This window comes from Streptomyces sp. SLBN-31, assembly GCF_006715395.1.
GTDB lineage: Bacteria > Actinomycetota > Actinomycetes > Streptomycetales > Streptomycetaceae > Streptomyces.
Genome location: NZ_VFNC01000001.1, coordinates 169,006 through 396,688 on the forward strand (window position 1 = coordinate 169,006; position 227,683 = coordinate 396,688).

204 protein-coding genes, 2 pseudogenes and 1 riboswitch (2 of these 207 running past the window's edge) are annotated in these 227,683 nt (G+C 71.9%); of the genes and pseudogenes, 121 read left to right on the forward strand and 85 right to left on the reverse strand.

Annotation, left to right across the window (positions count from 1 at the left end; genetic code table 11):
- The 6 genes from FBY22_RS00875 to FBY22_RS00900 form a co-directional block, all read left to right on the forward strand.
- On the forward strand, nt 1-516 hold the 3' end of the coding sequence (locus tag FBY22_RS00875; RefSeq protein ID WP_260844677.1) for an FG-GAP and VCBS repeat-containing protein. 846 nt of this gene lie to the left of the window's left edge; the window shows 516 of its 1,362 coding nt (coding positions 847-1,362); the start codon falls outside the window, past its left edge; it ends in the stop codon at nt 514-516.
- 241 nt (nt 517-757) lie between these two features.
- Nucleotides 758-1,615: a hypothetical protein gene (locus tag FBY22_RS00880; RefSeq protein ID WP_142141968.1), complete on the forward strand. Its 858-nt coding sequence runs from the start codon at nt 758-760 to the stop codon at nt 1,613-1,615.
- Between the two features lie 59 nt (nt 1,616-1,674).
- Entirely contained in the window at nt 1,675-2,253 is a 579-nt protein-coding gene (locus FBY22_RS00885) for a Uma2 family endonuclease (RefSeq protein ID WP_142141969.1), read from the forward strand.
- Nucleotides 2,254-2,385: 132 nt separating this feature from the next.
- On the forward strand, nt 2,386-2,742 hold the full coding sequence (locus FBY22_RS00890) for a YciI family protein (RefSeq protein WP_142141970.1): 357 nt from the start codon (nt 2,386-2,388) through the stop codon (nt 2,740-2,742).
- 55 nt (nt 2,743-2,797) lie between these two features.
- Nucleotides 2,798-4,060, forward strand: coding sequence for an RNA polymerase sigma factor (locus tag FBY22_RS00895; protein ID WP_142141971.1), 1,263 nt, complete (start codon nt 2,798-2,800; stop codon nt 4,058-4,060).
- A 101-nt stretch (nt 4,061-4,161) separates the two neighbouring features.
- On the forward strand, nt 4,162-6,207 hold the full coding sequence (locus tag FBY22_RS00900; RefSeq protein ID WP_260844678.1) for a cell wall-binding repeat-containing protein: 2,046 nt from the start codon (nt 4,162-4,164) through the stop codon (nt 6,205-6,207).
- A gap of 5 nt (nt 6,208-6,212) precedes the next feature.
- On the opposite strand, the gene FBY22_RS00905 is transcribed toward FBY22_RS00900, so the two are convergent.
- On the reverse strand, nt 6,213-7,484 hold the full coding sequence (locus FBY22_RS00905) for a THUMP-like domain-containing protein (protein ID WP_142141973.1): 1,272 nt from the start codon (nt 7,482-7,484) through the stop codon (nt 6,213-6,215).
- On the opposite strand from FBY22_RS00905, the gene FBY22_RS00910 reads away from it, so the two are divergent.
- Together FBY22_RS00910 and FBY22_RS00915 are read left to right on the forward strand one after the other, a co-directional pair.
- Nucleotides 7,467-8,414 (forward strand): polysaccharide deacetylase family protein, encoded by a 948-nt coding sequence (locus tag FBY22_RS00910; protein WP_142141974.1) that lies wholly within the window; start codon nt 7,467-7,469, stop codon nt 8,412-8,414. The genes FBY22_RS00905 and FBY22_RS00910 overlap by 18 nt on opposite strands.
- Complete coding sequence (locus FBY22_RS00915; RefSeq protein ID WP_142141975.1) at nt 8,411-9,217, forward strand: polysaccharide deacetylase family protein; 807 nt, start codon at nt 8,411-8,413, stop codon at nt 9,215-9,217. Before FBY22_RS00910 ends, FBY22_RS00915 begins: the two co-directional genes overlap by 4 nt.
- Here the strand turns inward: FBY22_RS00915 and FBY22_RS00920 are convergent.
- A complete protein-coding gene (locus FBY22_RS00920; protein WP_142141976.1) occupies nt 9,208-9,465 on the reverse strand; it encodes a hypothetical protein in 258 nt (85 codons plus the stop codon). The two genes, FBY22_RS00915 and FBY22_RS00920, sit on opposite strands and share 10 nt — an antisense overlap.
- Nucleotides 9,466-9,727: 262 nt before the next feature.
- Here FBY22_RS00920 and groES point away from each other — a divergent pair, with 262 nt between their 5' ends.
- Both groES and groL read left to right on the forward strand, forming a co-directional pair.
- Complete coding sequence (groES, locus tag FBY22_RS00925) at nt 9,728-10,036, forward strand: co-chaperone GroES (RefSeq protein WP_055493212.1); 309 nt, start codon at nt 9,728-9,730, stop codon at nt 10,034-10,036.
- 117 nt (nt 10,037-10,153) lie between these two features.
- Nucleotides 10,154-11,779 carry a chaperonin GroEL gene (gene groL, locus FBY22_RS00930; protein WP_142141977.1) on the forward strand — a complete coding sequence of 542 codons (1,626 nt, stop codon included), beginning with the start codon at nt 10,154-10,156 and terminating at the stop codon, nt 11,777-11,779.
- A gap of 54 nt (nt 11,780-11,833) precedes the next feature.
- Here groL and FBY22_RS00940 read toward each other — a convergent pair whose 3' ends face one another.
- Nucleotides 11,834-12,541: an ester cyclase gene (locus FBY22_RS00940; RefSeq protein WP_142141978.1), complete on the reverse strand. Its 708-nt coding sequence runs from the start codon at nt 12,539-12,541 to the stop codon at nt 11,834-11,836.
- A 75-nt stretch (nt 12,542-12,616) separates the two neighbouring features.
- Nucleotides 12,617-13,390: an SDR family oxidoreductase gene (locus FBY22_RS00945; RefSeq protein WP_142141979.1), complete on the reverse strand. Its 774-nt coding sequence runs from the start codon at nt 13,388-13,390 to the stop codon at nt 12,617-12,619.
- Nucleotides 13,391-13,569: 179 nt separating this feature from the next.
- Between FBY22_RS00945 and FBY22_RS00950 the strand changes: the two genes are divergently transcribed.
- On the forward strand, nt 13,570-14,469 hold the full coding sequence (locus FBY22_RS00950) for a LysR family transcriptional regulator (protein WP_142141980.1): 900 nt from the start codon (nt 13,570-13,572) through the stop codon (nt 14,467-14,469).
- A gap of 157 nt (nt 14,470-14,626) precedes the next feature.
- On the opposite strand, the gene FBY22_RS00955 is transcribed toward FBY22_RS00950, so the two are convergent.
- Complete coding sequence (locus tag FBY22_RS00955) at nt 14,627-14,956, reverse strand: WhiB family transcriptional regulator (protein WP_142141981.1); 330 nt, start codon at nt 14,954-14,956, stop codon at nt 14,627-14,629.
- A 381-nt stretch (nt 14,957-15,337) separates the two neighbouring features.
- On the opposite strand from FBY22_RS00955, the gene FBY22_RS00960 reads away from it, so the two are divergent.
- The 4 genes from FBY22_RS00960 to FBY22_RS00975 all read left to right on the forward strand — a co-directional run bounded on the left by FBY22_RS00960 (nt 15,338) and on the right by FBY22_RS00975 (nt 19,728).
- Entirely contained in the window at nt 15,338-15,949 is a 612-nt protein-coding gene (locus tag FBY22_RS00960) for a response regulator transcription factor (protein ID WP_003948568.1), read from the forward strand.
- Nucleotides 15,950-16,251: 302 nt separating this feature from the next.
- Nucleotides 16,252-16,839, forward strand: coding sequence for a sigma-70 family RNA polymerase sigma factor (locus tag FBY22_RS00965; RefSeq protein ID WP_142141982.1), 588 nt, complete (start codon nt 16,252-16,254; stop codon nt 16,837-16,839).
- 154 nt (nt 16,840-16,993) lie between these two features.
- On the forward strand, nt 16,994-18,496 hold the full coding sequence (gene guaB, locus FBY22_RS00970) for an IMP dehydrogenase (protein ID WP_142141983.1): 1,503 nt from the start codon (nt 16,994-16,996) through the stop codon (nt 18,494-18,496).
- Nucleotides 18,497-18,603: 107 nt separating this feature from the next.
- On the forward strand, nt 18,604-19,728 hold the full coding sequence (locus FBY22_RS00975) for a GuaB3 family IMP dehydrogenase-related protein (protein ID WP_142141984.1): 1,125 nt from the start codon (nt 18,604-18,606) through the stop codon (nt 19,726-19,728).
- A 534-nt stretch (nt 19,729-20,262) separates the two neighbouring features.
- On the opposite strand, the gene FBY22_RS00980 is transcribed toward FBY22_RS00975, so the two are convergent.
- The gene (locus tag FBY22_RS00980) at nt 20,263-21,471 is read right to left on the reverse strand and encodes a nucleotide sugar dehydrogenase (protein ID WP_142141985.1); all 1,209 of its coding nucleotides are present in this window, start codon (nt 21,469-21,471) and stop codon (nt 20,263-20,265) included.
- Between the two features lie 271 nt (nt 21,472-21,742).
- On the opposite strand from FBY22_RS00980, the gene FBY22_RS00985 reads away from it, so the two are divergent.
- The 6 genes from FBY22_RS00985 to FBY22_RS01010 all read left to right on the forward strand — a co-directional run bounded on the left by FBY22_RS00985 (nt 21,743) and on the right by FBY22_RS01010 (nt 34,086).
- Complete coding sequence (locus FBY22_RS00985) at nt 21,743-23,449, forward strand: glycerol-3-phosphate dehydrogenase/oxidase (RefSeq protein WP_142141986.1); 1,707 nt, start codon at nt 21,743-21,745, stop codon at nt 23,447-23,449.
- 349 nt (nt 23,450-23,798) lie between these two features.
- Entirely contained in the window at nt 23,799-26,000 is a 2,202-nt protein-coding gene (locus FBY22_RS00990) for a serine/threonine-protein kinase (RefSeq protein WP_142141987.1), read from the forward strand.
- 163 nt (nt 26,001-26,163) lie between these two features.
- A complete protein-coding gene (locus tag FBY22_RS00995; protein WP_142141988.1) occupies nt 26,164-28,932 on the forward strand; it encodes a protein kinase in 2,769 nt (922 codons plus the stop codon).
- Between the two features lie 140 nt (nt 28,933-29,072).
- The gene (locus FBY22_RS01000; protein WP_142141989.1) at nt 29,073-30,746 is read left to right on the forward strand and encodes a serine/threonine-protein kinase; all 1,674 of its coding nucleotides are present in this window, start codon (nt 29,073-29,075) and stop codon (nt 30,744-30,746) included.
- Nucleotides 30,747-30,803: 57 nt separating this feature from the next.
- Nucleotides 30,804-32,417: a serine/threonine-protein kinase gene (locus FBY22_RS01005; RefSeq protein WP_142141990.1), complete on the forward strand. Its 1,614-nt coding sequence runs from the start codon at nt 30,804-30,806 to the stop codon at nt 32,415-32,417.
- Nucleotides 32,418-32,487: 70 nt separating this feature from the next.
- The gene (locus tag FBY22_RS01010) at nt 32,488-34,086 is read left to right on the forward strand and encodes a serine/threonine-protein kinase (RefSeq protein WP_142141991.1); all 1,599 of its coding nucleotides are present in this window, start codon (nt 32,488-32,490) and stop codon (nt 34,084-34,086) included.
- On the opposite strand, the gene FBY22_RS01015 is transcribed toward FBY22_RS01010, so the two are convergent.
- Nucleotides 34,083-34,985, reverse strand: a complete 903-nt coding sequence (locus tag FBY22_RS01015) for an AraC family transcriptional regulator (protein WP_142141992.1) — start codon at nt 34,983-34,985, stop codon at nt 34,083-34,085. The two genes, FBY22_RS01010 and FBY22_RS01015, sit on opposite strands and share 4 nt — an antisense overlap.
- Nucleotides 34,986-35,057: 72 nt before the next feature.
- Between FBY22_RS01015 and FBY22_RS01020 the strand changes: the two genes are divergently transcribed.
- The 4 genes from FBY22_RS01020 (at nt 35,058) to FBY22_RS01035 (ending at nt 41,434) form a co-directional block, all read left to right on the forward strand.
- Nucleotides 35,058-35,966 (forward strand): MBL fold metallo-hydrolase, encoded by a 909-nt coding sequence (locus FBY22_RS01020; RefSeq protein ID WP_142141993.1) that lies wholly within the window; start codon nt 35,058-35,060, stop codon nt 35,964-35,966.
- A gap of 48 nt (nt 35,967-36,014) precedes the next feature.
- The gene (locus FBY22_RS01025) at nt 36,015-37,868 is read left to right on the forward strand and encodes a serine/threonine-protein kinase (RefSeq protein WP_142141994.1); all 1,854 of its coding nucleotides are present in this window, start codon (nt 36,015-36,017) and stop codon (nt 37,866-37,868) included.
- Nucleotides 37,869-37,972: 104 nt separating this feature from the next.
- Nucleotides 37,973-39,589 carry a succinic semialdehyde dehydrogenase gene (locus FBY22_RS01030; RefSeq protein ID WP_142141995.1) on the forward strand — a complete coding sequence of 539 codons (1,617 nt, stop codon included), beginning with the start codon at nt 37,973-37,975 and terminating at the stop codon, nt 39,587-39,589.
- 63 nt (nt 39,590-39,652) lie between these two features.
- Entirely contained in the window at nt 39,653-41,434 is a 1,782-nt protein-coding gene (locus FBY22_RS01035) for a GMC family oxidoreductase N-terminal domain-containing protein (protein WP_142141996.1), read from the forward strand.
- 70 nt (nt 41,435-41,504) lie between these two features.
- Here FBY22_RS01035 and FBY22_RS01040 read toward each other — a convergent pair whose 3' ends face one another.
- The gene (locus FBY22_RS01040; protein WP_142141997.1) at nt 41,505-42,524 is read right to left on the reverse strand and encodes an LAETG motif-containing sortase-dependent surface protein; all 1,020 of its coding nucleotides are present in this window, start codon (nt 42,522-42,524) and stop codon (nt 41,505-41,507) included.
- A gap of 230 nt (nt 42,525-42,754) precedes the next feature.
- Here FBY22_RS01040 and FBY22_RS01045 point away from each other — a divergent pair, with 230 nt between their 5' ends.
- A complete protein-coding gene (locus FBY22_RS01045; protein ID WP_142141998.1) occupies nt 42,755-43,882 on the forward strand; it encodes a hypothetical protein in 1,128 nt (375 codons plus the stop codon).
- A gap of 551 nt (nt 43,883-44,433) precedes the next feature.
- Here the strand turns inward: FBY22_RS01045 and FBY22_RS01050 are convergent.
- Entirely contained in the window at nt 44,434-44,715 is a 282-nt protein-coding gene (locus FBY22_RS01050; RefSeq protein WP_142141999.1) for a chorismate mutase, read from the reverse strand.
- 332 nt (nt 44,716-45,047) lie between these two features.
- Here FBY22_RS01050 and guaA point away from each other — a divergent pair, with 332 nt between their 5' ends.
- Nucleotides 45,048-46,622, forward strand: a complete 1,575-nt coding sequence (guaA, locus tag FBY22_RS01055; RefSeq protein WP_142142000.1) for a glutamine-hydrolyzing GMP synthase — start codon at nt 45,048-45,050, stop codon at nt 46,620-46,622.
- A 15-nt stretch (nt 46,623-46,637) separates the two neighbouring features.
- Here the strand turns inward: guaA and FBY22_RS01060 are convergent, their stop codons facing one another.
- Together FBY22_RS01060 and FBY22_RS01065 are read right to left on the reverse strand one after the other, a co-directional pair.
- A complete protein-coding gene (locus FBY22_RS01060) occupies nt 46,638-47,126 on the reverse strand; it encodes a pyridoxamine 5'-phosphate oxidase family protein (RefSeq protein ID WP_142142001.1) in 489 nt (162 codons plus the stop codon).
- Between the two features lie 73 nt (nt 47,127-47,199).
- Nucleotides 47,200-47,826 (reverse strand): hypothetical protein, encoded by a 627-nt coding sequence (locus tag FBY22_RS01065; RefSeq protein ID WP_142142002.1) that lies wholly within the window; start codon nt 47,824-47,826, stop codon nt 47,200-47,202.
- Between the two features lie 168 nt (nt 47,827-47,994).
- Here FBY22_RS01065 and FBY22_RS01070 point away from each other — a divergent pair, with 168 nt between their 5' ends.
- The gene (locus FBY22_RS01070) at nt 47,995-48,804 is read left to right on the forward strand and encodes a class II aldolase/adducin family protein (protein ID WP_142142003.1); all 810 of its coding nucleotides are present in this window, start codon (nt 47,995-47,997) and stop codon (nt 48,802-48,804) included.
- Nucleotides 48,805-48,807: 3 nt separating this feature from the next.
- Here the strand turns inward: FBY22_RS01070 and FBY22_RS01075 are convergent, their stop codons facing one another.
- Nucleotides 48,808-49,698 (reverse strand): DUF4429 domain-containing protein, encoded by an 891-nt coding sequence (locus FBY22_RS01075; RefSeq protein WP_142142004.1) that lies wholly within the window; start codon nt 49,696-49,698, stop codon nt 48,808-48,810.
- 192 nt (nt 49,699-49,890) lie between these two features.
- On the opposite strand from FBY22_RS01075, the gene FBY22_RS01080 reads away from it, so the two are divergent.
- Nucleotides 49,891-51,180: a hypothetical protein gene (locus FBY22_RS01080; protein ID WP_142142005.1), complete on the forward strand. Its 1,290-nt coding sequence runs from the start codon at nt 49,891-49,893 to the stop codon at nt 51,178-51,180.
- Nucleotides 51,181-51,312: 132 nt separating this feature from the next.
- Complete coding sequence (locus FBY22_RS01085) at nt 51,313-51,840, forward strand: DoxX family protein (RefSeq protein ID WP_142142006.1); 528 nt, start codon at nt 51,313-51,315, stop codon at nt 51,838-51,840.
- 37 nt (nt 51,841-51,877) lie between these two features.
- Here the strand turns inward: FBY22_RS01085 and FBY22_RS01090 are convergent, their stop codons facing one another.
- Both FBY22_RS01090 and FBY22_RS01095 read right to left on the reverse strand, forming a co-directional pair.
- Nucleotides 51,878-52,129 (reverse strand): hypothetical protein, encoded by a 252-nt coding sequence (locus tag FBY22_RS01090; RefSeq protein WP_142142007.1) that lies wholly within the window; start codon nt 52,127-52,129, stop codon nt 51,878-51,880.
- Nucleotides 52,116-53,567 carry a PspC domain-containing protein gene (locus FBY22_RS01095; protein ID WP_142142008.1) on the reverse strand — a complete coding sequence of 484 codons (1,452 nt, stop codon included), beginning with the start codon at nt 53,565-53,567 and terminating at the stop codon, nt 52,116-52,118. Before FBY22_RS01095 ends, FBY22_RS01090 begins: the two co-directional genes overlap by 14 nt.
- 144 nt (nt 53,568-53,711) lie before the next feature.
- Here FBY22_RS01095 and FBY22_RS01100 point away from each other — a divergent pair, with 144 nt between their 5' ends.
- Nucleotides 53,712-55,040, forward strand: a complete 1,329-nt coding sequence (locus tag FBY22_RS01100) for an ATP-binding protein (RefSeq protein WP_174267061.1) — start codon at nt 53,712-53,714, stop codon at nt 55,038-55,040.
- Nucleotides 55,037-55,756 (forward strand): response regulator transcription factor, encoded by a 720-nt coding sequence (locus tag FBY22_RS01105; RefSeq protein ID WP_142142010.1) that lies wholly within the window; start codon nt 55,037-55,039, stop codon nt 55,754-55,756. Before FBY22_RS01100 ends, FBY22_RS01105 begins: the two co-directional genes overlap by 4 nt.
- Nucleotides 55,757-55,759: 3 nt before the next feature.
- Here the strand turns inward: FBY22_RS01105 and FBY22_RS01110 are convergent, their stop codons facing one another.
- Complete coding sequence (locus FBY22_RS01110; protein ID WP_142142011.1) at nt 55,760-56,833, reverse strand: C40 family peptidase; 1,074 nt, start codon at nt 56,831-56,833, stop codon at nt 55,760-55,762.
- 409 nt (nt 56,834-57,242) lie between these two features.
- Between FBY22_RS01110 and FBY22_RS01115 the strand changes: the two genes are divergently transcribed.
- On the forward strand, nt 57,243-57,596 hold the full coding sequence (locus FBY22_RS01115) for a hypothetical protein (protein WP_142142012.1): 354 nt from the start codon (nt 57,243-57,245) through the stop codon (nt 57,594-57,596).
- Nucleotides 57,597-57,654: 58 nt separating this feature from the next.
- Here FBY22_RS01115 and FBY22_RS01120 read toward each other — a convergent pair whose 3' ends face one another.
- Nucleotides 57,655-58,821 carry an NlpC/P60 family protein gene (locus FBY22_RS01120; RefSeq protein WP_142142013.1) on the reverse strand — a complete coding sequence of 389 codons (1,167 nt, stop codon included), beginning with the start codon at nt 58,819-58,821 and terminating at the stop codon, nt 57,655-57,657.
- An 8-nt stretch (nt 58,822-58,829) separates the two neighbouring features.
- Nucleotides 58,830-59,000: riboswitch (cyclic di-AMP (ydaO/yuaA leader) on the reverse strand.
- A 242-nt stretch (nt 59,001-59,242) separates the two neighbouring features.
- Between FBY22_RS01120 and pcrA the strand changes: the two genes are divergently transcribed.
- Nucleotides 59,243-61,726 (forward strand): DNA helicase PcrA, encoded by a 2,484-nt coding sequence (gene pcrA, locus FBY22_RS01125; RefSeq protein ID WP_142142014.1) that lies wholly within the window; start codon nt 59,243-59,245, stop codon nt 61,724-61,726.
- A 58-nt stretch (nt 61,727-61,784) separates the two neighbouring features.
- Here the strand turns inward: pcrA and FBY22_RS01130 are convergent, their stop codons facing one another.
- Together FBY22_RS01130 and FBY22_RS01135 are read right to left on the reverse strand one after the other, a co-directional pair.
- The gene (locus FBY22_RS01130) at nt 61,785-63,269 is read right to left on the reverse strand and encodes a M23 family metallopeptidase (protein ID WP_142142015.1); all 1,485 of its coding nucleotides are present in this window, start codon (nt 63,267-63,269) and stop codon (nt 61,785-61,787) included.
- A gap of 198 nt (nt 63,270-63,467) precedes the next feature.
- A complete protein-coding gene (locus tag FBY22_RS01135) occupies nt 63,468-64,331 on the reverse strand; it encodes an alpha/beta fold hydrolase (RefSeq protein WP_142142016.1) in 864 nt (287 codons plus the stop codon).
- A 377-nt stretch (nt 64,332-64,708) separates the two neighbouring features.
- On the opposite strand from FBY22_RS01135, the gene FBY22_RS01140 reads away from it, so the two are divergent.
- Nucleotides 64,709-65,125: a cobalamin B12-binding domain-containing protein gene (locus tag FBY22_RS01140; RefSeq protein ID WP_142142017.1), complete on the forward strand. Its 417-nt coding sequence runs from the start codon at nt 64,709-64,711 to the stop codon at nt 65,123-65,125.
- Between the two features lie 56 nt (nt 65,126-65,181).
- Here the strand turns inward: FBY22_RS01140 and FBY22_RS01145 are convergent, their stop codons facing one another.
- The gene (locus tag FBY22_RS01145) at nt 65,182-66,801 is read right to left on the reverse strand and encodes a DUF5691 domain-containing protein (protein ID WP_399210290.1); all 1,620 of its coding nucleotides are present in this window, start codon (nt 66,799-66,801) and stop codon (nt 65,182-65,184) included.
- A gap of 265 nt (nt 66,802-67,066) precedes the next feature.
- On the reverse strand, nt 67,067-68,419 hold the full coding sequence (locus tag FBY22_RS01150) for an SWIM zinc finger domain-containing protein (RefSeq protein WP_142142018.1): 1,353 nt from the start codon (nt 68,417-68,419) through the stop codon (nt 67,067-67,069).
- 133 nt (nt 68,420-68,552) lie between these two features.
- Between FBY22_RS01150 and FBY22_RS01155 the strand changes: the two genes are divergently transcribed.
- The 7 genes from FBY22_RS01155 (at nt 68,553) to sucD (ending at nt 79,609) form a co-directional block, all read left to right on the forward strand.
- The gene (locus FBY22_RS01155; protein WP_142142019.1) at nt 68,553-69,692 is read left to right on the forward strand and encodes an AAA family ATPase; all 1,140 of its coding nucleotides are present in this window, start codon (nt 68,553-68,555) and stop codon (nt 69,690-69,692) included.
- A 78-nt stretch (nt 69,693-69,770) separates the two neighbouring features.
- The gene (locus tag FBY22_RS01160; RefSeq protein WP_142142020.1) at nt 69,771-72,290 is read left to right on the forward strand and encodes a DUF5682 family protein; all 2,520 of its coding nucleotides are present in this window, start codon (nt 69,771-69,773) and stop codon (nt 72,288-72,290) included.
- Nucleotides 72,291-72,450: 160 nt separating this feature from the next.
- Entirely contained in the window at nt 72,451-73,617 is a 1,167-nt protein-coding gene (locus tag FBY22_RS01165; RefSeq protein WP_142147257.1) for a VWA domain-containing protein, read from the forward strand.
- A gap of 256 nt (nt 73,618-73,873) precedes the next feature.
- A complete protein-coding gene (locus tag FBY22_RS01170; RefSeq protein ID WP_142142021.1) occupies nt 73,874-75,100 on the forward strand; it encodes a hypothetical protein in 1,227 nt (408 codons plus the stop codon).
- A gap of 220 nt (nt 75,101-75,320) precedes the next feature.
- Nucleotides 75,321-76,880, forward strand: a complete 1,560-nt coding sequence (locus FBY22_RS01175) for a hypothetical protein (protein WP_142142022.1) — start codon at nt 75,321-75,323, stop codon at nt 76,878-76,880.
- A 647-nt stretch (nt 76,881-77,527) separates the two neighbouring features.
- A complete protein-coding gene (gene sucC / locus FBY22_RS01180) occupies nt 77,528-78,706 on the forward strand; it encodes an ADP-forming succinate--CoA ligase subunit beta (RefSeq protein ID WP_142142023.1) in 1,179 nt (392 codons plus the stop codon).
- Between the two features lie 18 nt (nt 78,707-78,724).
- Nucleotides 78,725-79,609 carry a succinate--CoA ligase subunit alpha gene (sucD, locus tag FBY22_RS01185; protein ID WP_142142024.1) on the forward strand — a complete coding sequence of 295 codons (885 nt, stop codon included), beginning with the start codon at nt 78,725-78,727 and terminating at the stop codon, nt 79,607-79,609.
- A gap of 90 nt (nt 79,610-79,699) precedes the next feature.
- On the opposite strand, the gene FBY22_RS01190 is transcribed toward sucD, so the two are convergent.
- Nucleotides 79,700-80,644 carry an RNA polymerase subunit sigma-70 gene (locus tag FBY22_RS01190; RefSeq protein WP_399211418.1) on the reverse strand — a complete coding sequence of 315 codons (945 nt, stop codon included), beginning with the start codon at nt 80,642-80,644 and terminating at the stop codon, nt 79,700-79,702.
- On the opposite strand from FBY22_RS01190, the gene FBY22_RS01195 reads away from it, so the two are divergent.
- Nucleotides 80,627-82,267, forward strand: a complete 1,641-nt coding sequence (locus tag FBY22_RS01195) for a DUF6350 family protein (protein WP_222127746.1) — start codon at nt 80,627-80,629, stop codon at nt 82,265-82,267. The two genes, FBY22_RS01190 and FBY22_RS01195, sit on opposite strands and share 18 nt — an antisense overlap.
- Nucleotides 82,268-82,278: 11 nt before the next feature.
- Here the strand turns inward: FBY22_RS01195 and FBY22_RS01200 are convergent, their stop codons facing one another.
- Nucleotides 82,279-83,064, reverse strand: a complete 786-nt coding sequence (locus tag FBY22_RS01200; protein ID WP_142142025.1) for a hypothetical protein — start codon at nt 83,062-83,064, stop codon at nt 82,279-82,281.
- Between the two features lie 326 nt (nt 83,065-83,390).
- On the opposite strand from FBY22_RS01200, the gene purN reads away from it, so the two are divergent.
- Together purN and purH are read left to right on the forward strand one after the other, a co-directional pair.
- On the forward strand, nt 83,391-84,020 hold the full coding sequence (purN, locus tag FBY22_RS01205; RefSeq protein ID WP_142142026.1) for a phosphoribosylglycinamide formyltransferase: 630 nt from the start codon (nt 83,391-83,393) through the stop codon (nt 84,018-84,020).
- Complete coding sequence (gene purH, locus FBY22_RS01210) at nt 84,017-85,588, forward strand: bifunctional phosphoribosylaminoimidazolecarboxamide formyltransferase/IMP cyclohydrolase (RefSeq protein WP_142142027.1); 1,572 nt, start codon at nt 84,017-84,019, stop codon at nt 85,586-85,588. Before purN ends, purH begins: the two co-directional genes overlap by 4 nt.
- Nucleotides 85,589-85,662: 74 nt before the next feature.
- On the opposite strand, the gene FBY22_RS01215 is transcribed toward purH, so the two are convergent.
- Nucleotides 85,663-86,391 (reverse strand): RDD family protein, encoded by a 729-nt coding sequence (locus FBY22_RS01215; RefSeq protein WP_142142028.1) that lies wholly within the window; start codon nt 86,389-86,391, stop codon nt 85,663-85,665.
- A gap of 245 nt (nt 86,392-86,636) precedes the next feature.
- Here FBY22_RS01215 and FBY22_RS01220 point away from each other — a divergent pair, with 245 nt between their 5' ends.
- The 6 genes from FBY22_RS01220 (at nt 86,637) to FBY22_RS01245 (ending at nt 92,671) form a co-directional block, all read left to right on the forward strand.
- Nucleotides 86,637-87,491 (forward strand): bifunctional methylenetetrahydrofolate dehydrogenase/methenyltetrahydrofolate cyclohydrolase, encoded by an 855-nt coding sequence (locus tag FBY22_RS01220; protein ID WP_142142029.1) that lies wholly within the window; start codon nt 86,637-86,639, stop codon nt 87,489-87,491.
- A 181-nt stretch (nt 87,492-87,672) separates the two neighbouring features.
- Nucleotides 87,673-88,098, forward strand: coding sequence for a DUF3017 domain-containing protein (locus FBY22_RS01225; RefSeq protein ID WP_313905429.1), 426 nt, complete (start codon nt 87,673-87,675; stop codon nt 88,096-88,098).
- Nucleotides 88,099-88,314: 216 nt separating this feature from the next.
- Entirely contained in the window at nt 88,315-88,776 is a 462-nt protein-coding gene (locus FBY22_RS01230) for a helix-turn-helix transcriptional regulator (RefSeq protein WP_142142030.1), read from the forward strand.
- A gap of 283 nt (nt 88,777-89,059) precedes the next feature.
- Nucleotides 89,060-90,265, forward strand: coding sequence for an XRE family transcriptional regulator (locus FBY22_RS01235; RefSeq protein WP_142142031.1), 1,206 nt, complete (start codon nt 89,060-89,062; stop codon nt 90,263-90,265).
- A 313-nt stretch (nt 90,266-90,578) separates the two neighbouring features.
- The gene (locus FBY22_RS01240; RefSeq protein WP_142142032.1) at nt 90,579-91,568 is read left to right on the forward strand and encodes a malate dehydrogenase; all 990 of its coding nucleotides are present in this window, start codon (nt 90,579-90,581) and stop codon (nt 91,566-91,568) included.
- Between the two features lie 152 nt (nt 91,569-91,720).
- Nucleotides 91,721-92,671, forward strand: a complete 951-nt coding sequence (locus FBY22_RS01245) for a hypothetical protein (RefSeq protein WP_142142033.1) — start codon at nt 91,721-91,723, stop codon at nt 92,669-92,671.
- Between the two features lies 1 nt (nt 92,672).
- Here the strand turns inward: FBY22_RS01245 and FBY22_RS01250 are convergent, their stop codons facing one another.
- Nucleotides 92,673-94,070, reverse strand: coding sequence for an MFS transporter (locus FBY22_RS01250; RefSeq protein ID WP_142142034.1), 1,398 nt, complete (start codon nt 94,068-94,070; stop codon nt 92,673-92,675).
- A gap of 95 nt (nt 94,071-94,165) precedes the next feature.
- Here FBY22_RS01250 and FBY22_RS01255 point away from each other — a divergent pair, with 95 nt between their 5' ends.
- Nucleotides 94,166-95,119: a LysR family transcriptional regulator gene (locus tag FBY22_RS01255; RefSeq protein WP_142142035.1), complete on the forward strand. Its 954-nt coding sequence runs from the start codon at nt 94,166-94,168 to the stop codon at nt 95,117-95,119.
- Here FBY22_RS01255 and FBY22_RS01260 read toward each other — a convergent pair.
- Nucleotides 95,105-96,019 (reverse strand): bifunctional helix-turn-helix transcriptional regulator/GNAT family N-acetyltransferase, encoded by a 915-nt coding sequence (locus FBY22_RS01260; RefSeq protein ID WP_142142036.1) that lies wholly within the window; start codon nt 96,017-96,019, stop codon nt 95,105-95,107. The two genes, FBY22_RS01255 and FBY22_RS01260, sit on opposite strands and share 15 nt — an antisense overlap.
- 138 nt (nt 96,020-96,157) lie before the next feature.
- On the opposite strand from FBY22_RS01260, the gene FBY22_RS01265 reads away from it, so the two are divergent.
- The 8 genes from FBY22_RS01265 (at nt 96,158) to FBY22_RS01300 (ending at nt 106,912) form a co-directional block, all read left to right on the forward strand.
- Nucleotides 96,158-97,918 carry a hypothetical protein gene (locus FBY22_RS01265; RefSeq protein ID WP_142142037.1) on the forward strand — a complete coding sequence of 587 codons (1,761 nt, stop codon included), beginning with the start codon at nt 96,158-96,160 and terminating at the stop codon, nt 97,916-97,918.
- A complete protein-coding gene (locus FBY22_RS01270; protein WP_142142038.1) occupies nt 97,908-98,279 on the forward strand; it encodes a hypothetical protein in 372 nt (123 codons plus the stop codon). Before FBY22_RS01265 ends, FBY22_RS01270 begins: the two co-directional genes overlap by 11 nt.
- 11 nt (nt 98,280-98,290) lie before the next feature.
- On the forward strand, nt 98,291-99,565 hold the full coding sequence (locus tag FBY22_RS44625; protein WP_142142039.1) for a hypothetical protein: 1,275 nt from the start codon (nt 98,291-98,293) through the stop codon (nt 99,563-99,565).
- A 246-nt stretch (nt 99,566-99,811) separates the two neighbouring features.
- On the forward strand, nt 99,812-101,341 hold the full coding sequence (locus FBY22_RS01280; protein WP_142142040.1) for an aldehyde dehydrogenase family protein: 1,530 nt from the start codon (nt 99,812-99,814) through the stop codon (nt 101,339-101,341).
- A 55-nt stretch (nt 101,342-101,396) separates the two neighbouring features.
- Entirely contained in the window at nt 101,397-102,926 is a 1,530-nt protein-coding gene (locus tag FBY22_RS01285; protein ID WP_142142041.1) for a GMC family oxidoreductase, read from the forward strand.
- A complete protein-coding gene (locus FBY22_RS01290; protein ID WP_142142042.1) occupies nt 102,926-104,011 on the forward strand; it encodes a glycine betaine/L-proline ABC transporter ATP-binding protein in 1,086 nt (361 codons plus the stop codon). Before FBY22_RS01285 ends, FBY22_RS01290 begins: the two co-directional genes overlap by 1 nt.
- A complete protein-coding gene (locus FBY22_RS01295) occupies nt 104,011-105,957 on the forward strand; it encodes a proline/glycine betaine ABC transporter permease (protein WP_142142043.1) in 1,947 nt (648 codons plus the stop codon). The genes FBY22_RS01290 and FBY22_RS01295 overlap by 1 nt, the downstream gene beginning before the upstream one ends.
- Nucleotide 105,958: 1 nt before the next feature.
- A complete protein-coding gene (locus tag FBY22_RS01300; RefSeq protein WP_174267062.1) occupies nt 105,959-106,912 on the forward strand; it encodes an ABC transporter substrate-binding protein in 954 nt (317 codons plus the stop codon).
- Nucleotides 106,913-106,936: 24 nt separating this feature from the next.
- Here FBY22_RS01300 and FBY22_RS01305 read toward each other — a convergent pair whose 3' ends face one another.
- From FBY22_RS01305 to FBY22_RS01315, 3 genes and pseudogenes are all read right to left on the reverse strand, one after another.
- Nucleotides 106,937-107,662, reverse strand: coding sequence for an isocitrate lyase/phosphoenolpyruvate mutase family protein (locus FBY22_RS01305; RefSeq protein ID WP_142142044.1), 726 nt, complete (start codon nt 107,660-107,662; stop codon nt 106,937-106,939).
- On the reverse strand, nt 107,659-108,108 hold the full coding sequence (locus FBY22_RS01310) for a carboxymuconolactone decarboxylase family protein (RefSeq protein WP_142142045.1): 450 nt from the start codon (nt 108,106-108,108) through the stop codon (nt 107,659-107,661). Before FBY22_RS01310 ends, FBY22_RS01305 begins: the two co-directional genes overlap by 4 nt.
- Nucleotides 108,105-108,603: pseudogene (locus FBY22_RS01315) on the reverse strand (carboxymuconolactone decarboxylase family protein). Before FBY22_RS01315 ends, FBY22_RS01310 begins: the two are co-directional and overlap by 4 nt.
- Before the next feature lie 47 nt (nt 108,604-108,650).
- Between FBY22_RS01315 and FBY22_RS01320 the strand changes: the two are divergent.
- Nucleotides 108,651-110,066, forward strand: a complete 1,416-nt coding sequence (locus FBY22_RS01320; RefSeq protein ID WP_142142046.1) for a PLP-dependent aminotransferase family protein — start codon at nt 108,651-108,653, stop codon at nt 110,064-110,066.
- Nucleotides 110,067-110,094: 28 nt separating this feature from the next.
- Here FBY22_RS01320 and FBY22_RS01325 read toward each other — a convergent pair whose 3' ends face one another.
- Nucleotides 110,095-110,928: a DMT family transporter gene (locus tag FBY22_RS01325; RefSeq protein ID WP_142147264.1), complete on the reverse strand. Its 834-nt coding sequence runs from the start codon at nt 110,926-110,928 to the stop codon at nt 110,095-110,097.
- Between the two features lie 129 nt (nt 110,929-111,057).
- On the opposite strand from FBY22_RS01325, the gene FBY22_RS01330 reads away from it, so the two are divergent.
- The 3 genes from FBY22_RS01330 (at nt 111,058) to FBY22_RS01340 (ending at nt 114,246) form a co-directional block, all read left to right on the forward strand.
- A complete protein-coding gene (locus tag FBY22_RS01330; RefSeq protein ID WP_142142047.1) occupies nt 111,058-111,393 on the forward strand; it encodes a hypothetical protein in 336 nt (111 codons plus the stop codon).
- A gap of 7 nt (nt 111,394-111,400) precedes the next feature.
- Nucleotides 111,401-112,582: a glutathionylspermidine synthase family protein gene (locus FBY22_RS01335; protein WP_142142048.1), complete on the forward strand. Its 1,182-nt coding sequence runs from the start codon at nt 111,401-111,403 to the stop codon at nt 112,580-112,582.
- Between the two features lie 215 nt (nt 112,583-112,797).
- A complete protein-coding gene (locus tag FBY22_RS01340) occupies nt 112,798-114,246 on the forward strand; it encodes a glycine hydroxymethyltransferase (RefSeq protein WP_142142049.1) in 1,449 nt (482 codons plus the stop codon).
- 15 nt (nt 114,247-114,261) lie between these two features.
- Here the strand turns inward: FBY22_RS01340 and FBY22_RS01345 are convergent, their stop codons facing one another.
- Nucleotides 114,262-114,999, reverse strand: coding sequence for a hypothetical protein (locus FBY22_RS01345; protein ID WP_142142050.1), 738 nt, complete (start codon nt 114,997-114,999; stop codon nt 114,262-114,264).
- A 124-nt stretch (nt 115,000-115,123) separates the two neighbouring features.
- Here FBY22_RS01345 and trpS point away from each other — a divergent pair, with 124 nt between their 5' ends.
- Nucleotides 115,124-116,137, forward strand: coding sequence for a tryptophan--tRNA ligase (gene trpS / locus FBY22_RS01350; RefSeq protein WP_142142051.1), 1,014 nt, complete (start codon nt 115,124-115,126; stop codon nt 116,135-116,137).
- 141 nt (nt 116,138-116,278) lie between these two features.
- A complete protein-coding gene (locus tag FBY22_RS01355; RefSeq protein WP_142142052.1) occupies nt 116,279-116,857 on the forward strand; it encodes a 2'-5' RNA ligase family protein in 579 nt (192 codons plus the stop codon).
- Nucleotides 116,858-116,871: 14 nt separating this feature from the next.
- Here the strand turns inward: FBY22_RS01355 and FBY22_RS01360 are convergent, their stop codons facing one another.
- Together FBY22_RS01360 and FBY22_RS01365 are read right to left on the reverse strand one after the other, a co-directional pair.
- Complete coding sequence (locus tag FBY22_RS01360) at nt 116,872-117,627, reverse strand: decaprenylphospho-beta-D-erythro-pentofuranosid-2-ulose 2-reductase (protein WP_142142053.1); 756 nt, start codon at nt 117,625-117,627, stop codon at nt 116,872-116,874.
- 11 nt (nt 117,628-117,638) lie between these two features.
- Nucleotides 117,639-119,000, reverse strand: coding sequence for an FAD-binding oxidoreductase (locus FBY22_RS01365; RefSeq protein WP_142142054.1), 1,362 nt, complete (start codon nt 118,998-119,000; stop codon nt 117,639-117,641).
- A gap of 133 nt (nt 119,001-119,133) precedes the next feature.
- Here FBY22_RS01365 and FBY22_RS01370 point away from each other — a divergent pair, with 133 nt between their 5' ends.
- From FBY22_RS01370 to FBY22_RS01380, 3 genes are all read left to right on the forward strand, one after another.
- Entirely contained in the window at nt 119,134-119,634 is a 501-nt protein-coding gene (locus tag FBY22_RS01370; protein WP_142142055.1) for a phosphatase PAP2 family protein, read from the forward strand.
- Nucleotides 119,627-120,616 carry a decaprenyl-phosphate phosphoribosyltransferase gene (locus FBY22_RS01375; protein ID WP_142142056.1) on the forward strand — a complete coding sequence of 330 codons (990 nt, stop codon included), beginning with the start codon at nt 119,627-119,629 and terminating at the stop codon, nt 120,614-120,616. The genes FBY22_RS01370 and FBY22_RS01375 overlap by 8 nt, the downstream gene beginning before the upstream one ends.
- Before the next feature lie 91 nt (nt 120,617-120,707).
- Nucleotides 120,708-121,661 carry a YihY/virulence factor BrkB family protein gene (locus FBY22_RS01380; protein ID WP_142142057.1) on the forward strand — a complete coding sequence of 318 codons (954 nt, stop codon included), beginning with the start codon at nt 120,708-120,710 and terminating at the stop codon, nt 121,659-121,661.
- Here the strand turns inward: FBY22_RS01380 and FBY22_RS01385 are convergent.
- The gene (locus FBY22_RS01385) at nt 121,609-122,886 is read right to left on the reverse strand and encodes a D-alanyl-D-alanine carboxypeptidase family protein (RefSeq protein WP_260844682.1); all 1,278 of its coding nucleotides are present in this window, start codon (nt 122,884-122,886) and stop codon (nt 121,609-121,611) included. The two genes, FBY22_RS01380 and FBY22_RS01385, sit on opposite strands and share 53 nt — an antisense overlap.
- 91 nt (nt 122,887-122,977) lie before the next feature.
- On the opposite strand from FBY22_RS01385, the gene FBY22_RS01390 reads away from it, so the two are divergent.
- Nucleotides 122,978-123,217: an SCO4848 family membrane protein gene (locus FBY22_RS01390; RefSeq protein WP_058923639.1), complete on the forward strand. Its 240-nt coding sequence runs from the start codon at nt 122,978-122,980 to the stop codon at nt 123,215-123,217.
- A gap of 61 nt (nt 123,218-123,278) precedes the next feature.
- Nucleotides 123,279-124,574 carry a metallophosphoesterase gene (locus tag FBY22_RS01395; RefSeq protein WP_142142059.1) on the forward strand — a complete coding sequence of 432 codons (1,296 nt, stop codon included), beginning with the start codon at nt 123,279-123,281 and terminating at the stop codon, nt 124,572-124,574.
- Nucleotides 124,575-124,702: 128 nt separating this feature from the next.
- Here the strand turns inward: FBY22_RS01395 and FBY22_RS01400 are convergent, their stop codons facing one another.
- Complete coding sequence (locus tag FBY22_RS01400; protein ID WP_142142060.1) at nt 124,703-126,160, reverse strand: cell wall metabolism sensor histidine kinase WalK; 1,458 nt, start codon at nt 126,158-126,160, stop codon at nt 124,703-124,705.
- Complete coding sequence (locus tag FBY22_RS01405; protein WP_142142061.1) at nt 126,157-126,846, reverse strand: response regulator transcription factor; 690 nt, start codon at nt 126,844-126,846, stop codon at nt 126,157-126,159. The genes FBY22_RS01400 and FBY22_RS01405 overlap by 4 nt, the downstream gene beginning before the upstream one ends.
- A gap of 174 nt (nt 126,847-127,020) precedes the next feature.
- Between FBY22_RS01405 and FBY22_RS01410 the strand changes: the two genes are divergently transcribed.
- A complete protein-coding gene (locus FBY22_RS01410; protein WP_142147266.1) occupies nt 127,021-129,423 on the forward strand; it encodes an MMPL family transporter in 2,403 nt (800 codons plus the stop codon).
- A 5-nt stretch (nt 129,424-129,428) separates the two neighbouring features.
- Here FBY22_RS01410 and FBY22_RS01415 read toward each other — a convergent pair whose 3' ends face one another.
- From FBY22_RS01415 to FBY22_RS01460, 10 genes are all read right to left on the reverse strand, one after another.
- Nucleotides 129,429-130,163, reverse strand: a complete 735-nt coding sequence (locus FBY22_RS01415) for a TetR family transcriptional regulator (RefSeq protein ID WP_142142062.1) — start codon at nt 130,161-130,163, stop codon at nt 129,429-129,431.
- A 10-nt stretch (nt 130,164-130,173) separates the two neighbouring features.
- Complete coding sequence (locus FBY22_RS01420) at nt 130,174-130,671, reverse strand: thiol-disulfide oxidoreductase DCC family protein (protein ID WP_142142063.1); 498 nt, start codon at nt 130,669-130,671, stop codon at nt 130,174-130,176.
- The gene (locus tag FBY22_RS01425; protein WP_142142064.1) at nt 130,668-131,075 is read right to left on the reverse strand and encodes a hypothetical protein; all 408 of its coding nucleotides are present in this window, start codon (nt 131,073-131,075) and stop codon (nt 130,668-130,670) included. The genes FBY22_RS01420 and FBY22_RS01425 overlap by 4 nt, the downstream gene beginning before the upstream one ends.
- A 97-nt stretch (nt 131,076-131,172) precedes the next feature.
- Nucleotides 131,173-131,583, reverse strand: coding sequence for a VOC family protein (locus FBY22_RS01430; protein ID WP_142142065.1), 411 nt, complete (start codon nt 131,581-131,583; stop codon nt 131,173-131,175).
- A gap of 96 nt (nt 131,584-131,679) precedes the next feature.
- On the reverse strand, nt 131,680-132,966 hold the full coding sequence (locus FBY22_RS01435; protein WP_142142066.1) for a M48 family metallopeptidase: 1,287 nt from the start codon (nt 132,964-132,966) through the stop codon (nt 131,680-131,682).
- Between the two features lie 199 nt (nt 132,967-133,165).
- On the reverse strand, nt 133,166-133,945 hold the full coding sequence (locus tag FBY22_RS01440; RefSeq protein WP_142142067.1) for a succinate dehydrogenase iron-sulfur subunit: 780 nt from the start codon (nt 133,943-133,945) through the stop codon (nt 133,166-133,168).
- The gene (gene sdhA, locus FBY22_RS01445) at nt 133,945-135,699 is read right to left on the reverse strand and encodes a succinate dehydrogenase flavoprotein subunit (RefSeq protein ID WP_142142068.1); all 1,755 of its coding nucleotides are present in this window, start codon (nt 135,697-135,699) and stop codon (nt 133,945-133,947) included. Before sdhA ends, FBY22_RS01440 begins: the two co-directional genes overlap by 1 nt.
- A 19-nt stretch (nt 135,700-135,718) precedes the next feature.
- Nucleotides 135,719-136,201: a succinate dehydrogenase hydrophobic membrane anchor subunit gene (locus tag FBY22_RS01450; protein WP_058923626.1), complete on the reverse strand. Its 483-nt coding sequence runs from the start codon at nt 136,199-136,201 to the stop codon at nt 135,719-135,721.
- A 5-nt stretch (nt 136,202-136,206) separates the two neighbouring features.
- Entirely contained in the window at nt 136,207-136,587 is a 381-nt protein-coding gene (sdhC, locus tag FBY22_RS01455) for a succinate dehydrogenase, cytochrome b556 subunit (protein WP_142142069.1), read from the reverse strand.
- A gap of 252 nt (nt 136,588-136,839) precedes the next feature.
- Nucleotides 136,840-137,352, reverse strand: a complete 513-nt coding sequence (locus FBY22_RS01460) for a 2-oxo-4-hydroxy-4-carboxy-5-ureidoimidazoline decarboxylase (RefSeq protein WP_142142070.1) — start codon at nt 137,350-137,352, stop codon at nt 136,840-136,842.
- Between the two features lie 155 nt (nt 137,353-137,507).
- On the opposite strand from FBY22_RS01460, the gene FBY22_RS01465 reads away from it, so the two are divergent.
- From FBY22_RS01465 to FBY22_RS01475, 3 genes are all read left to right on the forward strand, one after another.
- Complete coding sequence (locus tag FBY22_RS01465) at nt 137,508-139,160, forward strand: glycoside hydrolase family 20 protein (RefSeq protein ID WP_174267063.1); 1,653 nt, start codon at nt 137,508-137,510, stop codon at nt 139,158-139,160.
- Between the two features lie 92 nt (nt 139,161-139,252).
- Nucleotides 139,253-139,753 (forward strand): hypothetical protein, encoded by a 501-nt coding sequence (locus FBY22_RS01470; RefSeq protein ID WP_142142071.1) that lies wholly within the window; start codon nt 139,253-139,255, stop codon nt 139,751-139,753.
- A 106-nt stretch (nt 139,754-139,859) separates the two neighbouring features.
- Nucleotides 139,860-140,426, forward strand: coding sequence for a hypothetical protein (locus FBY22_RS01475; RefSeq protein ID WP_142142072.1), 567 nt, complete (start codon nt 139,860-139,862; stop codon nt 140,424-140,426).
- Between the two features lie 7 nt (nt 140,427-140,433).
- Here FBY22_RS01475 and FBY22_RS01480 read toward each other — a convergent pair whose 3' ends face one another.
- Complete coding sequence (locus tag FBY22_RS01480; RefSeq protein ID WP_142142073.1) at nt 140,434-140,895, reverse strand: DUF1877 family protein; 462 nt, start codon at nt 140,893-140,895, stop codon at nt 140,434-140,436.
- A gap of 167 nt (nt 140,896-141,062) precedes the next feature.
- On the opposite strand from FBY22_RS01480, the gene FBY22_RS01485 reads away from it, so the two are divergent.
- From FBY22_RS01485 to FBY22_RS01510, 7 genes are all read left to right on the forward strand, one after another.
- Nucleotides 141,063-141,458, forward strand: a complete 396-nt coding sequence (locus FBY22_RS01485; RefSeq protein ID WP_142142074.1) for a hypothetical protein — start codon at nt 141,063-141,065, stop codon at nt 141,456-141,458.
- A 293-nt stretch (nt 141,459-141,751) separates the two neighbouring features.
- Nucleotides 141,752-142,183 (forward strand): hypothetical protein, encoded by a 432-nt coding sequence (locus FBY22_RS01490; protein ID WP_142142075.1) that lies wholly within the window; start codon nt 141,752-141,754, stop codon nt 142,181-142,183.
- A 162-nt stretch (nt 142,184-142,345) separates the two neighbouring features.
- Nucleotides 142,346-142,963 (forward strand): RNA polymerase sigma factor, encoded by a 618-nt coding sequence (locus FBY22_RS01495; protein ID WP_174267064.1) that lies wholly within the window; start codon nt 142,346-142,348, stop codon nt 142,961-142,963.
- The gene (locus FBY22_RS43805; protein ID WP_160159851.1) at nt 142,960-143,121 is read left to right on the forward strand and encodes a hypothetical protein; all 162 of its coding nucleotides are present in this window, start codon (nt 142,960-142,962) and stop codon (nt 143,119-143,121) included. The genes FBY22_RS01495 and FBY22_RS43805 overlap by 4 nt, the downstream gene beginning before the upstream one ends.
- Nucleotides 143,114-143,920: a hypothetical protein gene (locus FBY22_RS01500; RefSeq protein ID WP_142142077.1), complete on the forward strand. Its 807-nt coding sequence runs from the start codon at nt 143,114-143,116 to the stop codon at nt 143,918-143,920. The genes FBY22_RS43805 and FBY22_RS01500 overlap by 8 nt, the downstream gene beginning before the upstream one ends.
- A 353-nt stretch (nt 143,921-144,273) precedes the next feature.
- Nucleotides 144,274-144,936 carry an RNA polymerase sigma factor gene (locus tag FBY22_RS01505; protein ID WP_142142078.1) on the forward strand — a complete coding sequence of 221 codons (663 nt, stop codon included), beginning with the start codon at nt 144,274-144,276 and terminating at the stop codon, nt 144,934-144,936.
- Complete coding sequence (locus FBY22_RS01510; RefSeq protein WP_142142079.1) at nt 144,936-146,045, forward strand: hypothetical protein; 1,110 nt, start codon at nt 144,936-144,938, stop codon at nt 146,043-146,045. The genes FBY22_RS01505 and FBY22_RS01510 overlap by 1 nt, the downstream gene beginning before the upstream one ends.
- 197 nt (nt 146,046-146,242) lie before the next feature.
- Here FBY22_RS01510 and FBY22_RS01515 read toward each other — a convergent pair whose 3' ends face one another.
- The gene (locus tag FBY22_RS01515) at nt 146,243-147,055 is read right to left on the reverse strand and encodes a L,D-transpeptidase family protein (RefSeq protein ID WP_142142080.1); all 813 of its coding nucleotides are present in this window, start codon (nt 147,053-147,055) and stop codon (nt 146,243-146,245) included.
- A gap of 233 nt (nt 147,056-147,288) precedes the next feature.
- Between FBY22_RS01515 and FBY22_RS01520 the strand changes: the two genes are divergently transcribed.
- Together FBY22_RS01520 and leuE are read left to right on the forward strand one after the other, a co-directional pair.
- Nucleotides 147,289-148,869 carry a methylmalonyl-CoA mutase gene (locus tag FBY22_RS01520; protein ID WP_142142081.1) on the forward strand — a complete coding sequence of 527 codons (1,581 nt, stop codon included), beginning with the start codon at nt 147,289-147,291 and terminating at the stop codon, nt 148,867-148,869.
- 30 nt (nt 148,870-148,899) lie between these two features.
- The gene (leuE, locus tag FBY22_RS01525; protein WP_142142082.1) at nt 148,900-149,547 is read left to right on the forward strand and encodes a leucine efflux protein LeuE; all 648 of its coding nucleotides are present in this window, start codon (nt 148,900-148,902) and stop codon (nt 149,545-149,547) included.
- Between the two features lie 4 nt (nt 149,548-149,551).
- On the opposite strand, the gene FBY22_RS01530 is transcribed toward leuE, so the two are convergent.
- Entirely contained in the window at nt 149,552-150,964 is a 1,413-nt protein-coding gene (locus FBY22_RS01530) for an FAD-dependent oxidoreductase (RefSeq protein ID WP_142142083.1), read from the reverse strand.
- Nucleotides 150,965-151,035: 71 nt separating this feature from the next.
- Here FBY22_RS01530 and FBY22_RS01535 point away from each other — a divergent pair, with 71 nt between their 5' ends.
- Entirely contained in the window at nt 151,036-151,692 is a 657-nt protein-coding gene (locus FBY22_RS01535) for a TetR/AcrR family transcriptional regulator (RefSeq protein ID WP_142142084.1), read from the forward strand.
- 103 nt (nt 151,693-151,795) lie between these two features.
- Here FBY22_RS01535 and FBY22_RS01540 read toward each other — a convergent pair whose 3' ends face one another.
- Entirely contained in the window at nt 151,796-153,127 is a 1,332-nt protein-coding gene (locus FBY22_RS01540; protein WP_142142085.1) for an alpha-2,8-polysialyltransferase family protein, read from the reverse strand.
- Complete coding sequence (locus FBY22_RS01545; protein WP_142142086.1) at nt 153,127-154,113, reverse strand: glycosyltransferase family 2 protein; 987 nt, start codon at nt 154,111-154,113, stop codon at nt 153,127-153,129. Before FBY22_RS01545 ends, FBY22_RS01540 begins: the two co-directional genes overlap by 1 nt.
- A gap of 198 nt (nt 154,114-154,311) precedes the next feature.
- Between FBY22_RS01545 and FBY22_RS01550 the strand changes: the two genes are divergently transcribed.
- The 4 genes from FBY22_RS01550 to FBY22_RS01565 all read left to right on the forward strand — a co-directional run bounded on the left by FBY22_RS01550 (nt 154,312) and on the right by FBY22_RS01565 (nt 159,202).
- Nucleotides 154,312-155,658 carry a DUF6716 putative glycosyltransferase gene (locus FBY22_RS01550; protein WP_142142087.1) on the forward strand — a complete coding sequence of 449 codons (1,347 nt, stop codon included), beginning with the start codon at nt 154,312-154,314 and terminating at the stop codon, nt 155,656-155,658.
- Nucleotides 155,659-155,783: 125 nt separating this feature from the next.
- A complete protein-coding gene (locus FBY22_RS01555) occupies nt 155,784-157,049 on the forward strand; it encodes an N-acylneuraminate cytidylyltransferase (RefSeq protein ID WP_142142088.1) in 1,266 nt (421 codons plus the stop codon).
- A 15-nt stretch (nt 157,050-157,064) separates the two neighbouring features.
- On the forward strand, nt 157,065-158,003 hold the full coding sequence (locus FBY22_RS01560) for an N-acetylneuraminate synthase family protein (RefSeq protein WP_142142089.1): 939 nt from the start codon (nt 157,065-157,067) through the stop codon (nt 158,001-158,003).
- A gap of 131 nt (nt 158,004-158,134) precedes the next feature.
- The gene (locus FBY22_RS01565; RefSeq protein ID WP_142142090.1) at nt 158,135-159,202 is read left to right on the forward strand and encodes a hypothetical protein; all 1,068 of its coding nucleotides are present in this window, start codon (nt 158,135-158,137) and stop codon (nt 159,200-159,202) included.
- A 419-nt stretch (nt 159,203-159,621) separates the two neighbouring features.
- Here FBY22_RS01565 and FBY22_RS01570 read toward each other — a convergent pair whose 3' ends face one another.
- Nucleotides 159,622-160,290 (reverse strand): class I SAM-dependent methyltransferase, encoded by a 669-nt coding sequence (locus FBY22_RS01570; protein WP_260844683.1) that lies wholly within the window; start codon nt 160,288-160,290, stop codon nt 159,622-159,624.
- Between the two features lie 326 nt (nt 160,291-160,616).
- On the opposite strand from FBY22_RS01570, the gene FBY22_RS01575 reads away from it, so the two are divergent.
- The 8 genes from FBY22_RS01575 to FBY22_RS01610 all read left to right on the forward strand — a co-directional run bounded on the left by FBY22_RS01575 (nt 160,617) and on the right by FBY22_RS01610 (nt 169,766).
- Complete coding sequence (locus FBY22_RS01575; RefSeq protein ID WP_142147272.1) at nt 160,617-161,834, forward strand: M20 family metallopeptidase; 1,218 nt, start codon at nt 160,617-160,619, stop codon at nt 161,832-161,834.
- A 292-nt stretch (nt 161,835-162,126) separates the two neighbouring features.
- Entirely contained in the window at nt 162,127-163,185 is a 1,059-nt protein-coding gene (locus FBY22_RS01580; protein WP_142142091.1) for a BMP family protein, read from the forward strand.
- A gap of 167 nt (nt 163,186-163,352) precedes the next feature.
- On the forward strand, nt 163,353-164,912 hold the full coding sequence (locus tag FBY22_RS01585) for an ABC transporter ATP-binding protein (RefSeq protein WP_142142092.1): 1,560 nt from the start codon (nt 163,353-163,355) through the stop codon (nt 164,910-164,912).
- Nucleotides 164,909-166,039, forward strand: coding sequence for an ABC transporter permease (locus FBY22_RS01590; protein WP_142142093.1), 1,131 nt, complete (start codon nt 164,909-164,911; stop codon nt 166,037-166,039). Before FBY22_RS01585 ends, FBY22_RS01590 begins: the two co-directional genes overlap by 4 nt.
- Nucleotides 166,036-167,322 carry an ABC transporter permease gene (locus tag FBY22_RS01595; protein WP_142142094.1) on the forward strand — a complete coding sequence of 429 codons (1,287 nt, stop codon included), beginning with the start codon at nt 166,036-166,038 and terminating at the stop codon, nt 167,320-167,322. Before FBY22_RS01590 ends, FBY22_RS01595 begins: the two co-directional genes overlap by 4 nt.
- Entirely contained in the window at nt 167,319-167,720 is a 402-nt protein-coding gene (locus FBY22_RS01600) for a cytidine deaminase (RefSeq protein WP_142142095.1), read from the forward strand. The genes FBY22_RS01595 and FBY22_RS01600 overlap by 4 nt, the downstream gene beginning before the upstream one ends.
- A gap of 79 nt (nt 167,721-167,799) precedes the next feature.
- Nucleotides 167,800-169,077: a thymidine phosphorylase gene (locus tag FBY22_RS01605; protein WP_174267179.1), complete on the forward strand. Its 1,278-nt coding sequence runs from the start codon at nt 167,800-167,802 to the stop codon at nt 169,075-169,077.
- A gap of 95 nt (nt 169,078-169,172) precedes the next feature.
- On the forward strand, nt 169,173-169,766 hold the full coding sequence (locus FBY22_RS01610) for a Uma2 family endonuclease (RefSeq protein WP_142142097.1): 594 nt from the start codon (nt 169,173-169,175) through the stop codon (nt 169,764-169,766).
- Between the two features lie 5 nt (nt 169,767-169,771).
- On the opposite strand, the gene FBY22_RS01615 is transcribed toward FBY22_RS01610, so the two are convergent.
- The gene (locus tag FBY22_RS01615) at nt 169,772-170,692 is read right to left on the reverse strand and encodes an AEC family transporter (protein WP_142142098.1); all 921 of its coding nucleotides are present in this window, start codon (nt 170,690-170,692) and stop codon (nt 169,772-169,774) included.
- Between the two features lie 155 nt (nt 170,693-170,847).
- Between FBY22_RS01615 and FBY22_RS01620 the strand changes: the two genes are divergently transcribed.
- Nucleotides 170,848-171,234: an STAS domain-containing protein gene (locus FBY22_RS01620; protein ID WP_142142099.1), complete on the forward strand. Its 387-nt coding sequence runs from the start codon at nt 170,848-170,850 to the stop codon at nt 171,232-171,234.
- On the opposite strand, the gene FBY22_RS01625 is transcribed toward FBY22_RS01620, so the two are convergent.
- Together FBY22_RS01625 and FBY22_RS01630 are read right to left on the reverse strand one after the other, a co-directional pair.
- Complete coding sequence (locus FBY22_RS01625) at nt 171,118-172,143, reverse strand: sigma-70 family RNA polymerase sigma factor (protein ID WP_142142100.1); 1,026 nt, start codon at nt 172,141-172,143, stop codon at nt 171,118-171,120. The genes FBY22_RS01620 and FBY22_RS01625 overlap by 117 nt on opposite strands.
- A gap of 155 nt (nt 172,144-172,298) precedes the next feature.
- Entirely contained in the window at nt 172,299-173,573 is a 1,275-nt protein-coding gene (locus FBY22_RS01630; protein ID WP_142142101.1) for an MFS transporter, read from the reverse strand.
- Nucleotides 173,574-173,636: 63 nt separating this feature from the next.
- Between FBY22_RS01630 and FBY22_RS01635 the strand changes: the two genes are divergently transcribed.
- The gene (locus FBY22_RS01635; protein ID WP_142142102.1) at nt 173,637-174,587 is read left to right on the forward strand and encodes a LysR family transcriptional regulator; all 951 of its coding nucleotides are present in this window, start codon (nt 173,637-173,639) and stop codon (nt 174,585-174,587) included.
- 8 nt (nt 174,588-174,595) lie between these two features.
- On the opposite strand, the gene FBY22_RS01640 is transcribed toward FBY22_RS01635, so the two are convergent.
- Nucleotides 174,596-175,357, reverse strand: a complete 762-nt coding sequence (locus FBY22_RS01640) for an alpha/beta fold hydrolase (protein ID WP_142142103.1) — start codon at nt 175,355-175,357, stop codon at nt 174,596-174,598.
- A gap of 113 nt (nt 175,358-175,470) precedes the next feature.
- Between FBY22_RS01640 and FBY22_RS01645 the strand changes: the two genes are divergently transcribed.
- Together FBY22_RS01645 and FBY22_RS01650 are read left to right on the forward strand one after the other, a co-directional pair.
- Entirely contained in the window at nt 175,471-176,628 is a 1,158-nt protein-coding gene (locus tag FBY22_RS01645) for an adenosine deaminase (protein ID WP_142142104.1), read from the forward strand.
- Between the two features lie 138 nt (nt 176,629-176,766).
- Complete coding sequence (locus tag FBY22_RS01650) at nt 176,767-177,123, forward strand: ATP-binding protein (RefSeq protein ID WP_142142105.1); 357 nt, start codon at nt 176,767-176,769, stop codon at nt 177,121-177,123.
- A 71-nt stretch (nt 177,124-177,194) separates the two neighbouring features.
- Here the strand turns inward: FBY22_RS01650 and FBY22_RS01655 are convergent, their stop codons facing one another.
- From FBY22_RS01655 to afsQ1, 5 genes are all read right to left on the reverse strand, one after another.
- Nucleotides 177,195-177,398, reverse strand: coding sequence for a PspC domain-containing protein (locus FBY22_RS01655; RefSeq protein WP_142142106.1), 204 nt, complete (start codon nt 177,396-177,398; stop codon nt 177,195-177,197).
- Between the two features lie 95 nt (nt 177,399-177,493).
- Nucleotides 177,494-178,045, reverse strand: a complete 552-nt coding sequence (locus FBY22_RS01660) for a VanZ family protein (protein ID WP_142142107.1) — start codon at nt 178,043-178,045, stop codon at nt 177,494-177,496.
- Between the two features lie 93 nt (nt 178,046-178,138).
- Nucleotides 178,139-178,801 carry a hypothetical protein gene (locus FBY22_RS01665; RefSeq protein WP_260844684.1) on the reverse strand — a complete coding sequence of 221 codons (663 nt, stop codon included), beginning with the start codon at nt 178,799-178,801 and terminating at the stop codon, nt 178,139-178,141.
- The gene (locus FBY22_RS01670) at nt 178,801-180,378 is read right to left on the reverse strand and encodes a HAMP domain-containing sensor histidine kinase (protein ID WP_142142108.1); all 1,578 of its coding nucleotides are present in this window, start codon (nt 180,376-180,378) and stop codon (nt 178,801-178,803) included. The genes FBY22_RS01665 and FBY22_RS01670 overlap by 1 nt, the downstream gene beginning before the upstream one ends.
- Nucleotides 180,375-181,052, reverse strand: coding sequence for a two-component system response regulator AfsQ1 (afsQ1, locus tag FBY22_RS01675; RefSeq protein WP_058923589.1), 678 nt, complete (start codon nt 181,050-181,052; stop codon nt 180,375-180,377). The genes FBY22_RS01670 and afsQ1 overlap by 4 nt, the downstream gene beginning before the upstream one ends.
- Nucleotides 181,053-181,283: 231 nt before the next feature.
- Here afsQ1 and FBY22_RS01680 point away from each other — a divergent pair, with 231 nt between their 5' ends.
- Nucleotides 181,284-182,027: a SigE family RNA polymerase sigma factor gene (locus tag FBY22_RS01680; protein WP_142142110.1), complete on the forward strand. Its 744-nt coding sequence runs from the start codon at nt 181,284-181,286 to the stop codon at nt 182,025-182,027.
- 192 nt (nt 182,028-182,219) lie between these two features.
- Here the strand turns inward: FBY22_RS01680 and FBY22_RS01685 are convergent, their stop codons facing one another.
- Nucleotides 182,220-182,855 carry a uridine kinase gene (locus tag FBY22_RS01685; RefSeq protein WP_260844685.1) on the reverse strand — a complete coding sequence of 212 codons (636 nt, stop codon included), beginning with the start codon at nt 182,853-182,855 and terminating at the stop codon, nt 182,220-182,222.
- Between the two features lie 128 nt (nt 182,856-182,983).
- Here FBY22_RS01685 and FBY22_RS01690 point away from each other — a divergent pair, with 128 nt between their 5' ends.
- Complete coding sequence (locus tag FBY22_RS01690; protein ID WP_142142112.1) at nt 182,984-183,391, forward strand: hypothetical protein; 408 nt, start codon at nt 182,984-182,986, stop codon at nt 183,389-183,391.
- Nucleotides 183,392-183,463: 72 nt separating this feature from the next.
- Here the strand turns inward: FBY22_RS01690 and FBY22_RS01695 are convergent, their stop codons facing one another.
- From FBY22_RS01695 to deoC, 3 genes are read right to left on the reverse strand one after another with little or no spacing between them, the layout of a single operon-like run.
- Nucleotides 183,464-184,351, reverse strand: coding sequence for an aldehyde dehydrogenase family protein (locus FBY22_RS01695; RefSeq protein WP_142142113.1), 888 nt, complete (start codon nt 184,349-184,351; stop codon nt 183,464-183,466).
- Nucleotides 184,344-185,780 (reverse strand): aldehyde dehydrogenase family protein, encoded by a 1,437-nt coding sequence (locus FBY22_RS01700; RefSeq protein ID WP_142142114.1) that lies wholly within the window; start codon nt 185,778-185,780, stop codon nt 184,344-184,346. Before FBY22_RS01700 ends, FBY22_RS01695 begins: the two co-directional genes overlap by 8 nt.
- A gap of 5 nt (nt 185,781-185,785) precedes the next feature.
- A complete protein-coding gene (deoC, locus tag FBY22_RS01705) occupies nt 185,786-186,748 on the reverse strand; it encodes a deoxyribose-phosphate aldolase (RefSeq protein ID WP_142142115.1) in 963 nt (320 codons plus the stop codon).
- A 202-nt stretch (nt 186,749-186,950) separates the two neighbouring features.
- Here deoC and FBY22_RS01710 point away from each other — a divergent pair, with 202 nt between their 5' ends.
- Nucleotides 186,951-187,637 carry a PH domain-containing protein gene (locus FBY22_RS01710; RefSeq protein ID WP_142142116.1) on the forward strand — a complete coding sequence of 229 codons (687 nt, stop codon included), beginning with the start codon at nt 186,951-186,953 and terminating at the stop codon, nt 187,635-187,637.
- A gap of 54 nt (nt 187,638-187,691) precedes the next feature.
- On the opposite strand, the gene FBY22_RS01715 is transcribed toward FBY22_RS01710, so the two are convergent.
- From FBY22_RS01715 to FBY22_RS01725, 3 genes are all read right to left on the reverse strand, one after another.
- Nucleotides 187,692-189,323 carry a phospho-sugar mutase gene (locus FBY22_RS01715; protein ID WP_142142117.1) on the reverse strand — a complete coding sequence of 544 codons (1,632 nt, stop codon included), beginning with the start codon at nt 189,321-189,323 and terminating at the stop codon, nt 187,692-187,694.
- A 220-nt stretch (nt 189,324-189,543) separates the two neighbouring features.
- A complete protein-coding gene (locus FBY22_RS01720) occupies nt 189,544-190,368 on the reverse strand; it encodes a purine-nucleoside phosphorylase (protein WP_142142118.1) in 825 nt (274 codons plus the stop codon).
- Nucleotides 190,369-190,502: 134 nt separating this feature from the next.
- Nucleotides 190,503-190,940, reverse strand: a complete 438-nt coding sequence (locus FBY22_RS01725) for a gamma-glutamylcyclotransferase (RefSeq protein ID WP_142142119.1) — start codon at nt 190,938-190,940, stop codon at nt 190,503-190,505.
- A gap of 95 nt (nt 190,941-191,035) precedes the next feature.
- Between FBY22_RS01725 and FBY22_RS01730 the strand changes: the two genes are divergently transcribed.
- Nucleotides 191,036-192,484, forward strand: a complete 1,449-nt coding sequence (locus FBY22_RS01730; RefSeq protein ID WP_142142120.1) for an NAD(P)H-quinone dehydrogenase — start codon at nt 191,036-191,038, stop codon at nt 192,482-192,484.
- Between the two features lie 166 nt (nt 192,485-192,650).
- Nucleotides 192,651-193,613 (forward strand): DeoR/GlpR family DNA-binding transcription regulator, encoded by a 963-nt coding sequence (locus FBY22_RS01735; protein ID WP_142142121.1) that lies wholly within the window; start codon nt 192,651-192,653, stop codon nt 193,611-193,613.
- A 54-nt stretch (nt 193,614-193,667) separates the two neighbouring features.
- Here the strand turns inward: FBY22_RS01735 and FBY22_RS01740 are convergent, their stop codons facing one another.
- Nucleotides 193,668-194,216, reverse strand: coding sequence for a TetR/AcrR family transcriptional regulator (locus tag FBY22_RS01740; protein ID WP_142147276.1), 549 nt, complete (start codon nt 194,214-194,216; stop codon nt 193,668-193,670).
- A gap of 195 nt (nt 194,217-194,411) precedes the next feature.
- On the opposite strand from FBY22_RS01740, the gene FBY22_RS01745 reads away from it, so the two are divergent.
- Nucleotides 194,412-195,440, forward strand: a complete 1,029-nt coding sequence (locus FBY22_RS01745; RefSeq protein WP_260844686.1) for a helix-turn-helix transcriptional regulator — start codon at nt 194,412-194,414, stop codon at nt 195,438-195,440.
- Nucleotides 195,441-195,600: 160 nt separating this feature from the next.
- Here the strand turns inward: FBY22_RS01745 and FBY22_RS01750 are convergent, their stop codons facing one another.
- Nucleotides 195,601-197,373 (reverse strand): biotin carboxylase N-terminal domain-containing protein, encoded by a 1,773-nt coding sequence (locus FBY22_RS01750; RefSeq protein WP_142142122.1) that lies wholly within the window; start codon nt 197,371-197,373, stop codon nt 195,601-195,603.
- Between the two features lie 339 nt (nt 197,374-197,712).
- Here FBY22_RS01750 and FBY22_RS01755 point away from each other — a divergent pair, with 339 nt between their 5' ends.
- Nucleotides 197,713-198,210 carry a hypothetical protein gene (locus tag FBY22_RS01755; protein ID WP_142142123.1) on the forward strand — a complete coding sequence of 166 codons (498 nt, stop codon included), beginning with the start codon at nt 197,713-197,715 and terminating at the stop codon, nt 198,208-198,210.
- Here the strand turns inward: FBY22_RS01755 and FBY22_RS01760 are convergent.
- The 4 genes from FBY22_RS01760 to FBY22_RS01770 all read right to left on the reverse strand — a co-directional run bounded on the left by FBY22_RS01760 (nt 198,179) and on the right by FBY22_RS01770 (nt 200,873).
- Nucleotides 198,179-198,799, reverse strand: coding sequence for a nucleoside triphosphate pyrophosphatase (locus tag FBY22_RS01760; protein ID WP_142142124.1), 621 nt, complete (start codon nt 198,797-198,799; stop codon nt 198,179-198,181). The genes FBY22_RS01755 and FBY22_RS01760 overlap by 32 nt on opposite strands.
- 31 nt (nt 198,800-198,830) lie before the next feature.
- Complete coding sequence (gene mmpB, locus FBY22_RS44630; RefSeq protein ID WP_260844687.1) at nt 198,831-198,959, reverse strand: morphogenic membrane protein MmpB; 129 nt, start codon at nt 198,957-198,959, stop codon at nt 198,831-198,833.
- A 110-nt stretch (nt 198,960-199,069) separates the two neighbouring features.
- The gene (locus FBY22_RS01765; protein ID WP_142142125.1) at nt 199,070-199,279 is read right to left on the reverse strand and encodes an acyl-CoA carboxylase epsilon subunit; all 210 of its coding nucleotides are present in this window, start codon (nt 199,277-199,279) and stop codon (nt 199,070-199,072) included.
- A gap of 10 nt (nt 199,280-199,289) precedes the next feature.
- Entirely contained in the window at nt 199,290-200,873 is a 1,584-nt protein-coding gene (locus FBY22_RS01770; RefSeq protein ID WP_142142126.1) for an acyl-CoA carboxylase subunit beta, read from the reverse strand.
- Between the two features lie 111 nt (nt 200,874-200,984).
- Here FBY22_RS01770 and FBY22_RS01775 point away from each other — a divergent pair, with 111 nt between their 5' ends.
- Nucleotides 200,985-201,845 (forward strand): biotin--[acetyl-CoA-carboxylase] ligase, encoded by an 861-nt coding sequence (locus tag FBY22_RS01775; protein WP_142142127.1) that lies wholly within the window; start codon nt 200,985-200,987, stop codon nt 201,843-201,845.
- A 116-nt stretch (nt 201,846-201,961) separates the two neighbouring features.
- Nucleotides 201,962-203,068, forward strand: a complete 1,107-nt coding sequence (locus FBY22_RS01780) for an adenylate/guanylate cyclase domain-containing protein (RefSeq protein WP_142142128.1) — start codon at nt 201,962-201,964, stop codon at nt 203,066-203,068.
- Between the two features lie 10 nt (nt 203,069-203,078).
- Here FBY22_RS01780 and FBY22_RS44635 read toward each other — a convergent pair whose 3' ends face one another.
- Complete coding sequence (locus tag FBY22_RS44635) at nt 203,079-204,116, reverse strand: hypothetical protein (RefSeq protein ID WP_260844688.1); 1,038 nt, start codon at nt 204,114-204,116, stop codon at nt 203,079-203,081.
- A gap of 231 nt (nt 204,117-204,347) precedes the next feature.
- Here FBY22_RS44635 and FBY22_RS01790 point away from each other — a divergent pair, with 231 nt between their 5' ends.
- The 3 genes from FBY22_RS01790 to hutH all read left to right on the forward strand — a co-directional run bounded on the left by FBY22_RS01790 (nt 204,348) and on the right by hutH (nt 208,016).
- On the forward strand, nt 204,348-205,148 hold the full coding sequence (locus FBY22_RS01790; protein WP_142142129.1) for an enoyl-CoA hydratase-related protein: 801 nt from the start codon (nt 204,348-204,350) through the stop codon (nt 205,146-205,148).
- A gap of 90 nt (nt 205,149-205,238) precedes the next feature.
- Nucleotides 205,239-206,387 (forward strand): GGDEF domain-containing protein, encoded by a 1,149-nt coding sequence (locus FBY22_RS01795; RefSeq protein ID WP_142142130.1) that lies wholly within the window; start codon nt 205,239-205,241, stop codon nt 206,385-206,387.
- A 90-nt stretch (nt 206,388-206,477) separates the two neighbouring features.
- Nucleotides 206,478-208,016: a histidine ammonia-lyase gene (hutH, locus tag FBY22_RS01800; RefSeq protein ID WP_142147279.1), complete on the forward strand. Its 1,539-nt coding sequence runs from the start codon at nt 206,478-206,480 to the stop codon at nt 208,014-208,016.
- A 36-nt stretch (nt 208,017-208,052) separates the two neighbouring features.
- On the opposite strand, the gene FBY22_RS01805 is transcribed toward hutH, so the two are convergent.
- Together FBY22_RS01805 and FBY22_RS01810 are read right to left on the reverse strand one after the other, a co-directional pair.
- Nucleotides 208,053-208,853 carry a hypothetical protein gene (locus FBY22_RS01805; protein WP_142142132.1) on the reverse strand — a complete coding sequence of 267 codons (801 nt, stop codon included), beginning with the start codon at nt 208,851-208,853 and terminating at the stop codon, nt 208,053-208,055.
- A 42-nt stretch (nt 208,854-208,895) separates the two neighbouring features.
- Nucleotides 208,896-209,210, reverse strand: coding sequence for a hypothetical protein (locus tag FBY22_RS01810; RefSeq protein ID WP_260844689.1), 315 nt, complete (start codon nt 209,208-209,210; stop codon nt 208,896-208,898).
- Nucleotides 209,211-209,319: 109 nt separating this feature from the next.
- Here FBY22_RS01810 and FBY22_RS01815 point away from each other — a divergent pair, with 109 nt between their 5' ends.
- The 6 genes from FBY22_RS01815 (at nt 209,320) to FBY22_RS01845 (ending at nt 217,857) form a co-directional block, all read left to right on the forward strand.
- Complete coding sequence (locus FBY22_RS01815; protein ID WP_142142133.1) at nt 209,320-209,664, forward strand: hypothetical protein; 345 nt, start codon at nt 209,320-209,322, stop codon at nt 209,662-209,664.
- Between the two features lie 205 nt (nt 209,665-209,869).
- Complete coding sequence (locus FBY22_RS01820) at nt 209,870-211,135, forward strand: Ig-like domain-containing protein (protein WP_142142134.1); 1,266 nt, start codon at nt 209,870-209,872, stop codon at nt 211,133-211,135.
- Between the two features lie 136 nt (nt 211,136-211,271).
- Nucleotides 211,272-212,741 carry an ABC transporter permease gene (locus FBY22_RS01825; RefSeq protein WP_142142135.1) on the forward strand — a complete coding sequence of 490 codons (1,470 nt, stop codon included), beginning with the start codon at nt 211,272-211,274 and terminating at the stop codon, nt 212,739-212,741.
- A gap of 48 nt (nt 212,742-212,789) precedes the next feature.
- Nucleotides 212,790-213,473, forward strand: coding sequence for an ABC transporter ATP-binding protein (locus tag FBY22_RS01830; RefSeq protein WP_142142136.1), 684 nt, complete (start codon nt 212,790-212,792; stop codon nt 213,471-213,473).
- Nucleotides 213,474-213,683: 210 nt separating this feature from the next.
- Nucleotides 213,684-216,980 (forward strand): S8 family peptidase, encoded by a 3,297-nt coding sequence (locus FBY22_RS01840; RefSeq protein ID WP_260844690.1) that lies wholly within the window; start codon nt 213,684-213,686, stop codon nt 216,978-216,980.
- A gap of 103 nt (nt 216,981-217,083) precedes the next feature.
- The gene (locus FBY22_RS01845) at nt 217,084-217,857 is read left to right on the forward strand and encodes a group II truncated hemoglobin (protein ID WP_142142138.1); all 774 of its coding nucleotides are present in this window, start codon (nt 217,084-217,086) and stop codon (nt 217,855-217,857) included.
- A gap of 5 nt (nt 217,858-217,862) precedes the next feature.
- On the opposite strand, the gene FBY22_RS01850 is transcribed toward FBY22_RS01845, so the two are convergent.
- Complete coding sequence (locus FBY22_RS01850; RefSeq protein WP_142142139.1) at nt 217,863-218,795, reverse strand: helix-turn-helix transcriptional regulator; 933 nt, start codon at nt 218,793-218,795, stop codon at nt 217,863-217,865.
- Between the two features lie 192 nt (nt 218,796-218,987).
- On the opposite strand from FBY22_RS01850, the gene FBY22_RS01860 reads away from it, so the two are divergent.
- Nucleotides 218,988-220,028 (forward strand): NAD(P)-dependent alcohol dehydrogenase, encoded by a 1,041-nt coding sequence (locus tag FBY22_RS01860; RefSeq protein WP_142142140.1) that lies wholly within the window; start codon nt 218,988-218,990, stop codon nt 220,026-220,028.
- A 50-nt stretch (nt 220,029-220,078) separates the two neighbouring features.
- Here the strand turns inward: FBY22_RS01860 and FBY22_RS01865 are convergent, their stop codons facing one another.
- The 4 genes from FBY22_RS01865 to FBY22_RS01880 form a co-directional block, all read right to left on the reverse strand.
- Nucleotides 220,079-221,179: a serine hydrolase gene (locus FBY22_RS01865; protein ID WP_142142141.1), complete on the reverse strand. Its 1,101-nt coding sequence runs from the start codon at nt 221,177-221,179 to the stop codon at nt 220,079-220,081.
- 125 nt (nt 221,180-221,304) lie between these two features.
- Nucleotides 221,305-221,967, reverse strand: coding sequence for a response regulator transcription factor (locus tag FBY22_RS01870; RefSeq protein WP_142142142.1), 663 nt, complete (start codon nt 221,965-221,967; stop codon nt 221,305-221,307).
- The gene (locus tag FBY22_RS01875; RefSeq protein WP_142147285.1) at nt 221,964-223,136 is read right to left on the reverse strand and encodes a sensor histidine kinase; all 1,173 of its coding nucleotides are present in this window, start codon (nt 223,134-223,136) and stop codon (nt 221,964-221,966) included. Before FBY22_RS01875 ends, FBY22_RS01870 begins: the two co-directional genes overlap by 4 nt.
- Nucleotides 223,136-223,969: a CPBP family intramembrane glutamic endopeptidase gene (locus tag FBY22_RS01880; protein WP_142142144.1), complete on the reverse strand. Its 834-nt coding sequence runs from the start codon at nt 223,967-223,969 to the stop codon at nt 223,136-223,138. Before FBY22_RS01880 ends, FBY22_RS01875 begins: the two co-directional genes overlap by 1 nt.
- A 261-nt stretch (nt 223,970-224,230) precedes the next feature.
- Here FBY22_RS01880 and FBY22_RS01885 point away from each other — a divergent pair, with 261 nt between their 5' ends.
- Complete coding sequence (locus FBY22_RS01885; protein ID WP_142142146.1) at nt 224,231-225,484, forward strand: DUF11 domain-containing protein; 1,254 nt, start codon at nt 224,231-224,233, stop codon at nt 225,482-225,484.
- Between the two features lie 88 nt (nt 225,485-225,572).
- On the opposite strand, the gene FBY22_RS01890 is transcribed toward FBY22_RS01885, so the two are convergent.
- The 4 genes and pseudogenes from FBY22_RS01890 to FBY22_RS44640 all read right to left on the reverse strand — a co-directional run.
- Entirely contained in the window at nt 225,573-226,430 is an 858-nt protein-coding gene (locus FBY22_RS01890) for an SDR family oxidoreductase (protein ID WP_313905349.1), read from the reverse strand.
- A gap of 15 nt (nt 226,431-226,445) precedes the next feature.
- On the reverse strand, nt 226,446-227,042 hold the full coding sequence (locus tag FBY22_RS01895; protein ID WP_260844691.1) for a hypothetical protein: 597 nt from the start codon (nt 227,040-227,042) through the stop codon (nt 226,446-226,448).
- A 37-nt stretch (nt 227,043-227,079) separates the two neighbouring features.
- Nucleotides 227,080-227,574 carry a DUF4291 domain-containing protein gene (locus FBY22_RS01900; RefSeq protein WP_260844692.1) on the reverse strand — a complete coding sequence of 165 codons (495 nt, stop codon included), beginning with the start codon at nt 227,572-227,574 and terminating at the stop codon, nt 227,080-227,082.
- A gap of 41 nt (nt 227,575-227,615) precedes the next feature.
- Nucleotides 227,616-227,683 (reverse strand): annotated as a pseudogene (locus tag FBY22_RS44640) (hypothetical protein) (it continues 582 nt past the right edge of the window).

Consider the following 227,683-nt stretch of genomic DNA (forward strand, 5'->3'; position numbering starts at 1 on the left):
TACGGCTCCGCCTCGGGCCTCGGGGCTCGCGACACCTGGAAGACGTTCACCGAGGACACCCCCGGCGTGCCGGGCACCGGCGACTCCGTCTTCCGCTTCGGCCAGGCCCTCTCGGCCGGTGACGTCAACGGCGACCACATCGACGACCTCGCCGTCGGCATCCCCGGCAAGGAACTCGGCTACGACGACAACGCGGGCGCCGTCGACGTCCTGTACGGCACCAGGTCCGGCCTCACCGGCAAGGGCGCCCAGTCCTTCACCCAGGACACCCCCGGCGTCCCGGGCAAGGCCGAACTCGCCGACACCTTCGGCGCGTCCGTCGCCCTCCTCGACATCAACGGCAACGGCTACGCCGACCTGGCGGCCGCGGCCGTCGGCGAGGACGGCGGCAATGGCGCGGTGTGGTCCCTGCGCGGCCGCCCGACCGGCATCGTGACGGACGCGGCCCTGGTCCTCGGCCCCAAGGCGATCGGCGCGCCGTACACGAAGGCGGCGTTCGGGGCCGAGCTCAAGTAGCCTCCGGCGACTTGAGCTCCGGGGCTCGGGATCCGAGACGCTTTTGCAAGGAATGGGCGGGTGGCTCGACCCGCCCACCTACCCGAAGTCGCCCTGCTGCCAGGCGAGATGACTTTTCGTGATCGAGTCGCGGCGTAGCGTTGCAAGCGTGTAGCGTGCGCCACGAAAGCATCGACCCCCGTGTGGTGTTAGCAGCACCGCGCGGGGGTCTGACCACAGATCGAAAAGGGTAGGTCGATCCATGGCTGTCTCCCAGCTTAGTGCTGCCCCGCGCCCGTCCGCGCACCCGAAGGCCAATCCCGGCTACGGAAAGAAGTCCGTCCCCGGCCAAGAGCCCCGCACCGGACGCGAGTTCGCTCATCTGCCCGCCCGCGAGGCATCGATCGCCGGGTACCTCGACCGGCTCGACGACGGGGCGGACATCTCCATCAAGACCCTGGCCAAGCACCTCCCGTACGGTCAGTGCGCCCTGGCCACCGCCCTCAACAAGCTGTCCGCCGCAGGGCATTTGCGCCGCGTGCGCCGACCCGTCACCGTCGACGGCAACCCGCGCTGGGTCTGGCACACCTTCTTCTCCCGCCCCGCCGGCGACGACGCCTGGTGGGACGCCTTCCTCGCCGGGGAGGCGCCGGTCACCGAGCCGTCGCCGGAAGCGGTGCGCTCGGCCGCGTACGGCGTGCTCGCCCGTCTCGGCCGCGTCGACCCCCGGCTGACGCTCTCGGCCAGTGAGTGCGGCGCACTGGAGGAGAGCGCGGCGCAATGGTTCGCGCGGGGCGCGAGCGAGGCGCAGTTCGTGCAGGCGCTGACCGCCGGACTACCCGAACGAGTGGCGCACGCCTACGGCTTCGTACGGGCCCGGCTCCTGGCGAAGCTCCCACCGGAGCCACTGCCGCAGTCGCCGCCGCCCGCTCGCTACGAGGTCGTCTGCACCGCCTGCGCCGAGCCCGCCGCCGAGGGCGCCTCATTGCGCGGCGGACTCTGCGAGGGCTGCCGGGGCGGACGGCCCGTCCTCGCCGCCGACCGGGTCCACGCCCACGCGGGACACCTGCGCGCCGCTCTGCGCGCCCGCCCCAGTACACAGAAAGGACCGGACGCATGACGACCTTGCAGCACGGGCCGCCCGCGGTCGGGGCAGGATGGAGGGGAGGAGGCGACGCCATGACCCCCAGCACTGCCGACCGGCCCCAGATGCTCGTCGAGGAGTTCGAGGAGCTCGCACGTCACGCGCCGGAATCCGCGCGCCTGGAGTTCCTGCACGGAAAGATCGGGGTCAAGCCCATGCCGGACGGCAACCACGGCGAGATCGTCGCCTGGCTTCTCAAGCGGTGCATGCAGCATCGACCTGAGCTGTTCCTCTATCCGGAACAGGGGCTGAAGGTCGAGGCATACCGAAAAGGGCGAGCGAAGCCGGACGGTGTCCTGGTGCCCGAGGGGTACTTCGTCGGCAAGGGCGAGTGGTCCGACCCCGCCGGCGTCCTCATGGTCGTCGAGGTCACCTCGCACGACTGGGACGCGGACAGGCGCGACCGAGTCGAGAAGCCGGACGGCTATGCGGCGGCCGGCATCCCCGTCTACCTCCTCGTCGACCGGGACCAGAACAGCGTGACCGTCCACGCGGATCCCGAGGGCGGCGCTTACCGATCCGTGACCACCCGGGCCTTCGGAACGGAGATCGAGTTGCCGGACCCGGTCGGGTTCACCCTGGACACGGCGATGCTCAAGGAGTTCGCCGACTGAGTCCACCTGCGGAAACGCGGCCCGGGAAAATCTCCGAAGAAAAATCCGCGAGCGTGTCGATTCCCCCGTCCCCCGATCGACGCCCTGGGTGAGAGGCCGGAAAGGAACCGGCCCCGGACCTCAGGAGTCACCATGCCCCGCTACCTCTCCCTCGTCCGCATCGACGAGTCCACCATGCCCGCCGAAGGCCCCAGCCCCGAGCTGATGCAGCGCATGGGCGAGCTGATCGAGGAGGTCACCAAGGCCGGCGTCATGCTCGACACCGCCGGTCTCACCCCGTCCGCGCAGGGCGCCCGCGTGCGCTGGGAAGGCGGGCAGATCTCCGTGACCGACGGGCCCTTCACGGAGTCCAAGGAGGTCATCGGCGGCTACGCGCTGATGCAGTGCAAGGACAGGGCCGAGGCGCTGGAGTGGGCGAAGAAGTTCCTGAAGGTGCACGAGGAGTACTGGACGGTCACCTGTGAGGTGCGGGAGATCGCCGAGGGCTGACGCCTCGCCGGTACCTGCTTGGCCCGGCGCCGCGCACGGTGTTCGATGGTGGGCTGTGACAGCGCAGCCCACCGCCGACCCCCGCCACGCCACCGAGACCGTCTTCCGTATCGAGTCCCCCCGGATCATCGCCGCCCTCACCCGTCTCGTCCGTGACGTCGGCATCGCCGAGGAACTCGCCCAGGACGCCCTGGTCGCCGCCCTGGAGCAGTGGCCCCGGGACGGGGTGCCCGACAACCCGGGCGCCTGGCTGATGGCGACCGCCCGCCACCGTGCCGTCGACCTCGTCCGCCGCCGCGAGAACTACGCCCGCAAGCTGCAGGAGATCGGCCGGAGCGTGGAGACCGCGGCACCGCCCGAGGAGCCCGCCGACCCCGACGACATCGACGACGACCTGCTCAGGCTCGTCTTCACGGCCTGCCACCCCGTGCTGTCCGCCGAGGCCCGCATCGCCCTCACCCTGCGGCTGCTGGGCGGCCTGACCACCGCCGAGATCGCCCGCGCGTTCCTGGTGCCCGAGCCGACCGTCGCCCAGCGCATCGTCCGCGCCAAACGCACCCTCGCCGCGAAGAACGTCGCCTTCGAGGTGCCGTACGGCCCCGAACGCGAGGCCCGGCTGGGGTCCGTCCTCGACGTCATCTACCTCATCTTCAACGAGGGGTACGCCGCCACCGCCGGCGACGACTGGCTGCGCCCCGCGCTGTGCGAGGACGCGCTGCGGCTGGCCCGCGTCCTCAGCTCGCTCATGCCCAAGGAACCCGAGGTGCACGCTCTGACCTCGCTGCTGGAGTTCCAGGCGTCCCGTGCCGCCGCCCGTACCGGTCCCGACGGCGAGCCGGTCCTCCTCAAGGACCAGAACCGCCGCCGCTGGAACCGCATGCTCATCGCGCGCGGCATCACTGCCCTGCACCGCGCCGAGGCCACGGCCACCGGCGCCCCGGGCCCGTACGCCCTGCAGGCGGCCATCGCCGCCTGCCACGCGCACGCGTACACCTACGATGAGACCGACTGGCGCAGCATCGCGACGCTGTACGGGCTGCTCGCCGCCCGAGCCCCGTCGCCCGTCGTCGAGCTCAACCGCGCGGTCGCCGTGTCGATGGCCGAGGGGCCGCGGCAGGGGCTCGCGATCGTCGACGCCCTCGCCGACGAGCCCGCCCTCGCCGGCTACCACCTGCTGCCCAGCGTGCGCGGCGACCTGCTCGCCCGGCTCGGGCGTACGGCGGAGGCGCGCGAGGAGTTCCTACGGGCCGCGGGGCTCGCGCGCAACGAGCGCGAGCGGGAGCTGCTGCTGGGGCGAGCGGCCACATGTGAAACGTAATCTTCTTCCCCCGAAACTCTGTTCCCATGCGTCCCCGTGGCATCTACAGTTACTCAGCCCCTGTGCGGGGCCTGTGCTGTGATCCATGGGGGGTCGACAACTTGAGACTGTTCACGCGCCGCCGTGCCGCGGCGCTCGCGACCGCGGCGGCGCTCGCCGCGATGGGCACCCTGGCGAGCGCTCCGGGCGCCGCCGCCGACGACGCCGGACCCTGGCCGGGCACCGAGGGCAAGATCCTCACCGACGGCCCGACGGTGGTCGATCCGGCCACCGGGACCGCCACCCAGGTGGGCACCCACATGGGCAGCTACGCGGCCTGGGCGCCGGACGGCAGCCGGATCGTCTCCGAATGGGGCCAGCTCGCCAGCGAACGGCCCGACGGCAGCTCGCGGTTCAGCCTGCCCTGGGCGACGGGCGTGCGCTCCAGCGCCGAGCAGAAGGACATCGCCTTCTGGTGGGGCGGCCGTTACGTCGTCTACTCCACCGGCGGCCAGATCGTCTACGGCCCCTCCGACGGCTCATGGGCCCCCGAGCCCCTGCTGTCCGCCACCCAGGAGCCGTCCACCGTCTGCGACGAGGACCCGACCGTCAGCCCGAGCGGCCTGATGGCCTTCTCCCGCCGCATCAACTACGGCTGCTACGACAACGACGGCGTCTGGGTCTACGACGGGTCCGCGAACACGGTCAAGCGCGTCATCGCCGACGCCGCGCAGCCCGCGTTCTCCCCGGACGGCACCAGGCTCGCCTTCGTCCGCAACGTGAACGGCGGCCTCAGTCAGCTGTTCACCGCCAACGCCGACGGCACCGACGTCAAGCAGATCACCACCGACGGCCGCGGCTACGCGAACCCGTCCTGGTCGCCGACCGGCACCCGGATCATCGCCGACGTCCACACCTCCGGCGACAGCTCCGACGTGCACACCACCGGGTACGTCGACGTGGCCACCGGCGCGACGACCGCGATTCCCGGCACGCCGAAGGGCAGCAATCCCAGCTGGCAGCCGCTGCGCAAGAACTCCGCCGGCCGCGTCTGGGGCTCGGACGTCTACGCCAGCAACATCGCCTCCTCGCGCTGGACCTGGAACACCTACGGCGGCACGAAGGTCCCGGGCCTGATGGACGCCAAGGCCGCCGTCCTGATCAACCGCGACGACTCGGCGTACTCGCTCACCGCGCCCGCCCTCGCAGGCAAGAAGCACGGCCCGGTCCTCGGCACCACCAGGAGCGGCCTGACGACCGCGGTGAAGAACGAGCTCAAGCGCACCCTGAAGCCGGGCTCGAACGTCTACCTCATCGGCGGCACGTCGATCCTGACCAGCACGGTCTCCTCGCAGGTCAGCTCGCTCGGCTTCACCCCGAAGCGGCTGTCCGGCACCGACCGCTACGCCACCTCGGTCGCCGTCGCCAAGTCGGTGACGAGCAGCCCGAAGTACGTCTTCCTGGCCACCGGCACCGACTACCACTCCGCGCTCGCGGCCGCCGCCGCGGCAGGCGCCGACGGCACGAGCAGCGCGGGCAGCGTCGTGCTCAACAACGGCAACTCGCTGACCTCGTCGGTGAAGTCGTACCTGAACAGCCTGAACCCGAACAACACCATGATCATCACGGTGGGTTCCTCGGCGAAGTACGCGCTGACGCACACGTACTTCTCCAACTGGCCGTCGACGTTCTCGTACTACCCGATCACGGCGTCGACGAACGAGGGCACCTCGGTCGCCATCGCCAAGTTCTGGTGGTCGGCGCCGAGCACGGCGGCGCTCGCGTACACCAACTCCTGGCGCGGCGGCGTCTCCGCGGGCGCGGCGATGAACGTCTTCGGCCCCGTCCTGTGGACCGCCAAGGACAGCCTCTCCAGCGAGGTCAAGAGCTACCTGCTGCGCGAGTCGGCGAGCACGAACTCCGTGATCGCGTTCGGCGGCACGGGTTCGGTCGCCAAGGCCGCGCTGGACACCGCGGGCGCCGCGATCAGCGCGAGCGCGAGCCAGTTCGTCTACAACCCGTACTACAACGGCGTCATCCCGACGACGTCCCTGCAGAGCACCTACGCGGCCCGTACCAACGGCGGGCAGCCGGACACCGTGGCCCGCACGGGCCCGCTCGGCTCGGACCCGCACCTGGGCTCGCTCAGGACGGTCCAGCACCAGTAGTCCGGCTAGGCGGCGGGGGCACCGATCAGCATGGTCGGCGCCCCCGCGACCCGCGTCAGGAACACCGTCGCCGAGTGCGGGCCGGACGGCTTGACCTTCCTGCGCAGTTCCTCCGGCTCCACCGCCGACCCGCGCTTCTTCACGGTCAGCGTCCCGACCCCGCGCTCGCGCAGCAGTGCCTTCAACTTCTTCACGTTGAAGGGGAGTTGGTCGGTGATCTCGTAGGCGGTGGCATACGGCGACTCGTGCCGCTCGTCCGAGGTGACATAGGCGATGGTCGGGTCGATCAGGCCGCCGCCCACCTCCTCGGCCACCTCGGCGACCAGGTGGGCGCGGATGACGGCGCCGTCGGGCTCGTACAAGTACCGCCCGACCGGCCGGACTTCGGGGTCGGGGAGGCCGCGGCCGAGCAGGGTGCGCGGCCCGGGCAGCAGGGTGGCCCGGACCGCCCCCGGCGCCGTCCCGAACCACAGCACCGCCTCCTTCACGTCCCCGCCGTCCGAGATCCACTCGGCTTCGGCGTCGGCCGGGACGGCCTCGTGCGGAATGCCGGGCGCGACCTTCAGCGCGGCGTGCGGTGCCGTGCGGGCCGCTTCGACGGCCCAGGACAGGGGCGGCGAGTAGGCCTCGGGGTCGAAGATGCGCCCCCGGCCGCCGCGCCGGGCGGGGTCGACGAACACGGCGTCCCAGCCCGTGGTGCCGACCTCCGTGACATCGGCCTCCCGCACCTCGATCAGGTCCGTCAGCCCCAGCGCCTCGGCGTTCGCCCGCGCCGCGGCCGCCGTCACCGGGTCCCGGTCCACGGCGAGGACCCTGATGCCCGCGCGGGCCAGCGCGATCGCGTCCCCGCCGATTCCGCAGCACAGGTCCGCGAGCGAGGTCACGCCCAGCGCCCGCAGCCGCCCGGCCCGGTACGCGGCGACGGCGGCCCGGGTCGACTGCTCGACGCCGTTGGGCGTGAAGAACATGCGCCCCGCGTCCTCCTGGCCGAACTTGGCCGCCGCCCGCTGCCGCAACCGGGCCTGGCCGAGCGCCGCCGACACCAGTTCGGCGGGGTGGTCGCGGCGCAGCCGGGTCGCCACGGCGAGTTCGTCGGCCGGGGCGGTGTCGCGCACCTCGTCGAGGAGGGCGCGGCCTTCGGGGGTGAGAAGGGGTGCGAGGTCGTTCACCGGCTCATTGTGGGCCAGCCGGGGGACGGTGTGCGTGCGGCCGAGGTGTCGGACGGGGTTGCGGGCCGGGGGCTGCGAAGATCCGGGCCCATGCGAGCAGTAGTACAAAATGACAAAAACAGGTCATCTTGTGGGGCGCGAGTCCGTGGCGGAATCGCTGTGCTCGCCGTCGCCGTCGCCGTCGCCGTCGCCGCCGTCGCCTCCGGCTGTGCGCAGGACGCGGGCCGGGAGGTACGCCCGGCCGCCGGCCAGCCCCGCCTGAAGTCGTCCGAGGCCCGCGCCCTGGACTCGTACGCCACGAAGCTGCGCACGGCCTACGCCGCGCGCGCCCGGGCGGCCAGGTACTGGGGGTTGAAGCAGGTGCCCCTGACGGCCCCGCCCCCGCCGCTGCACAAGCCGCACATCACCGCCCGCCGGGGCTTCGAGGTCGACGACCAGGAGGAGCTGGGCCTGCCGCCGGTGTTCACCACGGTCCCCACCCGGCAGAAGGTCGTCTTCCTCACCATCGACGACGGCGCCGAGAAGGACCGGGCGTTCCTGCGGATGATGAACCAGCTGAAGATCCCGTACTCCGCCTTCCTCAGCAACTTCCTGGTCAAGGACGACTACGCGTACTTCCGCGACATGCAGTCCAAGGGCGTCACCCTCAACAACCACACCCTCACCCACCCCTACCTGCCGGGGCTGTCGTACGCGCGGCAGAAGCGCGAGATCTGCGGCATGCAGGAAATCATGAAGAGGCAGTTCGGCAAGGCCCCGACCGTCTTCCGGCCGCCCTTCGGCAACTACAACCAGGACACCCTGCGCGCCGCGAAGTCCTGCGGCATCCGGTACGCGCCGATCTGGGACGAGGAGGTCTTCGTCGACCACTGGGAGTACCGGGAGGACGACCGGGACCTGCACCCCGGCGACATCGTGCTCACCCACTTCCGGGGCCGCGCCGAGTGGAAGGGCACCATGGTCGACGACATGCGGCGCTTCCTGAACAAGGTCACTGCCGAGGGGTACGCGGTGGCCCGCCTGGAGGACTACCTGTGAGGCGCCGGGGCCTGGTGACGGGCGTCCTGGCGCTGGTCCTGCTCACCGGCTGCGCCCCGTCCGTCGCGCCCATCGAACGGCTCGGTGAGAAGGCGGCCCAGCGGGTGCGGGCCGACGGCCCCTCGGGCGCCGCCGTACCGCCGTTCCGGCGCTGGGGCCTGCCGGAGCCGCTGGCCCGCCCCCCGAGACCGGCGCGCGCCCGGACGGCCCGCGCGGCGCGCCCCCTGCCCGTCGTCTCCCGCGTCGCCACCCGCGACAGGGTCGTCTTCCTCACCTACGACGACGGCGCCGAGCAGGACCCCCGCTTCGTCGACATGGTCCGTGAACTGCGCCTGCCGGTCAGCATGTTCCTCACCGACAGCGTCGTCGGACCGAGGTACGGCCACTTCGCCCGCCTGCGCTCGGCGGGCGCCGGCATCCAGAACCACACCCTCGACCACTCCGCCCTGCGCGGTCTGCCCTACGCGGGCCAGCGCGCCGAGATCTGCGGCCAGCAGGACAAGCTCCGCTCCCGCTTCGGCGTCCGCCCCCGCCTCTTCCGCCCGCCGTACGGCACCTACGACACCACCACCCTGCGCGCGGCGGCCGACTGCGGTGTCTCGGCGGTCGTGCTGTGGCGGGCGTCGATGGAGGCCGGGGAGCCGACGTTCGCCCGGGGCGAGCGCCGGCTGCGGGCGGGCGACATCGTCTCGGTGCCGTCGGGCGAGTCGGCCTTCCCGACCCTCGTCGAACGCACCCGAGGACTGCTGCGGGCGGCACAGGAACGCGGGCTGACGGTGGCACGGCTGGAGGACTACCTGTAGCCGAGCGCCACCGCGAGGAAGAACAGGGCCGCCAGTAACTGCCCCCCGCCGGTCACGGCGAACCCGTCCCGGAAGAAGAAGACGGCGGCCGCCAGGGCCACCACCGCCGCCCCGCCCAGCCACACCATCGCGCCCCACGCGTGCCCGTTCAGCGCCAGGGCGGCGGCGAACACCAGGCCGAAGGCGACTTCGGCCGGGAGGAGAACCACGAGCGCGCAGCCGTCGGACGACAGGGACCGGGAGGGCATGGGCCGACGGTACGCGTCCGGCACGGCGGCCGGCACCCTTCCGCGGCGCGCCGCTTCGACCGTCTCCCGGGGCCGACGCGCCGTCGGGATTAGCAGTCCGCTTGACCGAGTGCTAATCGCGGTCATAGTCTCGGCTCTGGCACTCCCCCCTGGAGAGTGCCAAACAAGCGACGGGCAGGTCCGGCACCCGCGACGACGGATCGACCTGGTCGCCACCTCAGACAGTTAACCCCGTGAGATCTCCGAAGGGGGAGGTCGGATCGTGACGACCGCCAGCTCCAAGGTTGCCATCAAGCCGCTCGAGGACCGCATTGTGGTCCAGCCGCTGGACGCCGAGCAGACCACGGCCTCTGGCCTGGTCATCCCGGACACCGCCAAGGAGAAGCCCCAGGAGGGCGTCGTCCTGGCCGTGGGCCCGGGCCGGTTCGAGAACGGCGAGCGCCTGCCGCTCGACGTCAAGACCGGCGACATCGTGCTGTACAGCAAGTACGGCGGCACCGAGGTGAAGTACAACGGCGAGGAGTACCTCGTCCTCTCGGCTCGCGACGTGCTCGCGATCATCGAGAAGTAGTACTGCCTCAGAGTTTTTCCGAACTGCGCCCCTGGCCCCCCGCGACCGATAAGAAGCCGGGCGCCCGGGGCGCAGTGTCTTTTTGAACCCACAGATTCCGAGAGGGCTCCCGCTGTCATGGCGAAGATCCTGAAGTTCGACGAGGACGCCCGTCGCGCCCTCGAGCGCGGCGTCAACAAGCTGGCCGACACGGTCAAGGTGACGATCGGTCCCAAGGGCCGCAACGTCGTCATCGACAAGAAGTTCGGCGCCCCGACCATCACCAACGACGGCGTCACCATCGCCCGCGAGGTCGAGATCGAGGACCCGTACGAGAACCTCGGCGCGCAGCTGGTGAAGGAGGTGGCGACCAAGACCAACGACATCGCTGGTGACGGCACCACCACCGCCACCGTGCTCGCCCAGGCGCTGGTACGCGAGGGCCTGAAGAACGTGGCCGCGGGTGCCTCCCCGGCGCTGCTGAAGAAGGGCATCGACGCGGCCGTCGCCGCGATCTCCGAGGAACTTCTCGCGACCGCCCGCCCGATCGACGAGAAGTCCGACATCGCCGCCGTGGCCGGCCTGTCCGCCCAGGACAGCCAGGTCGGCGAGCTCATCGCCGAGGCGATGGACAAGGTCGGCAAGGACGGTGTCATCACCGTCGAGGAGTCCAACACCTTCGGTCTGGAGCTGGACTTCACCGAGGGCATGGCCTTCGACAAGGGCTACCTGTCCCCGTACTTCGTCACCGACCAGGAGCGTATGGAGGCCGTCCTCGACGACCCGTACATCCTGATCAACCAGGGCAAGATCTCCTCGATCGCCGACCTGCTGCCGCTGCTGGAGAAGGTCATCCAGGCCGGCTCCTCCAAGCCGCTGCTGATCATCGCCGAGGACGTCGAGGGCGAGGCCCTGTCCACCCTGGTCGTCAACAAGATCCGCGGCACCTTCAACGCGGTCGCGGTCAAGGCCCCCGGCTTCGGTGACCGCCGCAAGGCGATGCTGCAGGACATGGCGGTCCTCACCGGCGCCACGGTCATCTCCGAGGAGGTCGGCCTCAAGCTCGACCAGGCCGGTCTGGACGTGCTGGGCTCCGCCCGCCGCGTGACCGTCACCAAGGACGACACGACCATCGTCGACGGCGCCGGCAACTCCGAGGACGTCGTCGGCCGCGTCAACCAGATCAAGGCCGAGATCGAGAACACCGACTCCGACTGGGACCGCGAGAAGCTCCAGGAGCGCCTCGCGAAGCTGGCCGGCGGCGTGTGCGTGATCAAGGTCGGCGCCGCCACCGAGGTGGAGCTGAAGGAGAAGAAGCACCGTCTGGAGGACGCCATCTCCGCGACCCGCGCCGCGGTCGAGGAGGGCATCGTCTCCGGTGGTGGCTCCGCTCTGGTCCACGCCGCCAAGGTGCTGGACGGCGGCCTCGGCCGCACCGGCGACGAGGCCACCGGTGTCGCCGTGGTCCGCCGCGCGGTCGTCGAGCCGCTGCGCTGGATCGCCGAGAACGCCGGCCTGGAGGGCTACGTCATCACCTCCAAGGTCGCCGACCTCGACAAGGGCCAGGGCTTCAACGCCGCCACCGGCGAGTACGGCGACCTGATCAAGGCCGGCGTCATTGACCCGGTCAAGGTCACCCGCTCCGCCCTGGAGAACGCCGCCTCCATCGCCTCCCTGCTCCTCACGACCGAGACCCTGGTCGTCGAGAAGAAGGAAGAGGAGGAGCCGGCGGCCGCGGGCCACGGCCACGGTCACTCCCACTGACCCAGGTCAGCACCGAGGCCCGGCACCCGATGGGTGCCGGGCCTTCGCGTTCCCCTACTGCTCCAGCGCGTCGAGCGCGCCCAGCTGCTCCATCAGCCCGAGCCGGTCGTACTGCCACCACCCCTCGGCGAGCTTCCCGTCCTCGTCGCAGCGGAAGACGGTCGTCCCGGTCATCACGACGCTCCGCCCGGTGGCCGGCAGCCCCATGAACTCACCGCTGTGGGTCCCGCGCCAGGTCCACCGGGTGCACACCCGGTCTCCCTGCGAGATCTGGTCCTCGATGTCGAAGGTGTAGTCGAACCCGGCGCGCCACATCCGGATGTCCCGCCGCATGGCGTCCATGCCCAGGGTGTCCTGCTCCTTGCCGGGATCGTGGTCGTGATAGTTCTCGGCGACCAGTTCGTCGAGCGCCGGCAGCTCCCCCTTCTGCGCGATCCTTTCGAAGAACCGCCGCACGTTCACCGCGTGCAACTGGTCGTCCCGCACCACGTCCAGGTCCGTGAAGGTCGGCATCTCGTCGCAGAGGGCCACCATCTCCCGGAAGATCCTGTCCGTCTCGGGCAGGCCGGAGTTGCGCATCGCCTCCTCGTACGACGGGAACTCCACGATCTCGATGAAGTGCGAGGCGTCGGAGTGGTCCTTGCCGACCACCGCGTGCGTCGCCGTGCGCTTCCCCTTGGTCTGCTCGACCCATGTGTTCATCAGCCGGTCGATGTCGTCGAAGTGGCTGGTCCTGCAGTCGATGATCTGAACGAAAGTCATGGCACCATCGCCTCCGGCCCCCCTGGATCCGGTCGTACCGGACCATTTTCCCACCGGAGCGCGCCGGTGCCTCGTTCACTGAGGCCCGTACTTGCGCCCGGTCCGTGAGGTGATCCCGCCCAGCAGCGCCCGCGGGGTGACCTTCACGAGCCCCATCAGCGCCTTGTACCGGGGGTCGGGGATCGACAACGACTTCCCCCGCGCCAGATCGCCCAGCGCCGACGCCACCAGCTTGTCCGCGTCGAGCCACATCCAGCCGGGGATGTTGTCGGTGCCCATCCCGGCCCGCTGGTGGAACTCCGTGCGCACGAAGCCCGGGCACAGCGCCATCAGCCGGACCCCGCTGCCCGCGAGGTCCTTCGCCGCCCCCTGGGTGAACTGCACGACCCACGCCTTGGACGCCCCGTACGTGCCGCGCGGCACGAAGGCGGCCACGGAGGCGACGTTGACGACCCCGCCGCGCCCCCGCTCCCGCATCGCCTCGGTCGCCGCCGACGTCAGTCGCAGGACCGCCTCGCAGTGGACCTTGAGCATCTTCAGCTCGTCGGCCATGGAGACGTCGAGGTAGCGGCCCTTGTTGCCGAAGCCGGCGTTGTTGACCAGCAGGTCGACGGGGTTATTCCTGTCGGCGAGGCGGGCGGCGACCGTTTCGATGCCGTCGTCCGTCGCGAGGTCGGCCGTGAGGACCTCGGCCTCGATGCCGTGCCGGTCGTGCAGCTCGGTCGCCTGCTCCCGCAGCCGCTTGGTGTCGCGCGCGACGAGCACCAGGTTGTGCCCGTCACCCGCCAGCCGCCGTGCGAAGGCCGCGCCGATGCCCGCGGTCGATCCCGTAATCAGAGCCGTTGTCATGGCCCAAGGGTAGTTACCCGGACCCGGCTATTCCGATCTCCGCCGGGTCTCGACGACGTCTCAGGAGCCATACGCCGCCCGGCACTTCCGCACCGACTCCTGCGGACACGGGCGGGAGACACTCAAAGCGGTGACGCATCAATCGGCACCGGGTAAAAGGATCTCTTATCCTTGACGGTGTGATCGAAGCCCGACATCTGCGCGTGCTGCGCGCCGTCGCCACCACCGGCTCCTTCTCCGCGGCTGGGCGCGAACTGGGCTGCACCCAGCCCGCTGTCAGCCAGCAGATGAAGGCCCTGGAGTCATCCGTCGGCACCCCGCTGCTCGTGCGCAGCGGGCGGGAGATGCGGCTGACCCAGGCGGGCGAGGCGCTCGTGCGGCACGCCAACGGCATCCTGGCCGGGCTCACCGCCGCCGAGGAGGAGGTGGCCGCCATCGCCGGACTGCGGGCGGGGCGCGTCCGGCTCGTGTCGTTCCCCAGCGGCAGCTCCACCCTCGTACCGGCCGCCCTCGCCGCCCTGCGCGCCGCCCATCCCGGCACCCGCGTCTTCCTGGAGGAGGCCGAACCGCCCGCGTCCGTGGAGATGCTGCGCGAGGGCGAGTGCGACGTGGCGCTCGCCTTCCGCTACGAGGGCGCGGCGGGCGCCGAGGAGTGGGACGACCTCGTCGTACGGCCGCTGCTGACCGACCGGCTCGTCGGACTGGTGCCGGAGCGGCACCGGCTCGCGGGGGCGGGTTCCGTCGGCATCGGGGAGCTGGCCGAGGAGCCCTGGATCGCCGGATGCCCGCGCTGCCGGGGGCAGTTGGTGGAGGTGTGCGAGGGGGCCGGCTTCACCCCCCGGATCGACTTCGCCACCGACGACTATCCGGCCGTCGTGGGCCTCGTCGGCGCCGGCCTGGGCGTCGCCGTCCTGCCGCAGCTCGCCCTGGAGTCCGTACGGCCGCGCCACGCGCGCGTGCTCACGCTCCGGCCGGCGGTGCGGCGCGAGATCGTGGCGCTGACCCTGCCCGACCTGGCCCAGGTGCCGGCGGTGGCGGCGACGCTGGAGCAGCTCGGGCGCGCGGCGGCCCGGCAGTAGGGAGGAGCCGCCGGGTGCCGGACGGGCGGGAGAGAGCCGGCCACGGCCGGGAAAGGGCCGGCCACGGCCGCGAAAAAGAAGGGCACGCGTACGTGCCCTTCTCGTCGGGAGCTCGGGGTCCGGGAGCTCGGTACCGCGGAATCGCAAAAACGTTCCTTCAGTTGTTCGAGACGCTGTCCCCGCTGCCGGCCATCGCCGAGACCAGCCGGTTCCGGGCCCGTCCCATCAGTTCTTCGCGCTCGTCCTCGGTCAGGCCGCCCCACACGCCGTACGGCTCCCTCACCGCCAGCGCGTGCGCCGCGCACTGCGCGCGCACCGGGCACCTCATGCAGACCTCCTTGGCCGAGTTCTCGCGAGCGCTCCGGGCCGCGCCTCGCTCGCCCTCCGGATGAAAGAAGAGCGAGCTGTCCACCCCGCGACAGGCGGCCAGGAGCTGCCAGTCCCACAGGTCCGCGTTCGGTCCGGGAAGGCGGGAGAAATCTGCCATTACGTGACCCCTTGTAGCCGTACTGAGCGGATACGGTGCCGACGACCGTGTAACTACGATCTAAGGAGATGAAAATATGACTCATTGCGAATCTAGCCTCAGACACCAGTAGATGGGAAGAAAAGGGGCCGAATGGGGCACCGGTTGTGATGAAACGTTGTGGGTCAGCCCCGCATGTCTGCACCGTGTCCGTGCCCTCACGTAGAGTGCCGAAGATGGCACACAGCCCCGTAACTCTTTCGAGTGACCGTCGTTGAGAGTGCGGTGGCGGTTGACGCAACAAGCGCTCGGGCGGGCGTCCGGGACGGTCGACCGCACAGGTGACGATTTCGTACCAGCCTGGAGGCTCAAGGTGACGTGCATCAGCTGCGGAGGGCGGCCATGACATCCGTCCTCGTCTGCGACGACTCCCCGCTTGCCCGAGAGGCGCTGCGCCGCGCGGTCGCGACCGTACCCGGCGTCGAGCGCGTGACGACCGCGGCCAACGGCGAGGAAGTCCTCCGCCGCTGGGGCGCGGACCGTTCGGACCTGATTCTGATGGACGTACGCATGCCCGGTCTGGGCGGCGTCGAGACCGTGCGCCGGCTGCTGTCGGCCGACCCCGGCGCGCGCATCATCATGCTGACCGTCGCCGAGGACCTGGACGGCGTGGCGCTCGCGGTCGCCGCCGGAGCGCGCGGCTACCTCCACAAGGACGCCTCGCGCGCGGAGTTGCGCGCGACCGTGACCCAGGCGCTCGCGGACCCGACCTGGCGGCTCGCCCCGCGGCGGCTGCGGTCCGCCGAGATGGGCGCGGCGCCGACGCTCACAGCGCGTGAGATCCAGGTGCTCGAAGGCATGAGCCACGGGCGGTCCAACGCGGAGATCGGGCGGGAGCTCTTCCTCTCCGAGGACACCGTGAAGACGCACGCGCGACGGCTGTTCAAGAAGCTGGGTGCGTCGGACCGGGCGCATGCGGTGGCGCTCGGCTTCCGGTGGGGTCTGGTTCGTTAGGCCCACCGGGGTGCCGCCTTCTGCCGCCTGGCGGCTGCGGGTTCGTTGTGGCTGGTCGCGCAGTTCCCCGCGCCCCTGAGGGGGCGCGGTTGCAGGGGTGGTCAAGCAGTCCCCTTGGTACCCGCTGCTCGTTTCGGCGCGGATGCCGCATCCTTGGAGATGTGGAGTCTCTCGGGGACGAGTCGGTCGAGCGGAAGGGGAGGGCGCAGGGGATGAGTGCCGGCGCACCTGCTCATAACGCTTCAGTGCACAACATCGGGCGTGGCGCCACGGATCCGACGGCCACAGGGCACCATGGACCGATGCGCGACGACGAGGCGGTCCAAGCCGCAGGGGCGATCGGGCCACTCGTCCATCGCGCCGTAGACGGGGACGAGCAGGCCACGCACGACCTGCTCGCCCATGTCCACCCGCTGGCGCTGCGGTACTGCCGCACCCGTCTGTCCCGCCTTCCGGGCGACGCGCGCCACTTCGTCGAGGACCTCGCACAGGAGGTCTGCGTCGCCGTCCTGCTCGCGCTCCCGCGCTACCGGGACACCGGGCGGCCCTTCGAGGCGTTCGTCTTCGCCATCGCCGCGCACAAGGTCGCCGACCTGCAGCGGGCGGCGATGCGGCATCCGGGCTCGACGGCGGTCCCGTCCGACGAGATGCCCGAGCGGCCGGACGACTCACTGGGCCCGGAAGAGCGCGCGCTGCTCAGCAGCGACGCCGAATGGGCCAAGAAACTGCTGGCCAACCTGCCGGAGAACCAGCGGGAGCTGTTGCTGCTGCGCATCGCGGTGGGCCTCACGGCCGAGGAGACCGGCCAGATGTTGGGAATGTCACCCGGAGCGGTCCGGGTGGCGCAGCACCGGGCCCTGAGCCGCCTCAGGGCACTGGCGGAACAGTAGTTTCCGGGCGGTCGACGCCTTCTTTGAACAGGCCGCTCGGGGATTCCGTACGAACATACGAAGCCCGAGGTCAGGCGGAACCGTGGAATTCGACGGCCCTGCTTCCCGTTAGCATGGACATCCGCACCGATCAAGGCCATTTGGGGAAGGTGTCATGACTGCAAACGTCGACGGAGTGCCCGGTAAATTCGCGACACTCGGGCTGACCTACGACGACGTGCTGCTGCTGCCGGGAGCGTCCGAGGTGCTCCCCAACGCGGTCGACACCTCGTCCCGCATCTCCCGCAACGTCCGGGTCAACATCCCGCTGCTGTCCGCGGCGATGGACAAGGTGACCGAGTCCCGCATGGCCATCGCGATGGCCCGGCTCGGCGGTGTCGGCGTGCTGCACCGCAACCTCTCGGTCGAGGACCAGGTCAACCAGGTCGACCTGGTCAAGCGGTCCGAGTCCGGCATGGTCACCGACCCCATCACGGTGCACCCCGAGGCCACGCTCGCCGAGGCGGACGCGCTGTGCGCCAAGTTCCGCATCAGCGGTGTCCCCGTGACCGACCCCGCCGGCAAGCTGCTCGGAATCGTCACCAACCGTGACATGGCCTTCGAGACCGACCGCGGCCGCCAGGTGCGCGAGGTCATGACGCCGATGCCGCTGGTCACCGGCAAGGTCGGCATCTCCGGTGTGGACGCCATGGAGCTGCTGCGCAAGCACAAGATCGAGAAGCTTCCGCTGGTCGACGACGCCGGGGTCCTCAAGGGGCTGATCACGGTCAAGGACTTCGTCAAGGCGGAGAAGTACCCGAACGCCGCCAAGGACGCCGAGGGCCGCCTGCTCGTCGGTGCCGCCGTCGGCGCCAGCCCCGAGGCGCTGGAGCGCGCCCAGGCGCTCGCCGAGGCCGGCGTGGACTTCCTGGTCGTCGACACCTCGCACGGCCACAACAGCAACGCGCTCAGCTGGATGTCGAAGATCAAGTCGGCCGTGGCCGTCGACGTGATCGGCGGCAACGTCGCCACCCGCGACGGCGCCCAGGCGCTGATCGACTCCGGTGTCGACGGCATCAAGGTCGGTGTCGGCCCCGGCTCCATCTGCACCACGCGCGTGGTCGCCGGCATCGGCGTCCCGCAGGTCACCGCCATCTACGAGGCCTCCCTCGCCGCCCGCCCGGCCGGTATCCCGCTGATCGGCGACGGCGGCCTGCAGTACTCCGGCGACATCGGCAAGGCCCTCGCGGCCGGTGCCGACACGGTGATGCTGGGCTCGCTGCTCGCGGGCTGCGAGGAGTCGCCCGGCGAGCTGCAGTTCATCAACGGCAAGCAGTTCAAGTCGTACCGCGGCATGGGCTCGCTCGGTGCGATGCAGTCCCGCGGCCAGGGCAGGTCGTACTCGAAGGACCGCTACTTCCAGGCCGAGGTCGCCTCCGACGACAAGCTCGTGCCCGAGGGCATCGAGGGGCAGGTGCCCTACCGCGGCCCGCTGGCCAGCGTCCTGCACCAGCTCGTCGGCGGTCTGCGCCAGACCATGGGCTATGTGGGCGCGGCGACCATCGAGGAGATGGAGTCCAAGGGCCGCTTCGTGCGGATCACCTCCGCGGGCCTGAAGGAGAGCCACCCGCACGACATCCAGATGACGGTCGAGGCGCCGAACTACAGCAGCAAGTAGGCGACAGGCGTTGTGAGGGGCGGCCCCGGGAGCATCCGGGGCCGCCCTTGCCGTACCCGTCGGCGATACTGGAAGACGCTGCAACGCATCAGGGAAAGGCCACAGACGTGACTGAGATCGAGATCGGGCGCGGCAAGCGCGGCCGCCGGGCGTACGCCTTCGACGACATCGCCGTCGTCCCCAGCCGCCGTACGCGGGACCCGAAGGAGGTCTCGATCGCCTGGCAGATCGACGCCTACCGCTTCGAGCTGCCCTTCCTGGCCGCCCCCATGGACTCGGTCGTCTCCCCGGCCACCGCGATCCGCATCGGCGAGCTCGGCGGCCTGGGCGTGCTGAACCTCGAGGGCCTGTGGACCCGTCACGAGGACCCGCAGCCGCTCCTCGACGAGATCGTCGAGCTGCCCGCCGAGGCCGCGACCCGGCGCCTGCAGGAGATCTACGCGGCCCCCATCAAGGAGGAGCTGATCGGCGCGCGCCTCAAGGAGGTGCGCGACTCCGGCGTGGTCACGGCCGCCGCGCTCTCCCCGCAGCGCACCGCGCAGTTCTCCAAGGCGGTCGTGGACGCGGGCGTGGACATCTTCGTCATCCGCGGTACGACGGTCTCCGCGGAGCACGTCTCCGGCTCGCACGAGCCGCTGAACCTGAAGCAGTTCATCTACGAGCTCGACGTCCCGGTGATCGTCGGCGGCTGCGCCACGTACACCGCGGCCCTGCACCTGATGCGTACGGGCGCGGCGGGTGTGCTGGTCGGCTTCGGCGGCGGCGCGGCGCACACGACGAGGAACGTGCTGGGCATCCAGGTGCCCATGGCGACCGCCGTCGCCGACGTGGCAGCCGCCCGCCGCGACTACATGGACGAGTCGGGCGGCCGGTACGTGCACGTCATCGCCGACGGCGGCGTCGGCTGGTCCGGCGACCTGCCGAAGGCGATCGCCTGCGGCGCGGACGCGGTGATGATGGGCTCGCCGCTCGCGCGCGCCACGGACGCGCCGGGCCGCGGCCACCACTGGGGCATGGAGGCCGTCAACGAGGAGCTGCCGCGCGGCAAGAAGGTCGACCTCGGCACGGTCGGCACGATCGAGGAGGTCCTCACCGGCCCCTCGCACACCCCCGACGGCTCCATGAACCTCTTCGGCGCCCTGCGCCGCGCGATGGCCACGACCGGCTACAGCGAGCTCAAGGAGTTCCAGCGCGTCGAGGTGACGGTGGCGGACTCCCAGCACCGACGCTGAGACCCACGACAAGGGGGCCGGCCACCCGACGGGTGACCGGCCCCCTTCGCGTGCCTGGGGCTTGCGCGGGCGCGTGAGGTGGTGCGGGGGCGTGCGGTTGCGTTCCCGCCCGATATCGGCTGGTCAGCCGGTCGGCGGGCGACAACGTCGGTTTCGGCGCACCAGGTTGCTGGAGCGCCCCCTTCCAGGGACTTGGTTCCGGACCCCGCTCCTCGGGGCCCGGCCCGATGTCCGACGTGCTGCCTACCGGGTCGATGGGCGGTGTCGTGGAAGGGGGCGCCCATGGACGTCACCGCAAGCCCACTCGCTGGGATCGGATCCGTCTGTGGATGGTGAAGTGCCGGAGGTGGATCTTGCGGATTTTCGGCTGGTGAGCGGCCGCCCCCACACAACCTAGGGGCGGACACTCCGTGAACCATCCGGGAGCCTGCCGCAGTGACCGCTGCGGTGGGCTCCACCTGTTCCCAACTTACCGGTGCCCGGGAGGCCACGCCAGCAGCGCCCGGGGCCCACCAAGCACGTGCGCGCCCCCCTTCACAACCGGTGCGCCGCCCCCGTCGGTGTGGCTCCGCGTGTGTCCAGCAGCAGCTGGGCCTTCACCGACAGGCCCTGCAGGTCGTACGTGCGGTGCTGCTGGAGCAGGATCGTGAGGTCGGCGTCGGCCGCCGCCTCGTAGAGGGAGTCGGCGCGCGGGACCGGGCGGTCCAGGACGTTCCAGGACGGGACGTGCGGGTCGTGGTAGCTCACCGAGGCGCCCAGCTCCATCAGCCGGACCGCGATCTCGCGCGCGGGCGTGCCCTGCTGGTCGGCCAGGTCCGGCTTGTACGTCACACCCAGAAGGAGTACGCGCGCGCCCCGCGCCGACTTGCCGTGCTCGTTCAGGAGGGCGGCCGCGCGCTGGACGACGTAGCGGGGCATCTGGCTGTTGACCTGCTGGGCCAGTTCGACCATGCGCAGGGTGCGGCCGGCCGGGGCGGTCAGGTCCTGGGGGACGGTGTGGCCGCCGACGCCCGGGCCGGGGCGGAAGGCCTGGAAACCGAACGGTTTGGTCTCCGCGCAGCGGATGACGTCCCAGAGGTCGACGCCGAGGTCGTGGCAGAGGACGGCCATCTCGTTGACGAGCGCGATGTTGACGTGGCGGAAATTCGTCTCCAGGAGCTGCACCGTCTCCGCCTCGCGCGGGCCACGCGCGCGTACCACCTTGTCCGTGAGGCGCGAGTAGAAGGCGGCGGCCGACTCCGTGCAGGCGGGCGTGAGGCCGCCGATCACCTTCGGGGTGTTGGCCGGGGTGAAGTCGCGGTTGCCGGGGTCGACGCGGCTGGGGGAGTAGGCGAGGTGGAAGTCGCGGCCCGCGCGCAGCCGGGAGCCCGCTTCGAGCAGGGGGCGCAGCACTTCCTCCGTGGTGCCCGGCGGGGCGGCCGATTCCAGGACGACCGTGGTGTGCGGGCGCAGCTGGGCGGCGAGGGTGCGGGCGGCCGCCTCCACCTGGGTGAGGTCGAGCGCGCCGTCGGGGCCGCGCGGGGTGGGCGCGCAGATGACGGCGGTGCGCACCCGGCCGAGCTCGGCGGGGCCGGTGGCGTGCCGGAAGCCCCCCGAGAGCATCCGGCGCAGGTCGGCCGCGCTGAGGGAGCCGGCCTCCGGGCCGGTCCGGTAGCCGACGGTCGGGATGCCGGCCGCGACGGCGGCCTGGGCCAGGGGCAGGCCGAACGGGCCGAGTCCGATGACGGCGAGATCTGCGGGCATGGCGTGGGCCGTCCTTCCCAGTAACCGAAGCGGGACAGGTGCGCAAGCCCTGTGGACAGGATGGGCGAGCGCAATGTCAGACTAGGAGTAAATATGACCGTTATGCGGGATTGGTCGGCAGTGTTTTCCGGCGGTCCCTGGAAAGTTGTCCACAGGGTGGGAGGCCGTGGTGGCTGAAGTGGGGCAAGACGGTCAGAATTTGGGCATGGGGGGTAGGACACGGGCTTCGCCCGACGGGTGCGGCCGGCGCTATCGATAGCGGGAGGCAGCAGTGAGGACAGCGACACTCGGACCGGCGCAGCGTGCCGAGTCACTGGCGGCCATGGCCGAGCGCGAACTCGACATCCTGGTGGTGGGCGGCGGGGTGGTCGGTGCGGGCACCGCCCTGGACGCCGTGACCCGCGGCCTGTCCACCGGCCTGGTCGAGGCACGTGACTGGGCCTCGGGCACGTCCAGCAGGTCCAGCAAGCTGATCCACGGCGGCCTGCGCTATCTGGAGATGCTCGACTTCGCCCTCGTGCGCGAGGCGTTGAAGGAGCGCGGCCTGCTGCTGGAACGGCTGGCGCCGCACCTGGTGAAGCCGGTGCCGTTCCTGTATCCCCTGCAGCACCAGGCCTGGGAGCGGTTCTACGCCGGCTCGGGCGTCGCGCTCTACGACGCCATGTCGATGGCCCGCGGGCACGGCCGGGGCCTGCCCGTGCACCGCCACCTGACGCGCCGTCAAGCCCTGCGGGCGGCCCCGGCCCTGAAGAAGGACGCCTTGGTCGGGGCCCTGCAGTACTACGACGCCCAGGTGGACGACGCGCGGCATACGGCCACCCTCGTGCGCACGGCCGCCGCCTACGGCGCGAAGGTCGCCAACCGCGCCCGCGTGACGGGCTTCCTGCGCGAGGGCGAGCGGGTCGTCGGCGCGCGCGTGCAGGACGTCGAGGGCGGTGGCGAGTACGAGGTCCGCGCCAAGCAGGTGGTGAACGCGACCGGTGTGTGGACCGACGACACCCAGGCGATGGTGGGGGAACGCGGCCAGTTCCACGTCCGTGCCTCCAAGGGCATCCACCTGGTCGTGCCGAAGGACCGCGTCAACTCCTCCACCGGCCTGATCCTGCGCACGGAGAAGTCGGTCCTCTTCGTCATCCCCTGGGGCCGGCACTGGATCATCGGCACGACCGACACCGACTGGGACCTCGACAAGGCGCACCCGGCGGCGTCCAGCGCGGACATCGACTACATCCTGGAGCACGTGAACTCCGTGCTCTCGGTGCCCCTCACGCGCGACGACGTGCAGGGCGTGTACGCGGGCCTGCGGCCGCTGCTGGCCGGCGAGTCGGACGCCACCAGCAAGCTCTCGCGCGAGCACACCGTGGCCCATCCGGTCCCGGGACTGGTCGTCGTGGCCGGCGGCAAGTACACGACGTACCGGGTGATGGCCAAGGACGCGGTGGACGAGGCGGTGCACGGGCTCGACCTGCGGGTCGCCGAGTGCGTCACCGAGGACGTGCCGCTGCTCGGCGCCGAGGGCTATCGCGCGCTGTGGAACGCGCGGGCCCGGATCGCGGCCCGGACGGGCCTTCACGTGGTCCGCGTCGAACATCTGCTGAATCGGTACGGCAGCATGGCGGAGGAACTCCTCGACCTCATCGCCGCCGACGCCTCACTCGGTGAGCCGCTGCAGGCCGCCGACGACTATCTGCGTGCCGAGATCGTGTACGCAGCCTCGCACGAGGGCGCTCGTCACCTGGACGACGCGCTGACCCGGCGCACCCGCATCTCCATCGAGACCTTCGACCGCGGCACCCGCAGCGCCCGGGAGGCCGCCGAACTGATGGCCCCGGTACTCGGCTGGGACAAGGACCAGATCGAGCGCGAGGTGGAGCACTACGAGAAGCGGGTGGAGGCCGAGCGGGAGTCGCAACGCCAGCCGGACGACCTGACGGCGGACGCGGCACGGCTGGGTGCCCCGGACATCGTGCCCCTGTGAGGCGGCGGGGGTGCTGAGCCGGCATCACCCGAATGAGTGTCGTAGAGCGGGATCTGCGTTCGGGGCCGGGTCGTTCTACCAGGTGTGAGGACGAGTTCGGGGTGAACTCGGCGGCGTACAGGGTCGGTTCGGGGCCCAGAACCGCTGTCGCCGCCGGGTTCACGCGTACGGCGAGGGGGCCCCGGGCGACGGGCGGTGGCTCTTGCGCACGGGGAGGAGACGAGGGTGCGGAACCGGACGTTCCGGGTGCGCGGCGGGCCGCGAGGGCCCTTGGGCACCCTGGGCGCCGGGCACTTGTCGGGTGAGGGACAATGGGGGCTCTGTCAGGGCGGGTTGTATGAGGGGATCCATGTCGGAGGCGGAGCGGGCGGGGACATCTCGTCAGGAGACTCGTCAGGACAAGACCGAGCGTCTTCTCGCCGGGCGGTACCGGCTCGGGGCGGTGCTCGGCCGGGGCGGCATGGGCACGGTGTGGCGGGCCGAGGACGAGACCCTGGGCCGGACGGTCGCCGTCAAGGAGCTGAGGTTCCCGTCGAACATCGACGAGGACGAGAAGCGCCGGCTGATCACGCGGACGCTGCGCGAGGCCAAGGCCATCGCGCGGATCCGCAACAACAGCGCGGTGACGGTCTTCGACGTGGTCGACGAGGACGACCGGCCGTGGATCGTGATGGAGCTCGTCGAGGGCAAGTCGCTCGCCGAGGTCATCCGGGAGGACGGCCTGCTCGAACCCCGGCGGGCGGCCGAGGTGGGACTCGCGATCCTCGACGTGCTGCGCTCCGCGCACCGCGAGGGCATCCTGCACCGTGACGTGAAGCCGTCCAACGTCCTGCTGGAGACCGACACCGACCGGGTCGTGCTCACCGACTTCGGTATCGCCCAGGTGGAGGGCGACCCGTCCATCACCTCCACAGGCATGCTCGTCGGCGCGCCCTCCTACATCTCCCCGGAGCGGGCCCGCGGTCACAAGCCCGGCCCCGCGGCCGACCTGTGGTCGCTCGGCGGACTGCTGTACGCGGCCGTCGAGGGCGTCCCGCCGTACGACAAGGGCTCCGCGATCGCCACGCTCACCGCGGTGATGACGGAGCCGCTGGAGGAGCCGAAGAACGCGGGGCCGCTGAAGGACGTCATCTACGGGCTGCTGAACAAGGATCCGGCGAAGCGGCTCGACGACGCGGGCGCGCGGGCGATGCTCAACGCCGTGATCCACGCGCCCGAGCCGAAGGCGGCCGAACCGGAGCCGCTGGACGCCACCAAGGTCGTGCCGATTCCGGCACAGCCCGACGGGCCCGACCGCAAGGGTGGTTCGGGGTCCGGCGGCAAGCGGGCCGAGGAAGCGGCGGAGAAGCTGCGCGGGGCGTTCCGTTCCGTGCGCAAGGCGGCGGGGGCCGCGGCCGGTTCGGCTGCCGCCTCCCGCGACAAGTCGGGCAACGGCACGGCGACTTCGCGGACCGGTGGCTCGGGGAACGGCGCGACCGACGCAGGCTCCCGCGGCGGTGCGTCCGGGACGGCGGCTCCGGCGGGCGGGGCGTCGACCCCGTCGCCCTCGGTACCGTCGCCCGCGTCGAGGCCGGTTCCCCCGCCCCCGGCGCCTCCGAAGAGTCCGTCCTCCGCGTCCGCGTTCTCGGCCTCCGCTGCGTCCGCGTCCTCCCCGGCGTCTTCGCGGGGACCGTCGCCCACCGCGGGTTCGGGGTCGTCGGCGGCGGGAGCGAACGACCGCGGCACCGGCGGGAGTTCCGGCTGGCCCAAGATGACCCCGCCCGACCTGCCCGACCTGCCGCCCCGGTCGGTCCCGCGGGCGCCCCTCACCGACGTGGTGCCCAAGCGGACCCTGGTGATCATCGCTGTGGTCGTCGCGCTCGCCGTCATCGGGACCGTGCTCGCCCTCACGCTGGGCGGCGACGGCGGCTCCGACAACGGTGCCAGGCGGAGCGGCGGCAAGACCGTCGCGAGCGCGTCCGCCAGCTCGAACACCAAGGAGGACAAGGGCGGCGGGACCGGCACGGGCAGCGGTTCCGAGAAGTCCCCGGCCGCCTCGGGCGGCGGCACGCCCAGCAACAGCCCGAGCGCGTCCGGCGGCAGCGGTGCGGAGACCGGCGACGGCTCCGGGGATGCAAGCGCGGTGGCGAAGACGTACCACGGCGGCCAGGGCTACTCGATCGGGCTGCCCAAGGGGTGGTCGTACCAGTCGACCGGAGCCGCGGGCGACCGGTTCACCGGCCCCGACGGGCAGAAGCTCCTGATCGCCTGGACGTCCACACCCAAGGGCGACCCCGTGGCCGACTGGCAGAACCAGGAGCGCTACATGACGCGCTCGCAGTACGACCGGATCCGCATAGAGAAGGTGGACTACCGCGGCTGGAACGCGGCGGACTGGGAGTTCACCTATGTGGAGAACGGGACGAAGTACCGGACGATCGACCGGGGGTTCGTCGTCAACGGCCATCTCGGGTATGCGCTGATGTACACCGCGAAAGCCGCCAACTGGGACAGTGGCCTCCGTAAGGACACCTGGAAGACGCTCGCGAAGACGTTCGAACCGAAGTCGTAAAGCGCCTGCCCGGGGTTTGGGCCGTGAGATCTGGCAACCCCTCTCTGCCAGTTGCCTCCGGCACGTATCGTGAAGGCTTGCGGACCGTACGCATCCAGGTGCGGGCACACAACGGTTCGCAAGTCGAACGGAATTGACCGACCGGGCGGCCGAGGGAGGCACAGTGGACGACTACGCGGGACGGGTACTCGCCGACCGCTACCGCCTGCCGCTGCCGCCCTCCGACGAGTACGAACTCACTGAGACCCGCGCCTTCGACACCTACAGCGGGCAGGAAGTCCTCGTCCGGCAGGTGCCGTTGCCGGAGGTCGTCGAGGCGGAGGTGCTCGACGCGGAGGGGCTGCCCGACGGGTTCCAGGTCCGCAGGCCCATGGCGCGCACGGGGGCGCGCAGGCCGGCCGACCCCGCCGTACGGCGGGCGGTCGAGGCCGCCCAGGCCGCCGCCCGAATACCCGATCATCCGCGGCTGGACCAGGTCTTCGACGTGTTCGCCGACGGCGGGTCGCTGTGGATCGTGAGCGAGTTGGTGGCCGCGCGGCCGCTCGCCGCACTGCTCGCGGAGAAGCCGCTCACGCCCTACCGCGCGGCCGAGGTCGCCTCCGACGTGCTCATGGCGCTGCGGGTGCTGCACGCGCACGGCTGGGTGCACCGCAACATCACCGCCCGCACGGTCCTCGTCTGCGACGACGGACGCGTGATGCTGACCGGCCTCGCGGTCGGGGCGGCGGAAGAGGCGCTGTGCGGGTACGACCCGGTGCCGGCACAGGAGGGCCACGCGGGGGCCCTCGCCGAGGGACGGGGGCCGGGTGGTTCGGCCGGGTCGTCCGCGCCGGGCGCGCCGGATGCCGACGGCGGCCGGGCAGGGGCGGAGGGCGGGCACCGCGGCCCGGGTGGTCACCGGCCGGCCGACGGAACAGGTGGCGGGGCGGGGGGACTCGCCGTGTCCGGAGGGCACGTCGGTTCCGGTGCTCACGGAGTCCTGGACGCACAGGGCGGCGGCCCCGGCGGTGTCGATCCCGTCGCCGCGCGCAGCGCCGCCATCAGGGCGCGTACGGCCGGCGGGCTGCCCGGCGCCGAGCCGGACACGGCGGGCGGGAGCGGCGGGACCGGTGCGCTCGCGCCCAAGGCGCTCGAGACGGGCGGGGACATCAGGGCCGCGCGGGCCGGCGCGATCGCCGCGTACCGCGCGGGCGCCCGTGCCGCGGCCCGGGTGCAGGAAGCGCAGGACGGCCGGGCGGCCCTGCCCGGCGCGGGCCCGGCACCCGAGGAGGACCCCGCCGCACGGACCAACGGGTCGGCGCAGCCGTACGCCCCCGGCGAGGGCGCGCCCGGCGGCCCCGTGCCGCCGGGTCAGATAGCCGACCCCTACGGGGTGGGCGGTTCCTGGCACGGCGCGACCCCCCGGGGCGGCGCCGACGGCACCGGCAACCACGTACTGCCTCCCGGCGGCAACGGCGGCAACGGCGGCCAGGGCGGCGCCGGTTCGCAGGCAGTCGGGCCCGGCATCCCGCCCCACCTCGGCACGGCCCCGCCGGCCGGCCTGCCGAACGCCCCGGGCTTCGGCGCCGCGCCGGCGACCGACGTCCCCGCACCGCGCGCCGCCGGACCGGCCGCCGCACAGCCCACCGCCCGCTGGGGCGACCTGGTGGCGGACACCCCCGCCCCGCCCCGTGGCCCCGCCACCGCGCTGGCCGCCGAGCGGGCGCGGCAGGCGCGGATGGCCGTCGTCGGGCCGGTGACCGAACGCTGGGCGCCCGAGCAGGCCGGGCCCGTGCACGAGAACTGGCAGCTCGCGGCGCCGATCGGGCCCGCGACCGACCTGTGGGCGCTCGGCGCGCTGCTCTTCAGGGCCGTACAGGGGCACGCGCCGTATCCCGAGGAGTCGACGGCCGAGCTGGTGCAGATGGTGTGTGCCGAGCCGCCCGCCTTCGCCGAGGAGTGCGGGCCGCTGCGGCCGGTCGTCGAGTCGCTGCTCCGTCAGGACCCCACCGAGCGGCTGGACTTCGAGGAGCTGCGCGGCTGGCTGCGCTCGCTGGTGCGGTCGGCGCCCGAGCCGGACGCCGGCACGCACGTCGTCCCCGCGCCGCCCGCCGACGCCAGCCGGCTGCCCGTCATACGGCGGCGGGGCGAGCTGGTGCGCAGGCGCCGGGCGCAGCCGCCCGCGACCACGCACGGACGGCACAAGCGCGCCAAGGAACAGGCGGGTTCGCCCCGCAGGCTGGGCCGCACCCTGCTGGTGCTGATCCTGCTCCTGCTGGCGGGCGCGGTCGCGTACGCCATGCTGTTCATGCCCAAGGCCGGCGAGGACGGAGCGGCGGGCAGTGAGCGGACCGGAGCGACTGGCAAGGCGTCCCCCGCGCCCGAGCGGTCGGACCAGGGCGGCAGCCGGACCGGCCCCGAGCGGACCTCGCCCGCCCCGAAGCCGAGCCCCTCCCGTTCGGCCGGTTCCACCGAGCCGCAGACCACCGACCCCGCCGTCGCCGACGGCTTCACCCTGCGCAAGGACCCCGAGGGCTTCCGGGTCGCGGTGGCGAAGGGCTGGTCGCGGACGGGCAGGAACGCCTGGAACCAGGTGGTCTACTCGAAGGGCGCCTTCCAGCTCATCGTCGTGTCCGGACGGGACGGCGCGGTGACGTACGGCAGCGACCCGATGGCCTACCAGCGGGACAAGGAGCACGAACTCCAGCCCTACCGCAGCTCCAGCTGGGCCACCGCGACCGGCCTGAGGACCATCACGGTGGGCACGCGGGTCATGGCCGAGGGGCAGTTCACCTGGACCGACGGCGGCGGACAGGACCTGTACGTGCGCAACCTCGCGATCCTCATCGACGGGCGCTACCACGTGGTGCAGGTGCGCGGTCCTGAGTCCCAGCGGGACCAGGTGACGAAGCTGTACGAGCAGGCGTACTCGACGTACACGTACACCGGCTGAGTCACCCTCCGTGATGGGGCGATCGGTCACCGCAGAACAACCGTCACAGTGATGTCACCTTGCCACCCCCATGGTTCCGTGCGGGCGGGCCACTCCTTAGTCTGACCCTGTCAAGACCATTGCGGGGCAACGTGAATCAGATGCAGGGCCAGCTTGTCGCGGGCCGCTACCGGCTCGCCGACTCCATCGGCAGCGGTGGCATGGGCCGGGTGTGGCGCGCGCACGACGAGGTGCTCCACCGAGCCGTCGCCATCAAGGAGTTGACCGCCGCTCTCTACGTCTCCGAGAGCGACCGGGAGCGGTTGCTCGCGCGCACGCGGGCGGAGGCCCGGGCGGCCGCCCGGATCAACCACTCCGCGGTCGTCACCGTGCACGACGTGCTCGAACACGACGGCCGGCCCTGGATCGTGATGGAGCTCGTCGAGGGCTACTCGCTCGCCGACGCCGTCAAGGAGCGGGGGCGCGTGGAGCCGGCCGAGGCCGCGCGTATCGGACTGTGGGTGCTGCGGGCGCTGCGCGCCGCGCACTCCGCCGGGGTGCTGCACCGTGACGTCAAGCCCGGCAACGTGCTCCTCGGCCACGACGGCCGTGTGCTGCTCACCGACTTCGGCATCGCCCAGATCGAGGGCGACACGACGATCACCCGCACCGGCGAGGTCGTCGGCTCGGTCGACTACCTCGCCCCCGAGCGGGTGCGCGGCCACGACCCGGGCCCGGCCTCGGACTTGTGGGCGCTCGGCGCCACGTTGTACACGGCGGTGGAGGGCCGCTCGCCGTTCCGTCGCACCTCGCCGCTGTCCACGATGCAGGCGGTCGTCGAGGAGGACGCGGCCGAGCCGAAGTTCGCCGGGCCGCTCGGGCCCGTCATGGGGGCGCTGCTGGCCAAGGACCCGGCCCAGCGGCCCGGCGCCGCCGAGGCCGAGCAGATGCTCGCCGAGGCGGCCGAGGGACGCCGGTCGGACGCGGCGCAAGCGTACGTGCCCACGCAACATCGGGGCGGCCGCTACGAGACGCGGACCGGCACGGGTACCGGGCCCTACAACACCGGTACGGGCCCGCAGACCGGGTCGGCGACCCCGTATCCGCCGCTGACCGGGCCCACCGCCATCGGGCCCACCGGTATCGGCCCCGCACCCGCCGCCCCGCCGAAGCGGCGGCGCCTGCGCACCTTCGTCCTCGCCCTCGCCCTCGCGGTGATCGTCGCCGGCGGTACGGCCGTGGCGCTGCAGAAGTGGAACCAGGGACACCAGTCGGACGCGGGCGGAACCTCCGACTCCCCGAGCCCGACGCCTTCGGCCACGCCCACCGGCGGCTCCGACGGAACCGTTCCCGCCAACTGGTGGAAGTACGAGGACCCCAACGGCTTCAGCGTCTATCTCCCGCGCGGCTGGAAGCGGACGGAGGTCACCGGCACCGGAGACGTCGACCCCGATCTCCGGCAGGTCGACTACTCGCCGGACGACGGCGAGCACTTCGTGCGCATCGCCATCGACACCAAGCCGGACTTCGCCGGCGCCACGCAGCACCAGGAGGATCTGGAGCAGCAGCTCCAGAAGCTCGTCGACTACCACCGCGTCCAGCTGCGGAAGAACCTCTACCGCGACCGGAACGGCTCGGTGTGGGAGTACACCTGGACGGCGCTGCCCAAGGACACCAGGTTCCCGGGGCCGCGGCGCGCCATCGAGGAGACGTACATCTCCCGAGACGGCGCCGAGTACGCGATCTACGTCTCCTCGCCCGCGGCCGACTGGGCGCAGGCCTCCAAGCAGTTCAAGGCGATCCTCCAGGGCTGGCAGGAGAAGACCGTCCAGTAGCGGGTTGGCCGGTCGGCGCCCCGGAGGCGGTCCGTCCGGTGCGGCATGATGGGGCGCATGGGGACCGAGGGGGCAGGCGTCCGTGTCATCGCGGGCCGGTATCGGCTGGGGACGCGGCTCGGACGCGGCGGCATGGGCGTGGTGTGGCGGGCCACCGACGAGCTGCTCGGCCGGCAGGTGGCCGTCAAGGAGATCCCCCTGGATCTGGACGACACCGCCTCCGAGGAGGAGGTCCGCCGCCAGCGCGACCGCGCCCTGCGTGAGGCGCGGGCGGTGGCCCAGCTGCGCCACCCGCACATCATCGTCGTCCACGACGTGGTCGAGGACGACGAACGCCCGTACATCGTCATGGAGTTGATCGACGGCGGCTCCCTCGCCGACCGCATCGCGGCGCGTGGCCCGATCGAGGCGCGGGAGGCCGCCCGGATCGGCATCGGCCTGCTGAGCGCGCTGCGCACCGCGCACGGGGCGGGCGTCCTGCACCGGGACATCAAGCCCGCCAACGTCCTGATGGAGGCCGGCACCGACCGGGTCGTCCTCACCGACTTCGGCATCGCCCAGGTCGCGGGCGCCACCACGCTCACCGAGACCGGCTCGTTCGTCGGCTCGCCCGAGTACACGGCGCCGGAGCGGATGTCGGGCGCCAGGACAGGCCCGGAGTCCGACCTGTGGTCGCTGGGGGCGCTGCTGTGCACCGCGCTGAGCGGCGAATCCCCCTTCCGGCGCGACTCGTTGGGCGGCATCCTGCACGCCGTCGTCTTCGACGAGATCCGGCCGCCCGCGCAGGCGGCCCCGCTGCTGCCCGTCGTACGCGGCCTGCTGGAGCGGGATCCGGACCGGCGGCTGGACGCGGAGCAGGCCGAGCGGATGCTGCGTGCCTTCCGCGACACGGGCCGCACCCCGGCCGCGCCGCCGTCCGACTACACCCCCACCCAGCGGGACGTGCCCCGCCGGCCCCCGCTTCCGTCGCCGCCCCCGGCGTCGCCCGTCCCGGCGCCGGCGGAGAACCGGCGCTCCACCCGGGGTGTGCTGGTGGCCGCGCTGCTGGTCGCCGCGATGGCCGGGGCCGGGGTGTCCGCGGCGGCGCTGCTGGTGAACCGGGGCGGCGGCGACGGTGGCGGTACGCCGTCGGGCACGGGAACCGGTACGTCGGTGAGCGCGTCGCCGACGCCGAGCACCCGGCGCCCGTCCGCCACCCCCACCGCTACCGCGAAAGCCCCCTCCGCGCCCTCCGGTTACCGGGTCGCCGACGACCCGGCCGGCTTCTCCCTCGCCGTACCGGTGTCCTTCACCCGCGAGCCGCAGGGGGAGCGGATCTTCTACCTGTCCCCGGGCGGGACCTTCCGGCTCGGCATCAAGACCTCCGACCCGCAGAAGGGCGGCCCGCTCGCGGTGATGCGGCGTTCGGCCGCCGAGGGCCCGGACACCAACCCCGGCTACCACGACGGCAAGGTCACCGCGACCACGCACGCCGGACACCCCGCCGCCCTGTGGGAGTTCACCTGGAACGGCTTCAGCACGGCGGAGGGTCCCCGGCACACCTACGACCTGTGCTGGGAGGAGGGCGGCCGGATGTACGACGTGTGGGTGTCGGCGCCGGTCGGGAAGGTGCGGGAGGCGAAGGAGTACTTCGACGTGGCCGTGGACACCTTCACGGGCGGGCGGTCCTAGGGTCACGGGTCTGTGACCGGAACCGGCCAAGGCTGGATGTGCGGGCGGGTGGCGCGATATGGATGTCCTCATGAGCGCCAACGGGGGCGTCGGCCACGAGCCCGACGACACGACGAGCTTTGTCCTGCGACCTCCCGTACCCCGGCCGTCCCCGCCCGCGCGGCCGGAACCCGTCGTGGAGCGGGTCATCGCCGGCCGGTACCGGCTGCTCGGCAGGCTCGGACACGGCGGCATGGGCACGGTGTGGCGGGCCAAGGACGAGACCGTGGACCGCGAGGTCGCCGTCAAGGAACCGCGCGTCCCGGACCACCTGCCCGAGCGGGAGCGGGACAAGGTCTTCGAGCGGATGCGCCGTGAGGCCCGTGCCGCGGCCCGCCTGGACCATCCCGCGGTGGTCAACGTCCATGACGTGGCCGTGGTCGACGGCCGGCCGTGGATCGTCATGGAGCTGGTGCACGGCCGTTCGCTCGGCGACGCCCTCCAGGAGGGCACGCTCGGGGCGCGGGAGGCGGCCCGGATCGGCCTGGAGGTGCTCGGCGCGCTGGAGGCCGCGCACGCGGCGGGCGTCCTGCACCGTGACGTCAAGCCGGACAACATCCTGCTCGGCCGGTACGGCCGCATCGTCCTCACCGACTTCGGCATCGCGCAGATCGAGGGCGAGACGAACCTGACCGACACCGGGGGCTTCGTCGGCTCGCCCGAGTACATCGCGCCGGAGCGGGTGCTGGGCCAGCGTCCCGGCCCGGCGTCCGACCTGTGGTCCCTCGGCGTCGTCCTGTACGCGGCGACGGAGGGCGTCTCACCGTTCCGCCGCAGCAACACCCCGGCCACGCTCCAGTCGGTGCTCAACGCGATGCCCGCCCCGCCCGCCTCGGCGTCGGGCCCGCTGGCGGAGGTGATCACCGGCCTGCTGCACAAGGACCCGGCGCACCGGCCGGACGCCGCCCGGGTGCGTGCCCTCCTGGAGGCGGCCGCGAACCCGCCGGCGCCGGTGCCGACGCAGCAGGTGGCGTACGTCGATCCGGGCGCCGCGGGTGCCGGGCGCGGCATCCGGCCGGGCCGTGGCGCGCTGCTGGGCGGGGGCGTGGCGGCGGTGGTCGCGGCGGCGCTGGCGTACGTGCTGATCGCGAACCCGTTCGCGGGCCCGCTGCCCGACGGCTGGACCAGGCACCACGAGAAGGACGTCACGGCGACCCTTCCGGTGCCGCAGGACTACCGCAGGTCGGGGCCGGACGGGAAGGACGACAAGACCCACTGGGTGGCGTACAGCGACGCGAGCGGGGCCATCACCGTCGGCCTGACGGTGATCCGGAAGACCGACGACAACGCGTACTCCATCAAGGGCTCCGCGGCGGCGCAGATGTACGACGACGACGGCACGTTCAAGGAGTCCGGGGACTACAGCCTCCAGATGCCGGAGAGCCCGAAGACCGAGACGCAGCCTTCCCTCTCGTACCACGGCCGCAAGGCGGCCAAGAGCAAGGTCGTCTACGACACCGACGACTCGCAGAACCCGCTGCCGCGCGAGGCGCAGATCTTCTACTACAAGTCCACGGCGGGCGACATGTACAAGCTGACGGTCGTCTACCCGAACAAGAGCGACTTCACGGACCGGGGACGCGAGGTGGCCCGGACGGTCCTGGCGAACTGGGACGTGGACAAGCTCTAGGCGGACGCGGGCCGGCTCCGGTACATGCCGGGCGTCATCCCGAACTCCCGCTTGAACGCGTGCGAGAGGGCGTACGGCGTTCCGTAGCCGGCCTCCCGGGCCACCGCCGCGAGCGGCGCATCCGTGGCGCGCAGCCGGGTCGCCGCCAGGGTCAGCCGCCACCACGTCAGGTACGCCATCGGCGGCCGGCCGACCAGTGCCGTGAACCGGCGGGCCAGCGTCGCCCGCGACACCCCGGCCTCCGCCGCCAGGCGGTCGTTGGTCCACGCGGCCGCCGGGTCGGTGTGCAGGGCGCGCAGCGCCGCCGTCGTCACGGGATCGCTCAGGACCGTCGGCCAGGCTCCGGTGCGCGCCTGGGCCATCCACGCCCGCACCATGTAGACCAGCAGCAGGTCGAGGAGGCTCGGCAGGGCCAGGCAGGACCCCGGTCGCCGTTCGTCCAGTTCGCGGGCCAACAGGTCGACAGCCAGGCGGAGTTCGGGGTGCGCGCCGACCCGGTTGGGCAGGTGGACGACTTGCGGGAGCTCCGCCAGCAGGGGGTGCACCCGGCTGCTGTCGAGGCGGTACTTGCCGCACAGCAGCTCCGCCTCGCCCCGCCCGTCCGGGTCGCGCGGCGGCCGGCGCATCTCCTCGAACGGCACCGCGGCCGTCGTGTCCCCGGGCGAGTCCGCGAGCACATGCCCCGCCCCGTGCGGCAGCAGTACGACGTCCCCGGCGCCCAGCGTCACCGGCTCACCGCCCCCGTCCGGCCGCAGCCAGCAGCCGCCCGCCAGGACAACGTGGAATCCGGCCCCGTCGTACGGGGCGAGCCGTGTGCACCACTTCCCGCCCACGCGCAGCCGGTTGGAGGAGGGCTGTCCGATGCGCACGGCGGAGATCGCGTCACTCACCACGTCCATGAGACGCAAGCGTATCGAAGTGAGCGGAAGAAGCATTGGAAAGCTCATGTCCGCGCTTCTAGCGTTGACGTCATGGCTGATGAGAACACGCAGGGTTTCATGATCGGTGACGTCGAGGTCCGCAGGGTCGTCGAATGGCAGGCGCCGTACGCCCCCGCCCGCGAACTCGTCCCGGGCGTCGAGGCGGAGGTGTGGGAGGACAACCGCCGGTTGCTGAGCCCCGACCACTGGGATCCGGAGACCGGACAGGCCATGGTCGCCCTGCAGACCTGGGTGCTGCGCAGCGCGGGACGGACCGTGCTGGTGGACACGGGGGTCGGGCACGGGCGGGAGCGGCCCGGGAACCCCTTCTTCCACCGGCAGAGCGGGGTGGGGCTGCCCGCGCGGCTCAAGTCGCTGGCCGGTGTGCGGCCCGAGGACGTCGACGTCGTGGTCAACACCCACATCCACGGCGACCACGTCGGCTGGAACACCCAGGACGTGGACGGCACCTGGACGCCGACCTTCCCCGCGGCCACCTACCTCCTCCCCGCCGCCGACGACCACCACTTCGGCCCCCGCGGCGGCTACGGCGGCGGCCTGCGCCCCGACGACCGGCTGGTCTACGAGGACAGCGTCGCTCCGGTGCACGCGTCCGGGCAGGCCCGGCTGTGGGACGGGTACCACCGGATCGACGAGAACCTCACCCTGGAAGCGGCCCCGGGGCACACCCCTGGCTCCTCGGTGCTGCGCGTGGCCTCCCGCGGCGAACATGCCGTCTTCGTCGGCGATCTGCTGCACAGCCCGGTCCAGATCCTGCGCCCCGAGTGCAGCAGCTGTTTCTGCCTGGACCCGGAGCAGGCCGTCACCAGCCGTCGGCGGGTGCTGGAACGGGCTGCCGAACAGCGGGAGTTGGTGGTTCCCGCGCACTTCGGCGGAGCGGGTGTCGCCGAAGTGCGGCGCAGGGGCGGCTCGTTCGAGGTGGTCGACCGGACGCCGTAGTACCGCGTCGCGTCGACAAGGCCGTACCCCGCACGGTAGTCATGAGACATGAGTGCAGGCGGTGAACATACGCGCGAGGGCCGGTTGCTCGGTGGACGCTACCGGCTGACCCGGCGCATCGGATCCGGCGGCATGGGCACCGTGTGGCAGGCCCACGACGAGCTCGTGGACCGGGACGTCGCCGTCAAGGAGCCCCGGCTGCCCGGCGATCCGCAGGACGAGCACCGGCAGCGGGCCGCCCACCGCCTCTACCGCGAGGCCCGCGCCGCCGCCCGCGTCGACCATCCGGCCGCCGTCTCCATCCACGACGTGGTGGTCGAGGAGGACGGACTCCCTTGGATCGTCATGGAGTTGGTCCGCGGCGAGTCCCTGCACGAGGTGCTGCGGCGCGGCCCGGTGGACGCCCGTGAGGCGGCCCGTATCGGCCTGGCCGTCCTCGGGGCCCTGGGTGCCGCGCATGCCGTCGGCATCGTCCACCGGGACGTCAAGCCCGCCAACGTCCTGCTCGGCCCGCACGGCCGCGTCGTCCTCACCGACTTCGGCATCGCGCATGTGCAGGGCGAGGAATCCCTCACGATGAGCGGGGAGTTCGTCGGCTCGCTGGAGTTCGTCGCGCCGGAGCGGATGTCGGGCCGCAGCGCCGGTCCCCCCTCCGACCTGTGGTCGCTGGGCGTCCTGCTGTACGCGGCCGTGGAAGGGGCTTCGCCGTTTCGGCGTACGACGGTGGAGTCCACCCTCGCCGCGGTCATCGCCTCCGAGCCGCCCGAACCGAAACAGGCCGGCCCCCTCGGCCCGCTGATCGCACGGCTGCTGGTGAAGGATGCCGAGCAGCGGCCCGGCGCGGAGGAGACGGAGGCCGTGCTGGAGGCGGTGGCCGAGGGGTGGCCGGTGCCGGCCCTCGCCGAGGATGAGATGACGGAGGCTCAGGACGCCTCGCGCCCGGCGGAGTCGGGCGACGACTCCGGAACGGTCCGACTCGGGGGAGGAACACCGGCCCGGGCCGCGACGGCACCGACGGCACCGACGGCACCGACGGCCGGACGGGAGCCGGAGACCGCCATGGCCGGACCGGAGTCCGAGGCCCCCGCGCCCGCACCGGCACCGGAGGTCCCCGCGGCCGCACCCTCACCCGAGGCCCCCGCGCCCGCACCGGAACCGGTGACCGTCGCGGCAGGGCAGGAGCCGGGAGCCGACACGGCGGCCACCTCCGCCGCCTCGGCCCCCCTTGTCCTCGTACGCCCCGTCCTGCGTCGTCGTGCCGTCCTTGCCGTGGCCGCCGCCGCGCTCGTCGGCGGCACCTGGTTCGCCGCGTCCCGGTTCGCCGAGCCCGGCGAGTCCGTCACCGGGCACACCGCCACCTACGAGTCGGCCCCGGCCCGCGCGACCCCCTCCGCCACCGCCTCTGCCTCCACCGGCGCCTGGGTCGCCCACCCCGAGAGCGACATGGACGCCGTCCTCTCCCTCCCCGCCGCCTACAAGGAGTCCGCCCGCGAGGGCGGTACCGGCGGCCGGCCCCGGCTCGTCGTCTACGACACCGGGCTCGTCCAGGTCCGCCTCACCGAGTGGGACCGGGCCCCCGGCAACCCGCTGGACGCCGCGAAGAAGGCCTTCGACACCTGGAACGGCGCCTATCACGACGCGAGCGGCTCGCAGTACCGCACCGCCTACCAGGACCTCGATGCGGCCGTCGCCGACACCGCCTACGGGAAGCGGGAGACCCCCGCCCGGGTCGTGCAGCTCTTCGTCGTCACCGAGGACGACCGCATGTACGAGCTGCGCGTGGACATGCCGAAGGGGACGCCCAGCGAGCGGAAGGGCATGGCGGTGTTCAAGCAGGCCCGTGACCGGCTCGTGATCGCAAAAAACCGGACCACCGCCCCCTACGCCCGCACAACGCCCTGATCAGCGCAAACCTTGCCAGTGACCACTGGCGTCGTGTGAGTACTCGGTGAAGCCGCGTTACCGACGGGTACCCAAAGGCTCCGCAGCGGCATACCCTGCGCCTCATGACGGACGCGCAGGCTGCCCCGGCCAAGACCGGCACCAATCCCCTCGCCCCCGCCCCGGAGGGCGCCCGTACCGCCGCTGACGTGGTCACCCCCGAGCTGGTCGCCCAGCTCACCAAGGGCGTGGTCGGCTCCGGCCGCACCGCCAACCACACGCCGTTCACCGGCGAGAAGCTGGCCGACCTGCCCGAGTCCACGCCCGCGGACGTGGAGAAGGCCTTCCAAGCGGCCCGCCGGGCCCAGGCGGTGTGGGAGCAGACGCCGGTACGGCAGCGCGCCGCCGTCCTGCTCCGCTTCCACGACCTGGTCCTGGAGCGTCAGGCGGAGGTCCTCGACCTCATCCAGCTGGAGACCGGCAAGGCCCGGCTGCACGCCCACGAGGAGGTGCAGGCCGTCGCCGTCGCGGCCCGCCACTACGGCCGCAAGGCCCCCTCCTACCTGAAGCCCAAGCACCACGCGGGCGCCATGCCCACCCTGACGAGGGTCACCGAGCTGCGCCACCCGCGCGGAGTCGTGGGCCAGATCGCCCCCTGGAACTACCCGCTGGAGCTGTCGGTCGGCGACGCGCTGCCCGCCTTCGCCGCCGGCAACGCGGTCGTCATGAAGCCGGACACCGAGACCTGCCTGACCGCCCTGTGGGCCCGCGACCTGCTCATCGAGGCGGGACTGCCCGCCGACGTCTTCCAGGTCGTCATCGGCGACGGTCCGGTCGTCGGCCCCGAGATCGTCAAGTACGCCGACTACGTCTCCTTCACCGGCTCCACCCGCACCGGCCGCGAGGTCGCCCGGGGCGCCGCCGCCCGCCTGGTCGGCGTCTCCCTCGAACTCGGCGGCAAGAACGCCATGCTGGTCCTTCAGGACGCCGACATAGAGAAGGCGGCCGCCGGCGCCGTCCGGGCCTGCTTCTCCTCCGCGGGCCAGCTGTGCATCTCCATCGAGCGGCTGTACGTCCACGAGTCCGTCGCCGACGCCTTCCTGGAGCGCTTCGCCGCCCGCACCAGGGCCATGCGGCTCGGCAGGTCGCTCGCCTACGGCGCCGACATGGGCTCGCTGGTGGGGGAGCGGCAGCTGGAGACCGTCACCCGGCACGTCGACGAGGCCGTCGCCAAGGGCGCCAGGCTCGTCGCCGGCGGGGTCGCCCGCCCGGACATCGGCCCCTACTTCTTCGAGCCGACGATCCTCGACGGCGTCACCGAGCCGATGGCGGTGTGCACCGAGGAGACCTTCGGCCCGGTCGTCTCCGTCTACCGCTTCAGCACCGAGGACGAGGCGATCGAGCAGGCCAACTCCACCGCCTACGGCCTGAATTCGTCGGTCTGGACGAAGAACGGCTCCCGTGGCCGCGCGGTCGCCGCCCGCCTGCGCACCGGCACCGTCAACGTCAACGAGGGCTACGCGCCCGCCTACGGCAGCGTCCAGTCCCCGATGGGCGGCATGAAGGACTCCGGCCTCGGCCGCCGCCACGGCTCCGAGGGCATCCTCAAGTACACCGAGGCCCAGACGGTGGCCCAGCAGCGGCTGCTCCCGATGGCCCCGTCGCTGGGGATGGACGACGAGAAGTACGCGGCGTTCATGAGCCGCAGCCTGAGGCTGATGAAGGCACTGCGCTTCAAGTAGGCACATCAGGCTTCAAGTAGGCCCATCCCGTTCCCGACCACCCGTTCTCGACGAGGAGAGCACGTGCCACAGGACACCTACGACTACGACGTCATCGTCGTCGGTTCCGGCTTCGGCGGTTCCGTCACCGCCCTTCGCCTCACCGAAAAGGGCTACCGCGTGGGTGTCCTGGAAGCCGGCCGCCGCTTCACCCGCGAGAGCCTGCCGAAGAACTCCTGGGACCTGAAGAACTACCTGTGGGCCCCCAAGCTCGGCATGTACGGCATCCAGCGCATCCACCTGCTGGGCAACGTCATGGTCCTCGCCGGCGCGGGCGTCGGCGGCGGCTCGCTCAACTACGCCAACACCCTCTACGTCCCGCCGAAGCCGTTCTTCGACGACCCGCAGTGGCGTGACATCACCGACTGGCAGGAGGAGCTGAAGCCGTACTACGACCAGGCCCGGCGCATGCTCGGCGTGCGGCTCAACCCGACGATGACCCCCTCCGACGTCCACCTGAAGGCGGCGGCGGAGCGGATGGGCGTCGGCGACACCTTCCACATGGCGCCCGTCGGCGTGTTCTTCGGCGACGGCGAGGACGCCGACGGCACGGCGAAGGCCAGGCCCGGCGAGCAGGTCGAGGACCCCTACTTCGGCGGTGCGGGACCCTCCCGCAAGGCCTGCACGGAGTGCGGCGAGTGCATGACCGGCTGCCGCCACGGCGCGAAGAACACCCTCAACGAGAACTACCTCCACCTCGCCGAGAAGGCGGGCGCGGTCGTGCACCCCATGACCACGGTGGTCTCGATCACGGACGACTCCCAGGGCGGCTACGCCGTCGCCACCCTGCCGACCGACGACCGCCGCAAGTCCTCCAGGGGCCGCGTCTTCAAGGCCCGCCGGGTCGTCATCGCGGCCGGTACCTACGGCACCCAGACCCTGCTGCACCGCATGAAGGCGAACGGCCAGCTCCCGCACCTCTCCGACCGGCTGGGCGAGCTCACCCGCACCAACTCCGAGGCCCTGGTCGGTGCCCAGACCGACAGCCGCCGCTACCGCAAGGCCACCGGCGAGCCGAAGGTCGACTTCACCCGCGGAGTCGCCATCACGTCCTCGATCCACCCGGACGAGAACACCCACATCGAGCCGGTCCGCTACGGCAAGGGATCCAACTCCATGGGCGGCCTCTCCATCCTCCAAGTGCCTTACGCCGAGGGCTCGTCGAGGGCGCTGGCCTGGCTGCGCAACGCCGCCCGCCACCCCCTGCTCGTCCTGCGCTCCCTGTCCAATCGCCGCTGGTCGGAGCGGACCATCATCGGCCTGGTGATGCAGTCGCTGGACAACTCCCTGACGACGTACCTGAAACCGGACGGCGTGGGCAAGGGACTGCTCACCGCCCGGCAGGGCCACGGCGCCCCCAACCCCAAGCAGATCAAGGCCGCCTCCCAGGCCGCGTCCGTGATTGCCGCCGACATCAACGGCTTCGCCGGGTCCAACGTCGGCGAGCTGATGGGCACCCCACTCACCGCCCACTTCCTCGGCGGCTGCCCCATCGGTTCCTCCCGCGAGACCGGCGTCATCGACCCCTACCACCGCCTCTACGGCCACCCCGGCATCTCGGTCGTCGACGGTGCCGCGGTCTCCGCCAACCTGGGGGTGAACCCGTCCCTCACCATCACCGCGCAGGCCGAGCGCGCGATGTCGTACTGGCCCAACAAGGGCGAGGAGGACCCGCGTCCGGCGCAGGGGGAGGCGTACGTGCGTCTCGCCCCGGTCGAGCCGAAGAGCCCGGCGGTGCCGGCGGAGGCGTTCGGCGCGCTGCGGCTGCCCTTCCTCGGGATGCCGGCGGTGCCGCCCAAGAAGTGACTGAGAACGGAAGAAGGACCCGCGCTCCCCTCCGAGCGCGGGTCCTTCTTCCGTCCTGGGACGAGCGTGCTTACGCGCCCGCGCCGGCCTTGCGGCGGCGCACCGCGAACACCGCACCGGCACCGGCGACGACGGCGACCCCGCCGACCAGACCGATCACGGGCAGCGCGGAGCTGGAGCCGGTCTCGGCGAGGTTGCCGGTCGGCAGGTCGGAGATCTCACCCTGGGGCTTCTTCACCGAACCGCCCTTGCTGCCGTTGTCGCTCGGGGTTGCGGTGCCCGGGTCGGGGTTGGCCGACCCGGCCTTCAGCACCTCGAAGTCGTACTGTGCCCAGCCCTCGGCGATGCAGTCCTGGCCCTCGATGTTGTCCAGGTAGGCGCCGGAGCCGAAGGAGTAGGCGTCGCCGGCCGGGGCCTTGGCGTCGATGCTGACGCGCAGGTCGACGGACTGGCTCTGGCCGGCCTTCAGCTTGTCGACGTAGAAGAAGTAGTCACCGGCCCACTCGTCGGAGCCGATCCGGTCCCAGGAACCCGTCTCGGGGTTCTTGAACTCCAGGTCGACGTAGGGGCTGAGGAACTTCGACTCGTCGAGCTCGTAGTTCTCCACCTCGGCGTAGAAGGCGACGCCCTCGACGGTGGTCTTCGCGTCGTTGGTGACGGTCAGCTTGAAGGAGTGGAACCCGTCGCCCGCGACGATCTTGCCCGGCAGGCCCTTGATGTCAGCGGACACCTTGGCGCCTTCGTAGTTCTTGTCGACGTCCTCGCAGAAGGGCACGTCGGGGTCGGTCGGCTCCTCGCTCGGGTCGGCCGAGACGGAGGGCTCGGCAGAGGCCGACGCGCTCTCGGTGGAGCTCGGGGACGTCGAGACGGTGGGCGAGGCGGAGTCCGACGGCAGGCCGGTGTCGGAGGGAGTCGACGACGCCGTGTCGGTCGGGGTCGCGGAGGTCGTGTCGGACGCGGTGTCGGTGGGCGTCGCGGATGTCGTGGTGGTGTCGCCGTCCTCGGCGAACGCGACGGGCGCGGACAGCAGGGCGAGAGGAGCGAGGACCGCGGTCGCGGCCGCGACACCCATGGCACGGCGAAGCTTCATCGAAAACCTCAAGGAGTCCAGTGTGGAGGGCTCCGCGTGTGGGGCGCGGGTGTGGCCCTTGTTCGAGGAGTTGGATCAGTGAGGCCTGTGAAAGGTTGCGCGATCCTTCACAGATTTTTTATGTGCCCTGGATCACGTACGCTCTGCTGCTCGACAGGCGACCCACAGTTCGAACAACGTCAGTTCGAACGAATTCGACGACGTCGAGTGACGCAGAAAGGGCCGGCGCCGTGGCCGACAAACCGTCCGACGAGCCGAGATCCGGTTCCGGCGAGGAACCGTCCGTACCCGACGAGGTCTGGGAGAAGTTCCTCCAGGACCACGGCTCCGCTCCGAAGGAGCCGTCCGCGCGTGCCCGCATGGTCACCGAGCGGCTTCGGCAGCAGGAGGCGCGGGGCGAGTCGCCGGGCGGCTGGCGCACCGGGCCGGCGGCGGCAGGCCGCAACGGCCGTCCCCGCAAGGGGTGGGCGGCGCTGGGCATTCTGCTGGCCGGCGCCGTGGCCGTCGTGGCGATGAAGCCGTCGCTGCTGCCGGGCGACCTCTTCGGCGCGGGAGATCCGGATCCGGCAGCCGCCTCTCCGCTCCCCGCCGAGACCGCCGCCCCGACCGCCGCGCCCTCCTCGGCGGACCCCGAAACCCCCACCCTCGCCCGCCCGTTCGCCGGCTCCCCGGCGGAGCGCTGGGCCGACGGGGAGGCCGGGATCGTGCTGCCGAAGGCCACCGCCCTCGGCTCGGTCTCCAAGGACCGGGTGGAACTGGCCCTGCGCCGGACGAAGAAGCTGCTCGTCGACGCCAACCTCAATCCGAAGGTGCTGTCCGGCGCCCGTCCCGCGGCCGCGCTCTCGGTGCTCGACCCGAAGCAGCCGGGCGTGCTCGACGATCTCACCACTGCTCTGCACGCGCCCAGCGAGAAGAACGATCCGCTGTCCCTCTTCAGCCGCTTCGACCCCAAGGAGGTGAAGCCGGTGGGGAAGGTGGTCAAGGTCCGTGGCCGGATCACCTTCGGCCAGGGCGACTTCGCGGGCGTGGCGGTGCACGCCGACTTCACCTTCGTCTACCCGGTCGTCCGCGCCGACGGTTCCACGGAGGTGACCCGCACCATCGTGCGCCGCGTCATCGACGCCGAGCTCCCGGACCCCACCCGCTACCGGACCACTCCGGGGCGCCTGAACCTCGTGCGCTACGACGAGGACGCCGGCAACTCGTCCTGCGACGTCCACGACGGCTATCTGCACCCCCGGTTCCCCTCCCAGGCCCCGACCGACGGCACCACCTCGACCGGCCCGTCGGTCGACCCGTACGACCGCAGCCGCGTCATCGGCCAGGACGACGCCTGCGGCACGGTGAGCCGCACCTGATCCCGCGCATGCGAAGGGCCCCGCGGACGCGGCCGCGGGGCCCTTCTTTCGTCAGCACCGACGTCAGGGCAGCGTCGGTGCCTGGGAGCGGCGCCGGGGGGTTGCGCCGCTTGTCTCGTGTGCCCTCTGTGCGCCCTGGGTCGCCTCCCCGGCGCACCCGGGGCGCACGGAAGGTCTGGACCTCTGGCAGTGCTGAGGGACATGCAATGCGGTTGACTGCGAGGGGACTTGGGCTTTCTACGCATCGTGCTGGATGGGCGCGGCCTCCGCAACCGTTTGACCCAGGGTTGTGCATTTTTGCATTTTCCGCCGGTCGGCCCCGGGCGTCCCCGGAGCCGACCGTCTACTTGGGTGACCGGGCTGCTGTCCCCTGCCGTCCGGTCACAACCCTGGAGCGAGGTCCCACGACGCACGGCACGACCCGTACGTCTCATCGCTCCAGCAAGCCACGCGTGGTTCTTTCGGGCCCGCCCCTGGCTGGCACGGACACCCCACCAACGAAGCGGCCCGCGGGGCGGTCACGCGCCGTACGGGTGAGAAGGCATGCGAACTCAGATGCGACCGCGGCACAGTTCGAGCAGGGTCATCGCGAGGGCGGTGCCGGGCTTGCCGAGCGCCTCGCTGTAGTGGTTCAGGACGTCCATCTCGCGCGAGAGGTTCACGCGCCGGCCGCCGGACGTGATCCGTGCCTCCTGGATCACGGCCGAGACGGCCATCCGTTCCTGGATCAGGCCGATGATCCGGTCGTCTAGCGCGTCGATGCGCTCACGGGCGCCGGTGATCACGTCCGCGGCCTCGGGGGTACGGGCGCCGGTCACGTCGATGGCGGTCATGCGGGGCTCCTCGAAGGGTCGAAGCAGGTGCCCCGGATCGGCAGGGTCCGCGAACGACAGGCGCCCCGGACCTTGTCGGCCCGGGGCGCCTGGGGAAGTCGCTCGTCAGTTGCTCAAGCGGCACGACCATGGCAGCCGGTGGGCCGGTCGCCATAGGTAAACAGGAAGGTCGTGTGCTGAGGCATGCCGTCAGTATGCCCCGCCGCGCGGGGGTGTCCAAGACGGTTCGCATCCTGAGACGGTGCCTGCGGGGGCTTGCCCAGGAGAGGGCCCCGCCGGGCCCGGTAGACTCGGCCGCACACACACCCTCGCTCACCGCCGGAAGGCAACCCGTGTCATCAGCGACCCCAGCCGCCACCGACACCGTCCTGGTCGTCGACTTCGGCGCGCAGTACGCCCAGCTCATCGCCCGTCGCGTCCGCGAGGCCCGGGTCTACAGCGAGATCGTGCCGAGCACCATGCCGGTCGCGGAGATGCTCGCCAAGAACCCGGCGGCGATCATCCTCTCCGGCGGCCCCTCGTCCGTGTACGAGGAGGGCGCCCCCCGCCTCGACCGCGAGCTCTTCGAGGCCGGCGTCCCCGTCTTCGGCATGTGCTACGGCTTCCAGCTGATGGCGCAGGTCCTGGGCGGCACCGTCGACAACAGCGGCGCCCGCGAGTACGGCCGTACCGACCTGCACGTGTCGAAGGCGTCCTCCACCCTCTTCGAGGGCACCCCGGCCGAGCAGCACGTGTGGATGTCGCACGGCGACGCCTGCTCCGCCGCACCCGAGGGCTTCTCCGTCACGGCCTCCACGGACGTCGTCCCGGTCGCCGCCTTCGAGAACGACGACAAGAAGCTCTACGGCGTTCAGTACCACCCCGAGGTCATGCACTCCACGCACGGCCAGCAGGTCCTGGAGCACTTCCTGTACCGCGGCGCGGGTCTGACCCCCTCGTGGACCACCGGCAACGTGATCGAGGAGCAGGTCACCGCGATCCGCGAGCAGGTCGGCGACCGGCGCGCCATCTGCGGACTGTCCGGCGGCGTCGACTCGGCGGTGGCGGCAGCCCTGGTGCAGAAGGCCATCGGCTCCCAGCTGACCTGCGTGTACGTCGACCACGGCCTGATGCGCAAGGGTGAGACCGAGCAGGTCGAGAAGGACTTCGTGGCGGCGACCGGCGTGCAGCTGAAGGTCGTGGACGCGGAGGAGCGGTTCCTGACCGCCCTGAAGGGCGTCTCGGACCCGGAGGAGAAGCGGAAGATCATCGGCCGCGAGTTCATCCGGGTCTTCGAGCAGGCCCAGGCGGAGATCATCGCGGACGAGGGCCCGGCGGTGGAGTTCCTGGTCCAGGGCACGCTCTACCCGGACGTCGTCGAGTCCGGCGGCGGCACCGGCACGGCCAACATCAAGTCGCACCACAACGTCGGCGGCCTGCCCGAGGACCTCGAGTTCCAGCTCATCGAGCCGCTGCGCAAGCTGTTCAAGGACGAGGTCCGGATGGTCGGCCAGGAGCTCGGCCTGCCGGACGAGATCGTCCAGCGCCAGCCGTTCCCCGGCCCGGGCCTGGGTATCCGCATCGTCGGCGAGGTCACCAAGGAGCGGCTGGACCTGCTCCGCGAGGCCGACGCCATCGCCCGCGAGGAGCTGACCGCGGCCGGCCTCGACCGCGACATCTGGCAGTGCCCGGTGGTCCTGCTCGCGGACGTCCGCTCGGTCGGCGTCCAGGGTGACGGCCGCACCTACGGCCACCCGATCGTGCTGCGCCCGGTCTCCTCCGAGGACGCCATGACCGCCGACTGGTCGCGTCTGCCGTACGACGTCCTCGCGAAGATCTCCACCCGCATCACCAACGAGGTCAAGGACGTCAACCGTGTCGTCCTCGACGTCACCTCGAAGCCGCCGGGCACCATCGAGTGGGAGTGAGCCCGCTGCCGGGGCTCAGGTGCGCTTGATCGTGCGCACCGGCTCGCCGGGCTTCCAGACCTGGACGACGAGGTACTTGTCGTCCTCGACGCAGGTCCGCACGACCTCCGTCAGCTCGGCGCGGAAGAGGTGGAACGGCTCCGGCGGTTCCACCTCTTCGCCGTACGCGGCCTTGGTCGCGGCATCCTCGACCTCGACCGCCCGGCCGGCGATCCGGACGTCGCCGCCTCCCATGGACTGGCCTTCCCCCGGGTTCGCCTGAAGCGCGAACCGCGGGTCGCGGCGCAGGTCCAGGGCCTTGAGCGAGTCGGGCATCATCCCCAGCCACAGCTCCCCGTTCAGGAAGCGGACCTCCAGCCCCGTGGTGCGCGGGGAGCCGTCCTTGCGCAGGGTGGCCAGGACATGGTGCGTGAAGGCCCCGAAGCGCGCCTCGACGGTCCTCGCGAGATCGGGCTCGGCGGCCGCGAAGTCCGCCCAGCCCGCTGTCGTACGACTCGTTGTCATACGACGAGTGTGGCGCCGATACCCGACACCTTCTGTCGGGTATCCGAGGCAACGCCGGACCGGGGAGCGGAGGTCACGCCGGATAGGGGACCGGACGGACGAAGCGCTCGCGCCCCGCCTCGTCCCGCACCGGCGTGCAGCCCGCCGCCGTCAGTTGCGCGGCCAGTTTCGCCCGGCGGGCCGTGTTCACGCGCAGGGAGCCGAACATGAACGCAGGCGTCAGGACCGCGAGCGGCAGCAGCACGGAGTACACCCCGGTCACCACCGCCAGCAGCAGGAACAGCACCCCGGCGGCCACCCCGACGGTGCGCAGCTGCACGGGGTTGCCGGCCTCGGTCATGGCGTCGTACCGGATGACCTTCGTGAGCAGGTCCACCTCCGGCTGCGCCTCGGGCACCGGCGTGAGCGAGTTCAGGTGCATGCCGGGCACCGCGCCACCCTCGCCGACCTGCGGGAACGCGGCCGCGTTGGCCGCCGCGCGCTGCTGCGCCCAGGCGTCGCCGGAGCGGACCAGGTGCACGTGCAGCACCTTGTGGCGGCCGACGAGGCGGACGCCGGCGTAACGGAAGCCGAAGCACTCGGCGACATGGACGAGCGCGGCGAAGCTCTTCAGGTCGGAGAAGGGGTGGACCAGCTCGACGTGATCCCGGTTCGCCAGCTGTCGCATGAGGCTGGTGAGGTGACGTTCGGCTTGGCTCATGAGGGGCTCCGGTGACTGAAAAGCAACGCTGAATCTGTGGTTCCGCATCCCAGACCCACGAGCACCCGAAACGGTTGCGCGCGTCATCTTTACAGAACAGATCTGTTCTCCTGAGCTGACCGACGGTAACTTCCGCCCCGTAAAGCAACCCAGTGCTGGAGGAAGAACATGCACGGGACCCCCGGGGCCGGACCCACCCCGCCCCCGCCGCTCCCGACCGACCGGCTGCGGTTCGCGATGCCGCCCATGCACGACTCGGTCGACGACGAACGCCGGCACCGCAAGGAACGCCTCGCCGGCGCGCTGCGGATCTTCGGACGGCTCGGCTTCGAGGACGGGGTCTCCGGGCACATAACCGCCCGCGACCCCGAGTTCTCAGACTGCTTCTGGGTCAACCCCTTCGGCATGCCCTTCAAGCACGTCACCGTGAGCGACCTGGTGCTCGCCAACTCCGACGGCCAGGTCGTCGAGGGCCGCTACCACGTCAACCAGGCGGCCTTCACCGTGCACGCCCAGGTCCACGCCGCCCGCCCGGACGTCGTCGCCGTCGCCCACTGCCACTCGGTGAACGGCCGCGCCCTGTCCGCGCTCGGCGACCTCCTGGACCCCATCACCCAGGAGAGCTGCGCGTTCTACGAGGACCACGCCCTCTACGACGCCTACACCGGCGTCGCCGTCGACGCCGAGGAGGGCCGCCGCATCGCCGCCGCACTCGGCTCCCGCAAGGCGCTCGTCCTGCGCAACCACGGGCTGCTGACGGTCGGCGACTCCGTGGACGCGGCCGCCTGGTGGTTCGTGTCCATGGAACGCTCCGCCCAGGTCCAGCTCACCGCCAAGGCGGCCGGCCGGCCCCTGCTCATCGACCACAAGCTGGCGGCGGCCACCCGCGAACAGCTCGGCGGCGACCTGGTCGCGTGGATCAACTACCAGCCGATGTGGCAGGACATCAGCCGCAGCGAACCCGACCTGCTGAGCTGACCACTACGCCTGGAACCCCCGCAGTACGGCCGCCTTCGTCATCGCGAACTCCTCGTCCGTGAGTACCCCCTCCCGGTGGAGTTCGCCCAACTCCCGCAGCCTGCGCAGGAGTACGTCGTGGTGGTCGGCGGACGGCGGCACGGCACCGGTGAGCCGCGGCCGGTCGGCCCGGTCGGCGACGCCCCGGGTGGAGGGGTGCGGCAGACGCGCGGTGACCGCGGTGGCGACGAGCGCGGTCAGCAGATCCCGGCGCGAGCTGCCCCACAGGTCCAGGGCGTACGGGTCCTTCTCCGGCGGCAGCTTGGAGAACACCGTCTCCCGCGTCACGAACCGCAGGAAACCGTCCTCGTAACCGGAGTTGGGCAGCCACTCGACCTGCACCAGATCACCGAGGGCGATGATCCGCGGCCCCGTCGCCCGCTTGACCCGGTCCGAGGTGTCCGCCCAGTCGATGCGCACCTGGGTGCCGTCGAAGGAGACCGTCCCGTCGGAGGAGCGGACCGAGACCGGAACCGGGGGCCCCGGCAGCAGGTACGCCTTGGTCGGCTCCTTGGGGATCTGGTCCAGCAGCAGCGCCCGGCGGATCTCCTCGGCGACGTACTCCGCGACCCCGGCCCGGTCGACGTCCACCACCAGGCGGTAGGGGTCGGCCGGGTCCGGCAGCCGTCCCCCCGTCGCCTGCAGCAGCGGATCGGCCCCCTCGCGCAGCCGTATCCGCAGCCGCCCCCGCTTGCGTTCCGGCTCCAAGACCACGCCCGCGATCGCCTCCAGGGGCACGGAGACCTCGCCGTACGTCTGCCGGAACAGTGGCACGGAGCGGTGCAGGCCCGGCGTGATCCTGACCGTGGTGCCGTCGAAGGCCCAGGTCCCGTCCCGCTGGATGATCTCGGCCATGGGGAAATTCTCGCAGCCGGGTCAACACGGCGGCCCCCGCTTCACCCGCGCTGACCAGACCTGGCGGACGCGGGCCCGGTGCGGTAGGGCACAATTCGCTGTCATCACAGGGGAGTTGCAAGGCGGCGGACGACTGCTCGGCAGGGACGCCGGTCGACAGGCGATGGGTCGTGCGGAAGGCGGGCGGCGGGCGTGGCGGTGCAGGAGGCGAGAGGGGGCGCGGAGACGCGCGCGCACGGAGGGGCGCACGCGGGCGGCTGCGCCTGCGGGGACTGCCCGCACGGGGCGCGCGAGGGGCACCGGCGGGCGGTCGCCGAGTTCCTGCTCCTGCGCGACGGGTTCGCCGCCGGACAGGGCGTGCCCGCCGCCGTGGCCCACTCGGCCCAGGCGTCCCGCCAGTGGGTCTCGGAGGAGCTCACCCAGTCCGCGGAACTCGTCGCCGAACGGGGCCGTGCCGAGGGCGAGGCCTGGCTGGCCCGCCTGTGGCGGTACACCGCCGTCGCCGTATGGGCGCTGGTACTGGTGTTGCTCCTGGTGCAGTCCCTGACCGCGATCGGCGCGGGCTGGACCTCCGCGCGCACGGCCGGACTCCTGGCGGCCCTGCTCGTCGCCGCCGCGCTCACGGCCGCGTCGTGGTTCCACCGCGCCCGCGGCGGCTCCATGGCCCCGGTGATCGGCGAGGACCACCGCCTGTCCACCTCGCGCACCGTGGCGGCGGCCTGGGTGCTCTTCGTCGCCTACGCCGTGCTCGTGCTGGCGGGCCGCCTCGCCGTCGCCTCCGACCACGCCGAACGCGACGCCCTCGTCTCCGGCCTCGAACTCGCCCGCGGCGCCGGCGTGGTGACCGTCCTCGCCGTGGTGTGCGGCATCGCGGTCCTGGTGCGGCGGGTCGTCGGCCTGCGGGTCCTCGGCCAGCGGCTGCAGAAGGTACGGGCGGACCGGCCCCGCGCCGCCGACCTGCTGACCGACGACGCCGGGCGCGGCTCCTTCGCCGACATCCAGTACGTCGTGATCAGCGCCGTCGCCCTGCTGTTCTCGGCGGTACGGCTGGCCCGCCGCCCCGACCAACTGCCCGACCTGCCCTGGGGCCTCGCCGTCGTGGTGCTGGTGTCGGCCGCGACCTACCTGGCCGGCAAGTACGCGGAGGGCGGCCGCCCGGTGATCCTCTCCGTGGTGCGCGCCCGGGAGGCCGGTGACCTCGACGGCCCGATCCGCACCGGCGACGACATCGAGATCCGCGGCGCGGGCTTCGTCCCGCCCGGCGCGCAGGGCGCCGACCGGCTGTCCCGGATGGTCGTGCGCATCGGCGCGGTGAACGTGCACGTCCCGCTCGTCCCGGTCACCGGCGGATTCAGCAACCCGACCGACGCGGTGCTCACGGTGCCGGTGCCGGCCGATGTGGAGCCCGGCCGGGTCGAGGTGCAGGTGGTGACGGCGGCCGGGGTGGAGACGAACCGGTATGCGATCGATGTGACCGACTGACATCAATGTGACCGCTTCTGCCGACTCGTCGGGACCTGGACGGAAAACTCCTCGAACAGTTTGAGCACCTCCGCCCTTGCGTACGTATCGTCTGGCAAGGGGTCCCGGCCCGACGGGCGAGAGGCGACAGCGATGACTCACGGCATGCGCACGGACACGTACACCCCCCATCTCGACCAAGAACGTGGCTGGCGGGACAACCTCGCCCGCTACGCCCTCCTCCCTCTGCGCGTCTTCCTCGGCGTCACCTTCATCTACGCCGGGCTGGACAAGCTCACCGACAGCGCCTTCATGAAGTCCTCCGGCGCGGGCTCGATCGGCGAGACGATGCGCTCCGTCCGCGACTCCTCCGCCATCCCGGCCCTGGTCGACATGGCCCTGAAGAACCCCGTGGGCTTCGGCTACGCCATCGCCCTCGGCGAACTGGCCGTCGGCATCGGCACCCTGATAGGCCTGCTGGCCCGCCTCGCGGCGCTCGGCGGCGCGCTGATCTCCTTCAGCCTGTGGATGACCGTCAGCTGGGCCAACGACCCGTACTACTACGGCAATGACCTCGCCTACCTGATGGCCTGGCTGCCCCTGGTCCTCGCGGGCGCCCCCATGCTCTCCCTGGACGCCGTCCTCCGCACCCGGCGACGCAGGCGGGCGGAAGGGTACTGACCCTCGTTCTGCGCCGGTGGGCCGAGCGGGCGGAACGCTACTCGGGCGCTTTCGCCCCCGGGCCCACCGACGCCGTCTCCCCGCCGGCCGGCACCGCCCGCCGCCGGCGTACGCCCCGGCCGATCAGTCCCACCACGCCGGCGAGGCACAGCCCGCCCACCACGAGCGGTATCAGCGCGAACCACGGCGTCTCCCACGCCCCGCCCGCGTCCCCGGCGTAGACGACGCCCGCCAGCGCGAGGAAGCAGCCGGCGACCAGCCTCCCGGGCTGGAACTCATGACGCAGCACGGCTCACCTCCGCCTGGCCGAGACCGACCTGGAGATCGAGGTCGAGGGTGCCGGCGTTCCCGCCGCCCTTGACCGGTTTCAGGGTCACGTCCTTGTGCTTGCCCGGCTGCACGTCCACGTCCTGCCTTCGGTCCCCCGGCAACTGGATGTCGCCCACGCCCACGTCGATCGTCAGCCGCACGGTCACGTCCTTGGGCACGATCACCCACAGCCGGCCCGCCCCGACCTCGGCGCCCGTGCTCACCGTCTGTCCCTTCGTCAGCCGCAGCCGGCTCAGGTCCAGGGTGCCGACACCGCTGCCCAGGTGGTACTTCCCCTGCACCTCCGCCACGGCGGCCGGCTGCCAGGTCGTGCGCGTCCAGTGCGTGCCGATGTCCTTGGGCAGGGCGGCCGACGAGGCGAGCAGCGCCGCCGTGACGACGGCCAGGAAGACCGACCCCGCTCCCGTGCGCCCCAGGAAGGCGCTGACCGCTATACCGAGGCCGAAGACGACGAGCGCCCAGGCGAGTCCGGTCTGCAGGCTGGTGCCGAGCGCGTGGTCCTGCCACGTGGCGGCGGTGCCGAGGCCGCCCGCGAGGAGCGCGAACAGGAAGATCCAGCCCCCGATCCAGCGGGGGCCGCGCGGCTTCGGCGCCGGGACGCGCGGGGTGCGTGTGTCCGTGCGGTTGATCCAGGAGTTGCCGAGGCTGATGTTGACGGCCGCGGCGATGTCCCGGTCGTGGGATTCCCGGGGACCCCACAGGTAGCCGGTGCCGCCGACGTGCGTGCCGTCCTTGACGATGGGCTCGCGCCACCAGGAGGGGTAGAAGGCGGGGACGGGCGGCGCCTGGGCCTCCGGCGGGGCGTCGGCGGCGGCCTGGGCGGCCAGCGGGTCCGGGTCGGGTGCCCCTCGCTGGCGCGACCAGTAGCCGGCGCCGGCCAGCAGCAGCGAGAGCACGACGGCGAAGGCCAGCACACTGCCGTTCCTGAGCATGGTCAGGAAGACTCCGCAGCCGACCAGCGCGAACAGCACCGCGGTCAGCGCCTGCCCGTCGACGCGGCCGGTGAGCAGCTTGCGGACCTCGTTCTCCTCGTCGTCCTCGAACGGGACGAGGAGCCACACGAACCCGTAGAAGATCAGGCCGATGCCGCCGGTCGCGGAGAGCACGACGAGGGTGATCCGGAAGATCACCGGGTCCATGTCGCACTGCCGCCCGAGCCCGGAACACACTCCGGCGAGCATCTTGTACCGCCGGTCGCGGCGGAACCTCTCGGGGGCTCCGAAGTCCGCCGTACCGGGGTCCGTGCCGGGGTCCGCAGTGCCGTCCGCGCCGGCTTCCGGTCCGGTGGCAGTCGGGGCGTGCGCGGCGGGCGCGGCATCCTGCGGCCCGGCGCCCGGTGAGGGGCGAGGGCCGGGGCCGGGTCCCGGACCCGGCGCGGCGCGCTCGTGATCTGTCATGGCTCCATGGTGACGGGCGGGCCGCCCCGGCGGGAGTCGGGACGACCCTGGACCGACCCTGATATCGCCCCCGAGCCGGCGCCCAGGGAAGCCTTCGACGGGCCACGCCGCCGAAGATCAGGGGAGTCTCGGGGGCCGACCCTGATGTCCTCGTCCGCCGGCCGTGTGAGGATCGGTGGCATGCCGGAAGCCGCCGCAGCGCCCCTCGTCGAACCGCGGCCGCCGCGCAAGCTCTACCGCAGCAGCGACGGACGCTGGCTGGGTGGCGTGGCGCGGGGGCTCGCCGGGCATCTCGGACTGCCCGTCATCTGGGTCCGGCTGGTCTTCGTCGGCCTGTTCATGGCGGACGGCCTCGGCGCGCTGCTGTACGCCGCGTTCTGGTTCTTCGTACCGCTGGGCGTCGGCGGCGTCGGCGGGCAGAAGCCCCCGGCGTTCGTCAGCACCGAGACCTCGCCCGACGGCCGCCGACGCCTGGTGGCCCGCAAGCCGGACCGGGGCCAGATCGTCGCGCTGCTCCTCATGGTCGTGGTGGCCCTGGTCTTCGTGGGCAACGTCAACCTGAGCGGGGGCGTCAAGGCCTACCTGTGGCCCGCCGTCCTCGTCGGCGCGGGCGTCGCACTGGTCTGGCGCCAGGCGGACAACGCCCGCCGGGCCCGCTGGGTCGAGGTCGGCAGCCGCCGCCGCACGCTGACCCTGCTGCGCGCCGCGGGCGGCGTCCTGCTCGTCACCGCCGGCGTCTCCGGCATCTTCGTCCTCCAGGGCTCCGCCGCCCACCTCGGCTCCGTCCTGCAGGCGGCCCTCGCCGTCCTCGTCGGGACAACGCTCCTCGCCGGGCCCTACCTCGTCCGCATGACCCAGGACCTGTCCGAGGAACGCCTGATGCGCATCCGCGCCCAGGAGCGCGCCGAGGTCGCCGCCCATGTCCACGACTCCGTGCTGCACACCCTGACCCTGATCCAGCGCAACGCGGAGAACGCCGGCGAGGTGCGCCGCCTGGCCCGCGCCCAGGAACGCGACCTGCGGACCTGGCTGTACAAGCCGGAGGGCACCGGCAAGGACGAGGCCGACGAACCCGCCGGCCTCGCCGACGCCGTCCGGCGCAACGCCGCCGAGGTCGAGGACAAGCACGGCGTCCCCATCGAGGTCGTCGTCGTCGGCGACTGCCCGCTCGACGAGAGGATCGCCGCGCAGATGCAGGCCGCGCGCGAGGCGATGGTCAACGCCGCCAAGTACGGTGGCGAGGGAGGCGCGGTGCAGGTCTACGCCGAAGTGGAGGGGAAGACGGTCTTCGTGTCCGTGCGGGACCGCGGCCCCGGCTTCGACCTCGACTCGATACCCGCCGACCGCATGGGCGTCAGAGAATCGATCATCGGCCGCATGGAGCGCAACGGGGGCACGGCGCGCCTGCGCGCGGTGCCCGACGGCGGCACGGAGGTCGAGCTGGAGATGGAGAGGGCGGAGAAGACGTCATGAGCGATCCGACCGAGGCGAACGAGTCAGTGGAGCCGACCGGCGGGAGTGCCGGGGAGCGGCACGTGCGCGTGGTCCTCGTCGACGACCACCGCATGTTCCGTACAGGCGTACAGGCCGAGATCGGCCGTACCGACGAGACCGGCGTCGAGGTCGTCGGCGAGGCCGCGGACGTCGACCAGGCGGTCACGGTCATCACCGCGACCCGCCCCGAGGTCGTCCTCCTCGACGTCCACCTCCCGGGCGGCGGAGGGGTCGAAGTGCTGCGCCGCTGCGCTCCGTTGATGGCCGACGCCGAGCAGCCCGTGCGCTTCCTCGCGCTGTCCGTGTCGGACGCGGCGGAGGACGTGATCGGTGTGATCCGCGGCGGCGCCCGCGGCTACGTCACCAAGACGATCACCGGCACCGACCTCGTCAACTCCGTCTTCCGGGTCCAGGAGGGGGACGCCGTGTTCTCCCCGCGGCTGGCCGGCTTCGTCCTGGACGCGTTCGCCTCCACCGACGCCCCGCCGGTCGACGAGGACTTGGACCGGCTCACCCAGCGCGAGCGCGAGGTGCTGCGCCTGATCGCCCGCGGGTACGCGTACAAGGAGATCGCCAAGCAGCTGTTCATCTCGGTGAAGACGGTCGAGTCCCATGTCTCGGCGGTCCTGCGGAAGCTGCAGCTGTCGAACCGGCACGAGCTGACGCGGTGGGCGACGGCCCGGCGCCTGGTCTGACGCTCACACCACCCGCGTCGCCCCCGCGAAGGGCATCTCGTCGATCGGCGCGATCCGCACCGGAGCCGAGGGGTTCGGGGCATGGATCATCTGCCCGTTGCCGATGTAGATGCCGACGTGGCTGATGCCCGAGTAGAAGAACACCAGGTCGCCCGGGAGCAGTTCGGACCGCGAGACCCGGCGGCCGGCGTCGATCTGGGCGTATGTCGTGCGGGGCAGGGAGACGCCCGCGGAGCGGTACGCGGACAGGACGAGGCCCGAGCAGTCGAAGGCGTCCGGGCCGGTGGCGCCCCACACGTAGGGGCTGCCGAGCTTGGAGTAGGCGTACTGGACGGCGGCCGCGGCACGGGAGTCGGGTGCCTGGGCCGTGGCCGGGGCGGGAACCTGGAGCCCGACGCGTCCGTCCGTGCCCGACCGGGACGCGCGGCCCGTACCGCCGCCGTCCAGCCCGAGCCGTGCGCGCTCCTCGGGCGACAGGCCGGACAGCAGCCGTCGTGCCGCGTCCAGCTTGCCGGTGATCGTCTTCTTCTGTCGCGCCAGTTCGGCCTGCCGTGCCTTCAGTGAGGTCAGCTCGGTGCGTGCGGTCCCGCGCAACTGCTGGATCTCCCGCAGCTGTTCGCGTACGCCCGCGACGGCCGCCGCCTGCCGGGTGCCGACCCGGTCGACGAACTCGGCGCCGTCCAGGTACCGGTCGGGATCGCTGGAGAGGACGAGCTGCACCGCGGGGTCCAGCCCGCCGCCCCGGTACTGCGCCGCCGCCACCGAACCCAGCGCTTCCCGCGCCGAGTTGAGCCTTTCCGTCTTGCGTGCCGCCTCGTCCCGCAGGGTCGACAGGCGGTCCTCGGCGGTCTGCGCCTTCTCCTTCGCGCCGTCGTACTTCTGGGTGGCGGTCTCGGCCTCCTGGTAGAGCCGGTCCACCTTCGCCTTGACCTGTGCCGGAGTCAGCCGCGGCTCGGCGTGCCCGGTCCCGTCGAAGGCCGTCGCGGTCGCGGCGCCCGCCAGGGCGATCGTGAAGGCCGTACGGGCGGTGCTGCCGCCCAGTGATGATCGCCGACCGGGCTTGCGATGCGCTGCCACCTGGGCTGCACGTCCTCTCGTACGACGACCCCGTCCGGGGCGGCTTACGCGTCCGGCGGCGGCCCGCACAGGGGGAGCGGGCCGCCGCCGGACCTTCTCGGCGGTGGTGGCCGACTGCCGCCCCTGGCCCGGGCGGCGGTGGGGAGCCGGTCACCTGGGGAAGGACGCTAAACCTGGCGGTGTCGGTCCGGTAACGCATTGTGCGGAAGTGCCTTGAGTGGGGCGGCCGGTGACCGTGTACGACCGTGATCCAGGCCATGCCTCGTCGGGTTCACGCGGTGCGCTGACCGAAGTGACGGTTTTCGGGTGTCCCCGGGTGGCGGGGTGCTATGGCGCATATATGCGGCCGGCGAAGTGGGGGAGGGCCGGTGTCGGGTGCCCCGGGCGCCCCTGTCTAAGCTCCGGCCTCATGGACGTACTCATCCATCTCTTCGTCGGCCTGCACATCGTCGGCATCGCCGCGCTGCTCGGCGGCTTCCTCACCCAAATGAAGGCGATGGGGCAGGGCACGGCCCGCTTCGTCCCCGGCATGCTGCACGGGGCGCTGACCATGCTGCTCACCGGCGCGATCCTGGTCGGCCTCAACCAGGCCGACGACCACCACGTCAACAACGTCAAGATCGGCCTGAAGCTGGCCCTGCTGATCGTGATCCTCGGCCTGGTCTACGTGAAGCGGGACGAGGAGAAGGTGGACAAGAGCATGTTCGCCCTGGTGGGCGCGCTCACCACGGCGAACATCTTCATCGCGGTGCTGTGGACCTGACGTAGGCGCGTGGGGGTGCGGGGGGCGCACGGCGAAGGCCGCGCGCCCCATTGGTGCGTCAGGCCGGTCGGACCACGCTGTGGATGATGGACTCGCCGCCGTAGTAGATCGACTCCTCGCGGACGTACGCGCCCGGCTTCGGGGCGTGGATCATCATGCCGTTGCCGATGTAGATGCCGACGTGGCTGATGTCGTCGTAGAAGAAGATCAGGTCGCCGGGCTGGGCGTCGGTGAGGGAGACGGTGGTGCCGGCGTTCACCTGGTCGTAGGTGGTGCGGGGAAGCGTGACGCCGGCGGCCTTCCAGGCGGCCTGGGTGAGGCCGGAGCAGTCGTAGGAGTCGGGTCCTGTGGCGCCCCAGACGTACGGCTTGCCGATCTGCGCGCGGGCGAACGCGATCGCCTTCGCGGCCTTGGTGGCGTACGAGGTGTCAGAGGTGCCGGTGCCGGTTCCAGTACTGGTGCCGGTGCTGGAACCGGACGTGGAGCCGCTGTCCTGGGCCGCGGCCTCGGCCTGCGCGGCCGCCTGCTGCTTGGCCAGCTCCGCGGCCTTGCGGGCGGCCTCCTCCTGCTTCTGCTTCTCGATCTCCGCGAGCCGCGCCTTCTCCTCGGCCGTCAGCTTCGACAGCAGTTCGCGCGCGGAGCTGAGCTTGCGCTGCACCGTGGACTTGGCGGTCTGCAGGTCGCTCTGCGTCCGGGTGAGCGTCTCCAGGCTCCGGGAGGCCTCCTCGCGCTTCTTCATCGTCGCCGACTGCTCGGCGAAGTAGTCGTCGACCGCGGTCTTCTGACGTGAGGTCAGCCGGCCCATCAGCTGGGTCTGGTCGAAGTAGTCCTGCGGGGAGTCGGCGAGCAGGAAGGTCGCGGTGTCGGGTGCGGCGGCCCCGGTGCGGTACTGGGCGGCCGCGAACGAACCGAGCTCCTCGCGCTCCTGGTTGAGCTTCTGGGCGCGCTGGGCGACGTCGTCGAGGAGGGTGTCCACCTGCTTGCGCTGCTTGGTGGTCTTCTCCTTGGCCGCGTTGTACTTCTCGGTGGCCGACTCGGCCTGGCGGTAGAGGTCGTCGACCTTCTTCTCGACCTCCTCGATGCTGGGCCGGCCGTCGGTGGAGGGTGCTGCGTTGGCCGTCTGGGACAGCAGTGCCACGGAGGTGAGGGTGGCCGTGGCGAGAGCGGGGGTGCGTATGCCTGCTACGCGCGTTCCCGCGGGGCGCGACTTGCGGTGCGACGCCAAGGGAGGCGACTCCTTCCATGTTCCGCCTACCGAGTTAGCTGTCGGGTTCGGGCGGGTGGTTCGGAAGGGTTGCCCTACGGTCCGCTCCCCGTGAGGGGTCGGGCCGATTCACCCCGAGGTCGGTTGGGTCCCCGGCTCCGGACGGCGCGGCGGCGCCCCGGACTCGGCGGAGGCCACGCGGCCCGGCGACGTTCGCCGGTGGGGGTCGTATGGCCTTGCGGAACGGTAGCCAACTCGTGTGGCCCATGTGAAGGACGATGTTCGATATGCCCGATACATTTTCGTGACCTTTGGTCAACCTTCCGCCGCTGGTCACAGATCGTGACGGAAGGGTGTGGCAGCGTGCGCGGCGGTATCGGATCCGGCGATGTTCTCAGGGCGGCGGCGGGCTGTCAGTGGGGCCCCCTAGACTCGGAGAGCGATGAGCAGCCTCTTTGACGACAGCTTCCTGGCGGACCTCCAGGCCCCCCGCGGCCACGAGGAGCCCCCGCCGCCGCCCGAGGACGATCACGTACCGGAGCCGGTTCCGGACGATCTGTTCGGCGGGAAGTTCGACGTGCCGCCGGACCGGGACCCCTACTACCGCGACGGCGCCCCGCGCCCGGCGATCGACCCGGCCGCGCTCCTCGACGGGCTGAACGAGAACCAGCGCGCGGCCGTCGTGCACGCCGGCACCCCCCTGCTCATCGTCGCCGGCGCCGGCTCCGGCAAGACCCGTGTGCTCACCCACCGCATCGCCCACCTCCTGGGCTCGCGGAGCGTGCACCCCGGCCAGATCCTCGCGATCACCTTCACCAACAAGGCCGCCGGTGAGATGAAGGAGCGTGTCGAGCAGCTCGTCGGCCCGCGCGCGAACGCGATGTGGGTGATGACCTTCCACAGCGCGTGCGTGCGCATCCTGCGCCGCGAGAGCAAGAAGCTCGGCTTCACCTCCTCGTTCTCGATCTACGACGCCGCCGACTCCAAGCGCCTGATGGCCCTGGTCTGCCGGGACCTGGAGCTCGACCCCAAGCGCTATCCCCCGAAGTCCTTCAGCGCCAAGATCAGCAACCTGAAGAACGAGCTGATCGACGAGGAGGACTTCGCCGCCCAGGCCACCGACGGCTTCGAGAAGACCCTCGCCCAGGCCTACGCCATGTACCAGTCGCGGCTGCGCGAGGCGAACGCCCTCGACTTCGACGACCTGATCATGACGACGGTCAACCTGCTGCGTGCCTTCCCGGACGTCGCCGAGCACTACCGCCGCCGCTTCCGGCACGTCCTGGTCGACGAGTACCAGGACACCAACCACGCGCAGTACGCGCTGGTGCGCGAGCTCGTGGGCACCGGCGCCCACGACGAGGACGTCCCGCCGAGCGAGCACGACGTCCCGCCCGCCGAACTGTGCGTCGTCGGTGACGCCGATCAGTCGATCTACGCCTTCCGCGGCGCGACGATCCGCAACATCCTCCAGTTCGAGGAGGACTACCCGGACGCGACCACGATCCTGCTGGAGCAGAACTACCGCTCCACCCAGACGATCCTCTCCGCGGCCAACGCCGTCATCGAGCGCAACGAATCCCGCCGCCCGAAGAACCTGTGGACCAACGCCGGCGCGGGCGCCCGCATCACCGGCTACGTCGCCGACACCGAGCACGACGAGGCGCAGTTCGTCGCCGACGAGATAGACCGTCTCACCGACGCGGGCGACGCGAAGGCCGGCGACGTCGCCGTCTTCTACCGCACCAACGCCCAGTCCCGTGTCTTCGAAGAGGTCTTCATCCGCGTCGGCCTGCCCTACAAGGTCGTCGGCGGCGTCCGCTTCTACGAGCGCAAGGAGGTCCGGGACGTCCTGGCCTACCTGCGCGTCCTCGCCAACCCCGAGGACTCGGTGCCGCTGCGCCGCATCCTCAACGTCCCCAAGCGCGGCATCGGTGAGCGCGCCGAGGCGATGATCGACGCTCTCTCCCAGCGCGAGAAGATCAGCTTCCCGCAGGCGCTGCGCCGCGTCGACGAGGCGTACGGCATGGCCGCACGGTCCACCAACGCGGTCAAGAAGTTCAACACGCTGATGGAGGACCTCCGTACGATCGTCGACTCCGGCGCGGGCCCCGCGACCGTCCTGGAGGCGGTGCTCGAACGGACCGGCTATCTCGCCGAGTTGCAGGCCTCGACCGATCCGCAGGACGAGACCCGGATCGAGAACCTCCAGGAACTCGCCGCCGTCGCCCTGGAGTTCGAGCAGGAGACCGCGGAGGGCGAGGCCTCCGGCGGACTCGCCGACTTCCTGGAGCGGGTGGCCCTGGTCGCCGACTCGGACCAGATCCCGGACGAGGACGAGGACGGCTCCGGAGTCATCACGCTGATGACCCTGCACACAGCCAAGGGCCTGGAGTTCCCGGTGGTCTTCCTCACCGGCATGGAGGACGGCGTCTTCCCGCACATGCGCGCCCTCGGCCAGGCCAAGGAGCTGGAGGAGGAGCGGCGGCTGGCGTACGTCGGCATCACGCGCGCGCGTGAGCGGCTGTACCTGACCCGCTCGTCCCTGCGCAGCGCCTGGGGCCAGCCGTCGTACAACCCGCCCTCCCGCTTCCTGGAGGAGATCCCGGCCCACCACGTCGACTGGAAGCGCACCGGCGCCACGGCCCCGGTGTCCTCCGGCCCCGCGTCCGGAGTGGCCGCCTCCCTGTCGTCCTCCCGCTCGCGCTCCTCGGCGTCGGGCGCGTCGGGCTTCGCCACGCGCCGCACGTCCGAGAAGCCGGTGGTCTCCCTGGCCGTCGGCGACCGGGTCACCCACGACCAGTTCGGGCTCGGCACGGTCGTCGCGGTCAAGGGCACCGGCGGGAACGCGGAGGCGACGATCGACTTCGGCGACGCCAAGCCCAAGCGGCTGCTGCTGCGGTACGCGCCGGTCGAGAAGCTCTGACGCGAAACGGCCCCCGCTGCTTCTCAGGAGCGGGGGCTCGTACGGCGGTCGGGTACGCCTACGTCGGGTTGAGACCGTGGCTGCGCAGCCACGGCAGCGGGTCTATGGCCGAACCGCCCGCCGGGTGCACCTCGAAGTGCAGGTGCGGGCCGGTCGAGTTGCCCGAGTTGCCGGAGTACGCGATCGGCTGGCCGGCCTTGACCGTCGTACCGGAGGCGACGCGGTAGGTGGAGAGGTGGCAGTACCACGTCTCCGTGCCGTCCTTCGCGGTCACGATCATCATGTTGCCGTAGGCGCTGTTCCACTGCGTGCGGACGGTGCCGTCGGTCGCGGCCATCACCGTCGTGCCGTAGGAGACGGGGAAGTCGATGCCGGTGTGCACGGACATCCAGTTGATGCCCGCCTGGCCGAAGTAGGCGCTCAGCCCCCGCTGGGCGACCGGGAGGGCGTACTTGGGGCGCAGCCGCTCCTTGCGGGCCGCCTCCGCGGCCGCCTTCTTCTTCTCGGCCTCCTGCTGCGCCTTGAGGTCGATGCGTTCCTGGGTCCGGCTCGCCCGGTCGGCGAAGTCGTCGGCGCCCGCGGACAGGCTCTCGAGCTGGGAGTCCAGCTTGTTGTTGGCGGCGGCCGGTTTCACCGGCTGCGCGGCCGAGGCGGTCGCCGAGCCGTCGTCGGAGGAGAAGGTGCCGACGGAGGCCGCCGCGATGCCCGCGACCCCCATCACACAGGCCGAGGGGACGGCGATGGTCAGCAGCGCCGAGCGCTTGGGGGGTGTACGGCGGCGGGAGCGGGAGGCGTTCCGCGAGGCCGCGCGCGACGCCGGAGCGGGCGTCGTCTCCTCCTGGTCGTCCAGCAGTGGCGTTACGGCGGGCAGCTCACCCGTGGCGGTCGACTCGCCGTCTTCGTGCGGCTGTTCCTCGTAGCCGTCCTGGGGGTGTTCCTCGTACCCGCCGTGCTCGACCTGCTCGAAGACCGCGGTGGCCTGCTGCCCGGAGGGTTCGCCTGCCGCGGGTGTCTCTCCGTCGGAGTTCCACTGCGTGGCGTCGTACGCCCCGGTGTCGAAGGCCTGAGTGCCCCACTCCCAGTGCTGGGTCTGGTCGTTGGAGGCGGCAGCCTGGTCGGGCTGCAGCCAGGCGCTCGCGTCCCAGTGGCCGGAGGTGTCGTTCCCGGTGGCCTGCGGCGGGATGGCGGAGAGCTGCTGGTACTCGCCGGTCCAGGCGGTCGTCTCGTAGACGCCGGTGTCGTAGGCGGCGTGGTGCTGGGCCGCGTACGCGTCGTAGTGCGGGGTCCGGTGATCGCCGGTGGACCAGTGGGCCGTGTCGTACGAGCCGGTGGCGTCGCCGGGGAGGTTGCCGAAGAGGGGGTCCGCGGCGAAGGTCGTCGTCGCGTGCGCGCCGGTCTGGAAACCGGTCGCCTCGTAACCGCCGTACGTGGTGAAGTCGCCGTACTGGCCTTCCTGGTTGCCGTACGACGCGTAGTGCGCCGGGGCGGCGTCGGAAGCCGGAGTCGGGGTGGTCATGGTCCCCGACGGGTGACGGTCGTTCACCAACTTCTCTTTCGCCTCGACAACAGGGGCTGCCAGAGCAGTGCGGCGACTGTACCCGGCGGTACGCGGGCGCGACAATCTTCAACTGGTTTCGGGCGCGCAGGAAACGGGCATTCGGCCGTGTTTCGGGGGAGTGCGGGCGCGGCTTTGGCCTTGTGTTCGAAGTGTGTTCGATCTCGGTCGGCTGTCAGAGGGCTCTCAGGCCACGGTCAGACCGCCGGAGCGGGTGGCGGCCTCGTCTCCCGGCAGGTCGGCGTCGAGGGCCTGGCGTATTCCGGTGGCGACGGCGGGGTGCACCGGCAGGGCGAGATGTCCTACCCCGCTGACCTGCACGTTCTGCGCCATCAGATCGGGGTGGTCGATGCAGGCCGTCTCCAGCGGGTCCATCAGATGGTCCAGATCGCTCCAGAAACTGATGAATTGCGTACGGCAGCCCGGCGCAGGCCGCTTCAGCTCCTCGATCAGCTCCGAGCCCGGGCGCATCTGCCGCACGATCGGGTGCGCGTTGGCCAGCGGCACCACACGGGTGCCGGAGTGCGGGGTGCCCAGGGTCACCAGCGTGCGGACCCGGGCGTCACCGCCGAGCCGCTGCACGTAGTACCGGGCTATCAGCCCGCCGAGGCTGTGCCCGACCACATCGACCCGGCGGCTGCCGGTGCGCTCGCAGATCTCCTCTATGTGCCGGCCGAGCAGCTCGGCCGCGCTACGGATGTCGCAGGTCAGCGGCGAGTAGTTGAGCGATTCGACCTGCTGCCTGCCGTGCTGGGCGAGGCTGCGGCGCAGCAGCACGAACACCGAGCGGTTGTCGATGAAGCCGTGCAGGAGCACGACCGGCGGCCTGTTCCCGGTGGGCAGCTGCGCGGCGCCGTCGGGCGAGGGGAGCGATGCCGGTGCGCGGCGTTCCTGGGTGATGCCGGAGGGATAGAGGAAGAGGTGACCCGCGAGGATCGCGATCTCCAGGGCGGTCGCCTTGAGCAGGGCCACGGAGAGTCCCGCCAGTCTGATGGGGAGCAGCCGCTGGCAGAGCGGGAAAAAGGGCTGCACTGCCCTGGTGACCTTCATGGCCGACCTCCTGTCGACACGCAGGAGGACGGCTCCGACCCCCGTGTGCCCTCGTGGGAAGTCGCGGCGAAGGCGTCGGTGATGCCTTCCGGGCAACACCGACGCACCGCACCGCCACAGCGCGCGGCCTGCGGCGCGGTGGTGCGGCGACCTCGTTGCGGCTCCCGTTGCGCCTGCTCCCGCTGCGGCCCTTGTGCCGCAAAGACTCGGAACGGTGCGCTGCGAACGTGTCCCACCGTGTGATTTCCCCCTCGGTCCGCACCGTGAAACGGCCGGTTGCGGGATGCTGGCGATAACGTTCGTTCACTTCCCCGGCCGATGTGGGTACGGCAGTACTTGTCGGTAGGGATGGATGCAGTCGTTTCATGGAGGCAGTGATGGGTGTGGCAGCCGGTCCGATCCGCGTGGTGGTGGCCAAGCCGGGGCTCGACGGCCACGATCGCGGGGCCAAGGTGATCGCGCGGGCGCTGCGCGACGCCGGTATGGAGGTCATCTACACCGGCCTCCACCAGACGCCCGAGCAGATCGTCGACACCGCGATCCAGGAGGACGCCGACGCGATCGGGCTGTCCATCCTCTCGGGCGCCCACAACACGCTCTTCGCCGCGGTGATCGAGCTGCTCAAGGAGCGGGACGCGGAGGACATCCTCGTCTTCGGCGGCGGGATCATCCCCGAGGCGGACATTGCCCCGCTGAAGGAGAAGGGCGTCGCGGAGATCTTCACGCCCGGCGCGACGACGCAGTCGATCGTGGACTGGGTGCGCGCCAACGTGAGGCAGCCGGCGGAGGCGTAGACCGCCGTCGCGAGCCGCGGGTGGCTGGGGGTGGCCGGCCCCGAAGACCTGCCGCCCTACGCCCCCAGCTCCCGCGCCATCGCCGCGCGCAGGCGCAGCGTCGTACCCAGGCGCTGGAACGCCTCCGCCCAGTAGCCGCCCGCTCCCGGCGACGAGTCCTCCGTCTCGGCGGGGACCGCCAGCAGGCCGTCGAGACGGCCGGCCTCGGAGGGGTCGAGGCAGCGCTCGGCCAGGCCCATCACTCCGCTGAAGCTCCATGGGTAACTCCCCGCGTCACGCGCGATGTTGAGTGCGTCCACCACGGCCCGCCCGAGTGGTGCGGACCAGGGCACCGCGCACACTCCGAGCAGCTGGAAGGCCTCGGACAGCCCGTGGGCCGCGATGAAACCGGCCACCCAGTCGGCCCGTTCGCCGGCGGTCAGTGTGCCGAGCAGCTTGGCGCGCTCGGCCAGGGACACCGCCCCCGGCCCGCCCGCCTCCGGGGCCGAGGGAGCGCCGAGCAGTGCCCGCGCCCACTCGGGGTCCCGCTGCCGTACGGCGGCCCGGCACCACGCCGCGTGCAGTTCGCCCTGCCAGTCGTCCGCCACCGGCAGGGCCACGATCTGCGCGGGTGTCCGCCCGCCGAGCCGGCCGGACCAGGTCGCGAGCGGTGCCGCCTCGACCAACTGGCCGAACCACCAGGACCGTTCGCCCCGCCCCGCCGGAGCCTTCGCCACGACGCCGTCCCGCTCCATGCCCGCGTCGCACTCGTGCGGCGCCTCGACGGCGATCGTCGGGGTGTCTCCGGTGTGGTCGACGGCCACGCAGGCCCCGGCCCGGACCGCCATCCGGGCGGCGAGGGCCGATCCCGGCAGCGCCGAGAGCAACTCGGCGGCCGTCGCCCTGACGTTGCGGCTGCGGTCGGCCAACGCCTGTTCCAGGAACGGCTCGTCCAGCGGACCGAGGCCCGTCCGCAGCGAGTCGAGGAACATCAGACGATCCTCGGCCCGCTCCGCCGGCCAGGTCGTCGCCAGCAGCTCACGCGCGGCGGCGGGCTCCCGGGCCCGCAGCGCGGACAGCAGGGCGACGCGCTCGGCGAACAGACCCTCCTCCCACAGCCGCCGGGTCCGCTCCTCGTCCTCGAGCCGCGGCAGCGCCGCGCCCCCGCCGGGAGCTGCGCGCAGCGCGAACCGCCAGTCCGGGTTGAGCCGGGCGAGCCACATCGCGCGCGGTCCGGCGAACGCCAGCGCCGCCGGCCGCAGGTCCGTACGCCCCCTGGCCGCGTCCAGCAACGCGGGCAGCATCTGAGGGGGTGCGGCGAAGCCGCGGGCGTTCGCCGTCGCCAGCCACTGGGGCAGCAGCTCCATCAGGTCCGGAGCGGTGCCTCTGCGGCCGCCGCCCGTGCCGGGGCGGTCCGCGAGCAGCAGCGCCAGCCTGCGGGCCGCCGCCGCGGGCAGTGAGGGGCGGGGGTCCTCGGCGGCCGGCTCCGGCCGCGCGGCGGCGCGGGCCGGCAGCAGCCCGGCCCGCCGCCGCAGGGTCTGCACGGCCGCCGCGTCCAGCAGCGCCACCGGCGCTTCCCGTCCCGACGTGCCGCCCGGCGGCGTACGCCGCTCGGTGCCGAGCAGTGCCACCGTCACGAGCTCCTCCCAGGCGCCCGGCGCGGGAGTATCCACAGCTGTGGATGACCTGGTCATCATGCGCTTCCTCTCCGTGCGGCGCCCGGGAGTCGTTGAAGACTCACGGGAACCGAGTGTCCCGTCAGGCCGGACAAATGCGTAAAGTCGGTAAGAAAGGGGCTCGTGATTACTGTGCGTGCCGAGTGCCTGGATGGTCTCCTGGGGTCTGTGATGGCCGTGATGGCTGTGGGCCTGTGGCGGGGCGGCCGTGGGGGACGGTGGTGCCGGGTGAGATGCGTGCCGTATCGCTCCGATGCCGTACGGCGCTGTCGTGCGGTCGGGTGGTTCAGCACAGGGGCACCGCCTCGCCGGCCGCTTCGGGCCAGGCCGTCAGTGGGGTGAAGCCGCGGTGGCCGCACTCGCCGAAGACGGTCACGGGGGCGCCGCCCGAGAGGGCGACCAGGCGCCACAGGCCCGGGCGGGACCTGGCGGCGGGCGTGAGCGGCAGGGCCGTGTCCTCGTCGGCGTCCGCGAGCTGCCACGAGTCGCCGTCCGGCGTCGGTACCACCCGGTCCAGTGTCACCGGTACGGACTCCAGCCAGGGGTCGTCCCGCAGTGCCGTGCCGTAACGGGCGGCGGCCTGCGACGTCGACACCCCCCGCGGGCGTATCGCCGCCGGCGCCGGGGCCGCGAACTGCTCACCGAGCGCCGCCCGCGGCTGTCCGGTGCCCGGATAGGCCGACACCTCCGCGTCCAGGACCAGTCCCACCGGCAGCGCGAGCTCCGGGGCGCGGCCCGCGGCACCGTAGGAGAGCAGCAGCACCGTGCCCTCCGAGTCGGCGCCGTGGAGCCAGATCCGGCGGGTCGTCAGTCGGGAGTCCGCCGTGTCGTACTGCGCGAGGACCAGCCAGCGGTCGCGCAGCGGCGGACCGTCCGCGGAGCCCGGAAGGCCGACGCGGGACCGGACCGTCGCCGCCAGCCCCTCCGGCAGCCGCTCGCGCCTCAGCCACCCCTGGTCCAGCAGGTGCAGCAGCGCGCACTCCTCCAGCAGACGCACCGGCCAGCCCGGCCCGGACGACGGGATCACCCCCAACTCCCGCACACGCGCCGCGAGTCCGGGCGCCTGCGCGTCCACCATGCGGGCCGCCGTCTCCTCCCACAGCCCGTACCCCGCCTGCTCCGCGCTCGCCAGGCCGCCGCGCAACAGGTCCGCCAGGCGCTGTTCCAGCTCGGTCGCCCCCGCGGTGACCCGCTCGGCCCGGCGGTCCGCCCGGCGCCGCGCCGCCTCCGGATCAGCGCCCCCCGGCGACGAACCGGCGGCCCCCGCCTCCCGCTTCTGCTCGGCGCGCTGCCTTCTCCCCTCTATCCACTGCACCGCCCAGTCCGGCGCCTGCCCGGCCGGCACCGCCCCGTTCTCCGCCCACAGCAGCAACAGCCCGAGCGCGTGCTTGCACGGGAACTTGCGGCTCGGACAACTGCACTTGTACGCCGGGCCCGCCGCGTCCGCGAGGTCGACGACCGTCTGATACGGCTTGCTGCCGCTGCCCTTGCACAGCCCCCACACCGTCCCCTCGTCACAGCTGCCCGTCTCGGACCACGGCCCCGCCGCCCCGAGTTTGCTCCCCGCTTTGCGTGACGCGGCGTCAGGCGCCAGCGCCAGCACCTGGTCCGCGCTCCAGCGCACCCCCTGCTGAGTCATGTCCTCGAAGGTAGATCCCACCACTGACAATCGGCCGGGCGAGCGCCTTTTCGCAGGTCAGAACGGATTGTCAGTGGCGTGGTGCACGGTTGGTGGCAGATCCGAACCGGCCGAGCTGGAGGGGGCCTCAGCCATGTCTGTGTCCGTGGAACCGACGACCGTCGAAGCAGCCGAAGCACGTGCGAAGGAGCCGGCCGAGGCGTTGCGGCCGCACGCCGAGGACGCCTTCGCCGGTGAACTCGCCGCGCTGGCCGCGCAGGACGACCGCCCGCGCCCGGCCCGCTGGAAGCTGTCGCCGTGGGCGGTGGCGACGTATCTGCTCGGCGGCACCCTGCCGGACGGAACGGTGATCACACCGAAGTACGTCGGCCCGCGCCGCATCGTCGAGGTGGCCGTCACCACGCTCGCCACCGACCGCGCCCTGCTCCTGCTGGGCGTGCCCGGCACGGCCAAGACCTGGGTGTCGGAACACCTGGCGGCGGCGGTCAGCGGCGACTCGACGCTGCTCGTGCAGGGCACGGCGGGCACGCCGGAGGAGGCGATCCGCTACGGCTGGAACTATGCGCAGCTCCTGGCGCACGGCCCGAGCCGCGATGCCCTGGTGCCCAGCCCCGTCATGCGGGCCATGGCGGAGGGGATGACGGCGCGGGTGGAGGAGCTGACCCGCATTCCGGCCGACGTGCAGGACACCCTCATCACCATCCTGTCCGAGAAGACGTTGCCGATACCGGAGCTGGGGCAGGAGGTGCAGGCGGTCCGCGGCTTCAACCTGATCGCCACGGCCAACGACCGCGACCGTGGGGTCAACGACCTCTCCAGCGCCCTGCGCCGCCGCTTCAACACGGTGGTGCTGCCGCTGCCGGAGAGCGTCGAGGCCGAGGTCGACATCGTCTCGCGGCGCGTCGACCAGATCGGGCGCTCCCTCGACCTGCCGTCTGTGCCCGACGGCGTCGACGAGATCCGCCGCGTCGTGACGGTCTTCCGTGAACTGCGCGACGGCGTCACCTCCGACGGCCGGACCAAGGTCAAGTCTCCCAGCGGCACGCTGTCGACGGCCGAGGCGATCTCCGTCGTCACCAGCGGCCTCGCGCTGGCGGCCCACTTCGGCGACGGCGTCCTGCGGGCCGGTGACGTCGCCGCGGGCATCCTCGGCGCCGTCGTCCGCGACCCCGCGGCCGACCGTGTCGTCTGGCGCGAGTACCTGGAGGCGGTCGTCCGCGAGCGCGACGGCTGGACGGACTTCTACCGGGCCTGCCGAGAGGTGAGCGCGTGACGCACCGGGGGAGCGGGGGCGCCGTGAGGGAGGTGCCCTGCGCGCGCAGGCAGTGGAGGCGAGGGCGAGGGGGACGGTGTGACGGGGCTTGAGAGGGACGGGGGCCGGACGGCCGGGGGCGGGCCGCTGCTGCTCGGCGTGCGGCATCACGGGCCCGGTTCGGCACGCGCCGTGCGGGCGGCGCTGGACGCGGCCCGGCCCCGGACCGTGCTGATCGAGGGGCCGCCCGAGGCCGACGCGTTGATCGCGCTGGCCGGCGAGGAGGACATGCGGCCGCCGGTCGCGCTGCTCGCCCACGTGGTGGACGAGCCCGGCCGCTCGGCCTTCTGGCCGCTCGCCGCGTTCTCCCCGGAGTGGGTCGCGATCCGCTGGGCGCTGGAGAACGAGGTGCCGGCCCGTTTCATCGACCTCCCGGCGACGCACACGCTGGCGTGGGGGCGGGACGAGACCGACCGAACCGTGGGGGAGGAGGACGACGGCTCCGCGGGCACGGGCACCGACGGCAGCGGGGGCGGGGAGGCCGGTGGTTCCACAGGCGGCGCCGGCCCGTCGGACGCCGACGTCCGTGTCGACCCCCTCGCGGTGCTCGCCGAAGCCGCCGGTTACGACGATCCCGAGCGGTGGTGGGAGGACGTCGTGGAGCACCGGGGAAGCGGCGACGGAGACCCTTTCGCGCCGTTCAGGGTGCTCGAAGAGGCGATGGGGGCGCTGCGGGAGACGTACGGCGCCGGAGGGCACGACCGGGACCTCGTGCGCGAGGCGTACATGCGGCTCCAGGTGCGGTCGGCGCAACGGGAGTTCGGGGACGGGGTGGCCGTCGTGTGCGGTGCCTGGCACGTGCCCGCGCTGCGACGGAGGACCGCCGTCACGGTCGACCGGGCGCTGTTGAAGGGTCTGCCCAGGGTGAAGGCGGACATGACCTGGGTGCCGTGGACGCACCGGCGCCTGTCCCGGGCCAGCGGCTACGGCGCGGGAATCGACTCCCCGGGCTGGTACGGGCATCTGTTCGGCGCACCGGACCGGCCGGTCGAGCGGTGGCTGACCAAGGTCGCCGGACTGCTGCGCGAGGAGGACCGGATCGTCTCCTCCGCGCACGTCATCGAGGCGGTGCGGCTGGCCGAGACGCTCGCCGCGATGCGCGGCCGTCCGCTGCCGGGGCTCGGCGAGACGACCGACGCCGTGCGCGCGGTGATGTGCGAGGGCTCGGACGTGCCGCTGGCCCTGGTGCACGACCGGCTGGTCGTCGGAGACGTGCTGGGGGAGGTGCCGCGGTCGGCGCCGGCGGTGCCGTTGCAGCGGGACCTGGACCGGATCCAGCGGCGGTTGCGGCTCAAACCGGAGGCGCTGGAGCGGGAGTTGGAGCTGGACCTGCGCAAGGAGACCGACGCCGGGCGCAGCAGGCTGCTGCACCGGCTGCGGTTGCTGGGCGTCGCCTGGGGCGAGCCGATGGCATCGCGGGGGAGCACGGGGACGTTCCGGGAGACCTGGCGGTTGCGCTGGGAGCCGGAGCTGGCGGTGCGGGTGGCGGAAGCGGGGGTGTGGGGCACGACCGTGCTCGCCGCCGCGACGGCCAGGGCGGAGGCGGACGCGGTCGCCGCCCAGGGGCTCGCCGAGGTCACCGCGCTCGCCGAGCGCTGCCTGCTGGCCGAACTGCCCGAAGCACTGCCGGTGGTCATGCAGGTACTCGCCGACCGGGCCGCGCTCGACGCGGACGTCGGCCATCTCGCCCAGGCGCTGCCGGCCCTGGTCCGCTCCCTGCGCTACGGCGACGTACGCGGCACGGACACCGGGGCGCTGGCCGAGGTCGCGGCGGGTCTCGCCGAGCGGATCTTCGTCGGCCTCCCCCCGGCCTGCGCGGCCCTGGACGCGGACGCGGCCGAGGAGATGCGGCGCCATGTGGACGCGGTGCAGGGGGCGGTGGCCCTCCTCGCCGACGCGCCGGAGTCCGCGGCCGACGGTCCCGGCACGCACCGTGACCTGCGCGCCCGTTGGCAGACGGTCCTGCACGTGCTGTCCGTGCGGGACACCGTGCCCGGTGTGATCCGCGGCCGGGCCGTACGACTGCTTCTGGACGACGGTGAGTTGGCCCAGGACGAGGCGGCCAGGCTCATGGGACTCGTGCTCTCGCCCGGAACGCCCCCGGGCGATGCCGCGGCCTGGATCGAGGGCTTCGTCGGCGGCGGCTCGGGCGGTGGGATGCTCCTCCTGCACGACGAGCGGCTGCTCGGGCTGGTCGACGCCTGGCTGACCGGGGTTCCGGCGGAGGCGTTCACCGACGTACTGCCGCTGCTGCGGCGGACGTTCTCGGCGTACGAGCCCGGGGTGCGGCGCACGCTCGGCGAACTCGTGCGGCGGGGGCCGGGACAGCGGGCGAGCGCCGTGACGGCCGGTTCCGGCCTGCACGGCTTCGCGGCCGAGCTCGAGAGCGAACGCGCCGACGCCGTAATGCCGGTGGTGCGGCTTCTGTTGGGTCTCGGCGGGGCGGACGGTTCGGAACAGGCGGAAGAGGACGTCGAACCGGAACAGGCGGAAGAGAAAGCCGAACCGGAACAGGTGGAAGAGGACGTCAAGAACGATCTTGCGGGGGTGACGGGATGACGAACGACCGACCGAGGAAGACCCGAGAGGGCGCCGGAAGGACGGCCGTCGGAGGGATGGCCGTCGGAGTGAACGGCGAAGGCGGCGGCACGCAGGACCGACCCACGCGCGCCATCACTGTCGTTCCGCTGTGGGACAGGAACCGTACGGGGGTGCGGCGGTGACGGCCGAGGCGACGGAGCCGGCGCAGGAGCGGCTGCGGCGCTGGCGGCTGGTCCTCGGGGGCGACGCGGCCGACGGCACCGGATGCGCGCTCCCCGGCCGGGACGCCGCGATGGACGGGGCGTTGACCGCGCTGTACGGGAAGGCGGACCGGCAGGGACAGCGGGGACGGGACCGTTCCGCGGGGCTCGGCGCGTCGGCGCCGTCCGTCGCGCGGTGGCTCGGGGACATCCGGACCTACTTCCCCTCCACCGTCGTCCAGGTCATGCAGCGCGACGCCATCGACCGGCTCGGACTGTCCACGCTGCTGCTGGAGCCGGAGATGCTGGAGGCGGTGGAGGCCGACGTGCACCTCGTCGGCACGCTGCTCTCGCTCAACAAGGCGATGCCGGAGACGACGAAGGAGACGGCGCGGGCAGTTGTGCGCAAGGTCGTCGAGGACCTGGAGAAGCGGCTCGCCACCCGCACCCGGGCCACGCTCACCGGCGCCCTGGACCGCAGCGCCCGGATCAGCCGGCCGCGCCACCACGACATCGACTGGAACCGCACCATCGCGGCCAACCTCAAGCACTACCTGCCCGAGTACCGCACCGTAGTGCCCGAGCGGCTCATCGGATACGGGCGGGCGTCCCAGTCCACGAAGAAGGAGGTCGTGCTCTGTATCGATCAATCGGGATCCATGGCGGCGTCGGTGGTGTACGCCTCGGTGTTCGGGGCGGTGCTCGCCTCGATGCGGACGATCTCCACGCGACTCGTCGTCTTCGACACGGCGGTCGTCGACCTCACCGACCAGCTCGACGACCCGGTCGACGTCCTCTTCGGCACCCAGCTGGGCGGCGGTACGGACATCAACCGGGCGCTCGCCTACTGCCAGTCGCAGATCACCCGGCCCGCCGAGACGGTCGTCGTACTGATCAGTGACCTCTACGAGGGCGGCATCCGCGACGAGATGCTCAAGCGGGTCGCCGCGATGAAGGCGTCCGGCGTGCAGTTCGTCGCGCTGCTCGCGCTCTCCGACGAAGGGGCCCCGGCGTACGACAGGGAGCACGCGGCCGCGCTCGCCGCGCTGGGGGCGCCGGCGTTCGCCTGCACGCCCGACCTCTTCCCGGAGGTGATGGCGGCGGCGATCGAGAAGCGGCCGCTGCCGATACCGGACACCGCCTGAAGGCCCGTCAGCCGAGGCGGTTCGATGACGATTTGTCGACCAGTCGTCGTCCGACTTGGCCCAGCAAAACGGACATGACTACCCATCGGTAACAGGGGGCTTGCGCTACCTCGGGAGGGCCGTGCAAGTATCGACGCCTTATCAGCGGGGTGATGCGCTCCGCCCGTCCGCCCGGCGTCGTGCCGCCTCCTGGCTCACCACGGCCCCACCACGCGGAGTCGCCCGCACCGTTCCGCCGCACGAGAGGACTCCCCTCTTGACCTGGCCGGCAGCCTTGCCCGCCGCCGCTCTGCGCGTGATGCGCACCGCGGCCGGTCGGCGTGCGCTGCGGGTGGTGGTGCTGGTCGGCGGGCTGTTCGCGCTCGGGTTCCTCTGCGGGGAGCAGGCGCACGCGGCGGACGAGGCGCCGGGGACGTCGTCTTCGGCGCCGGGGCGGATGGCGCCGGTCGCTCCGATGGTCTCGGCGGCTTCCACGGACGGTGTGGAGGCGTCGCTGCAGAACGCGGTCGGGCGGCTCATGTCCGCTCCGGCCACGCTGGTCGACGCCCTCACGGCCTCCCCGGGACGACTCGAACCCGAGGCCCCGGGCAAGCCCCGGCCGCACGCGCCCGCCGGTCACGGGCGGCCGGGGGACTCCGCGCGGCCGAAGCCGCCCGTCCCCGCTCAGCCGAACCCGAACCCGAGCCCGAACCCGAACCCGAATTCGAAGCCGAAGCCGACGTCGCCCGCACAGACGCCTCCCGCCGAAGCGGACCCCGCCGGTTCCGGCACCGCTGCCGGTTCCGGCACTCCCGCCGGTTCCGGCACCCCAGCAGGCTCCGGGTCCACCCCTACCGACAGCACCACCCCCGCCCACAGCACCGCCCCGGTCGTTCCGGTGCTCGGTTCCGTGGTCGACGGTGTCGTGCGGACCGTCGACGAAGCGGTTCTGCGGCCGGTCGGCGACCTGGTCGTGACGGTGACGGGCGGACTGGTCGAGGCGACCGCGCCGATACCGGGGCTGCCGTCGTTGCCGAACCTGCCGTCGGTGCCGGAGCTGCCGGGCACGCCGTCCCTGCCCGGTCTGCCGGGCCTGCCCTCCGTGCCGGGACAGACCCTGCCTGCGCCGGTGACCCAGCCGGACGGGCCGGGACACTCGGCGGCCACGGGTGAAGGCTCCACCGGGAAGCGGGCGCGGGCGGCGACGTACGGGCCGCGTCTCGACGAGGTCGGCGGCACCGCTCAACCCCCCGCGCGGGGCGAGGGACGGCGAGCCGCCGCCGGTGCCGGCTACGCCCCCGTCCCGCAGGCTCCCGGCGGCGATCCGACCGGCGTACTGAGCAACCGGTCCGCCGTCGACAGCGGCACACCGAGGCACGGTGACGCGCACGCCGTCGCCCTGAACCAGCGGGCGCCCCAGCGTCTGCCGTCCGGCGCCGCCGCCCGTGCGAACGGCGACGCGACCCGGGCCAGGCACCGGGACATACCGGTTTCCCCCGCCTAGGGCGGCTGCTCACCCCCTGCCCGCGGTTCCGCGGCGCGGGGCGGAACAGGTCTGCCAGGCCGTCCGGCCAGCCTTCCGAGACCCGGACGCACCGGAAACATCCCCAAGCCTTCCGAAGAAGACCGAGCTTCCCCGAGCTCCGCGGCCCGCCTCCACGGCAGGGCCCGGGCCTCCGCGAACGCCTCGGCGCTTCCATGGATCCGAAGGATCTGACGCACGCATGAACAAGAACATCCGTCGCTCGATCGTCATAGCCGCCGGTGTGACCGGCGCGTGGGCGCTCGGTTCCGCCGTCGCCAGCGCGGACGAGCTGCCGTCCTCGTCCCTGTCCACGTCGGACACGACCACCGACACCACCACCGACGCCCAGAACACCCTCGGCACGTTGACCGGCACCGTCACCGACACGGTCACCGGCACCGTCGACGGCGTCGTCACCGGCGTGCAGGACACCGTCTCGGGCGTGACCGGGACCGCCGCGGCGGCCACCTCCACCACCCCGGCCACGACCGGCACCACCGACCAGACCAGCAAGGGCGCCGACACCGCGGCCACCGCGTCGAAGGCACCGGCTGCCGTGACCTCCAGGGCCGCGAGCATCAGGGGCGCCGCGGCCATCCAAGGAGCCAAGGCCGCCCGCGCCGTCCAGGCGAAGACACGGGCCACCGCCGACAAGGCCACCACCGCCGCCGGCACCACCGTGTCCGACCCGGTCCACGCCCCCCAGGACGGCGTCGACTACCTCTTCGGACCGCTCTCCGTCTTCGCGCCGGAGGTCGAGGAGGCGCTCGCGGCGGCGCAGACGAAGCTGCGGGGCACGCAGGCGACGGCCCGTTCCCGGGCGGACGGCGTCGTACGGACGAAGGCGCAGCACACCGTCGCGGGCGCGGGTCGTGCCACGAGCACCGTCACCTCCGCGGCCCAGGCCTCCGTCTCGTCCGTCCCGGACCACGTCACGGGCACGGTCGGCGCAGTCGAGCAGCAGATTCTCGGCACGGTCGGAAGCGTGCCCGGCACACTCGTGCCGGTCGCCGACGAGACGGCCGCGTCCGTCGTCCCGCCGCTCGCCGATCACGCGGTGACGGGAGCCGCACCGGTCGCCGCACAGGCCGTCGGCGGGCTGGCGCCCGTGGTGGGTGGTGTCGTCGCGGACGTGTCGCCCTATGCCGGAGGGCTCGTCGCGGACGTGCCGCCCTACGCCGCCGGGCTCGTCGAAGACGCCGCTCACGATGTCACCGGCTCCGTGCTGCCGCCCGTGGCGGGCACCGCGGTGCGCGGGGTGCTGCCCGTCGCCGGGCAGGCCGTCGGGGACGCCGGGGGCCTGGCGTACGGCGTGACCGGGGACGTCCGCGGCTTCGCCGGCGGTGTCGTCGCGGACGTGCCGCCGCTCGCGCAGGGGGTCGCCGACGGGACGAGCGGTCTGGCGTACGGCGTCGGCGGCCAGGTCGATCCGTTCGCGCAGGACGTCACCCGGGCGGCCCAGCCCGTCGTCGGCGTCGTCCGGCCCGTCACAGGCAGTGTGACCGGGCTGGCGTTCGGCGTCGCGGGTGACGTCACGCCCTTCGCGGGCGGTGTCGCCGGCGAGGCCGGTTCCTTCGCCGACGGTGTCACGGGCCGGGCCGCGCCGTTCGCCCAGGACCTCACCGGCACGGTCGAGGCCACCGGCGGCCCGCTCGCCGGGCACGCGGTGACCGGCGTCCGGGGCGTCGCCGAGTCGGTCGCTCCGGGCCACCTCCAGGACGCGGCGGACGTTCACCGCGGCGCCCCGTACAGCATCTGACCCCTTCGCGGGCGGCGTCGTAGGACGACTGCCCGAGCGCCGCGATCACGCGGCGAGCGACCTGTTCCGTGAGGACGAGGGACCCGGACGGCCGAAATCCGTCGGCCGGTCCGCCCGACGCCGCGCGGAACGGGCCGGGCGGTCCCCATTGGGGTGGGGACCGCCCGGCCGGGCCCCGTGACACGGCGCTTTCGAGCGACCTCGGGGCCGTACCAGGGGCCTCACCGGGCCAACCCCAGCCCGGTGGGGCCCCGCCTCGTCCTCGGCCCCCACTTTGGCCGATTTCCGGCTGCTCACAGCCCTTTCCCCGATCTCTCCCCGGTTGCTCCCCGGCTCCTCCCCGGCCTCTCCCCGCCCGCCTGCCGCCCCTCACATCCGGCACGTCGCCCCCGCACCCGGAACACGCCGCCGCCTCACACGCGGCACGCCGTGCCAGTGAGCGCGGCATCATGTGACAGGTATCACCGCTCAGGTGTGACCCTCGATTTAGGGGCCTCCTGCAAGCAGCGATAACCTGCGAGACGGACATGCCGCGCGCTCGGACACCGTGTGCGCTTCCCCTGTGACCCAAGCGGACGTCACGTTGCCCTTCGCGGCACGCCCACGCATCCAACGAACCGCGAGATCACTGATAGGGACGGAAGCGCGTGGACCTGTTCGAGTACCAGGCGAGGGACCTCTTCGCCAAGCACGATGTACCGGTGCTGGCCGGTGAAGTCATCGACACGCCTGAGGCGGCGCGCGAGATCACCGAGCGTCTGGGCGGCAAGTCCGTCGTCAAGGCGCAGGTGAAGGTCGGTGGTCGCGGCAAGGCCGGTGGCGTCAAGCTGGCCGCCACTCCGGACGAGGCCGTCGCCCGTGCGACGGACATCCTCGGCATGGACATCAAGGGCCACACGGTCCACAAGGTGATGATCGCCGAGACCGCTCCGGAGATCGTCGAGGAGTACTACGTCTCCTTCCTCCTCGACCGTGCCAACCGCACGTTCCTCTCGATCGCCTCCGTCGAGGGCGGCATGGAGATCGAGGAGGTGGCCGCCACCCGTCCGGAGGCCGTCGCCAAGACCCCGATCGACGCCAACGAGGGTGTGACCGAGGAGAAGGCCCGCGAGATCGTCGCGGCCGCCAAGTTCCCGGCCGAGGTGGCCGACAAGGTCGTCAACGTCCTCGTCAAGCTGTGGGACACCTTCATCAAGGAGGACGCCCTCCTGGTCGAGGTCAACCCGCTCGCGAAGGTCGCCTCCGGCGAGGTCATCGCCCTCGACGGCAAGGTGTCGCTGGACGACAACGCGGAGTTCCGTCACCCGGACTTCGAGGAGTTCCACGACAAGGCCGCGGCCAACCCGCTGGAGGCCGCCGCCAAGGAGAAGAACCTCAACTACGTCAAGCTCGACGGTGAGGTCGGCATCATCGGCAACGGCGCGGGTCTCGTCATGAGCACCCTGGACGTCGTCGCGTACGCCGGTGAGGCGCACGGTGGCGTCAAGCCCGCCAACTTCCTTGACATCGGCGGCGGCGCCTCCGCGCAGGTCATGGCCAACGGCCTCGAGATCATCCTCGGTGACCCGGACGTCAAGTCCGTCTTCGTCAACGTCTTCGGCGGCATCACCGCCTGTGACGAGGTCGCCAACGGCATCGTGCAGGCCCTGAAGCTTCTGGAGGACCGCGGCGAGGACGTCACCAAGCCGCTCGTCGTCCGTCTCGACGGCAACAACGCCGAGCTGGGTCGCAGGATCCTCACCGACGCCAACCACCCCCTGGTGCAGCGCGTCGACACCATGGACGGCGCGGCCGACAAGGCCGCCGAGCTCGCGGCTGCGAAGTAAGGACGAGGGAACACAGCCATGGCTATCTTCCTCAACAAGGACTCCAAGGTCATCGTCCAGGGCATGACCGGTGCCACGGGCATGAAGCACACCAAGCTCATGCTGGCCGACGGCACGAACATCGTCGGTGGCGTGAACCCGCGCAAGGCCGGCACGTCCGTCGACTTCGACGGCACCGAGATCCCGGTCTTCGGCACGGTCGCCGAGGCGATGGAGAAGACGGGCGCGAACGTGTCCGTCCTCTTCGTGCCGCCGGCCTTCGCCAAGGCCGCCGTCGTCGAGGCGATCGACGCCGAGATCCCGCTCGCGGTCGTCATCACCGAGGGCATCGCCGTGCACGACTCGGCCGCGTTCTACGCGTACGCCGGGTCCAAGGGCAACAAGACCCGGATCATCGGCCCCAACTGCCCGGGTCTGATCACCCCCGGTCAGTCGAACGCCGGCATCATCCCGGGCGACATCACCAAGCCGGGCCGCATCGGCCTGGTCTCGAAGTCCGGCACGCTGACGTACCAGATGATGTACGAGCTGCGTGACATCGGCTTCTCCTCCGCCGTCGGCATCGGTGGCGACCCGGTCATCGGCACCACGCACATCGACGCGCTCGCCGCGTTCGAGGCCGACCCCGACACCGACCTGATCGTGATGATCGGTGAGATCGGCGGCGACGCCGAGGAGCGGGCCGCGGCCTTCATCAAGGAGAACGTGACCAAGCCGGTCGTCGGCTACGTCGCGGGCTTCACCGCGCCCGAGGGCAAGACCATGGGCCACGCGGGCGCCATCGTCTCCGGCTCCTCCGGCACGGCCGCCGCGAAGAAGGAGGCCCTCGAGGCCGCCGGTGTCAAGGTCGGCAAGACCCCGACCGAGACCGCCAAGCTGGCGCGCGAGATCCTCGCCGGCTGAGGCACCCGACCGCACGCCCGTGGGCCCGCTCCCCTGGTCGGGGGGGCGGGCCCACGGGCGTGTACGGGGGTCATGGGGGCGCGGGCGGGGTCAGCGTCCGAGCGGCACCAGCCTCTCCGGGCCGTGTGCCGTCCGACTGCGCAGCCAGGCCCGGAGTTCCGCCTCCTTGTGGGACAGCGCGCCCTGCGACACCCGCGGCGGCAGCCCCTCGATCGCCCGCCCCACGGCCACCGGCGGCTCGTAGTGCGTGGGAGCCGTGCTCAGCACGAACGAGGTCGTCCCGATCAGGGTGACGGTGCAGGCGATGGCGGCATGCGTCCAGAACCGGGTCCGCCGTTCGCTGCCCGTCCGCACCTGCGGCGGCTTCGCCGCGCGCAGCCGCTCCGTGGCGGCCAGCGCGGCGAGGCGGCGCCGCAGCTCCGGCGGGTCGGCCAGGTCCGGAAGGCGCGCGGCGACGACCTCGCGGGCGTGCAGCAGGCGGCCCGCCGCGGCCGGGGTGCTGGCCTCCGTCTCCGCCGCCGTCTCCGGCAGGTCCAGGCCCACACCGTCGTACAGCAGGAGCGTGCGGCGGTAGGGCGGCGGGAGTTCGAGGAGCGCGGCGAGCAGGGTGCGGTCGGACGGGTCGGCCGGTGGCGCCTCCGGGTGGCGGTAGCGGGGGTGGAAACGGTGCCAGGGGGAGAGGGCGCAGTCGTACGCAGCCGCTCGCACCCACCCGCCCGGATCCCGGTCCCGGGCCACCTCGGGCCAGCGCTGCCAGGCGAGTTGGAAGGCCCGCTCGACCGACTCGCGGGCGAGCTCGCGGCGGCCGGTGAGCAGATAGGTCTGCCGTACGAGGGCGGGGGCGCAGAACGCGTACAGCGCGTCGAAGGCCTGAGCGGGCGTCAGCGGCGCGGACGGTTCCGGTTCCTGAGGCGGCGTCACGGAGGGCCCTTTCGCACGGAAAAGTACATAAACATATATTGAGCGACACTTCGGTGGTTCGCCTGTTACAACGGGAAAGTGCGTGTCATTGGGAGCATGACGGTCGTGATCCAGATGACCGCTCGCCGACCGTCCCTGTCGTCCCTTCTCGTCCGTCTGCGCGACCGCTCGCCCGGACTGGCCGCCGGCCTGCTGGGTGGCGCCGTGGCCGCCGGGCTGGGGCTCGGATCGCTCGCCATGCTCGTGACCCTGCTGTGGATCAGCTCGCCCTATCCCGACAGCGGACCGGGTGGCGCGCTGCATGTCGCGTCGGCGCTGTGGCTGCTGGCGCACGGCGCCGAGCTGGTGCGCGCCGACACGCTCTCCGGGGCCCCCGCGCCCGTGGGCGTGACGCCGCTGCTACTGCTCGTCGTGCCCGTGTGGCTGGTGCACCGGGCGGCGCGGGACGCGGTGGAGGGCGGTGAGGAGGAGGTGCCGGAGGTGTCGGGCGGGACGGCGTGGGCGGGCGTCGTACTCGGCTATCTCGGCGTCGGCGCGGCCGTCGCGTTGTACGCGTCCGGGGGCGAGCTCCGGCCCGACTGGGTGTGGACGGCGGTGTGTCCGCCGCTGCTCGTCATGGGGGCGGCGGGACTGGGGGTGTGGACGGCGTACGGGCGTCCGCGCGAGGCCCTGGACGGGGCGCTGGTGCTGCTGCCCGCGGGGCCGCGGCGACTGCTCCTGGGGGGCGGGGGACGTGCCCGGCTGGTCGTCGCCGCGCGGGCCGCGGGGGCCGGGGCGACGGTGCTGGCCGGCGGCGGTGCGCTACTGGTGGGGGTGTCGCTGGTGTGGCACGGCGGAGCGATGCGGGCGTCGTTGCTGCACCTCACGGAGGGGTGGTCGGGGCGGTTCGCGGTGCTGCTGCTGTGCGCGACGCTGGTACCGAACGCGGCGGTGTGGGGGGCGTCGTACGCGCTGGGCCCCGGATTCGCGCTCGGCGCCGGTCACATGGTGAACCCCGTGTCCTCGGCACCGGCGTCGATCCTGCCGCCGTTCCCGCTCCTGGCGGCCGTGCCGGAGGCGGGCGCCGGGGGATGGGCGAACTGGGCCGCTGGGGCGGTGCCGGTGGCGGCCGGGGTGACGGTCGGGTGGCTGGTGGGACGGGCGGAGCCGGCGGGGACGCAAGGGTGGTCGCGGGGCAGGACCGCCGGTGTCGCCGGGCTGGCGTCCGTGTTCTGCGCGGCCGGGGTCGCCGTGCTCAGCGCCCTCGCCGGAGGCCGGCTCGGGGTCGCGACGCTCGCCCGGTTCGGCCCGGTGTGGTGGCAGGTGGCCGGTGCGGCGCTGCTGTGGATCGCGGGGCTGTCGGTGCCGACGGCGCTGGTACTGCGGGCCTGGGGGCGCCGGGAGAGGAGAGCGCGGAGCGAGCGGGCCGTGGAACCGGCGACGCGGGCGGCGGAAGGCGGGCGCCGGTTCTCCAGTCCCTGGTGCGCCGTGGGGGCGTGGCTCGGTTTCCAGAAGGTGGGCGAAGCCGGGGGAGGCGGGACCGGGACGGCCACCGGCACCCCGCTCATGCCGTACGGCGGGGCCTACGACCAGGACGACGACGTCTACCGCCCGCTGCTCGCGCAGCGCGACACGCCCTTCGAGCCGTACGACCCGCTGCCCGCCGAACCGCCACGACCGCAGCAGCCGCCGTCGCGGCCGCCGCACTCACCGTGGTGGCCCGACGACGCCGACGGGGAGGATCCCCCGGGGCCCTGAACCCGGCCGGTTCAGCCGTTCGTCCCCAGCAGCCCCCGCAGCTCCGTCGGCAGAAGGTGGCTGCAGGACTGCTTGGCCTCGTTGGTGAGGGCGTCGTTCGTGCAGGTGTAATAGTCGCGGTAGACCAGCTGGGCCGTGAACGTCGCGGCCACCAGGGCGAGCGCCAGCGAGGCCGTGACCAGGCCGCTCACCGCCGCCGTCGTCTGCGGACGGTAGCCGGCGTCGGCGGTCGGGGCGTTGTTGTTGTCGCCGGGACGGGTCTTGGCGCGCAGGGCGCTGCCACCCCAGTACAGGGCGAGCGCGCCGAGCAGCAGGGACACGTACGGCCAGCTGAAGAGGGCGAAGAAGAAGGCCCACATGCCGCACAGGAGGGAGTAGCGGGCACGGCGCTGCACCGGGTCGGTCGGGTCCCAGCGCATGCCCGCGCCGCCGGGCGCGGGACCTCCACCGGGACCCTCGGGGCCGGAGGCCGGGCCGCCGGGGCGCTCGCCGAAACCGCCGGAGGAGCGGCCCGGCTGGCGGTCGCTCCACTGGCTGCCCCAGGAGGAGTGGTCCCCGGAGCCCTCGCCGTCCTCGCCGCCCGCCGGGCGGCGCGGCTGCCACGGCCGGTCGGGCGTGCCCTCCGGCGGAGGGGCGAAGGGGTTGTCGTCCTGGGTGCCGCCCGACTCGTCGTCCTTGCGGTCCGAGGCCGCGTCGGGCGGTGAGGCCGGGCGCTCACGCAGCAACGCGGCGCCGCGCTCCCCTCCCTGGGCCGGGAGCGGGGGGAGCGTGAGGAGTCGCAGACTGCGGTCCGACATCAAGAGAGCGTCTTCCCCTTGGTGAACGTGTTCGTGAACCTGGCGAACTTGCTGGGTACGGCTGGTCCTGCGGGAGCCTTCACACGGTCAACGCACCGCACGACAGGCGCGTTCCCGAACCGGCTCCTCCCAGACGCTACCTTCCGGCCACGCCCCCGTCCCGTGGGGGCCGCCCCGTGTGCCGGTATCGTTGCTGACGGTCGGCCGCTTCGTAGACTTCCCCGTATCCCGGGGCGCGAAGCATTCGTACGAATGTACAAAGCGCCATGTCACCGCGTACGGCGGTCCGGCCACCGAAGAACGCTCCCCCGAGAAAGGGCCCCACCGTGGCCGCCAAGCCCGTGGTCAAGCGCCTCGTCGTGCTGGTCTCCGGATCCGGCACCAACCTGCAGGCACTCCTCGACGAGATCGCGGCCACCGGCACCGAGGCCTACGGGGCGGCGGTCGTGGCCGTCGGCGCGGACCGCGACGGCATCGAGGGGCTCGCCCGCGCCGAGCGGGCCGGGCTGCCCACCTTCGTGTGCAGGGTCAAGGACTACGAGACGCGGGACGAGTGGGACGCCGCCCTCGCCGAGGCCGTGTCCGCGCACGAGCCGGACCTCGTCGTCTCCGCCGGGTTCATGAAGATCGTGGGCAAGGAGTTCCTGGCCCGTTTCGGCGGCCGGTTCGTGAACACGCACCCCGCCCTGCTGCCCAGTTTTCCCGGAGCCCACGGTGTGCGGGACGCGCTCGCGTACGGCGCCAAGGTCACCGGCTGCACCGTCCACTTCGTCGACGACGGCGTCGACACCGGACCGATCATCGCCCAGGGCGTGGTGGAGGTCCGGGACGAGGACGACGAGAGCGCTCTGCACGAGCGCATCAAGGAAGTCGAGCGAAGGCTGCTCGTCGAGGTCGTGGGGCGGCTCGCCCGCAACGGCCACCGCATTGAGGGACGAAAGGTAGTTATCCAGTGACCGCCACCGCCGGGACCAGTAAGCGGCCGATCCGCCGGGCGCTCGTCAGCGTCTACGACAAGACGGGCCTCGAAGACCTCGCGCGCGGCCTGCACGAGGCGGGCGTCGAACTCGTCTCCACCGGGTCCACGGCCGGCCGTATCGCCGCCGCCGGTGTCCCCGTCACCAAGGTCGAGGAGCTGACCGGCTTCCCCGAGTGCCTGGACGGCCGGGTCAAGACGCTGCACCCCAGGGTGCACGCCGGCATCCTCGCTGACCTGCGCCTGGAGAGCCACCGCGAGCAGCTCGCCGAGCTGGGCGTGGAGCCGTTCGACCTGGTCGTCGTCAACCTCTACCCCTTCCGTGAGACCGTCGCCTCCGGCGCCACCCCGGACGAGTGCGTCGAGCAGATCGACATCGGCGGCCCCTCGATGGTCCGCGCCGCCGCCAAGAACCACCCGTCCGTCGCGGTCGTCACCAGCCCCGACCGGTACGCCGACGTCCTGGGGGCCGTCGCCGACGGCGGCTTCGACCTCGCGACCCGCAAGCGCCTGGCGGCGGAGGCCTTCCGGCACACGGCCGAGTACGACATCGCCGTCTCCTCCTGGTTCGCGTCCGCCTACGCGCCCGCCGAGGACGGCTCGCAGTTCCCCGAGTTCATCGCCAGCAGCCTTGAGCGTGCCCACACCCTGCGCTACGGCGAGAACCCGCACCAGCCGGCGGCGCTCTACACCTCCGGCACCGGCGGTCTGGCCGAGGCCGAGCAGCTGCACGGCAAGGAGATGTCGTACAACAACTACACGGACACGGACGCCGCCCGCCGTGCCGCGTACGACCACGACGAGCCGTGCGTCGCGATCATCAAGCACGCCAACCCCTGTGGCATCGCGATCGGTTCGGACGTCGCCGAGGCGCACCGCAAGGCGCACGCCTGCGACCCGCTGTCCGCGTTCGGCGGCGTGATCGCCGTCAACCGGCCGGTGAGCCGGGAGATGGCCGAGCAGGTCGCCGAGATCTTCACCGAGGTCATCGTCGCGCCCGACTACGAGGACGGCGCGCTGGAGGCCCTCGCCAAGAAGAAGAACATCCGCGTCCTGAAGGCCCCGGGCCGTCCCGAGTACCCCGTCGAGGTCAAGCCGATCGACGGCGGCGCCCTCCTGCAGGTCACCGACCGCCTCCAGGCCGACGGCGACGACCCGGCCAACTGGACGCTGGCGACGGGCGAGGCGCTGTCCGCGGACGAGCTCTCCGAGCTCGCCTTCGCCTGGAAGGCCTGCCGCGCCGTCAAGTCCAACGCGATCCTGCTCGCCAAGGACGGCGCCTCGGTCGGCGTCGGCATGGGCCAGGTCAACCGCGTCGACTCCGCGAAGCTGGCCGTCGAGCGGGCCGGCGAGGAGCGCGCCCGCGGCTCCTACGCCGCCTCGGACGCGTTCTTCCCCTTCCCCGACGGCCTGGAGATCCTCACCGCCGCCGGCGTCAAGGCCGTCGTCCAGCCGGGCGGTTCGGTCCGCGACGAACTGGTCGTGGAGGCCGCGAAGAAGGCGGGCGTGACGATGTACTTCACCGGGACGCGGCACTTCTTCCACTGACCCGGAAACGCGAACGCGGCCTCCGGCCCTCCCCGAGGAGGCCGGAGGCCGCGTCCGTTTCGCGGGCGGTCGTCTCAGTTCTGGATGACCATCGTGCTCGCGGCCTTGTCGTGCCAGCCCTGCTGGCGGCCCGACTTGTCCCAGAACGGGGACAGGTAGACCAGCAACTGGCCGATACCGCACAGGAAACCGCCGACGAGCGGGATGATCCAGCGGATGAACGCCGAGCCCAGGCCGGGCTTCTGGCCGGTGTCGGCCTTCACCACGCGGATGCCGACGGCCATCTTGCCCAGGGTCGCGCCGACCAGGCCGGTCATCAGCCACTCGTAGAGCAGGCCGAAGAGGGCGAGGATGCCGATGACGGCGAAGACCTTGGCGCCCATCGACGAGCCGGCGTCGTTGATGCAGGTGTCGTAGTCGGTGGAGTTCGGGTCGCAGTTCTGGGCGGAGCTGATGGAGCCCGCGACACCGGCGAACAGCAGGACGACGTAGACGACCGTGTAGATGATGCCGTCGATCAGGCGGGCGCCGAAGCGGCGGCCCATCGAGGCGAGGTTCGGCACGGGGCCGCCGGGGTAACCGGGCTGCTGCGGGTAGCCGTAGCCCTGCTGGGGGTAGCCCGGCTGCTGCGGGTAGCCGTACCCCTGCTGTGGCGGCACGCCCGGCGGGGGCTGCTGCGGGTAGCCGTATCCGGGCTGTCCCGGCTGACCGGCCGGGGGCTGCTGCGGGTAGCCGTAACCCTGCTGCGGGTTCTGCGGGTTCTGCGGCTGACCGTAGGGATTGTTGGGCGAGCCGAAACTCATGGCCGGTTTTCCTCCGTTGCACAAGCGGGGACGATGCGGATTGCGCGGAGGAATAACACGATGTGAGCGGTTTGCCCCCCGAACACGAACCGCGATACTGCGCCGTTCATCGTTCTTCACCCCCGACTGGCTTGTCCAGTGGCATTTCGCATGTGTTGTGCAAGTGCAATGTGGCTGATCATGGCCGTTCGCCGAGACGGCACCCGGATTGGAACCGGGGGGCGGTCATCCGCGAGGATGGGACCATGACCGCCCAGATTCTCGATGGCAAGGCCACCGCAGCCGCGATCAAGTCCGACCTGACCGCCCGCGTGGCGGCGCTGAGGGAGAGGGGCGTCACGCCCGGCCTCGGCACGATCCTGGTCGGGGACGACCCCGGCTCCCAGAAGTACGTCGCGGGCAAGCACCGCGACTGCGCCGAGGTGGGCATCGCCTCCATCCAGCGCGAACTGCCCGCCACGGCCACGCAGGAGGAGATCGAGGCGGTCGTCCGGGAGCTCAACGAGGACCCGGCGTGCACCGGTTACATCGTCCAGCTGCCGCTGCCCAAGGGCATCGACGAGAACCGCATCCTGGAACTGATGGACCCGGACAAGGACGCCGACGGCCTGCACCCGATGAACCTCGGCCGGCTGGTGCTCAACGAGCCTGCGCCGCTGCCCTGCACCCCCAACGGTGTCCTGACCCTCCTCCGTCGGTACGGCGTGGAGATCAAGGGCGCCGAGGTCGTGGTCGTCGGCCGCGGTGTCACCATCGGCCGCCCGATGCCGCTGCTGCTGACCCGGCGCAGCGAGAACGCGACCGTGACCCAGTGCCACACCGGCACCCGCGACCTCTCGGCGCACCTGAAGAACGCCGACATCATCATCGCCGCCGCCGGTTCCGCCCACCTGATCCGGCCCGAGGACGTCAAGCCGGGCGCGGCCGTCCTCGACGTCGGCGTCTCGCGCAGCGCCGAGGGCAAGATCGTCGGCGATGTCCACCCCGGGGTCGCCGAGGTGGCCGGCTGGATCTCGCCGAACCCCGGCGGCGTCGGCCCGATGACCCGCGCCCAGCTGCTCGTCAACGTGGTCGAGGCGGCGGAGCGCAGTGTCGGCTGAGGCGAAGCGCCCCGAGGGCGACACGGGTACCGGGGCGGGCGACACCGGTACCGGCGTGGCGGGCGCCGAGCGCCCGGCGGTGGACCTGCGCCGCCCGGCACCTCGGGGCCGTGCGACGACGGGCCCGGAGCACGAGGTCAAGCACCCCGAGGAGCAGGCCGAGGAGACCGTCCGGGACGCGATCAGCGCGCCCGACGCGCAGGGCGTGCCGCGCCGGGTGACGCGCCGCTTCCCGCTGTTCACGCGGGACACCGCGCGCCCCGAGGGCGGCGGCCGGGCCGCTCCCGGCGACGCCCCGGCGCCCGCCCGGCAGTGGCCGATCCTCGCCGTCCTCGGCCTGGTCGCCGTCGGCCTGCTGCTGACCGCGCTGGACGTCTTCCGGGTCGGCACCCTGCTGATCGGGGTCGCCCTGGTGGCCGGCGCCCTGCTGCGCTGGATCCTGCCCGACGTCGGCATGCTCGCCGTGCGCTCCCGCTTCACCGACATCGTCACCTACGGCGTGCTCGGTCTCGCGATCGTCCTGCTGGCGATGATGGTGCAGCCCCACCCCTGGCTGCAGATCCCGTTCCTGAAGGACACGCTGCACCTCACGGTGAGCAGCGGCTAGCCGCGGCCGAACGCGGCGCGACGACGGCCCGTCCCCTCCCCCGGGAAAAGGACGGGCCGCCGCCGGGACCACCCTGCTGCACGCCGAAGCCGCTGTTCAACGGCTGTCCGCGCGCTGTGGCACGGAGGTGACCGTTCCGCAACGCGGGAACCATCGGCGGGCCCGGCTTCGTCACCTGCTCAGACGAGCAGGACGAGGACGCCGTGGAGGTGGGCGATGGGCGGCTGGCAGCCGCTGCCGGACGATCTGCCGCCGGAGGTGCGGCACTTCGTGGAGCAGTTGCGGCTCCTGAAGGACGCGACGGGGCTCAGCCTCGTCGCGCTCGGCGCCCGCACCGCGTACAGCAAGTCCTCCTGGCACCGCTACCTCAACGCCACCCAGCCGCCGCCCCGGCAGGCCGTCACGGCCCTGTGCCGGATCGCCGGCCTCGACGGCACGGAGGCCGAGCGGTTCGGGGTGCGCTGGGAACTCGCCGTCCAGGCCTGGCCCCGGCCGGCGAAGCCCGCCGGGAGCGAGGAGACCGACGGCTACCAGGACGACCCGACGCTGCCCTGGTGGGACACACCGGAGGAGGGGAAGCGGGGGCGCGGACCGGGCGGGCGGCTGCTGCTGTACGCCGTCGTGCTGCTGCTCCTGACGCTGCTGACGGCGGTCGTCGGCGCCGTGGCGCTCGGGTGAGCCACCCATGGGACGTGGTGGATACGTCCGTGACGGGTGGGGTTGTCCGTGTGTGGCTGCGGTGTCGATGTATCGACGAGTTCGCGGATTTGACACAGAGTTGTTCGACGGGGGAGCTAGCGTGACGAGTCCCACCGGGGGCGCACCCGTGCGCCCCCGCCCTGGGAACTGAGACCCTGATGGGGCGCACTCCGGTGGGTAGCCAGGGACGGGGACCCGGCCCGCGCCGGGCACGCGCGAGCCAGGGAAGAAAAGCACCAAGCGGGGGAAGAGGGGGGAAGCAATGCCTCGTTGGAGGGCCTTGCCGGACGAACTCGATCCGCAGGTCAGGGAGTTCGCGAGCCAGCTGCGGCGGCTCGTGGACCGCAGTGGCCTGAGCATCGCGTCGGTGGCCGACCGTACGGGCTACAGCAAGACGTCCTGGGAGCGGTACCTGAACGGCCGGCTGCTCGCGCCCAAGGGCGCGATCGTGGCGCTGGCGGAGGTCACGGGCACCAACCCGGTCCATCTGACGACCATGTGGGAGCTCGCCGAACGCGCCTGGAGCAAGTCGGAGATGCGCCACGACATGACCATGGAGGCCATTCGCATATCCCAGGCGCGTGCCGCGCTCAGTGAGTTCGGGGCGCCCCCGGCGAACGTCAAGGGCGGCAGGACGGCCCGCAGGTCCGGCAGCGCGACGGCGACGCCGGGGATCGCGGGACCGGCGGGCGTGGCGCCGACGGTGCCGCCGCAGCCGACGACGTCGCCGGACACCCGGGAGCCGGAAGGCGCCCCGGGCGGATCGTCCGGCGCCAACTCCTGGAAGCTGGCCGGATACCAGGGGCCGTCGCCGGCGGGCGGACGCCCGCAGCAGGCGGCCTCGCCCGCACCGGCCACCGCGCCCGACGCGGCCGCGCCCGGCACCTCCGCCGCCACGCCGCAGCCGCCGGGTGTCTTCGGCGACGCCCCGCAGGGTCCGCCGCCGGGGGGCCCGGACACCTCCTCCGGGGGTGCCGCCAGGCGGCGGCTGACGATGTTCCTCGCGGGCGTCGTGGGCGTCCTGGTCGTGATGGCGGCCGTGTTCTACCTGACCGACGGCGGCGGCAAGAAGAACGAGGGCGGGCACGCCTCGCCGTCGCCCTCGGCCAGCTCCGTCGACCTCCCGGCCGGCGTGAAGTGCGCCGGCGCCTCCTGCACCGGCAAGGACGCGGAGGCCATGGGCTGCACCAAGGACGCCGCCGCGGTGACCACCGCCAAGACCGTCACGGTCGGCACGACCACCGTCGAGGTGCGCTACAGCAAGACCTGCGCCGCCGCGTGGGGCCGTGTCACCGCCGCCGCGCCGGGGGACGCCGTCCAGGTGACCGCGGGCAAGGCCAAGGAGAGCGACACCATCACACAGGCGGGGGACACCATCGCGTACACGCCGATGGTCGCCGTGAAGGACGCGGGTGAGGCGAAGGCCTGCGCGACGCTGGCGTCCGGCCTCAAGGGGTGCACGCCCTAGGGGCGCCGACGCACAAAGGGGGCGGCCGCCCGTCCGGGAGAGGTGAGACGAAGGCGGCCGCCGTTGGGGGGTACCGACAGTGCCGGACTCCCGTGGGGGTACGGTTCGCGTGCCCGAGATGGGGACGGCTATGCATGCCGTCCCGCATTTCTTTCCCCCGGTTCACTCTGTGGGCTGGGCCACACGGACCCGGCCGTCCGGGATCCCGGATGCGCGATAGCCTGACCGGTGGATCTCTCTTGATACCAAGAGATCGATCATCTGTACGTCCCACCCGGACGACACCACCGCCAGCTGTCCTACGGAGAACGCCATGACCCGCACTCCCGTGAACGTCACCGTCACCGGCGCGGCCGGCCAGATCGGTTACGCCCTCCTCTTCCGCATCGCCTCCGGCCAGCTGCTCGGCGCGGACGTGCCGGTCAAGCTCCGCCTCCTCGAGATCACGCCCGCGCTGAAGGCCGCCGAGGGCACGGCCATGGAGCTGGACGACTGCGCCTTCCCGCTGCTCCAGGGCATCGAGATCACCGACGACCCGAACGTCGCCTTCGACGGCACCAACGTCGCCCTCCTCGTCGGCGCCCGCCCGCGCACCAAGGGCATGGAGCGCGGCGACCTGCTGGAGGCCAACGGCGGCATCTTCAAGCCGCAGGGCAAGGCCATCAACGACCACGCCGCGGACGACATCAAGGTCCTCGTCGTCGGCAACCCGGCCAACACCAACGCGCTCATCGCGCAGGCCGCCGCGCCGGACGTACCGGCCGAGCGTTTCACCGCGATGACCCGCCTGGACCACAACCGCGCGCTGACCCAGCTCGCGAAGAAGACGGGCTCCACGGTCGCGGACATCAAGCGCCTGACGATCTGGGGCAACCACTCCGCCACCCAGTACCCGGACATCTTCCACGCCACGGTCGCCGGCAAGAACGCCGCCGAGACCGTGAACGACGAGAAGTGGCTGGCCGAGGAGTTCATCCCGACCGTCGCCAAGCGCGGCGCCGCGATCATCGAGGCCCGTGGCGCCTCCTCCGCCGCGTCCGCCGCCAACGCCGCCATCGACCACGTGTACACGTGGGTCAACGGCACCGCCGAGGGTGACTGGGCCTCCATGGGCATCCCCTCGGACGGCTCCTACGGCGTCCCGGAGGGCCTGATCTCCTCCTTCCCGGTCACCACCAAGGACGGCAAGTACGAGATCGTCCAGGGCCTGGACATCAACGAGTTCTCCCGCGCCCGCATCGACGCCTCCGTCAAGGAGCTCGAGGAGGAGCGCGAGGCGGTCCGCGGCCTCGGCCTCATCTGAGACCGCCGAGGACGCCGGGCCCGCCCGGCTTCACGGTTTCGTCACGACCCTGCGCGGGCCCCGTTCCGGTTCCTTCCGGAACGGGGCCCGTGGCCGTTTTCGCCGCTACCGTCTAAAGCGTTGCTCAATGGGGTGATTCGGGGGGCGTCGGCATGAACGGATGGGACGGACACAGCTCCGGTTCCGGGGCGGAGCACGAGCCGAGCGAGGAGAGAGGCCGGGCGGCCTGGTCCGACGGCGGGACGGGACAGGCGCCCCCGTGGGCCTCGGCCCAGACCCAGACGGGCGGGACGCTCCCGCCGCCCTGGGCGCCGCCTCCGCCGGACCCGGTGTACCCCGCGCCCCCCGCACCGCCGTACGGCGGTCACCCCACTCCGCCGTACACGCTGCCCCCCGCCCCGCCCCCGGCCCCCCGGTACCGGGTCGGCCGGATCGTCGGGGTCATCGCCCTGATCGTCGCGGTCGGCGCGGGGACCGGTGCCGGGACCTGGTACCTCGTGCGCGAGCACCGCACGGACACCGGAGCGCGCCCCGCGAGCGTCGGCTCCGCCGCCGCCACCTCCTCCGCCCCGACGCCTTCCGGCTCGCCCCCGCCGAGCACCCCGCCGCAGACACCGGCCGCGTCGGCCTCGCCGCTGGACTCGCCCTCCGCCGGCTACCGCCGCGCCGAGGACCCGGTCGGCTACTCGATCGACGTCCCCCAGGGCTGGGCCCGCCGCGAGAAGCAGGGCAAGCTCTCGCCGATCGTCTACTACGACGCCCCCGGCGATGGCCGCCAGCTGCAGATCTTCGAGGTCACCGAGTCCACGCCGTACGAGTCCCTCACCCTCGCCGAGTCCGACCCCGGCTACGGCTTCGCCGCGCAGCCCGGCTACCGGGTCGTCGAGCGCGACCACGGCGACACCTGGGCCGAGCTGTCGTACCGCTACACCGACGCGGACAAGGGCGCCCGCCAGGTCATCGACCACCGCTTCGAGGCCCACGACGGCACCCTGTACGCGATCCGCGCCAGCGGCCCCGCAAGCCTGGACCCCGAGCGGGTGCGGGAACCCCTGAGGATGGCGGTGCGCTACTTCTGCCCGACGGGCACCGAGTGCACCTAGGTCAGCCCACGCGCTCCTTGGTGGGTGCCGGGGAGGCGGCCGTGCGGGCCGGGCCCTTGTCCTTGCGGTAGCCGGCGAGGACCGCCGCCGTCGCCGCGAGGACCAGGAGGGCGACCGTGCGCAGCGCCGGGCCCATGCCCTCGGCGAAGCCGGGGTGGGAGGCCAGGACGGTGCCGGTGACGGCGACCCCCAGGGCCGCGCCGACCTCGCGGGCCGAGGTGCCGAGGCCCGAGCCGAGGCCCGCCCGGTCCGCGGGCAGCGCGGTGACGACGCCGAGGGTGAGCGCAGGCATGGACAGGCCGGTGCCCGCCGAGATGACCAGCAGCCAGCAGGCGTACAGCGGGTAGGGCGTGCCCGCGTCGACGGTGGACGCGCCGAGCAGGCCGAGGCCGATCAGGGCGAGACCGGCGCCGACGACCGGGCGTGGGCGCGAGGCCCAGCGGGCCGCCAGCTTCGGGACGAGCGCCATGCCGACGATCAGCGGCAGGATCGCCACGCCGGTACGGGCGGGGCCGTAACCCTTCACGCCTTGCAGGTACTGGGAGTTGACGAAGAAGAGGGCGAACAGGCCGAAGAAACCGGTCGCCATGCCCAGGGTCGTCGCGCGCAGTCGGGCGGAGGCGAAGACGCGCGGGTCGAACAGGGGCGTGCGGGAGCGCAGGGCGTGGCGGGCGAAGGCGGCCACGAGCAGGGCGCCCGCGGCGAAGACGCCGAGGATGCGCGCCGACGTCCAGCCGTAGGCCGGCCCCTCGATGATCCCGAACAGCACGGCGACCAGGGCCGCGGTGAGCAGGATGGTGCCGACCGGGTCCGGGTGGTTGTCCGGGGCGCGGTCGGTGCGCGGCGTGGTGAGCGCGACGGCGAGGGCGAGCAGCGCGGCCAGCGGCACCATCGCCCCGAACAGGGCCCGCCAGGTCAGGAACTGCCCGACCAGGCCGCCGCCGAGGTTGCCGAGCATGCCGCCCAGGCCGAGCGCGAGCGTCCAGGACGCCATGGCCTGCGCCTGGCGCTCGGGGCCGGCGAGGCGCATCAGGATCGACATCGTGGCCGGGGTGATCAGGGCGGCGCCCGCGCCGGAGACGCCCCGGCCGGTGACGAGCACGGCCGGGGACGCGGCGAGCGCGCTGGTGGCGGCGCCCGCGGCGAACAGGGCGAGGCCGGTCAGGAGCGCGCCCTTGCGGCCCCAGCGGTCACCGAGGGCGCCGGCCGGGACCAGGAGCGAGGCGAAGACGATCACATAGGCGTCGACCGTCCACAGGATCTCGGTGTGCGAGGGGTGCAGCGATGACGAACTCAGCTGCGGGATCAGTAGGTTGATGGCGGCGACCATGCTCTGGGCGACCAGGACGCAGGCGCACAGGGCGAGCAGGGTGGACCGTTTCAGGGCGTGCGGAGGCATGGCTCCTCCCCGGGAGCTCGGTGGTGGTGTGGGATGCCCTGTCACCGTAGGCTCGGACCCGTCCTGCACTCCAGTGCAAGCTTTGCAAGGGATCGATGCGTGTGACGCAATCAAGTGGTCTGGATCTGAATCTGCTGGTCGCCCTGGAGGTTCTGCTGGAGGAGCAGAGCGTCGGCGGTGCCGCCCGGCGGCTGCATCTCTCGGAACCGGCGATGAGCCGCACCCTGGGCCGGATCCGCAAGGCGCTCGGCGATCCCGTGCTGGTGCGGGCCGGGCGCCAGATGGTGCCGACGCCGCGCGCGCTGGCCGTAAGGGCCGAGGTGAGCGCGGTGGTGGAGCGGGCGAGGGCGCTGTTCGCCCCGGACCGGGACGCGGACCTGCGGACCGTGCGCCGGACCCTGACGATCATCGGCCACGACTTCATCGCCGCGGCCTGCGGTCCGGCCCTCTTCGAACGCGCCGCGAGGGAAGCGCCCGGAGTCCGCGTCCGCTTCCTGGCCGAGAGCCATGTGGACATGCCGTTCCTGCGTGAGGGCACGGCCGACCTGGAGGTCGGGGTGCTGGACACGACCGCGCCCGAGGTGCACGTGGAGATGCTCCACGAGGACCGGATGGCGGGCGTCGTGCGGGCCGGACACCCGCTGCTGGAAGGGGAGTTGACGGCCGAGCGGTTCGCGACCGAGGCTGATCACCTCATCGTCTCGCGGCGCGGCAGGCTGCACGGGCCCGTCGACACCGCGCTCGCCGAACTCGGCCTGCGACGGCGGGTGGTGGGCGCCGTGGGGACGTTTCCCGCCTCGCTCTTCGTGCTGCGCGACACCGATCTGGTCGGGCTGATCAGCGGGTGGGGGTTCCCGCTTGCGGCGGCGCTCGATCTGGTGACCTTCGAGGTGCCGCTCCCGCTGCCGCCGCTGCCCCTGGGCATGGCCTGGCATCCGCGGCACGACGCCGACCCCGCGCACGCGTGGCTGCGGCGGACACTGCGGGAGGTGCTGGTCGGGTGGTCGTCCGATGGGGCGGCGGGGCAGGGCCCGTCAGACGGGCCGTAGCCGCTTCTCGAACCAGTGGCTGGCGTAGACGTGGTCGAGGTACGCCGGGATCTCGCGGTAGCCCGCAGCCCGGTACATCGCCTGCGCCTCGGTGAGGCTCGCGTGCGTGTCGAGGCGTACGACGGTGTGGCCGCGGGCCGCCGCCTCGCCCTCCAGCGCCTCCAGGATCCGGCCGGCGAGGCCGAGGCGCCGGGCATCGGGGTGCACCCACACGTGCTTGATCTCGCCCACGCCCGACTCCAGGGTGCGCAGCGCCCCGCAGCCCACCGCCCGCCCCTCCTCGTATGCCACGAAGAACGCGCCGGCTGCCCCGGACACCTGCTCCGGCCGCACCAGGTCGGACTTGTCGAAGCCCTCCGGGAAGCGCGCGTCGATGTCGGCCGCGTAGGCGTCGAGGCAGGCGCGGGCGTCCGGGGAGGCGCCGTCGACGAGTTCGACGGTGATCGCGGCCAGCCGCAGCAGGCGCTGCGCGGTGGTCATGGCGTCGACCAGCCGGTCGCGCTGGGCGGGGGTGAGACGGTCCAGCAGGCCGGCCGCGAGGGCGTTGGCCCGGCGGTTCTGCTCCTTGACCTCCAGCCGCCCCGCGTCCGTCGGCTCGATCGTGCGCAGCCGGTTGTCCCGCGGGTCCACGCTGATCCGGACCATGCCCTCGGCCTGGAGCGCCTTGGTCATCCGGCTCAGGTACCCCGCGTCCAGACCGAGCCGGCTCCTGAGCTCGCGCAGGGACACTCCGCCCGGTGTCCCGGCGATCTCGAACAGCAGCCGGGCCTCGCCGAGCGGGCGGTCCTGGCCGAGGTAGTGGTCGTCCAGCGCGCCGATCCGGCGGGTGAAGTACCGGTTGAACCGGCGCAGAGCGGCGACCTGCTCCGACGGCACCGGCTCCGTACGTCCTGGCTCCATAACCTTTGACCTTAGTCAAAGAACTCCGGCGCGTCCATCCCTCGGCATTCCGGTTTCGTCGCCCCAACGGCCCCTCTATGCTGATGGTTTGTCAACTGAACGTCTGACAACGGTCACTCCACGCATCGGGGGAGCAGCGTGAGCACCGCGTACGTGCCGCAGCAACCACAGCCGACGACGCCCACGGCGGTCCCGCCGGCACCACCCACTCCACCGCACGCCAGCGAGGCCACCCGGCTGCTGTGCGCGGGCACCTACCTCGATTCCGGTTACCGCGACCGCGTCATCGAGGAACTGCACCTCAACGAGCAGCGGATCGCGGCGCCCTCACTGGGCTTCGACGCCGCCCGCGTCCTCGCCCACGCGCTGCGCGCCCGGCGCCACGAACTGCTGTGGGCCGGGGCGATCGCCGGTCTGTGGCTGATCGGCACGGCCGTCGGCGGCATGCTGCTGTTCTTCTTCTGGCCGAGCGTCCTGCTCGCCCTCGCGCCGTGGATCAGGGGGCGCAGCGAACGCCCGTCGCGCTACCGCCGCGTCGCCGCCTTCCTGCTGCGCTGGTGGGGCCGGCTCTTCCTCACGGGCCTGCTGGCCCTCACGGTCGTCGCCGCGTTCGGCGGCGGCTCCGACGACCGCCCCTCCTACGGCTCGTACGGCTCCGACTACGGCTACGGCTCCTCGGACTCGCCGAGCCTCACCGACGCCTTCTCGCCGAGCGACATCGCCGACGCGGTCGAGCCCTGGCAGGCCTGGCTCACGCTCGCCTTCCTCGCGCTCATCGGCTGGTGCGTGTACGCCCAGCGCAACCAGTTCAGCCGCGCGCTGGCCGCCGAGCTGTCCCCGCAACGCTTCCCGGACGCCGCCGGCGATCCCGCCGAGCAGGCCGACAACCCGCGCTTCCAGCGGCTGAAGCAGCGCATCCGGCTGGAGCAGCACGCGCCGCTGGTCATGTACCACGAGGCGCGCCCGTTCTGCGGTGCGGGAGCGGCGTACGACACCTGGGTGCTGGCCGTGGAACTGCGGGCGGACGAGGAGCGCGAGGAGCAGCTGCCGCTGAGCAACCGCACGATCCTGGAGCGCATCCGCCCCCTGCTCGAACAGCTGCGGGTCCCGTCCGAGTACGCGGGCCCCGGCGTCCGCGACCGGCTGCGCTGGCTGGAGATCGACGAGTGCGTGTTCCTGCCCGTCGAGGGACTGCTCACCCGGGACCAGGCGCCGTACACCCCGCAGGCCTTCGAGGAGCACCGGGCCCGGGCCGTGGAGGAGGGCGCCGAGAAGCGGCGGCACTTCCTGCGCATCCGGGTCGGCGGCTGGGAGGAGGAGCTGGTCGTCACGGTGTTCGTGCGCATCCACACGCAGGGCCGGATGCTCATGCTGGAGATCGCGCCGCACGTGCTGACGCCGGTGCGCGCCGACTTCAAGGACGCCGACCGTACGGCGCACCGGTTCCGGAACAACAGCGCGCTGGGCAAGGCGGCCGGGGCGCTCGTGCTGGTGCCGGGGTCGGCGGGCCGCTCGCTGGGCCAGCTCGGCCGGGGCGCGGTCTACCTCTGGCGGCTGCTGACCGGCGGATACGCGGGCGCGCTGCCGGACGGACCTGCGGTGTCGGTGCGCGAGCTGGGCTCGACGCCGGCCGGATCGCTCTTCCAGGAGATGGACGTGGCCCGCTACCTGAGGAGCGTGCAGGACCGGGTGGCGAACGGGGTACGGGCCGCGCTCGCCGAATCCGGCTACGAGACCGGCGAGTTCGTCCAGAAGATCGTCAACATCAGCAACGGCGACGTGAACATCGGCCGCGTCGAGGGTTCCACCTTCGCGGTCGGCAGTCACGCGTCCGCCTCCTCCACCGTCACGGGCGGCGCGGCGCCGCAGCAGAAGGGAGCCGACAGCAATGGCCGGTAACGAGCCGAGCGTCAACTTCGGCAACATCTCGGGCAACAACACCTTCGCCGTCGGCAGCCACGCGCACGCCGAGAGCCACCATCACCACGGTGCCGACGCGGCTCCGCAGCTCGACAAGTCGACGCGACAACTCCTCGCGGCCGTACGGGAGTTGCGGGCCGACCTCGCCGAACGGGTGCGCGGCACCGACCAGACGGCCACCCTCGACGAGGCCCTCGCCGAGACGGAGTCGGAGATCACCAGCACCGGCCAGGCGGGCCGGACCCGCCGCGAACGCCTGCGCGAGCTGCTGTCCGACTCGCAGGCTCTGGTCACGTTCCTCGCCTCGGCCGGCGCCCTGGCCGGGCTGCTGGGGATGTGAGGAGTAAAGCCATGAGCGGGGGACCGAGGTACTGGAACGAGGACACCCAGCGCTGGGAGGACGGCGGCCAGGAGAGCCCCTCGACGACCCGGTCGACTTCGCCGCCACCGGCGCGGCCACCGATCGCGCCGACGGCGCCCGGCACGGAGACGGCCGCGGAGGCGACGCCACCGGCACCCGCGTCCGGGGCGGACGAGGCCGGTGTGACCGGAGAGGCGGCCGCCGCCGAGTCCTCCGCCGGTGGCCGTGACGACGGAACCGAACCGGCGCCGCCCGTCGCGGGGCCGGGTGGCTGGCCCGTCGCCGGCGGAGAGAGCGTCTGGCACGGTCCGGCGGGCGCCGGCCACACCGTCGTGGACGGCGGGGGAGCCTCCCCTCCCGCGCAGTCCCGGCCGGCCGTTCCGGAGGGTGCGGCCTGGCCCCCGGTCCGGTCGACCGGCGCCGCCGGGTGGCCGCCCGCCGGCGACGACCTCTCCGCGCCGCCCGGCGCCCCCACCCCCTGGCCCGCGCCCGAGTGGTCCAGCGGCGCCTCCTGGCCTCCCGTCGAGCCGGTGACCGCTCCCGCCCCCTCCGGTGGGCTCAACCGGCGGCTCGTCTGGTCCGTCGTCGTGGGGGCCGCCGTCGTCGGTGTGGCCGTGAGTCTCGTGCTGACGCTGGTCGTCGGCAAGGGTGGCGACGACGGGAAGCAACCGGTCGCGGCCGGGTCGTCGTCGGCGCCGGTCTCCTCGCCGGAGCAGTCCCCGTCGCCGTACGCCGAAAGCAGCGCCTCGCCCTCGCCCTCCGTCTCCACGCCGCCCGACGGCTACGAACTCCGCGACGACACCGAGGGCTTCCGGATCGCCGTGCCCAAGGGGTGGACGCGCAGCACCGTCCCCTCGCAGTACGGCATAGCCGTCGTCAACTACCGCAGCGCCGACAAGGAACACCGCCTGCAGGTCTACCAGGTCCAGGAGGAGTCCCCGGACGCCTCCTTCAAGCTGTACCTGTCCGCTCAGACCCGTAAGCCGGCCGGCTTCGAGAAGCTCGACCTGCAGCGCCTCGACGACGGCGAGTTCACCGGCTCCCGCCTGGAGTACCTGGCGGGTTCGATCTCCGGCGAGCCCGACGTCGGCACCTGGCACGTCTACGACGAGCGCTTCGTCGCCGCCGACGGCAACATCTACGCCATCGCCTCCTACGGCCCCGACTCCGACGGCCACGACGACGAACTCGGCTACCTCGCCACGGCGTTGGACTGGTTCTGTCCGCCGTACACCACCTGCGACGCCGACCCCGGCATCGACTAGCCCGGGGCATCGACTAGCCCGGCCCTCCCCCGACCCGGGAGGGCCGGTGACACCGGTCGGCTCCGTGGTTCAGATCACCTTCCGGTGGGCGTTTCGTCCCATTCGCCCGCATCTTCAGTGACACAGCGCACTTTCGGCCATGGATTGCGCATGCAACGACGGCCGATGGGCATGTGCTCACGGTCCCGAGGGGTGACATCCGTGTGACTCACGGGATCTGAACAGCAACGGAAGGCAATACCGATCATGTCGGACCGAGCAGAAGCCCTGGAGCTCGACGCGCAGGCGACCATCCACGTGGCAGGGGAGTGGCGGGAAGCCGTCTCCGGCGCCACGCGCGAGATCCTCGACCCCGCCGACGGCCAGGCCTTCGCTCTGGTCGCGGAGGGCGACGAGAAGGACACGGACCTGGCGGTCGCGGCCGCCCGCCGGGCCTTCGACGAAGGAGACTGGCCGCGCACCCCCGCCGCCGACCGCGCCGCTGTGCTGCGTCGCGTCGCGGACCTGCTGATACGCGACCGCGAACGTCTCGGCCGGCTGGAGAGCCGTGACGCCGGCAAGACCGTGGAGGAGGGTCGCATCGACATCGACTGTGTCGCCGACGCCTTCCGCTACTTCGCCGACCTGGTCGCGGCCGAGGCACCCGGACGCGTCGTCGACGCGGGCTCGGCCGACGTCCACAGCGTCGTCGTCCACGAGCCCGTGGGGGTCTGTGCGCTGATCACCCCCTGGAACTACCCGCTCCTTCAGGCGAGTTGGAAGATCGCCCCGGCGCTCGCGGCCGGCAACACCTTCGTCGTGAAGCCGAGCGAGATCACCCCCCTCACCACGATCGCCCTCATCGACCTGCTCGCCGAGGCCGGGCTGCCCGCCGGTGTCGCCGGCATCGTCACCGGTCCCGGCCACTCGGTCGGCGCCCGGCTCGCCGAGCACCCCGACGTCGACCTGGTGTCCTTCACCGGCGGACTGGTCAGCGGCACCAAGGTCGCCCAGGCCGCCGCGCCCACCGTCAAGAAGGTCGCCCTCGAACTCGGCGGCAAGAACCCCAACGTCGTCTTCGCCGACGCCTGCGCGAGCGAGGAGGGTTTCGACACCGCCGTCGACCAGGCCCTCAACGCGGCGTTCATCCACAGCGGCCAGGTCTGCTCGGCGGGCGGCCGGCTGATCGTCGAGGAGTCCCTGCGCGAGCGCTTCGTCGCCGAACTCGCCCGCCGCGCCGCGAAGATCCGCCTCGGCCGCGGCACCGAGGACGGCGTCGAGTGCGGACCGCTCGTCTCCGAGCAGCAGCGCGCCAAGGTCGAGGACTACGTCGCCTCCGCGCTCGCGGAGGGCGCCGTGCTGCGGACCGGCGGCAAGCGCCCCGAGCCGACCCCGGCCCGCCCCGCCGGCGGCTACTTCTACGAGCCGACCGTCCTCGACCAGTGCCACCGCGAGATGCGGGTCGTACGCGAGGAGGTCTTCGGGCCGGTGCTGACGGTGGAGACCTTCCGCACCGAGGACGAGGCCGTCGCCCTCGCCAACGACACCGAGTACGGACTCGCCGGCGCCGTCTGGACCGCCGACGCAGGACGCGCCCGCCGCGTCGCCGGCCGGCTGCGCCACGGCACCGTCTGGATCAACGACTTCCACCCCTACCTCCCCCAGGCGGAGTGGGGCGGCTTCGGCAAGAGCGGAGTGGGCCGCGAACTCGGCCCCGCCGGCCTTGCCGAGTACCGCGAGACCAAGCACGTCTACCAGAACCTGGCGCCGAAGCCGGTGCGCTGGTTCGCGGGCTGACACCGGCCCGCGATCCCGCCCCCGACCGACCACTGGCCCCCCTGGAGCAACCCCCATGCCCGAGAACCACCACACCTACGACTACGTCGTCATCGGCGGCGGTACGGCGGGCTCCGTCATCGCCTCCCGCCTCACCGAGAACCCCGACATCACCGTCGCCGTCATCGAGGGCGGCCCCAACGACGTCGGCCGCGAGGACGTGCTGACGCTGCGCCGCTGGATGGGCCTGCTCGGCGGCGAACTCGACTACGACTACCCGACCACCGAGCAGCCCCGCGGCAACTCGCACATCCGGCACAGCCGCGCCCGCGTCCTGGGCGGCTGCTCGTCCCACAACACGCTCATCGCCTTCAAGCCGCTGCCCTCCGACTGGGAGGAGTGGGAGCAGGCGGGCGCCAAGGGCTGGGGCCCGGTGCAGATGGAGGCGTACTACGCGCGGCTGAAGAACAACATCGTCCCGGTCGACGAGAAGGACCGCAACGCCATCGCCCGCGACTTCGTCGACGCGGCGCAGAAGGCGCTCGGCGTCCCCCGCGTCGAGGGCTTCAACACCAAGCCCTTCGACGACGGCGCCGGCTTCTTCGACCTCGCCTACCACCCCGAGAACAACAAGCGGTCGTCCGCGTCGGTGGCGTATCTGCACCCGGTGATGGACGAGCGCCCCAACCTGACGCTTTTGCTGGAGACCTGGGCCCACCGGCTGAAGCTGGACGGCACCCGCGCCGAGGGCGTGCACGTGCGCACCAAGGACGGCGAGGACCTGCTCATACGTGCCCGCCGCGAGGTCGTCCTGTGCGCCGGCGCCGTGGACTCCCCGCGGCTGCTGCTGCACTCCGGCATCGGCCCCCGCGCCGACCTGGAGGCGCTCGGCATCCCCGTCGCGCACGACCTGCCGGGCGTCGGCGAGAACCTGCTCGACCACCCGGAGTCGGTGATCGTCTGGGAGACCGACGGCCCGATCCCGGAGAACTCCGCGATGGACAGCGACGCCGGACTGTTCGTGCGCCGCGACCCCGACCACGCGGGCCCGGACCTGATGTTCCACTTCTACCAGGTCCCCTTCACCGACAACCCGGAGCGACTGGGCTACGAGAAGCCTGACTTCGGCGTCTCGATGACCCCGAACATCCCCAAGCCCAAGAGCCGCGGCCGGCTGTACCTGACCAGCGCGGACCCGTCGGTCAAGCCGGCCCTGGACTTCCGCTACTTCACGGACGAGGACGACTACGACGCCCGGACGCTGGTCGACGGCATCCGCATCGCCCGTGAGATCGCGCGCACCGAGCCGCTGGCCGGCTGGCTCAGGCGCGAGGTCTGCCCGGGCCCGGAGGTGACCGGCGACGAGGAGCTCAGCGAGTACGCCCGCAAGGTCGCGCACACCGTGTACCACCCCGCGGGCACCTGCAAGATGGGCGCGGCCGACGACGAAATGACCGTTGTAGACCCGGAGTTGAGGATTCGAGGCCTGGACGGCATCCGTATCGCGGACGCCTCGGTCTTCCCGACGATGACCGCGGTGAACCCGATGATCGGGGTCCTCATGGTCGGGGAGAGGGCCGTCGATTTGATCGGAGGCGGTGCGTGATGAGTACGACCCTGGACACGACGAGCACGGACGAAACGGCCGTGGGCGAACCGGTCTTCTCCGTCGACGGCCTGTGGAAGGTCTTCGGCCCCAAAGCCGACCGGATTCCGGACGACCCCGAACTGACCGCCCTCGACCCCGCCGAGCTGCGCGCCCGAACCGGCTGCACGGCCGCCGTCCGCGACGTCTCCTTCGACGTGCGCAAGGGCGAGGTCTTCGTGGTCATGGGCCTGTCCGGCTCCGGCAAGTCCACGCTGGTGCGCTGCCTAACCCGGCTCATCGAGCCGACGGCCGGCACGATCGCCATCGACGGCGAGGACGTCCGCGCCATGGACCGGTCCCGGCTGCGCGAACTGCGCCGCCATCGGGCCGCGATGGTCTTCCAGCACTTCGGCCTGCTGCCGCACCGCACGGTCATCGACAACGTGGCGTACGGCCTGGAGATCCAGGGCGTGGCCAAGGCCGAGCGCCGCGAGCGCGCCGCCGAGGTCGTCGCCAAGGTCGGCCTGGAGGGCATGGAGCAGCGCCGCCCCGGCCAGCTCTCCGGCGGTCAGCGCCAACGCGTCGGCCTGGCACGCGCGTTGGCGGTGGACCCGGAGGTCCTGCTGTTCGACGAGCCGTTCAGCGCCCTCGACCCGCTGATCCGGCGCGACATGCAGGAGGAGGTGATCCGACTGCACCGCGAGGAGGGCCGCACGATGGTCTTCATCACGCACGACCTGAGCGAGGCCCTCAAGCTCGGCGACCGCATCGCCCTGATGCGCGACGGCCGCGTGGTGCAGCTGGGCACCCCGGAACAGATCGTGGGCAGCCCGGCCGACGACTACGTCCGCGAGTTCGTCCGGGACGTCTCCCGCGACCAGGTCATGACCGTGCGCACCGCCATGCGCCCCGGTGACTGCGGCGGCCGCGAGCACCCCGGGGCCCTGGCGCCCGGCGAGCTCGTCGCCGACGCGATCAAGGTCGTCGCCCGCAGCGGCAAGCCGGCCTGCGTCGTGGACGACGGACGCTGCGTCGGTGTCGTCGACCACGAAAGGCTCCTCGGTGTCGTCGCCGGAACGGAGCCGCGGAAGGAGGCGGCGTGATGGCGACCCTCACCACGTCCGCCCCCCGGGTTGCCGTGCCCGCCGTCCTGAAACACCGGGCCGTGCACAAACTCCTGCTCCTCGCGCTGGCCGCGGCGGTCCTCGTGCCGCTCGCCGACGCCCGCTGGGCCAGCGGCAGTTGGCCCGCCGCCCTCACCGTCGACCTCTCCACGCCGCTGACCCACGTCAGCGACTGGATCATCGACAACCGCGACAGCCACCCGCTGTTCCTGTACGGCTTCGGCTACGTCAGCAACGCGGTCGTCATCTGCGTACGCGCCGTCTACCTGGTCCTGCTGGCCGCGGGCTGGGCCGGCGTCACCGCGGTCGGCGCCCTCGTGGCCTGGCGGGTCGCCGGCGTGAAACTGGCCCTCGGCACCGCGGCGGCGTTCCTCGCCTGCGGCCTGCTCGGCATGTGGATCCCGACGATGCAGACGCTCGCCCTGATGGTCGTGGCCGTCCTGGCGTCGGTGCTGGTCGGCGTGCTGCTGGGCCTGGGCGCCGGCCTCTCCGACCGCCTCGAACGCGCCCTGCGCCCGGTCCTGGACACCATGCAGGTCCTGCCCGCCTTCGCCTACCTGCTGCCCGTCGTGCTGGTCTTCGGCATCGGCGTGCCCGCGGCCGTCCTCGCCACCGTCGTCTACGCCGCCCCGCCGATGGCCCGCCTCACCTCGCTCGGTCTGCGCGGCGCCGACAAGGAGGTCCTCGAAGCCGTCGACTCGCTCGGCGCCACCGCCCGCCAGCGCCTGCTGACCGCCCGTCTGCCGCTGGCCCGCAAGGAACTCCTCCTCGGCCTCAACCAGACGATCATGATGGCCCTGTCCATGGCGGTCATCGCGTCCGTCATCGGCGCCGCCGGCCTCGGTGACCGCGTCTACCAGGCGCTGGCCTCGGTCGACGTCGGCGCGGCCCTCGCCGCCGGCATCCCGATCGTGCTGCTGGCCGTCGTCCTGGACCGCGTTACCTGCGCGGCCGGCGAACACGCCGGCGAGGAGCGCGAGAACACCCGGCGCGGCTGGCTCTACGCGGCCGTCGCCGCCGTCGCCGTGGCGCTCGCCGGACGTCTGGCGGGCCGTCTCGACTGGCCCGGCTCCTGGACGCTGAACATCGCCGACCCGGTGAACCGGGCCGTCGACTGGATGACCGCGCACCTCTATTCGGGCGTGCCCGTCGTGGGCGGCACCGCCGACTGGGCCGGCCACTTCACCACCTGGGTCCTCGACCCGGTCCGCGGCGGCCTGCAGTGGCTGCCCTGGTGGTCGGTGCTGCTCGTGGTCGCCGCCCTGGCCTGGCTGATCGGCACCTGGCGCACCGCCCTGACCGCCGTCCTCGCCATGGCCGCCATCGGTGTCCTGGGCGTGTGGAAGCCGTCCCTCGACACCCTCTCCCAGGTGCTGGCGGCCGTCGCCGTCACCCTCGTGCTCGGCTTCGCCACCGGTATCGCGGCGGCCCGCAGCGACCGCTTCGAGCGGCTGCTCAGGCCGGTCCTGGACGTCTTCCAGACGATGCCGCAGTTCGTGTACCTCATCCCGGTCGTGGCCCTGTTCGGCGTGGGCCGCGCGCCCGCCGTGGCGGCGGCCGTCGTCTACGCGCTGCCGGCCGTCGTCCGCATCACCACGCAGGGGCTGCGGCAGGTCGACCCGGCCGCCCTGGAGTCGGCCCGCTCACTCGGCGCGACCCCCGCCCAGCAACTGCGCCAGGTCCAGCTCCCGCTCGCCCGGCCCGCGTTGCTGCTCGCCGTCAACCAGGGCGTGGTCCTCGTCCTCGCCGTCGTCATCATCGGCGGCCTGGTCGGCGGAGGCGCGCTCGGCTACGACGTCGTGTTCGGCCTCGCGCAGGGCGACCTGGCGACCGGACTGGTGGCGGGAGCGGCGATCGTCTGCCTGGGGCTGATGCTCGACCGGGTGACCCAGCCGACCGAACGCCGCGCGACGAAGGGAGCGTGACATGCGACTGCGCATCACCACGACCGCCGCGGTCGCCTCGCTGGCGCTGCTCACCGGCTGCGGCGCCGCCGACATGACCAAGCAGGCGTCCCCCTTCGCCAACGCCGGGGGCACCAAGAGCGTGACCCTGTCCGTGCAGTCCTGGGTCGGCGCGCAGGCCAACGTCGCCGTCGCCCAGTACCTGCTGGAGCACAAGCTGGGCTACCGCGTCGACACCGTCCAGGTCGACGAGGTCCCCGCCTGGGACGCGCTCAGCCAGGGCCGGGTCGACGCGATCCTGGAGGACTGGGGCCACCCCGACCAGGAGAAGCGGTACGTCACCGACAAGAAGACCATCGCCCGCGCCGGCGGCCTCGGCGTGACCGGCCACATCGGCTGGTACGTGCCGACCTACCTGGTCAAGCAGCACCCCGACATCACGAACTGGAAGAACCTCAACAAGTACGCCTCGCTCTTCCGCACCGCGGAGAGCGGCGGCAAGGGCCAGCTGATGGACGGCTCCCCGTCCTACGTCACCAACGACAAGGCGCTGGTGAAGAACCTGAAGCTGAACTACCAGGTGGTGTTCGCCGGGTCCGAGGCGGCGCAGATCACGCAGATGAAGCAGTTCGCCAAGGAGAAGAAGCCCTTCCTGTCGTACTGGTACGCACCCCAGTGGCTGTTCGAGAAGGTCCCCATGACCGAGGTGAAGCTGCCGCCGTACAAGGAGGGCTGCGACGCGGACCCGGCGAAGGTCGCCTGCGCCTACCCGCACACCCCGCTGCAGAAGTACCTCAACGCCGGCTTCGCGGAGAACGGCGGGAGGGCGGCGGCCTTCCTGAAGAAGTTCAAGTGGACGACCGAGGACCAGAACGAGGTCTCCCTGATGATCGCCGACCAGAAGCTGTCGCCGGAGCAGGCCGCGAAGAAGTGGGTGGACGGCCACGCCTCCACCTGGAAGGCATGGTTGTCCTGATCCGGGAAGCACGGCTGTCCCCGATCACATCCGCTTCTTCAGCTCGCCGGCCATCCCCTGCAGCGCCAGCGCCGTCCAGCGCTGCAGCGCCGGCCCGAACGTGACGCGGGTGGCCCCGAGTTCACCGAGCTCGGTGGGCGTGGGGCCGCCCTCCGGCTTGCCGTACACGTTGATCGGCCCCTGGATGCCGGACCGCAGCAGGGGCAGTACGTCCGTCGGGGCGCCGATCGGATAGACGCAGTCGGCGCCCGCGGCGACGTACAACGCGGCCCGCTCGATGGCCCGTTCGGGATCGCCGTCGCCGTGGACGAAGATGTCCACCCGGGCGTTGACGAACAACCGGTCACCGGCCGCGTACCGCACCTCGGCCAGCCGCTCGGCGTGCGCGTGCGGGTTCTTGAGGGCGCCCCCGGCGGAGTCCTCCAGATTGCAGCCCACGGCACCGGCCTCCAGCAGCCGCTCCACCAGCTCCTTCGGCGCCAGCCCGTACCCGTCCTCGACGTCGGCCGACACGGGCACGTCCACGGCCCGGCAGACGCGCGCCACCGCGGCGAACATCTCGTCGGCCGGCGTGGCCCCGTCCGCGTACCCGAGGGACGCGGCGATCCCCGCGCTGGGCGTGGCGAGCGCCGGGAACCCGGCCTCCACGAAGGCCCGCGCGCTGACCGCGTCCCAGGGCCCGGGCAGGACCAGCGGGTCACCCGGCAGACGGCCCCTGTGCAGGGCTCGGAACGCTTCCACTTTGCTCACGGCGTGTATCCCCCCGGCAGGATCCGGCGCGCGACCATCACCCGGTTCCAGTTGTTGATGGCGACGACCAGGGCGACGAGATGCGCGAGCCCGGCCTCGTCGAAGTGCCGGGCCGCCCTCTCGTACACCGCGTCCGGCACGAAGCCCTCCGTCAGGACGGTCACCGCCTCCGTCAGGGCGAGCGCGGCTCGCTCCCGCTCGTCGAAGACATCGTCCCCGGCCTCCTCCCAGGCGGCCAGCAGGTCCAGCTGCTTCTCCGCCACGCCGTGCCTGCGGGCGAGGGCGAGGTGCATGTCCAGGCAGAAGGCGCAGTGGTTGAGCTGCGAGGCCCGGATGACGACCAGTTCGGCCAGGGCGGGGTCGCCGAGGCCCTTCTTCGCGGCGGCACTCAGCGCCGACATGGCCTTGCCCACCGCCGGGTCCAACAGCTGTGTCCGGGCGGTCACTTGTACTGCCCCGGCTGGTAGTGGCCGACCTCGCCCCGGCAGGCGACGCCGAACCGGTTCCAGGCGTTGATCACCGCGATCGCGGCGATCAGCCGGGCCAGTTCCGCCTCCTCGAAGTGCTTGGCCGCCCTCTCGTACACCGCGTCGGGCACGAAGCCGTCCGTGAGGACGGTCACCGCCTCGGTCAGCTCCAGGGCCGCGAGCTCCCTCTCGGTGTAGAAGTGGGCGGACTCCTCCCACGCGCTGAGCTGGATGATCCGCTCGACGCTCCCCGGCGGCCAGCGCGTCCTTGGTGTGCATGTCGAGGCAGCGGGCGCAGTGGTTGATCTGTGAGGCGCGGATCTTCACCAGCTCCAGCAGCCGCGTGTCGAGACCCTCCCGGGCCGCCGCGTCCAGCCGGAGCATGGCCTTGAAGACGTCCGGGGCGAGTGCGGTCCAGTTCAGACGCGGGGTGTGCTCGGGCGCGTAGGTCGCGGTGTCCTCGTGTGTGGTCATGCCATCGACCCTAGGAGCGAGGCAGCCCAGGAGTATGGTCCATTTCCATGCCGAAACCTTGGGCCACTCTGGGCGTGGACCTCCACCTGGAACCGGCCGGACCGGGGCTGCGCCGGGGCCTGACCGACGCCCTGCGCGAGGCCGTACGCACCGGCCGGCTGGCCCCCGGCACCCGGCTGCCCTCCTCCCGCGCCCTCGCCGCCGACCTGGGCATCGCCCGCAACACGGTCGCCGAGGCCTACACCGACCTGGTCGCGGAGGGCTGGCTGACCGCACGGCAGGGCTCGGGCACCCGCGTCGCCGAGCGAACCGTCGTACCCCCCACCGATGCCACGCCCCGGCACCGCCCGCGCTCCGGCCCCGCCCACAGCCTCGTCCCCGGCACCCCCGACCTCGGCTCCTTCCCCCGCGCCCAGTGGCTCAGGGCGGCCCGCCGGGCCCTGGCCACGGCACCGAACAAGGCACTCGACTACGGCGACCCCCGCGGCCGCGTCGAACTGCGCACCGCCCTCGCCGGCTACCTGGCCCGCGCCCGCGGCGTACGCGCCGACCCCGAACGCATCCTGGTCTGCGCCGGCATCTCGCACGGCCTGCGCGTCCTGGCCGCGGTGCTGCGGGCGCGCAGCGGCGCGGGCACGATCGCCGTGGAGTCGTACGGCCTCTTCGCGTACTGGGACCTGCTCGCGGACGCCGGACTGCGGACCGTGCCCCTGCCGTTCGACGAACGCGGCACCGATCCGCGGGAGTTGACCGACGAGTCCGCCGTGCTGCTCACCCCCGCCCACCAGTTCCCGATGGGCGGCACCCTGCACCGCGACCGGCGGGCGGCCGTCGTCGACTGGGCGCGCCGCACCGGCGGCGTGGTCGTCGAGGACGACTACGACGGCGAGTTCCGCTACGACCGCCAGCCCGTCGGCGCCCTGCAGGGCCTCGACCCCGACCACGTCGTCTACGCGGGCACCGCCAGCAAGTCCCTCGCCCCCGGCCTGCGACTGGCCTGGCTGGTGCTGCCACCGGGCCTCGCCCGGGAGGCGGCGCGGGCGAAGGGACACATCGACACCTGCGGGGCCCTGGACCAGCTCACCCTCGCCGAGTTCATCGACTCCGGCGCCTACGACCGTCACGTACGCGCCGCCCGGCAGCGCTACCGGCGCCGCCGTGACGCCCTCGTGGCGGAAGTCGCGCGCCGCGCCCCGCACGTCCACGCCACCGGCATCGCGGCCGGCCTGCACGTGGTGCTCCGCCTCCCGCACGGCACCGAGGGGGCGACGCTGCGCGCGGCGGACTGGCGGGGCCTCGCCCTGCACGGGCTGCGGCGCTACCGGCACCCGGCGGCGACCGACGCACAGCCCGACGCCCTCGTCGTGGGCTACGGAACCCCGCCCGACCACGCCTGGTCGGGAGCCCTGGACGCCCTGTGCTCCGCACTTCCGGACCACCCGGCCGATGAATGCCCGAGGTAACGGGGGCGCGGCCGCGTTCTCCGTTTCCTCACGCCGTCTCCGTCTCCGTCTCCGCCGGCGCCTCGCCGAACCGGGCGAGCGCCAGTGCCGCCGCCACCGCCACGGTGAACCCGAGGACCGCCAGCCAGGTCAGCCCCTCCCGGGTGCGGTCGCCGAGCCACACCACGCCCACCGTCGCCGGCCAGAGGGTCTCGCCGATGACCATGCCGGCGGTGGTCGTGGTCACCGAGCCGCGCTGCAACGCGGAGGTGAGCAGCAGGAAGGCGGCGCCCCCACCGATCAGCAGGGCGTACGTCGCCGGATTGGCGAGGAGGTCCAGCGGCGCGAGCGAGTCGATCAGCCGCACCGACACCTCGACCACCCCGAACCCGAACCCGGCTCCCAGTCCCAGCACCAGATCCCGCCCGCGCCCCGACCACCGTCCGCCGACCAGCCCGAGGGCCAGCACCGCCACCGCGATCACGAGCATCGCCCACTTCAGGGCCATGGAGCCCTGGCGGTCGCCCTCCGTGCCCGACGCCAGGCCCAGCATCGCCAGCCCGGCGCACACCGTGCCGACCGCACCCCACTCCAGCCTGCTCAGCCGCACGTGCAGCAGCCTGGCGGCGACCACACCCGTCACCGCCAGGCTCGACGCGAGGGCCGCCGCCACCGCGTAGATGGGGATCGACCGCAGGGCCGCGATCTGCAGCACGAAGCCCAGCCCGTCCAGCGCCAGCCCGGCCAGATACCGCCACTGCCGCAACGCCCGCAGCAGCAGCGCCGCCTCCCCGCCGCCGCCCCCGGTCGCCTCCCGCGCGGCGACCGCCTGCAATACCGTGGCCGTACCGAAGCAGACCGCCGCCCCCAGGGCGCACACCATCCCAAAGATCACAAAGTGACTGTAGGGGAGGGCCACCACAGTGGGGAGGGCTCGTCGACCGCTCTTACCTGTCTCTAGGCTGTCCGCCGAACCGACATCGCACGGCCACATCGACGGGGAGAGACGAACATGGCGGACGCACGCCGGACACTGCGCTCGGGCACGGTCGTACTCGGCGGCATGGGCCTGCTCGCCGCCGCGCTCACCGCGTGTTCCTCCGATCCGGACAAGCGCTGCGTCGACCGCGACAGCTACAACCTGGCCAAGGGCTACAAAGTCGTCGCCGACAAGAACTGCACCTCCGGCAAGTCCTCCGTCAACGGCGCCTGGTACTACGAGGGCAGCAAGAAGGGCGGCTGGGTCGACGGCGGTTCCTTCACCAAACCCCGCACGTCCTCCGGCGGTTCGGGCCACGGCGTCTCCCGCGGCGGCTTCGGCGGCGGCAAGGGAAGCTCCGGCGGCTGAGACCCCCATGCGCCGACACACCATCACCCCCCGCCCGGACTGGCAACTAACCGTCGAGGAACAGGGTCTGATCTACCCCCTCACCCGCCACCCCGACGGCTCCCTGCGCCCGTACTGGGACGAGAGCGCCTACTACTCCTTCACCCTCGACGAGGTCGAGGCCCTGGAGGAGGTCGTCGAGGAACTCCACCGGATGTGCCTCGCCGCGGCGGACCACATCGTCGCCGAGGGGCGCCTGCCGGACCTCGGCATCAACGACCCAAGCGTCGCCGAGGCGGTCACCGAGGCCTGGCGGCGCCGCGCCGAACTCCCTTCCGTCTACGGCCGTTTCGACCTCCGCTACGACGGCACGGGCCCGGCGAAGCTCCTGGAGTACAACGCCGACACCCCCACCTCCCTGGTGGAGGCCGCCTCCCCCCAGTGGTTCTGGATGAAGGAGCGCTTCCCGGGCGCCGACCAGTGGAACTCCCTCCACGAACGCCTCGTCGCCGCCTGGAAGAGGCAGGCCGCGCTCCTGCCGCCCGGCAGCCCCCTGCACTTCGCGCACTCCTCGGACGACGAGCTCGGCGAGGACCTGATGACGGTCGCCTACCTCAAGGAGACCGCCGAGCAGGCGGGCCTGGACACCGACTGGATCTCGATGGAGGAGATCGGCTGGGACCCCCTCTCCGGCCGCTTCGTCGACAACCGGCTCCGCTTCATCCGCAGCTGCTTCAAGCTGTACCCGTGGGAGTGGCTGACCACCGACGCCTTCGCCGGCCACGTCCTCGACACCCTCGACAACGGCGGCGGCACGGGCTCGACGATGTGGATCGAGCCCGCCTGGAAGATGCTGCTGAGCAACAAGGCGCTGCTGGCGGTCCTCTGGGAGCTGTACCCGGATCACCCCACCCTCCTCGCCGCCCACCTGGACGGCCCGCGCGGGCTGACGACGACCGGCTGGGTCGCCAAGCCGCTGCTGGGCCGCGAGGGCGCCGGCATCACGATCCACGAACCCGGCAGCGAGCCCGTGCCCCGCGAGGAACCCTGCTGCTACCAGGAGCTGGCCCCGCTGCCCGCCTTCGACGGCCACCACGTCGTCCTCGGCGCCTGGGTCGTCGGGGACGAGTCGGCGGGCCTCGGCCTCCGCGAGTCCTCCGGCCTGGTCACCGACGAGTACGCCCGCTTCCTGCCGCACGTGATCCTGTGACGCCGCCGCTCGCATGATGGACGGCACCCCTGCGCCGTACGGCATCCCCGGTAGGGTGATCGGTGGGCCGTGACTGGCGCGCTGGTCCCTGGCGACGGGAATGTGACGCCAGGGACCGAGGATGGGACCGACCATCGGGGAGCGGCCCGAGTCAGTGAGTGCCGTGCGCCTGGGCCGTACCGTGAACGCTGAAAGCCGACGTCCGGAGGTCCCTCATGTCAGCCGACTCCCTCTCCACCGAGTCCACCGCCTTCCGCGCCGCCCTCGACGTGATCCGAGCCGTCGAGCCGCGCGTGGCCGACGCCATCGGCCAGGAGGTCCACGACCAGCGCGAGATGCTCAAGCTGATCGCCTCCGAGAACTACGCCTCCCCGGCCACCCTGCTGGCGATGGGCAACTGGTTCAGCGACAAGTACGCCGAGGGCACCGTCGGCCGCCGCTTCTACGCCGGCTGCCGCAACGTCGACACCGTCGAGTCGCTGGCCGCCGAGCACGCCCGCGAGCTGTTCGGCGCCCGCCACGCCTACGTACAGCCGCACTCCGGCATCGACGCCAACCTCGTCGCCTTCTGGGCCGTCCTCGCCGACCGCGTCGAGGCGCCCTTCCTGGAGAAGACCGGCGTCCGCCAGGTCAACGACCTCTCCGAGGCCGACTGGGCCGAGCTGCGCCGGGCCTTCGGCAACCAGCGCATGCTCGGCATGTCCCTGGACGCCGGCGGCCACCTCACCCACGGCTTCCGCCCGAACATCTCCGGCAAGATGTTCGACCAGCGCTCCTACGGCACCGACCCGGCCACCGGCCTGATCGACTACGAGGCGCTGCGCACGTCCGCCCGCGAGTTCAAGCCGCTGATCATCGTCGCGGGCTACTCGGCCTACCCCCGGCTGGTGAACTTCCGGATCATGCGGGAGATCGCCGACGAGGTCGGCGCGACGCTCATGGTCGACATGGCGCACTTCGCGGGCCTCGTCGCCGGCAAGGTCCTCACCGGCGACTTCGACCCGGTCCCGCACGCCCAGATCGTCACCACGACCACCCACAAGTCGCTGCGCGGCCCGCGCGGCGGCATGGTCCTGTGCGACGACTCCCTCAAGGACCAGGTCGACCGCGGCTGCCCGATGGTCCTCGGCGGCCCGCTCCCGCACGTCATGGCCGCCAAGGCCGTCGCCCTCGCCGAGGCCCGGCAGCCCGCCTTCCAGGACTACGCCCAGCGCATCGTCGACAACTCCCGCGCCCTGGCCGAGGGTCTGATGCGCCGGGGCGCGACCCTGGTGACCGGCGGCACCGACAACCACCTCAACCTGATCGACGTTGCCACCTCCTACGGCCTCACCGGCCGCCAGGCCGAGGCCGCGCTCCTCGACTCCGGCATCGTCACCAACCGCAACGCCATCCCGGCCGACCCGAACGGCGCCTGGTACACCTCCGGCATCCGCGTCGGCACCCCCGCCCTGACCACCCGCGGTCTGGGCACGGCCGAGATGGACGAGGTCGCCGGCCTGATCGACCGTGTCCTGACCACCGCCGAGCCGGGCACCACCAAGTCGGGCGCCCCCTCCAAGGCGTCCCACGTCCTCGACGAGAAGGTGTCCGAGGAGATCGCCCAGCGCGCCACGGACCTGGTGGCCGGCTTCCCGCTGTACCCGGAGATCGACCTCGGCTGACGCCCCCGGCGGCCGTCAGAGGTCGATCAGCTCCTGTCGTGGCTCCTCCCGCGGCGGTCCGGCACCGTGCCGGGCCGCCGCGCGGCGTATCAGCAGCATGCCGCCGACGCCGGCCACGAGCCCTGCGCCCAGCCCGGAGAGCGCCCAGCGGACCGGGCTCCGGTCCGCGGCGGGCCCCTCCCCGGTGCCGCTCCCGACGGTGCTCCCGACGCCCGTGCTCCCCCCGGTGCCGCTTCCCCCGTCCTCCAGCCCGCTCAGCACCTTCTCCCGCTCCAGTTCCACGAACACCGAACGCGGCGCCCGATGCCAGCGGATGTCGTCGTCGCGGACCTCGGGCGCGGGATCGCTGCGAACCCAGGGCGTGCCGTCGGCCGCCACGAACAGCTGGTCCTGCCGCTCCACGGCCACGTCACCGCCCGGCGCCCGGTCGGTCTGCGGCCAGCCCCCGACGCCGCTCAGCCCCCAGACCACGGTGAAGTGCACCGGCGGATAGCGCCCCTCGGTCCAGCCTTCCGGCACCCGCTCCGTGCCCGTGTAGGCCGGCGCCAGCAGCCGCCGCAGACACGCGAAGGCGGCCTCGCCGGACCGCAGCACGGTCGTCCGCCCCGTACCGCCCGCGACGACCATCGCCACGTCGGAGACGTCCCGCTCCCCGCCCGCGTGGGCCGCCGGAGCGCCGCACACCGCCAACACCGCCACCGTCGACACGAGGGCCCCGCACCCGGCCCCCGCTCGTCCTCCCAGCCGTCGCATCGGCCGCCCCCTCGCTGCTCCGCCCGCCCGTCCCCCACCTTGTTACACCGCCGGGCACGGATCGGTTCCCACCAGTTTCCGGCCGGTTCCGGATCGGGTCCACGAACCTGAGAGAATGGTGAACATGGCCTCTGATCGACCCCGCGTGCTCTCCGGCATCCAGCCCACCGCCGGCTCGTTCCACCTCGGCAACTACCTCGGCGCCGTCCGCCAGTGGGTGGCCCTGCAGGAGAGCCACGACGCGTTCTACATGGTCGTCGACCTGCACGCGATCACGATCCCGCAGGACCCGGCGGAGCTGCGGGCCAACACCCGGCTCGCCGCCGCCCAGCTCCTCGCGGCCGGCCTCGACCCGGACCGCTGCACCCTGTTCGTGCAGAGCCACGTCCCCGAGCACGCCCAGCTCGCCTGGGTCATGAACTGCCTCACCGGCTTCGGCGAGGCCTCCCGCATGACCCAGTTCAAGGACAAGTCCGCAAAGCAGGGCGCCGACCGGGCGAGCGTCGGGCTGTTCACGTACCCGATCCTCCAGGTCGCCGACATCCTGCTCTACCAGGCGCACGAGGTCCCGGTCGGCGAGGACCAGCGCCAGCACGTCGAGCTGACCCGCGACCTCGCCACGCGGTTCAACGGCCGCTTCGGCGAGACCTTCACGATCCCGAAGCCGTACATCCTCAAGGAGACGGCGAAGATCTACGACCTTCAGGACCCGTCGATCAAGATGAGCAAGTCGGCGTCCACGCCGAGGGGGCTCATCAACCTCCTCGACGACCCCAAGGCCACCGCCAAGAAGGTCAAGAGCGCCGTCACCGACACCGACACCGTCATCCGCTACGACGCGGAGAACAAGCCGGGCGTCAGCAACCTGCTCACCATCTACTCCACCCTCACCGGCAAGGCGATCGCCGAGCTGGAGGCGGAGTACGAGGGCAAGATGTACGGCGCGCTCAAGACGGACCTCGCCGAGGTCATGGTCGAGTTCGTGACGCCGTTCCGGGAGCGCACCCAGCAGTACCTGGACGACTCGGAGACGCTGGACTCGATCCTCGCCAAGGGCGCGGAGAAGGCGCGCGCCGTCGCCGCCGAGACGCTCGCCCAGGCGTACGACAGGGTGGGCTTCCTGCCCGCCAAGCACTGACGTACACCGGCGAACATCACGTACCACCGGGCAGAGCGCTGTACATCACTACGGTTGCGCCTGCCCGCGGCACAGCCGTGGCCGTACAGTCGATAGCCGACGGCCGACAGACCGACCCGTCACACGACGACAGGAGACGACGTGGGGACCGTAACGATCGGAGTGTCGATCGCGGTCCCGGAGCCACACGGCAGCAAGCTCCAGCAGCTGCGCGCGGGCTTCGGCGACGCCGCTGCTCACGGCATCCCCACGCATGTCACCCTGCTGCCGCCGACGGAGGTCGACGGCGGTGACCTGGCGGCCGTGGAGGCGCATCTGGGCGAGGTCGCCGCGAGCGGCCGCCCGTTCCCGATGCGCCTGTGCGGCACCGGCACTTTCCGGCCCCTGTCCCCGGTCGTCTACGTCCGGGTCGTCGAGGGCGCCGAGGCGTGCACCTGGCTGCAGAAGCAGGTCCGGGACGCCTCCGGCCCCGTACCGCGCGAACTGCAGTTCCCGTACCACCCGCATGTCACGGTCGCCCACGGCATCGACGACGAGGCGATGGACCGCGCCTTCGAGGAACTCGCCGACTACGAGGCCGACTGGTCGTGCACCGGGTTCGCCCTGTACGAGCAGGGCGCGGACGGCGTGTGGCGCAAGCTGCGGGAGTTCGCCTTCGGCGGCACGGTCGTACCGCCGCAGGCCGGCCACGTCGAACGCGGCACCATCGGCAGCCGTTAGCGGCCGGCCGCCGGTCAGAGCGTCAGCCGTCGGAACAGCCCGCGCGGGACGTGCCGGAGGGCCGCCATCACCACGCGCAGCATGCCGGGTACCCACACCGTCTCCGAGCGCCGCCGCAGGCCGAGTTCGACGGCCGTCGCCACGTTCTCCGGCGTCGTCGCGAGCGGCGTCTCGGGCAGTCCCGCGGTCATCTTCGAACGCACGAACCCGGGGCGTACGACCATGACGTGCACGCCGGTGCCGTGCAGCGCGTCGCCCAGGCCCTGCGCGAAGGCGTCCAGACCGGCCTTGCTGGAGCCGTAGATGAAGTTGCTGCGGCGGGCCCGCTCGCCGGCCACGGAGGACAGCACCACCAGGGAGCCGTGCCCCTGGGCCTGCAGCGCGCGGGCGCTCACCAGTCCCGCCGAGACCGCGCCCGTGTAGTTGGTCTGCGCGACCCGCACCGCCGCGGCCGGTTCGCGCTCGTCGTTGGCCTGGTCGCCGAGGACGCCGAAGGCGAGCAGCACCATGTCGACGTCGCCTTCCGCGAAGACCTTGCCGAGCACCGTCTCGTGCGAGCCGGGATCGAGGGCGTCGAAGGCGAGGGTGTGCACCTCGGGCCCCAGCGCGCGCAGTTCGGCGGCGGCCGCGTCCAGGGCGGGGGAGGGGCGTGCGGCGAGCCACACCACGCGCGTGCGGCGCGCGATCAGCCGGCGCGCCGTGGCGAGCGCGATCTCGGACGTACCGCCGAGCACGAGCAGGGACTGGGGCAGACCGAAGGCGTCCTTCACGACAGCAGCTCCTAGAGGGCGAGACGGCGGGACAGGTCCGACACGAACACTCCGCGCGGGTCGAGCTGAGCGCGCAGGGCCCGGAAGTCGTCGAGGCGCGGGTACATCGCGGCGAGGAGTTCGGGGCGCAGACGGGAGTCCTTGGCGAGGTAGACGCGTCCGCCGGCCGCGGCGACCTCCTCGTCGAGCCCGTCCAGGAAGGGGCCGAGACCTGGCAGGGCGGCCGGGATGTCGAGGGCCAGGGTCCAGCCGGGCAGCGGGAAGGACAGCCAGCCCGGGTCGGCCGGGCCGAACCGCTTGAGGACGGCCAGGAAGGACGGGCAGCGCCGTTCGGCGATCCGGCGCACGATCCGGCGCAGGGTGTCCTCCTGGCCGTGTCCGACGACGAACTGGTACTGCACGAAGCCGCCGCGGCCGTAGACGCGGTTCCAGTGGGGGACGCCGTCCAGGGGGTGGAAGAACGTGGAGATCCGCTGCAGCTCGCCGGTACGCGCCCGGGGCGCCTTCCGGTACCAGAGCTCGTTGAACAGGCCCACGGTGGTGCGGCTGAGCAGCCCCTCGGGGAGGAAGGCCGGCGCGGACGGGAACCGCGGGGTGCGGAACTGAAGTGCCCTCGCACGCGCGCGTGCCGGCAGTGCGTCGAACGGGGCGTGGTCGCCGCGGGTCAGGACCGCGCGGCCCGTCGCGGCGCCGCGGGCCAGCAGGTCGATCCAGGCGACCGAGTAGCGGTAGTGGTGGTCGGTGTCCGTCAGACGTGCCATCAGGTCGTCCAGGTCGCCGGCCCGCTCGGTGTCGACCGACATCAGGGAGGTCTCGACGGGCAGCAGACCGAGGGTGGCGGTCAGGATCACGCCGGTCAGTCCCATGCCGCCCGCGGTCGCGTCGAACAGCGGGGTGCCGCGGCCCACCGTGCGGATCTCGCCGTCGGCGGTGAGGAGTTCGAACGACAGGACGTGCCGGGAGAAGCTGCCGGACACGTGGTGGTTCTTGCCGTGGATGTCCGCCCCGATCGCGCCGCCGACCGTCACCTGCCGGGTGCCGGGCGTCACCGGGACGAACCAGCCCAGCGGCAGCAGCACTTCCATCAGGCGGTGCAGGGACACGCCCGCGCCGCACAGCACGGTGCCGTCGTCGGCGTCGATCGCGTGGATCCGGTCCAGGCCCGTCATGTCGAACACCGCCCCGCCGGCGTTCTGCGCCGCGTCGCCGTACGCGCGTCCCAGGCCCCGGGGGATGCCCCCGCGGACCCCGCACTCCCGGACGGCGGCCGCGGCCTCCTCGTAGGTCCGTGGACGGATCAGACGGGCCGCGGTGGGAGCGGTCCGCCCCCATCCGGTGACGGTGGTGGTGACCGGTGCGGTGCTGGCAGACATGTCGGTGACCGTATCGCCCTGATATGCGGCGTCTGTTACGTAACATCAACCGCCTCCCCGAAATGGGTGATTAATGGGATTTCATCCAATATTTCCGTAGTTCCGGAGGTGTTGGCGTGAACAGTGAGTCCACATGGACCTCCTGGACCACCGAATCCTCTCCGCCTGCCGCGCGTACGGCGCCGACCCGCGCGTCGCCGGTGTCGCGCGCGCCCTTTCCCGGGCCGGCGAGCACGGTGCGCTGTGGCTCGTGACGGGCCTCGTCGGGGCCGCCGTGGACGGCGCGCGGCGCGGCGCCTGGTTGCGCGGTGCGGCGCTCACCGGGGGAGCGCACCTCGTCAGCATGGGTGTGAAGAGGGTGGTGCGGCGCCCGCGCCCGGCACACGTCGAACACCTCGCGCCCACGTTCGGCCCGCACTCCTTCCCCAGCTCGCACGCGACCTCCGCCGCGGCCGCCGCCCTCGTCTACGGGGCCCTCGGCGCGTACGCCGTTCCGCCACTCGCCGCCGCGATGTGCCTGTCCCGGCTGGTCGTCGGCGTCCACCACCCCTCGGACGTGGTGGCGGGCGCGGCCCTCGGGGCGCTCACGGCCCGCCTGGGCTCGCGCTGGGTGGGAGGGGGCGCGCATGACTGAGGCAGCGCCCCTCACGGACGGCGCACGCTCCCGAGAGGCGGCGCTTGTGGAACAGCGCACGCCCGAACGCACCCCCGCGCCACCCCCGAAGCGCACCCCCGCCACGCTCCTCACGGGTCTGCTGAGAACCGCACGCCCCAAGCAGTGGGTCAAGAACCTCCTGGTCGTCGCCGCCCCCGCGGCCGCCGGCGAGCTCTTCACCCGCTCCGCGATCCCCCGCCTCACCGCGGTCTTCGTCCTGTTCACGGCCTGCGCCGCCGCCGTCTACCTCGTCAACGACGCCCGGGACGCCGACGCCGACCGCGCCCACCCCGCCAAGCGCCACCGCCCGGTCGCGGCCGGCCAGGTCCCCGTACCGCTCGCCTACGCCGTCGCGGGCGTCCTCGGCGTGCTCGCGCCGGCCGCCGCGGCCTGGCTGGTCTCACCGGCCGTCGCGGCACTGCTCACGGCCTACCTCGGCATGCAACTGGCGTACTGCGTCAGCCTCAAGCGCGTCCTGGTCGTGGACCTCGTGGTCGTCACGACCGGCTTCCTGATGCGGGCCGTGTCCGGCGGGCTCGCGCTGGGCATCCCGCTGTCCCGCTGGTTCCTGATCACGACCGGCTTCGGCGCCCTGTTCATGGTGTCGGCCAAGCGCTACTCCGAAGCCGTCCAGATGGCCGGAAAGGCGGGCGCCACGCGCGCGCTGCTCACCGAGTACACCACCGGATACCTGCGCTTCGTCTGGCAGCTGGCCGCGGGCGTCGCCGTCCTCGGCTACTGCATGTGGGCCCTGGAGGAGGGCGGACTCCCGCACACCGGCGTGCTGCCCTGGCGCCAGCTCTCCATGGTCGCCTTCGTCCTCGCGGTCCTGCGGTACGCCGTCTTCGCCGACCGGGGCACCGCCGGCGAACCGGAGGACGTCGTCCTGCGCGACCGTGCCCTCGCCGTCATCGGGCTGGTCTGGCTGGCGATGTACGGGCTGGCGGTGGCGAACTGGTAGACGCCCGCCGCGAGGTCACCGGCACCGTCGCGCCGGGGCTTTTCGGGGGTACTCGCACATTGGTCTCCCGAACGGAGGGCAGAGTCGGACCATGGACTGGCTGAAGAAGCTCCCCGTCGTCGGGCCGCTGGTGGCGAGCCTGATGGCCACGCACGCGTGGCGGTCGTTCGAGCGTCTGGACCGGGTGAAGTGGACCCGTCTGGCCGCCGCGATGACGTTCACGAGTTTCGTCGCGCTGTTCCCGCTGCTCACCGTGGCCGCCACGGTCGCCGCGGCCACGCTCAGCGAGAAGCAGCAGACGGATCTGCAGAACAAGATCGCCGAGCAGGTGCCCGGCATCTCCGACCAGCTCGACATCAACGGCCTCGTCCAGAACGCCGGCACCATCGGACTCATCGCCGGCGCCGCCCTGCTGTTCACCGGCATCGGCTGGGCCGGCTCGACGCGCGAGTGCCTGCGCGCGGTGTGGGAGATGCCCGACCAGGAGGAGAACTACCTCCTGCGCAAAGCCAAGGACCTCGGCATCCTCGTGGGCCTCGGCGGCGCCGTCCTGGTCACCCTCGCCGCCTCCACCGTCGCCTCGGCGATGGTCGGCTGGATCACCCGGCAGACAGGGCTGGAGAAGGGCGGCTGGGGCGGGATCCTGCTGTACGTCGCCGCGTTCGCGGTCGCCGTGTTCGCCGACTTCCTGCTGCTCCTGTACGTCCTGACGATGCTGCCCGGCGTCGAACCGCCGCGCCGCCGCCTGACCGTCGCGGCACTGACCGGCGCGATCGGCTTCGAGCTGCTGAAGGCGCTGCTGAGCGGCTACATGCAGGGTGTGGCCGCGAAGAGCATGTACGGCGCCTTCGGGGTCCCCGTAGCCCTCCTGCTGTGGATCAACTTCACCTCGAAGCTGGTCCTGTTCTGCGCCGCGTGGACGGCGACGCAGAGCGAGGAGCAGGAGGTGCGCGAGGAGGAACGGGAGGAGCGGGCGGAGACCGTGCGCAAGGTCAGGGACGAGACCGGCGACGTACCAGATCGGGCAGCGGCCAGCGGCGGTTGACCAGGAACGCGGCCCCCGCGAGCAGCGCCAGCGCCCCTGCGGAGATCGCGAACGCGGTCCCCATGCCGCCGCCGGTGTGCCCGGCGGCCTTCGCCGCCGGGGCGGCCGACGCGTTGCTCCCGGCGCCGCCCGCCTGCCCGTCCGAGGCGTTGGCGCCCGGCTGGGCGCTCGCCCGGACGGTGCTCCTCGGCGGCACCAGCTCACCCACCGCGCGGGCCTTCCCGGCCGCCGCGAAACCCCAGTCGAAGAGCTTGGCGGTCTCCTTGTAGACCTCGTTGTGCTCTTCCTTCTCGGGGTGCATGACCGTCACCAGCAGCACCCTGCCGTCGCGCTCGGCGACCCCTGTGAAGGTCGCGCCCGCGTTGGTGGTGTTGCCGTTCTTGACGCCCGCGATGCCCTGGTAGACGGAGATGTCGGTGTCGCCGGCCAGCAGCCGGTTGGTGTTCTGGATCTCGAAGGGCTCCCGGACCGTCTTGCCCTTCTTGTTCTTCTTCGTCTCGCCCGGGAACTCCGCCCGCACGGTCGAGCAGTACTCGCGGAAGTCCTTCTTCTGCAAGCCGGAGCGGGCGAACAGCGTCAGGTCGTACGCGGAGGAGACCTGCCTGGGGGCGTCGTAGCCGTCGGGTGTGACCACGTTCGTGTCGAGGGCCTGGAGCTCCTGGGCGTGCGCGTTCATCTCCTTGACGGTGTTGCCGACACCGTCGTTCATCGCCGACAGCACGTGCACGGCGTCGTTGCCGGAGCGCAGGAAGACGCCGAGCCACAGGTCGTGGACCGTGTAGGTCTCGCCCTCCTTTATCCCGACCAGGCTGGAGCCGGCGCCCATGCCCGCCAGGTCCGCGGGCACCACCTTGTGCTTCTCGCCGCGCGGGAACTTCGGCAGCAGCGTGTCCGCGAACAGCATCTTCATCGTGGACGCCGGAGGCAGCCGCCAGTGCGCGTTGTGCGCGGCGAGGACCTCGCCTGACTCGGCGTCCGCGACGATCCACGAGCGCGCGGTGACGTCCTTGGGCAGTACCGGAGCGCCGCTGCCCAGATCGACCTGTGTGCCGGGCCGGCCGAGCCGGGCGCCGCCCACGGACGACATGCCCGCCGGCGGAGTGGCCGAGGGGCTCGTGGAGGGGCTGGGGGCCGCGAGGGCGACGGGCGCGGTCAACGCGAGCGACGACAGGGCGGCGGAGGTGATCAGAAGGGATCGCCTGACGGTCTTCTTGGGTGCGGGCACGGACGGAAACGTACAGGGCACCGGTCGTGAAGTCCCGCCGCCCTCCCCACCCCGGGCGCGGGGCACAAGTGGCGGCGGCGATACTGAACGCATGAAGCTCAGCCGCCCTGTCTCCTGGTTCCTGCTCGCCTTCGGGGTGTGGAGCTGGGTCATCTGGGTCACTTTCGTGAAAAATCTCATCAAGGACGGCAGCGGGCTCGCGTTCGACGACGGCCACCCGACGGCGTACTTCTGGGTCCATCTGACGCTGGCGGTCGTCTCCTTCGTATTGGGGACGGTCATCGGCGGCATCGGGTTGCGTGGGCTGCGCGCATTGCGCCGCACTTCATAACCGGACGGACGCCGAAGAACCGGCAGGAACCGACACAACAGACTGCGGGGTACACGGCACAGTGGTCATCGTCTTCGCTCTGCTCGCGCTCGGCGTCCTGGTGGGGGCCAACTGGTACCTGTGGCGCCGCCTGTTCCGCGACACGACGCGGGGCGCGGGCTTCGCACGCCGGGCGGGCGCGGCGCTGATCGCGGGCGGCTGGGCGCTGGCGGTCGGCGCGATCGTGGCCGAGCGGGCCGGGGCGCCCTTCTGGCTCCAGCAGGTGCTGGCCTGGCCGGGCTTCCTGTGGCTGGCGCTCTCCGTCTACCTGCTGCTCGCGGTCGTCGCGGGCGAGGTCGTACGGCCGCTGCTGCGGCGGCTCCTGGAGTGGCGGGCGCACGCGTCGGCCGCCGCGCCCGCGGACGCCGAGCCGGTGCCGGCGGGCGCCGTCGTGTCACGGGCGCCGGCGGCCGAAGGGGCGCGCGCATCGGATCCCGCGCCGGAGCGCGAGCCCGCACAGCCCGGGGCGGAACCCGGGAGCGCTCTTGCGGTTGCCGACCCCTCCCGCCGCCTGTTCGTCTCCCGTGTCGTGGCCGGTGCCGCCGCCGCGGCGGCCGTGGGGACCGTCGGCTACGGCACCTACGGTGTGCTGCGCGGGCCGCGCGTCAAGCGGGTCACGGTGCCGCTGGCCAAGCTGCCGCGCGCGGCGCACGGATACCGCATCGCGGTGGTCAGCGACATCCACCTGGGGCCGATCCTGGGCCGGGGCTTCGCGCAGCAGGTCGTCGACACGATCAACTCCACGCAGCCCGACATCGTCGCGGTCGTCGGCGACCTGGTCGACGGCAGCGTCAAGAACCTGGGACCGGCGGCCGCCCCGTTGCGGCAGCTGCGCGCGCCCTCCTACTTCGTCACCGGCAACCACGAGTACTACTCCGGCGCCGAGCAGTGGGTCGAGGAGGTGCGCCGGCTCGGACTGCGCCCGCTGGAGAACGCCCGCACCGAACTGCCGTACTTCGACCTGGCCGGCGTCAACGACATCGCGGGCGAGAGCGAGGGACAGGGCCCCGACTTCGGCAGGGCGCTCGGCGACCGGGACACGGCACGCGCGTGCGTGCTCCTCGCCCACCAGCCCGTCCAGATCCACGAGGCCGTCAGGCACCACGTCGACCTCCAGCTCTCCGGCCACACCCACGGCGGCCAGCTCTGGCCCGGCAACTTCCTGGCGGCGGCCGCGAACCCCACCGTCGCGGGCCTGGAGCGCTACGGCGACACCCAGCTCTACGTCAGCCGGGGCGCCGGTGCCTGGGGCCCGCCCACGCGCGTGGGCGCCCCGTCGGACATCACCGTGATCGAGCTGGCCTCCACGCGCGCGTGAGGGGGCGGCCCGCCGCGAAGAACCCGCTCTCACGCCGTACGCCGACGTCGGCGGCAGCCAGTACCTGGACGACGGCACGGGCGTCTACCGGCTGTGGAGCCTGAACTGGATCTGACGCCGTACGGGGACTACGGCGTCGCGGAGGCCGTCCGCGTCGGCAGCGTGACCGTGACCGCGAGACCCTCCCCGGGCGCCGTGCGCACCGCCACCTCACCGCCGTGGGCGTGCACGACCCCCTGCACGATGGCCAGTCCGAGACCGCTGCCCGCGCCTCCACCGGCCCGGAAGAACCGGTCGAAGACCCGCGCCGCGTCGTCCTCGCACAGCCCCGGACCGTCGTCCGCGACACTCAGCCGCACCACGCCGTCCTCCCGCCGCACGCCCAACCGCACCGGCACCTCGGCCGGTGTGTGCGTGCGGACGTTGCCCACGAGATTGCCGAGCACCTGCCTGAGCCCCGACTCGTCCGCACGCACCAGCACGGAGCCGTCGGCGGCGACCTCGACGGGCCGGTCCGGCTGCTGCGCCCGCAGGTCCTGGGCGGCGTCCCGCACCAGACGGCTGATGTCGACGTTGCGAAAGCGCAGTTCGGGCTGCTGGTCCAGACGGGCCAGCGTCAACAGCTCGTCCACCAGCCGCCCCATGCGGTCGGTCTCGGCGAGCACCCGCTCCCAGGCCCGCTTCCGCTCGTCCGGATCGCTGAGCATCCCCTTGTCGTACAGCTGCAGATAGCCGCGTATCGCCGACAGCGGGGTGCGCAGCTCGTGCGAGGCGTCGGCGACGAAACGGCGCAGCTGGGCCGCGCTGTCCTCACGGGTCCGGTACGCCGACTCCACCTGGTGCAGCATGGAGTTGAGGGCCAGGCGCAGCTGCTCGACCTCCTGAGTGGGGTGGTGGCTGGAGGGCACCCGCCGGGTCAGGTCGCCCTCGGCTATGGCCGACGACGTCTCCACCATGTCCTCCAGCGGCCGCATCCGCCGCCGCACACTGAACAGCGTCAGACAGGCCAGCAGGGCGAGCAGCAGGGTGCCGATGGTCAGGTCGAGTTTGAGGGCCTTCAGCATGCCCCGGTGCAGGGCGTCGGTGGAGCTGGCCAGCAGGATGTAGGTGCCGTCGGACAGTTGTGTCGCCGTGACCCGGTACGGCGCGCCGTGCACGCTGACGTCCTGCGGCCGGGTGTGCCCCATCAGGGTGTGCGGGTCGCCGACCGCCCGGCTCAGACTGCGCTGCGCCTCGGTGGGCTTGAAGCCGAGAATGCTGGCTACGTGGCCGTCGGCGCCGACGGCGGCGTAGATCGTGTCCGGGGCCGCGCGCTCGTCGGTCTGCTGGGGGGCGAGCCGGTCGTGGACGAAGCCCAGCACGCTGAGCGAGTCGATCTGCCGCAGCGTCAGCTGCGAACCGCCCAGCGACTCCCGGGTCTTGGTCAGCTCGGTGTCGACCTGGTCGAGCAGGTAGTACCGCATGCCCATCAGGCTGACGGCGGTCGCCGCGACGATGCCGAGCGCGAGCAGCGCGACATTGGTCAGCGTGAGCTTGGCGCGCAGCGAGTGGATGCCCCGTTCGCAGTTCAGCCAGCGGGCCTTCATGCCAGCCCGTATCCCACACCACGCCGCGTGGTGATCACCGGTGGCCCCAGGGCGTCCAGTTTGCGGCGCAGATAGCTGATGTAGGTCTCCACCACGGTCGACTCGGGCGGGGTGTGCTCGTACTGCCAGACGTGCCGCAGCAGTTGCTCCTTGGGCACGATCCGGCCGCCGTTGCGCACCAGGAACCGCAGCAGCGCGTACTCGGTGGGGGTGAGTTCGACGCTGCGGCCCGCGCGGTGGACGCTATACGTCGTCTCGTCCAGCTCCAGGTCGCCGTAGCGCAGCGGCGGCCGCTGCGGCAGGACGTCGGCCGGCCGGGTGCGCCGCAGCACCGCCGTGATCCGGGCGACGACCTCGTCGATGTTGAACGGCTTGGTGATGTAGTCGTCGCCGAAGCCGAGGGCGCCGACGACCTCGGCGGGCGAGTCCCGCGCGGTGAGGAAGACCAGGGCCAGGTCCGGCCTGCGGTCGCGCAGTTCGCGGCCCAGCGCGCGCCCGTCCCCGTCCGGGAGCATGACGTCGAGCAGCGCCGCGTCCGGCCGGGTGCGCTCGGCGAGCGCGAGGGCCTCGCGGACGGTGCCCGCGACCATCACCTCGAAGCGGTGGTAGCGAAGGGCGATGGCGAGAACGTCCGCGATGCTCGGTTCGTCCTCCACCACCAGCACGGTGCCTGGAGCCGTCGTCATGCCCCCAGTATCGGGCGGGCCACTGACAGTCGGGGCCCGAACCGTCTTTGGAATTCCTTGAGAGTCATGGCCGAATCCCTCCACGCGCGCGTGGAGGTCCCGATGCTGTTGCGCAGGACCTGGGGGACCGACCGACGACCGGATGACGACGAAGGAGCTTTGATCGTGGCGGCATTGGCACGGTGGTGCTACCGGCACCGGCTGGTGGTCCTGTTGCTGTGGGTGGGGGCGCTGTTCGGCCTGGGATTCTCGGCCTCGACGGCGGGAACGAACTACGCGAACGTCTTCTCCCTCCCCGACACGGACTCCAAGAGCGCGTACGACCTGATGCAGAAGGCCTTCCCGAACACCTCGGGCGACACCGACACCGTGGTGTGGAAGGTCGACAAGGGGTCCGTGAGGGACAAGGCGGTCCAGGACCGCATCCGGCCGGCCCTCGACAAGGTCGCGGGGATGACCGGCGTCGGCGCGGTCACCAGCCCCTACGCCGGCCCCCGGGGCGCGGCACAGATCAGCCGCGACGGCACCATCGCCTACGCCCAGCTGACCTTCGCCAAGCGCGCCAACGAGGTGCCCAAGGACCTCGTCCAGAACGTCCTCGACACCGCGCAGGCGGCGCGGACGAGCGGTCTGCACGTGGAGCTGGGCGGCCAGGCCATCCAGCGTGTCCAGGAGCCGCCCCAGGGCCTGTCGGAGATGGTCGGCATCGTCGCGGCGGCGGTCGTGCTGTTCCTGGCCTTCGGCTCGCTGTTCGCGATGCTGCTGCCGATCGCCATCGCCGTCTTCGGCGTCGGCATGGGCCTGTTCTCCACCCAACTGCTCAGCCACAGCACGGACATCCCCGACATCGCCCCGCTGCTCGCCTCCCTGATCGGCCTCGGCGTCGGCATCGACTACGCGCTCTTCATCGTCACCCGGCACCGGCGCGGCATCCTGCGCGGCATGGACCCCGAGGAGTCGGCCGTCACCGCCCTCAACACCTCCGGCCGCGCGGTGCTGTTCGCGGGCGGCACGGTCTGCATCGCGCTCGCCGGCATGCTCGTCACCCGGCTGCGCTTCCTCGACGGCGTGGTCATCGGCACCTCGCTGACGGTCGTACTGAGCGTGCTGGCCGCCACGACCCTGCTGCCGGCCCTGCTCGGCTTCCTGGGCCCGCGTGTCCTCAGCCGCCGCCAGCGCCGCCGCCTCGCCGCCGACGGCCCCGAGAAGGAGCACGCGAGCGGGCTCTCCGCCCGCTGGTCGGCGAATGTCCAAAAGCGGCCCCGCAGGATCGCCGCGCTCGCCCTGATCGTCATGGCCGTCCTCGCCGTTCCCGTCCTCTCGCTCCGCCTGGGCGCCACCGACCAGGGCAACGACCAGGCGTCGACGACCACCAGGAAGGCGTACGACCTGCTGGCCGAGGGCTTCGGGCCCGGCTTCAACGGGCCGCTTCAGGTGGTCACCGTGGGCGGCGACGCGACCGCGCTGGTCAAGGACATCCGGGCGACCCCCGGCGTGGCGCAGGCGGCCGCGCTGCCGCCCGCGAAGGGCGTGACCGTGATCCAGGTCGTGCCGACGACGTCCCCGCAGTCCAAGCAGACCGACGACCTCATCGACACCCTGCGCGACCGGGTGATCCCGCGGGCCGGGGCCCAGGCGCACGTGGGCGGTGTGACGGCCGTGTCGAAGGACTTCGCGTCCGTGACGGGCGACCGACTGCCGCTGTTCATCGCGACCATCATCGGCCTGGGCTTCCTGCTCCTGCTGGTCGCCTTCCGCTCCCTGGTCGTGCCGCTGACGGCGGCCCTGATGAACCTCATCGCGGCGGCGGCCTCCTTCGGCGTCCTGGTCGCGATCTTCCAGTGGGGCTGGGGCCTGGACCTGCTGAACCTCGGCAAGGAGGGCCCGATCAACGCGTTCCTGCCGGTGATCATGCTGTCCCTGCTCTTCGGCCTCTCCATGGACTACCAGGTGTTCCTGGTGAGCCGCATGCACGAGGAGTGGGTGCACACGAGGGACAACGCGCGCGCGGTGCGCGTGGGCCTCGCGGAGACCAGCCGCGTCATCAACTCCGCCGCCCTGATCATGGTCTGCGTGTTCCTCGCCTTCGTCCTGAGCGGTGACTCGGGCGCGGCGATGGCGGGCGTGGGCCTCGCGGCGGCGGTCGCCCTCGACGCCTTCGTCCTGCGTACGGCGCTGGTGCCGGCCGCGATGCATCTGCTGGGCGACTCCAACTGGTGGCTGCCGGCGTGGCTGGACAAGCGGCTGCCGCACCTGGCGGTGGAGCCGAAGGACGAGTCGGAAACGATGGCCGGGGACGGGCCGGCGTCGGCGGTCCACGGCTTTGTCCGCGGCGCCGACGGCGAGCCGGTGGACGGCGCCTCGGTGACGCTGCTGTCGAAGGGCGGACGTCAGCTGGACCGCGTGCGGTCACTGGCGGACGGCTCCTACATCCTGTCCGTACCGGGGTCGGGCACCTACCTGCTGACGGTCACGGCACCGTCGTACGGGACGCGGGCGCAGCAGGTCGTGGTCGGGGCCGGGCCCCTGGTGTACGACGTCGAGCTCGCCGAGGGCGAGGTGGACGCGGTCAACTGACCGCGTTAGGACTTGCCGGGAGTGGGCAGCACCCTGGTCATCCCCGGCAGGAAGTCCGTGAACAGCTCGTGCACCTCCCGCACCAGCGGGCGCAGCACCCGGAAGCGGGCCAGCGACACGCCCCGGGCGGTCAGCCGCGCCCCCCGTTCGGCCAGCCGGTAGCTGCGCTGCCGGCCGTCCGTCCGGTCGAAGATCCAGTACAGCACGAGGCCCATCTGGGAGAGCCACATCAACTCGGGCAGCACGTCCCGCAGTTCCTCCGGGACCTTCGTCTTCGTCGCCCCCGCGAGCACCTCCCGGTGGACGGAGATCGCCTCCTCGCGCGCGTGCTCCGACTCCGGGGAGAAGGGGCTGAGCGGGCTGTCCGGGTCGGCGGCGTTCTTGAAGAACTGGACGGCGAACTCGTGGTACGGCGTCGCGATGTCCAGCCACAGCTTCAGCACGCCCGCCAGCCGCGCCTCCAGTTCCGTCTCCCGGTCCAGGACCTCCCGGATCGCCGTCCGGTGCTCGGCGGCGAGACGGTCGTAGAAGCCCTGGATCAGGTGTTCCTTGCCGGCGAAGTAGTAGTACGCGTTGCCCACGGAGACGCCGGCCTCCTGGGCGATCGCCCGCATCGTCGTCTTGTCGTAGCCGCGCTCCTGGAAGAGCCGCATGGCGGTTTCCAGGATCAGGGCGCGGGTCTGCTCGGACTTGGTGGTCGGCGCGGTGCCCTCGTAGGGGCTGTCGTTCTTCGCAGGCACGGACGAGAGCCTACGGGGTGGGGCAGGTGCCGTCGCCGCAGCCCGGGGCGGCGTGGGTCCAGCCGTGCGCCGGGTCGTAGGACCAGCCGTCCGTCCGCCCGTACACCTGACCGCCCCACTGCTTGCGGCCCTGCCCCCACTGCGAGCCCCGCCACTTCGCCGCGGCCAGCGCCGCCCCCTTGGCGAACGGCGCGCCTGCCGGGGTGCTGAGCCGGTGCGCGAGCGGCCGGTGCTCGCGCAGGGCCCACAGGGTGACGATCCAGGCGGCGGCGCCCCGGTAGACCTGACCCGCGTCGCCCACGACGGTGATGTCGTCGAGGGTGGCCCGGTGGTCGAGGTCCGGATAGCGCCGCCGGGCCCTTTCCGAGTTCGCGGGCACGAGCTCCAGCGGCACCAGTTGCGGCTGCCGGCTCAGCCAGTCCCGAAGGTACGCGCACAGCGAGCAGTCGGAGTCGTACAGGACGGTCAGCCGGCGGACCGGGACTCGGCCCGCCGAGGTGCCGCTCATGCCCCGGCCTGAGGGGCGACCCAGTCCTGCGGGCGGACCGGCGGAACCTGCTCGCGCTCCAGCACCCCGCGCCGCCGGATCTTGTTGAGGACGTACACGTTGCCCAGGTGCATCACGCCGAGCACCAGCAGCACCACGCCCAGCTTGGTCGACAGGGCCTCGAAGATCCCCCGGGTGTCCTCGATGGTCTGGTCGCCGCTCAGGTAGAGGGCGACGAAGCCGAGGTTGACGAGGTAGAAGCCGACCACCAGGAGGTGGTTCACGGCGTCGGCGAGCTGTTCGTTGCCGTGCAGCACGTCGGCGAGGAAGATCCGCCCGTTGCGGCTGAGCGTGCGGGCCACCCAGATGGTGAGCGCGACGCTGACCAGCAGGTAGATGACGTAGGCGATGACCGTACGGTCCATGCTCCACCCCTTCTTGAACGCGTTCAAAACGCTGACAAGGGTGAACTGTAGACCTCTTTTTGAACGTGTTCAACAGGGGTGGGAGGTGAAGTGCGGATCACGGCCTGCGGCCCAGCTCCGGCCGCTTGGTGTAATCCGTGAAACCGATGACGTTCCCCCACGGATCGGCGATCTCCACGGTCCAGCCGGTGACCGCGGAGAACGGCTCGTCCAGCGGTGCGATGCCGGCCCCGGCGAGGGCGCGCGCCGCCGCCCGCGCGTCCGGCACCTCCACCCACAGCCGCGGGGACGGCCACGGCGGCGGTCGGTGCCCGAGCCCCTCCTCCTGGCGCAGCAGGATCCCGGGCGTCTCGCCCCCGACCTTCAGCAGCGCGATCCCGGCCTCGTCGAACCGGAACCCCAGCGCGAACCCGGCACGTTCGTAGAAGTCGACCGCCCCGCCGAGGTCGCCGACGGGCAGCAGGACGTTGTCGAACCCGAGCAGTTCGTACGACTCGTCATCTGACATAACGTCACGATAGGTGCCGATCCGCCCGGAACCCGTGATTGTCAGTGGCGGCCCGTACCGGATCCGAGGATCCTGAGCCCGTTGTGGCCGTCCCGACTACGCGTCCTTGACGATCTTCAGTGCCAGGGCCGACCGCGCCTCGGCCAGTTCGGCGGTGATGCGTTCGGAACGGGCGGCGTCGGTCGTCACCACAGGGGGCACGGGCGTGACCCGGAGCAGGAGGCCGCGGCGCAGGTGGGTCGGTGGGTGCTCCGCGTCGACGCTGTGGCCGTGCCGCTCGCCGACCCGGCGGATGCGCTCGTACTCGGACTCCGGGATCGAATCCATGTGGTCGGTCAGTGCCTCCCACAGCCCCTGGGCGTCCTCCGCGGTGATCCGCCCCGGCCTGCGCATCCGACGGCCGTTGACCTCGCGGGACAGGGTGGTGCCGATCGAGTCGGTGACGAGGAGGCGGTCCATCAGTCCCACCGCGGCCTCGGTGGACGCCGCACGGGCGGCCGCCGCGTCGGCGAGGTACTCGCTGCGCTGGGAGTCGCGCGCGGTCAGCAGTTCCAGCAGCGCCAGCAGGCCCATGACCAACCGGCGGGGCACCAGGTACACGAGGTTGACGAGCGCCTCGGTGAAGGTCGGCCGCGGGGTCGGGGCGAGGTAGTAGTGCCATGTCCCCAGGGACCTGTAGGCGGTCCCCACGACCGTGCCGTGACGGGTGTCCCCGTTGGTGAAGTGGCCGAGTTCATGCCCCAGGAGGGCGATCCGCTGCTGCCACGTCAGGACCTCCCACAGCGGCAGGCCCAGCGTCAGCAGCCGGCGGCGCAGGCCGAGCTGGGTCACGCTCGCGTTGGCCTGCGTGTCGACGACCACCGTGTCCACGCCCCGGGTGCCCACGGCGGCGGCGACCTCGTCGATCAGGGCGTACAGCTCGGGCGCGTCCCTCCGTGACAGGACCCGCGCGTCGGAGTGCAGCCGGTTCAGCCTCGGCCGGAGCGGCCACGCCAGCGCCAGCAGGAACAGGCCGCCCACGACACCCAGGCCGCCCCAGCCCGCGACCAGCAGCCAGAGCCCGCCCACGACCAGGGTGGCGGTCACCGCGTGCACCACGAGGGCGATCGCGTAGGCGACGACGCCCGCCTTCGTACGACGTCCCGGGCGCTGCTGTGCCTCGGCGGCGCCGAGGTCGGCGAAGAGCTGCTCCCCGTACTGCTGAGCCAGCCGCCTGCGCAGCCGCCGCAGCCGGCCCTTGTCCTCGGACGCGCCGTCCGGCCGCCCGCCCGGCTCCAGGTTCCAGTCACAGGCCGTGCACCACACGGTGAACCTGCGATCCGCCCGGATCTCCGTCCCGCACTGCGGGCATGGCCGCACCGTCAGTTCCTCGGCAGCACGCATCGACGCGCTCTCCCCCTCCCGGCAGCCGCTCCCCAGAGGCTGCTGTGTACATGTCCGGAGAAGCTGATCACGTCGGCGAGCAGCAGTAAAGCGCTGCGCGGAGGCTGCTTCAGGGCCGTACGAGACCGCGCATACGACGAAGGCCCCGTCCCGGCGCGAAGCCGGGAACGGGGCCCACGTCACCGCGGGAGTGCGGAGGTCAGAAGCGGCGCGTGATCAGCGCTCGCTTCACCTCCTGGATCGCCTTGGTGACCTCGATACCGCGCGGGCAGGCGTCCGTGCAGTTGAAGGTCGTGCGGCAGCGCCAGACGCCGTCGCGGTCATTGAGGATCTCCAGGCGCTGCTCGCCCGCCTCGTCACGCGAGTCGAAGATGAAGCGGTGCGCGTTGACGATGGCGGCCGGGCCGAAGTACTGGCCGTCGTTCCAGAAGACCGGGCAGGACGACGTGCACGCGGCGCACAGGATGCACTTCGTGGTGTCGTCGAAGCGCTCGCGGTCCTCGGCCGTCTGCAGCCGCTCCCGCGTGGGCTCGTTCGTGTCCTTCGTGATGAGGAAGGGCATGACGTCCCGGTACGCCTGGAAGAACGGCTCCATGTCGACCACGAGGTCCTTCAGGACCGTGAGGCCCTTGATGGGCTCGACCGTGATCGGCTTCTCGGGGTTGATGTCCTTGATGAGGGTCTTGCAGGCAAGACGGTTCTTGCCGTTGATCCTCATCGCGTCCGAGCCGCAGATGCCGTGGGCGCAGGAGCGGCGGAAGGTCAGCGTGCCGTCCAGGTCCCACTTGATCTTGTGGAGGCCGTCGAGGACGCGCTCCTTGGGGTCGATCTCCAGCTGGAAGTCTTCCCAGACCGCTTCCGCCGAGACCTCGGAGTTGAAGCGGCGGATGCGGAAGGTGACCGTGATGTACGGAGAGTCGGCGAAACCGGGCTCGGGCCGGCCGGCCGCGTCCGCCTTCTCCAGGGTCGGGGTTGCCATCAGTACTTACGCTCCATCGGCTGGTAGCGGGTCTGGACGACCGGCTTGTAGTCGAGACGGATGGACTCGGTGCCGTCGTCGCCCACCTCGCGGTACGCCATGGTGTGGCGCATGAAGTTGACGTCGTCGCGGTTGGGGTAGTCCTCGCGGTAGTGACCGCCGCGGGACTCCTTGCGGGCCAGCGCGGAGACGGCCATGACCTCGGCCAGGTCGAGCAGGTTGCCCAGCTCGATGGCCTCCAGCAGGTCGGTGTTGAACCGCTTGCCCTTGTCCTGGATCGAGACGTTCTTGTAGCGCTCGCGCAGCTCGGCGATCTTCTCGACGGCCGTCTTGATCGTCTGCTCGGTGCGGAACACCATGACGTTGGCGTCCATGGTCTCCTGCAGCTCCCTGCGGAGCACGGACACCCGCTCGGTGCCGGTGGACGAGCGCAGCGCCTCGACCTGCCCGATCACCAGCTCCGCCGGGTTCTCCGGCAGCTCCACGTAGTCGGCCTTCTGGCTGTACTCCGCCGCGGCGATGCCGGCCCGGCGGCCGAAGACGTTGATGTCCAGCAGCGAGTTCGTGCCCAGACGGTTGGCGCCGTGCACGGACACGCAGGCGACCTCACCGGCGGCGTACAGACCGGGGACGACGGTGGTGTTGTCGGCCAGGACCTCACCCTCGACGTTCGTCGGGATGCCGCCCATGGCGTAGTGCGCGGTGGGCTGGATCGGGATCGGGTCCGTGTACGGCTCGATGCCCAGGTACGTCCGTGCGAACTCCGTGATGTCGGGCAGCTTGGCGTCCAGCTGCTCCGGCGGGAGGTGCGTGAGGTCGAGGTAGACGTGGTCGCCCTCGGGACCGCAGCCGCGGCCCTCACGGATCTCCGTGTAGATGGAGCGCGAGACGACGTCACGGGACGCGAGGTCCTTCATGACCGGCGCGTACTTCTCCATGAAGCGCTCGCCGTCCTTGTTGCGCAGGATGCCGCCCTCACCGCGGGCGCCCTCCGTCAGCAGGATGCCCATGCGCCAGATGCCGGTCGGGTGGAACTGGAAGAACTCCATGTCCTCCAGCGGGATGCCCCGCCGGTAGACGGCCGCCTGGCCGTCACCCGTCAGCGTGTGCGCGTTCGACGTCACCTTGAAGAACTTGCCGCAGCCGCCGGACGCGTAGATCACGGCCTTCGCCTGGAAGACGTGGATCTCGCCGGTCGCCAGCTCGTACGCCACGACACCGGCCGAACGCTTGACGCCGTCGACCTCGGTGATCAACTGGTCCAGGACGTAGAACTCGTTGAAGAACTCCACGCCCTCCTTGACGCAGTTCTGGTACAGCGTCTGGAGGATCATGTGGCCGGTGCGGTCGGCCGCGTAGCAGGAGCGGCGGACGGGCGCCTCACCGTGGTTGCGGGAGTGACCACCGAAGCGCCGCTGGTCGATCGTGCCGTTCGGGGTGCGGTTGAACGGCAGGCCCATCTTCTCCAGGTCGAGGACGGAGTCGATGGCCTCCTTCGCCAGGATCTCGGCGGCGTCCTGGTCGACCAGGTAGTCACCGCCCTTGACCGTGTCGAAGGTGTGCCACTCCCAGTTGTCCTCCTCCACGTTCGCCAGCGCGGCGGCCATGCCGCCCTGCGCGGCTCCCGTGTGGGAGCGGGTGGGGTAGAGCTTGGTCAGCACGGCGGTGCGGCTGCGCTTCGTCGACTCGATGGCGGCGCGCATACCGGCGCCACCGGCGCCGACGATGACGGTGTCGTACTTGTGGATCTTCATGATTCTCGCAGCCCCGTGCCTAGCGGATGTTCGGGTCGAAGGTGAAGATCACCAGCGTGCCCAGCAGGATGGTGAACACCGTGGCGGTGTAGAGCAGGCCCTTGAGCCACAGCCGGGTGTTCGCGCGCTCCGCGTAGTCGTTGATGACCGTACGCAGGCCGTTGGCGCCGTGCAGCATCGCGAGCCAGAGCATCAGCAGGTCCCAGACCTGCCAGAACGGCGAGGCCCAGCGGCCGGCCACGAAGGCGAAGCCGATCTTCGACACGCCGCCGTCCAGGACGAGCTGGATCAGCAGGTGGCCCAGGACCAAAACGACCAGCACGATGCCGGACAGCCGCATGAACAGCCAGCCGTACATCTCGAAGTTGCCCCGGGTGGACTTCGGGGACTTCTTGGTGCGCTTGCGCGGGGCCTCGATGAGGGGTGCCGGGTTGTCGACGTTGTAGAGGGACTCGCCCTCGACCGGGCCGACGCCGGAAGCGGTGGATTCGGTGGTGGCCATGGGTGTCAGCTCCCGAAGAGTTCACGAGCGGCGTGGCCGAGGACGGGGTAGATCGCCCCGACCATCAGCACGACCCAGACGCCCACGACGGACCAGAGCATCTGCTTCTGGTAGCGCGGCCCCTTCGACCAGAAGTCGACGGCGATGACGCGCAGGCCGTTGAGCGCGTGGAAGAGGATGGCGGCGACGAGGCCGTACTCCAGCACAGCCACGATCGGGGTCTTGTACGTGGCCACGACCTTGTCGTAGGCCTCGGGAGACACACGGACGAGAGCGGTGTCCAGCACGTGAACGAACAGGAAGAAGAAGATGAGGACGCCGGTGACTCGGTGAGCCACCCAGGACCACATTCCTTCCCGGCCGCGGTACAGCGTTCCAGCCGGCACGGAAGTCCCTCCGGGAGCGGGGATTGGGGCCGCGCCGGCTTTGCCTGTCGGTCGGGCCCGGCCGGGTACGGTCCACCGGCCCCCAGCATCCTAACGACGGTTGTCTGCGGCGCTTACGCCGGGCCTACCGGTGTGATCAATGTGGCACGCGGATGGGGTAGCGCCGCGGCTTGTGGGGTGGGGTGTCCCGTTATCGGCCGGGTGCGGGTGCGTGGTGGCCGGTCGCGCCCGCGAGGCGGTAGCCGCACATGGTCACAGCCCCGCGCCCCTGAGCAGGGCGCCGAGTCGTTCCCTTGCGAGGCGGCGGAGTTCTTCTGCCGCGACGACCCGTTCGTCCTCCGGATCGTTCGTCAAACGTGACCGGATTCCTTCCAGGACGTGGTCCAGGGCCTCGGTCGGGGGGATGCCGTCCAGGCAGATCACGAACGCGTGTCCGAATTTCGACTCGTACGCGGCGTGGGCGGCGCTCATCGCCATGTGGGCGGCCGAATACGCGCCGTCGGGCAGCGTCGGCAGCGCCTCGGCCGCCAGCGCCTCCGTCAGATCGCCCGGGGACAGGTCGTACGCGGCCTCGTCCGACGCGGCCAGCAGGGATGCGACGTCGGGGTAGGGGCGATGGGCCGAGACACGGTCCGCCCAGCGGTGGCTGCGCATGCAGTCCAGGAGGAGTTTGTGGACCTCGTCGACGGGGGCCGAGTTGAAGGCGTCGAGGACAGCGGGCAGTGTCGGTATGGCCGGTCGGCCTGGAAGGTGTGTGGGCGTCACGTGTGTTTCGACAGAGGAAGCTGTGAGGGATGTTGCGTCACGGTATCGAGGACGCTCCTGATGTGTCCGACGGATGCGCGAATTTCACCCGCAGGGGAGAGGTTCGGAACGCACGGTGGACGCATGCGTCCGTCCGAGGGACTTAGGTTGGCGCTGTGAGTCAGCACAGGCGCCGGCGTCCGGCGAGGAATGTGAAGACGGGGATCGTGGTCGGTGCGGCCGTGGCCGTGACGGTCGGCGCCGGTGTGAGCCTGGGGCTGTGGGCCTCCGGGGACGACGGCGGGTCGGCGCAGGAGCGGGCGAGTTCCTCCAGCGGGACGTCGGAGGGCACGGCGAGCGCCGGGCGGGGGGCCGGCCCGACGCCGAGTCCGACCCGGTCGTATCCCCTCTCGCAGGCGCCGCGCACCATTCCCGCCGTCCGCTCCCACACGGCCGCCCACGGGCCGGGCTGGCGGCCGGCGCGTGGTGAGCGGGTGGTGGTCGCCGACGCCAGGCTCGCCGACGAGGGCCGGCTGATCGCCTCGGAGCTGGGGCTGACGTACGCCGGTGAGCGCAAGGACGTGCGGGCCGGGGACCTGCGGCTGGCGGTGAACGGTGGCGCGGGCGCGAACCCGGAGTCGTACACCATGACCGTGCGCGGCGGAACGGTGAGCATCAGCGGGCCCACGGACGCCGGGGTCTTCTACGGCACCCGGACGCTGAAGCAGGAGGTGCACGGCGGGGGGACGGCGCCCGAGGGGGTCGTGAAGGACCAGCCGGCCAAGGCCGTGCGCGGGTTCATGCTCGACATCGCGCGCAAGAACTTCACCGCCAAGTGGATCGAGGACCGGGTCCGCGAGCTGGGGGATCTGAAGTTCAACGAGCTCGGGCTGCACTTCTCCGACGACCAGGGCTTCCGCATCGAGTCCGACACCCACCCCGAGATCGTCTCGCAGCAGCACCTGACCAAGGCCGAGGTGAAGCGGATCGTCGCGCTCGCTCAGGCCCGGCACATCACCGTCGTCCCCGAGATCGACTCGCCCGGGCATCTGGGTGCCGTCATCGCCGCCCACCCCGATCTGCAGCTGCGCAACACGAGTGGGGTGGCGGCGCGCGGTGCCGTCGACATCTCGAAGCCGGCCGCGGCCAAGATCGTCGACGACCTGCTGAACGAGTACGCCGGTCTCTTCCCGGGCGGGCAGTGGAACCTGGGCGGCGACGAGTACCAGGCGCTGATGGTGTCGAACCCGCAGGCCTCCTATCCGCAGCTGGCCGCGGCGGCGCGGCGGAAGTACGGCTCCGGCGGGACGGTCTCCGACCTGACCACCGGGTGGCTCAATGACCGCGCCGCCACCGTGCGGGCCCACGGCAGGACCATGCGGGCCTGGAACGACGGGTTCCTCGCCGCGAGCTCGGTGCAGCCCGCCAAGGACCTGCGGGTCGGGTACTGGACCGGCAAGGAGTACGGGGCCCGGCAGCCGGTGGCCTATCTGGCCGCGGGGCGCAAGCTCGTCAACTACAACGACGAGTTCCTCTACTACGTCCTCGGGCAGCCGAACAACTTCGTCTACCCGACCGGGCAGCGGATCTACGAGCAGTGGACTCCGCGGGTCGTCCGGGGCACGGTCTCTGTGCCGGCCCGCTACGACGGGCAGATCCTCGGCGGCACCTTCGCCGTGTGGTGCGATCTTTCGGGCTCGCAGACGCAGGCCCAGGTCGCGGCCGGGATCCGGATGCCGCTGCGGGCCACCGTCCAGAAACTGTGGGACCCGGGGCGGCCCGCGCTGTCCTGGGCCCAGTTCAAGGCGCTCGCCGGCCGACTGGGCTGATCGGCGGCCTTTTGTCCCATACGGCTGCGAACGGCCGTACGACTGTGGTGTATTCGGCGCGAGCCGAAGCCGAGATGTCGTGGGGACGGGACATGGGCTACTGGGGGTACTTCGTCGTGGGATGCGGCGAGCGGCCGCTCGCCGAGTTCGACGCGCTGGCCGGTGTCGAGGAGGGCATGGAGCTGCGGGCCGAGGCGCCCGGCGGCTGGCAGGTCTGGGAGTTCCCGAGCGGGGACGGCGAGGTGGGGAGCATGAACGTCCTCGCCGCACAGACCGGCGCCCCCGCCCTGTTCGGATACGTGATGAACAGCGACTGCGTGGTCGTCGAGGCGGCGGCGCCGGAGAGCGGGGCGTGGACCACGTGTCTGGCCCGGTCCGCGATGGCCGGACACCTCGGCGGGGAGGGGCTGACGTTGGAGGACTACTTCCTGGACCCCCGCGACGCCGCCGAGCGGGCCGTCGCCTGGGCCGCGGAGGCGGGCCGCGAGGCCGACGCCGAAGCACTGGCCGAGGTGCTGAGCGCCGATCCCGACCCGTTGGCCGAAAACCTCTTCTTCCGGTTGCTCGACCGCCTCGGCGTGGTGCCGCTGTGACACTCCCGAGCCGTCGCACGCAGTAAGGGGAAGTGTGGGCTCCGTTAAGGATGGTGCCCGGTGAAGCCGTGCGAGACCTGCACGGGGCCCGCAGAGGGAGGCGTGGATGAGCCTGGTGGAGTTGATCGCTCAGGCCGACGAGCGCGGACTGGCCGCCAGTGGGCTGGCTTGTTTGGACCGGTGCGTGCCGCTCCTGGGCGGCGACGACGAGGTGCTGCGCCCCCTGTGGGCGAGCCTCTCCGACGCCGGTGACGCCGCCGACTGGGGTGAACTGCTGGAACAGGTGCGCGGCAAGCTCGGCGGGGCCGAGGAGTACGCCGGGTCCACGGAGGACGAGGCGGCGCTGCTGGCCCGCCGGATGCTGGCGGCCGCGCCGGTCGACCCGTCGGCGGCCGAGGTGCGGGTATGGGCCGACGCGTGTTCCGTCGCCGCGCTGCAGATACACCGGCTGCTCGATCCCCTGGAGGACGAGCAGGCTTCCGTCGACGCCCGTCGGGAAGGGCGTACCGAGGGCATGTCACCGCTGGTCGCCGCCGAGCTGCGGCGGCAGGTGACCGTGCTCGAGGTGCTCGCGGGGCACGGCGCGGCGGGGCTGCGGCGGGCGCTGGAGGTGTCCGTCGAGGGGCGGCGGGTGCTGCGTGCGGTCGTGTCGCGCAGGGCGCGCCAGAGGTAGTGCCGGGTCAGCGCAGCAGGCACTTCACCACCGCATCGCCGTACTGGGCGGTCCGGCTGTAGAACGCCGTCAGGTCGCGGTGCGTCGCCGCGAAGACGGTGTGGAGTTCTTCCTCCAGGTCGCCGTCGACGTGGTCCGGCAGGAGTTCTTCGCGGGCCGGCCGCCACAGCTCCTCGAAGTCCGCCGACGTCAGGAACGTGGCCACCCGGCCGACCTGGGCCGCCGTCAGCATCAGGAACGGGGGGTTGTCGGGGACGGGATGGTTCACCGGTCTGCCTCCCAGGACCACCGGAGCGCCGGCGTAGAGGAGGTCGTGGTCCAGGTAGCCGTTGTCCAGCACCTCCTCGCGGTGCCGGCCGATGCGTTCGCGTACGGCGTTCCAGTCGTCCTCGAACAGCCGTCGCATCCAGTTCGCGCTGTTGCGCAGTGCCGGGGGCGGCACCGCGCGCAGATGGAAGTACATGCTCATCAGTCAGTTGAGCGCATACGGGTGCCCGGACGTCACTCCGGGGCAAACCTCCCAGGTGAGGGAGGTCTGTGACCGTCGTGCGGCGGAGCTGGGGCGGTCCTGCGCCGGTCTCGCGGGATCCCCCGATCCGGCGTGACACAGCACACGCTGCACCCGCTCATGTCTGTGTGACTACCTTCCAGGAGACCAGGCCGAACGCGGCGACGAAGCCCGTCCGGTGGGCGGCGGACACGGTGGCGGCGATGCGCGAGGGGGCGCGGCTGCGCCTCGACTACTCGGCGCAGAGCCTGTGGCGCGTCGACCGGATGATCGAGGACATACGCCGGGAGGACGCGCCGTACGAGGCCGTGGACAAGACGCTGCGCGGCTTCGGCGCCTACGCCGGTGAGGTCGTCGTCCGGGAGACCGGCGCCGAGTGGTGGGCGAGCGGGGGCGAGCACTGGATCAGGACCCCGGACGGCCGGCTGTGGGATCCCATCGACGAGGCACGGCGCTGCTTCCACGGCGACGGGTCGCTGCGTCTGCTGTGCCGGGAGGCGACGGCGGCGAGAACCCCGCAGTAGGAGACGCGACCGTTTCCACGTGGGCGGGAACGCGGACCGGGCGCCCACTCAGCAGGTGCGCGGGAGCGGACGCCCGAACCGGTGGACACGGCTCCTTGAGGCAGACCAGGCCGTCCGTCGTGACCGCCGGGCGGCCGCTGGTGCCGGGCTCCGGCCGAACATCACCGGCCGAAAAGGTTGTACGCGCCCGCGATTTTCTTTTGTGGCGATCGACACCCCCGAACCCCGTGATGTTCCGGGGGCGCCGGCCGCTGGGTCAGCCGGGAGCGTCGATCTGGAGGGGGAACCGGCTCATGGCAGAGGACCACGCGCGCGAACCGCGCGCCGAGGAGATGCGGGCCCGTGCGGCCGCCTTCGTCGCCCACGTGACCGCGCGCAACCGGCTGCCGCTGGACTATTCCGAGCGCAGCCTGCGGGTCGTCGACTTCATGGTCGACGGCCTGCGCAAGGGCGGCGCCGATCCCGACCGGGCCCGGGGCACACTGACCGCCCTCGGCGCCTACGCAGGCGAGGTGCTCGTCCGGCGCGCCGGCGCGGTCTGGGTGGACTGCGACGCGTCCCAGCGGGCGTGCTTCGGCCAGCCGGTGGCCGTCCGCATGCCGGACGGACGGGTCTGGAACCCCCTCGGCAAGGTCCGCAACCGCTTCGAGACGGGCGCCCCCGAGGAATCGCTCCAGCTCTTCTACCTCAGACTGCACGGGAGGGCGCGCCGGGTCGCCGCCTGAGCGCACGACCTCAGCCGGGCCCGACACGCCCGGGAACCGATGTGCTGTGACACTTCTGTGACGCGTGGCGCTGTTGACCGTGAAGGCGTGCGCACGGACGGAGGTGGCGCACGGCCGGGCCCGGCAGGGCCCGCTTCGCACTCGTACGAACGAGGACAGTTGTTGGGCCAGGGACGGGAACCCCGCCGCGTACAGGCGTACGACGCGGAGCTGGGCGCGGCCGTCGCGCGGGCCCAGGAAGGCGACGAGGCCGCGTTCGCGGTCGCGTACCGGATCGTGCAGCCCGGACTGCTCGGCTACCTCCGCGGGATCGTCGGCGACGACGCCGAGGACGTGGCCTCCGACGCCTGGCTGGAGATCGCCCGGGACCTCGGCAGGTTCCAGGGCGACGGCCAGGGCTTCCGCGGCTGGACGGCGACCATCGCCCGGCACCGCGCACTGGACCACCTGCGACGGCAGAAGGTACGGCCCCGGTCCTCGGCGCTGGAACAGGACGTACTGGAGCTGCCCGGCCGGCACACCACCCATGAGCAGGCCCTGGAGGCGCTCTCCACCGCGCGCGCCCTGGACCTCGTCCGCAGCCTGCCCCGGGACCAGGCGGAGGCCGTGCTGTTGCGGGTCGTCGTCGGCCTCGACGGGCCCGCCGCGGCCCGCGTCCTCGGCAAGCGCCCCGGGGCCGTGCGCACCGCCGCGCACCGGGGCCTGAAGCGCCTGGCCGCCCGGCTGGGCGACACGGGTGTGACGAATGACGACCCCCGGACGCTGGGTGAGTCGAAATGAACGGCAGCCGAGGCGGACACGTCAACAACGGCGTGGGAGCCGGCGCGGGCCGGGACACGGAGGGCGGCAGAGCCGCCGAGGGCAGCGGGACGGACGACGACCGCCGGCTGCCGGACAGCAGTGGGTCGTCGGACACGGATGGATACGGACATGGGTGAACGGCAGGGCGACGGCAGTGGGCACGGCCGTCGGCACGTGCACCCGGGCGACGCGGTGCCGGGCTCCGAGGAGTGGGCCGGCGGCCCGCGGCTGGAGTCGCTGCTCGTCGCCGCCATGCGCTCCGGCGCCCTCGACGCCGAGGCCGAGCAGCGTGCCGTGGCCGCGTTCCGGGAGGCCCGTGACGCGGGCGCGCACCAGGCGCGGACCCGGCGCCGGGACGACTGGCGGCCCAGCGGGCAGCGGCGCACACGCCGTTCCCTGAAGGCCACCCTCGCCCTGTTCCTGGGCGGCCTCACCCTCAGCGGCGCCGCCTACGCGGCGATCGGCACCGCCGGTTCCTCCCACGCCGACCACGACGACCGGCGGCAGGGCCTGCCCTCCGCCGCCTCGGACGCGCCCGCGGCCACCCCCTCCGACGGCTCCGCCACGCCCGGCGCGGCCGGCGGCTCGCACCACCCGGAGACGGCGAAGGACCTCGACGCCCACTGCCGGGCCTACGAGAACGTGGGCGGCAACGGCAAGGCGCTCGCCTCCACGGCCTGGCAGCGGCTGGTCGCCGACGCGGGCGGCGAGCGGAACGTCGCCGCGTACTGCGCCAAGCGGCTGGGACGGGACACGGCCACGGGCAGGCCCGACCGGACGGCGACACCGAAGACCCCGAAGAAGACCGCCACGACCGACCCCCAGAACACCGGCGACTCCGCCAACTCCGGGGGTTCCGGCAACTCCGGCGGTTCGGGCAACTCCGGGAGCACCGGGAACACGGCGGCCGACGGCAACGCCGTCAAGAACCCCTGACCTCACCGGCCCGCGACACCGGGCCCGCTCCACCCGTCGGCACCGGCCTCGACTCGGCTTGCGGCACCGAAGCAACGGCCGGGGCCGCCACCCCCCACAGGAGAGGCCCCGGCCGTCGCGCGGTCGGGCCGCGCGGCCCGTACTCCCTACAGCGCCGTGAGTGCGGTTTCTGTCACACCCCGCATGTGTTCCGCCGCATCACAAGGTGGTTGCACCTTGTGCGGACATGGACGAGCAACGGTTTCAGGTCGTAACGTGCCTTTCGCGCCGGACTCGGATGTCGGATGACCGCCCATCGACGGCGGCCTCGACGCCGTGACCAACGGCCGGCCCTTCGACTGAGGAACAAACGGGTGCTGGGGGACGACGCGGAGCTGACCGCCGCGGTGCTTGCGGCACAGGACGGGAACGAGACCGCGTTCCGGACTGTGTACCGAACCGTGCACCCACGCCTGCTCGGCTACGTCCGCACCCTCGTCGGGGACCCGGACGCCGAGGACGTCGCCTCCGAGGCCTGGCTGCAGATCGCCCGTGACCTGGACCGGTTCACCGGTGACGCGGACCGCTTCCGCGGCTGGGCGGCCCGGATCGCCCGCAACCGCGCCCTGGACCACATACGGATGCGCGGCCGCCGTCCCGCCATCGGCGGCGACGAGACGGAGCTGACCGGCAAGCCCGCCGAGTCCGACACCGCGGGCGAGGCCATGGAGGCCCTGGCCACCGACCACACCCTCTCCCTGATCGCCCGGCTGCCGCAGGACCAGGCCGAGGCCGTCGTGCTGCGCGTGGTCGTCGGCCTCGACGCCAAGACCGCGGCCGAGACGCTCGGCAAGCGCCCGGGCGCCGTGCGCACGGCGGCGCACCGCGGCCTGAAACGGCTCGCCGAGCTCCTCGGCCAGGATCCGGAATCGGCCGGCGGCCTCGACGGAATGCCGCCCCAGCGAGAACCGCGCGGCCGCGCGGTGACGTCCGCGAGTGTGACGCATATGCGCGCGCGGACGCAGAAGGACTTGTGATGGCCGACGAGCAGTACACGTGGCTGGACCGTGCGACAGCGGAGGCCCTGCTGCGCGGAGAGTCACTGGAAGCTGTCGACGCCGCCGCCCGTGACCAGGCCGAACGGCTCGCGAAGACCCTTGAGGCGCTCACTGCCGAACCCCCGCCGACCAGCGCGGAACTCCCCGGCGAGGCCGCCGCGCTGGCCGCTTTCCGCGCGGCCCGCCAAGCGGCGCCCGCCGAGCGGTCGGCCGCCGGCCACCGCGCCGGTGCCCACGCCTCCGACGCCGGGCTCGTCCGCATCGGCGGACCCGTCCCGGACGGCCGGCGCGCCCGCCGGGGCCGGTCCGCGCGCTTCGCCCTGACGGCCGTACTGGCGACCGGCATGGTCGGCGGAGTCGCCTACGCGGTGACAAGCGGAGTCCTGCCGACGCCGTTCGGCGGCGAGCCCCGCCCCGCCACCTCGGTCACGGCCCCCGCCTCCCCCAGCCCCCTGGTCTCGTCGTCACCGCACGGTCCGGCCGGCAAGCCCTCGCCGGACGGCTCCACCGGCGGCGCCGACCCGGCCACCCCGGGGAACACGCCCGGCGACCGGCCGTCGGCCACGCCCGGGGCCGAGGACGGCGGCTGGTGGCGACGGCAGGCCCCGTCGGCCTGCCGCGACGCGCTGCGCGGCAAGGAACTGACGGGCGACCGCAGGCAGGCACTGGAGAACGCGGCCGGCGGCTACTCGCCCGACCGCGTGCTGAAGTACTGCAGGAACGTCCTCGCCACCCCCGGCGCGGCCGGCGACGGCAAGGGCCACGGCGGCGGCAAGGACGACGGTGGCGACGGCGGCAAGAGCAACGGCAACGGCAACGGCAAGGGCAAGGGCAACGGCAACGGCAAGAGCGGCTCGGGCAAGGGCAAGGGCAACGGGCAGGGCGGCCAGGGCAACCAGAACGGCGGTGGCCAGGGCGGTGACGACGACGGCCACATAGCCCCCGGCGGCAACGGCCACGGCGGCGGCCGGAAGGGCGACGACACCTCCGCCGGCCCGGCGCTGCCCGGACATCTGCTCACGACGCGGGCCCCGACACCGTCACCGGAGCCCACGTACACCGCCCTGACCCCGTCGGACCAGCTCTGAGCTGCGGTTTCGCACGCGGAAGATTTTTCTTCGGCGGCCCAGTAACGTTTTCGGCCCCCTCGTCGCAGTACTGAGTGAGCCGACTGGTCATCGGCCGTCGCACAGAGCCGGGGTTCCCCCCGTACCCACGGCTCGTGCACCTCGGCGCGGGCGGGACACGTTCCCCCGGTCCCGCCCGCGCCCCACACATCTCCCGCTCACCGGTACACGACGACCTTGTCGCCGTTGCGCACCTGCGCGTACAGGCTCGCGATCGCCGCCTCGTCCCGGACGTTGACACAGCCGTGCGAGCCGCCGGCGTAGCCGCGGGCCGCGAAGTCGTACGAGAAGTGCACCGCCTGGCCCCCGCTGAAGAACATCGCGTAGGGCATCGGGGAGTCGTACAGCGTCGAGAAGTGGTCGCGCGACTTCCAGTACACGTGGAAGACGCCCTCGCGGGTGGGTGTGCCGACGGCGCCGAAGCGGACCGACATCTCCGACACCGTGCGCCCGTCGATCATCCAGCGCAGGGTGCGGGTCGTCTTGTCGATGCACAGCACCCGCCCGGTCAGGCACCGCGGGTCCGGCGGGCCGGCGGGCTGGCCGCCCATCAGATACAGCTCCCACTTGCCCGGCTCGTGCGTCATCCTCTTCAGCCGCTGCCAGGTGACGGTGTCCGTCTGGCCGGTCCTCGGCAGCCCGCGCTTGCCCTGGAAGCCCCTGACCGCGTCCTCGGTGAGGTCGTCGTACTGCCCGGTCGGCCCGTCGAAGAGCCAGTCGACCTGGCGCAGCCGGGCCTGCAATTCGCGGACGTCGTCCCCCGAGTCGCCGCGGGACCACAGGACACCGGCCCCGGCCCGGGACGGAGCCGCCGTGCTCGGCTTGTCATCGGCCTTCGTCGAGGGGGCGGTACTGCCGGGCAGCTCGATGTGCACCGGTGAGTGCACCTTGCCGTCCGTGCCCTGCACGGTGCAGCCGCAGACCGCCGCCAGGGCCGCGAGCGCCGCCGTGGCGGCCGTCGATCTCCCCATGCCCCAAGTACGCAACACGACCCCCGCCCGTCTCACCGTCGAGCACGTATGTCACCTCAGATGCTGCCCGCGGGTGACGGGTCGCGAACGGCGCGGCATTGTTGTGACCGGGACCGCACGATGGCTGTGAGTAAGGTCCCAGGAAACCCCCCTCCACCGGCCGCACGCGCACCGCTACAGTCCGCAGGAGGGTCGGTCCGGTACTGGCGAGTAACAACGGGAGGCATCACACCATGGCGCGCGAGTCGGAGTCCGGACTGCCCATCGAGCCGGTCTACGGGCCTCAGAGCCTTCAGGGCTGGGACCCGGCCGAGAAGCTGGGGGAGCCGGGCGGATACCCGTTCACGCGTGGTGTGTACCCGTCGATGTACACCGGCCGTCCCTGGACGATGCGCCAGTACGCGGGCTTCGGTACGGCGACGGAGTCCAACGCCCGCTACAAGCAGCTGATCGCGAACGGCACGATGGGCCTGTCGGTCGCCTTCGACCTGCCGACCCAGATGGGCCACGACTCCGACGCGCCGATCGCGCACGGCGAGGTCGGCAAGGTCGGCGTGGCGATCGACTCGGTCGACGACATGCGGGTGCTGTTCGGCGGGATCCCGCTGGACAAGGTCTCGACGTCGATGACGATCAACGCGCCCGCGTCGCTGCTGCTGCTCCTGTACCAACTGGTCGCGGAGGAGCAGGGCGTGTCGGCCGACAAGCTGACCGGCACGATCCAGAACGACGTGCTGAAGGAGTACATCGCGCGCGGGACGTACATCTTCCCGCCCAAGCCCTCGCTGCGGCTGATCGCCGACATCTTCAAGTACTGCAAGGCCGAGATCCCGAAGTGGAACACGATCTCGATCTCCGGCTACCACATGGCGGAGGCCGGCGCGTCCCCCGCGCAGGAGATCGCCTTCACGCTCGCGGACGGCATCGAGTACGTCCGTACGGCGGTCGCCGCCGGCATGGACGTCGACGACTTCGCCCCGCGTCTGTCCTTCTTCTTCGTCGCGCGTACGACGATCCTCGAAGAGGTCGCCAAGTTCCGTGCGGCGAGGCGCATCTGGGCGCGGGTCATGCGGGACGAGTTCGGCGCGAAGAACCCCAAGTCGCTGATGCTGCGCTTCCACACGCAGACGGCCGGGGTGCAGCTGACGGCCCAGCAGCCGGAGGTCAACCTGGTCCGCGTCGCGGTGCAGGGCCTGGCCGCCGTGCTCGGCGGCACGCAGTCCCTGCACACCAACTCCTTCGACGAGGCGATCGCGCTGCCGACGGACAAGTCCGCGCGCCTGGCACTGCGCACCCAGCAGGTGCTGGCCTACGAGACGGACGTGACCGCGACGGTCGACCCCTTCGCCGGGTCCTACGTCATCGAGAAGATGACCGACGACGTCGAGGCCGCGGCCGTCGAGCTGATGCAGAAGGTCGAGGACCTCGGCGGCGCGGTGTCCGCCATCGAGCACGGCTTCCAGAAGTCCGAGATCGAGCGCAGCGCCTACCGCATCGCCCAGGAGACCGACTCCGGCGAGCGGGTGGTCGTCGGCGTCAACCGCTTCCAGCTCGACGAGGAGGAGCCGTACGAGCCCCTCCGCGTCGACCCGGCCATCGAGGCCCAGCAGGCCGAACGCCTGGCGAAGCTGCGTGCCGAGCGCGACCAGCAGGCGGTGGACACCGCCCTCGCGGCCCTGAAGAAGGCCGCCGAGGGCGAGGACAACGTCCTGTACCCGATGAAGGACGCTCTCAGGGCCCGCGCCACCGTCGGCGAGGTCTGCAACGCCCTGCGCGAGGTGTGGGGTACGTACGTGCCCAGCGACGCGTTCTGAGTGTCGGACCCGCGTGCGACACTCCTTCTCATGTTCGGTGTCATCGATCTCCCCACCTATCTGGCCGGTCTCGTCCTGATCGTCCTGCTGCCCGGTCCCAACTCGCTGTACGTGCTGTCCGTCGCCGCCCGGCGCGGGGTGCGGGCCGGGTACACCGCCGCGGCCGGCGTGTGGTGCGGCGACACCGTGCTGATGACCCTGTCCGCGGCCGGGGTCGCCTCGCTGCTGCAGGCCAACGCGCTGCTGTTCGGCATCGTGAAGTACGCCGGTGCCGGCTATCTGACGTGGCTCGCGGTCGGGATGATGCGGGCCGCATGGGGGATGTGGCGCACGCGCAGGTCGCCCGTGCCGCGGGAGGACGGCCCGGCCGTCGCCGACGAGCGGCCCTTCCGCCGCGCGCTCGTCGTCAGCCTCTTCAACCCCAAGGCGATCCTTTTCTTCGTCGCCTTCTTCGTGCAGTTCGTCGACCCGGGCTACGCCTATCCGGCGCTGTCCTTCGTCGTCCTCGGCGCCTTCGCGCAGCTCGCCAGCTTCCTGTACCTCACCGCACTGATATTCGGCGGCACGAAGCTCGCCGCCGCCTTCCGCCGGCGCAAGCGGCTCTCGGCGACGGCCACCTCGGCGGCGGGGATGCTGTTCCTCGGGTTCGCGGTGAAGCTGTCGCTGGCCAGTACGTGAGGCCTCACAGGCCGACGCGCGCGAGGTAGCCGTCCAGCCCGGCCCCGGTGTCGCCCGCCCAGCCGACGTAGCCGTCCGGCCGTACCAGGAACAGGCCCTTCCCGTACGACGGCTGCTCCTGGCCCACGGCCACCCGTACGGCGTCCGGAACCTGCGGTGCCGCCGTCCCCACCGCGACCAGCGTCCAGTGCGGTCCGCGGAAGGCGTCGAAGACTCGTACGCCGGCGAGCGTCCCGTCCGGCGCGCGGTCGCCTGCCCGGAGCGCGGCCCGTACCGCACGCGTGTCCTGCGACAGGCTCGACTCCCGGTAGCCCAGGCCCAGTTGCACGGTCGCCGCTCCGCGCCGCACCTCGCCCCGGTGGACGCCGGCCGTGAGCCCCAGCATGTCCGCCGCGATCGGGCGCCGTTCCTCCTCGTAGGTGTCGAGCAGGGCGGCCGGGGCGTTCCCGGTGAGTACCGCGCCCAGCTTCCAGCCGAGGTTGTAGGCGTCCTGGACGCTGGTGTTCAGGCCCTGGCCGCCGGCGGGTGAGTGGATGTGGGCCGCGTCCCCGGCGAGGAAGACCCGGCCTTGCCGGAAGCGGTCCGCGAGGGCCATCCGGGGGTGGAAGTCCGAGGCCCAGCGCACCTCGGTGATGTCCTCGGGCGCGAGGTGCGAGCGGGCGGCGGCGACCTTGCGGACGCCTTCCACGGAGACGTCGACCGCCGTCCCTTCCGGGAACCGGGCGACGAGCTGGAACTCCTCGGTGCCCGCGAGCGGGCAGATCGCCAGGAAGCCGTCGGCGCCGTCCCCGGCCGGCGGGAACATGTGCCAGTGGTCGCGGTCCAGGCCGCTGATGGCGACGTCCGCGACGAGGGCTCGGTTCGGGTCGACCGTCTCACCGGTCATCTCGACGCCGAGGGCCCGCCGGACCGCCGAGCGGCCGCCGTCGGCGGCCACCGCGTACCGGGCGCGCACATCGGGGCCGGTGGCGAAGCGCACGGTCACGCCGTCCTCGTCCTGGTCGAGGCCGACTGCTTCCCGGCCGAAGTCCACCCGGCCGCCCAGCTCCTCCAGCCGCGCGAACAGGATCTGCTGCGTCCGCCACTGCGGCACCATCCACGGCACGGTGAACGCCGAGTTCGCGGTGGCCTCCTTCACCTCCTCCGGGTCGAACATCCGGTGCTCGCCGACCCGTTCGCCGTCGCGCCAGATCATGCCGACCGGGTAGGGGCCGCCGGCCGCGAGGATCGCGTCCAGCACCCCGATGTCCTCCAGGACCTCCATCGTGCGCGGCTGGATGCCCTTGCCGCGCGAACCCGGGAAGAGTCCGTCCGCCTTCTCCACGACCACCGCGTCCACGCCCCGGCGCGCGAGGTCGACGCCGAGGGCGAGCCCGGTCGGGCCCGCGCCCACGATCACCACGTCCGTCGTCCGCATGAGCCATCTCCTTAACGTTGTTAAGTGCTGTCGGGCACGAGCGTGCCCTTAACGCTGTTAAGCTGTCAAGCGTGAGTACGGAGAAACGCGCGCCCCTCGACCGTGAGCGGGTCGCCGACACCGCCTTGCGGCTGCTGAACGAGGTCGGCCTGGAAGGCCTGTCCCTGCGTGTGATCGCCAGGGAGCTCGACGTCAAGGCGCCCGCCCTGTACTGGCATTTCAAGGACAAGCAGGCGCTGCTGGACGAGATGGCGACGCTGATGTACCGCCGGATGGTCGCCGGCGCCGCCCTCGACCCGGACGACACCTGGCAGGACCGGATGCTCAAGGCCAACCGCGGACTGCGCGCCGCGCTGCTCCGCTACCGGGACGGGGCCAAGGTGTACAGCGGTTCACGCTTCACCGGTACGGATCACGCGCGCGAGATGGAGGACAACCTGCGCCTCTTCACCGCTGCGGGGTTCGGCCTTGCCGAGGCCGTGCGCGCCAACACGACCGCGTACGCGTACACGATCGGCTTCGTCACCGAGGAACAGGGCGTGCGGCCGCGCCCCGGCGAGCGCCGCGAGGGCTACGACGTGACCGAGCGGGCCCGGCTGCTGGCCGACTTCCCCCTGTCGGCCGCGGCGGGCGCGGAGATCTTCGAGGACTACGACCGCCACTTCGAGGAGGGCCTGGCCCTGATCGTCGCCGGAGTGGAGGCCCGCCACACCCCGCACTCCGACTGACGGCACCCTTAACGCCCCCGAAGGGGCGCGGGGAACTGCGCGACCGGCCACGACGGCGCCGCACCCGAGCAACGACCCCGCATGGCGGCCCCAAGCGGAGCGCTCAGCGCCCAACGGCCTTCTTCAAGGCCCGTGCCCGCCGCACCACCCGCCGCGCCGTGGAGTTGCGGGGGATGAAGGCGAGGCGTTCCGGAATCCCGCCCGGAAGACCGAGCGAGGTGAGCCGCCTGCGCCGGAAGTACCGCTTGGTGCGCGGGGTGAGCTGCTGGGAGAGGTACCGTTCCGCCTGCGGGCGCAGGCTCGGGTGGATCTGGGACTGCATGGTGTAGCTGAGCGCGTCGAGCAGACCGTCCAGCGTGTCGGCGGCGACCGGCGCCTCGCTCTTGCCGCCCTCCAGGTCCGCGATCAGCGCGTCGGACAGCACGACCGGGACCCGGTTGCTGTTCTGGAACGGCGTGAGGCGGTCCAGGAGCATCTCGGTGCCGACGCGGGCGACGGTGAGGCCGTAGAACGCGGACGCGGTGAACAGCGCCGTGGAGAAGCAGCCGACGACCAGGGCGGGCGGGGACTTCTCGAACAGCACCTCGGCGAGGACGGGCACCTCCAGGACGGTGAGGTCGACGCCCAGCTTCCCGGCCTCGGCCTCCAGGGCGCGGCTGTAACGGGCCGGCGCGGTGGGGTGCGGCTTGAAGACGATCGCCCGGTGGCCGCGCTCGACCGCCCCGCGCATCATCCGCACGTGCAGGTCCTCCTCCTCTTCGGGGGAGAGGATGCCCAGCGCGGACAGGTACTGGCCCAGCAGCAGCGCCGAGTCGTCCGGCAGCGCCGGCAGGTCCGTGACGGACGCGGTGAGTTCGCCCAGCACCTTCAGGAAGGCCTCGGTCGGCACGACCTCGGCGGGCACGTCGAACTCGGTCAGCAGCCGCGGGGTGAGACCCGGCACCAGGTCCAGGTGGAGCAGCCGGCGCACCCGGGTGCCGACCAGCGGGTCGATCTTGTTGCGGGTGGGGCCGTAGCTCATCAGGCCGTCGGCGTACACATGCACCGGGGCGTCGATGAACAGCTGGGCCACCGTCAGCGCCGGGGCGACCTGGATGGACTCCACCACCAGCTCCACCCGGTCCTCGCCCAGGCCCCACAGCAGGCGCAGATAGCGCTCGAAGAGCGGCACGTCGTCCGCGCGGGGGACCCACGCGCCGGGGTGGAAGGGGCTGATGGCCTCGTTCCAGGACAGCACCTCGTCGAAGTGGGCGCGCAGCGGCTCGAAGCCCGGCATCTCGTCGAGGGACACAGTCGTCTCCGGGGTCGCCGAGTTGTTGAAGACCAGCAGCAGGCTGCGGTCCTCGTCCTCGAAGCAGTCGGAGTCGATCGCGGCGGCCAGGGTGGCGGCGCCGTAGAGCGTCGAGACGCAGTAGATACGAGTGGTACGGGGCATCAGGCAGCCGCCTTCGCTGTCGTGATCCTGCGCCGCAGCCGCCGCAGCTTGGAGGAGCGGTGCATGTCCATCGTTTCGAGTACGTCGCCGAGCATGTCCTGCGGCAGGCGCTGGATGGCGGCCGCACTCCTCGCCCGCAGCTGCCGGTACACCGACGGCTCCCACTTCTCCTCGTCCGAGACGTGGTGGGCGATGATCGCGCAGTAGGTGCGCACGGCCTTCGGCAGCAGCCGGTCGGCGTCCGGGTCCCGCCGGGTCTCCTCGATGACCTGGTCGAACGCGCGGATGAAGTCCAGTTGGCGGACGTCACCGATCTGGGTCAGCGAGGAGGCGACCCCGCGCCGGTAGAACACGCCGAGCAGGCTCACCACGGCGAACGACTCGGCCTCACGGTGCAGCTTCCAGATCCAGGGCCGGTCCTCGGCGGTGCGCAGCCCGTCAGTGAAGTGCAGCAGCCCCTTGTCGAGCAGCCGGCGGTGGTAGGCGCCCGCCCAGGCGAAGGCGTAGTCCACCGATGTGGAGCGGTCGGCCGGCAGGATCGCCTCGCGCGGGTCGAACACCTCCCAGCGGCGTCCGATCGGGACCCGGCTGATCGACCGCGCGCGGGCGGTCGCCTGCACATGGTCGGTGCGCACGAAGTCGCAGCCCAACCCCTCCATCGCGGCCACGAGTCGGCTGTAGTAGCCGGGCGCCAGCCAGTCGTCGCCGTCCAGGAAGGTGAGGAACTCGCCCTGTGCGGCGTCCAGTCCGGTGTTGCGGGCGGTGGCGAGACCACCGTTCTTCTCATGGCGGATATAACGCACCTGCGCGACCTCGGAAAGCTCCTCGGCCGCCCGCTCGAGAATGGCCGGAGTTTCGTCCTTCGAATGGTCGTCGACCAGTACGAACTCGAAATCCGGCCGTGCGTTCAAACGCAGGCTGCGCAGGGTGTCGGGGGCGTATTGCTGCACGTTGTAGAACGGCACGATCACGGAAAGCTTGGGCACGCACGGAAGCCTAGGAGTCGGCCCGACAGGTCAACTTTCCGGTGTCTTTACACTGGGTGAACTCAATGTGTCGGATCGGTGCACCGCCTGTACTTCCGGCGAATCCGCGGGCCAGTTCGGCTCTCGGCGGGGTGTTGTTAACTTTTTGGCCAGGTGCGGTTGGCGCGTACCTAGGAATTGCTTCCTAGCGTCTTCGACGTGCCATCAAGTACCTCGAAGCCCACGCGAATCGCCGTGCTCGCGGACTCCGACACCCGCTGGAAATGGGGTGCGTTGACCGCGGCCCGTATCGCTCCGGGCCCGTCCATGGAAGCCGCCGAGCGCGAGGACGCGCAACTCGGCTTCGAGCTGAGCGGCTTCCTGCTGCGCGGGCGGGCCACCCCGACCGCGCGCCAGCTGGCGGAGGTCGGCGTCACGGCCGACTCCCTCCGGGAGGTCACGTCCGTCGAGTTCCTGCGCGCCATGGCGGAGGAGGAGTACGACGTCCTCGTCCTCGCCCTCGTGGGCGGCGGCGTGCAGGCGATGCTGCACGGTCTCAAGCACGCCTGGCGGGACCGCACTTCGCGTCCCGTGGTCGTCACCGGCTACGTGGGCGTCGTCTACGAGAAGCTCGCCGACGGCCTGCTGCTGCGGCACGGCGCGGACCTCGTCCTCGCCAACTCCCGCCAGGACGCGGAGCGTTTCCGATCCGTCTACGAGGGGGTGGGCGCCGACGCCGCGTCGGTGACCGAGGTGGCGCTGCCGTTCCTGGGCGGCGAGACGTACGCGGGTGAACACGAGCCCTGCACGGTGGTGTTCGCGGTCCAGCCGTCCGTCCCCGACAACCGCAGGGACCGCGTCTACCTGCTCGACCGGCTGATCCGGCACGCCCGGCTGCACCCCGAGCGCGAGGTGCTGCTCAAGCTGCGCTCCCGGCCGGGCGAACACACCACGCACATCGAGGAGCTGCCGTACCAGAAGCTGGTGCAGCGGCTCGACCCGCCGGACAACTTCCGTCTGGTGTACGGCAACATGGGCGAGGTCCTGGACCGCACCGACCTGCTGGTCACCATCAGCTCGACGGCCGCCCTGGAGTCCCTGCACCGGCGCATCCCGACGGCCGTCCTGACCGACCTCGGCATCCGCGAGGTCCTCGGCAACCACCACTTCGTCGGCTCCGGCTGCCTCGCCTCCTGGGACCAGCTCGACGCCGGGCACCGGCCGGTGCCGGACGAGGAGTGGGTGGCCCGCCAGGGCGTCGCCGTGGACGGCACGTACGCCACCGCCTTCGACGCGGCGCGCCAACGCATCGCCGAACTCCTCGCGCAACCGGGTGGGTTGGCGCCGCTCGCCCCGTACTACACACCGGCGACCGCGCCCGGCTATCTGCCCGGCATCCTCGCCCGCCACCACCTCGGGCCCGACGGCAGTCCGTTGCCCGGGGCTCCCGCCCACGACAAGGAACCCGGTCCGGTCCGGCAGATCGTGCGCCGCGCGGCGCGGGGGGCCTACCGGCACGGGGTGCAGCGGGTGGCGCCCGTCATCCGGCGGATGGGGGAGCTGTGAGCGTCGACTCCGGCCGTCTCGCGGGTGCGGCGCCGTCGGGGCCGGTCGCGCAGTTCCCCGCGCCCCCACAGGGCGGCTCCGCCGCCCTCCAGACCTCAGCGAACCCCGTGCAAGGAGTTCAGCCCATGTCCAATCCGCAAGCGGGCCAAGGCGCTTCGGTGCGCCGCGTCCTCGCCGTCATCCCCGCGCGCGGCGGCTCCAAGGGTGTGCCCGCGAAGAACCTCGCCCCCGTCGGCGGTGTGCCGCTGGTGTCGCGGGCCGTGCGCGAGTGCCGGGCGACCCGTCTGGTGACCGACGTCGTGGTCTCCACCGACGACCACGCCATCGCCGCCGCGGCCCGCGAGGCCGGCGCCGAGGTCGTGCTGCGCCCCGCCGCCATCGCCGGGGACACCGCCACCTCCGAGGCCGCCGTCCTGCACGCCATGGACGCCCACGAGGCCCTGCACGGAGCGGCCGTCGACGTGGTGCTGCTCGTGCAGTGCACCAGCCCGTTCATCGTCCGCGAGGACATCGACGGGGTGGCCGGCGCGGTCGCGGAGAACGGCGCCGACACCGCCGTCACCGTCGCCCCCTTCCACGGGTTCATCTGGCGCGACGCCCAGGACGAGATCGCCCCCGGCACCGTCACGGAGGCCGACGCGGCCACCGGCGGCGGCTTCGGCGTCAACCACGACAAGTCCTACCGCCCGCGCCGCCAGGACCGCCCCCAGGACCTGCTGGAGACCGGCGCCGCCTACGCCATGGCCGCGCCGGGCTTCCGCAAGCACCAGCACCGCTTCTTCGGCCGTACCGAACTGGTGCGCACCGACCCCGCCCGCGTGCTGGAGATCGACGACCCGCACGACCTGGCCCGCGCCCGCGCGCTGGCCCCCCTCTTCGACGCGGACCGCCCCGGTTCGCTGCCGACCGCCGACGACATCGACGCGGTCGTACTGGACTTCGACGGCACCCAGACCGACGACCGGGTGCTGATCGACGCCGATGGAAGGGAGTTCGTCTCCGTGCACCGCGGGGACGGACTCGGCATCGCCGCCCTGCGCAAGAGCGGCCTGAACATGCTGATCCTCTCCACGGAGCAGAACCCGGTCGTCCCCGCCCGGGCCCGGAAGCTCAAGATCCCGGTCCTGCACGGCATCGACCGGAAGGACCTCGCACTCAAGCAGTGGTGCGAGGAGCAGGGCATCGCGCCCGAGCGCGTGCTCTACGTCGGCAACGACGTCAACGACCTCCCGTGCTTCGCCCTCGTGGGCTGGCCCGTGGCGGTCGCGAGCGCCCACGACGTGGTACGCGGCGCCGCCCGTGCGGTCACCACCGTCCCCGGTGGCGACGGCGCGATCCGAGAGATCGCCAGCTGGATCCTCGGCCCCTCTCTCGACTCCCTCGACAAGTAAGGAACGTTCACTGCCATGAGCACCTACTCCCGCCTGCGCCAGTTCGGTTCCCGCGAGGTCGGCCCCGGCCACCCGGTCTACATCTGCGGCGAGATCGGCATCAACCACAACGGCGAGCTGGAGAACGCCTTCAAGCTGATCGACGTCGCCGCCGCGGCCGGCTGCGACGCCGTGAAGTTCCAGAAGCGCACCCCCGAGATCTGCACCCCGCGCGACCAGTGGGACATCGAGCGCGACACCCCCTGGGGCCGGATGACCTACATCGACTACCGCCACCGCGTGGAGTTCGGCGAGGACGAGTACCGCCGGATCGACGAGTACTGCAAGGAGAAGGGGATCGACTGGTTCGCCTCCCCGTGGGACACCGAGGCCGTCGCCTTCCTGGAGAAGTTCGACCTCCCCGCCCACAAGGTGGCCTCCGCCTCCCTGACCGACGACGAGCTGCTGCGCGCCCTGCGCTCCACCGGCCGCTCCGTCATCCTCTCCACCGGCATGTCGACGCCGAAGCAGATCCGCCACGCGGTCGAGGTCCTCGGCAGCGACAACATCCTGATGTGCCACGCCACCTCGACCTACCCGGCGAAGGCCGAGGAGCTCAACCTCCGCGTCATCAACACGCTGGAGAAGGAGTTCCCGAACGTCCCGATCGGCTACTCCGGCCACGAGACCGGCCTGCAGACCACGCTGGCCGCCGTCGCCCTCGGCGCCGTCTTCGTCGAGCGCCACATCACCCTCGACCGCGCGATGTGGGGCTCCGACCAGGCCGCCTCCGTCGAGCCGCAGGGCCTGGAGCGCCTGGTCCGCGACATCCGCGTCATCGAGGCCTCCCTCGGCGACGGCGTCAAGAAGGTCTACGACTCCGAGCTCGGCCCGATGAAGAAGCTGCGTCGCGTCGCCGGCGCGGTCGCCGAGGCGGAGATCGCCGCGGCGGCGGGCGAGCCGGTCGCCGTCTGAGTTCCGAGCACACCGAGTCCGGGCGCCCCGAACGGGAGCGCCCGGACTCGCAGCTTCCGCGCGCGCCCCTCGCCCGCGCCCCTGGATTTCCAGCGCCTCATCAGCGCCCTACGACGGGACGGTCGTCGTCGATGAGCCCCCGTGCCGGGAAGACCGGCCCCCACACCCTCGCGTTCGTCGAGAGTCCGGTACAGCTCCTGAACGTGCTGGAGTGGGCGCACGCCCACGCGTCCGGCGCGGTGCTCACCCTCGTCGTACTGGCCCCGACCGATCCCATGACCCGCGGCCAGCTGCGCCGCATGGCCGAACTCGCCCGCGAGGAGGGCCACACCGTCCGCTGGGAGGAGGCCCGGGGCGGACCGGCGGCCCCCTTCCAGACCGTCGGCGGCCTGACCGGCCTGTTGCGCCGCGCCGGGCGGGTCGTCCTGGGTGACCCGTTCTCCCGTTACGTACAGCTCCTGCTGACCATCACCCGGGCCCGCCATCTGGTCGTCGTCGACGACGGCACGGCGACCATGGAGTTCGTCGCCCAGCTGGCCCGCGGCGAGCGGCTCGTGCGCTGGCACCGCAAGGGCGGCCGCCCCGGCGCCCGGGACCTGGTCTTCGCGCCGGTCTCCGCCCGGGCCCGCCGCCGCCTCACCCCGGGCACCGGGCGCCAGGTGGAGATCTTCTCCTCGATGCCGATGGAGGAGACCCCGGCCGGCGTCACCGTCCACGCCAACGACTTCGCCTGGACCCGCTTCCGCTTCGGCCCGCCCCGCATCACCAAGGGCGCCGACATGGTGGGCACCTCGCTGGTGGAGACCGGCGTCGTCGACGGCGAGCGCTACCTGGACGCCGTCCGCACCCTGGCCAAGGCGCACGGCGCCACCCGCTACTTCGCGCACCGCCGCGAGAGCACCGACAAGCTGCACCGGCTCGCGGTCGAGACGGGCCTGGAGATAGTCCGGCCCGACCTCCCGCTGGAGCTGATCGCCCGGCGTGGCCCGGTCGGCCGTACGATCCTCAGTTTTCCCTCCACCGTCGTCCACACCCTGCCGCTGGCCCTGGCCGGCACCGAGGTCCGCGTCGCCGTCTGCGACATCGACCCCGCCTGGCTGACCGCGCACGCCTCACCGCGCGCCCAGGGCTTCCTGTCGGGCGTGACCGGCACCGCCCGGGACGTCACCCGGCTGCAGGCCGTGACCGCGCTCGGCTGACTTTCCGGGCCGGCAGGCCGGGGGGACCGCGGTCGGCTGACTTTCGGGGCCGGCGGGCCGTGAGCCTGCGGTCGGCTGATTTTCCGGGCCGGCGGGCCCTGACCGCGTTCGGTGACCTCTCCGGTCGGCGGGCCGTCAGCCCGCGCTCGGCTGACTTTCGGGGCCGGCAGGCCGGGGGACCGCGGTCGGCTGATTTTCCGGGTCGGCAGGCCGTGAGCGTGCGGTCGGCTGATTTTCCGGGCCGGCGGGCCGTGAGCCTGCGGTCGGCTGACTTTCCGGGCCGGCGGGCCGTGAGCCTGCGGTCGGCTGATTTTCCGGGCCGGCGGGCCGTGAGCCCGCGGTCGGCTGACTTTCCGGGCCGGCAGGCCGTGAGCCTGCGGTCGGCTGACTTTCCGGGCCGGCAGGCCGTGAGCCCGCGCTCAGCTGACCTTCCGCGCCAGCAGGTACGCCCGCGGCCGCTTCTCCTCGTCCAGCGGCTCGCGCAGCACGCGCGCCTCCATCCGCAGCCCGGCCTCGACCAGCAGCTCCGCCACGCCGTCCGGCGCCCGGAAGTGGTAGTCGAGCGAGATCTCCTGCCCGAACCGCTCCGCCAGGTGCATCCGGTCGTCCTCCTCGCCGCTCTGGAAGCCGAGCAGGACGTGCCCGCCGGGCACCAGGACGCGGTGGAACTCGGCGAAGGCCGTCGGCAGGTGCTCGTCGGGCACGTGGATGATCGAGTAGAGGGCGAGCACCCCGCCCAGGGTCGCGTCCGGCAGGTCGAGCGACGTCATCGACCCGACGTGGAACCGCAGCCCGGGATGCGCCTCGCGGGCCAGCGCCACCATCCGGGGCGACAGGTCCACCCCGAACACCGGGAGGCCGAGCGCGTGCAGCCGTGCAGTGACATGCCCCGGGCCGCTGCCGACGTCGGCGACGGGCTCCGCGCCGTTGGCTCTCACGAGCTCCGCGAAGGAGGCCACCAGCGCCCGGTCCAGCGGCATGTCGCCCAGCCAGTCGGCGAACTGCTCGGTGTACGGGCGGGCGATCGCGTCGTACGACGTCTGCGTGGCGTGCAGGAAATCCGGGGTACCCGGTATCTCGGAAGTCACGGGGCGGACCCTACTCGGGCTCGTGGGACCGCCGGGTGAAACCCCCGGAAGGCTCCCGCGACATCCCCCGGAACTCCATCGCCCCACCAGCGGCCCCGGGCAGGCTGCCGGTGGGGCGGCGGCCGTGTCGCACGGTCCGACAGATGAAACAGATCCACCGGCGCGGGGCGGGGCGTGGTATCCGTAGAGAAAAGACAGGTTTACCCATCTCAACTCCCACCCATGCGTCGAGCGGCCGATTTTTCTTCCCCTGACGGGCTGAAGTTTTGTTGATCGAGGGCGGTCGGCCCCTTCGGCGTCCTACCCTGCAGAGGGTGAAGCAACTGATGTCACCGGAGTCCGAAAACGATCTGCCCGGCGAAGCCCTGCCCGGCACGCTCCCCGAGGCGCTGCGTGCCGAACTCGTCGCCTTCCGCCGCGACCTGCACATGCACCCGGAGCTCGGCAACCAGGAGTTCCGTACCACCGCGGCGATCAAGGAGCGGCTGGAGCGGGCGGGCCTGAAGCCGCGGGTGCTCGCCGGGGGGACCGGGCTCGTCTGTGACATCGGGGAGTGGGACGGCGGCCGGCCCATGCTCGCCCTGCGCGCCGACATCGACGCGCTGCCCATCCCGGACACCAAGAGCGAGTGCGACTACCGCTCCACCGTGCCCGACCGGGCGCACGCCTGCGGACACGACGTGCACACCACCGTGGTGCTGGGTGCCGGCCTCGTCATGGCGGACCTGCACCGGCAGGGCAGGCTGCCGCGGCCGGTGCGGCTGCTGTTCCAGCCGGCCGAGGAGGTGCTGCCCGGCGGCGCCGCCGACGCCATCGAGTGCGGCGTCCTCGACGGAGTGGGCCGCATCCTCGCCGTGCACTGCGACCCCCGCGTCGACGCCGGGCGGATCGGCCTGCGGGAGGGCGCCATCACCTCCGCCTGCGACCGGCTCGAGGTCGCGCTCGACGGCCCCGGCGGCCACACCGCCCGCCCGCACCTGACCACCGACCTGGTCACCGCCGCCGCCCGCGTCGCCACCGACGTGCCCGCGCTGGTCGGCCGGCGCGTGGACAGCCGCAGCGGCCTGGCCGTGACCTGGGGCCGTATCGAGTCCGGGCACGCCCCGAACGTCATCCCGCAGCACGCCGAGCTCTCCGGCACCGTGCGCTGCCTCGACCTGGACACCTGGCGGCAGGCCCCGGACCTGGTCGTCGCCGCCATCGACGAGGTCGCCAACCTGCACGGCGCCAAGTCGGAGATCAACTACGTCCGCGGCGTCCCGCCGGTCGTCAACGACCCGGACGTCACCGAGCTGCTGCGCGACGCCCAGACCGCCCGCCGCGGCGCCCTGTCCGTCGAGGGCACCGAGCAGAGCCTCGGCGGCGAGGACTTCTCCTGGTACCTGGAGCGCGTTCCCGGCGCCATGGCCCGCCTCGGCGTCCGCCCGCCCGGCGAGCGCACGGTGCGTGACCTGCACCAGGGCGACTTCGACGTCGACGAGTCGGCGATCACCGTGGGCGTGGAGCTGTTCACCGCGGCGGCCCTGCTGGACGCGGCGCAGTAGCCGGACCTTCCCCGAACGGCCCCCCTCGGGGGGCCGTTCGGCCTTCCGGCGCAACACGGTTGTAAGCCAATCGTGCGCACATCGAAACCGGGGTGTGTGAAGCCTCCAGACCCCGAGTTCAGACGCTGTTTGCCTCGAATCGATAACGGCTTCGGAAGGGGTGTTTTTCTGACATCTACGCGCGTTACGATGCCGCGAAGCCGACGCCGCAGGGGCGTCCGGGCCCGAGCACTGGCATGGTGCTCACATGAAGCGCCGACGAGGCGCTCAGGTCAGGTGAAGGAGCCTTCCCGTGCGCCGGGTAGCAAAGCTTTCCGCTGCGTGTATCGCCACCGCAGCTCTCGCACTGACTGCCACCGCCTGTGGCAGCACGTCCTCCGACAACAGCAGCTCGTCCTCGTCCTCGGGCGGCGGCGGCAAGGGCATCAAGATCGGTCTCGCGTACGACGTCGGCGGCCGTGGTGACCGCTCCTTCAACGACTCCGCCGCGCGCGGCGCCGACAAGGCCGAGAAGGAGTTCGGCGGTTCCATCAAGGAGCTGACCGCGAAGAACTCCGACACCGAGGCCGACCGTGAGCAGCGGCTGACCGACCTGGCGGACGCGGGCTACAACCCGATCGTCGCCGTCGGCTTCTCCTACGCCACCTCGGTGGACAAGGTCGCCGCGAAGTACCCGAAGGTCAGCTTCGGCCTGATCGACTCGGTCGCGACCGCCAAGAACGTCGACAGCATCACCTTCACCGAGGAGCAGGGTTCCTACCTCGCCGGTGTCGCCGCGGCGCTGAAGACCAAGAAGAACCACGTCGGCTTCATCGGTGGCGTGGACACCCCGCTGATCAAGAAGTTCGCCGCGGGCTACGTCCAGGGCGTCAAGGACACCAACGCCAAGGCGAAGGTCGACGTCCAGTACCTGACCCACGGCTCGGACCTGTCCGGCTTCTCCAGCCCCGACAAGGGCAAGGAGGCCGCGTCCGGCATGCTCGACAACGGCGCCGACGTGATCTACACCGCGGCCGGCTCCTCCGGCAACGGCGCGATCGAGGCCGTCCACGGCGTCAAGGGCGCCTGGGCCATCGGCGTGGACTCGGACCAGTACAACATCCCGGGTCTGGCCGCGTACAAGACCTCGATCCTGACCTCCATGGTCAAGAACGTCGACGTCGGCGTGTACGACTTCATCAAGTCCGTGCACGACGGCAAGCCGCTGACGGGCAACCAGATCTACTCGCTCGCCAAGGGCGGTGTCGGCCTGGCCACCAGCGGTGGCTACATCGACGACATCAAGTCCCAGCTGGACGCTGCCAAGAAGAAGATCGTCGACGGCACCGTCAAGGTCAAGACCACTCCGTGACCTGACGGTTCCCGCCTGACCCCCGGCTCGGCGAAGGGGCCCTTGTCAACCCCCTCGCCGAGCCATAACAATGTGTCAACTCTACGCGTGTAGCGTGGAGTTGCCGCGCTAGCGTCGCCGACGCCTGCCCCCTCCTACGCAGCCCCTTTCCCCGAGGAGAGTGCGCCATCAACGCGTCCAGCCCTCCCGCTGCCGTCGAACTGCGCGGCATCACCAAGCGATTCCCCGGCGTCGTCGCCAACAAGGACATCGACATCACCGTCCGCACCGGAACCGTGCACGCGCTGTGCGGTGAGAACGGCGCCGGCAAGTCCACCCTGATGAAGATCCTCTACGGTATGCAGCAGGCCGACGAGGGCACCATCGTCGTGAACGGCGAGACGGTCGTCTTCCACAACCCCGCCGACGCCATCGCCCGTGGCATCGGCATGGTGCACCAGCACTTCATGCTCGCCGACAACCTCACCGTCCTGGAGAACGTGGTCCTCGGCGCGGAGAAGCTGTACGGCATCGGCGCCAAGGCCCGCGCGAAGATCAAGGAACTCTCCGACGCGTACGGACTGAACGTCCGCCCGGACGTCCTGCTGGAGGAACTCGGCGTCGCCGACCGCCAGCGCGTGGAGATCCTCAAGGTCCTCTACCGCGGCGCAAAGACCCTCATCCTCGACGAGCCCACCGCCGTCCTCGTCCCTCAGGAGGTCGAAGCCCTCTTCGACAACCTGCGCGAGCTCAAGGCCGAGGGCCTCACCGTCATCTTCATCTCGCACAAGCTGGGTGAAGTCCTGTCCGTGGCCGACGAGATCACCGTCATCCGCCGCGGCACCACCGTCGGCACGGTCAAGCCCGCCGGCACCACCACCAAGAAGCTCGCCGAGCTGATGGTCGGCAGCGAACTGCCCACGCCGGAGACCGAGGAGTCCACGGTCACCGACCTCGCGCTGCTCAAGGTCGACGGCCTGCGCCTGGCCCAGACCGACCTCGACGGCGTCGAGCGCATCATCCTCGACGACATCTCCTTCACCATCCACAAGGGCGAGGTCCTCGGCATCGCCGGCGTGGAGGGCAACGGCCAGTCCGAGCTGGTCGAGGCCATCATGGGCATCCGTGCCCTGAACGCGGGCACGATCGCCCTCGACGGCACCGACATCTCCCACGCCCCCACCCGCGAGCGCCGTGAGTCCGGCGTCGGCTACATCCCCGAGGACCGCCACCGCCACGGCCTGCTCCTCGAGGCCCCGCTGTGGGAGAACCGCATCCTCGGCCACGTCACCGAGCGGCCCAACTCCCGCGGCCAGCTCCTCGACATCAAGGCCGCCCGCACCGACACCGCGCGCATCATCGAGGCGTACGACGTCCGCACCCCCGGCATCGACGTCACCGCCGCCTCCCTCTCCGGCGGCAACCAGCAGAAGCTGATCGTCGGCCGCGAGATGAGCCACGCGCCCAAGCTGCTGATCGCCGCCCACCCCACCCGGGGCGTGGACGTCGGCGCCCAGGCCGCGATCTGGGACCACATCCGCGAGGCCCGCCGCGAGGGCCTGGCCGTGCTGCTGATCTCCGCCGACCTGGACGAGCTCATCGGCCTGTCCGACACCCTGCGGGTGATGTACCGCGGCCGGCTGGTCGCCGACGCCGACCCCGCCACCATCACCCCCGAGGAGCTGGGCTCCGCCATGACGGGTGCGGCCACCGGCCACCTGGAGCACACAGAGGACGACGCCCGATGAACAAGCTGACCCAACGCATCGACAAGGAGCGGCTGCTCCTCGCCATCGCGGCCCCGCTGCTGGCGATCGTCGCCGCGATCGTCGTCACCACCCTGGTGATCCTCGCCACCGGCAAGAACCCGGGCGCCGCCTTCAGCGACATGCTGACCTACGGCACCGCCAGCGACAGCCAGGTCTACATCCTCAACAAGGCGACGACGTACTACCTGGCGGGCGTCGCGGTGGCCGTCGGCTTCCGGATGAACCTGTTCAACATCGGTGTCGACGGCCAGTACCGGATCGCCGCGTTCTTCGCCGCCGTCCTCGGCGGCGCGCTGAGCACGCCCGGCTGGATCTCCATCCCGCTGATCATCCTGTGCGCGATGGCGACGGGCGCGGTCTGGGCGGGCATCGCCGGTGTGCTGAAGGTGACCCGCGGCGTCAGCGAGGTCATCTCGACGATCATGCTCAACGCGATCGCCACCGCGATCATCGCCTACCTGCTGCAGCCCGGGAAGCTCGCCGAACTGCAGAGCGGCGGCACGGTCGTCTCCACCAAGCCGCTGGCGAAGGACGAGTACTTCTTCCAGATCAACACCGGCGCGGCCGGCGAGCTGTGGGGCTTCATCTTCATCGCCGTGGCCGTCGGCGTCGCGTACTGGTTCGTGCTCGGCCGCACCCGGTTCGGTTTCGACCTGCGCACCGTCGGCCAGTCCGAGAGCGCGGCCGCCGCGAGCGGTGTGTCCGTGAAGAAGATGGTCGCCACCAGCATGCTCATCTCCGGCGCGATCGCCGGCCTGATCGGCATGCCGACCCTGCTCAACGACAGCCACCAGTTCAGCAACGACTTCCCGACGGGCATCGGCTTCACCGGTATCGCCATCGCCCTGCTCGGCCGCAACAACCCGGTCGGCATCGCGCTCGGTGCCCTGCTGTGGGGCTTCCTGGAGCGCACCACCAACCACCTGGAGTTCCAGGGGTACGACAAGGAAATCCTCGGCGTCATCCAGGGCGTCATCGTCCTGTGCGTCGTCATCGCCTACGAGGTCGTACGGCGCTACGGCCTCCGGCGCCAGCAGCAGCGGGTCGGCGCCGAGCTCGCCGCCCAGGCCGCCGCCCCGACCCAGAAGCAGGAGGTGGCGCGATGACTGCCACGATGACCGACACGCCGCCGCCCGCGGCACCCAAGGCGGACACCGCGAGCACCCGGTCGGGCCGCCCGCTCGGCCAGATCCTCATGATCGTCGCGGGCGCGCTGCTCCTCGTGGCCGCGGTCCGCGCCATCACCGGCGCCAACCAGCTCACCTCCGACGGCCAGGTCAGCGCCGCGCTGAGCCTCGCCGTGCCGATCGGTCTCGCCGGTCTCGCCGGCCTGTGGTCCGAGCGCTCCGGCGTGGTCAACATCGGCCTCGAGGGCATGATGATCCTCGGCACCTTCGGCGCCGGCTGGATCGGCTGGCAGTCCAACCCCTGGCTCGGGCTGCTGTGCGGCGTCGGCTTCGGCGTCCTGGGCGGTCTCGTCCACGCGGTCGCGACCGTCACCTTCGGCGTCGACCACATCGTCTCCGGTGTCGCCGTCAACCTCCTGGCGCTCGGCACCACCCAGTACCTCGCCAAGCTGTTCTTCTCCGACGGCAAGGCGGCCGACGCGGGCGGCAACCCCAAGCAGTCCCCGCCGGTGGACTCGCTGCCCAACTTCGACATCCCGGGCGTCTCCGACGCCCTGCACTCCCTCGAGAACCACCACTGGTTCCTGATCTCCGACCTCGCGGGCATCCTCGGCGGCCTGGTCACCAACCTGTCGGTGATCACGATCCTGGCCTTCGTGCTGTTCGTCGCCAGCTGGTGGCTGCTGTGGCGCACCCCGTTCGGTCTTCGGCTGCGCTCCTGCGGCGAGAACCCGATCGCGGCGGAGTCCCTCGGCGTCAACGTCTACAAGTACAAGTACGTGGCCGTCGCCGTCTCCGGCGGTCTGGCCGGCCTCGGCGGCGCCTTCCTCGCCCTGGTCACCTCGCACATCTACCTGGAGGGCCAGACCGGCGGACGCGGTTACATCGGTCTCGCCGCCATGATCTTCGGCAACTGGCGGCCCGGCGGCCTCGCCATGGGCGCCGGCCTGTTCGGCTACTCCGACGCGCTCCAGCTGCGCAACGGGGGCCAGACCGTGCACGCGCTGCTGCTCCTGCTGGTCGTGCTCCTCGTGGCGATGGCCGGCTGGAAGATGTACAAGAAGGCCCACTGGCAGGGCGGCATCAGCCTCTTCGTGGGCGCGCTCGTGCTGCTGTGGTACCTGGTCACCGACGAGGTCCCGAGCGACTTCGTGGGCGCCACCCCGTACGTCGTCACCCTCCTCGTCCTGTCGCTGTCCGCGCAGCGCCTGAGGATGCCCAAGGCCGACGGCATGCGCTACCGCAAGGGCCAGGGCAAGTGACCCGGCCGGCCGACGTCGACTGGGAGGCGTTGCGCGAGCTGGCCCGCGAGGCCATGACCCACGCGTACGCCCCCTACTCGGGCTACCCGGTCGGCGTCGCCGCCCTGGTCGACGACGGCCGCACGGTCTCCGGCTGCAACGTCGAGAACGCCAGCTACGGCCTGGGACTGTGCGCCGAGTGCGGGCTGGTCTCGCAGCTGCAGCGCACCGGCGGCGGCCGGCTGACGCACTTCACGTGCGTGGACGGCCGGGGCGAGATCCTGGTCCCGTGCGGCCGCTGCCGCCAGCTGCTGTACGAGTTCGGCGGCCCCGACCTGCTGCTGGAGACCCCAGCGGGCATCCTCCCGCTGTCGCAGATGCTGCCCCAGGCCTTCGGCCCGGACCATCTCAACAAGTAACTCCCGTACGGCCCCTTCGATTCGACTCTCGAAGGGGCCGCACACTTCCTGAACCACGGAAGGACCGCACGCCATGGCCATGGACGCCATCTCCGTCATCCGCACCAAGCGGGACCGCGGCGAACTCAGCGACGAGCAGATCGACTGGGTCATCGACGCGTACACCCGCGGGGAGGTCGCCGACGAGCAGATGTCCGCGCTCGCCATGGCCATCCTCCTCAACGGCATGAACCGCCGCGAGATCGCCCGCTGGACCGCCGCGATGATCGCCTCCGGGGAGCGCATGGACTTCTCGTCCCTGTCCCGCCCCACGGCCGACAAGCACTCCACGGGCGGCGTCGGCGACAAGATCACGCTGCCGCTGGCCCCCCTCGTCGCCGCCTGCGGCGCCGCCGTGCCGCAGCTGTCGGGCCGGGGCCTCGGCCACACCGGCGGCACCTTGGACAAGCTGGAGTCGATCCCGGGCTGGCGCGCGCTGCTGTCCAACGAGGAGATGCTGCACGTCCTCGACACCACCGGCGCGGTCATCTGCGCGGCGGGCGACGGCCTGGCCCCCGCGGACAAGAAGCTCTACGCCCTGCGTGACGTGACCGGCACGGTCGAGGCGATCCCGCTGATCGCCTCCTCGATCATGTCGAAGAAGATCGCGGAGGGTACCGGTTCCCTGGTCCTGGACGTGAAGGTCGGCACCGGCGCGTTCATGAAGACCATCGAAAACGCGCGGGAGCTGGCGTCCACCATGGTGGGCCTCGGCACCGACCACGGCGTCAGGACGGTCGCCCTCCTCACCGACATGTCCACCCCGCTCGGCCTGACCGCGGGCAACGCGCTGGAGGTCCGCGAGTCGGTCGAGGTCCTGGCGGGCGGTGGCCCGGCGGACGTCGTGGAACTGACGATCGCCCTGGCCCGCGAGATGCTGGACGCGGCCGGCGTCCGCGACGCCGACCCGGCGAAGGCCCTGGCCGACGGCTCCGCGATGGACGTCTGGCGCCGGATGATCGCGGCCCAGGGCGGCGACCCGGACGCGGCGCTGCCCACGTCGAAGGAGCAGCACGTGATCAAGGCCCCGTCGACCGGCGTCCTCACCCGCCTCGACGCCTACGACATCGGCGTCGCCGCCTGGCGCCTGGGCGCGGGCCGCGCCCGCAAGGAGGACCCGGTGCAGGCGGGCGCGGGCATCGAGATGCACGCCAAGCCGGGCGACACGGTGAGCGAGGGCCAGCCCCTCCTGACCCTCCACACGGACACCCCCGAACGCTTCGAGTACGCCCTCCAGGCGGTGGAGGGTTCGTACGACATCCAGGCGACCGGTACGGAGTTCACGGCGTCGCCGGTGGTGTTGGAACGTATCGCCTGACCAGGGGATTTTCCCTTTCGGGTGAACGGGATCGGTGGACCGCCACCGGTCCCGTTCGGCATGCTGGGGTCGGTGACGACCGATTGGAGACCGCCATGAGCGCACTCGCCGCCGAGCCCGGCTCCCCTGGGAACACGGACTGGGACGAGCTCGTCCGTGTCTGGGAGGAGACGGACGCTCCCGAGGGCAGCAAGGTGGAGATCATTGAAGGGATCGTCACCGTGTCGCCTCCGCCTTCCGAAGAGCACAACGACACCGCTGAGCTGCTTCACGAGCTCCTGTACGGCGCACGGCCTCCCGGCAGCGACTGGGGGATCTATCAGACACTCGGCCTCGCATGCCCCGAGACGGGCGGCCTGTTCATGCCGGACCTGTGCGTGGTGCCGAGGGCCGCTCTGCGCCGCGGCAAGCGCGTGCACGCGGGGGAAGCGGAACTCCTCGTGGAGGTAACGTCCAAGAGCAACGCGAACCACGACCGCATCAAGAAGGCGCACGGCTACGCCGTCGCGGGCGTACCTCTCTACCTCCTCCTGGACGCCTGGCAGTCGGGGCGTCCCACAGCGACGCTCTACGGAGAACCGCAGAGCGGCACCTACCGAGTCCTCTCTTCGGTGGAATACGGCGAGGAGTTGCCGCTGCCCGCACCCTTCAAGCTGGTCCTGGACACCGGCATCTTCCCGCTGAAGTGAGAGCGTCAGCCCAGCAGCGCCGCCACGACCACCAGCACCGGCACCGACAGCACCGTCGACAGCAGGATCGAGTCCCGCGCCAACCCCTCCGCCACCCGGTAACGGCTCGCGTACGTGTACAGGTTCTGCGCGGCCGGAAGTGCCGACGTCACCACCACGTCCAGGAGTTGATGGCCCCGGAGCCCGAAGACACCGGTCGCCAGCGCCCAGGCCACCGCCGGCTGGCCCACCGACTTGAGCGCCACGGACAGGCACACCGCCCCCCGGTCGGCGCCCCGCCCCGGCATGGTGCTGCCGCACAGGGAGATCCCGAAGGCCAGCAGGACCGCGGGGACCGACATGTTGCCGATCAGGGTGAGGGGGTCCATGACGGGCGCCGGGACCCGCACCCCGAGCGCCGACACCGCCACCCCGGCCAGTGAGCCCACGGCGATCGGATTGCGCAGGGGCGTCAGCAGCCGTAGCCACAGCGGACCCTTCTCGCCCTTGCCGGACAGGTCGAGGATCGTCAGGGCGACCGGGGTGACCCCGATGAGCTGGAACAGCAGGACGGGCGCGACCAGTGAGGCGTCGCCCAGGACGTACACCGCGATCGGGATGCCGAGGTTGCCGGAGTTGACGTAACTGGAGCACAGGGCGCCGATCGTCGTGCGGCCCACGCCCCAGTCCCGCGCGGCGCCCACCGCGACGAACACCCCCGCGGCCGCTGCCGTGCTCATGGCCGTCACCAGCAGCCGGCTGGAGAAGATCACCGACAGGTCGGCGTGGGCGAGGGTGGTGAACAGCAGCGCCGGTGACGCCACGTGGAAGGCCAGCTTGGTCAGGACCTCGCGGCCGTGCTCGCCGAGGTGACCGCCGCGTCCGATGACGTACCCGACGCCGATGACGACCGCGATGACCGCGAAGCCCGTCAACACGCCCTGCACAGCGGCTCCTTCGCGAGGTCCTCGGCCGGAGGCGGGCCGTCGGGTGTTCGGGGCGATGCTGATCGGTGGGGCATGCAACCAACCCTCCGGGGCGGCAGGGCGGCAGGTCAATGTGATCCCGCTCGGCGGACACGCCTCGTAGGCGGCCCGCCGCGATGAGTTCCGCCCGCTCGCGCGGTCTACCGCTCGTGGACGCCATGAAGCCTGCTCTGCTGGTGCTGCCCGGCCCCGTCACCCGCGACGAGGCGGCGGGGCTGTGCGACGACGTGCAGGCGCTGCTTCAGTCCACGGGGGCCGGTGTCGTCGTGATCGACGTCGCCGGGATCGGGCCCCCGGGTCTCGGCGCCGTCGACCTGCTGGCGCGGCTCCAGCTCGCCGCCCGGCGGGCCGGGGGACGCATCCGGCTGCGGGACCCCGCGCCCTCCCTACACGCCCTGCTCGGTCTGGTCGGGCTCCGCTTCGAGGTGGAGGGGCAGGTCGAAGAGCGGGAACCACCGCTTGGTGTCGAGGAAGAAGTGGAACCCGGTGAGCCGGCCCTCTGAGATCTCCAGCACCTGCACCGCCCAGGGCGCATAGCCGCCCGCCTCCGGGTCGGGCTTGTACTGGGCGAACCCCGGCAGGCCGTTGACCTGCACCGGCAGCAGCCGGGAACCCTCGCAGGCGGAGCCCAGGGTCGTCATGAAGCCGGTGATGTCGTCGTGGCCCGTCAGCCACAGGTCGAACGGCGGCATCGTCATGACGGCGTCCTCGTGCAGCAGGGCCGTCAGCGCGGTCATGTCGTACCCCTCGAAGGCGGCGACATAGCGCTCCAGCAGCTTCTGCTGCTCCTCGTCCAGCGGGTCGGACACCGTCGCCCCGGCCGCCTTGTCGGCCTTCTCGCGCTCGGCCAGCGTGGCCCGCGCCCGCTGCAGCGCGCTGTTGACCGACGCCACCGAGGTGTCCAGCAGCTCGGCGACCTCGCTCGCCCTCCAGGCCAGCACCTCGCGCAGGATGAGCACCGCGCGCTGCTTGGCCGGCAGCTGCTGCAGGGCGGCCATGAAGGCGAGCCGCACCGACTCCTTGGCGACGGCCGCCTCCGCCGGGTCGTCCGTCGTGGGCAGCACGCGGTTGTCGGGCATCGGCTCGAGCCAGGTGTTGTCGGGGCGGGGGGAGAGGGCGGCCTGGGCGAGCGGGGTGGACTCGCTGAGGTCCATCGGGCGGGCGCGCTTGTTGCCGGCGGTCAGCATGTCCAGGCAGACGTTCGTCGCGATGCGGTACAGCCACGAGCGCAGGCTGGAGCGGCCCTCGAACTTGTCGTAGCTGCGCCAGGCGCGGACCATCGTGTCCTGCACCGCGTCCTCGGCCTCGAAGGAGGAGCCGAGCATGCGGTAGCAGTACCCGGTCAGTTCGACGCGGTGTTTCTCCAGCCTGACGTCGAGATCCGCGGTCGTGGTCGCCGTACCGTCGCTCATGTCCACCCACCCCTGTGGCATTCCTGTCGCGCGCCTTTGCGCCCAGCACGTCCGAAGCTAGCGCAGGGCACTGACAATGGCCCCCGGAGCGGACGAAGGCGCAGGTCGGCGCAGTGCGGCTCGCGGCCGGAGCCTGACAGGCGGGGCGGGTGGGCTCAGTGCGCGGCGACCGGCCGCCGCGTGGCGACCCGCGCCGCGCGCGAGCCGAGCACCGTGATCGTCACGACGCCCAGCACCGCCAGCAGGCCGACGGCCACCGTCCCGGCCCAGCCGCCGGCGTGGAAGGCCGTCGCACCGACCGTGCTGCCCGCGCTGGAGCCGATGTAGTACGCCGACTGGTACAGGGCCGAGGCCTGCGCGCGGCCGGTCGTGGCCGTCTTGCCGACCGCCGATGAGGCGACCGCGTGGCCGGCGAAGAACCCGGCCGTGATGAGTACCAGACCCAGCAGGACCGGCACCAGGGAACCGGCCAGCGTCAGCAGCAGGCCGCCCGCCGTCGTACCGCCCGCGAGGTACAGCGCTCCGCGGCGGCCCAGGCGGCCCACGAGCCGGCCGGCCGTGGACGCGGACACCGTGCCCACCAGGTAGACGAGGAAGATCGAGCCGACGATGCCCTGGGGGAGGGAGAAGGGCGCCTCGGTCAGGCGGTAGCCGATCACCGTGTACACGCCGCCGAACACCGTCATGAACAGCGCGCCGATCGCGTACAACCGGCGCAACAGCGGGTCGGCCAGGTGGTTGCGGACCGTACCGGCCAGGACCCGCGGTCGCAGCGAACCGGGGGCGAAGTGCCGCGGTGCGGGCAGCAGCAGCCGGAACGCCACCGCGCAGACCACCGCGATCACCCCGATGACGCCGACGGCCACCCGCCAGCCCCACACCTGCGCGACCCACCCGGTGATGACCCGGCCGCTCATCCCGCCGACACTGTTGCCCGCCACGAACAGCCCGATGGCCGTGACCAGCGCCTTGGGCCTGACCTCCTCGGCGAGATATGCCGTGGCCGACGCCGGCAGACCGGCCAGCGCGGCGCCCTGCAGGGCCCGCAGCACCACCAGCACGCCCAGCGAGGGCGCGAACGGCACCAGGAGCCCCACCGACACCGCGACCGCCAGCGAGGCGGTCATCACCGTCCGGCGGCCGAACCGCTCCGACAGCGCGCTCATCGGCAGGACGAACAGCGCCAGCCCGCCCGTCGCCGCCGCGACGGTCCAGCTCGCCTCGCTCGCCGCCACCCCGAACTCGCCCGAGATCAGCGGCAGCAGGGCCTGCGTGGAGTACAGCAGCGCGAAGGTCGCGACGCCGGCGAGGAAGAGCGCGAAGGACATGCGGCGGTATGCCGGCCCGCCCGGGGCCATACGGGAGTCGGGAGCGGAAGCGGTCGTGACGGCGCCCATGACGCTGGACGCCCCGGTACTGGCGGGAGACATGCCTCGAAGCTACGTACGCCCCCGCTCATCCGTCCAATGCATGGAATCGTCATAATCGTTCCCATGGAGCATGACCCGAGCTCACAGCCCCGCCTGTCACCGACCAGTGACACAGAAGACATGACGATGTTGCTGGCCCCGCGCCTCGCCCACTTCGCCGGCGTGGCCCGCACCGAGCACGTCACCCGCGCCGCGCAGGAACTCCAGGTGCCGCAGTCCACCCTCTCCCGCGCCATGGCGCGCCTGGAGCAGGACCTGGGTGTCGACCTGTTCGCCCGCCACGGCCGCACGGTCTCCCTCACCCCGGCCGGCCGTACCTTCCTCACCCACGTCGAACGCGCCCTCACCGAGATCGAGCGCGCCGCCGACGAGGTCCGCGCCGACGCCGACCCCACCTCAGGCAAGGTCGCCTTCGGCTTCCTGCACACCATGGGCGCGGAGACCGTCCCCGCCCTCATCCAGGCCTTCCGCCTCGACCACCCACGGGTCCGCTTCAGTCTGGTCCAGACCTACGGCGAGGCCATGCTGGAGAAACTGCGCGCGGGGGAGCTGGACCTCTGCCTCACCTCCCCGGTCCCCGACGCCCCCGACCTCGTCGCCCGTCGCCTGGACGAGCAGAAACTCCGCCTGGTCGTCCCCGTCGACCACCGCCTCGCCACCCGTCGGCGCATCCGCCTCGCGGAAGCCGCCGAGGAGGCCTTCGTCACCCTGGAACCCGGCTACGGCCTGCGCCGCATCACCGACGACCTGTGCAAGGAGGCGGGCTTCAAACCCCGCGTCGCCTTCGAGGGCGAGGAGGCGGAGACGCTACGGGGCCTGGTGGCCGCGGGCCTGGGTGTGGCCCTCCTCCCTCCGCCGGCCTTCCCGCGTCCGGGAGTCGTCGAGCTGACGGTCACTGCCCCGCGGGCGGCCAGGGAGATCGGCGTGGCCTGGCTGGACGGCCGTCCGGACACGCCCCCGGTCGCCGCCTTCAAGAGGTTCCTGCTGTCGAGAAGGGGAAGTCTGCTGCCCTGAGGGCCCGGTCACCGGCGCAGCGACTTGCCGAACCCGGCCGCCAGCGGCATCCGCAGGCCCAGGGGAGGCGGAGCCGCCAGCGCGTCCTCGACCGGCCGCGACAGCCCTCTGCCGAACAGCGCCCCCATCACGAAGTCCTCGGTCAGGGCGTGCACTTCACGCCGGTACTGGTGCAAACCGTGGCCGTCGGCGTGCACTTCGAACCGGCACACCTCCCGGTTCGCCTTCTTCGCCCGGGCCGCCAGCCGGAACGACAGCTCCGGATCGGTCCGTTCGTCGTTCGTGCCGTGCACCATCAGCACCCGCCGGCCCACCAGCTGCTTCACCGGTTCAGGGGACGCCGCCACGTCCTCCTCCGGCAGCCAGGGCGCGATCGCCACCACGGAGTTGACGGCCTCGTGCCCGCCGGCGCGCAGCGCGGCCCGGCCGCCCATGTCGAAGCCGACGAGACACACGGGAACGTCCCCGTACCGCCGTACGACCTCGTCCACGCCCCAGGACGCGTCCCGGGCCAGGTGGGCCTCGGTGCCGTTCCAGCCCCGGTAGCGGTAGTGGACGACATGCGTGGCCAGCCCGTCCTCCCGGCCGGCCCGGGCCAGCCTGCGGCCCAACGCCCGCACGGAGGCGGTCGCCAGCATGGGAGACGGTCTGCGGTCGGACTCCTCGTCGCCGCCGGGGAGCAGCAGCACCGCCGCGCTCACCGCCGTCGGCTCCGGACCGATCGCCCTCCCCAGCCGGGCCTGTCGTACCGGCGTCGCTTGGTGTGCCATGACAGAACAGTGTCAGAAGCGAGGGTGTACATGACCCGTCGGTGCGGTCACCGTTACGTATCGACGCAGATGTACACCGCGCCGTCTACGCGCGTAGGAGGTAGAGTGCGGAAATGACGAGCCAGACCATGTCGAACACCCCGACGCCGGACCAGATCCGCCGGGCGCCGAAGGTTCTGCTGCACGACCACCTCGACGGCGGCCTCCGCCCGGGGACGATCGTCGAACTCGCCCACAGCACGGGCTACACACGCCTCCCCGAGACCGACCCCGGCAAGCTCGGCCTCTGGTTCCGCGAGGCGGCCGACTCCGGTTCGCTGGAGCGGTATCTGGAGACCTTCTCCCACACCGTCGGCGTCATGCAGACCCGCGACGCCCTCGTCCGGGTCGCGCGCGAGTGCGCCGAGGACCTCGCCGAGGACGGCGTCGTCTACGCGGAGGTGCGCTACGCGCCCGAACAGCACCTCGAGGGCGGGCTGAGCCTCGAAGAGGTCGTCGGGGCCGTCAACGAGGGCTTCCGGGAGGGCGAGCGGATCGCCCGTCTGAACGGCCACCGCATCCGCGTCGGCGCCCTGCTCACCGCCATGCGGCACGCCGCCCGCGCGCTGGAGATCGCCGAACTCGCCAACCGCTACCGCGACCTGGGCGTCGTCGGCTTCGACATCGCGGGCGCCGAGGCCGGCTACCCGCCCACCCGGCACCTCGACGCCTTCGAGTACCTCAAGCGGGAGAACAACCACTTCACCATCCACGCCGGCGAGGCCTTCGGGCTGCCCTCCATCTGGCAGGCCCTGCAGTGGTGCGGCGCCGACCGGCTCGGGCACGGGGTGCGCATCATCGACGACATCCAGGTGCAGGCCGACGGCTCGGTCAAGCTCGGGCGGCTCGCCTCCTACGTCCGGGACAAGCGCATCCCGCTGGAGCTGTGCCCCAGCTCCAACCTGCAGACCGGCGCCGCCTCCTCGTACGCAGAGCACCCGATCGGACTGCTGCGCCGGCTGCACTTCCGCGCCACGGTGAACACCGACAACCGGCTGATGTCCGGCACCAGCATGAGCCGGGAATTCGAGCACCTTGTCGGCGCATTCGGTTACACGCTCGACGACATGCAGTGGTTCTCCGTCAATGCGATGAAATCAGCGTTCATTCCTTTCGATGAACGACTGGCCATGATCAATGACGTCGTCAAGCCGGGGTATGCGGAGCTGAAGTCCGAATGGCTGTTCCAGCAGACCGCCTCCACCAGCGCTCCTGCTGAGCCGGAGAGCTGAACCGGCGATATCGGGGGCGCGGAATGCGGACGGGTATTCACAATCCGTCCGCATTTCGATGTTTGCGGCGGCAGCGTCCGCGTGTTTACGTTCGGGGACCGCTCACATCCCCGTAACCCCATTTCGAGGACGCATTCAATGAAGCAGTCTGCTGTCAGGACCCTCGGTGTCGCCGTCCTGGGCGCCGCTTTCGCCGCCGCGGGCTCGGGTGCCGCGACCGCGGCCCCGGGGCTCCCGAACGCCACCGGGGCGCTGGACAACGTCACCAAGACGCTCCCGGCGGAGAACCTCTCCCACGCGGTGCCGGGTGCCGGTGACACGGCGGCCCACAGCAAGGACGCGGTCGGCGCCGGGCTGGCCGCCGTGCAGCCGGGCGCGGCGCGGATCCTCGGCCACGGCCCGACCAAGCCCGTCGCCGGTCTGCTCGGCGGCCTCCCGGTGGCCCAGGGCCTGCCCACGCACGGTCTGCCGGTGAACGGCCTCCCGCTGGGCTGACCCCTCGACGCGCCGATGGGGCGCGCCCCCTGGACACGGGGTGCGCCCCATCGGCGTACGCGCCGAAGGTGTCACCAGGCGGTGCGGGCCGCCTTGTCCTCCGAGGGCAACAGGATCCACAGGGCTATGTAGAGCAGGAACTGAGGGCCCGGCAACAGGCACGACACCAGGAAGATCACCCGCATCGTGGTCGCGGAGGTGCCGAAGCGCCGAGCCAGACCGGCGCACACTCCGCCGATCATGCGGCCGTTGGTGGGGCGGACGAGGGCGGACATCTGCGGCTCCTTCGTGAGCGTCGAGTGGAGGAGGCCCTTGGCGGCTTCCTCATCTGCCTTCCACGCTACGGGGACGAAGGGGGTGAAGCATCGCTCTACGGTGCGATCCCGACCCTGGGAAACGTCGGGGTCCGACCCTGAGCCGCCTCCTCCTGGTGGACGGCCGCGTGGCCGTCCCGCTCCGACCTGCGGCGCAGCCGGCCGCGTGCGGCCGGGACGACCGCGAGGTGGGCCAGGGCCACCCCGACCGTGTTGAGGAGCAGGGAGTCCACGTCCGGGACGCGGCCCGCGACGCCCGTCTGGAGCAGCAGTATGGCGAGCGAGACCAGGGCGCCGGCCGCGGTCGTGCGGACCAGGGAGCCGAGCGGCGAGGAGTGCAGCCTGCCGTGGGCCGCCGGAAGCAGCACACCCAGCGGGGCGAGCAGGACGAGACCCTCGGCGATCCGACGGGCCGCCACCTGCCAGCCCAGCAGCAGATCGGCCCGGATGCCGGCGAGCGGACGCACGTTCGGCGGCGTCACCCAGGGCACGTCCAGCGGGCGCAGCGTGAGCCAGGCGACGAGCGCGAGGTGTGCGACGAGGAGGACACCCCCTGTCACACGGATGCGGATCGCGGCGCTGCCGCCGATGGAGCCTTGACGCTGCACGCTGCCCAAGACGCGCCCTCCGGCGGGATCGGTTCCGTGTTGCCCCGACGTACCGCTGTGAGGCCTGTGCCACACCTGGGGTTCAGGGGCGGTTCAGCCGCCCGTGACCCGGCTCGACGGCGGCTGCTCGCTGCCCGGGCGGGAGCGCACCTCGTCCGTGCACTCATAGCGGCGCAGCGGCCCGCGCCCGGGCCCGCCGAGGATCACCGAGCCGTCGCCCTCGGCCGCCGCCGAGTCCGAGAACGTGCACACGACCTGGGCGAGCGCGTAGGAGGTCAGGTCACCCGGGGCGGTGCTCAGCCGCAGCGCGTCGTCGGGGTCGCCGGCCCGCGGGCCGCCGACCGTCATGCCACCGCGCACGCCCGTGGTGTAACCGGCCTCCTTCTCGACGGCCGACGGCGTCGCCGCCAGCTGGTCGAGCAGCCCCTGCGCCACCAGGACGCGCCGCTGCGAGTCCGCCGTACCGTCCGGCACGCGCACCGCCCGGTCGACGGCCACCAGCGACGAGCCGCACAGCAGGAACACCTGCACGGGCAGGCCGCGCGAGGCCTGCGCCGAGACGTCCGGCTGGGCCAGGGAACAGGTGACCTGCGAGGGCGCCGCGCCGAAGTCCGTCGGGACCTGGGTGGAGCGGATGCCGCAGCCGGCGAGCAGCCCGGCGAGGACGGGCAGCGCCGGCAGGAGCCACGCCTTCGACCGGCGATCCCGAACGGCAGGCGGAAGCCAGGGCCACGACCGGCGTCCCCGTACGTCCATCACGCGTCCCTCTTCTCGGCCTCGCCGTCGGCGTCCTCCGTGAGTGCCGACCCGTCCCGCGGCAGGCGCAGCGTGAACACCGCTCCGCCCTCGGGCGAGTTGGCGGCGGTGATCCCGCCGCCGTGGATGTGGGCGTTCTCCATGGCGATGGAGAGGCCGAGTCCGCTGCCGTCGGAGCGCGGGCGGGAGGCGCTCGCCTTGTAGAAACGGTCGAAGACGTGCGGGAGGACGTCCTCCGGGATGCCGGGCCCGTGGTCGCGCACGGCGATCACGACCTCCGCGCCCTTCCCGCCCTGCCCGTCCGAGGCCCGCACCGAGACCCGTACCGGCGAGCCGCCGTGCTTGAGCGCGTTGCCGACCAGGTTGGCGAGGATGACGTCCAGGCGGCGCGGGTCCAGGCGGGCGTGGATGCCACGTTCGGCGTCCAGCTCGACGGCGTCCAGCCAGGCGCGAGCGTCGATGCAGGCGGTGATCTGGTCGGCGACGTCGACGTCGTCCAGGACCAGCTTCGCCGTGCCCGCGTCGAAACGCGTGACCTCCATCAGGTTCTCGACGAGGTCGTTGAGCCGTCGGGTCTCGCTGACGACGAGCCGTACGGCGGGCTCGATCATCGGATCGATCGACCCCGACTCCGCCTCCAGCTCCTCCTCCAGGATCTCCGTCACGGCGGTGATCGCGGTGAGCGGGGTACGGAGTTCATGGCTCATGTCGGCGACGAACCGCCGGGACGCCTCGTCCCGCGTGGCCATGTCGTCGACCCGTTTCTCCAGCGCCTCGGCCGCGTCGTTGAACGTCCGCGAAAGATCGGCCAGTTCATCGGTTCCCGAGACCCGCAGCCGGGTGTCCAGCCTGCCCTCGCCGAGCCGGCGCGCGGCGACCCCCAGCCGCTGCACGGGCTTGAGCACGGTCGACGCGGCGGCCTGCGCGAGCAGCGCCGAGCCGACCAGCGCCAGGCCGGTGGCGATGCCCAGCGACCAGGCCAGCGAGTTGAGGTCCTTGGCCTCCGGCTCCAGCGACTTCAGCATGTACCCGGTCACCCCGCCGTCGATCACCTTCGTGCCGGCCACCAGATACGGCGTGCCGTGGTCGGTGATGCGCTGCCAGTACAGGTGATACGCGTACTTGTTGCCGGAGTCGACCTCCTGCCGCTTGTTCACGGCCGCCCGCAGGGACGCGGGCACGTCCCGCAGCGAGAAGCCGTCCAGGGCTCCCGAACTGCCGTACACCGTCTTGCCGTCGGCGTCCCGGGCGACGAGCAGCACGCTGAAGCGCTGGCTGCTGTTGGCCATCTGGCCCGCCGTGCGCTGCAGTTCGTCCTGCGTGGTGTGCGGGGGCAGGGTGCCCGCCCGGTTCTGCATCGCCTGCTTGAAGTCGCCGAGCACGGCGTCCTGGGTACGGGTGAGCACGGCCTCGCGGTTGAGCCAGTACGCGATGCCCGAAGCGGAGACGGCCGCGGTCAGCGCGACCAGCCCGAACACGACGACCAGACGCAGCCGCAGACTGGTGAACCGCAGCCGCGACAGATGACCCTTGCGAGTCGCGGCCCAGCCGCGAACCCCCCCTTGCGCTTCGGTCACTGAGGCGAGTCCAGCCGGTAGCCCACGCCGCGCACGGTACGGATCAGCGTCGGGGACGAGGGCACGTCCTCGACCTTGGCGCGCAGCCGCTGGACACAGGCGTCCACCAGCCGCGAGTCACCGAGGTAGTCGTGCTCCCAGACCAGGCGCAGCAACTGCTGCCGGGACAGCGCCTGTCCCGGCCGCCGGCTCAGCTCCAGCAGGAGCCTGAGCTCGGTCGGGGTCAGCTGCAGGTCCTCGCCGTTCTTCGTGACCGTCATCGCGGCACGGTCGATCACGAGGCTGCCGAACGTCGCCGAGTCGCTCGCCTCCCGCTCGCCGCGCCGCAGCACGGCCCGGATCCGGGCGTCCAGCACCCGGCCCTGGACGGGTTTGACGACATAGTCGTCGGCGCCGGACTCCAGGCCCACCACCACATCGATGTCATCGCTGCGCGCGGTCAGCAGAATGATCGGCAGCTGGTCGGTGCGCCGGATGCGCCGGCACACCTCGAAACCGTCGATGCCGGGCAGCATGACGTCCAGCACGATCAGGTCCGGCCGCTGCTCGCGCAGCAGCTTCAGGCCGTCCTCGCCGGTGGCAGCGGTGGCCACGCGGTGTCCCTGGCGCGTCAGTGAGAGCTCCAGGGCCGTTCGGATGGCGTCGTCGTCCTCGATCAGCAACAGGGAAGGCACGGGGCTCATTCTGGCCCATGGAGGGGGTCCGGTACGACACCTGGACCAATGCATGCGCCTACCGCTTCTCTCTGTGACCTTGCCGTGTCTTCCCTGCGACCGACCCCTGTGACAGGTCTGTGACAGTCGGCGGACACGGCCATGAAGGTGCGGGGGCAAGCTTTTCGGCACAGGCAAGGAAGCACCGCCTGAGCAAGCAGAACACCGGAAGTCCACGACGGGGGGCGCGAGATGAACACGCTGCACGGCATGAGCACCAGCGCAGTGGTCACGCGCCTGCACGACGTGAACGGGGGCCGGGGTTCGGAGAAGTCCGGCGCCGTGAGCGGGCGGGGGTGCGCTCGCGGCGCCGGGCGTCAGCACACCGCCTTCATGACGGTGGTTGACGGTTTCACGGGGGAAACGCACGGGGGAAGCGCGTACGGGGAGGGCTCGGGGGAGCGTCGTTCGCTGTCGGAGGCGGAGTTCACCGCCTACGTCCAGGAGCGCCGCGCCTCCCTGTACGCCACCGCCTACCACCTGACCGGTGACCGCTTCGAGGCCGAGGACCTGCTGCAGAGCGCGCTGTTCTCGACGTACAAGGCCTGGGACCGGATCAGCGACAAGGCCGCGGTCGGGGGCTACCTGCGCCGCACCATGACGAACCTGCACATCAGCGCGTGGCGCCGCCGCAAGCTGAACGAGTACCCGACCGAGGAGCTGCCGGAGACGCCCGGCGACACGGACGCGATGCGCGGCACCGAACTGCGCGCCGTCCTGTGGCAGGCACTCGCCCGGCTGCCCGAACTCCAGCGCACGATGCTGGTCCTGCGCTACTACGAGGGCCGCACCGACCCGGAGATCGCGGAGATCCTCGACATCAGTGTCGGCACGGTGAAGTCGAGCATCTGGCGGTCGCTGCGCCGGCTGCGCGAGGACGAGGTCCTCAGCTTCGGCCGTGACGAGGAGGACGCCTTCGGGGAGCTGGTCGCCTGAGGGCCGGGGGGAGCAGGTGACGGGGGAGCGGTAACACCGGGGGTCATGGGGGACCGACGGGGGACACGGGGGAAGTCCCACCGGGGGGAGACACGGGGGAACGGGGGGAGCGGGACTGGAGGGCCGGGGGGTCCGTCCAGTCCCGCTTTCGCGTGTGCCCGCTCGCGCCGGTGTCCGGCGGGCCGCGCGGGGTCAGGCCGTCGGCGTCGAGGACGGGTGGCGGGTCACCGCCGCGGTGGCCAGCCGGGTCAGGGCCTCGTCGCGGTCGCAGGGGTGGGCGCCCAGGGTGGTCTGACGGGAGACGATCGTGCGCTCCTGGCGCATCAGGCGCCAGCCCCGGCGCAGCAGGAACGGCACCGACTTGCGGCCCTCCTTCAGGTCCCGCACGAAACGGCGGCGGAAGGTGCGCACCGGGCCCCGGCTCAGGCACAGCGCGTCCGCGAGCAGCCCCTCCTGCCGGCACCGGTCGATGATCTCGGCGGCGAAGACGCCCTCCGCCACGAACAGCGGGGTGCGCCCGATGTCCACGGCGTCCTCGCCGGTGCGCGCGGAGAGGGAGAGGTCGTACACGGGGATCTTCGTACGGCCCGTGCGGCACAGGTCGGCTATCGCCGCCACCGCCGCCCGGCTGTCCCAGGAGTCCGGGTGGTCCCAGTCGATGTCGGAACTCCCCGCCACCAGCGGCAGCGTCGGGTCGTCGCCCTCCTTGTAGAAGTCGTCCAGGCGCAGCACGGGCAGGCCCGAGCGGGCGGCGACGAGGGACTTGCCCGAGCCCGAGGGGCCGCAGAGCAGCACGACACGGGCGGAGGTGGGGAGATGGATGCTCACGGGACACCAGTTTGACGCATTCCGTACGCCCTGCCGACCCCGCGGGTCGGCATTGGATCGCGCGTCACACCTCAACTACCCTTCGTGTCGACCCGATTACCCCGCGCATCAGAAGGTGGCACCAGCACATGTCACGACACAAGTCGTCCCCTTCCCCGACCGTCCAACGCGCCCTGGTCGCCCTCGCGACGGCGGGCGTGGCGCTCGGCGCGGGTGCCGCGACGGCCTCCGCCGCCGACACCGAGCCCCTCGTGGACGTGTTGCACACCCGTCCCACCAGCCTCGGCAAGATCGACCCGCAGTCCGGGGTCCAGGTCCTCACCGGCTCCGTCGGCTACGTCACCGGTCCGGTCGCCGGCCTCAAGCCCAACCCGCTCGCCGGTACCGGCGCCGACCCCCTCGACAACGGCGTGGGCACCCAGCTTGCCGACTTCAAGCCCCTGGACAGCCGGACGCTGACCGGGCCCGTCGCGCAGGCCCCGTCGATCGGCAGCATCCCGCTGCTCGGCCAGGCCGCCGGCCTGACGAGCCACTGAGGCCCGGTGCGACGGAGAGCCGCGTCTCCCCTGGACGGAGGGGAGACGCGGCTCTCGGCTTGTGGGGGGCGGTCAGTACGACGAACCCGACGCGCCCAGTGAACCCGTCGGGTGCCACACCGTCTTCGTCTCCAGGAACGCCGTCATACGGTCGATGCCCGGGGTGTCCGACCAGTTGTCCACAGGCTGTGGACGCAGCACGCGCTTGAGGTTGTCCGCCGCCGCGATCTCCAGCTCCTTCGCCAGCACGTCGTCCGCGCCCGCGAGGTCGATCGCGTTGACGTCCTGGTGCGACGCCAGAGGGGTGGCGATCTCCGCCGTACGGCCCGACAGGACGTTGACCACGCCGCCGGGGACGTCCGAGGTGGCCAGGACCTCGGCGAGCGACAGGGCGGGCAGCGGGGACTTCTCGGACGCCACCACGACCGCCGTGTTGCCGGTCGCGATCACCGGGGCGAGCACCGAGACCAGGCCGAGGAACGACGACTCCTGCGGGGCCAGGACGGCCACCACACCCGTCGGCTCGGGCGAGGACAGGTTGAAGAACGGGCCCGCGACCGGGTTCCCGCCCCCGACCACCTGAGCGATCTTGTCCGTCCAGCCCGCGTACCAGACCCAGCGGTCGACGGTCGCGTCCACCTGTTCGGCGGCCTTGGACTTCGACAGGCCCTCCGCGTCGGCGACCTCGTGCACGAACTGCGTCCGGCGGCCCTCCAGCATCTCGGCGACACGGTAGAGGACCTGGCCGCGGTTGTAGGCGGTGGCGCCGGACCAGCCGCCGAAGGCCTTGCGGGCCGCGACCACCGCGTCACGGGCGTCCTTGCGGGAGGAAAGGGGCGCGTTCGCCAGCCACTTGCCCTTGGAGTCCGTCACCTCGTACACCCGGCCGCTCTCGGAACGCGGGAACTTCCCGCCGACGTACAGCTTGTAGGTCTTGAGGACACTCAAACGGTCAGACATCGAGGTACGCCTCCAGGCCGTGGCGGCCGCCCTCGCGGCCGAAGCCCGACTCCTTGTAACCGCCGAACGGCGAGGTCGGGTCGAACTTGTTGAACGTGTTGGACCAGACGACGCCCGCGCGCAGTTTGTTCGCCACGGCGAGGATCCGGGAGCCCTTCTCGGTCCAGATGCCCGCCGACAGGCCGTACGGCGTGTTGTTCGCCTTGGCGACCGCCTCGTCCGGCGTGCGGAAGGTGAGGACCGACAGGACCGGGCCGAAGATCTCGTCGCGGGCCACGGTGTGCGCCTGGGTGACGTTCGTGAAGAGCGTCGGGGCGAACCAGTAGCCGGCGGACGGGATCTCGCAGGCCGGCGACCAGCGCTCGGCGCCCTCCGCCTCGCCCTGCTCGACGAGCCGGGTGATACGGGCCAGCTGCTCCTCGGAGTTGATCGCGCCGATGTCGGTGTTCTTGTCCAGCGGGTCGCCGAGGCGGAGCGTGGACAGACGGCGCTTGAGGGAGTCGAGGAGCTCGTCCTGGATCGACTCCTGGACGAGGAGACGGGATCCGGCGCAGCAGACCTGGCCCTGGTTGAAGAAGATGCCGTTGACGATGCCCTCGACGGCCTGGTCGATCGGGGCGTCGTCGAAGACGATGTTGGCGCCCTTGCCTCCCAGTTCGAGGGTGAGCTTCTTGCGGCTGCCCGCGACCGTCCGCGCGATCTCCTTGCCGACGGCCGTGGAGCCGGTGAAGGCGACCTTGTTCACGTCCGGGTGCGCGACGAGCGCGGCGCCCGTGTCGCCGTACCCCGGAAGGATGTTGACGACGCCCTTGGGCAGGCCCGCCTGGCGGCACACGTCCGCGAAGAAGAGCGCGGTCAGGGGGGTCGTCTCGGCGGGCTTCAGCACGACCGTGTTGCCGGTCGCCAGCGCCGGGGCGATCTTCCACGCCAGCATCAGGAGGGGGAAGTTCCAGGGGATGACCTGGCCCGCCACGCCCAGCGGGCGCGGGTTCGCGCCGAAGCCGGCGTGCTCCAGCTTGTCGGCCCAGCCCGCGTAGTAGAAGAAGTGCGCGGCGACCAGGGGGAGGTCGGCGTCGCGGGTCTCCTTGATCGGCTTGCCGTTGTCCAGCGTCTCCAGCACCGCGAGCTCGCGCGAGCGCTCCTGGATGATCCGCGCGATGCGGAACAGGTACTTGGCGCGCTCGGAGCCCGGCAGCGCCGACCACTTCTCGAAGGCCTTGCGGGCGGCCGCGACGGCACGGTCGACGTCCGCCTCGCCCGCCTGGGCGACCTCGGAGAGGACCTCCTCGGTGGCGGGGCTGACCGTCTTGAAGACCTTGCCGTCCGCCGCCTCGGTGAACTCGCCGTCGATGAACAGGCCGTAGGAGGGCGCGATGTCGACGATCGAGCGGGACTCGGGTGCGGGTGCGTATTCGAATGCCGATGCCATGGTGATCAGTCCACCGTCACGTAGTCGGGGCCGGAGTAGCGGCCGGTGGCCAGCTTCTGACGCTGCATCAGCAGATCGTTCAGGAGCGAGGAGGCGCCGAAGCGGAACCAGTGGTTGTCCAGCCAGTCCTCGCCGACGGTCTCGTTGACCAGGACGAGGAACTTGATGGCGTCCTTGGAGGTGCGGATGCCGCCGGCCGGCTTCACGCCGACCTGGATGCCGGTCTGCGCGCGGAAGTCGCGCACGGCCTCCAGCATCAGCAGGGTGTTGGCGGGGGTGGCGTTGACGGCGACCTTGCCGGTGGAGGTCTTGATGAAGTCGGCGCCGGCCAGCATGCCGAGCCAGCTGGCACGGCGGATGTTGTCGTACGTCGACAGCTCGCCCGTCTCGAAGATGACCTTGAGCCGCGCCTCCGTCCCGCAGGCCTCCCGTACGGCGACGATCTCGTCGTACACCTTCATGAAGTGCCCGGCGAGGAACGCCCCGCGGTCGATGACCATGTCGATCTCGTCGGCACCCGCGGCGACCGCCTCGCGCACGTCCGCCAGCTTCACCGTGAGCGGCACGCGGCCCGCCGGGAACGCGGTGGCCACCGAGGCGACCTTCACGGAGGAGCCGGCGACGGCCGCCTTCGCGGTGGCCACCATGTCGGGATAGACACAGACGGCCGCGGTCGACGGGGTCGTCCGGTCGGTCGGGTCCGGGTGGACCGCCTTGGCGCCGAGCGCCCGGACCTTGCCCGGGGTGTCCGCGCCTTCCAGCGTCGTCAGGTCGACCATCGAGATGGCGAGGTCGATGGCGTACGCCTTCGCGGTCGTCTTGATGGAACGGGTGCCGAGGGAGGCGGCGCGCGCCTCCAGACCGACCGCGTCGACGCCGGGCAGCCCGTGGAGGAAGCGGCGCAGCGTGCCGTCGGACGCGGTGACGTCGGCGAGTGCGTGAGCTGCGTTGGGTGCAGTGGTGGGCATGGTCACCAGACGAGCATATCTACGCGCGTAGCGGCTGTACACCCCGAGAGGTTGCTCTGTGGAGCGGGGGTGCGGGGTGCGGGTGGGGTTTGCTTCGTCTTTTCGCCGGTGCGTCGTACGGGGTCGCTTTGTCGGGGCGGGGGTGCGGGCCGGGGGAAGGGGCTAGCTGGGCTTCGTCGGTTCGTGAGGCACAATCGGCCTCATGACGACCCCCGAGCCCTCGACGCCGGCCGCGGCCACGGACCGCGTCCATCGCTCCTCCGCAGGCATCGCCGGAGGCGTCCTCCTGCTCGCCATCACCATCTGGCTCGGCATCGACGCGATCGTCGCCGGTCACGGACGCACGCCCTGGCTGGCGCTGGCCGCGATGATCCTCGTCGTCCCGCTGATCGTCGCCTTCACCATCCGCCCCGCCGTCCAGGTCAACGACGAACGGCTGCGCATCCGCAACCCGTTCCGGCTGATCGTGCTGCCGTGGGGCGAGGTCGCCGCCCTCAGGTCCGGGTACTCCAACGAGGTCGTCGACAAGCGCGGCACCAAGTACCAGCTGTGGGCCGTCCCCGTCTCGCTGCGCGCCCGCAAGAGGGCGGCCCGGCAAGAGGCCCGGAACGCGGCCGACCGGGCCGGGGCGAGCGGAGGCGGTCGCCGCGGCGGGCTCGGTGGGTTCGGTGGCGGGGCCTTCGGTGGCGGGGGCTTCGGCGGTGCCGTTCCGGACGGGGCCACCCGCGCCCAGGCCGACCGGATCATGGACGACCTGCGCGAGATGCTCGGTGAACGCGGCGAGAAGGACTCCGCGCAGGGTGAGGTCACCGTGCGCTGGGCTTACGAGGTCGCCGGGCCGGCGCTGGCCGGGGCGATCCTGCTGGCCGTCCTGGTGGCTACCGGCTGAGCCGGGCGGGTTGCGTGGGTGAGAAGGCGGGCGCCCTGTGGGGCGCCCGTCCTTTCAGATGCCCGCCGCCGTCGACAGGTCTCGCTTGAGGGCCGCCAGGACGTCGGTCGCCTTGGCGTGCGCCGCGGGGAGGTCCCTGTGGGTCTCCACGGGGACGACCACCTCCAGGTAGCACTTGAGCTTCGGCTCCGTGCCGCTCGGGCGGACGATGACGCGGGCGCCGTCCAGCGTGTATCGCAGGCCGTCGGTGGGGGGCAGCTTGTCGGTGCCCTGCGTGAGGTCCTCCGCCCCGGTCACCGGCAGGCCCGCCAGGCTCATGGGCGGGTTCTCGCGGAGCCGCTCCATCGCGCGGGCGATGACCGAGAGATCCTGGACGCGGACCGACAACTGGTCGGTGGCGTGCAGGCCGTGCTCCACCGCCAGGTCGTCGAGCAGGTCGAGGAGGGTGCGGTTCTCCTCCTTGAGCGTCGAGGCGAGCTCGGTGATCAGCAGGGCCGCCGTGATGCCGTCCTTGTCGCGGACGCCCTCGGGGTCCACGCAGTAGCCGAGGGCCTCCTCGTAGCCGTAGCGCAGGCCGTCGACGCGGGCGATCCACTTGAATCCGGTGAGGGTCTCCTCGTAGGGCAGGTTCGCCTTCTCGGCGATGCGGCCGAGGAGGGACGACGAGACGATCGACTCCGCGAACGTGCCCTGCGCTCCGCGGGCCACCAGGTGGGCGGCCAGCAGGGCGCCGACCTCGTCGCCCCGGAGCATGCGCCAGTCGGCGCCCTGCTTCACGGCGACCGCGCAGCGGTCCGCGTCGGGGTCGTTGGCGATGATCAGATCGGGGGCGGTCTCGCGGGCCTTGGCGAAGGCCAGGTCCATCGCGCCGGGCTCTTCCGGGTTGGGGAAGGCGACCGTGGGGAAGTCCGGGTCGGGGTCGGCCTGCTCGGCGACCAGGGCCGGCTCCGGGAAGCCCGCCCGGGCGAAGGCCGCCAGGAGGGTCTCCCGGCCCACGCCGTGCATGGCCGTGTAGACCGTGCGAGCCGTGCGGGGGGAGGAGGGGGCCAGGACCTCGTCCGTGCGGGCGAGGTAGGCCTCCAGGACCGCGTCGTCCAGGGTCTGCCAGCCGGTCTCGGGGCGGGGGACGTCGTGGAGGGACGTGATCGCCTGGATCTGCGCCGCGATCTCCGCGTCCGCCGGGGGCACGATCTGGGAGCCGTCGCCGAGGTAGACCTTGTAGCCGTTGTCGCGGGGCGGGTTGTGGCTGGCCGTGACCTCCACGCCGGCCACCGCGCCGAGATGCCGTATGGCGAACGCGAGGACGGGAGTGGGGAGGGGGCGGGGCAGGACGGCCGCCCTGAGGCCCGCGCCGGTCATGACGGCCGCGGTGTCCCGGGCGAAGTCGGCCGACTTGTGCCGGGCGTCGTAGCCGATGACCACCAGGCCGTCGGTGTGGCCGGCCGCGTTGAGGTAGGCGGCCAGGCCCGCGGCGGCGCGGATGACGACCGAACGGTTCATGCGGTTGGGGCCGGCGCCGAGCTCACCGCGGAGGCCGGCCGTACCGAACTGGAGGGTGCCGCTGAAGCGGTCGGCGAGTTCTGTCAGGTCGCCGGCCTCGATGAGCTTGTCGAGCTCGGCGCGGGTGTCCGGGTCCGGGTCCTCGGCGAGCCAGGTCTGAGCCCGGGCGATGAGGTCGTCGTGCACGGTCGGTCAGCCTCTCGTTGTGGTCGGGTGCCTGCGGCGCAGGTGCGGGTGGTGGGGGTGCCTGGCGCGCCTGCGGTTCGGTTGTGGGTCGGGGCCGGGACGGGGGGTGTCCGTCCTCGGACGGGCGGTGCCGGGGTTTTCGCTGTGCTGTTCCCTGACGCCCGTCGCTGCGGGCGGACACCCCCCGTCCCGGCCCCTTCCCGCCGTTCGCGGGTGTCTCCTAGAGGCGTCCCAGGACCTGGGCGAGCAGGGAGCCCATGCGCGTGGCGCTGTCCCGGCCGGCCTGGAGGACCTCCTCGTGGTTGAGGGGCTCGCCCGTCATGCCGGCGGCGAGGTTGGTCACCAGGGAGATGCCCAGGACCTCGGCGCCCGCCTCGCGTGCCGCGATCGCCTCCAGGACCGTCGACATGCCCACCAGGTCGGCGCCGATGACGCGGGCCATGCGGATCTCGGCCGGCGTCTCGTAGTGCGGGCCGGGGAACTGTGCGTAGACGCCCTCTTCGAGAGTGGCGTCGATGTCCTTGCACAGGGCGCGCAGGCGGGGGGAGTAGAGGTCGGTGAGGTCGACGAAGTTGGCGCCGACGATGGGGGAGGTGGCGGTGAGGTTGATGTGGTCGCTGATCAGGACCGGCTGGCCGGGACGCATGCCCTCGCGCAGGCCGCCGCAGCCGTTGGTGAGGATCACCGTCTTGCTGCCGGCCGCCACCGCGGTGCGGACGCCGTGAGCTACGGCCGCCACGCCGCGGCCCTCGTAGTAGTGCGTGCGGCCCAGGAAGACCAGGGCCCGCTTGTCGCCCATCCTGTACGAGCGGATCTTGCCGCCATGGCCCTCGACCGCCGGGGGCGGGAAGCCGGGCAGCTCGGTGACCTGGAACTCGGCGTCGGGGGTGCCGAGGGCGTCGACCGCCGGTGCCCAGCCGGAGCCCATCACGAGGGCCACGTCGTGGGTCTCGGCGCCGGTCAGTTCGCGCAGGCGCGTGGCGGCGGCGTCGGCGGCGGCGTGGGGGTCGCCCTGGACGTCGTCCGGAAGAAGAGATGCGTTCACGCGGTCGAGGGTAGCCGGTTCGGGCCTACGCGCGTAGATGACAGAGCTGACGGGTTGGCGATCGTTGTCTTGTCGTTTCCAACGAGGAGTGGGGTGGGGGGTGGGTGGTGGGGGGTGTCTTTGGGGGTGTTGTTTCAGCAGGGGCGTTTGCGTAGTTCCATCACGTAGTCGTGGGGGGCGCCTGCGGATTCGGCCGCGTCCGCGATCTCGCCCAGGTAGCGGGCCGACGGCAGGCCGCCCTCGTAGCCGTTGAGGACGTAGAGCCAGGCCTGCTCCTCGCCCTCCAGGGTGTGGACCCGGACCCGGGCGCGGCGGTAGATGCCCAGGCCCACTCCCTCCCAGCGGTCCATCGACTCCTCGTCCGGTGGCGCGATGTCGTAGAGGGCGACGAACACCTGGGAGATGGGGTCCTCCGCGAGGGTCACCAGTGCTCCCTCCCAGCCCATGTGCTCACCCCCGAAGGTCAGCCGCCAGCCGTTCAGCCAGCCCGTGGCGCGCATCGGCGAGTGCGGGGCGCGGCGGGTCATCAGCCGCGCGTCGAGGTTGCCGGCGTACGCGGCGTAGAGCGACATGGGGAGAGGGTACGGCAGGGCGAACACTGGGCTCACAGGTATCAGGTGCCCCGTGCCTCGGCCCCGGGCAGTGGCACCCCGGGGAGTGCGGGACAATGGGGTACGTGACTCGGATCGTGATCATCGGTGGCGGACCCGGCGGATACGAAGCGGCCCTGGTGGCCGCTCAGCTCGGCGCGGAGGTGACCGTCGTCGACTGCGACGGTCTGGGCGGGGCGTCGGTGCTGACCGACTGCGTGCCGTCGAAGACCCTCATCGCCACGGCCGAGGTGATGACCACCTTTGATTCTTCGTATGAAGAGCTGGGGATCATCGTCGCCGACGACACTCCGCCGCTGGAGCAGGCCGCCCGGGTGGTGGGTGTCGATCTGGGCAAGGTCAACCGTCGTGTGAAGCGGCTCGCGCTGGCGCAGTCGCACGACATCACCGCTTCCGTGACGCGCGCGGGGGCGCGCGTCATGCGCGGGCGGGGTCGGCTGGAGGGCATGCAGGCCCTCGACGGATCCCGGAAGGTCGTCGTCTCGACCGCCGACGGCAGCGAGGAGACCCTCACCGCGGACGCGGTGCTGATCGCCACCGGCGGTCACCCTCGTGAGGTGCCCGACGCGCAGCCCGACGGTGAGCGCATCCTGAACTGGACCCAGGTCTACGACCTCACCGAGCTGCCCGAGGAGCTCATCGTGGTCGGGTCGGGTGTGACGGGTGCCGAGTTCGCCGGTGCCTACCAGGCACTGGGGTCGAGGGTCACGCTCGTTTCGTCGCGCGATCGGGTGCTGCCGGGTGAGGACCCGGATGCGGCCGCCGTCCTGGAGGACGTCTTCCGGCGCCGCGGCATGAACGTCATGGCGCGCTCGCGGGCCGCCGCCGCCAAGCGGGTCGGCGACCGGGTGGAGGTCACGCTGGCCGACGGGCGGGTCATCACCGGGTCGCACTGTCTGATGGCCGTCGGTGCCATCCCCAACAGCGCCGGACTGGGGCTGGAGGAGGCCGGGGTCCGGGTGCGGGAGTCCGGGCACATCTGGACCGACAAGGTGTCCAGGACGACCGCTCCCGGTGTGTACGCCGCCGGTGACGTGACCGGTGTGTTCGCTCTCGCCTCGGTGGCGGCCATGCAGGGACGTATCGCCATGTACCACTTCCTGGGTGACGCGGTCGCTCCGCTGAACCTGAAGACCGTCTCGTCCAACGTGTTCACCGATCCCGAGATCGCCACCGTGGGGTACACCCAGGCGGACGTGGACGCCGGGAAGATCGACGCCCGGGTGGTGAAGCTGCCGCTGCTGCGCAATCCGCGCGCCAAGATGCAGGGCATCCGGGACGGCTTCGTGAAGCTTTTCTGTCGGCCCGGCACGGGCATCGTGGTGGGCGGTGTCGTGGTCGCCCCGCGCGCCTCGGAACTGATCCATCCGATCTCGATCGCCGTCGACAACAATCTGACGGTCGAACAGATCGCGAACGCGTTCACCGTTTATCCGAGTCTTTCGGGGTCGATCGCGGAGGTCGCGCGGCAGCTGCACACCCGTAAGACCGGCGGCGACGTCTGACGGCCTGAAGCGACTCCCCGCTGGTCACGGGGAGTTGTCGCTCATGCGTGCGGCATAGGCGGGGCGGATAGGTCCTATACCACTTTCGGTCCTGGCGTGCGAACAACTTCTGCTATTCGGCGCAAACAGCTGAAACCAGACGGTCGTTGGCATTACTGTCAGTTTCGTGTTCGCTGCAGAACGTCGCCAATTGATCCTCGAAATGGTGCGAGCCAATGGGGCCGTGTCGCTCCGTGAGCTCGCCCGCGTCGTCCAGACCTCCGAAGTGACCGTACGGCGGGACGTGCGCGCACTGGAGGCAGAAGGACTCCTCGACCGCCGGCACGGCGGTGCGGTACTGCCGGGCGGATTCACGCGGGAGTCCGGCTTTCCGCAGAAATCACATCTCGCGACCGCCGAGAAAACGGCCATCGCCGACCTCGCCGCGGGCTTCGTCGAAGAGGGCGAGGCCATCGTGGTGGGGGCGGGGACCACGACCCAGGAGCTGGCCCGCCGGCTCGCGCGGGTGCCCGGGCTGACCGTCGTCACCAACTCCCTTTTGGTGGCACAGGCGTTGGCCCATGCCAACCGGGTGGAAGTCGTGATGACCGGCGGTACCTTGCGTGGCTCCAACTACGCGCTGGTGGGCAGTGGTGCCGAGCAGTCCCTGCAGGGGCTGCGAGTCTCGCGGGCGTTCCTGTCCGGCAGCGGTCTGACGGCCGAGCGGGGGCTGTCCACCTCCAACATGCTGTCGGCCTCCGTGGACCGGGCGCTCGTCCAGGCCGCCGCCGAGGTCGTCGTGCTCGCCGACCACACCAAGCTCGGTACGGACACCATGTTCCAGACCGTGCCCACGGACGTGATCACGCGCCTGGTGACCGACGAGCCGCCGGCGCACGACGACCGCGCGGCCACGGAGTTGCAGGCGCTGGCCGACCAGGGTGTGCAGATCGCCGTCGCGGGGGCGTCCGGGAACTCCGTGGGCGGTGATTCCGTCCCCCCGCGCCAGGCCCGCCGGGACGTCGCCCTTCCGGGGCCCCGGCGCGGGGCGGTTCCCGGAGCGGGAGCGGGGCTGCGCAGCGCCGCCGTCCTCGGTGAGCCGACGCCGGGTACCGAGCGGGCGCGGGTCGCCGACATGCGGCGGCGGTAGCGACGCGCCCGCCGCGCGGGGGCTTGTGCCGGTGAGTGCGAACGGTTCGCGCGGTCAGTCCGGCTTGAGGCCCCTCAGCGTCAACTGGAGCAGGCGGTCTGCCAGTTCCGGGTCGCCCTGCGCCTCCTCCGCCGCCAGCGCGATCGCGTTCGTCAGCTGCAGCAGGTCGTTGACGTCCACGTCCTCGCGGACCCCGCCCGCCTGCCGGGCCCGGGCCAGCAGCGCGGCGCCCGCCTGTCTGATCGGGTCGCTGCAACGGGCCAGCGCCGAGGTGCGGTCGGACGTCACCGACATCAGGGCGCGGGCCAGCCCTCGGTACTCGCCGGCATGGGCGATGATCTCGCGCAGCCAGGTCACCAGGGCCGCGCAGGGCTCGGGGGCGCCCAGCAGTTCGCGGGAGCGGGACAGCAGGTCGCCCACCGCGTCCTCGAAGACCGCGCTCAACAGGGCGTGCCGGTTGGGGAAGTGACGGTAGAGGGTGCCGATGCCGACACCCGCGCGCTTGGCCACGTCCTCCAGGGACGCGTCCGTGCCGTGGGCGGCGAAGACCGAGCGCGCCTCGGCCAGCAGCCGTTCGCGGTTGCGGCGGGCGTCGGCGCGCATGGTGCGTCCCGGTGCCGTCGTCACCGTGGCCTCCCGGTGACTTCGGCCGAGGTCACGTGCGCCATCACTCCCACCTGCTCCCTCTTGCGCCCCCCCTTTGCCTCCAGCATGCCATCGAGGACGTGCGAGCGGCCTTGCCCGACCGGAGGCAGGCCGTACCTTCGTCTCAGGCGAGAGCAGCGCCGGGAGAGTGCGATGGACATCAGCGGTGCGGACGCGCGTCGTGTACTGACGCTCGTACGGGAAATCGAAGGCATCGGTTCCTTACCGGAGTTGCAGGAGCAGGCACTGCGGGGGCTGATGCGGCTCGTGCCGGCCGACGGCGGTCAGGCCTACCGGCTGTCCGTGGACGGCACGGGGGAACTCGCCGCCCTCTCCCTGCCCCGGGAGTCCTTCCACGAGGATCCGATGGTCATCTACGACCACCCCCTCGACCATCCGCTCACCGACGTGATGCTTCGGACACCCACCGCCGAGGCCTGGCGGGTCAGCGATGTCGCCGCGGACCGGCAGTGGCGGCGCACCTACTGCTACAACCTGGACTTCCGTCCCTTCGGCATGATGCGCCATCTCGTCGCCTCCGGCGGCTCGGACATGTCCGTCGTCGAGGGATACGCGCTCGCCCGCTCCGGCACGGACTTCAGCGAGCGCGAACGCGATCTGTTCGGCTTCGCGCAGCAGCAACTAGGCGCCGCCGAACGGGCTTTGCGGGAACGCGAGCAGCTGCGGGCACTGGCGTCCCTCGCCCTGGACCTGGCCGGCGGCAAGGAGCGCGGGGTCGCCGCCCTGGACGTCAGCGGACGGCCGTACGCCCTCAACGCGGTCGCCGCCGGCCTGCTGGCCGTCGTGGGAGACGATCCGCGGCTGGGCGACGCCGGGTGCTTCACGGTGCGGGACGTGGAGGTGCGTCGCGTCCCGCCGAGCGCGCCCGGTGGACCCCCTCTCCTGCTGCTGCGTGATCTCGCCCGGCCGCGCACGCTGGCCCGGCGGTACGGGGTGACCGAGCAGGAGCACCGCACCCTGTGCCATCTGCACGCCGGGTGTACGGCGACCGAGGCCGCCCGGCGGATGGGGCTGTCACCGGTGACCGTGCGGGGCTACATCGCCTCCCCTGCACCGCAAGCTGGAGGCCGGGCACACGGCCGCGCTGCTGCGGCGCGGCCGGGACCTGGGCCTGCTCGTGGACTGAGGCCCAGGCGATATGTCGCGACCCGTCAGAATTGACGGATGGCCCGCGGGTGGCCGCGCTCGGTTCACTGGCTCTGGGCGCCGTGCGGGGACGGCCTCCACGAGAGGCCACCGTCACGGGGGACGGGGAAAGGCGAGGCGCCCGGCGGACCGACTGCTCCGGTCCGCCGGGCGCCTCGCCCGGGTGTGTCGCGGGTCAGTCCTTGATCTCGCAGATCGCGGAGCCGGAGCTGATGGAGGCGCCGACCTCCAGGCTCAGGCCCTTGATGGTGCCGGACTTGTGCGCGTTGAGAGGCTGTTCCATCTTCATCGCCTCGAGCACGACGACCAGGTCGCCCTCCTTGACCTCCTGGCCCTCCTCCACGGCGACCTTGACGATGGTGCCCTGCATGGGGGAGGCGAGGGTGTCGCCGGAGGCGACGGGGCCGGACTTCTTGGCGGCGCGGCGCTTGGGCTTGGCGCCCGCGGCCAGGCCGGTGCGGGCCAGGGTCATGCCCAGCGAGGCCGGCAGGGAGACCTCCAGGCGCTTGCCGCCGACCTCGACGACGACCGTCTCGCGGCCCGTGTCCTCCTCCGCCTCGGCGCTGGCGGGGGCGGCGAAGGGCTTGATCTCGTTGACGAACTCGGTCTCGATCCAGCGGGTGTGGACCGTGAACGGCTCGTCGGAGCCGGTCAGCTCGGGCGCGAAGGCCGGGTCGGTGACGACCGCGCGGTGGAAGGGAATGGCCGTGGCCATGCCCTCGACCTGGAACTCCTCCAGGGCGCGGGAGGCCCGCTGCAGGGCCTCCTTGCGGGTGCGGCCGGTGACGATCAGCTTGGCCAGCAGGGAGTCCCAGGCCGGGCCGATGACCGAGCCCGACTCCACGCCCGCGTCCAGGCGGACGCCCGGGCCGGTGGGGGCGGCGAAGGTGGTGACGGTGCCGGGGGCGGGCAGGAAGTTGCGGCCCGGGTCCTCGCCGTTGATGCGGAACTCGAAGGAGTGGCCGCGCAGCTCCGGGTCGCCGTAGCCGAGTTCCTCGCCGTCGGCGATGCGGAACATCTCGCGGACCAGGTCGATGCCGGCGACCTCCTCGGTGACCGGGTGCTCGACCTGGAGGCGGGTGTTGACCTCCAGGAAGGAGATCGTGCCGTCCTGGCCGACGAGGAACTCGCAGGTGCCGGCGCCCTCGTAGTGGGCCTCCTTCAGGATCGCCTTGGAGGCGCGGTACAGCTCGGCGACCTGCTCCTCGGACAGGAACGGCGCCGGGGCCTCCTCGACCAGCTTCTGGTGGCGGCGCTGCAGGGAGCAGTCACGGGTGGAGACGACGACCACGTTGCCGTGCTTGTCGGCCAGGCACTGGGTCTCCACGTGCCGGGGGCGGTCGAGGTAGCGCTCGACGAAGCACTCGCCGCGGCCGAACGCGGCCACCGCCTCACGGACCGCGGAGTCGTACAGCTCCGGGACCTCTTCGAGGGTGCGGGCGACCTTCAGGCCGCGGCCGCCGCCGCCGAAGGCGGCCTTGATCGCGATGGGCAGGCCGTGCTGCTCGGCGAAGGCGACGACCTCGTCGGCGCCGGAGACCGGGTCGGGGGTGCCCGCCACCAGGGGGGCGCCGGCACGCTGCGCGATGTGCCGGGCGGCGACCTTGTCGCCGAGGTCGCGGATGGCCTGCGGGGGCGGGCCGATCCAGATCAGCCCGGCGTCCAGCACCGCCTGGGCGAAGTCGGCGTTCTCCGAGAGGAAGCCGTAGCCCGGGTGGATGGCGTCGGCGCCCGACTCGCGCGCCGCGTTCAGAATCTTGTCGATCACCAGGTAGCTGGTGGCCGGGGTGTCACCGCCCAGGGCGAACGCCTCATCCGCGGCGCGGACATGCAGAGCGTCCCGGTCGGGGTCGGCGTAGACGGCCACGCTCGCGATGCCGGCGTCCCGACAGGCCCGGGCAACGCGGACAGCGATTTCGCCACGGTTGGCGATGAGCACCTTGCGCACGATTGAGGCTCCCTCCTTGAAACAAGCCGAGTTTAGGGACAGCCGACGAGGCACTTCGACCCATCCCCAATGGTGAGCTTGCCCACACGGAGCGTGATTCGAGGCTTCCTCGACCCGCGAAATCCCTTGTCGCACCCTGGTGTGCAGGACTCCTCCGGGCAACCCTAGCCCTCTCATGTGGTCAAGGTCTCTGTGAGAGCGTGCTGCGGGCCACTCAGTTTCTTTGTGGAGTCCCTACGAATGGCCCAACGATTCTTTGCCGCTCGCCGAACCCTTGTCCCGCGGTTTACCCGTTAGTAGCGTTCGCGATGTATCGAACGGACGTGGAGGGGTGGCCCGGTGGTGCGCAGACCGGTGGCGTGGGTCGTGGCGGTCGTGCTCTTCGTCGAGGCGCTCGGCGTCGCGGCGCTCAACTGGTTCCTGGGGATCGTCGTCGACCGGCAGGACATGTCGCTCGCCGGCCTCGACCCGGACACGATGTCCCTGTCCTCGAAGATCGGCGGCGTCCTCTTCGGCCTCTACTTCGCCCTGTGCGGCCTGGTGGCGCTCCTGGTGGCCGTACGCAACCGTCCCCCCGCCGGCTTCGGCCGCGTCCTCCTGGTCAGCGCGGCCGTCGTGCACGGCCTGCTGGGCGCGTTCGCGTGGGGGCTGGTGGGCTGGCCGGCGTTCACGTTCATGGTGGTCGTACTGGCGCTGATCGTGCTGCTGCTGATGTCCTACGACCGTCCGGCCGAACCCGCCGACGCGGCTCCGCCCGCGCAGGCGCCGGGCCCCGGGAGCGGCGACGGCGACGCGGGCGCGCCCGTCACCCCTCCGCCGGCGCCCACAACTCCGTGATGCCCACGCCCAGTTGGGCCAGCAGCCTGCGCACGAGCGGCAGGCTGATGCCGATCACGTTGCCGTGGTCGCCGTCGATGCCGTCGATGAACGGCGCGCTGCGGCCGTCCAGCGTGAACGCTCCGGCGACGTAGAGGGGCTCTCCGGAGGCGACGTACGCGGCGATCTCCTCGTCGCTGGGGTCGCCGAAGCGGACCACCGTGGAGGCCGTGCCGGAGGCGTAGCGGCCGCTGGCGGTGTCGTAGACGCAGTGCCCGGTCTGGAGCGTGCCGGCCCGGCCGCGCATCGCCTTCCAGCGCGCCGTGGCCTCCTCCGCGTCCGCCGGCTTGCCCAGCGCCTCGCCGTCCAGGTCCAGGACCGAGTCGCAGCCGATCACGACGGCGCCGTGGGCGTCCGGGCGGGCGGCGACGACGGAGGCCTTGGCCTCGGCCAGGGCGAGGGCCAGTTCGGCGGGGGTGGGCGCGCTGACGGCGTCCTCGTCCACGCCGCTCACGATGACCTCGGGGTCCATGCCGGCCTGGCGCAGGAGGCCCAGCCGGGCGGGGGACTGGGAGGCGAGGATGAGGCGGCGGCGGGGCTGATCGGTCATGGGGTCAGGGTATCGACGCCGGTGCCGGGGTTCACCTCAGGCCGATCACGATCATCGCCAGGACCATTGCGAGGGCCATGAGAACCCCGAGTCTGCGCAACATGTCCTGCATGTCGCGCAGTTCCTCGGGGGGTTCGTTCTCGGGGTCCGACCACAGCATGCCACCAGCGTGGGGCTTGGGCCGGGTGGGCGCCTGAGTACGGGTACTCAAGTTGGCGCCCTGGGTTGTCCCCTGCCGTGCGCGGTTCCCCGCGCCCCTGGGGGCTGCGGTCAGCCCGGCCAGTAGGTGCGGGACCAGGCTGTCGGGCTCGGCTGGGGCAGGCGGTGGGTTGCTATGCGGGACGGGTCGGACCAGGAGTCGCGGGGCTGCGCGGCATCCGGGGTCACGGCGGACGCCGCTGCCGCGCGGGCCCTGACCACCGCCAGGGCGGCGGCCAGCTCCTCCGGGGTCGGGTTGCCCCGTACGACCTTGATGTTCACAGCGACTCCTTTACAGGGGGATGTTGCCGTGCTTCTTCGGCGGCAGCGACTCGCGCTTGGTACGCAGCTGGCGCAGGCCGCGGACGACGTGGTGGCGGGTGTCGGACGGCATGATCACGGCGTCGACGTAGCCGCGCTCGGCCGCGACGTACGGGTTGAGGAGGGCGTCCTCGTACTCCCGGATCAGCTGGGCTCGCGTGGCCTCGACGTCGTCCGCCTCGGCGATGGTGCGCCGGTGCAGGATGTTGACCGCGCCCTGGGCGCCCATGACCGCGATCTGGGCGGTGGGCCAGGCCAGGTTGAGGTCGGCGCCCAGGTGCTTGGAGCCCATGACGTCGTAGGCGCCGCCGAAGGCCTTGCGGGTGATGACCGTGATCAGCGGGACCGTGGCCTCCGCGTAGGCGTAGATCAGCTTGGCGCCGCGGCGGATGATGCCGTCGTGCTCCTGGTCGACGCCGGGCAGGAAGCCGGGGACGTCGACGAAGGTCAGCACCGGGATGTTGAAGGCGTCGCAGGTGCGCACGAAGCGGGCGGCCTTCTCGGACGCCTTGATGTCCAGGCAGCCGGCGAACTGCATCGGCTGGTTGGCGACGATCCCGACCGGGTGGCCCTCCACGCGCCCGTAGCCGGTGACGATGTTCGGCGCGAACAGCGGCTGCGTCTCGAAGAACTCGGCGTCGTCCAGGACGTGTTCGATCACCGTCTTGATGTCGTACGGCTGGTTGGCGCTGTCCGGGACGAGGGTGTCGAGCTCGCGGTCCTCGTCGGTGACCGTGAGGTCGGCCTCCTCCGGGTAGACCGGGGCCTCGGAGAGGTTGTTGGACGGCAGGTACGACAGCAGCTGCTTGATGTACTCGATGGCGTCCTTCTCGTCCCCGGCCATGTGGTGGGCCACGCCGGAGGTCGAGTTGTGGGTGCGGGCGCCGCCGAGCTCCTCGAAGCCGACGTCCTCACCGGTGACCGTCTTGATGACGTCCGGGCCGGTGATGAACATGTGCGAGGTCTGGTCGACCATCACCGTGAAGTCGGTGATCGCGGGGGAGTAGACGGCTCCGCCCGCGCAGGGGCCGACGACCAGGCTGATCTGCGGGATCACGCCGGAGGCGTGGGTGTTGCGGCGGAAGATCTCGCCGTAGGCGCCGAGCGAGGCCACACCCTCCTGGATGCGGGCGCCGCCGGAGTCGTTGATGCCGATGACCGGGCAGCCGGTCTTCAGCGCGAAGTCCATGACCTTGACGATCTTCTGGCCGTAGACCTCGCCCAGCGCACCGCCGAAGACGGTGAAGTCCTGCGAGAACACGGCTACGGGGCGGCCGTCGACCGTGCCGTAGCCGGTGACGACGCCGTCGCCGTAGGGACGGTTCTTGTCGAGGCCGAAGTTGGTGGAGCGGTGCCGGGCGAACTCGTCGAGCTCGACGAAGGAACCCTCGTCGAGCAGCAGCTCGATGCGCTCACGGGCCGTCAACTTGCCCTTGGCGTGCTGCTTTTCGACGGCGCGCTCGGAGCCGGCGTGCGTCGCTTCCTCGATGCGGCGCTGAAGATCCGCGAGCTTGCCCGCGGTGGTGTGGATGTCGATCTCTTCCGGCTCGGACATCGGGATCGCGGCTCCCTGCCTGCTCAAAAGGGGGGACGGTTACTCATCCGTAGAGTAGTGGTGCCCCTACGAATCAGCAGTGCGGCGTTTCACACACCTAGGGTGGCTTGCATGACGCCACAAGATGCATCAGACGACAGCCGTTGGTCCGATCTGGACCGGCCGCCCCTCAACGCCGTCGCGCTGCGGCGCGGCCTGGTGCGGGAGGGCGGGCTGTGGCGCGAGGTGGAGGTGGTGCGGCGCACCGGCTCCACCAACTCCGACCTGGTCGCCCTGGCCGAGGCCGGCAAGGCGGGCGAGGGTTATGTCCTGGTGGCCGAGGAGCAGACCGCCGGGCGGGGCCGTCTCGACCGGCAGTGGACGGCGCCGGCCCGCTCCGGGCTCTTCTTCTCCGTGCTGCTCACCCCGAGCGAGGTGCCGGTGGCCCGCTGGGGATGGCTGCCGCTGCTCACCGGGGTCGCGGTGGCGACGGGGCTGGCGCGCGCGGCCGGCGTGGACACGGCACTCAAGTGGCCGAACGACCTGCTGGTCTCCATCGGCGGCGAGGAACGCAAGGCCGGGGGCATCCTGGCCGAGCGGGCCGGGGACCACGGGGTGGTCGTCGGGGTCGGCATCAACGTCACCCTGCGCGAGAACGAACTCCCGGTCCCCACGGCCGGCTCCGTGGCCCTCGCCGGAGCGGTGAGCACGGACCGCGATCCCCTGCTGCGGGCGGCGCTGCGGTCGCTGGAGGAGTGGTACCGGCGGTGGCGGGACGCCGGCGGCGATCCCGCGGAGAGCGGTCTGCAGGAGACGTACGCGGCGGGCTGCGCGACGCTGGGGCGGACGGTCCGCGCGGAGCTGCCGGGCGATCGGTCGATCGTGGGGGAGGCGGTGGCGGTGGACGGCGACGGAAGGCTGGTGATCGCCACGGAGGAGGGCGTACAGGAGCCGGTGGGCGCGGGGGACATCGTGCACCTGCGACCGGCGTGAGCGTATTTCCCCACGGGCCGTGCGTTCTCGGCGCCCACGGAGTGAGCTAGCGCACACCTGCCGTACAGTTGAGGCCGGTCGATACGTGACCGCGGCAGATCGGAAGGGCAGCAGGCGTGACCGTCGACGACACCGGCTCTGGCGAGGGCGCGGACGCCGCCGACCCCGGCGAGGACCCGCTCGCCCTGCGTCTGGAACACCTGATCCTCGGCGCCGAGCGGCGCTACACCCCCTTCCAGGCGGCTCGTAGCGCGGGCGTGTCGGTGGAGCTGGCGACCCGCTTCTGGCGGGCCATGGGGTTCGCGGACATCGGGCAGGCCAAGGCGCTGACCGAGGCCGACGTCCTCGCGCTGCGCCGGCTGTCCGGCCTGGTCGAGGCGGGGCTGCTGAGCGAGGCGATGGCCGTGCAGGTGGCCCGTTCCACCGGGCAGACCACGGCCCGCCTCGCCGAGTGGCAGATCGACTCCTTCCTGGAGGGCCTGACCGAGCCCCCGGAGCCGGGCATGACCCGCACCGAGGTGACGTACCCGATCGTCGAGCTGCTGCTGCCCGAGCTGGAGGAGTTCCTCGTCTACGTCTGGCGCCGCCAGCTCGCCGCCTCGGCCGGCCGGGTCGTGCAGGCGGCCGACGACGAGGAGATGGTCGACCGGCGGCTGGCCGTCGGCTTCGCCGACCTGGTCGGCTTCACCCGGCTCACCCGCCGGATGGAGGAGGAGGAGCTCGGCGAGCTCGTCGAGGCCTTCGAGACGACGGCCGCCGACCTGGTCGCCGCGCACGGCGGACGGCTGGTCAAGACGCTCGGCGACGAGGTGCTGTACTCGGCGGACGACGCCGGGGTGGCCGCGGAGATCGCGCTGCGGCTCATCGAGACGATGGCGAACGACGAGACGATGCCGGAGCTGCGGGTGGGCATCGCCTTCGGCACCGTCACCACCCGTATGGGTGATGTCTTCGGTACGACGGTGAACCTGGCCTCCCGGTTGACCTCGATAGCTCCCCGGGACGCCGTGCTGGTCGACAGCGCCTTCGCCGAGGAGCTGATCCGCACCGGGGAGGCGCCGGCCTCCGAGGCGGAGGCGGCCGAGGCCGCGGCCGCGGCGGAGAAGGAGGGCGAGGAGCCGCCGGTCTTCCGCTTCGGACTCCAGCCGATGTGGCAGCGCCCGGTGCGTGGGCTCGGCGTGGTCGAGCCGTGGCTGCTCACCCGGCGGGCCCAGGAGACGTAGAGCGCCGCCGTCAGTGCCCGAGCGGGCCGACGCACAGGCCGACGACCGGCACGCACAGACCGGGCTCGCCCGGCTGCGGAGCGGGGGACGACGGTGACGTGCCGTGGCCCGGGTGCGGGGCGGCCGGCGTGGTCGCGGGCGGGCGGGGCGCCGCCGTCGAGGGTGCGGGCGTGTTGGGTGCCTCGGGGATGGTGGTCATGTCCGGCGTTGCCGGGGTGCCGGGGGGCGTGGAGGCCCCGGGCGCCGGTGCCGCCGCGCTCGTGACCGGCCCGGAGGCGGGGCTCGGGCCCGACGTCGGGGTCGCGCTCGCACCGCCCATGACCGAGGTCGCCGACGGGCTGACGCCGAGGGCGGCGGGGAGGGTGGCCGCCGCGTTCGTCGCCCCGCCGCTGACCCCGCCGCCGACATCCTCCCGGGGCTCCGCCTCCGTGGTCCCGGGCACACCGCTGCCGGGCCCGGGGACCATGCGGACCAGGCTGAGCGCTCCGGCGGCCAGAGCCAGCCCGCCGACGGCGAACAGCACCTTGCGGGGCCGGGGCCGGCGGTGCCGCCCCCGCACACAGGCACCGAAGAGGCGGGGGCCGGGGAGCACAGGCGGTACGTCCTGGACGCAGACACCCCCGGGCGCCGCGCCCCGAACCCGGGCCGACACGGCCGCACCCTCGGCGCGCGCGGGTGTCGCGTTGTCGGCCTGTGCGGGGTGGCCGGCGTTGTCGGGTGGTGCGGGTCGGTTTCGGGTGGGGGCCGGTGGTAGGGGCGTGCGCCGGGTGCCCGTGGGTCTCGTGTTCTCGGCCTGTGCGGGGTGGCCGGGGTCGGCGGGTGGTGCGGGTCGGTTTCGGGTGGGGGGCGGCGGTAAGGGCGTGCGTTCGGCGGCTGCTGGTGCCGTGCGCCTGGGCTGTACGGGGTGGGGGGCGTCGACGACCGGCGCGGCGGGGCGGTCGGCGGTGAGGGCTTCCGGAGGGCGGCGGTCGGGAGGGTGCGACGCGGCCTCGCGCTCCGCCGCGCGTGCCCCCTCCGGCCTGGTCGGCGTCTGCGTCGTCTTCGTCATCCCGGTCCCTCCCCGCTCGCGCGTGCCCCCTGTGCGCCGTGGCGGACGCACGTTATGCGCTCTCGTGGGCGGTGGGAGGGGAGTTGGGCGGGATGTCACTCGAACGGGGTCTCGGAGCGAGGTCGGGGGAACGGGCGCCCCCGGCCGGCGCCGTCCGCTCTTTCGCCCGGCGCGGACGTCCTGCGATGATCGGGCCGAGCAATTGTTAACCCGCGTTAACCGGAGGGTGTCATGAGCGAGGAGCGGTTCGGGGAGTTCGTGGTCGTACGGCGGCACGGGGACGGGCATGTCGCGGAGCTCGCCCTCGACCGGCCGAAGGCCATGAACGCCGTGTCGACCGAGATGGCCCGGTCCGTCGCGGCGGCGTGCGCCGCGCTGGGGGCCGACCGGGACGTGCGGGTCGTCGTGGTGACCTCCACGCACGAGCGCGCCTTCTGCGTCGGCGCCGACCTGAAGGAGCGCAACTCCTTCACCGACGCCGACCTGGTGCGCCAACGGCCCGTCGCGCGCGCCGCCTACACCGGCGTACTGGAGCTGCCTGTGCCGACGATCGCCGCCGTGCACGGCTTCGCCCTCGGCGGCGGGTTCGAGCTCGCCCTGTCGTGCGACCTGATCGTGGCCGACCGTACGGCGGTGGTGGGGCTGCCGGAGGTCTCGGTGGGGGTCATCCCGGGCGGCGGCGGGACCCAGCTGCTGCCGCGCCGGGTCGGTGCCGCGCGGGCCGCCGAGCTCATCTTCACCGCACGGCGCCTGGAGGCGGCGGAGGCGGCGGAGCTGGGGCTCCTGGACCGGCTGGTGGAGGAGGGGCGGGACACCGAGGAGGCGCTCGCCCTTGCCTCCCGCATCGCCGCGAACTCGCCGGTCGGCCTGCGTGCCGCCAAGCGCGCCCTGCGCCTCGGCCACGGCCTGGATCTGCGGGCCGGCCTGGAGGTCGAGGACGCCGCGTGGCGCTCGGTGGCCTTCTCCGGAGACCGGGCGGAGGGTGTGGCGGCGTTCAACGAGAAGCGGAAGCCACAGTGGCCGGGGGAGTGAGCACGGGCCGGGGGCGGACACACGGGGGGTCGGTCACCCTCACGCCGCGCCAACGGAACGAAACCCTCCAAACCTCCCTAACCTGGATTAATGGGTGAGGACAAGCGGCTCGCAGCCGTCGTCGCGTTGGCTCAGGGCATGGCTGCGGCCCACGGTGCCCGCGGTGCGTGGCGTGCGGCGGCCACCGGTGCCTGCCGGGCGCTGGGCGGCAGCTTCGCCGCGCTGTCGGTGTGGGAGCGGGAACTGGGGCGGCTGAAGGTCCTCGTCAATGTGGGGGAGCGGGCCGCGGGGGAGGACGAGTTCCCGGAGGACGAGTCGTATCCGGTGCACCAGTTCCCCGAGATCACCGAGTTCCTGCACGAGCGGTGGGCCGGGGGCGGTGAGCCCAACGCGTGGGTGGAGACGGCGGAGGGGCCCGCGGCCGGACGCCGGCCGGGGTACGTCCACCAGCGGGTCGCCGCGCTGCGCCGCAGGGGGCGGGGCTGCTGCGTCGTCGCGCCGATCGTGCTGAACGGTCGGGCCTGGGGCGAGCTGTATGTCGCCCGGCGCTCCGGGGTGCCGGTCTTCGAGCGGGCCGACGCGGACTTCGCCACCGTGCTGGCCGCGGTCGTCGCCGCCGGGATCGCCCAGGCGGAGCGGCTGGAGGAGGTACGGCGGCTCGCCTACACCGATGCCCTGACCGGCCTCGCCAACCGCCGTGCCGTCGACGCGCGACTGGACGAGGCCGTCGAGCGGCACCGCGCGGACGGGACCGTGGTCAGCCTCGTGGTCTGCGATCTGAACGGGCTCAAGCGGGTCAACGACACCCGGGGGCACGCCGTCGGCGACCGCCTCCTCGAACGCTTCGGCTCCGTGCTCTCCCTGTGCGGCGCCATGCTGCCGGGCGCGCTCGCCGCGAGGCTCGGCGGTGACGAGTTCTGTCTGCTGGCCGTCGGGCCGTCCGCCGACGAGGTGGTCAAGGCGGCCGACGAGCTGTGCCGTCGCGCCGCCGAGCTGGAGCTGGGGGAGGGGGTGGCGTGCGGGGTCGCCTCGACGCAGGACCCGATCGGTCCGGTCCGTTCTGCCCGCCGCCTGTTCCGCCTCGCGGACGCCGCGCAGTACCGCGCGAAGGCGCTCCGCGCGGGGCAGCCGGTGGTGGCCGGCCGGGATGGCCCCGACGACCCCGTCGTACGGCTCGCGGACGAGCCCTCACCGGCCCTTCCCGCCGAACGGCGCCGGTTCCGGGGGCGCCAGGTCTGAAGTCCCGGGGGCCGGACTTCCTGTAAGGGTCGTACCCGTCACCCAGTAGTGACATCCTCGTCTTCACTGCGTACGCTCCTGAATATGGATATGCACACTGTGGTGGTGGGGACGTCCGGGGTGACCGCGTCCGACGTTCTCGCCGTGGCGCGTGGCGGTGCCCGGGTCGAGCTGTCGGCGGAGGCGGTGGCGGCCCTCGCCGCCGCCCGAGAGATCGTGGACGCCCTGGCGGCCAAGCCCGAGCCCGTCTACGGCGTCAGCACCGGCTTCGGTGCCCTGGCGACCCGGCACATCAGCCAGGAGCTGCGCGCCCAGCTGCAGCGCAACATCGTCCGCTCGCACGCCGCCGGCCTGGGGCCGAAGGTCGAGCGCGAGGTCGTACGGGCGCTGATGTTCCTGCGGCTGAAGACCGTCTGCTCGGGGCACACCGGAGTGCGGCCGGAGGTCGCGCAGACCATGGCCGACGTGCTCAACGCCGGGATCACGCCCGTCGTCCACGAGTACGGTTCGCTCGGCTGCTCCGGCGACCTGGCCCCGCTGTCCCACTGCGCCCTCACGCTGATGGGCGAGGGGGAGGCCGAGGGCCCCGACGGCGTCGTCCGGCCCGCCGGCGAGCTCCTCGCCGAGCACGGCATCACGCCCGTCGAGCTGCGCGAGAAGGAGGGCCTCGCCCTCCTCAACGGCACCGACGGCATGCTCGGCATGCTGGTCATGGCCCTCGCCGACCTCGACATGCTCTACAAGTCGGCCGACATCACCGCCGCCCTCTCGCTGGAGGCGCTCCTCGGCACCGACAAGGTCCTCGCCCCCGAACTGCACGCCATCCGCCCGCACCCGGGGCAGGGCGCCAGCGCCGCGAACATGCTCGCCGTGCTGAAGGGTTCGGGCCTGACCGGTCACCACCAGGACGACGCCCCGCGCGTCCAGGACGCCTACTCGGTGCGCTGCGCCCCCCAGGTCGCCGGCGCCGGACGGGACACCATGGCGCACGCCCGGCTCGTCGCCGAGCGGGAGCTGGCCTCCGCCGTCGACAACCCCGTCGTCCTGCCCGACGGCCGGGTCGAGTCCAACGGCAACTTCCACGGCGCACCGGTGGCCTACGTCCTGGACTTCCTCGCCATCGCCGCCGCGGACCTGGCCTCCATCGCCGAGCGCCGCACCGACCGGCTGCTGGACAAGAACCGCAGCCACGGCCTGCCGCCGTTCCTGGCCGACGACCCCGGCGTCGACTCCGGGCTCATGATCGCCCAGTACACGCAGGCCGCCCTGGTGAGCGAGATGAAGCGGCTCGCCGTGCCGGCCTCCGCCGACTCCATCCCGTCCTCCGCGATGCAGGAGGACCACGTCTCCATGGGCTGGTCGGCCGCGCGCAAGCTGCGCACCGCCGTCGGCAACCTCGCGCGCGTCGTCGCGATCGAGCTGTACGCCGCCTCCCGTGCCATCGAGCTGAGGGACGGGCTGACCCCGGCACCCGCCTCGCGGGCTGCCATCGACGCCGCGCGGGCCGCGGGGGTCGGCGGTCCCGGGCCGGACCGGTTCCTGGCGCCCGACCTGGCCGCGGCGGACGCCTTCGTGCGGGACGGGAAGCTGCTTGCCGCGGTGGAGAAGGTCACCGGGCCGCTGCAGTGAGCGGTCGGGGCCCCGCAGCGGCGGGGCCCCGGTCCGTCACTTGAGCTTGGCCGCCTGGGCCTTGATCACCTCGGCGGGGATCGAGTACTCGCTCTTCTCGCCGGCCAGCGCGGCCAGGCTGATCGAGTAGTACGTGGCGATCGTGGAGCCGTGCCGCACGACCTCGCCGTGCACGGTCTGCGTGTCGCCCTCGACCTTGCCGCTCACCTCGAACGCCACCGACTTCTCGCCGGTGCCCGAGGACTTCTCCGCGACGACCTTCGTGAACTTCTGCGTGTCCTGGCCCTGCGCCGCGATCGTGAACCCGCCCGCGCAACCGGCGACCGCGTCCGAGACGGACTTCATCGTCTTCTCGGCACCCGCGCCGTCGTACGAGGACAGGGAGACGATCGTCATCGTCGAGCCCATGATGTCCTGCAGGCTCTTCTCCAGGTCCTCGAGGCTCTCGTCGGAGGTGCTCGTGGAGGAGGGCTTCTCGCTCTTCTGCGTCACCATGCGGTTGACGTAGGCGTTCTCGTCGTCGCCCGGTGCGAAGCCGGTGAGGACGTAGGCGAGGGGCGCGCATTCGGCGTCGGTGACCGTGACCTGGTCCTTGGAGGCGGCGAACTTCCCGCCCGTGTCGGCGGACTTGACGTCGTATCCGTCGAGGTCCTGCGCGGTGACGATGAGCTTCTTCAGCTCGGTCGCGGTGTACGCCTTCGCGGCGGCGGTGGACGGGGAACCCTCGGCGTCCGAGGAACCGGAACCGGAATCCCCGCCGCAACCCGTGACAAGGGCGAGCGACAGCGCGCTCACGGTGACCGTGGCGGCCATGCGCACGCCCGATGATCTCTTCATGATCCGGACTATGAAGCCCACACCAAGGAAGAGTCAAGCGAGTTAAAAGCCGAGGCGTTCCCGGCGGACCGAGTAGACGACGAAACCGGCACCCAGCGTGAGGAAGAACGTTCCGCCCACGACGTACGGAGTGGTGTCGATGCTGCCGGTGTCGGCGAGCTGGGTGTCGTCCGCGGACGTGGCGGTCTCGCTCTCGCCGAGTTGTGACGTGGCCCTGGCCTGCGTCGTCGTCACCGTCGAGGGCTGGGTTCTCTCCGGTCCGGCCTGGGAGGCGTTGGCGGACGGGACGAACCACAGGGCCGCCAGCAGGGTGCCTGCGGCGGTGGCTGTCAGCAACGGACGGCGAGCGGATGACACGGAATATCGATCCCCTTGTGGCGCTGGCGAATTGGCCGTGTGGAGCGATGTTAGTGAAAGGCGCGGGTCACGGGAAAGTCACGGGAGGTTTGAGTCGTACGCTCGCGCCATGAGCACTGAAGAGACATCACGTTTTGTCCGCCTTCGGGTGGAACTCGTCCTTGAGATCGGCGACGCCGAGAGCGTCACCAAGGCCGCGTTGCAGCGGATCGCCGGCGAGAACGAGATGCCCGACGACGAACGCGCGCACGCCGAGGGCGCTGTGACGGAAGACACCGCGGAGGCGCTCGCCTATCTCGTCGATCCGTTCGACCTGGTCAACGCCGTGCCCGGGGTGGAACTCGCGCAGGCCTCCTGGTCCAGCGAGGCCATCGACTACGACCCCGATTCGCCGGACTGGGACCTCGACGAGGATGATGTGGACGAGGATGACGAGGAGGACGGCGTCGGCTGAACCGCCTGGGCGAACGGGACCCCGGTCGGCGAGCGCCGTCCGGGGTTTCGTCTTCCCGCCCCGCTGGACGTGGCGTGCCCCACACATCCCAGGCATGTGGAACGGGAGCGACCGGTCGTAGCGTTGATGTTCGTTGACGGCTGAAGTTCTGGGTTGAGGGGCCCGTCAACGGGGACTCTCGGGGTTCTGGGGAAAATCGGCGACGATGGAGAAGCGTGTGATGACGAACAGTAAGCGGCGCAGGGGCCTGACGGTCGCGTCCGCACTGCTCGGCGGGGTTCTGGTGCTCTCGGCCTGTTCCGGCGGCGATGACAGCGCCTCCGGCGGCAAGAGCAAGGACACCTCGCAGGCCAAGGCCGACGAGGCGGCCGCCAAGAAGACCTCCGAGGCCGACATCAAGATCACGCCCAAGGACGGCTCGGACAACGCCTCCATCAACAACTCCGCCGCCGTCACGGTCAGCAAGGGCACGCTCACGAACGTGACCATGACGACCGCGAACGGCACCGCGGTCCCCGGCACCCTGTCCGCCGACAAGACCAGCTGGAAGCCCAACGGCCAGTTGGAGCGCTCGACCACCTACAAGCTGGCGGCCACCGCGAAGGACTCCAAGGGCCTGGAGGCCCACGAGAACGCCTCCTTCACCACGGTCTCCCCGTCCAACAGCTTCATAGGCAACTTCACGCCGGAGAACGGTTCGACCGTCGGCGTGGGCATGCCGGTGTCGATCAACTTCGACAAGGCCATCACCAACAAGGCCGCCGTCCAGAAGGGCATCACGGTCAGCTCCAGCAGCGGCCAGGAGGTCGTCGGGCACTGGTTCGGGGCCAACCGCCTCGACTTCCGCCCCGAGACCTACTGGAAGGAGAACTCCACCGTCACGCTGAAGCTCGCCCTCGACGGCGTCGAGGGCGCCCAGGGCGTCTACGGCGTGCAGCAGAAGACGGTCACCTTCCACATCGGCCGCAACCAGGTCTCCTACGTCGACGCCAAGACCAAGCAGATGAAGGTCACCGAGGACGGAAAGGTCGTCAAGACCATCCCGATCTCGGCCGGTTCGCCGGAGAACAAGACCTACAACGGCATCATGGTGATGTCCGAGAAGTTCAAGGAGACGCGCATGAACGGCGCGACCGTGGGCTTCACCGACGACGACGGCAAGGGCGAGTACGACATCAAGGACGTGCCGCACGCCATCCGGCTCACCAACTCCGGCACCTTCCTGCACGGCAACTACTGGGGCGCGAAGTCCATCTTCGGCTCGGTGAACACCAGCCACGGCTGCGTCGGCCTGTCCGACACCAAGGGCGCCAACGACACCGGCACCGCGGCCTACTGGATGTACACGCACTCCATCGTCGGTGACGTCGTGGTCATCTCCAACACCGGCGACAAGACGGTGCAGCCGGACAACGGCCTCAACGGCTGGAACCTGAGCTGGGCGGACTGGAAGGCCGGTTCGGCCGTCTGACCCACCAGCACCGCACAGCTTTCCGATGCCGCCCTCAGGGGCGGCATCGGTGTTTCCGGGCCCGGTCACAGCCTTCTCATGCAGCTCTTATGTCTGCCTTATCCAGTCATCACGCGCCGTCCCTACCTTGCGGCGCATGTTCTTCACCTACCTGAGGCGCGAACTGCGCCGCCGCAGAAGGGCGGCCCTCGTCGTCGCCTCCGGTCTCGCGCTCGGTATCGCGCTGGTCATCGTGGTCAACTCCGTGTCCAACGGCATGGGGAAGGCACAGGACAAGGTCCTCCAGTCGCTCTACGGCCTGGGTACGGACATGACGGTCACCAAGGCGGCGACGCCGGCCGCGAGCAGCTCCCAGCAGCCGCGGTTCCAGTTCGACGCGCGGGGCGACGACGACTCCACCCAGAGCAGCGACCGGGTCCGGGTGCAGGGCTTCACCACCCTGGCCTCCTCGACGGTCGGCAAGGTCGCGGGGCAGAAGGGCGTCTCGTCCGCGGTGGGCGGCCTCAGCCTCAACGTGGTCAAGGTCAGCGGCCAGTTCACCCGCGGCCAGTTCCAGCAGAACCAGAACTCCGGCGGCAACCAGGGCCTCCCGGGCGGCAACGGCGGCGGCAGCGGTCGGCCGCAGGGCGAAGTGCGCGGCGGCGGCGCCGACTTCAGCCTCAACCAGTACACGGTCTACGGCACCGACGTCACCCGCACCGGCCTCGGCCCGCTGACCTCGTCGAAGATCACCAGCGGGCGCACCTTCAAGGCGACGGAGACCGACGCCAAGGTCGCGGTCGTCGACTCGGCGTACGCCAAGGAGAAGAAGTACAAGGTCGGTTCGACCGTCACCATCAAGAGCGTCAAGTACAAGGTGATCGGCATCGCGACCGCGGACAGCGGTGACTCGGCGGCCAACCTGTACATCCCGCTGAAGCAGGCGCAGACGCTGGCCGGCGAGAAGAACAAGGTCACCACGATCTACGTCAAGGCGACCGACTCCCAGCAGATCGACTCCGTGAAGTCGACCATCCAGAAGAACGTCTCCGGTACGACCGTCACGACGTCGACGGACCTCGCGAAGACCGTCTCCGGCTCCCTGTCCACGGCGTCCTCCCTCGCCACGAACGTCGGCAAGTGGCTGTCCATCGCCGTGCTGGTGGCCGCCTTCCTGGTCGCCGGCCTGCTGACGTCCTCGGCCGTCTCGCGCCGGGTGCGGGAGTTCGGCACGCTGAAGGCGCTGGGGTGGAAGTCGGGCCGGGTCACCCGGCAGGTGGTCGGCGAGGCCATGGTCAACGGGCTGCTGGGCGGCGCGCTGGGCATCGCGCTCGGGCTGGCCGGCGCGTACGTCGTGACGTCCGTGAGCCCCACCCTGCAGGCGCAGTTGGGCGGGGGCGGCACCACCACCGGTGGCCCCGGGGGCGGTGGTCCCGGCGGGGGCTTCGGCGGCCCGGGACGGCAGGCAGCGAAGACCCTGGAGGTCGTCCTCACCGCGCCGGTGAGCGTGACGACCATCGTGCTGGCGGTGGCCCTCGCGGTGGCCGGCGGCCTGATCGCGGGCGCCTTCGGCGGCTGGCGCGCGTCACGACTGCGCCCGGCGGACGCACTGCGCCGCGTCGAGTAGCGCACCACCACGCGCCCCACCCCGACCCTCTCCCTCTCAGGAGCCCCCATGTACGAACTCAGAAACGTCACCAAGCGCTACACCCGGGGCAAGGACACCGTCGACGCCCTCGACGGCGTCGACCTCTCCATCGCCGACGGGGACCGGCTGGTCATCCAGGGCCCCACCGGCGGCGGCAAGTCCACGCTGCTGCAGATGCTCGGCGGCCTGGACCGGCCGACGTCCGGTGAGGTCAGCCTCGACGGCACCGACCTGGCCAAGCTGTCCGAGGCCCGGCTGACCAAGGTCCGCAGCGAGACCATCGGCTTCGTCTTCCAGAGCTTCAACCTGATCCCGACCCTGACCGCCCAGGAGAACGTGGAGACCGCCCTCGTACCGCTCGGGGTGAAGGTGGGGGACCGGCGCGAGCGGGCCGCCGAGGCGCTGCGGTCCGTCGGGCTCGGGGAGCGGCTCGGGCACCTCCCCTCCGAGATGTCCGGAGGCCAGCAGCAGCGCGTCGCCATCGCCCGTGCCCTCGTCAAGCAGCCGAAGGTGCTCCTCGCCGACGAACCCACCGGCAACCTCGACGAGTCGATGCGCGACGAGATCATGGACGTACTGGAGCGCATGTGGAAGGAGTTGGGGCTGACCTTCATCATGGTCACCCACGACTCCGCGATCGCGCGCAAGGCCCCGCGGGTGGCGACGATCCGCAGGGGAAAGCTCACTGTCAAGGAGAACGCGGGAGCGTAACTCGACGACTTTGTAACGGAGTTGGGCCCGGTGCGTAACAGTGCCGGCGGCCGTCTCTCACCTTCCTCTCACCTATTGAGGTGTCAGATCACCCCCCGGCATACTCCGTATTCCGGGGGGTGTACGCGCTTGCGTACGAGACCACCCCCGCCCGGGTGAACGGGGAATTCGCCCGGAACCACATCTCCAGGGGGAGACTTGCGCAGACAAGTGAAAAGAGCATGCGCGGCCACCGTCGCCACGGCGGCCGCGGTGGCACTGGCGGCGGGAATGACCAGCCCGGCGTCGGCGAAGGCGGAGCGGTCCTCGACCGCCCCGCAGACTCAGCTCACGTCCAAGCACCGCATCACCCTGATCACCGGCGACCGCGTCCTGGTCGACTCCAAGGGCCGCGTCGTCGGCCTGGAGCGGGCGAAGGGGCGCGAGCACATACCCGTCCAGATACGCAGGGAAGTCGGACACACGCTCGTCGTCCCGGCGGACGCGGTCCGGCTGGTCGCGGCCGGCAAGGTCGACCAGCGGCTGTTCGACATCACAGAACTCAACAAGTCCGCGACCCGCAAGTCACAGGCCAAGGGCCTGAAGGTCATCGTCGGCTACAGCGGCGCGGCCACGGCCGCCAAGGCCGACGTACGGGACGCGGGCACCCTGCGGCGCAGCCTCAGGTCCCTCAACGCGGACGCCGTGCAGACCCCGCAGAAGGAGACGCCAGAGCTGTGGGACGCCGTCACCACCGGCGGCAGGACGGCCTCGGGTATCGCGCACGTCTGGCTCGACGGCACCCGCAGGGCCAGCCTCGACAAGTCCGTGCCGCAGATCGGCGCCCCCAAGGCCTGGGCGAAGGGGTACACCGGAAAGGGCGTCAAGATCGCCGTCCTGGACACCGGTGTCGACGCCACCCACCCGGACCTGAAGACCCAGGTCATCGAGTCCAAGAACTTCTCCGCCGCGGCCGACGCCACCGACCACTTCGGGCACGGCACGCACGTCGCCTCGATCGCGGCCGGCACCGGCGCCAAGTCCAACGGCAAGTACAAGGGCGTCGCACCCGACGCCAAGATCCTCAACGGCAAGGTCCTCGACGACGAGGGCGGCGGTGACGACTCCGGCATCCTCGCCGGCATGGAGTGGGCGGCCGAGCAGGGCGCCGACGTCGTCAACCTCAGCCTCGGCGGTCAGGACACGCCCGGGATCGACCCCCTCGAGGCCGAGGTCAACAAGCTGTCCGAGGAGAAGGGCATCCTGTTCGCGATCGCCGCGGGCAACTCCGGCCCGGAGTCGGTCGGTTCGCCCGGCAGCGCCGAGGACGCCCTCACCGTCGGCGCGGTCGACGACAAGGACAAGCTGGCCGACTTCTCCTCCACCGGCCCGACCGTCGACGGCGGCCTCAAGCCCGACGTCACCGCCCCCGGCGTGGACATCACGGCCGCCGCGGCCAAGGGCAGCGTCATCGACCAGGAGGTCGGCGAGAACCCGCCCGGCTACCTGACCATCTCCGGTACGTCGATGGCGACCCCGCACGTCGCGGGCGCGGCGGCGATCCTCAAGCAGGAGCACCCGGACTGGAGGTTCAGCGAGCTCAAGGGCGCGCTGACCGGCTCCGCCAAGGGCGGCAAGTACACGCCGTTCCAGCAGGGCTCGGGCCGTATCGCGGTCGACAAGGCCATCACCCAGTCCGTGATCGCCGACCCGGTCTCGGTCAGCTTCGGTGTGCAGCAGTGGCCGCACACCGACGACAAGCCCGTCACCAAGCAGCTCACCTACCGCAACCTCGGCACCAAGGACGTCACGCTGAGCCTCGCGGTCACCGCGACGAACCCCAAGGGCCAGGCGGCCCCCGCGGGCTTCTTCAAGCTCGGCGCGACCAAGGTCACCGTGCCGGCGGGCGGCAAGGCGGCGGTCGACGTCATCGTCAACACCAAGCTGGGCGGTACCCTCGACGGCGCGTACTCGGCGTACGTGACGGCGACCGGCGGCGGCCAGAGCGTCCGTACGGCCGCGGCCGTGCAGCGCGAGGTCGAGTCGTACAACGTCAAGATCAAGCACATCGGGCGGGACGGAAAGCCGACCGGCGACTACAACACCATCATGTTCGGCTACTCGGGGCTGGCCGAGGGCCGCGGCTACCAGGTGAGCGTCGACGCCTCCGGCACCACGACGATGCGCGTGCCCAGGGGCAAGTACCTGCTGGACGCCTGGATCGCGAAGGACTTCGTGAACTTCGAGGGCGGCATCGACTGGCTGGTCCAGCCGAGCCTGAACGTCACCAAGGACACCTCGGTGACGATCGACGCCCGTAAGACCGAGGCGGCCGACATCACTGTGCCGGACGCCCAGGCCAAGCAGCAGCTCGGCACGATCGACTACTTCTACGACGCCGCGGGCATCGGCTTCGGCCTCGGTCTGCAGTCCTTCGCCGACGTGCGCATGGCTGCGCTCGGCGGCGAGGTCTCGGGCCTGCAGCAGACCTGGAGCGGCCAGTGGAGCAAGGGGGCGGGCGCCGAGTACGACGCGGCTACCACCGCCAAGGTCAAGAAGATCACCGGCGACAAGGTCCGGCACTTCAAGGCCTCCGAGTTCGCCACGGTGAAGAACAACCTCGGCTCGGGCGCCTCCGGCAAGTCCGGCGGGCTCATGCCGCTCGGTGAGCTCCCCGAGGACGTCGTCCTCGCCAACGCGATCGAGCAGAAGCTGCCGGGCACCCGCACGGTCCACCTCTCGACCGTCGACAAGATCAAGTGGTCGTTCGACTTCCAGCAGTACAAGGGCCACGACGCGGACGGGCTGCCGATCCCGGAGGCGTACTACACGCTCGGCCCCTCGCAGCTGTTCAAGGCGGGCCAGAAGTACACGAAGACCTTCAACACCGCGGTCTTCGGCCCGCACCTGAGCGCCGACTTCGGGATCTACCGCGACGGCAACAGCATCTACGGCTTCGTGCCGCTGTTCACCGACGGGGCGGGCCACGCCGGTTCCTCCGACTTCACCTCGGTGAAGACGACCCTGTACCGCAACGGCACCCGGATCGGCTCGAACGACGACCCGCTCTTCGGCAACAAGGAGTTCACGGTCCCGGCCGGCCAGGCCGACTACAAGCTGACCACCTCGGTCAGGCGCGGCGCCGACATCGCGGGCGCCTCCACCCGCATCGACGCGAGCTTCACCTTCGGCTCCAAGAAGCCGGCCGCCGGTGACGTGGCCACGCTGCCCGCCTCCACCGTCCGCTTCAAGGCGGCCACCGGCCTGGACAACAAGGTCGAGGCCGGCAAGACGGTCAGCATCCCGGTGGCGGTCGAGGGCGCGGCCAAGGGCCGCAACCTCAGGTCGCTGACGGTGTACGTCTCCTACGACTCCGGCAAGACCTGGAAGAAGGTCTCCGTGACCGGCGGGAAGATCAAGGTGAAGAACCCCGCCAAGGGCACGTCCATCTCCTTCCGGGCGAACATCACCGACAAGAAGAACAACAAGTCGTCCGTGACGATCTACGACGCCTACTACGGCAAGTGAGCCGATGCTTCGGCGAGTGAGCCGATGCCTGGGCAAGTGAGCCGATAGCGAACCGCCCGCCGGAGGTACCGCCTCCGGCGGGCGTTCGTGTTTCGGTTGGAGCATGACCACACAGACCGTCGAGTACATCCGCTACCGCATTCCGGAAGACCGCTCGGCGGAGTTCCTCGCCGCCTACACCCGGGCCGCGGCCGAACTGGCGGCGGCCCCGCAGTGCGTCGACTACGAACTCGCCCGCTGCGAGGACGACTTCGAGCACTACGTCCTGCGCATCGTGTGGACCTCGACGCAGGACCACATGGAGGGTTTCCGCGACTCGGAGCTGTTCCCCGCCTTCTTCGCCGAGATCCGCCCGTACGTGGAGAACATCGAGGAGATGCGCCACTACAAGCCGACGGCCGTACGGGGCACGGGCTCGTCCCTGCCGACGCCGTACGAGTGGGCGGGCGGCGCCGCCGCCTTCTCCCGCCTGACCTCGGTCTTCTACGACAAGGTGCTCAAGGACGACCTCCTCGCCCCGCTCTTCGCCGACCTGCCTCCCGACCACGCCGAACACGTCGCCCTCTGGCTCGGCGAGGTCTTCGGCGGCCCGCCCGCCTACTCCCTCAACCTGGGCGGTCACGGCCACATGGTCGCCAAGCACGTCGGCAAGCACATCACCGAGCCGCAGCGGCGGCGCTGGGTCGACCTGATCCAGGACGCGGCGGACGACGCGGGCCTGCCCACGGACGCAGAGTTCCGCTCGGCGTTCCTGGCCTACATCGAGTGGGGCACCCGCCTCGCCGTGCACTTCTCCGCCCCGGACACGAAGCCGCCGGCACCGCAGCCGGTGCCGAAGTGGGGGTGGGGGATGATGCCGCCGTACCGGGGCGAATGACCCTGTCAGGGCTTGGGGGCCGCCGACCCCTTGCCCGCCCGGGTCGCGTCCGTGCCCCAGCTCGCGAGGAGGCGCAGCGCCTCCGCCGAGGGAGACCCCGGTTCGGCGTGGTACGTCGTCAGTGCCTGGCCGTCGTCGTCGGCCGGGCGGAACGACTCGAAGTTGAGGATCAGGTCGCCGACCAGCGGATGGTGCAGGTGCTTGACGCCGTGCCCCTTCTCCTTCACGTCGTGCGTCGCCCACAGCCGCCTGAACTCCTCGCTCTTCACGGAGAGTTCGCCGACCAGCGCGGACAGCCGCGGATCGTCCGGGAAGCAGCCCGCCTCCATGCGCAGGAAGCTGACGATGTCGGACGCCTTCTGCTCCCACTCCACGAACAGCTCCCGGTAGGCCGGGTTGAGGAACACCAGCCGCGCCCAGTTGCGCTCCTGCGCCGGCAGCTCCCCCCAGTCGCCGAACAGGGCCGCGGCCATCCGGTTCCAGGCGAGGATGTCCGAGTACCGTCCCGAGACGTACGCGGGCACCCCGTCCAGGGTGTCCAGCAACTGCCGCAGCGACCCGCGGACCGCCTGCGTCCGCGCGGCCGGCTTCTTCTTGTGCTGCTTCGGCTTCGCCAGGTGGACGAGGTGGGAGTGCTCGGCACCGGACAGCCGGAGCGCCCGCGCGATGGCGTCGAGGACCTCCGCCGACACGTTCCGCCCGTTGCCCTGTTCCAGCCGGGTGTAGTACGCCACCGAGACGCCCGCCAGCTGTGCCAGCTCCTCGCGCCTGAGCCCCGGCACCCGCCGGTGCCGTCCGAACTCCGGCAGCCCCACGTCCTCCGGCTTCAGCCGGGCCCGCCGGGTCCGCAGGAACTCGCTGAGCTCGGCGCGCCGGTCGAGGGCGGCCCCGCCGGTCACGCCCGCGGGCTCCTGTACGGCATCGGGGTAGTCGTCCATACGTCAAGGATGCACGGTCGTACGTCCACGAGCCTGACCCCGCCAGTGGTAGGCACGGCGGACGTACGCAGAGGCGTGGGCTGGGTAGTGCCCGATCTTCGGGGCACGCTGGACTGCGTGCCCGGACGGACCGACAGCCGGACCGTCGGACAGAAGGCAGCCGGGCACGGACCCCCCGAGGAGATTTCCGGCATGACCACCGTTGCCGCATACGCCGCACCCGCCGCCAAGGCTCCCCTGGAGCGCACCACCATCGAGCGCCGCGAGGTCCGCGAGTTCGACGTCCTGATCGACATCAAGTTCGCCGGTATCTGTCACTCCGACATCCACCAGGCCCGCGAGGGCTGGGGCGAGGCGATCTTCCCGATGGTCCCCGGCCACGAGATCGCCGGCATCGTCTCCGAGGTCGGCCCCGGCGTGACCAAGTTCGCCGTCGGCGACCGCGTGGGCGTCGGCTGCCTGGTCGACTCCTGCCGTGAGTGCGACAACTGCAAGGCGGGCCTCGAGCAGTACTGCACCGGCGGCGGCGTCGGCACGTACAACGCCGTCGGCAAGGACGGCGAGCCCACCTACGGCGGCTACTCCGAGAAGATCGTCGTCGACGAGAACTACGTCGTCCGCATCCCCGACGCCCTGTCCCTCGACGTGGCGGCCCCGCTGCTGTGCGCCGGCATCACCACGTACTCCCCGCTGCGCCACTGGAACGCCGGCCCCGGCAAGAAGGTCGCGATCCTCGGCATGGGAGGCCTGGGCCACATGGGCGTCAAGATCGCGCACGCGCTGGGCGCCGAGGTCACGGTGCTCTCGCAGTCCCTGCGCAAGAAGGAGGACGGCCTGAAGCTGGGTGCCGACCACTACTACGCGACCAGCGACGAGAACACCTTCAAGGAGCTCAAGGGCACCTTCGACCTGATCCTCTCCACGGTCTCGGCCCCCCTGGACCTGGACGCGTACCTGTCGCTGCTCCGCACGGACGGCGCCTTCGTGAACGTCGGCGCCCCCGAAGAGCCCGTCAAGCTCAACCTGTTCTCGGTGATCGGCGGCCGCAAGACCCTCGCCGGCTCCGGCATCGGCGGCATCCGCGAGACCCAGGAGATGCTGGACTTCTGCGCCGAGCACGGCTTCGGTGCCGAGATCGAGCTGATCGGCGCCGACCAGATCAACGAGGCGTACGAGCGGGTGCTCTCCAGCGACGTCCGCTACCGCTTCGTGATCGACACGTCGACGATCTGACCGCGGTGCCCGTTGCCGTCCGCACCGCGGTGCGGACGGCAACGGGGTCCCTAACCCCGCAGACCCGTGAGTCCGTCGTAGGCGGACATGACGATCTCCAGCCCCCGGTTGTCACCGGCCGGTTCGCGCATCTGGTTGGTCACGTACGCGACCACCATCCGCGCCTCGGGCTCGATCATGACGAGCGAGCCGCCCCAGCCGCCCCACCCGAACGTGCTGCCGAACAACCCGTAGCCCAGCCCCCAGCGCACGGGCATTCCCAGCCTGAGGTCGTCCCCGCTGTACTGCTCCTCCCACGCACGCGTGCAGCCGGCCGGCGAGAGCAGCCGTACCCCGCCCACCGTGCCTCCGCAGGCCAGCACCGACTGCACGAGGGCGACCGAACGGGCGTTGCCGAAGCCGCCGGCCGCCGGGATCAGCGCGCGCCGCCAGGCGACGCTGTTGCCGTCGCGGACCCTGAGGGCGGTCCCGGGAGCGGCCTCGTTGCCCGGCGCGCTCGCCGTGTAGTCCTCGTCCCGCCCCGGCGGCGGGACGGTGAGCGCCAGCCGCCGGTCGTGCTCGGCGCCCAGGCCCAGGTGGAAGTCGGCCCCCAGCGGCCCGGCCACCTCCTCGGCGAAGAACTCACCCACACTGCGCCCGCTGACCCGCCACACCACCTCGCCGACGAGGAACCCCTGGGTGAGCGAGTGGTACCCGGCCGCGGTGCCCGGCTCCCACTGCGGAGCCGACGCGACGAGCCGTGCGGTGGCGGACGCCCAGTCGTACAGCTCCTCCACCGGGCCGTCCCAGTCGGGCAGCCCCGCGGTGTGCGACAGCAGATGCCGCACCAGCACCTTCTCCTTGCCCAGCGCGGCGAACTCCGGCCAGTAGTGGGCCACCGGCGCGTCCAGGTCGAGCTCGCCCCGGTCGGCCAGGATCAGCGCGCACAGCGCGGTCATCGTCTTGGTGACCGAATAGACGCCGACGACCGTGTCACGCTGCCAGGGCACGGTACGGCCGGCGTCGGCGAACCCGCCCCACACGTCCACGACGGGCTCCCCGTCCACGAACACCGCCACCGAGCCCCCGACGTCCCCGCCGTCCAGCAACTCGCCCAGCGCCCGAGGCACAGCGATGAACAGATCGTCGTACGAGCCCTCGATGTCAGCCATGGGTGGCATTACCCCGCATCGCCCCTCGCCGGGCAACCGAATTAGACACCCCACCCACCTCCGCCCCACCGCTGTCGTCCCTGTCGGCGGGCCCCTGCGCCGTGGCCCAAGGGGATCGGTGCGGGTCAGGTGATCAGGCCGTGGCGGTAGGCGTAGACGACTGCCTGGACGCGGTCGCGGAGGCGGAGTTTGCTGAGGATGCGGGAGACGAACGTCTTGACGGTCTCCTGGCTGATCACGAGGGCCGCGGCGATCTCGCTGTTGGACAGGCCGTCCGCGATCAGGCGCAGGACCTCCAGCTCGCGCGGGGTCAGCGGGATGTCCTCCGGCGCACCGCCCGCGGCCGGCCGGATCCGGGCGGCGTACCTGCCCACGAGCTGGCGCGTCACCTCGGGATCCAGCAGTGCCGCGCCCGTGGCGACGGTCCGGATCCCGTGCAGAAGCCGGTCCGGCGGCGCGTCCTTCAGCAGGAACCCGCTCGCCCCGGCGCGCAGCGCCTCGTAGACGTACTCGTCCAGGTTGAACGTGGTCACCACGAGCACCTTCACGGGATGCGGCACCCCGGCCCCGGCCAGCAGACGGGTGGCCTCCAGGCCGTCGAGCACCGGCATGCGGATGTCCATCACGACGACGTCCGGGCGCAGCCGGCCGGCGAGTTCGACCGCGGCCCGCCCGTCCCCGCACTCGCCCGCGACCTCCAGGTCGGGCTGGGCGTCGATGATCGTCACCAGCCCGGTGCGGATCAGCATCTGGTCGTCGCAGACCAGCACCCGGATCGGTACGGTCACGGCGTGCTCCTCGCCGGTATCCGCGCCCGTACGACGAAGCCGCCGCCCGAACTCCGGTCCGCACTGAAGTCGCCGCCCAGGATGCCGACCCGTTCGCGCAGGCCGGCCAGGCCCCGCCCGCTGCCGCCGGGGGAGGCGGCCCCCGAACCGGAGCCGTCCGTGCTGACCTCCACGGTGATCTCCCGTTCCCCGTGGCACACCTGGACCGAGGTCCGGCTGCCGTGGGCGTACTTGAGGGCGTTCGTCAGGGACTCCTGCACCACCCGGTAGGCCACCAGGTCGGCGCTGCCGGTCGACTCGGCCGGCGTGCCCTCCTCGGTGAACTCCACCGGCTGCCCGGCCCGGCGCGTCTGCTCCACGAGGGTGAGCAGACGGCCGACCGGCGGCGTCCTGGGCTCGGCCGCGTCCGCCACCGCCCCGGTGCCGTGGTCGGGGTTGAGGAGATCGAGCAGGTGCCGCAGATCGGTGATGGCCCGCCGCCCGGTGTCCGTGACCGCGGTCAGCGCCCGGTCGAGCCGGTCGGGCGCGGCGGTCAGATAGCGTGCCGCCTCGGCCTGCACCACCATCGCCGTCACATGATGGGTCACGACGTCGTGCAACTCGCGGGCGATGCGCGTGCGTTCTGCGGTACGGGTGTCCTCGGCGACCCGGTGCCGGCGTTCCGCCTCGGCCGCCCGGGTGGAGCGCAGCCACGCCCCGGCGCCCCACGCGAGGACCAGCGCCAGGTAGAACGTCACGAACTCCTCCGGCGACTCGCCCGTGCCGAGCCGGGAGAGCGCCACCGCCAACGGCACGTACGCCACCGAAAGGACGAGCACACAGGTCCGGCGGTGCCGTTCCAGATGGGACCCGGCGCTCAGCAGCGCGATGGGCAGCGCGGTCGCCGCGAACGTGTGGTAGCCGCGCAGCTGGTCGACGGCGAAACCGCACGTCACCAGGGCGAGGGCGACGACCGGCAGGCGTCGGCGCACGACCAGCGGGAGGCATTCCAGGACGATCGTCACGACGGCCAGTGCGTCGGTGGAGCGGGCCGGCACGCCGCCGAGCACCGTCCCGTTGCTGTGGAGCGCCGGCAGGAACGAGCCGATGAGGAACAGCAGCCCGAGCGGGAGGTCCCGTACCGTGACGTCCAGCCGGCGCCACACCCGGCCGGCCTGCTGAGGGGTCATCACCGGCCGAGTGTAGCCAGGGCCTCGACGCGCTCGGCACGCCGCCGGGGCACCAGGTGGCCGCGCCGGCGGGCCAGCCGCAGGAAGGCGATCGTCACCAGCGCGCCGAACAGCATCGAGTACAGACTGGCCTCCGGGCCGAACTCGCCCCCCGTGATCAGGATCGAGCCCGACGTCGAGGCGTCCAGCAGCCCGTGCGTGGCGCCGTTGCCGGAGACCTCGGTGCCGAAGATGCCGGACTCCGCGAAGTTCCAGCCGAAGTGCAGGCCGATCGGCAGCCACAGACTTCGGGTGGCGGCGTACGCGGCGCCCAGCATGCCGCCGGCCTCGATCGCGATGGCGACGGCACCCAGCAGGGTGGCGTGCTCGTTGAACAGATGGGCCGCGCCGAACAGCACACTGGACAGCGTCAACGCCGCGTACGTGCCCAGACGCCGCTCCACCAGCCGGAACAGCAGGCCGCGGAACATCAGCTCCTCCGTCACCGCGGCGCCGGCCATGAAGCCGACCAGCCCGATCGGGCCCGTCAGCGAACCGAAGCCGTGGACGTCGTAGTCCCCGAGGAAGGCGATGTTCGCGATGACGCACCCGAACATCACGACACCGATGACCGTCCCCCGGTACAGCGACCCCCGCGCTCCCTCCCGGTCGAGCTCCGTGACCGGACGCCCTTCGGTGCGTCCCACGACCCACCGGTAGACGAGGACCGACAGCACGGCCGTCAGACCGCCCAGGAGGAGCGACAGCCACGGGTTGTCCTGCACCGCCGTGACGAGCTGACCGCCGACCGCGCCGACCGCCACCACGGCCAGTATCTGCCACACCAGTTTCATGACGACTCCTCCTCCGGACCCGCGACCGAAGCGCCGCGGCTGCTCCAGACGCTATGGATCCGCGCCCCGGGAATCGTCACCTCACGGTGGACACCTGCACGTAGCTCCCACGGGGGACAACCCTCCTGCCGTACGAGGGCTTTCACGTCTCGACGGCGGACGTGCAACTGTTCAGGGCCGCCGGGAGTCTATTGAGCGCAGCGATGTCCCCAGCAGGACACCGTTCGTTCGCCCGCACTCCCACAGAGGTTCCCCATGCCGATGCCCAGACCCGACCGCCGCGCATCCCGCGCCTCACGCGCTTCCCGTGCGGCTGTCGCCGCACTCGGTGCCGCCGGACTGATCGCGCTGGCCGCGGCCCCCGCCGCGTTCGCCGACGACGCCGAGCCCGATCTGGTCGTCGGAGGCGTCAAGCCGGTCAGCGGGCTGAAGCCGGGGAGCACCTTCGACGTGCCGGTCACCGTGGCGAACAAGGGCACCGCCACCGCCGGGAAGGCGTGGGTCACCTACGCCGTCACCCGGGGCCTCGACTTCGCGGAGGTCCCCTCCAACTGCTGGACCCAGCACGTCAGGTCGTACGACGAGATGCCCGAGCGGTGGACCGCGGTCTGCGAGTACGACCGGTCGGTGCAGCCGGGAGCCCTCTACACCCCCGAGACTCCCATCCGCGTCAAGGCCCTGGACCGCGCGCTCGACGACGAGCTGCGCGTGGAGGTCGACTGGAACGCCCCATGGCCGGACGAGAACGGCGAGGACCCGGTCGCGGGAACCGCACCGGCGGTGAACCTGGTCGAGACACAGACCGGGGCCACGGGGACCAAGCGCCTCGTCGACGTGCCGGTCACCTCCGTCAACACGGCCGACTTCCGGGTCACGGGCGCCGCGCTCAAGGGAAGCGTCGGCGAAACGGTGCCGATGAAGCTGCAGTTCACCAACGCCGGGCCCGCCTGGGTCAGGAACACGACCGTGAAGGTCGTGGTCAAGCCGCCCGCCGGGACGTCGGTCGTCAAGGTCGCCGCGTTCTGCAGGGCCGATGGGCACGTCTACTACTGCGGCATGCGTCAGCCGGCCTACAACGAGGGCGGCCAGGAGAACTACACCTTCCAGCTGAGGATCGACAAGCGGGTGCCGCACGCCAAGGGCTCGGTGGCCCTGAGCACCGAGCCGCGGCCGTTCGACCCCGACAAGACCAACGACAAGGCCGACATCACGCTGGACGTCACGGGCGCAGACCCGACCGGCACACCGGGCGGCACGGGCGGTACGGGCGCTCCGACGAGCAGCCCGACGAGCAGTCCGACCGGCGGCTCGACGAGTGGCTCGGGAGGATCGGCCGGCGGGGCGGCCGGTGGGTCGTCGGCGCCCGTCGACGACGGTACGACGCCACCTGACGGCGACCTGGCGGCGACCGGTTCCCCGGCGCTGCCGATCGCGGGCGCGGCGGCCGCGGCGATGGTCGCGGGCGCGGGCACGCTCGTCCTCGTGCGCCGCCGCCGCAACCAGAACCCGAGCTGACGTCCGCCCGGCGCGGTTCTCGGAGCAGCCTGTCATCGCGACGGATTCGGCGGGTGGTACCGGTCGATCGACGACTGGTACCACTCGCTCAGCCTGACCATGTCCTCCGACCGACCGGGAGGTTCCCCGTCCCCGTCCCCTTCTCGCTCCCGCGTTTGCCGCGTTTGCCGCGCTTGCCACCCTTGCCGCTGAACGCCTCGTTGCGGAGGAGGTCCAGGAAGCTCGGGGTGTCCTGTGTGGTGCGTACGTCGACGAAGGCGCGCACGTGCCCGTCGTCCACGGCCTGCCGCAGCAGCTCGTGCGCCAGATCGGCCCGCGCGGTGTACCGGCCGGGAAGGCGCTCCGTGCCGACCCGGTAGTCGCTGACCCCGTCCCTGTCGAACAGACCGCCGGGGCGGACGACCGTCCAGTCCAGGTCGCTCTCGCGAACGACCTCCTCCATGCGCCGCATGTCGTCGTACACGGTGCGCCCCATGAAACGTACGACGGACGGCTCCAGCACCCTGCGGAACAGAAAGGTCTCGCCGGGCGCCGCCGTCCCGAAGAGCACGGTCGAGGTCACGCCGACGATGCGCCGGACGCCGTGCTTGGTCATGGCCTGTGTGATGTGGCTGACGCCGGCGGAGTACACGCTGACCGGGCTACGGCCGTACGGGACTCCGAGAGCCGAGATCACGGCGTCCTGCCCGGCCACCCCGCGGTCGACCGCGGCGGGATCCAGCACGTCGGCCTCAACCACCCGCACTCGCGGACCAATGACGGGAAATTCCTTGGGACGGCGCGTGACCGCGGTGACCGTATGCCCTTCGGCACTCGCCTGTTCGGCAGCCAGACGCCCGGTCGGCCCGTTCGCCCCGAAGATGACGATGTTCACTGGATCTCCCTCTCCACGTCGCTTCTGCCGACAAGAGGGCCGGGACGGCACGAAGTGTGACGTCACCCTCACATCAGGTCCCTGTTCTCACAGGCCGGCCGGGTTGCGGGGCAGCCACTCGCGGTGGCGGTCGCGCAGACGGTCGCGTTCCTCGGGGCCGGCCGCGATGACGTCGGCGCCGCCGTCGTAGGGAAGGTGCAGGCGGCTGAGACCGCTGTCGGTGATGATCACTCCGCTGAGCACGTCGTCCGCGACCTCGCGGAGAATGGTGTCGACCGTGCCGGGTCGCCAGGGCCGGAGGTCGGCGTAGAGATGCGTGTAGCTGTGGAGTTCGGGGTCGGGGTCGTCCTCGTACACCAGCGTCGTCCAACGGCTGCCCTCGGGGTGCACCTCGGCCCGCCGCGGCGGGAGTTCGGTTCCGTCCGGGTCCCAGGACCATGCCACGGTGATGACGTAGACGTCCGTGCCCTCGAAGAGTTCGTCCAGGAGGGTGTTGTACCGGTGCAGGACGATGGCGTACTCGTCCTCGGTCTCCGGGTAGCGCTTCGAGCCCGGGAGACTGTGGAAGCGGACCCAACGGTCGCTGTGGCCGGCGCGGAGTTCGTGCGCGACGGGAGGCCCCTTCGGGAACCGGCGCCGCCACAGCGCGGACAGACGTTCTCCGCCGAAGTCGCCGCTGCTCATCTCTCGCCCGACGCCACGCCGCCCGGACACCGCCAGGTCACCGGTTCAGGTGGGTCAGTAGTTCGCCCTGAGCGGGGTAGGGCGTCTCCTCGGGCAACAGTCCGCGCGCCGTGTCCAGGTCGCCACTGGAGACGAGTGCGTGTATCTCGCGGGCGAGCGGAGTCACATCCCTGATGGAGACCAGCCATTCGTCCGCGTAACGCCGTACGGCCTCGCCGGAGAGCCCGAGTTGCAGTGAGCGGTAGGGCAGGGGCTGCGAACGCAGATCGCGCTCGGGGTCCCACTGGACGCGCGTCGGCGAACGCTTGAGCTCGCGCTGCCAGGTGCTGAGGTCGGGGTGCAGCCCACGTACGTAACTCGACAGGCACGCGTTGCGCAGCGCCCACTCGAAGCCGTCGCGAGTGATCTCGACGGCAAGCACGGTCTCCTGACCCGGCTTCGCGGCCCAGCCGCAGCGATACATCATCCACAGAAACGACGGCTTGACCCACGTCAAGCCGTGCTCACAACCATTTATGGAGCGGGGAGACACCCCGCGGCCGACGACCTCGACTCCCAGGTCCCAGCTGATCGTCAGTCGCCACTACTACGGTTGTGGTCGACGCGAGTCCAGAGGGACAAATCGCTGCTCGTCGCTACGG

Bases quoted from the DNA above. Each gene is read 5' to 3' on its own strand.
- FBY22_RS00880 (WP_142141968.1), top strand. From the start codon at position 758: ATGGCTGTCTCCCAGCTTAGTGCTGCCCCGCGCCCGTCCGCGCACCCG.
- FBY22_RS00885 (WP_142141969.1), top strand. From the start codon at position 1,675: ATGACCCCCAGCACTGCCGACCGGCCCCAGATGCTCGTCGAGGAGTTC.
- FBY22_RS00890 (WP_142141970.1), top strand. From the start codon at position 2,386: ATGCCCCGCTACCTCTCCCTCGTCCGCATCGACGAGTCCACCATGCCC.
- FBY22_RS00910 (WP_142141974.1), top strand. From the start codon at position 7,467: ATGCGAGCAGTAGTACAAAATGACAAAAACAGGTCATCTTGTGGGGCG.
- FBY22_RS00920 (WP_142141976.1), bottom strand. From the start codon at position 9,465: ATGCCCTCCCGGTCCCTGTCGTCCGACGGCTGCGCGCTCGTGGTTCTC.
- groL (WP_142141977.1), top strand. From the start codon at position 10,154: ATGGCGAAGATCCTGAAGTTCGACGAGGACGCCCGTCGCGCCCTCGAG.
- FBY22_RS00940 (WP_142141978.1), bottom strand. From the start codon at position 12,541: ATGACTTTCGTTCAGATCATCGACTGCAGGACCAGCCACTTCGACGAC.
- FBY22_RS00945 (WP_142141979.1), bottom strand. From the start codon at position 13,390: ATGACAACGGCTCTGATTACGGGATCGACCGCGGGCATCGGCGCGGCC.
- FBY22_RS00955 (WP_142141981.1), bottom strand. From the start codon at position 14,956: ATGGCAGATTTCTCCCGCCTTCCCGGACCGAACGCGGACCTGTGGGAC.
- FBY22_RS00960 (WP_003948568.1), top strand. From the start codon at position 15,338: ATGACATCCGTCCTCGTCTGCGACGACTCCCCGCTTGCCCGAGAGGCG.
- FBY22_RS00965 (WP_142141982.1), top strand. From the start codon at position 16,252: ATGCGCGACGACGAGGCGGTCCAAGCCGCAGGGGCGATCGGGCCACTC.
- guaB (WP_142141983.1), top strand. From the start codon at position 16,994: ATGACTGCAAACGTCGACGGAGTGCCCGGTAAATTCGCGACACTCGGG.
- FBY22_RS00980 (WP_142141985.1), bottom strand. From the start codon at position 21,471: ATGCCCGCAGATCTCGCCGTCATCGGACTCGGCCCGTTCGGCCTGCCC.
- FBY22_RS00990 (WP_142141987.1), top strand. From the start codon at position 23,799: ATGTCGGAGGCGGAGCGGGCGGGGACATCTCGTCAGGAGACTCGTCAG.
- FBY22_RS01000 (WP_142141989.1), top strand. From the start codon at position 29,073: ATGCAGGGCCAGCTTGTCGCGGGCCGCTACCGGCTCGCCGACTCCATC.
- FBY22_RS01005 (WP_142141990.1), top strand. From the start codon at position 30,804: ATGGGGACCGAGGGGGCAGGCGTCCGTGTCATCGCGGGCCGGTATCGG.
- FBY22_RS01010 (WP_142141991.1), top strand. From the start codon at position 32,488: ATGAGCGCCAACGGGGGCGTCGGCCACGAGCCCGACGACACGACGAGC.
- FBY22_RS01015 (WP_142141992.1), bottom strand. From the start codon at position 34,985: ATGGACGTGGTGAGTGACGCGATCTCCGCCGTGCGCATCGGACAGCCC.
- FBY22_RS01020 (WP_142141993.1), top strand. From the start codon at position 35,058: ATGGCTGATGAGAACACGCAGGGTTTCATGATCGGTGACGTCGAGGTC.
- FBY22_RS01025 (WP_142141994.1), top strand. From the start codon at position 36,015: ATGAGTGCAGGCGGTGAACATACGCGCGAGGGCCGGTTGCTCGGTGGA.
- FBY22_RS01030 (WP_142141995.1), top strand. From the start codon at position 37,973: ATGACGGACGCGCAGGCTGCCCCGGCCAAGACCGGCACCAATCCCCTC.
- FBY22_RS01040 (WP_142141997.1), bottom strand. From the start codon at position 42,524: ATGAAGCTTCGCCGTGCCATGGGTGTCGCGGCCGCGACCGCGGTCCTC.
- FBY22_RS01050 (WP_142141999.1), bottom strand. From the start codon at position 44,715: ATGACCGCCATCGACGTGACCGGCGCCCGTACCCCCGAGGCCGCGGAC.
- FBY22_RS01060 (WP_142142001.1), bottom strand. From the start codon at position 47,126: ATGACAACGAGTCGTACGACAGCGGGCTGGGCGGACTTCGCGGCCGCC.
- FBY22_RS01065 (WP_142142002.1), bottom strand. From the start codon at position 47,826: ATGAGCCAAGCCGAACGTCACCTCACCAGCCTCATGCGACAGCTGGCG.
- FBY22_RS01070 (WP_142142003.1), top strand. From the start codon at position 47,995: ATGCACGGGACCCCCGGGGCCGGACCCACCCCGCCCCCGCCGCTCCCG.
- FBY22_RS01075 (WP_142142004.1), bottom strand. From the start codon at position 49,698: ATGGCCGAGATCATCCAGCGGGACGGGACCTGGGCCTTCGACGGCACC.
- FBY22_RS01085 (WP_142142006.1), top strand. From the start codon at position 51,313: ATGACTCACGGCATGCGCACGGACACGTACACCCCCCATCTCGACCAA.
- FBY22_RS01095 (WP_142142008.1), bottom strand. From the start codon at position 53,567: ATGACAGATCACGAGCGCGCCGCGCCGGGTCCGGGACCCGGCCCCGGC.
- FBY22_RS01100 (WP_174267061.1), top strand. From the start codon at position 53,712: ATGTCCTCGTCCGCCGGCCGTGTGAGGATCGGTGGCATGCCGGAAGCC.
- FBY22_RS01105 (WP_142142010.1), top strand. From the start codon at position 55,037: ATGAGCGATCCGACCGAGGCGAACGAGTCAGTGGAGCCGACCGGCGGG.
- FBY22_RS01115 (WP_142142012.1), top strand. From the start codon at position 57,243: ATGGACGTACTCATCCATCTCTTCGTCGGCCTGCACATCGTCGGCATC.
- pcrA (WP_142142014.1), top strand. From the start codon at position 59,243: ATGAGCAGCCTCTTTGACGACAGCTTCCTGGCGGACCTCCAGGCCCCC.
- FBY22_RS01135 (WP_142142016.1), bottom strand. From the start codon at position 64,331: ATGAAGGTCACCAGGGCAGTGCAGCCCTTTTTCCCGCTCTGCCAGCGG.
- FBY22_RS01140 (WP_142142017.1), top strand. From the start codon at position 64,709: ATGGGTGTGGCAGCCGGTCCGATCCGCGTGGTGGTGGCCAAGCCGGGG.
- FBY22_RS01145 (WP_399210290.1), bottom strand. From the start codon at position 66,801: ATGATGACCAGGTCATCCACAGCTGTGGATACTCCCGCGCCGGGCGCC.
- FBY22_RS01150 (WP_142142018.1), bottom strand. From the start codon at position 68,419: ATGACTCAGCAGGGGGTGCGCTGGAGCGCGGACCAGGTGCTGGCGCTG.
- FBY22_RS01155 (WP_142142019.1), top strand. From the start codon at position 68,553: ATGTCTGTGTCCGTGGAACCGACGACCGTCGAAGCAGCCGAAGCACGT.
- FBY22_RS01175 (WP_142142022.1), top strand. From the start codon at position 75,321: ATGAACAAGAACATCCGTCGCTCGATCGTCATAGCCGCCGGTGTGACC.
- sucD (WP_142142024.1), top strand. From the start codon at position 78,725: ATGGCTATCTTCCTCAACAAGGACTCCAAGGTCATCGTCCAGGGCATG.
- FBY22_RS01195 (WP_222127746.1), top strand. From the start codon at position 80,627: ATGACGGTCGTGATCCAGATGACCGCTCGCCGACCGTCCCTGTCGTCC.
- FBY22_RS01200 (WP_142142025.1), bottom strand. From the start codon at position 83,064: ATGTCGGACCGCAGTCTGCGACTCCTCACGCTCCCCCCGCTCCCGGCC.
- FBY22_RS01215 (WP_142142028.1), bottom strand. From the start codon at position 86,391: ATGAGTTTCGGCTCGCCCAACAATCCCTACGGTCAGCCGCAGAACCCG.
- FBY22_RS01220 (WP_142142029.1), top strand. From the start codon at position 86,637: ATGACCGCCCAGATTCTCGATGGCAAGGCCACCGCAGCCGCGATCAAG.
- FBY22_RS01230 (WP_142142030.1), top strand. From the start codon at position 88,315: ATGGGCGGCTGGCAGCCGCTGCCGGACGATCTGCCGCCGGAGGTGCGG.
- FBY22_RS01235 (WP_142142031.1), top strand. From the start codon at position 89,060: ATGCCTCGTTGGAGGGCCTTGCCGGACGAACTCGATCCGCAGGTCAGG.
- FBY22_RS01240 (WP_142142032.1), top strand. From the start codon at position 90,579: ATGACCCGCACTCCCGTGAACGTCACCGTCACCGGCGCGGCCGGCCAG.
- FBY22_RS01245 (WP_142142033.1), top strand. From the start codon at position 91,721: ATGAACGGATGGGACGGACACAGCTCCGGTTCCGGGGCGGAGCACGAG.
- FBY22_RS01250 (WP_142142034.1), bottom strand. From the start codon at position 94,070: ATGCCTCCGCACGCCCTGAAACGGTCCACCCTGCTCGCCCTGTGCGCC.
- FBY22_RS01255 (WP_142142035.1), top strand. From the start codon at position 94,166: ATGCGTGTGACGCAATCAAGTGGTCTGGATCTGAATCTGCTGGTCGCC.
- FBY22_RS01260 (WP_142142036.1), bottom strand. From the start codon at position 96,019: ATGGAGCCAGGACGTACGGAGCCGGTGCCGTCGGAGCAGGTCGCCGCT.
- FBY22_RS01270 (WP_142142038.1), top strand. From the start codon at position 97,908: ATGGCCGGTAACGAGCCGAGCGTCAACTTCGGCAACATCTCGGGCAAC.
- FBY22_RS44625 (WP_142142039.1), top strand. From the start codon at position 98,291: ATGAGCGGGGGACCGAGGTACTGGAACGAGGACACCCAGCGCTGGGAG.
- FBY22_RS01280 (WP_142142040.1), top strand. From the start codon at position 99,812: ATGTCGGACCGAGCAGAAGCCCTGGAGCTCGACGCGCAGGCGACCATC.
- FBY22_RS01285 (WP_142142041.1), top strand. From the start codon at position 101,397: ATGCCCGAGAACCACCACACCTACGACTACGTCGTCATCGGCGGCGGT.
- FBY22_RS01290 (WP_142142042.1), top strand. From the start codon at position 102,926: ATGAGTACGACCCTGGACACGACGAGCACGGACGAAACGGCCGTGGGC.
- FBY22_RS01295 (WP_142142043.1), top strand. From the start codon at position 104,011: ATGGCGACCCTCACCACGTCCGCCCCCCGGGTTGCCGTGCCCGCCGTC.
- FBY22_RS01300 (WP_174267062.1), top strand. From the start codon at position 105,959: ATGCGACTGCGCATCACCACGACCGCCGCGGTCGCCTCGCTGGCGCTG.
- FBY22_RS01320 (WP_142142046.1), top strand. From the start codon at position 108,651: ATGCCGAAACCTTGGGCCACTCTGGGCGTGGACCTCCACCTGGAACCG.
- FBY22_RS01325 (WP_142147264.1), bottom strand. From the start codon at position 110,928: ATGGTGTGCGCCCTGGGGGCGGCGGTCTGCTTCGGTACGGCCACGGTA.
- FBY22_RS01330 (WP_142142047.1), top strand. From the start codon at position 111,058: ATGGCGGACGCACGCCGGACACTGCGCTCGGGCACGGTCGTACTCGGC.
- FBY22_RS01335 (WP_142142048.1), top strand. From the start codon at position 111,401: ATGCGCCGACACACCATCACCCCCCGCCCGGACTGGCAACTAACCGTC.
- FBY22_RS01340 (WP_142142049.1), top strand. From the start codon at position 112,798: ATGTCAGCCGACTCCCTCTCCACCGAGTCCACCGCCTTCCGCGCCGCC.
- FBY22_RS01345 (WP_142142050.1), bottom strand. From the start codon at position 114,999: ATGCGACGGCTGGGAGGACGAGCGGGGGCCGGGTGCGGGGCCCTCGTG.
- trpS (WP_142142051.1), top strand. From the start codon at position 115,124: ATGGCCTCTGATCGACCCCGCGTGCTCTCCGGCATCCAGCCCACCGCC.
- FBY22_RS01365 (WP_142142054.1), bottom strand. From the start codon at position 119,000: ATGTCTGCCAGCACCGCACCGGTCACCACCACCGTCACCGGATGGGGG.
- FBY22_RS01370 (WP_142142055.1), top strand. From the start codon at position 119,134: ATGGACCTCCTGGACCACCGAATCCTCTCCGCCTGCCGCGCGTACGGC.
- FBY22_RS01375 (WP_142142056.1), top strand. From the start codon at position 119,627: ATGACTGAGGCAGCGCCCCTCACGGACGGCGCACGCTCCCGAGAGGCG.
- FBY22_RS01380 (WP_142142057.1), top strand. From the start codon at position 120,708: ATGGACTGGCTGAAGAAGCTCCCCGTCGTCGGGCCGCTGGTGGCGAGC.
- FBY22_RS01390 (WP_058923639.1), top strand. From the start codon at position 122,978: ATGAAGCTCAGCCGCCCTGTCTCCTGGTTCCTGCTCGCCTTCGGGGTG.
- FBY22_RS01400 (WP_142142060.1), bottom strand. From the start codon at position 126,160: ATGAAGGCCCGCTGGCTGAACTGCGAACGGGGCATCCACTCGCTGCGC.
- FBY22_RS01405 (WP_142142061.1), bottom strand. From the start codon at position 126,846: ATGACGACGGCTCCAGGCACCGTGCTGGTGGTGGAGGACGAACCGAGC.
- FBY22_RS01420 (WP_142142063.1), bottom strand. From the start codon at position 130,671: ATGAGCGGCACCTCGGCGGGCCGAGTCCCGGTCCGCCGGCTGACCGTC.
- FBY22_RS01425 (WP_142142064.1), bottom strand. From the start codon at position 131,075: ATGGACCGTACGGTCATCGCCTACGTCATCTACCTGCTGGTCAGCGTC.
- FBY22_RS01430 (WP_142142065.1), bottom strand. From the start codon at position 131,583: ATGTCAGATGACGAGTCGTACGAACTGCTCGGGTTCGACAACGTCCTG.
- FBY22_RS01435 (WP_142142066.1), bottom strand. From the start codon at position 132,966: ATGCGTGCTGCCGAGGAACTGACGGTGCGGCCATGCCCGCAGTGCGGG.
- FBY22_RS01440 (WP_142142067.1), bottom strand. From the start codon at position 133,945: ATGGCAACCCCGACCCTGGAGAAGGCGGACGCGGCCGGCCGGCCCGAG.
- sdhA (WP_142142068.1), bottom strand. From the start codon at position 135,699: ATGAAGATCCACAAGTACGACACCGTCATCGTCGGCGCCGGTGGCGCC.
- FBY22_RS01450 (WP_058923626.1), bottom strand. From the start codon at position 136,201: ATGGCCACCACCGAATCCACCGCTTCCGGCGTCGGCCCGGTCGAGGGC.
- FBY22_RS01470 (WP_142142071.1), top strand. From the start codon at position 139,253: ATGGGCTACTGGGGGTACTTCGTCGTGGGATGCGGCGAGCGGCCGCTC.
- FBY22_RS01475 (WP_142142072.1), top strand. From the start codon at position 139,860: ATGAGCCTGGTGGAGTTGATCGCTCAGGCCGACGAGCGCGGACTGGCC.
- FBY22_RS01480 (WP_142142073.1), bottom strand. From the start codon at position 140,895: ATGAGCATGTACTTCCATCTGCGCGCGGTGCCGCCCCCGGCACTGCGC.
- FBY22_RS01490 (WP_142142075.1), top strand. From the start codon at position 141,752: ATGGCAGAGGACCACGCGCGCGAACCGCGCGCCGAGGAGATGCGGGCC.
- FBY22_RS43805 (WP_160159851.1), top strand. From the start codon at position 142,960: ATGAACGGCAGCCGAGGCGGACACGTCAACAACGGCGTGGGAGCCGGC.
- FBY22_RS01500 (WP_142142077.1), top strand. From the start codon at position 143,114: ATGGGTGAACGGCAGGGCGACGGCAGTGGGCACGGCCGTCGGCACGTG.
- FBY22_RS01510 (WP_142142079.1), top strand. From the start codon at position 144,936: ATGGCCGACGAGCAGTACACGTGGCTGGACCGTGCGACAGCGGAGGCC.
- FBY22_RS01515 (WP_142142080.1), bottom strand. From the start codon at position 147,055: ATGGGGAGATCGACGGCCGCCACGGCGGCGCTCGCGGCCCTGGCGGCG.
- FBY22_RS01520 (WP_142142081.1), top strand. From the start codon at position 147,289: ATGGCGCGCGAGTCGGAGTCCGGACTGCCCATCGAGCCGGTCTACGGG.
- leuE (WP_142142082.1), top strand. From the start codon at position 148,900: ATGTTCGGTGTCATCGATCTCCCCACCTATCTGGCCGGTCTCGTCCTG.
- FBY22_RS01530 (WP_142142083.1), bottom strand. From the start codon at position 150,964: ATGCGGACGACGGACGTGGTGATCGTGGGCGCGGGCCCGACCGGGCTC.
- FBY22_RS01540 (WP_142142085.1), bottom strand. From the start codon at position 153,127: ATGCCCCGTACCACTCGTATCTACTGCGTCTCGACGCTCTACGGCGCC.
- FBY22_RS01555 (WP_142142088.1), top strand. From the start codon at position 155,784: ATGTCCAATCCGCAAGCGGGCCAAGGCGCTTCGGTGCGCCGCGTCCTC.
- FBY22_RS01560 (WP_142142089.1), top strand. From the start codon at position 157,065: ATGAGCACCTACTCCCGCCTGCGCCAGTTCGGTTCCCGCGAGGTCGGC.
- FBY22_RS01565 (WP_142142090.1), top strand. From the start codon at position 158,135: ATGAGCCCCCGTGCCGGGAAGACCGGCCCCCACACCCTCGCGTTCGTC.
- FBY22_RS01575 (WP_142147272.1), top strand. From the start codon at position 160,617: ATGTCACCGGAGTCCGAAAACGATCTGCCCGGCGAAGCCCTGCCCGGC.
- FBY22_RS01590 (WP_142142093.1), top strand. From the start codon at position 164,909: ATGAACAAGCTGACCCAACGCATCGACAAGGAGCGGCTGCTCCTCGCC.
- FBY22_RS01595 (WP_142142094.1), top strand. From the start codon at position 166,036: ATGACTGCCACGATGACCGACACGCCGCCGCCCGCGGCACCCAAGGCG.
- FBY22_RS01605 (WP_174267179.1), top strand. From the start codon at position 167,800: ATGGACGCCATCTCCGTCATCCGCACCAAGCGGGACCGCGGCGAACTC.
- FBY22_RS01610 (WP_142142097.1), top strand. From the start codon at position 169,173: ATGAGCGCACTCGCCGCCGAGCCCGGCTCCCCTGGGAACACGGACTGG.
- FBY22_RS01620 (WP_142142099.1), top strand. From the start codon at position 170,848: ATGAGTTCCGCCCGCTCGCGCGGTCTACCGCTCGTGGACGCCATGAAG.
- FBY22_RS01625 (WP_142142100.1), bottom strand. From the start codon at position 172,143: ATGAGCGACGGTACGGCGACCACGACCGCGGATCTCGACGTCAGGCTG.
- FBY22_RS01630 (WP_142142101.1), bottom strand. From the start codon at position 173,573: ATGTCTCCCGCCAGTACCGGGGCGTCCAGCGTCATGGGCGCCGTCACG.
- FBY22_RS01635 (WP_142142102.1), top strand. From the start codon at position 173,637: ATGGAGCATGACCCGAGCTCACAGCCCCGCCTGTCACCGACCAGTGAC.
- FBY22_RS01640 (WP_142142103.1), bottom strand. From the start codon at position 175,357: ATGGCACACCAAGCGACGCCGGTACGACAGGCCCGGCTGGGGAGGGCG.
- FBY22_RS01645 (WP_142142104.1), top strand. From the start codon at position 175,471: ATGACGAGCCAGACCATGTCGAACACCCCGACGCCGGACCAGATCCGC.
- FBY22_RS01650 (WP_142142105.1), top strand. From the start codon at position 176,767: ATGAAGCAGTCTGCTGTCAGGACCCTCGGTGTCGCCGTCCTGGGCGCC.
- FBY22_RS01655 (WP_142142106.1), bottom strand. From the start codon at position 177,398: ATGTCCGCCCTCGTCCGCCCCACCAACGGCCGCATGATCGGCGGAGTG.
- FBY22_RS01665 (WP_260844684.1), bottom strand. From the start codon at position 178,801: ATGGACGTACGGGGACGCCGGTCGTGGCCCTGGCTTCCGCCTGCCGTT.
- FBY22_RS01680 (WP_142142110.1), top strand. From the start codon at position 181,284: ATGAACACGCTGCACGGCATGAGCACCAGCGCAGTGGTCACGCGCCTG.
- FBY22_RS01690 (WP_142142112.1), top strand. From the start codon at position 182,984: ATGTCACGACACAAGTCGTCCCCTTCCCCGACCGTCCAACGCGCCCTG.
- FBY22_RS01695 (WP_142142113.1), bottom strand. From the start codon at position 184,351: ATGTCTGACCGTTTGAGTGTCCTCAAGACCTACAAGCTGTACGTCGGC.
- FBY22_RS01700 (WP_142142114.1), bottom strand. From the start codon at position 185,780: ATGGCATCGGCATTCGAATACGCACCCGCACCCGAGTCCCGCTCGATC.
- deoC (WP_142142115.1), bottom strand. From the start codon at position 186,748: ATGCCCACCACTGCACCCAACGCAGCTCACGCACTCGCCGACGTCACC.
- FBY22_RS01710 (WP_142142116.1), top strand. From the start codon at position 186,951: ATGACGACCCCCGAGCCCTCGACGCCGGCCGCGGCCACGGACCGCGTC.
- FBY22_RS01725 (WP_142142119.1), bottom strand. From the start codon at position 190,940: ATGTCGCTCTACGCCGCGTACGCCGGCAACCTCGACGCGCGGCTGATG.
- FBY22_RS01730 (WP_142142120.1), top strand. From the start codon at position 191,036: ATGGGGTACGTGACTCGGATCGTGATCATCGGTGGCGGACCCGGCGGA.
- FBY22_RS01740 (WP_142147276.1), bottom strand. From the start codon at position 194,216: ATGCGCGCCGACGCCCGCCGCAACCGCGAACGGCTGCTGGCCGAGGCG.
- FBY22_RS01745 (WP_260844686.1), top strand. From the start codon at position 194,412: ATGGACATCAGCGGTGCGGACGCGCGTCGTGTACTGACGCTCGTACGG.
- FBY22_RS01760 (WP_142142124.1), bottom strand. From the start codon at position 198,799: ATGACCGATCAGCCCCGCCGCCGCCTCATCCTCGCCTCCCAGTCCCCC.
- mmpB (WP_260844687.1), bottom strand. From the start codon at position 198,959: ATGCTGTGGTCGGACCCCGAGAACGAACCCCCCGAGGAACTGCGCGAC.
- FBY22_RS01770 (WP_142142126.1), bottom strand. From the start codon at position 200,873: ATGTCCGAGCCGGAAGAGATCGACATCCACACCACCGCGGGCAAGCTC.
- FBY22_RS01775 (WP_142142127.1), top strand. From the start codon at position 200,985: ATGACGCCACAAGATGCATCAGACGACAGCCGTTGGTCCGATCTGGAC.
- FBY22_RS44635 (WP_260844688.1), bottom strand. From the start codon at position 204,116: ATGACGAAGACGACGCAGACGCCGACCAGGCCGGAGGGGGCACGCGCG.
- FBY22_RS01790 (WP_142142129.1), top strand. From the start codon at position 204,348: ATGAGCGAGGAGCGGTTCGGGGAGTTCGTGGTCGTACGGCGGCACGGG.
- FBY22_RS01795 (WP_142142130.1), top strand. From the start codon at position 205,239: ATGGGTGAGGACAAGCGGCTCGCAGCCGTCGTCGCGTTGGCTCAGGGC.
- hutH (WP_142147279.1), top strand. From the start codon at position 206,478: ATGCACACTGTGGTGGTGGGGACGTCCGGGGTGACCGCGTCCGACGTT.
- FBY22_RS01805 (WP_142142132.1), bottom strand. From the start codon at position 208,853: ATGAAGAGATCATCGGGCGTGCGCATGGCCGCCACGGTCACCGTGAGC.
- FBY22_RS01815 (WP_142142133.1), top strand. From the start codon at position 209,320: ATGAGCACTGAAGAGACATCACGTTTTGTCCGCCTTCGGGTGGAACTC.
- FBY22_RS01820 (WP_142142134.1), top strand. From the start codon at position 209,870: ATGGAGAAGCGTGTGATGACGAACAGTAAGCGGCGCAGGGGCCTGACG.
- FBY22_RS01825 (WP_142142135.1), top strand. From the start codon at position 211,272: ATGTTCTTCACCTACCTGAGGCGCGAACTGCGCCGCCGCAGAAGGGCG.
- FBY22_RS01830 (WP_142142136.1), top strand. From the start codon at position 212,790: ATGTACGAACTCAGAAACGTCACCAAGCGCTACACCCGGGGCAAGGAC.
- FBY22_RS01845 (WP_142142138.1), top strand. From the start codon at position 217,084: ATGACCACACAGACCGTCGAGTACATCCGCTACCGCATTCCGGAAGAC.
- FBY22_RS01850 (WP_142142139.1), bottom strand. From the start codon at position 218,795: ATGGACGACTACCCCGATGCCGTACAGGAGCCCGCGGGCGTGACCGGC.
- FBY22_RS01860 (WP_142142140.1), top strand. From the start codon at position 218,988: ATGACCACCGTTGCCGCATACGCCGCACCCGCCGCCAAGGCTCCCCTG.
- FBY22_RS01865 (WP_142142141.1), bottom strand. From the start codon at position 221,179: ATGGCTGACATCGAGGGCTCGTACGACGATCTGTTCATCGCTGTGCCT.
- FBY22_RS01875 (WP_142147285.1), bottom strand. From the start codon at position 223,136: ATGACCCCTCAGCAGGCCGGCCGGGTGTGGCGCCGGCTGGACGTCACG.
- FBY22_RS01880 (WP_142142144.1), bottom strand. From the start codon at position 223,969: ATGAAACTGGTGTGGCAGATACTGGCCGTGGTGGCGGTCGGCGCGGTC.
- FBY22_RS01885 (WP_142142146.1), top strand. From the start codon at position 224,231: ATGCCCAGACCCGACCGCCGCGCATCCCGCGCCTCACGCGCTTCCCGT.
- FBY22_RS01895 (WP_260844691.1), bottom strand. From the start codon at position 227,042: ATGAGCAGCGGCGACTTCGGCGGAGAACGTCTGTCCGCGCTGTGGCGG.